The organism is Tenacibaculum sp. AWR4_210, from assembly GCF_056160945.1.
Window position 1 is genome coordinate 57,402 of record NZ_JBSWYF010000007.1, and the last position, 230,686, is coordinate 288,087.

The 230,686-nt window shown below is 38.0% G+C and carries 208 protein-coding genes, 2 tRNA genes and 1 pseudogene (2 of these 211 only partly in view); 116 read left to right on the forward strand and 95 right to left on the reverse strand.

Going from position 1 to position 230,686, the window contains the following annotated elements; all coding sequences use genetic code 11:
• Nucleotides 1–480: the 3' end of an APC family permease gene (locus ACXAG7_RS13740; protein ID WP_408042519.1), read on the forward strand. The gene continues 792 nt to the left of window position 1, outside the view; 480 of the gene's 1,272 nt are visible here — the last part of the coding sequence; the start codon falls outside the window, past its left edge; the stop codon is at nt 478–480.
• A 67-nt stretch (nt 481–547) separates the two neighbouring features.
• Here the strand turns inward: ACXAG7_RS13740 and ACXAG7_RS13745 are convergent, their stop codons facing one another.
• The 3 genes from ACXAG7_RS13745 to ACXAG7_RS13755 form a co-directional block, all read right to left on the reverse strand.
• Nucleotides 548–3,181: a T9SS type A sorting domain-containing protein gene (locus tag ACXAG7_RS13745; protein ID WP_476667162.1), complete on the reverse strand. Its 2,634-nt coding sequence runs from the start codon at nt 3,179–3,181 to the stop codon at nt 548–550.
• A 3-nt stretch (nt 3,182–3,184) separates the two neighbouring features.
• Entirely contained in the window at nt 3,185–5,035 is a 1,851-nt protein-coding gene (locus tag ACXAG7_RS13750; RefSeq protein ID WP_476667163.1) for a T9SS type A sorting domain-containing protein, read from the reverse strand.
• Between the two features lie 640 nt (nt 5,036–5,675).
• Nucleotides 5,676–6,731, reverse strand: coding sequence for a helix-turn-helix domain-containing protein (locus ACXAG7_RS13755; protein WP_476667164.1), 1,056 nt, complete (start codon nt 6,729–6,731; stop codon nt 5,676–5,678).
• Nucleotides 6,732–7,666: 935 nt separating this feature from the next.
• On the opposite strand from ACXAG7_RS13755, the gene ACXAG7_RS13760 reads away from it, so the two are divergent.
• The 5 genes from ACXAG7_RS13760 (at nt 7,667) to ACXAG7_RS13780 (ending at nt 14,914) form a co-directional block, all read left to right on the forward strand.
• Nucleotides 7,667–9,886, forward strand: a complete 2,220-nt coding sequence (locus ACXAG7_RS13760; RefSeq protein WP_476667165.1) for a lantibiotic dehydratase family protein — start codon at nt 7,667–7,669, stop codon at nt 9,884–9,886.
• Nucleotides 9,879–10,727 (forward strand): thiopeptide-type bacteriocin biosynthesis protein, encoded by an 849-nt coding sequence (locus ACXAG7_RS13765; protein WP_408042514.1) that lies wholly within the window; start codon nt 9,879–9,881, stop codon nt 10,725–10,727. The genes ACXAG7_RS13760 and ACXAG7_RS13765 overlap by 8 nt, the downstream gene beginning before the upstream one ends.
• A 106-nt stretch (nt 10,728–10,833) precedes the next feature.
• Nucleotides 10,834–12,396: a helix-turn-helix domain-containing protein gene (locus tag ACXAG7_RS13770; RefSeq protein WP_476667166.1), complete on the forward strand. Its 1,563-nt coding sequence runs from the start codon at nt 10,834–10,836 to the stop codon at nt 12,394–12,396.
• Between the two features lie 99 nt (nt 12,397–12,495).
• Nucleotides 12,496–12,669, forward strand: coding sequence for a hypothetical protein (locus ACXAG7_RS13775; protein ID WP_408042512.1), 174 nt, complete (start codon nt 12,496–12,498; stop codon nt 12,667–12,669).
• Nucleotides 12,670–12,748: 79 nt separating this feature from the next.
• The gene (locus ACXAG7_RS13780) at nt 12,749–14,914 is read left to right on the forward strand and encodes a prolyl oligopeptidase family serine peptidase (protein ID WP_476667167.1); all 2,166 of its coding nucleotides are present in this window, start codon (nt 12,749–12,751) and stop codon (nt 14,912–14,914) included.
• A gap of 74 nt (nt 14,915–14,988) precedes the next feature.
• Here ACXAG7_RS13780 and ACXAG7_RS13785 read toward each other — a convergent pair whose 3' ends face one another.
• The 20 genes from ACXAG7_RS13785 to ACXAG7_RS13880 form a co-directional block, all read right to left on the reverse strand.
• The gene (locus tag ACXAG7_RS13785; protein WP_476667168.1) at nt 14,989–15,318 is read right to left on the reverse strand and encodes a hypothetical protein; all 330 of its coding nucleotides are present in this window, start codon (nt 15,316–15,318) and stop codon (nt 14,989–14,991) included.
• A gap of 7 nt (nt 15,319–15,325) precedes the next feature.
• Nucleotides 15,326–15,784, reverse strand: a complete 459-nt coding sequence (locus tag ACXAG7_RS13790; RefSeq protein ID WP_476667169.1) for a hypothetical protein — start codon at nt 15,782–15,784, stop codon at nt 15,326–15,328.
• A gap of 7 nt (nt 15,785–15,791) precedes the next feature.
• Complete coding sequence (locus ACXAG7_RS13795) at nt 15,792–16,397, reverse strand: N-acetylmuramoyl-L-alanine amidase (protein ID WP_408042508.1); 606 nt, start codon at nt 16,395–16,397, stop codon at nt 15,792–15,794.
• Nucleotides 16,398–16,400: 3 nt separating this feature from the next.
• Complete coding sequence (locus ACXAG7_RS13800) at nt 16,401–18,794, reverse strand: hypothetical protein (protein ID WP_476667170.1); 2,394 nt, start codon at nt 18,792–18,794, stop codon at nt 16,401–16,403.
• 1 nt (nt 18,795) lies between these two features.
• A complete protein-coding gene (locus ACXAG7_RS13805) occupies nt 18,796–20,898 on the reverse strand; it encodes a cohesin domain-containing protein (protein ID WP_476667171.1) in 2,103 nt (700 codons plus the stop codon).
• Nucleotides 20,899–20,987: 89 nt separating this feature from the next.
• Nucleotides 20,988–22,499: a PKD domain-containing protein gene (locus ACXAG7_RS13810; RefSeq protein ID WP_476667172.1), complete on the reverse strand. Its 1,512-nt coding sequence runs from the start codon at nt 22,497–22,499 to the stop codon at nt 20,988–20,990.
• A gap of 7 nt (nt 22,500–22,506) precedes the next feature.
• A complete protein-coding gene (locus tag ACXAG7_RS13815) occupies nt 22,507–25,422 on the reverse strand; it encodes a PKD domain-containing protein (protein ID WP_476667173.1) in 2,916 nt (971 codons plus the stop codon).
• 47 nt (nt 25,423–25,469) lie between these two features.
• Nucleotides 25,470–26,120 carry a hypothetical protein gene (locus ACXAG7_RS13820; protein WP_408042503.1) on the reverse strand — a complete coding sequence of 217 codons (651 nt, stop codon included), beginning with the start codon at nt 26,118–26,120 and terminating at the stop codon, nt 25,470–25,472.
• A gap of 11 nt (nt 26,121–26,131) precedes the next feature.
• Nucleotides 26,132–27,133, reverse strand: coding sequence for a hypothetical protein (locus tag ACXAG7_RS13825; protein ID WP_408042502.1), 1,002 nt, complete (start codon nt 27,131–27,133; stop codon nt 26,132–26,134).
• A gap of 1 nt (nt 27,134) precedes the next feature.
• Nucleotides 27,135–27,410, reverse strand: coding sequence for a hypothetical protein (locus ACXAG7_RS13830; RefSeq protein WP_408042501.1), 276 nt, complete (start codon nt 27,408–27,410; stop codon nt 27,135–27,137).
• A complete protein-coding gene (locus tag ACXAG7_RS13835) occupies nt 27,397–27,684 on the reverse strand; it encodes a hypothetical protein (protein WP_408042500.1) in 288 nt (95 codons plus the stop codon). The genes ACXAG7_RS13830 and ACXAG7_RS13835 overlap by 14 nt, the downstream gene beginning before the upstream one ends.
• 12 nt (nt 27,685–27,696) lie before the next feature.
• Nucleotides 27,697–28,011 carry a PAAR-like protein gene (locus tag ACXAG7_RS13840; RefSeq protein ID WP_476667174.1) on the reverse strand — a complete coding sequence of 105 codons (315 nt, stop codon included), beginning with the start codon at nt 28,009–28,011 and terminating at the stop codon, nt 27,697–27,699.
• Between the two features lie 6 nt (nt 28,012–28,017).
• Nucleotides 28,018–28,854 carry a hypothetical protein gene (locus ACXAG7_RS13845; protein ID WP_476667175.1) on the reverse strand — a complete coding sequence of 279 codons (837 nt, stop codon included), beginning with the start codon at nt 28,852–28,854 and terminating at the stop codon, nt 28,018–28,020.
• Between the two features lie 3 nt (nt 28,855–28,857).
• Nucleotides 28,858–30,321, reverse strand: a complete 1,464-nt coding sequence (locus ACXAG7_RS13850) for a hypothetical protein (RefSeq protein ID WP_476667176.1) — start codon at nt 30,319–30,321, stop codon at nt 28,858–28,860.
• 3 nt (nt 30,322–30,324) lie between these two features.
• A complete protein-coding gene (locus ACXAG7_RS13855) occupies nt 30,325–31,086 on the reverse strand; it encodes a DUF6046 domain-containing protein (protein WP_408042496.1) in 762 nt (253 codons plus the stop codon).
• A 2-nt stretch (nt 31,087–31,088) separates the two neighbouring features.
• A complete protein-coding gene (locus ACXAG7_RS13860; protein WP_476667177.1) occupies nt 31,089–33,362 on the reverse strand; it encodes a hypothetical protein in 2,274 nt (757 codons plus the stop codon).
• Between the two features lie 207 nt (nt 33,363–33,569).
• On the reverse strand, nt 33,570–33,908 hold the full coding sequence (locus ACXAG7_RS13865; RefSeq protein ID WP_408042494.1) for a hypothetical protein: 339 nt from the start codon (nt 33,906–33,908) through the stop codon (nt 33,570–33,572).
• Nucleotides 33,909–33,988: 80 nt separating this feature from the next.
• Entirely contained in the window at nt 33,989–34,414 is a 426-nt protein-coding gene (locus ACXAG7_RS13870) for a hypothetical protein (RefSeq protein WP_408042493.1), read from the reverse strand.
• Between the two features lie 17 nt (nt 34,415–34,431).
• Complete coding sequence (locus ACXAG7_RS13875) at nt 34,432–35,661, reverse strand: DUF2586 family protein (RefSeq protein WP_476667178.1); 1,230 nt, start codon at nt 35,659–35,661, stop codon at nt 34,432–34,434.
• A gap of 19 nt (nt 35,662–35,680) precedes the next feature.
• Nucleotides 35,681–36,331, reverse strand: a complete 651-nt coding sequence (locus ACXAG7_RS13880; RefSeq protein ID WP_476667179.1) for a hypothetical protein — start codon at nt 36,329–36,331, stop codon at nt 35,681–35,683.
• Between the two features lie 310 nt (nt 36,332–36,641).
• On the opposite strand from ACXAG7_RS13880, the gene ACXAG7_RS13885 reads away from it, so the two are divergent.
• The 28 genes from ACXAG7_RS13885 (at nt 36,642) to ACXAG7_RS14020 (ending at nt 64,657) form a co-directional block, all read left to right on the forward strand.
• On the forward strand, nt 36,642–39,074 hold the full coding sequence (locus ACXAG7_RS13885; RefSeq protein ID WP_476667180.1) for a tetratricopeptide repeat-containing sensor histidine kinase: 2,433 nt from the start codon (nt 36,642–36,644) through the stop codon (nt 39,072–39,074).
• Nucleotides 39,075–39,101: 27 nt separating this feature from the next.
• Entirely contained in the window at nt 39,102–39,836 is a 735-nt protein-coding gene (locus tag ACXAG7_RS13890) for a LytR/AlgR family response regulator transcription factor (protein WP_408042489.1), read from the forward strand.
• A 75-nt stretch (nt 39,837–39,911) separates the two neighbouring features.
• Entirely contained in the window at nt 39,912–40,646 is a 735-nt protein-coding gene (locus tag ACXAG7_RS13895; protein WP_476667181.1) for a YqjF family protein, read from the forward strand.
• 4 nt (nt 40,647–40,650) lie between these two features.
• Complete coding sequence (locus ACXAG7_RS13900; protein ID WP_476667182.1) at nt 40,651–41,295, forward strand: hypothetical protein; 645 nt, start codon at nt 40,651–40,653, stop codon at nt 41,293–41,295.
• Between the two features lie 15 nt (nt 41,296–41,310).
• Nucleotides 41,311–42,039 (forward strand): hypothetical protein, encoded by a 729-nt coding sequence (locus ACXAG7_RS13905; RefSeq protein WP_476667183.1) that lies wholly within the window; start codon nt 41,311–41,313, stop codon nt 42,037–42,039.
• Between the two features lie 121 nt (nt 42,040–42,160).
• Nucleotides 42,161–42,577 (forward strand): DoxX family protein, encoded by a 417-nt coding sequence (locus ACXAG7_RS13910; protein ID WP_476667184.1) that lies wholly within the window; start codon nt 42,161–42,163, stop codon nt 42,575–42,577.
• Nucleotides 42,570–43,022: a MarR family winged helix-turn-helix transcriptional regulator gene (locus tag ACXAG7_RS13915; RefSeq protein WP_476667185.1), complete on the forward strand. Its 453-nt coding sequence runs from the start codon at nt 42,570–42,572 to the stop codon at nt 43,020–43,022. The genes ACXAG7_RS13910 and ACXAG7_RS13915 overlap by 8 nt, the downstream gene beginning before the upstream one ends.
• Before the next feature lie 3 nt (nt 43,023–43,025).
• Nucleotides 43,026–43,439, forward strand: coding sequence for an organic hydroperoxide resistance protein (locus ACXAG7_RS13920; RefSeq protein WP_476667186.1), 414 nt, complete (start codon nt 43,026–43,028; stop codon nt 43,437–43,439).
• Nucleotides 43,440–43,644: 205 nt separating this feature from the next.
• Nucleotides 43,645–44,814, forward strand: a complete 1,170-nt coding sequence (locus tag ACXAG7_RS13925; protein WP_476667187.1) for a flavin monoamine oxidase family protein — start codon at nt 43,645–43,647, stop codon at nt 44,812–44,814.
• A gap of 720 nt (nt 44,815–45,534) precedes the next feature.
• Nucleotides 45,535–45,798 (forward strand): hypothetical protein, encoded by a 264-nt coding sequence (locus ACXAG7_RS13930; RefSeq protein ID WP_476667188.1) that lies wholly within the window; start codon nt 45,535–45,537, stop codon nt 45,796–45,798.
• A gap of 55 nt (nt 45,799–45,853) precedes the next feature.
• Nucleotides 45,854–46,591, forward strand: a complete 738-nt coding sequence (locus tag ACXAG7_RS13935) for a GLPGLI family protein (protein WP_476667189.1) — start codon at nt 45,854–45,856, stop codon at nt 46,589–46,591.
• A gap of 3 nt (nt 46,592–46,594) precedes the next feature.
• Nucleotides 46,595–49,264 carry a carboxypeptidase regulatory-like domain-containing protein gene (locus ACXAG7_RS13940; protein ID WP_476667190.1) on the forward strand — a complete coding sequence of 890 codons (2,670 nt, stop codon included), beginning with the start codon at nt 46,595–46,597 and terminating at the stop codon, nt 49,262–49,264.
• A 206-nt stretch (nt 49,265–49,470) separates the two neighbouring features.
• Nucleotides 49,471–49,902 (forward strand): hypothetical protein, encoded by a 432-nt coding sequence (locus tag ACXAG7_RS13945; RefSeq protein ID WP_408042478.1) that lies wholly within the window; start codon nt 49,471–49,473, stop codon nt 49,900–49,902.
• Between the two features lie 138 nt (nt 49,903–50,040).
• On the forward strand, nt 50,041–50,736 hold the full coding sequence (locus tag ACXAG7_RS13950; protein WP_408042477.1) for a YiiX family permuted papain-like enzyme: 696 nt from the start codon (nt 50,041–50,043) through the stop codon (nt 50,734–50,736).
• 447 nt (nt 50,737–51,183) lie between these two features.
• Nucleotides 51,184–51,504 carry a hypothetical protein gene (locus ACXAG7_RS13955; RefSeq protein WP_476667191.1) on the forward strand — a complete coding sequence of 107 codons (321 nt, stop codon included), beginning with the start codon at nt 51,184–51,186 and terminating at the stop codon, nt 51,502–51,504.
• 114 nt (nt 51,505–51,618) lie between these two features.
• A complete protein-coding gene (locus tag ACXAG7_RS13960) occupies nt 51,619–52,179 on the forward strand; it encodes a hypothetical protein (protein WP_476667192.1) in 561 nt (186 codons plus the stop codon).
• 168 nt (nt 52,180–52,347) lie between these two features.
• Nucleotides 52,348–53,148, forward strand: a complete 801-nt coding sequence (locus tag ACXAG7_RS13965; RefSeq protein ID WP_408042474.1) for a hypothetical protein — start codon at nt 52,348–52,350, stop codon at nt 53,146–53,148.
• Nucleotides 53,149–53,293: 145 nt separating this feature from the next.
• Nucleotides 53,294–53,566, forward strand: a complete 273-nt coding sequence (locus tag ACXAG7_RS13970; RefSeq protein ID WP_408042473.1) for a hypothetical protein — start codon at nt 53,294–53,296, stop codon at nt 53,564–53,566.
• Between the two features lie 116 nt (nt 53,567–53,682).
• Nucleotides 53,683–54,519 (forward strand): hypothetical protein, encoded by an 837-nt coding sequence (locus ACXAG7_RS13975; protein ID WP_476667193.1) that lies wholly within the window; start codon nt 53,683–53,685, stop codon nt 54,517–54,519.
• A 9-nt stretch (nt 54,520–54,528) separates the two neighbouring features.
• Nucleotides 54,529–55,080 carry a hypothetical protein gene (locus ACXAG7_RS13980; protein WP_476667194.1) on the forward strand — a complete coding sequence of 184 codons (552 nt, stop codon included), beginning with the start codon at nt 54,529–54,531 and terminating at the stop codon, nt 55,078–55,080.
• A 200-nt stretch (nt 55,081–55,280) separates the two neighbouring features.
• Nucleotides 55,281–56,138, forward strand: coding sequence for a hypothetical protein (locus ACXAG7_RS13985; protein ID WP_476667195.1), 858 nt, complete (start codon nt 55,281–55,283; stop codon nt 56,136–56,138).
• 36 nt (nt 56,139–56,174) lie between these two features.
• Complete coding sequence (locus ACXAG7_RS13990) at nt 56,175–56,624, forward strand: DUF4844 domain-containing protein (protein ID WP_476667196.1); 450 nt, start codon at nt 56,175–56,177, stop codon at nt 56,622–56,624.
• Between the two features lie 905 nt (nt 56,625–57,529).
• On the forward strand, nt 57,530–58,114 hold the full coding sequence (locus tag ACXAG7_RS13995) for a DUF6624 domain-containing protein (RefSeq protein ID WP_408042468.1): 585 nt from the start codon (nt 57,530–57,532) through the stop codon (nt 58,112–58,114).
• A gap of 472 nt (nt 58,115–58,586) precedes the next feature.
• Nucleotides 58,587–58,754: a hypothetical protein gene (locus tag ACXAG7_RS14000; protein WP_408042467.1), complete on the forward strand. Its 168-nt coding sequence runs from the start codon at nt 58,587–58,589 to the stop codon at nt 58,752–58,754.
• A gap of 106 nt (nt 58,755–58,860) precedes the next feature.
• On the forward strand, nt 58,861–59,901 hold the full coding sequence (gene gwsG / locus ACXAG7_RS14005) for a grasp-with-spasm system ATP-grasp peptide maturase (RefSeq protein ID WP_408042466.1): 1,041 nt from the start codon (nt 58,861–58,863) through the stop codon (nt 59,899–59,901).
• Nucleotides 59,902–60,074: 173 nt separating this feature from the next.
• On the forward strand, nt 60,075–61,058 hold the full coding sequence (locus ACXAG7_RS14010) for a hypothetical protein (RefSeq protein ID WP_476667197.1): 984 nt from the start codon (nt 60,075–60,077) through the stop codon (nt 61,056–61,058).
• Nucleotides 61,059–61,164: 106 nt separating this feature from the next.
• Nucleotides 61,165–63,357 carry a peptidase domain-containing ABC transporter gene (locus ACXAG7_RS14015; protein ID WP_408042666.1) on the forward strand — a complete coding sequence of 731 codons (2,193 nt, stop codon included), beginning with the start codon at nt 61,165–61,167 and terminating at the stop codon, nt 63,355–63,357.
• A 1-nt stretch (nt 63,358) separates the two neighbouring features.
• Entirely contained in the window at nt 63,359–64,657 is a 1,299-nt protein-coding gene (locus ACXAG7_RS14020) for an HlyD family secretion protein (RefSeq protein WP_476667198.1), read from the forward strand.
• Nucleotides 64,658–64,795: 138 nt separating this feature from the next.
• Here the strand turns inward: ACXAG7_RS14020 and ACXAG7_RS14025 are convergent.
• Nucleotides 64,796–64,868 (reverse strand) — tRNA-Met (locus tag ACXAG7_RS14025).
• A 139-nt stretch (nt 64,869–65,007) separates the two neighbouring features.
• Here ACXAG7_RS14025 and era point away from each other — a divergent pair.
• The gene (gene era / locus ACXAG7_RS14030) at nt 65,008–65,889 is read left to right on the forward strand and encodes a GTPase Era (RefSeq protein ID WP_408042463.1); all 882 of its coding nucleotides are present in this window, start codon (nt 65,008–65,010) and stop codon (nt 65,887–65,889) included.
• Here the strand turns inward: era and ACXAG7_RS14035 are convergent.
• The gene (locus tag ACXAG7_RS14035; RefSeq protein ID WP_476667199.1) at nt 65,886–66,401 is read right to left on the reverse strand and encodes a GTP-binding protein; all 516 of its coding nucleotides are present in this window, start codon (nt 66,399–66,401) and stop codon (nt 65,886–65,888) included. The genes era and ACXAG7_RS14035 overlap by 4 nt on opposite strands.
• A gap of 122 nt (nt 66,402–66,523) precedes the next feature.
• On the opposite strand from ACXAG7_RS14035, the gene ACXAG7_RS14040 reads away from it, so the two are divergent.
• The 4 genes from ACXAG7_RS14040 (at nt 66,524) to ACXAG7_RS14055 (ending at nt 74,887) form a co-directional block, all read left to right on the forward strand.
• Nucleotides 66,524–68,047 (forward strand): choice-of-anchor I family protein, encoded by a 1,524-nt coding sequence (locus ACXAG7_RS14040; RefSeq protein WP_476667200.1) that lies wholly within the window; start codon nt 66,524–66,526, stop codon nt 68,045–68,047.
• 65 nt (nt 68,048–68,112) lie between these two features.
• Nucleotides 68,113–69,423, forward strand: coding sequence for a ribosome biogenesis GTPase Der (der, locus tag ACXAG7_RS14045; protein WP_408042460.1), 1,311 nt, complete (start codon nt 68,113–68,115; stop codon nt 69,421–69,423).
• A 180-nt stretch (nt 69,424–69,603) separates the two neighbouring features.
• Nucleotides 69,604–72,369: an outer membrane beta-barrel protein gene (locus tag ACXAG7_RS14050; protein ID WP_476667201.1), complete on the forward strand. Its 2,766-nt coding sequence runs from the start codon at nt 69,604–69,606 to the stop codon at nt 72,367–72,369.
• Between the two features lie 130 nt (nt 72,370–72,499).
• On the forward strand, nt 72,500–74,887 hold the full coding sequence (locus ACXAG7_RS14055; RefSeq protein WP_476667202.1) for a GAF domain-containing protein: 2,388 nt from the start codon (nt 72,500–72,502) through the stop codon (nt 74,885–74,887).
• Nucleotides 74,888–74,903: 16 nt separating this feature from the next.
• Here the strand turns inward: ACXAG7_RS14055 and ACXAG7_RS14060 are convergent, their stop codons facing one another.
• Nucleotides 74,904–76,121, reverse strand: coding sequence for a Pycsar system effector family protein (locus tag ACXAG7_RS14060; protein ID WP_476667203.1), 1,218 nt, complete (start codon nt 76,119–76,121; stop codon nt 74,904–74,906).
• A gap of 107 nt (nt 76,122–76,228) precedes the next feature.
• On the opposite strand from ACXAG7_RS14060, the gene msrB reads away from it, so the two are divergent.
• The 12 genes from msrB (at nt 76,229) to ACXAG7_RS14120 (ending at nt 90,204) form a co-directional block, all read left to right on the forward strand.
• Nucleotides 76,229–76,675 carry a peptide-methionine (R)-S-oxide reductase MsrB gene (gene msrB, locus ACXAG7_RS14065; RefSeq protein WP_476667204.1) on the forward strand — a complete coding sequence of 149 codons (447 nt, stop codon included), beginning with the start codon at nt 76,229–76,231 and terminating at the stop codon, nt 76,673–76,675.
• A 116-nt stretch (nt 76,676–76,791) separates the two neighbouring features.
• Nucleotides 76,792–78,615, forward strand: coding sequence for a phosphatidylinositol-specific phospholipase C domain-containing protein (locus ACXAG7_RS14070; RefSeq protein WP_408042455.1), 1,824 nt, complete (start codon nt 76,792–76,794; stop codon nt 78,613–78,615).
• Between the two features lie 80 nt (nt 78,616–78,695).
• Nucleotides 78,696–80,261: a protein adenylyltransferase SelO gene (locus ACXAG7_RS14075; RefSeq protein WP_476667205.1), complete on the forward strand. Its 1,566-nt coding sequence runs from the start codon at nt 78,696–78,698 to the stop codon at nt 80,259–80,261.
• A 33-nt stretch (nt 80,262–80,294) separates the two neighbouring features.
• Nucleotides 80,295–81,314 carry an XdhC family protein gene (locus ACXAG7_RS14080; RefSeq protein ID WP_476667206.1) on the forward strand — a complete coding sequence of 340 codons (1,020 nt, stop codon included), beginning with the start codon at nt 80,295–80,297 and terminating at the stop codon, nt 81,312–81,314.
• On the forward strand, nt 81,311–81,892 hold the full coding sequence (locus ACXAG7_RS14085; protein WP_408042452.1) for a nucleotidyltransferase family protein: 582 nt from the start codon (nt 81,311–81,313) through the stop codon (nt 81,890–81,892). Before ACXAG7_RS14080 ends, ACXAG7_RS14085 begins: the two co-directional genes overlap by 4 nt.
• A 105-nt stretch (nt 81,893–81,997) precedes the next feature.
• Nucleotides 81,998–82,777, forward strand: coding sequence for an SDR family NAD(P)-dependent oxidoreductase (locus tag ACXAG7_RS14090; RefSeq protein ID WP_476667207.1), 780 nt, complete (start codon nt 81,998–82,000; stop codon nt 82,775–82,777).
• Nucleotides 82,778–82,867: 90 nt separating this feature from the next.
• Complete coding sequence (locus tag ACXAG7_RS14095; RefSeq protein ID WP_476667208.1) at nt 82,868–83,776, forward strand: helix-turn-helix domain-containing protein; 909 nt, start codon at nt 82,868–82,870, stop codon at nt 83,774–83,776.
• The gene (locus tag ACXAG7_RS14100; RefSeq protein WP_476667209.1) at nt 83,777–84,451 is read left to right on the forward strand and encodes a Rossmann-fold NAD(P)-binding domain-containing protein; all 675 of its coding nucleotides are present in this window, start codon (nt 83,777–83,779) and stop codon (nt 84,449–84,451) included.
• 79 nt (nt 84,452–84,530) lie between these two features.
• Complete coding sequence (locus ACXAG7_RS14105; RefSeq protein WP_476667210.1) at nt 84,531–85,229, forward strand: DUF4377 domain-containing protein; 699 nt, start codon at nt 84,531–84,533, stop codon at nt 85,227–85,229.
• Entirely contained in the window at nt 85,222–85,914 is a 693-nt protein-coding gene (locus ACXAG7_RS14110; RefSeq protein WP_476667211.1) for an ion channel, read from the forward strand. Before ACXAG7_RS14105 ends, ACXAG7_RS14110 begins: the two co-directional genes overlap by 8 nt.
• Before the next feature lie 4 nt (nt 85,915–85,918).
• Nucleotides 85,919–89,572, forward strand: coding sequence for a metallophosphoesterase (locus ACXAG7_RS14115; protein ID WP_476667212.1), 3,654 nt, complete (start codon nt 85,919–85,921; stop codon nt 89,570–89,572).
• A 266-nt stretch (nt 89,573–89,838) separates the two neighbouring features.
• A complete protein-coding gene (locus ACXAG7_RS14120) occupies nt 89,839–90,204 on the forward strand; it encodes a DUF423 domain-containing protein (RefSeq protein ID WP_408042445.1) in 366 nt (121 codons plus the stop codon).
• Here ACXAG7_RS14120 and ACXAG7_RS14125 read toward each other — a convergent pair.
• The 9 genes from ACXAG7_RS14125 to ACXAG7_RS14165 all read right to left on the reverse strand — a co-directional run bounded on the left by ACXAG7_RS14125 (nt 90,196) and on the right by ACXAG7_RS14165 (nt 96,349).
• Nucleotides 90,196–91,044 carry a hypothetical protein gene (locus ACXAG7_RS14125; protein WP_476667213.1) on the reverse strand — a complete coding sequence of 283 codons (849 nt, stop codon included), beginning with the start codon at nt 91,042–91,044 and terminating at the stop codon, nt 90,196–90,198. The genes ACXAG7_RS14120 and ACXAG7_RS14125 overlap by 9 nt on opposite strands.
• A 777-nt stretch (nt 91,045–91,821) precedes the next feature.
• Nucleotides 91,822–92,541 (reverse strand): subclass B1 metallo-beta-lactamase, encoded by a 720-nt coding sequence (gene bla, locus ACXAG7_RS14130; protein ID WP_476667214.1) that lies wholly within the window; start codon nt 92,539–92,541, stop codon nt 91,822–91,824.
• A gap of 87 nt (nt 92,542–92,628) precedes the next feature.
• A complete protein-coding gene (locus ACXAG7_RS14135) occupies nt 92,629–92,838 on the reverse strand; it encodes a hypothetical protein (protein ID WP_476667215.1) in 210 nt (69 codons plus the stop codon).
• Nucleotides 92,828–92,965 carry a hypothetical protein gene (locus tag ACXAG7_RS14140; RefSeq protein ID WP_476667216.1) on the reverse strand — a complete coding sequence of 46 codons (138 nt, stop codon included), beginning with the start codon at nt 92,963–92,965 and terminating at the stop codon, nt 92,828–92,830. Before ACXAG7_RS14140 ends, ACXAG7_RS14135 begins: the two co-directional genes overlap by 11 nt.
• A gap of 239 nt (nt 92,966–93,204) precedes the next feature.
• Nucleotides 93,205–93,984, reverse strand: a complete 780-nt coding sequence (locus ACXAG7_RS14145; RefSeq protein WP_476667217.1) for a TPM domain-containing protein — start codon at nt 93,982–93,984, stop codon at nt 93,205–93,207.
• A 3-nt stretch (nt 93,985–93,987) separates the two neighbouring features.
• Nucleotides 93,988–94,425, reverse strand: coding sequence for a TPM domain-containing protein (locus ACXAG7_RS14150; protein WP_476667218.1), 438 nt, complete (start codon nt 94,423–94,425; stop codon nt 93,988–93,990).
• A 1-nt stretch (nt 94,426) separates the two neighbouring features.
• Nucleotides 94,427–95,023: a LemA family protein gene (locus ACXAG7_RS14155; protein WP_476667219.1), complete on the reverse strand. Its 597-nt coding sequence runs from the start codon at nt 95,021–95,023 to the stop codon at nt 94,427–94,429.
• A gap of 18 nt (nt 95,024–95,041) precedes the next feature.
• A complete protein-coding gene (locus tag ACXAG7_RS14160; protein WP_408042438.1) occupies nt 95,042–95,371 on the reverse strand; it encodes a MerR family transcriptional regulator in 330 nt (109 codons plus the stop codon).
• A 9-nt stretch (nt 95,372–95,380) separates the two neighbouring features.
• Nucleotides 95,381–96,349: a M23 family metallopeptidase gene (locus tag ACXAG7_RS14165; protein ID WP_408042437.1), complete on the reverse strand. Its 969-nt coding sequence runs from the start codon at nt 96,347–96,349 to the stop codon at nt 95,381–95,383.
• Between the two features lie 153 nt (nt 96,350–96,502).
• Between ACXAG7_RS14165 and alaS the strand changes: the two genes are divergently transcribed.
• The 4 genes from alaS to ACXAG7_RS14185 are packed head-to-tail and all read left to right on the forward strand — an operon-like array spanning nt 96,503 to nt 101,228.
• Nucleotides 96,503–99,118 carry an alanine--tRNA ligase gene (gene alaS / locus ACXAG7_RS14170; RefSeq protein WP_476667220.1) on the forward strand — a complete coding sequence of 872 codons (2,616 nt, stop codon included), beginning with the start codon at nt 96,503–96,505 and terminating at the stop codon, nt 99,116–99,118.
• A gap of 53 nt (nt 99,119–99,171) precedes the next feature.
• Entirely contained in the window at nt 99,172–99,786 is a 615-nt protein-coding gene (locus ACXAG7_RS14175) for a hypothetical protein (protein WP_476667221.1), read from the forward strand.
• Between the two features lie 5 nt (nt 99,787–99,791).
• Complete coding sequence (locus ACXAG7_RS14180) at nt 99,792–100,265, forward strand: hypothetical protein (RefSeq protein ID WP_476667222.1); 474 nt, start codon at nt 99,792–99,794, stop codon at nt 100,263–100,265.
• A gap of 12 nt (nt 100,266–100,277) precedes the next feature.
• Entirely contained in the window at nt 100,278–101,228 is a 951-nt protein-coding gene (locus ACXAG7_RS14185; protein ID WP_476667223.1) for a GSCFA domain-containing protein, read from the forward strand.
• A gap of 181 nt (nt 101,229–101,409) precedes the next feature.
• On the opposite strand, the gene ACXAG7_RS14190 is transcribed toward ACXAG7_RS14185, so the two are convergent.
• Together ACXAG7_RS14190 and ACXAG7_RS14195 are read right to left on the reverse strand one after the other, a co-directional pair.
• Entirely contained in the window at nt 101,410–101,718 is a 309-nt protein-coding gene (locus ACXAG7_RS14190; protein WP_408042432.1) for a rhodanese-like domain-containing protein, read from the reverse strand.
• A 1-nt stretch (nt 101,719) separates the two neighbouring features.
• Entirely contained in the window at nt 101,720–103,477 is a 1,758-nt protein-coding gene (locus ACXAG7_RS14195; RefSeq protein WP_476667224.1) for an aromatic amino acid hydroxylase, read from the reverse strand.
• Between the two features lie 115 nt (nt 103,478–103,592).
• Here ACXAG7_RS14195 and ACXAG7_RS14200 point away from each other — a divergent pair, with 115 nt between their 5' ends.
• From ACXAG7_RS14200 to ACXAG7_RS14235, 8 genes are all read left to right on the forward strand, one after another.
• On the forward strand, nt 103,593–104,372 hold the full coding sequence (locus ACXAG7_RS14200) for a M48 family metalloprotease (protein WP_476667225.1): 780 nt from the start codon (nt 103,593–103,595) through the stop codon (nt 104,370–104,372).
• A 56-nt stretch (nt 104,373–104,428) separates the two neighbouring features.
• Nucleotides 104,429–104,710: a hypothetical protein gene (locus ACXAG7_RS14205; protein WP_476667226.1), complete on the forward strand. Its 282-nt coding sequence runs from the start codon at nt 104,429–104,431 to the stop codon at nt 104,708–104,710.
• 16 nt (nt 104,711–104,726) lie between these two features.
• On the forward strand, nt 104,727–104,987 hold the full coding sequence (locus ACXAG7_RS14210; protein WP_476667227.1) for a hypothetical protein: 261 nt from the start codon (nt 104,727–104,729) through the stop codon (nt 104,985–104,987).
• Nucleotides 104,988–105,130: 143 nt separating this feature from the next.
• Nucleotides 105,131–109,180: a GEVED domain-containing protein gene (locus ACXAG7_RS14215; RefSeq protein WP_476667228.1), complete on the forward strand. Its 4,050-nt coding sequence runs from the start codon at nt 105,131–105,133 to the stop codon at nt 109,178–109,180.
• A gap of 127 nt (nt 109,181–109,307) precedes the next feature.
• The gene (gpmI, locus tag ACXAG7_RS14220; RefSeq protein WP_476667229.1) at nt 109,308–110,825 is read left to right on the forward strand and encodes a 2,3-bisphosphoglycerate-independent phosphoglycerate mutase; all 1,518 of its coding nucleotides are present in this window, start codon (nt 109,308–109,310) and stop codon (nt 110,823–110,825) included.
• Between the two features lie 8 nt (nt 110,826–110,833).
• Nucleotides 110,834–111,364, forward strand: a complete 531-nt coding sequence (locus ACXAG7_RS14225; protein ID WP_408042425.1) for a TlpA family protein disulfide reductase — start codon at nt 110,834–110,836, stop codon at nt 111,362–111,364.
• Between the two features lie 29 nt (nt 111,365–111,393).
• On the forward strand, nt 111,394–112,212 hold the full coding sequence (gene map / locus ACXAG7_RS14230) for a type I methionyl aminopeptidase (RefSeq protein ID WP_408042424.1): 819 nt from the start codon (nt 111,394–111,396) through the stop codon (nt 112,210–112,212).
• Nucleotides 112,213–112,992 carry a class I SAM-dependent methyltransferase gene (locus ACXAG7_RS14235; protein WP_476667290.1) on the forward strand — a complete coding sequence of 260 codons (780 nt, stop codon included), beginning with the start codon at nt 112,213–112,215 and terminating at the stop codon, nt 112,990–112,992.
• On the opposite strand, the gene ACXAG7_RS14240 is transcribed toward ACXAG7_RS14235, so the two are convergent.
• Nucleotides 112,982–113,959 carry an FAD:protein FMN transferase gene (locus ACXAG7_RS14240; protein ID WP_476667230.1) on the reverse strand — a complete coding sequence of 326 codons (978 nt, stop codon included), beginning with the start codon at nt 113,957–113,959 and terminating at the stop codon, nt 112,982–112,984. The two genes, ACXAG7_RS14235 and ACXAG7_RS14240, sit on opposite strands and share 11 nt — an antisense overlap.
• A 125-nt stretch (nt 113,960–114,084) precedes the next feature.
• Here ACXAG7_RS14240 and ACXAG7_RS14245 point away from each other — a divergent pair, with 125 nt between their 5' ends.
• The 11 genes from ACXAG7_RS14245 to ACXAG7_RS14295 all read left to right on the forward strand — a co-directional run bounded on the left by ACXAG7_RS14245 (nt 114,085) and on the right by ACXAG7_RS14295 (nt 125,413).
• Nucleotides 114,085–114,933, forward strand: coding sequence for an OmpA/MotB family protein (locus tag ACXAG7_RS14245; RefSeq protein WP_408042422.1), 849 nt, complete (start codon nt 114,085–114,087; stop codon nt 114,931–114,933).
• Between the two features lie 167 nt (nt 114,934–115,100).
• Complete coding sequence (gene rplM / locus ACXAG7_RS14250) at nt 115,101–115,556, forward strand: 50S ribosomal protein L13 (RefSeq protein WP_408042421.1); 456 nt, start codon at nt 115,101–115,103, stop codon at nt 115,554–115,556.
• Complete coding sequence (gene rpsI / locus ACXAG7_RS14255; RefSeq protein WP_408042420.1) at nt 115,556–115,942, forward strand: 30S ribosomal protein S9; 387 nt, start codon at nt 115,556–115,558, stop codon at nt 115,940–115,942. The genes rplM and rpsI overlap by 1 nt, the downstream gene beginning before the upstream one ends.
• Before the next feature lie 122 nt (nt 115,943–116,064).
• Entirely contained in the window at nt 116,065–116,808 is a 744-nt protein-coding gene (gene rpsB / locus ACXAG7_RS14260) for a 30S ribosomal protein S2 (protein WP_408042419.1), read from the forward strand.
• A 91-nt stretch (nt 116,809–116,899) separates the two neighbouring features.
• Nucleotides 116,900–117,868, forward strand: coding sequence for a translation elongation factor Ts (gene tsf / locus ACXAG7_RS14265; protein ID WP_476667231.1), 969 nt, complete (start codon nt 116,900–116,902; stop codon nt 117,866–117,868).
• A gap of 106 nt (nt 117,869–117,974) precedes the next feature.
• A complete protein-coding gene (gene pyrH, locus ACXAG7_RS14270; RefSeq protein ID WP_408042417.1) occupies nt 117,975–118,685 on the forward strand; it encodes a UMP kinase in 711 nt (236 codons plus the stop codon).
• Between the two features lie 52 nt (nt 118,686–118,737).
• A complete protein-coding gene (gene frr, locus ACXAG7_RS14275; protein ID WP_476667232.1) occupies nt 118,738–119,292 on the forward strand; it encodes a ribosome recycling factor in 555 nt (184 codons plus the stop codon).
• Nucleotides 119,293–119,387: 95 nt separating this feature from the next.
• Nucleotides 119,388–121,751, forward strand: a complete 2,364-nt coding sequence (locus tag ACXAG7_RS14280; protein ID WP_408042415.1) for an efflux RND transporter permease subunit — start codon at nt 119,388–119,390, stop codon at nt 121,749–121,751.
• Nucleotides 121,752–121,827: 76 nt separating this feature from the next.
• Complete coding sequence (gene asnS / locus ACXAG7_RS14285; protein WP_408042414.1) at nt 121,828–123,261, forward strand: asparagine--tRNA ligase; 1,434 nt, start codon at nt 121,828–121,830, stop codon at nt 123,259–123,261.
• A gap of 84 nt (nt 123,262–123,345) precedes the next feature.
• A complete protein-coding gene (gene rpoN / locus ACXAG7_RS14290) occupies nt 123,346–124,809 on the forward strand; it encodes an RNA polymerase factor sigma-54 (protein ID WP_408042413.1) in 1,464 nt (487 codons plus the stop codon).
• A gap of 4 nt (nt 124,810–124,813) precedes the next feature.
• Nucleotides 124,814–125,413: a hypothetical protein gene (locus ACXAG7_RS14295; RefSeq protein ID WP_408042412.1), complete on the forward strand. Its 600-nt coding sequence runs from the start codon at nt 124,814–124,816 to the stop codon at nt 125,411–125,413.
• Here the strand turns inward: ACXAG7_RS14295 and ACXAG7_RS14300 are convergent.
• The 6 genes from ACXAG7_RS14300 to ACXAG7_RS14325 form a co-directional block, all read right to left on the reverse strand.
• Nucleotides 125,408–126,085 carry a porin family protein gene (locus tag ACXAG7_RS14300; RefSeq protein WP_408042411.1) on the reverse strand — a complete coding sequence of 226 codons (678 nt, stop codon included), beginning with the start codon at nt 126,083–126,085 and terminating at the stop codon, nt 125,408–125,410. The two genes, ACXAG7_RS14295 and ACXAG7_RS14300, sit on opposite strands and share 6 nt — an antisense overlap.
• A 103-nt stretch (nt 126,086–126,188) precedes the next feature.
• Nucleotides 126,189–126,659, reverse strand: coding sequence for an ExbD/TolR family protein (locus ACXAG7_RS14305; RefSeq protein WP_408042410.1), 471 nt, complete (start codon nt 126,657–126,659; stop codon nt 126,189–126,191).
• Between the two features lie 19 nt (nt 126,660–126,678).
• Nucleotides 126,679–127,305, reverse strand: a complete 627-nt coding sequence (locus ACXAG7_RS14310; RefSeq protein WP_476667233.1) for an ExbD/TolR family protein — start codon at nt 127,303–127,305, stop codon at nt 126,679–126,681.
• A 6-nt stretch (nt 127,306–127,311) separates the two neighbouring features.
• On the reverse strand, nt 127,312–127,752 hold the full coding sequence (locus ACXAG7_RS14315) for a hypothetical protein (protein WP_408042408.1): 441 nt from the start codon (nt 127,750–127,752) through the stop codon (nt 127,312–127,314).
• 9 nt (nt 127,753–127,761) lie between these two features.
• Entirely contained in the window at nt 127,762–128,478 is a 717-nt protein-coding gene (locus ACXAG7_RS14320; RefSeq protein ID WP_408042407.1) for a MotA/TolQ/ExbB proton channel family protein, read from the reverse strand.
• Between the two features lie 250 nt (nt 128,479–128,728).
• Complete coding sequence (locus ACXAG7_RS14325; RefSeq protein ID WP_408042406.1) at nt 128,729–129,763, reverse strand: asparaginase; 1,035 nt, start codon at nt 129,761–129,763, stop codon at nt 128,729–128,731.
• 97 nt (nt 129,764–129,860) lie between these two features.
• On the opposite strand from ACXAG7_RS14325, the gene ACXAG7_RS14330 reads away from it, so the two are divergent.
• From ACXAG7_RS14330 to ACXAG7_RS14345, 4 genes are all read left to right on the forward strand, one after another.
• The gene (locus ACXAG7_RS14330) at nt 129,861–130,562 is read left to right on the forward strand and encodes a zinc metallopeptidase (protein ID WP_408042405.1); all 702 of its coding nucleotides are present in this window, start codon (nt 129,861–129,863) and stop codon (nt 130,560–130,562) included.
• 166 nt (nt 130,563–130,728) lie between these two features.
• The gene (locus ACXAG7_RS14335; RefSeq protein WP_476667234.1) at nt 130,729–133,077 is read left to right on the forward strand and encodes an outer membrane beta-barrel protein; all 2,349 of its coding nucleotides are present in this window, start codon (nt 130,729–130,731) and stop codon (nt 133,075–133,077) included.
• Nucleotides 133,078–133,079: 2 nt separating this feature from the next.
• The gene (locus tag ACXAG7_RS14340; RefSeq protein WP_476667235.1) at nt 133,080–134,081 is read left to right on the forward strand and encodes a sensor histidine kinase; all 1,002 of its coding nucleotides are present in this window, start codon (nt 133,080–133,082) and stop codon (nt 134,079–134,081) included.
• Nucleotides 134,082–134,090: 9 nt separating this feature from the next.
• Nucleotides 134,091–134,858, forward strand: a complete 768-nt coding sequence (locus tag ACXAG7_RS14345; RefSeq protein WP_476667236.1) for a LytR/AlgR family response regulator transcription factor — start codon at nt 134,091–134,093, stop codon at nt 134,856–134,858.
• 30 nt (nt 134,859–134,888) lie between these two features.
• Here ACXAG7_RS14345 and lepA read toward each other — a convergent pair whose 3' ends face one another.
• Entirely contained in the window at nt 134,889–136,685 is a 1,797-nt protein-coding gene (gene lepA / locus ACXAG7_RS14350; RefSeq protein ID WP_408042401.1) for a translation elongation factor 4, read from the reverse strand.
• A 241-nt stretch (nt 136,686–136,926) separates the two neighbouring features.
• On the opposite strand from lepA, the gene ACXAG7_RS14355 reads away from it, so the two are divergent.
• The 5 genes from ACXAG7_RS14355 to dusB all read left to right on the forward strand — a co-directional run bounded on the left by ACXAG7_RS14355 (nt 136,927) and on the right by dusB (nt 140,101).
• Nucleotides 136,927–137,289, forward strand: coding sequence for a hypothetical protein (locus tag ACXAG7_RS14355; protein ID WP_408042400.1), 363 nt, complete (start codon nt 136,927–136,929; stop codon nt 137,287–137,289).
• Nucleotides 137,270–137,824 (forward strand): YceI family protein, encoded by a 555-nt coding sequence (locus ACXAG7_RS14360; RefSeq protein ID WP_408042399.1) that lies wholly within the window; start codon nt 137,270–137,272, stop codon nt 137,822–137,824. The genes ACXAG7_RS14355 and ACXAG7_RS14360 overlap by 20 nt, the downstream gene beginning before the upstream one ends.
• Entirely contained in the window at nt 137,805–138,185 is a 381-nt protein-coding gene (locus ACXAG7_RS14365; protein WP_476667237.1) for a hypothetical protein, read from the forward strand. The genes ACXAG7_RS14360 and ACXAG7_RS14365 overlap by 20 nt, the downstream gene beginning before the upstream one ends.
• Nucleotides 138,167–139,030 (forward strand): DUF5777 family beta-barrel protein, encoded by an 864-nt coding sequence (locus ACXAG7_RS14370; RefSeq protein WP_476667238.1) that lies wholly within the window; start codon nt 138,167–138,169, stop codon nt 139,028–139,030. The genes ACXAG7_RS14365 and ACXAG7_RS14370 overlap by 19 nt, the downstream gene beginning before the upstream one ends.
• Before the next feature lie 93 nt (nt 139,031–139,123).
• Nucleotides 139,124–140,101 (forward strand): tRNA dihydrouridine synthase DusB, encoded by a 978-nt coding sequence (dusB, locus tag ACXAG7_RS14375; protein WP_408042396.1) that lies wholly within the window; start codon nt 139,124–139,126, stop codon nt 140,099–140,101.
• Between the two features lie 31 nt (nt 140,102–140,132).
• Here the strand turns inward: dusB and ACXAG7_RS14380 are convergent, their stop codons facing one another.
• The 6 genes from ACXAG7_RS14380 to ACXAG7_RS14405 form a co-directional block, all read right to left on the reverse strand.
• A complete protein-coding gene (locus ACXAG7_RS14380; RefSeq protein WP_476667239.1) occupies nt 140,133–141,338 on the reverse strand; it encodes an ABC transporter permease in 1,206 nt (401 codons plus the stop codon).
• A gap of 61 nt (nt 141,339–141,399) precedes the next feature.
• Nucleotides 141,400–141,795, reverse strand: a complete 396-nt coding sequence (gene rbfA / locus ACXAG7_RS14385; RefSeq protein ID WP_408042394.1) for a 30S ribosome-binding factor RbfA — start codon at nt 141,793–141,795, stop codon at nt 141,400–141,402.
• 39 nt (nt 141,796–141,834) lie between these two features.
• Nucleotides 141,835–142,479 (reverse strand): response regulator transcription factor, encoded by a 645-nt coding sequence (locus ACXAG7_RS14390; RefSeq protein ID WP_408042393.1) that lies wholly within the window; start codon nt 142,477–142,479, stop codon nt 141,835–141,837.
• 46 nt (nt 142,480–142,525) lie between these two features.
• Complete coding sequence (locus ACXAG7_RS14395; protein ID WP_476667240.1) at nt 142,526–143,272, reverse strand: sensor histidine kinase; 747 nt, start codon at nt 143,270–143,272, stop codon at nt 142,526–142,528.
• Complete coding sequence (locus ACXAG7_RS14400; protein WP_408042391.1) at nt 143,248–143,847, reverse strand: hypothetical protein; 600 nt, start codon at nt 143,845–143,847, stop codon at nt 143,248–143,250. Before ACXAG7_RS14400 ends, ACXAG7_RS14395 begins: the two co-directional genes overlap by 25 nt.
• A 25-nt stretch (nt 143,848–143,872) precedes the next feature.
• Nucleotides 143,873–144,535: a hypothetical protein gene (locus ACXAG7_RS14405; protein WP_408042390.1), complete on the reverse strand. Its 663-nt coding sequence runs from the start codon at nt 144,533–144,535 to the stop codon at nt 143,873–143,875.
• Nucleotides 144,536–144,995: 460 nt separating this feature from the next.
• Between ACXAG7_RS14405 and ACXAG7_RS14410 the strand changes: the two genes are divergently transcribed.
• The 8 genes from ACXAG7_RS14410 to truB all read left to right on the forward strand — a co-directional run bounded on the left by ACXAG7_RS14410 (nt 144,996) and on the right by truB (nt 150,070).
• A complete protein-coding gene (locus ACXAG7_RS14410) occupies nt 144,996–145,616 on the forward strand; it encodes a DUF2589 domain-containing protein (RefSeq protein WP_408042389.1) in 621 nt (206 codons plus the stop codon).
• Between the two features lie 61 nt (nt 145,617–145,677).
• Nucleotides 145,678–146,349, forward strand: coding sequence for a hypothetical protein (locus ACXAG7_RS14415; protein WP_408042388.1), 672 nt, complete (start codon nt 145,678–145,680; stop codon nt 146,347–146,349).
• A gap of 2 nt (nt 146,350–146,351) precedes the next feature.
• A complete protein-coding gene (locus tag ACXAG7_RS14420) occupies nt 146,352–146,894 on the forward strand; it encodes a hypothetical protein (protein ID WP_408042387.1) in 543 nt (180 codons plus the stop codon).
• Between the two features lie 35 nt (nt 146,895–146,929).
• A complete protein-coding gene (gene mce / locus ACXAG7_RS14425) occupies nt 146,930–147,334 on the forward strand; it encodes a methylmalonyl-CoA epimerase (protein WP_408042386.1) in 405 nt (134 codons plus the stop codon).
• A gap of 79 nt (nt 147,335–147,413) precedes the next feature.
• Complete coding sequence (locus ACXAG7_RS14430) at nt 147,414–148,292, forward strand: cell division protein FtsX (protein WP_408042385.1); 879 nt, start codon at nt 147,414–147,416, stop codon at nt 148,290–148,292.
• Nucleotides 148,293–148,316: 24 nt separating this feature from the next.
• Nucleotides 148,317–148,559 carry a DUF3098 domain-containing protein gene (locus ACXAG7_RS14435; RefSeq protein WP_408042384.1) on the forward strand — a complete coding sequence of 81 codons (243 nt, stop codon included), beginning with the start codon at nt 148,317–148,319 and terminating at the stop codon, nt 148,557–148,559.
• A 2-nt stretch (nt 148,560–148,561) separates the two neighbouring features.
• Nucleotides 148,562–149,356, forward strand: a complete 795-nt coding sequence (locus tag ACXAG7_RS14440) for an undecaprenyl-diphosphate phosphatase (protein WP_408042383.1) — start codon at nt 148,562–148,564, stop codon at nt 149,354–149,356.
• On the forward strand, nt 149,357–150,070 hold the full coding sequence (gene truB / locus ACXAG7_RS14445) for a tRNA pseudouridine(55) synthase TruB (protein WP_476667241.1): 714 nt from the start codon (nt 149,357–149,359) through the stop codon (nt 150,068–150,070).
• A 75-nt stretch (nt 150,071–150,145) separates the two neighbouring features.
• Here truB and ACXAG7_RS14450 read toward each other — a convergent pair whose 3' ends face one another.
• Nucleotides 150,146–150,427: a hypothetical protein gene (locus tag ACXAG7_RS14450; protein ID WP_476667242.1), complete on the reverse strand. Its 282-nt coding sequence runs from the start codon at nt 150,425–150,427 to the stop codon at nt 150,146–150,148.
• Nucleotides 150,428–150,524: 97 nt separating this feature from the next.
• On the opposite strand from ACXAG7_RS14450, the gene ACXAG7_RS14455 reads away from it, so the two are divergent.
• Nucleotides 150,525–151,061 carry a hypothetical protein gene (locus ACXAG7_RS14455; protein WP_476667243.1) on the forward strand — a complete coding sequence of 179 codons (537 nt, stop codon included), beginning with the start codon at nt 150,525–150,527 and terminating at the stop codon, nt 151,059–151,061.
• 9 nt (nt 151,062–151,070) lie between these two features.
• Here the strand turns inward: ACXAG7_RS14455 and ACXAG7_RS14460 are convergent, their stop codons facing one another.
• The 3 genes from ACXAG7_RS14460 to ACXAG7_RS14470 all read right to left on the reverse strand — a co-directional run bounded on the left by ACXAG7_RS14460 (nt 151,071) and on the right by ACXAG7_RS14470 (nt 153,275).
• Nucleotides 151,071–151,550 (reverse strand): ABC transporter ATPase, encoded by a 480-nt coding sequence (locus tag ACXAG7_RS14460; RefSeq protein WP_476667244.1) that lies wholly within the window; start codon nt 151,548–151,550, stop codon nt 151,071–151,073.
• A gap of 85 nt (nt 151,551–151,635) precedes the next feature.
• Nucleotides 151,636–152,226 carry a thioredoxin family protein gene (locus tag ACXAG7_RS14465; RefSeq protein ID WP_408042378.1) on the reverse strand — a complete coding sequence of 197 codons (591 nt, stop codon included), beginning with the start codon at nt 152,224–152,226 and terminating at the stop codon, nt 151,636–151,638.
• Nucleotides 152,227–152,315: 89 nt separating this feature from the next.
• Nucleotides 152,316–153,275 (reverse strand): NAD-dependent epimerase/dehydratase family protein, encoded by a 960-nt coding sequence (locus ACXAG7_RS14470; RefSeq protein ID WP_476667245.1) that lies wholly within the window; start codon nt 153,273–153,275, stop codon nt 152,316–152,318.
• A gap of 144 nt (nt 153,276–153,419) precedes the next feature.
• Here ACXAG7_RS14470 and ACXAG7_RS14475 point away from each other — a divergent pair, with 144 nt between their 5' ends.
• Entirely contained in the window at nt 153,420–153,962 is a 543-nt protein-coding gene (locus ACXAG7_RS14475; protein WP_408042376.1) for a hypothetical protein, read from the forward strand.
• Here the strand turns inward: ACXAG7_RS14475 and ACXAG7_RS14480 are convergent, their stop codons facing one another.
• Genes ACXAG7_RS14480 through ACXAG7_RS14490 form a run of 3 tightly spaced genes read right to left on the reverse strand, consistent with a single transcriptional unit; the run spans nt 153,963 to nt 156,253 of the window.
• Complete coding sequence (locus tag ACXAG7_RS14480) at nt 153,963–154,430, reverse strand: regulatory protein RecX (RefSeq protein WP_476667246.1); 468 nt, start codon at nt 154,428–154,430, stop codon at nt 153,963–153,965.
• 42 nt (nt 154,431–154,472) lie between these two features.
• The gene (locus ACXAG7_RS14485; protein ID WP_408042374.1) at nt 154,473–155,183 is read right to left on the reverse strand and encodes a LytR/AlgR family response regulator transcription factor; all 711 of its coding nucleotides are present in this window, start codon (nt 155,181–155,183) and stop codon (nt 154,473–154,475) included.
• Nucleotides 155,183–156,253, reverse strand: a complete 1,071-nt coding sequence (locus ACXAG7_RS14490) for a sensor histidine kinase (RefSeq protein WP_408042373.1) — start codon at nt 156,251–156,253, stop codon at nt 155,183–155,185. Before ACXAG7_RS14490 ends, ACXAG7_RS14485 begins: the two co-directional genes overlap by 1 nt.
• A gap of 206 nt (nt 156,254–156,459) precedes the next feature.
• Between ACXAG7_RS14490 and ACXAG7_RS14495 the strand changes: the two genes are divergently transcribed.
• Nucleotides 156,460–158,784 (forward strand): TonB-dependent receptor, encoded by a 2,325-nt coding sequence (locus tag ACXAG7_RS14495; RefSeq protein ID WP_476667247.1) that lies wholly within the window; start codon nt 156,460–156,462, stop codon nt 158,782–158,784.
• A 120-nt stretch (nt 158,785–158,904) separates the two neighbouring features.
• Here the strand turns inward: ACXAG7_RS14495 and ACXAG7_RS14500 are convergent, their stop codons facing one another.
• Genes ACXAG7_RS14500 through ACXAG7_RS14515 form a run of 4 tightly spaced genes read right to left on the reverse strand, consistent with a single transcriptional unit; the run spans nt 158,905 to nt 165,600 of the window.
• A complete protein-coding gene (locus ACXAG7_RS14500) occupies nt 158,905–162,366 on the reverse strand; it encodes an efflux RND transporter permease subunit (RefSeq protein ID WP_476667248.1) in 3,462 nt (1,153 codons plus the stop codon).
• Nucleotides 162,367–162,374: 8 nt separating this feature from the next.
• On the reverse strand, nt 162,375–163,583 hold the full coding sequence (locus tag ACXAG7_RS14505; protein WP_408042370.1) for an efflux RND transporter periplasmic adaptor subunit: 1,209 nt from the start codon (nt 163,581–163,583) through the stop codon (nt 162,375–162,377).
• Nucleotides 163,584–163,590: 7 nt separating this feature from the next.
• On the reverse strand, nt 163,591–164,934 hold the full coding sequence (locus ACXAG7_RS14510; RefSeq protein WP_408042369.1) for a TolC family protein: 1,344 nt from the start codon (nt 164,932–164,934) through the stop codon (nt 163,591–163,593).
• A gap of 3 nt (nt 164,935–164,937) precedes the next feature.
• On the reverse strand, nt 164,938–165,600 hold the full coding sequence (locus ACXAG7_RS14515) for a TetR/AcrR family transcriptional regulator (protein ID WP_408042368.1): 663 nt from the start codon (nt 165,598–165,600) through the stop codon (nt 164,938–164,940).
• A gap of 74 nt (nt 165,601–165,674) precedes the next feature.
• On the opposite strand from ACXAG7_RS14515, the gene ACXAG7_RS14520 reads away from it, so the two are divergent.
• Both ACXAG7_RS14520 and ACXAG7_RS14525 read left to right on the forward strand, forming a co-directional pair.
• Nucleotides 165,675–166,646 (forward strand): polyprenyl synthetase family protein, encoded by a 972-nt coding sequence (locus ACXAG7_RS14520; protein ID WP_476667249.1) that lies wholly within the window; start codon nt 165,675–165,677, stop codon nt 166,644–166,646.
• 53 nt (nt 166,647–166,699) lie between these two features.
• A tRNA-Ile gene (locus ACXAG7_RS14525) sits at nt 166,700–166,773 on the forward strand.
• Nucleotides 166,774–167,020: 247 nt separating this feature from the next.
• Here ACXAG7_RS14525 and ACXAG7_RS14530 read toward each other — a convergent pair.
• The 4 genes from ACXAG7_RS14530 to ACXAG7_RS14545 form a co-directional block, all read right to left on the reverse strand.
• Nucleotides 167,021–168,766 carry a hypothetical protein gene (locus tag ACXAG7_RS14530; protein WP_476667250.1) on the reverse strand — a complete coding sequence of 582 codons (1,746 nt, stop codon included), beginning with the start codon at nt 168,764–168,766 and terminating at the stop codon, nt 167,021–167,023.
• 2 nt (nt 168,767–168,768) lie between these two features.
• The gene (locus ACXAG7_RS14535; RefSeq protein WP_476667251.1) at nt 168,769–171,240 is read right to left on the reverse strand and encodes an ATP-binding protein; all 2,472 of its coding nucleotides are present in this window, start codon (nt 171,238–171,240) and stop codon (nt 168,769–168,771) included.
• 5 nt (nt 171,241–171,245) lie between these two features.
• The gene (locus ACXAG7_RS14540; RefSeq protein WP_476667252.1) at nt 171,246–172,550 is read right to left on the reverse strand and encodes a hypothetical protein; all 1,305 of its coding nucleotides are present in this window, start codon (nt 172,548–172,550) and stop codon (nt 171,246–171,248) included.
• Nucleotides 172,551–172,743: 193 nt separating this feature from the next.
• A complete protein-coding gene (locus ACXAG7_RS14545; protein WP_476667253.1) occupies nt 172,744–172,965 on the reverse strand; it encodes a helix-turn-helix domain-containing protein in 222 nt (73 codons plus the stop codon).
• A gap of 95 nt (nt 172,966–173,060) precedes the next feature.
• Here ACXAG7_RS14545 and ACXAG7_RS14550 point away from each other — a divergent pair, with 95 nt between their 5' ends.
• Nucleotides 173,061–173,969 carry a hypothetical protein gene (locus ACXAG7_RS14550; protein ID WP_476667254.1) on the forward strand — a complete coding sequence of 303 codons (909 nt, stop codon included), beginning with the start codon at nt 173,061–173,063 and terminating at the stop codon, nt 173,967–173,969.
• 32 nt (nt 173,970–174,001) lie between these two features.
• Nucleotides 174,002–174,358 (forward strand): hypothetical protein, encoded by a 357-nt coding sequence (locus ACXAG7_RS14555; protein ID WP_476667255.1) that lies wholly within the window; start codon nt 174,002–174,004, stop codon nt 174,356–174,358.
• A gap of 105 nt (nt 174,359–174,463) precedes the next feature.
• Here the strand turns inward: ACXAG7_RS14555 and ACXAG7_RS14560 are convergent, their stop codons facing one another.
• The 4 genes from ACXAG7_RS14560 to ACXAG7_RS14575 all read right to left on the reverse strand — a co-directional run bounded on the left by ACXAG7_RS14560 (nt 174,464) and on the right by ACXAG7_RS14575 (nt 178,088).
• Nucleotides 174,464–175,429 (reverse strand): hypothetical protein, encoded by a 966-nt coding sequence (locus ACXAG7_RS14560; RefSeq protein ID WP_476667256.1) that lies wholly within the window; start codon nt 175,427–175,429, stop codon nt 174,464–174,466.
• Nucleotides 175,430–175,432: 3 nt separating this feature from the next.
• Complete coding sequence (locus ACXAG7_RS14565; RefSeq protein WP_476667257.1) at nt 175,433–175,768, reverse strand: helix-turn-helix domain-containing protein; 336 nt, start codon at nt 175,766–175,768, stop codon at nt 175,433–175,435.
• Nucleotides 175,769–175,830: 62 nt separating this feature from the next.
• The gene (locus tag ACXAG7_RS14570; protein WP_476667258.1) at nt 175,831–176,778 is read right to left on the reverse strand and encodes a hypothetical protein; all 948 of its coding nucleotides are present in this window, start codon (nt 176,776–176,778) and stop codon (nt 175,831–175,833) included.
• A 5-nt stretch (nt 176,779–176,783) separates the two neighbouring features.
• On the reverse strand, nt 176,784–178,088 hold the full coding sequence (locus ACXAG7_RS14575; protein ID WP_476667259.1) for a tyrosine-type recombinase/integrase: 1,305 nt from the start codon (nt 178,086–178,088) through the stop codon (nt 176,784–176,786).
• A 736-nt stretch (nt 178,089–178,824) separates the two neighbouring features.
• Between ACXAG7_RS14575 and ACXAG7_RS14580 the strand changes: the two genes are divergently transcribed.
• The 3 genes from ACXAG7_RS14580 (at nt 178,825) to ACXAG7_RS14590 (ending at nt 184,384) form a co-directional block, all read left to right on the forward strand.
• Nucleotides 178,825–181,164: a hypothetical protein gene (locus ACXAG7_RS14580; RefSeq protein ID WP_476667260.1), complete on the forward strand. Its 2,340-nt coding sequence runs from the start codon at nt 178,825–178,827 to the stop codon at nt 181,162–181,164.
• Nucleotides 181,165–181,182: 18 nt separating this feature from the next.
• Entirely contained in the window at nt 181,183–182,238 is a 1,056-nt protein-coding gene (locus ACXAG7_RS14585) for a DUF3800 domain-containing protein (protein WP_476667261.1), read from the forward strand.
• 100 nt (nt 182,239–182,338) lie between these two features.
• Nucleotides 182,339–184,384, forward strand: a complete 2,046-nt coding sequence (locus ACXAG7_RS14590) for a hypothetical protein (RefSeq protein ID WP_476667262.1) — start codon at nt 182,339–182,341, stop codon at nt 184,382–184,384.
• 68 nt (nt 184,385–184,452) lie between these two features.
• Here ACXAG7_RS14590 and ACXAG7_RS14595 read toward each other — a convergent pair whose 3' ends face one another.
• Both ACXAG7_RS14595 and ACXAG7_RS14600 read right to left on the reverse strand, forming a co-directional pair.
• Nucleotides 184,453–184,575, reverse strand: coding sequence for a hypothetical protein (locus tag ACXAG7_RS14595; protein ID WP_476667263.1), 123 nt, complete (start codon nt 184,573–184,575; stop codon nt 184,453–184,455).
• A gap of 298 nt (nt 184,576–184,873) precedes the next feature.
• Nucleotides 184,874–185,614: a DUF3987 domain-containing protein gene (locus ACXAG7_RS14600; RefSeq protein WP_476667264.1), complete on the reverse strand. Its 741-nt coding sequence runs from the start codon at nt 185,612–185,614 to the stop codon at nt 184,874–184,876.
• On the opposite strand from ACXAG7_RS14600, the pseudogene ACXAG7_RS14605 reads away from it, so the two are divergent.
• Nucleotides 185,552–185,923: pseudogene (locus tag ACXAG7_RS14605) on the forward strand (integrase core domain-containing protein); the annotation flags it as partial. The gene ACXAG7_RS14600 and the pseudogene ACXAG7_RS14605 sit on opposite strands and share 63 nt — an antisense overlap.
• A gap of 132 nt (nt 185,924–186,055) precedes the next feature.
• On the opposite strand, the gene ACXAG7_RS14610 reads toward ACXAG7_RS14605, so the two are convergent.
• The gene (locus ACXAG7_RS14610; protein WP_476667265.1) at nt 186,056–186,973 is read right to left on the reverse strand and encodes a hypothetical protein; all 918 of its coding nucleotides are present in this window, start codon (nt 186,971–186,973) and stop codon (nt 186,056–186,058) included.
• Nucleotides 186,974–188,268: 1,295 nt separating this feature from the next.
• Here ACXAG7_RS14610 and ACXAG7_RS14615 point away from each other — a divergent pair.
• Entirely contained in the window at nt 188,269–189,327 is a 1,059-nt protein-coding gene (locus ACXAG7_RS14615; protein WP_476667266.1) for an alpha/beta hydrolase, read from the forward strand.
• Between the two features lie 230 nt (nt 189,328–189,557).
• Here the strand turns inward: ACXAG7_RS14615 and ACXAG7_RS14620 are convergent, their stop codons facing one another.
• The 6 genes from ACXAG7_RS14620 to ACXAG7_RS14645 form a co-directional block, all read right to left on the reverse strand.
• Complete coding sequence (locus ACXAG7_RS14620) at nt 189,558–190,262, reverse strand: hypothetical protein (RefSeq protein ID WP_476667267.1); 705 nt, start codon at nt 190,260–190,262, stop codon at nt 189,558–189,560.
• A gap of 39 nt (nt 190,263–190,301) precedes the next feature.
• Nucleotides 190,302–192,506: a peptidase domain-containing ABC transporter gene (locus tag ACXAG7_RS14625; protein ID WP_476667268.1), complete on the reverse strand. Its 2,205-nt coding sequence runs from the start codon at nt 192,504–192,506 to the stop codon at nt 190,302–190,304.
• On the reverse strand, nt 192,496–193,758 hold the full coding sequence (locus ACXAG7_RS14630; protein ID WP_476667269.1) for a radical SAM protein: 1,263 nt from the start codon (nt 193,756–193,758) through the stop codon (nt 192,496–192,498). Before ACXAG7_RS14630 ends, ACXAG7_RS14625 begins: the two co-directional genes overlap by 11 nt.
• A gap of 354 nt (nt 193,759–194,112) precedes the next feature.
• Nucleotides 194,113–194,355 carry a hypothetical protein gene (locus tag ACXAG7_RS14635; protein WP_476667270.1) on the reverse strand — a complete coding sequence of 81 codons (243 nt, stop codon included), beginning with the start codon at nt 194,353–194,355 and terminating at the stop codon, nt 194,113–194,115.
• A gap of 304 nt (nt 194,356–194,659) precedes the next feature.
• Nucleotides 194,660–194,902: a hypothetical protein gene (locus tag ACXAG7_RS14640; protein WP_476667271.1), complete on the reverse strand. Its 243-nt coding sequence runs from the start codon at nt 194,900–194,902 to the stop codon at nt 194,660–194,662.
• Nucleotides 194,903–195,168: 266 nt separating this feature from the next.
• On the reverse strand, nt 195,169–195,405 hold the full coding sequence (locus tag ACXAG7_RS14645) for a hypothetical protein (RefSeq protein ID WP_476667272.1): 237 nt from the start codon (nt 195,403–195,405) through the stop codon (nt 195,169–195,171).
• 532 nt (nt 195,406–195,937) lie between these two features.
• Here ACXAG7_RS14645 and ACXAG7_RS14650 point away from each other — a divergent pair.
• Complete coding sequence (locus tag ACXAG7_RS14650; RefSeq protein ID WP_476667273.1) at nt 195,938–198,367, forward strand: TonB-dependent receptor domain-containing protein; 2,430 nt, start codon at nt 195,938–195,940, stop codon at nt 198,365–198,367.
• A 68-nt stretch (nt 198,368–198,435) separates the two neighbouring features.
• On the opposite strand, the gene hmpA is transcribed toward ACXAG7_RS14650, so the two are convergent.
• From hmpA to ACXAG7_RS14665, 3 genes are all read right to left on the reverse strand, one after another.
• Entirely contained in the window at nt 198,436–199,638 is a 1,203-nt protein-coding gene (gene hmpA / locus ACXAG7_RS14655) for an NO-inducible flavohemoprotein (protein WP_476667274.1), read from the reverse strand.
• Entirely contained in the window at nt 199,628–200,101 is a 474-nt protein-coding gene (locus tag ACXAG7_RS14660; protein WP_408042320.1) for an HPP family protein, read from the reverse strand. Before ACXAG7_RS14660 ends, hmpA begins: the two co-directional genes overlap by 11 nt.
• 321 nt (nt 200,102–200,422) lie before the next feature.
• A complete protein-coding gene (locus tag ACXAG7_RS14665; RefSeq protein ID WP_476667275.1) occupies nt 200,423–201,106 on the reverse strand; it encodes a GLPGLI family protein in 684 nt (227 codons plus the stop codon).
• A 682-nt stretch (nt 201,107–201,788) separates the two neighbouring features.
• On the opposite strand from ACXAG7_RS14665, the gene ACXAG7_RS14670 reads away from it, so the two are divergent.
• Nucleotides 201,789–202,352, forward strand: coding sequence for a hypothetical protein (locus ACXAG7_RS14670; RefSeq protein ID WP_476667276.1), 564 nt, complete (start codon nt 201,789–201,791; stop codon nt 202,350–202,352).
• A gap of 34 nt (nt 202,353–202,386) precedes the next feature.
• Here ACXAG7_RS14670 and ACXAG7_RS14675 read toward each other — a convergent pair whose 3' ends face one another.
• Nucleotides 202,387–203,919 carry a patatin-like phospholipase family protein gene (locus ACXAG7_RS14675; RefSeq protein ID WP_476667291.1) on the reverse strand — a complete coding sequence of 511 codons (1,533 nt, stop codon included), beginning with the start codon at nt 203,917–203,919 and terminating at the stop codon, nt 202,387–202,389.
• An 82-nt stretch (nt 203,920–204,001) separates the two neighbouring features.
• Nucleotides 204,002–204,601, reverse strand: a complete 600-nt coding sequence (locus ACXAG7_RS14680; RefSeq protein ID WP_408042315.1) for a riboflavin synthase — start codon at nt 204,599–204,601, stop codon at nt 204,002–204,004.
• A gap of 59 nt (nt 204,602–204,660) precedes the next feature.
• Here ACXAG7_RS14680 and pdxA point away from each other — a divergent pair, with 59 nt between their 5' ends.
• The 9 genes from pdxA (at nt 204,661) to ACXAG7_RS14725 (ending at nt 211,917) form a co-directional block, all read left to right on the forward strand.
• The gene (gene pdxA, locus ACXAG7_RS14685) at nt 204,661–205,710 is read left to right on the forward strand and encodes a 4-hydroxythreonine-4-phosphate dehydrogenase PdxA (protein ID WP_476667277.1); all 1,050 of its coding nucleotides are present in this window, start codon (nt 204,661–204,663) and stop codon (nt 205,708–205,710) included.
• Between the two features lie 59 nt (nt 205,711–205,769).
• Nucleotides 205,770–206,315: a YceD family protein gene (locus ACXAG7_RS14690; protein WP_408042313.1), complete on the forward strand. Its 546-nt coding sequence runs from the start codon at nt 205,770–205,772 to the stop codon at nt 206,313–206,315.
• 8 nt (nt 206,316–206,323) lie between these two features.
• Nucleotides 206,324–206,518 (forward strand): 50S ribosomal protein L32, encoded by a 195-nt coding sequence (gene rpmF / locus ACXAG7_RS14695; protein ID WP_299106911.1) that lies wholly within the window; start codon nt 206,324–206,326, stop codon nt 206,516–206,518.
• A 153-nt stretch (nt 206,519–206,671) separates the two neighbouring features.
• Nucleotides 206,672–207,667, forward strand: a complete 996-nt coding sequence (locus ACXAG7_RS14700; RefSeq protein WP_408042312.1) for a beta-ketoacyl-ACP synthase III — start codon at nt 206,672–206,674, stop codon at nt 207,665–207,667.
• Nucleotides 207,668–207,691: 24 nt separating this feature from the next.
• Nucleotides 207,692–208,183 carry an acetyl-CoA carboxylase biotin carboxyl carrier protein gene (gene accB / locus ACXAG7_RS14705; protein WP_408042311.1) on the forward strand — a complete coding sequence of 164 codons (492 nt, stop codon included), beginning with the start codon at nt 207,692–207,694 and terminating at the stop codon, nt 208,181–208,183.
• A 76-nt stretch (nt 208,184–208,259) separates the two neighbouring features.
• On the forward strand, nt 208,260–209,597 hold the full coding sequence (gene accC, locus ACXAG7_RS14710) for an acetyl-CoA carboxylase biotin carboxylase subunit (protein ID WP_408042310.1): 1,338 nt from the start codon (nt 208,260–208,262) through the stop codon (nt 209,595–209,597).
• Nucleotides 209,598–209,688: 91 nt separating this feature from the next.
• Nucleotides 209,689–210,927 carry a 3-deoxy-D-manno-octulosonic acid transferase gene (locus ACXAG7_RS14715; RefSeq protein WP_408042309.1) on the forward strand — a complete coding sequence of 413 codons (1,239 nt, stop codon included), beginning with the start codon at nt 209,689–209,691 and terminating at the stop codon, nt 210,925–210,927.
• 9 nt (nt 210,928–210,936) lie between these two features.
• Nucleotides 210,937–211,497: a YeeE/YedE family protein gene (locus ACXAG7_RS14720; protein ID WP_476667278.1), complete on the forward strand. Its 561-nt coding sequence runs from the start codon at nt 210,937–210,939 to the stop codon at nt 211,495–211,497.
• A gap of 3 nt (nt 211,498–211,500) precedes the next feature.
• The gene (locus ACXAG7_RS14725) at nt 211,501–211,917 is read left to right on the forward strand and encodes a DUF6691 family protein (RefSeq protein ID WP_476667279.1); all 417 of its coding nucleotides are present in this window, start codon (nt 211,501–211,503) and stop codon (nt 211,915–211,917) included.
• A gap of 3 nt (nt 211,918–211,920) precedes the next feature.
• Here ACXAG7_RS14725 and ACXAG7_RS14730 read toward each other — a convergent pair whose 3' ends face one another.
• From ACXAG7_RS14730 to ACXAG7_RS14745, 4 genes are read right to left on the reverse strand one after another with little or no spacing between them, the layout of a single operon-like run.
• Nucleotides 211,921–212,526: a DUF4230 domain-containing protein gene (locus tag ACXAG7_RS14730; protein ID WP_476667280.1), complete on the reverse strand. Its 606-nt coding sequence runs from the start codon at nt 212,524–212,526 to the stop codon at nt 211,921–211,923.
• A 56-nt stretch (nt 212,527–212,582) separates the two neighbouring features.
• The gene (locus tag ACXAG7_RS14735; protein ID WP_408042305.1) at nt 212,583–213,161 is read right to left on the reverse strand and encodes a lipoprotein signal peptidase; all 579 of its coding nucleotides are present in this window, start codon (nt 213,159–213,161) and stop codon (nt 212,583–212,585) included.
• A 51-nt stretch (nt 213,162–213,212) separates the two neighbouring features.
• Complete coding sequence (locus tag ACXAG7_RS14740; RefSeq protein ID WP_476667281.1) at nt 213,213–213,923, reverse strand: LytR/AlgR family response regulator transcription factor; 711 nt, start codon at nt 213,921–213,923, stop codon at nt 213,213–213,215.
• 2 nt (nt 213,924–213,925) lie between these two features.
• Nucleotides 213,926–214,903 carry a sensor histidine kinase gene (locus ACXAG7_RS14745; RefSeq protein WP_476667282.1) on the reverse strand — a complete coding sequence of 326 codons (978 nt, stop codon included), beginning with the start codon at nt 214,901–214,903 and terminating at the stop codon, nt 213,926–213,928.
• Nucleotides 214,904–215,113: 210 nt separating this feature from the next.
• Here ACXAG7_RS14745 and ACXAG7_RS14750 point away from each other — a divergent pair, with 210 nt between their 5' ends.
• Both ACXAG7_RS14750 and ACXAG7_RS14755 read left to right on the forward strand, forming a co-directional pair.
• Nucleotides 215,114–215,992: an ABC transporter ATP-binding protein gene (locus ACXAG7_RS14750; RefSeq protein WP_476667283.1), complete on the forward strand. Its 879-nt coding sequence runs from the start codon at nt 215,114–215,116 to the stop codon at nt 215,990–215,992.
• Nucleotides 215,993–216,011: 19 nt separating this feature from the next.
• A complete protein-coding gene (locus tag ACXAG7_RS14755) occupies nt 216,012–217,553 on the forward strand; it encodes a hypothetical protein (RefSeq protein ID WP_476667284.1) in 1,542 nt (513 codons plus the stop codon).
• Between the two features lie 49 nt (nt 217,554–217,602).
• Here ACXAG7_RS14755 and ACXAG7_RS14760 read toward each other — a convergent pair whose 3' ends face one another.
• The 7 genes from ACXAG7_RS14760 to ACXAG7_RS14790 all read right to left on the reverse strand — a co-directional run.
• Entirely contained in the window at nt 217,603–219,498 is a 1,896-nt protein-coding gene (locus ACXAG7_RS14760) for a M61 family metallopeptidase (protein ID WP_476667285.1), read from the reverse strand.
• A 95-nt stretch (nt 219,499–219,593) separates the two neighbouring features.
• On the reverse strand, nt 219,594–220,283 hold the full coding sequence (locus tag ACXAG7_RS14765; protein ID WP_476667286.1) for a hypothetical protein: 690 nt from the start codon (nt 220,281–220,283) through the stop codon (nt 219,594–219,596).
• The gene (locus tag ACXAG7_RS14770) at nt 220,284–220,661 is read right to left on the reverse strand and encodes a TraR/DksA family transcriptional regulator (RefSeq protein ID WP_408042298.1); all 378 of its coding nucleotides are present in this window, start codon (nt 220,659–220,661) and stop codon (nt 220,284–220,286) included.
• 4 nt (nt 220,662–220,665) lie between these two features.
• Nucleotides 220,666–224,070, reverse strand: coding sequence for an isoleucine--tRNA ligase (gene ileS / locus ACXAG7_RS14775; protein WP_476667287.1), 3,405 nt, complete (start codon nt 224,068–224,070; stop codon nt 220,666–220,668).
• A gap of 126 nt (nt 224,071–224,196) precedes the next feature.
• Complete coding sequence (locus tag ACXAG7_RS14780) at nt 224,197–226,140, reverse strand: OmpA family protein (RefSeq protein WP_476667288.1); 1,944 nt, start codon at nt 226,138–226,140, stop codon at nt 224,197–224,199.
• A gap of 17 nt (nt 226,141–226,157) precedes the next feature.
• Nucleotides 226,158–227,081, reverse strand: a complete 924-nt coding sequence (locus ACXAG7_RS14785) for a PorP/SprF family type IX secretion system membrane protein (protein WP_408042295.1) — start codon at nt 227,079–227,081, stop codon at nt 226,158–226,160.
• 18 nt (nt 227,082–227,099) lie between these two features.
• Nucleotides 227,100–230,686, reverse strand: part of the annotated coding region (locus ACXAG7_RS14790; RefSeq protein ID WP_476667289.1) for an Ig-like domain-containing protein (this coding region is incomplete at its 5' end). Its footprint extends 3,528 nt past the window's final position; 3,587 of its 7,115 annotated nt are in view.

Here is a 230,686-nt window from a genome sequence, read left to right on the forward strand (position 1 = left end):
AAACCCATGTTAGGGAAATTGGGCTTTACAGTGATTACCATCGCAGCGCTCATTTCTACATTTTCAGCGATCAATGCTTCCCTTTACGGAGGTAGCAAAGTGAGTTATGAAATTGCGGAAGACGATGAGTTACCTCATCAGTTAACGAGCCAGCTTTGGGGACAACCCATAGGCCTCTTAATCACAGCCATCAGTACCCTACTCTTGGCTAATTTATTGCAATTGGAAAGCATTTCAACGGCCGGTAGTGTCGGTTTTCTTTTAATATTTGCCATCGTCAATTTAGTAGGATTTAAATTACACAGAGAAGTTGGTGGGAATCGCCTAATTCCACTGATCGGTTTTATAGCCTGTACCATTGCGTTAATCGTTTTGATTAGTCAATCGTTGGCTACTAACAGCACGGGGGTTATCGTGGCATTTTCGATAATTACAGGATGCTTTCTCATCGAATTTATTTATAAAAAAACAAAGTCCTAAACCACAAAAGCCGAACGAAATCGTTCGGCTTTCTCATCCATTAAAACTCGATGCATATAACACTCCGTTACGGTACGAGTAATTTTTGTGACAACCACTTTCCTTTGAGTTTAATGAGGTAAATACCACTTTTTAAACTACTAATATTCAACTTTAAGGTATTAGCGCCACGTTTGGTTTGTACCTTCTGTGTGACTACGCGTTTCCCTTGAATACTAAATACTTCTAGTGTTACGGTCTCTTCCGAAGCACTTTCAAAACTCAGTTCAACAGCTTCAAAGGCCGGATTTGGATACAATTTCGTAACCGATTTCCTACGATTTTCTAACTTAGGTCGCTTAGTTGTTGCCGTACGTCTCGAGTTGTATACTACTTGAATATCTTGATATTCAGCGTTGGTCCAGTAGTAATTTTTAGCGTTATTGACATCACTTTGCGTCACGAGCGCCATAAAGGCCGAAGCTCCAAACCCAAAGTCAGCAATATCGAAACGCTTGAGTACCTCAGTATCTAATTTCGCTTCAATCTGATTGTTTTTTACATAGAGAGAAATAAAGCGCTCGTGCAAACTCGCTGTTTGCTTATTACTCGGTACAAGCACTCGTTCTTTGGTCAATTCGAGCTTCCCATTTTTCCTCGTAAGCAGTACCAACTGATTTTCTTCGGGAGCCAAAGCAATGTATATGAAGTTTGCATTGGCTGCGTCTGATGCACGTAACATAACTCCTGCTGTAGGCCCAGTACCGTTCTCATACACGGCATTGTACGGATTCGAAAACCAATTATTGCGCAAGTGTAACTTACCAACGCGCGTTACTTTAGTTGCTAAACTCAAGCCTTCTTGAAAAGGGACATTCAGTTTACGGAATGACAGCAAATCAGGACCTCCCGACTTGGAAAAGGCTCCACTTCCAATGATATTTGCATAACGATCTCTGTGAAATCCTGAAATATCCTTGATTCCTTTACCCAAACCGCCATACGAAACTTTACTAAATAGCGGATGGTTTACCCCCTTGGCTTCACTAGGGTCGTAAACGATGCTAGGGTTTAAGTCGGGACCTCCGTAGGAATCGTTGTAGCGATAACGAACGTCATTTGCTTTGGATGCGCTACCCACATCTGCGTAATTGTAATATCCCGTTCCCCAAAAACGTCCACTCCAAGTACTCATACTTTGCCCGGTTTGATACATTTTATCAAGCCCTGTACTCATCTGATTTTTGATCAATAATTCTTCAATAGGCACTAATAAATACCTCGCTTCAGAACTGTAGTGCCAGTTGGATAAAAACGTCCCGATACTCGAGGCAACCTCTGCACGCAGTACTTTTTGCCCACCAGTACCTGCTGGATAATAAGAAATTCCCTTTCCGTGTAAGGCATTCCATTCATTTTGCGGAAAAATAGCATGACCGTAGTCTTTACGGTTCAAATTAAACAGCTTGGCACTATTTCCTAAAATCCACATAATTGGGTGGGTTCCATCCCACAGGTGCAATGTGTACGTTTCGTTAGCATACGTGTCAAAATCGTCCATATCATCATCACTGGCCCAAGGCGTTGCCCATCCGGTAGTTCCGTGAATCGTAGAGAGGGCTCCTTTTACCGTTCCTCCTTTATCTATCAATACTTCCACAACCTCCATATCGTTCAGGTGATCTCCAGCGGCACCTACCAACTCATTATACGTGTGGTACACTGCGTATTTACATAGGTAAAAATCTTTTAACTCCTGAAAAGACGCATAAATTACTGGAGTCACATCGTGTTCCGAACTGCTTTTTGCTGCTGCCAAACTTCGCGCCAAGGTGGTTCTCGGCCAATGACTCCCAGCGGCCCAAACATCGTTATCATCGTCATAAGTTCCCCAATTCAAATCCTGATCCACCGCCACGATTAAATCTTGTCCTTCATACAAATCATCTGATAATTCCATTTGATGATGAAATACTGGAGCATAGCGCTGCAAAATTTCGTATCGGGTCATTTCCGATAAGGGCTTGGGTAATTTCATGGCAAATCCACCTTCTAGCGTACCGGACGATACTACCTTATCCTTCGCCATATCGTAGCGCAGGTATTTGGTTCCTTTAAATAAATAGATGTCTCTTCCGGCCCCGACATAACAAGCGGCGTCCAAATTTTCGTGAAAGTCAGGATGATCGTTTAATGCAAAACTATCCTTAATACTTCCTCCTGAAACCACTTTTTCAGTAGCGAGATCATATCTCAAATATTGATTCCCTTTAAACAGGTAAAAATCGCGTCCTGCCCCTACGTAACAAGCGGCATCGATATCTTTATGGAAATAAGGTTTTGACGACAAACTGAAGTTTTTGGCTATGTTTCCTCCCGAAACCACGCGCTCCTTTGATAAGTCGTAGCGCAAATACGCTGAACCTTTAAATAAGTAAAAATCTCTTCCGCTACCTACATAAGTAGCAGCATCAGCCTTTTTGTGAAAGTCTGGATGTGTAGCTACACTAAAATTTTTAGAAAACACCCCGCCTGAGGTTGTTTTATCCTTAGCTATATCATACCTTAAATAGGTATCATTTTGCCATGCATACATATCTCTTCCTACTCCGATATACGCAGAAGCATCTAGTGATTCTTTAAATGAGATTTGTCCATAACTGAGCGTTGTACACCACATGGTCATCACGCCAAGTGCTGTTGTTAATTTGATATCTTTCATAAACTAATAAATGTAAATTTTGTGATTGCTTAGGTGGTTGTTCGTACGTATGCGTATAAAATACAAGCCTGACTTCAGTGAACGCCATTGAGTCATGGTCAAGGAAACATCTCCTTTATCGACGGTGATTTCCTCCGTAAAAACCGCTTGTCCTCTACTGTTGTAAATTGTCAATTCGCCCTTTCCTTGGGCCGATTTCCCCACGCGAAAACTCACCGGAGTACCTGCGCTCTTCACGAGAGTTCGGGTCGATTGCCCTACTCTTGAAGCGGTGCGCGCTCGTTGAATATTAGCCTGCATGAGCCCTTCTGCGATTTTTCTTGACCATCCTTGATCCCAACCGACAAAATCAATAGAATGAATCCAGTGATATCCGGCATTGACCCACTTTGTCATATAATTTTGATAGAAATTTTTGTTAAAGCGTATGGCACCCGTTTTTAACAAAATTCCGGATCCGCTGTGTCCAACAACAAGTGGAACCTTAGGTGTGGTGGTTTGTGGAAGAAATTTACGTTGGTATTCTTCTGCCACATCATCTGAAGAAGTATCACTCACAAAAGGAAAACCTAAAAATTTCCCTATGTTATTAGCATCTCTAGGGCGGTTGTAAAAACTCAATCCTTTGGTATCCTCGTACTCCGACACAATAATAACATTACCTCGTTGGAGCAATTCCTCATACGTATAGGCATACAGCCCCTTAGGGACTTCTGAAGGTCGGATAATTGTTGCATACCCAAGACCATTGGCAAATAACTGTCCTAAAAATTCGGCCGCTTTATCTGTATTCGAAAAACCTTTTTGACGCATTTGCTTAATGTGCAAAATCACGAGTTCCTTAGAATTGTTAAGTTGCTTTTTTAAGTCTCCAAAAACAGCGTGAAAATCAATAGGCTCCGTCCTACATATAAATTCGTTCCCGTGGAATCCACTCAAGGCATGACCGCCAGACAACTTCTCCAATTTGACCCGGATATCAAAATAACGAGCACCACCCCAACTAAACTGTTGGTTGAGAGGAATAGCCTGAACGTCACAAAAATTATTTACATTATTTACATACATGGCATTGTGACTCCCAGTCATTAAGATTTCATTTAACTTTTTGTCTTTTAAGTACGAGTAACTGTCGGTCATCCAACGCGCCGCATTAAAGCTCCCCGTATAAAACAAATTAAAACTCGTTCGTATGTTTCCCTGCGAAACTACTCGGTCCTTTCCGATATCGTAACGCAAGTATTTTTCACCTTTGAACAAATAGATATCCCTACCGGCACCTACATAACAGGCCGCATCAATATTGGCGTGAAAATCAGGATAGCCAGCAAGTGCAAAGTTCTGCTGAATACTTCCTCCAGAAACCACCCTATCCTTACCGATATCGTAGCGGATATAGTCGGTTCCCTTAAACAAATACATATCACGTCCGGCACCTACATAGCAAGCGGCATCAATATTCGCGTGGAATTTCGGATGAGCATTTAGTGCAAAGCTCTTGGCAATATTACCTCCTGACACTACTTTATCGGCTCCAACATCATACCGCAAATACGCTGTACCCTGAAACAGGTACATATCTCTACCTGCGCCTACATAAGACGCTGCTTGAACGCCTTTATGAAATGCCTCTTTTCCTTGCAAGGCAAAATTCTCTTCAAAGACACCTCCCGATTTCGGCCGGTCTGTTCCAATGTCATAACGCAGGTACATCCCGTCTTTTAACACGTATATGTCTCGCTCATAGCCAACATAAGTGGCCGCATTAACATCCTTTTTTACATCTACTTGACCTTCCATTTTAAGAAAGGCAACAAGAAGTACAAGGAGTAAAAAAACATCTTTCTTACTCATACAGATTGATTTTTGAATTAAATAATATGAAGTTCTTACATTCATAACACGGAGTGCCTACACAAAGACCTCGTGTTAGTTGCGAATTGTAAATTAGTTTTTGGAGGTTTACTTACCAATCAGAGCGCACCTTCATCAGTAACCCCTACTGATTTGTTATTGCTTACAATATTGTTATACAACAGTGCTGATGCGCTCGATTGGAACGTACAAAAATTTAATCCCACTACGGGATCACTATTTTACAAATACAGGTGTTCTCAAAACGACAAAGTTTCGAGTTATAGCCGAAATACCTGCGGTATTTTTTGCATTCTTAAGAATGCCTTCTTTTTCTCTTACAGGAACTTTTCCCTATATGCCATGACCATAAAAAAGTGTCTTAAAATTCACTTTCCTCAATGCCTGTCATGAGCGTGAAAACATGTAGCAAACATAGGAGCTTATGGCAGTGGTGTCAAGTAGCAGACGTCCTATATTCGTATTTTAAGACCCCTACAAAAACCTGTAAATCAAGTACTTTCCAAAAACGAAACTCACAGCCTTGAATACGGAAATTTCAACGAACCAATTCCATGTTGAGCTAGGCCGCTATATACGTTCTTACGAAAAATTGGAATACTTACAAATTGACTAGGTATTAGTTTTGAAGAGTGCCTTCAACATATTCACTTGGACTCATCCCTTCGAATTTTTTAAAGGCTTTATAGAAGGTCGACTTGGAGCTGAAGCCCACTTCTTTTGCAATACCTAAAATGGAATAATTTTGATATGCAGGTTCAAGGACCAGTACTTTAAAATCATCCACGCGAAGTTTATTAATAAAGTCATTAAAATTTCCATCGGTATAGGTATTGATCAATCTAGAAACCTGCTTGGGATGTTTGTCGAGCAAACTTGCGAGCTCCTGGATGGTCAATTTAGGACTTCTGTGCATTGCTTGGACTACTACACTGCGCTTCAAAGTCTCGAAATCTTCTCTTTCTTCCAAGCTCGACGAAGCATATGCTTCTTCTTTCTGTCCTTTAATTTCTCTGTTTTTTTCAGGAACCGCTACCGGTACAAAAGCAAACACAGGACGATGGAATACGAAGTAGCGCAAACACAGAATAAATACCGCGATTTGAAAAAGGGACTCAATAAGGTAAAAAATAGAAAATCGCTTACCATAGCTATACGTAACGATATCACCTAGTATAATGATACCATAGTATATGAAGCTAATGAGTAAATACATTTGTATAAACTGAATAAAGTACTTGTTTTTACTGTAAAAACGCAGGGATTCTCGTTGTATAAAGGCTCGGAACCTCAGCGAAAAATACGTTAAATACCCTAAATTAAATAGGTAATCAATTACAGTAAACTCCCAATCGTACGAGGCTTGATAAAAGTAATTAATGCCAAAGAAATAGGAAATCACGACTGCGACATGCCAAGGCGAACAGTGAAATAGCTTTATCAAATAGAGAAACAAGAAGGTGTCTACTACCGAAAATTGATACTTATAAATACTGTACTTAGGTGCAAAAGGCTCAATGGTTTCAAACAGAAAACTCAAAAAGTACATGAATATCAAATACTTTTCCAAGCGCGATTGAAACTTGTTCCTGCGATCAAAAATGAGAAAACAGAATAGGACGATAAACGATAGTCCTAGGAGGTCTAAAAAATTAGCAATGTCGACTTTAAACATACGATGTGATTAATCAATAAATTACAATGTTTTCAAGAGGAATACTAGGTGTTTTGTCCTAGGAGAAGTTATATAACAACCGAACAGAAAAAAAACCTACCTCCTTTTCCTCTTCTACCAAAATACACATACATTTTTGGTGATCGTTACCACTTCCATTGAATTTAACTATCACAATAGCAACGAGCATACATTTCTTCCTATTCCCTCTTGGAGTTTCAATTACCTTGCAGACGGCAGCACCGCAATTTTGTTACATGTTGTAAGCTTTGGCTGTAGAAGTTTATCCAAAATAGGAACAACAAAAAAGTGATCTAAAAACTAGATCACTTTTTTATTCAATGTCAACACAGTACCCCCTTCTAAAAAATACAGTTGACGTGTTTATAAACCACATAACAATAACTTACGTTTGTTTATCCAAATGCCAGAAGTAGCTGAAAATTAAATTTCAAATAGTAAAAAACAGCGAATAGTGCTACCTCTGGCGAAATCAATGGATATCTAATGTCCTTAAGTGTGCTACGAAAAAGAACATACGTACTCCTTCTTTTCCTGAATTGCTGTATCCCCTTAACAATTATAGCATTTCGAGTTGTCCACAACTCAAGGACACTTTACTTTCCATCGCAATTAATTCTCTGCTAAAGAAGATTACAAACTAGGATGGAATTGCATTCAAAACATTGAATGACTAACCTTAATTTTCGCTGTTTTTCATTTCTGTTTTTTACTGTTTTTCACAGTACAAAGGAATTCTTTTAAAATGCAATTTTCAAACTTTCACAATCGGTTTTTATAAAAAGCTAGTCTGAATTTGTAAATCCAGCACAGCGTCCAAAAAAGTTAAAAACCTTAGTAACAACTGCTTGCAACATACCGTTTTTGAAATAAAATTAAATCTTATATATTTATCGAATCAGACAAAAAACATCATGAAAAAACCCTTTCAGCGCTATGATTTTTTGGAAGACTTTTGTTTTCGAACCCCTCTCTACCCATTCAATTTCTTAAACAAAAATCTCCAAGAGCACACCTTTACCATAGCGGACCTAGAAAAAGTATGGGCAGACCCCATTTTTAAAGAAGCTATGTATTTAGCTTCCGTTCCATTTTACAATGAAATTGTAACGATTTTACAATCGAAAGATGCTTTGAAATTCGAAAAAATCAAAAGCTCCTTTTTAAAATACCTCATCAGAGCAACAACGCGATGTACCCCGTTTGGTCTTTTTGCAGGCATAGGAACAGGAACTATTGGAACGCAGAATTCCGTTGAGCTCCCCCCTCCTCATCAGCATCAAAAATCGACCAACTTAGACAGTCATTTCCTATTCGAATTATGCAAACAGCTCGCTCAACAAAAGACCGTCAGAAATCAACTGACCTTTTACCCGAATACGAGCTTGTACCGTTTAGGAGACTATTACAGATATGTTGAAACCAATAGCAACCACCAAAAAAAACAGTACAGCATTGAAGCCATTGGTCACAATGAAGATATAGAAAGTATCTTGAGTCATGCCGCCGATGGAAAACAGAAATTCGAACTCGTCAATTTCTTGACAGAGCGGGGATTTGAAACTTCAGAATCTGATGCCTTCTTAAACTTATTAATCGATCATCAAATTCTGAGAAGCAATTTAGAAATCAATATCACAGGGGATGCTCCCCTCGCGAACATTATCCAAATACTCGATTCCCTAACTGGAGTCAGCTCTATCACAACTGCCTTAAAGTCGATTCAAAACCGACTTGCCTCTGTAGCTAAAACTATGGGAACAGACATCGCTGCTTACAACGCTATACGGGAATCACTGAGTGCTTTGCAGTTGAATTTTCAACCCAAGTACCTCTTTCAAAACAACCTTACACTTTCAGCGCCATCGGCAAGTATTAGTAGGTCTCAACTTCAAGAAGTAAAGAAAGCGCTAGGCCTATTACTAAAACTTGAAACATGGCAGCCCAATCAAGATCTACAACGCTTTAAAAAAGCTTTTTACGAACGTTACGAAACGCGTCGGGTTCCGCTAGCCCTAGCACTGGATATCGAATCGGGTATCGGATACCTACAAAACGATGCTGTTTCTGGGACAACTCCGTTTTTAAATGATCTGACGGCAGCTTCTAAAGGTCATAAGACCTTTACAAATCAACACCTAAGTCCACAAGATCGAGTATTAGAGAATAAACTAAAAGAGGCATTGGAGCAAAATGCATACGAGATTACCTTAACGGATAAAGATTTTAGCCACTTTGAATGCCGAGAAGAGTACCTCCCCGATACGCTAACGGCATTTGCCTCCTTAACCACTGTAAACGCTACCGAAACCCTATTTTTGCAGGGGTTCAATACAGGAGCGGGAAAATTAATTGCCCGATTTTCAGAATCAAATGATGCTATCAATGCGCAATTGGCAGCTATCTACCAATCAGAACAGGAGCTTGCACAAGATAAAATAATCGCAGAAATTGTACACCTTCCTGAATCGAGAACGGGTAATATACTGAGAAGAAAGAATCTAAGGTCTTATGAAATTCCCTACCTCGCAAAGCCATCCGTTCCTTATGATGGGCAGCTTGCTATAGGTGATTTGTGGTTATCTTTAAAAAATGACGAGCTGGTACTGTGGTCTGAAAAACATCAAAAAGAAGTAATTCCCAAACTCACGAATGCCCATAACTACTCCTACAAAGCCTTACCTATTTATCATTTCTTAAGCGACTTAGAGCTACAAAACAAATTACCTTATATCGGTTTTCAATGGCCATCGTCTTGTGATACTTTCGATTTTCTTCCTCGTGTAAGCTACAGGAATACGATCCTAGCCAAGGCTCAATGGAAAATCAGTAGCAAAGAACTAACAACCCTAGCTTCTTTTAAAAATTCTACGGAATTCAGTACTGAGTTTGCGGCTTGGCGAAAAAAGCTCAAGCTCGTTCAGCACGTAGCACTGAAACATCCCGCACATGCACTATACCTAGATCTGGAACACCCTGATTGTATTGCAATATTGATAGAAAGCGGCAAAAAAAACAATCCTATTGTATTGGAAGAGTTCCTATTCCATGAGGGCTCTCCTGTAAAAAATGAAAAAGAACATTTTACCAACGAATTTTTATTCACCTTGAAAAAAAGCGATATCGATGATTAAGAGAAGTTACCTTCCTGGAGAAGATTGGCTGTACTACAAAATATATTGTGGAAAAAGAACTGCCGATCAATTGCTTGTTGAAGAAATTCAACCTCTGGTGCAAGAATTGACTCAAGAGGAGCGAATTGACCAATGGTTTTACCTGCGCTATTCAGATCCTCAACCTCATTTACGACTGCGATTTCTCAGTCCTAATACGGAACACAGGAACTACCTTCAACAACGCATTCCTGCAGCACTCACCAGTTACTTTCAAAAAGACTTGATCTGGAAAGTACAGATGGACACTTATAACAGAGAGTTGGAACGCTATGGTACTACTACTATTGAATTGTCCGAATATGTATTTTCTGTGAACAGTCAGCTGTGTTTAAACGTACTTGAACACCTCACAAATGATACACATGTATTTTTAATTAGCCTAAAAGTGATTGACGAGCTTCTCAATTCCTTTGGCTATACTTTGGACGACAAGATTAACTTATCAAAGGAAAACTTCGAAGCTTTTAAAGATGAATTCAACGCCGATAAGCAATTAAAAAAACAACTCAACATAAAGTACCAACAGCTAAAAGAGGATATTAACTCGACCCTAAAGGCCTCGATTTCTTCTTTCGAATTTCTAAAAACGCACGAATTATACAATGAACCCTACTCACAAATACTACAGCGATTAAAAATTGGGCTGTCTGAAGAGGCCATCGCCTTAGACGACTACCTAAGTAGTCAAATTCATATGTTTATCAATCGAATTTTCAGAGATAAACAACGATTGCACGAGCTCGTTTGCTACAGTTGCCTTTACCGTTATTATAACCTACAAAAAAACACCAATGCGTAATCTATTCGTTTTACTACTATTTCACTGTACTCTTTTTTCCTTAGGACAGGAAGTACAAAAACACTATCACTCAGATTTAAATACTCTGAAAAATGAATTTTATCTAATGGATAGCATTCAGAAGAATCGTTTTTCAACAGCCTATTTAGCCAAAGCCAAACTGGAAAATACAACCGTTAAAATTGCCAATGGATACTATTTATTATCGGAGCTTAACATTCATAAAAAAGCAGCACTTCAATACAGTGACAGCATTATCCAATTAACCAAAAATACACAAAACAAAAACTATCCAGCCCTGGGATACATTCAAAAAGGGATCCATTATTATTACAACGGCCAAAATGAGTTGGCGCTAGAAAATTTTTTACAGGCCAACCAGCTCGCCGTAAAAAATGAAAACCGCATTCAATTGGTTATTGTCAAGCATTACGTAGGGCTTCTAAAAAGTGTGAATAATAAAATTGAAGAAGCCCTCAGCATCTTTAAAGAAAACTATCAATACCTAAAAGAAAATCAATTAGATACCACCTATAAAAAACAGTACTTTAAATCCCTCTTTGCATTGGCCAATGGTTATGCCAAAAACAAACTTTTTGACCAAGCTATTCAGTACTATAATAAAGGACTTAAAGAATCGAAAAACAATCCTGATTTCTATTACCCTTATTTTTTAACAGGTCATGGAGTTTGTAGTTTTGAAAAAGGTGCTTATCAACAATCGATTGACAGTTTACAAAAAGGCTGCAAGCTCTTAAAGGAAGATCCATCGAATCTCGCCGCCATGTACTTGTATATTTACGATGCTTACAAAGGAATGGGGACTCCTGACCAAGGAATTCATTACTTGAACAGTATCGACTCTGTTTACAAACAAGACAACTCTATTAGGAGGTATTCAAGAATCGCCTATGGACATTTGAATGATTATTACAAGCATTCTAAGGATAAAAAGAAACAGTTGACCTACTTGACCAAACTCGTAGAGGTAGACAGCCTCATCAAGGCCAAGGACGGTAACTTATACGTTGACATCGTCAAGAACTACGATACTCCTGAATTACTCAAGGCGAAGCAAGAACTCATCAACTCACTGGAAGAACAAAACAGTTCAAAACAGTACAATATTTTTATTTTAATTGCGCTCTGTACTATTTTTTCTGGGCTATTTATTTTCTTCTCACGACGCAGTTATGTGTTAAACAAGCGTTTCGACCTATTAATGGAAGAACAAAACAACAAAGAGACTCAGGTAACTCCACCTGTAATTACGGCATCAAAAGTTGAAAGCCTTGGATTGTCAGAAGAGCTCGTTACTCAAATACTGACCAAATTAGAGAAATTTGAAAGCTCACTAAAATTCGTTAAGAAAAAATACACCTTAAATACTTTGGCAAAAGAACTCAACACAAACAGTTCGTATTTGTCAAAAGTGATCAACCTAGAAAAAAATTCTAACTTCTCTAATTACTTAAATAACTTAAAAATTGACTACGCAATTCAGCGGTTAAATCAAGATCCGAAATTTCGAAAATACACCATAAAAGCAATTTCAGAAGAGTGCGGATTTAGCAGTCAACAGACATTTTCGACTGCTTTTTTCAAGAAAACAAAGTTGAAACCCTCTTTCTTTATAAAAAAAATAACAAACTCTGAACCAGAAGATTAAACTTAAAAAATACGCGTGAAATTTATAAATTCATAGATACTTGTCTTTTTTAGGCTGTTTGTATCCCCTAGATTTGCAGCAGTAAAAAACAATTAGAATATGAAAATTCAGAAAAACACAAAACGCGTATTAGACTTTAAAAAATTTCAAATTGCAGAGATCAAAAGCTTACATGCTATTAAAGGAGGAACCGGTTCAAATTCAGGAACCATTGACGACGAAGATGATCCAATTAACACAGGAGATTCTCGAAACGGTAGACGACGTCCTTAAACATAAAAAAACCAATTGTCTCACGACAATTGGTTTTAATTCGTTATTATTACCCTAAAAAAAAGAAAAACTACAACCCATGACCCGTGTATTACTTATCCTCATTTTATTCTTCTTATTTTATTCCTGTACCCCAGTGAACACATCGAGTAAACCTCCTAAAATTACGGTTATCGATGAATATCACGGTCATCAAATGAAAGACCCATACCGGTACATGGAAAACCTCAAGGATACGGTATTATTGGCTTGGCTCAAAGAAAAAACAGAGGAAGCCTCTGTATTAGAAACTATTGAAGGACGCGCAGCACTACTGCAAAAAATAGAAAACTCAACCGCTGGAAATACACGCATTAGCAAATTAAAAATCAGTGATAATGGCAGCTTCTTTTACTTAAAAAAAGAAGCTAAAAATGCTGTTGCCAAACTCTATTTCAGACCTTCCTTAACTGCCGATGAATCGCTGTTATTTGATCCGGCTACCTACAAAACTCATGAGAAAAAAGAGTACGTATTAAACTATATAAAACCGAGTTGGGATAGTAAAAAAGTAGCTGTCGGATTGACGGAATCCGACAAAGAAATTTCAGAAATTGTCATTGTAGATGTTCCAAGTAAAACCGTTGCACCCGAAACACTCACCCACAACTGGCCCGCTGAGTTGGCTGGAATCAACTGGTTACCCGATAACTCAGGCTTCATTTATGTACACATTCCGGTAGTTGACAAAAATGAAAAAAACTACCTACTTAATACCTCTTCAGTATTGTACAAGCTAGGAACGCCTGCTAATCAGGTAACACCTATATTTTCAAAACAAACGAATTCGAACTTCCCGATAAAAGAGGAAGATTTTTGCATTACCAGACTTCCAGATCAAAAATGTCAATACATTTTTGCCTCGACCTCTGGCGCTACCAGTTATCACGATTATTATTACGCAGCAATTCAGGACATCTACGGCAAAACCATCCGTTGGAAACCTCTTTTTTCTAAAGACGATTTGATAAAAAAAATCCTAGTCAAAGAGGATACTTTATATTACCTGAGTTCTAAAAATGCTTCGAATTTTAAACTTTGCAAAACAACACTCAGCAATCCCGATTTCGAGAATCCTACAGTTGTTGTACCCGAAGACCCTAACCAAACGATCACTGATATGGCCCTCACTAAACACGGCCTCTATATCGTAAAAACAAAAAACGGGGTGCAAGCCAACTTGTACAAAGTAGTGGCGCCCGCTCCGCATTTACAAAAAATTGAACTCCCTAGATCTTCCGGCTATATCAATATCTTTTCTAAAGGAGCTCGTTTTGATAAGCTATGGCTACAAACAGAGGGATGGACAAGTAAGAAAGAACTGTACAATTACGATGCGAATACCGACTCTTTCAATAAAATTGAGTTGATTAAACAAACCAGTCCTACAGCTATAGAAGACGTAGTTATCGAGGAAATTGAAATACCTGCACGCGACGGTACACTGATACCACTTTCGATTATTTACAAAAAGGGAATCAAAAAGAACGCAGCAAACAATGTACTTATCAGTTCCTATGGGGCCTACGGACTTTCAGGAACTCCTTTGATGTACCCTATTTTAAAACACTGGGTAGAACTAGGAGGCGTCTATGCGGAAGCGCACGTGCGCGGTGGTGGCGAAAAAGGAGATGCTTGGCGAAGAGCCGGATATAAAACTACTAAAGCCAATTCGTGGAGAGATTTTATTGATTGTACCCGCTACCTCGTCAATCAAAAATATACCAGTCCAAATAAAATAGCGGCTTGGACGGCAAGTGCCGGTGGCGTTTGTGTAGGACGTGCCTTTATTGAAGCTCCCGAACTATACTCAGCGGTAATGATCCGCTCAGGAGTATTGAATCCACTACGTTCAGAATTTTCTCGCAATGGGAAAAACAATATCAAAGAATTTGGAAGTGTTAAAGACTCAACGGAATTCTTAGCCTTACGAGCTATGGATAGTTATCACGCAATACAAAACAATACCCGATACCCAGCTGTGTATTTAACCGCTGGAATTAATGATGCCCGAGTTCCGGTTAGCCATTCATCAAAGTTAATCGCTCGATTACAAGACGCTCACCCCGAGAATACCGCTTTGTTGTCAGTTGACTTTAACGGTGGGCACAGTTTTGATGCCGCTCAACAAAAACGAAATAAAGAACTCGTTGATTTTATCACCTTTGCGTTTTGGCAATTGGGCAAAGAAGACTTTCAACCCTAGCCAGTGCTGGGTTCATAAATATCAAATAAAAAGGTTGCCAATTGGCAACCTTTTTTTCTTAGACCAACAATTTGTTAAACTTTCAATAACTGAGATTGTATCACCTTAATCAGCTTTCCTAATAGTTTATTCTTTAGGTGACCGATACTGGTTTTATGCACTCCTAAAAGCTGTAAGCTATTCAGTTGTAATAAATTTTTCTGACTCTTTACCAGCCAGGCATACTCCTCCAAACTCAATTCTTTCATCGCCAGTAACACGGTCCAACGCTTGAGCTTTTGTTTACTCTCCAATAAAAAAACGTCGAGTTCTTTGAGCGTATCCTCCTGCACATCGCCCCACTTATCAGACAACACACCTGTTAATTCCGCTCTTAACTCCTTTAAAATCATATCAAAATCCATCTACCTATCAATTTAAAATTAACTGTAATACACCTTCTTTACTCCTCGCATCTTTTTGAGCTTCATAAGCGATCAACGTATCAAAAGCTGCCATAATCTGTGCTTTTGCCTCTGCGACAAAGACCGCTGGCAATTTTCCTTTACTTTTCCAGCGTCCTAAATAACCTCCCAATAGGTTTCTATCTTTATCGATGAGTACCTTCCACATCGAAAGGGAAATTTTTTGATGCTTTTTATGTTGCTCATAAACCATCAAACTGTCAATTTTGTTCATCAAGGCTCGCACTTCTGTTTCATAGGATTCATAGGAATATACTCCTTTATCGATCAATTCCTCAGAACTGGTTTTAATCGCGATGGTCTGTTTATGAGCATAGGCATCATAACTCGCTGATTTCATAGTGTCACAAGCGCAGAACAGTGACACCAAACACAGCCCTATTAGTAATTTTAGTACTCTTTCCATAAGTTGTTTATCTTTTTTTAAATAGTTCGTTATTAATTCGTTGAATGGCAGCCACGTGATAGTCTACAATTCGCATTCTTCCTGCCGAAGTACTCAAGTAGTTTTTGTATTCTGTATAATTATCCATAAAAAAACTCTCGGTTAAAACGGCAGGCATCTTAGTTTTTGTAAGGACATAGAACCTCGCTTCTTTATCCAAATCTCCATCTGAATAATCAGTTCGCAAGCGATCATTCGGGAACTCTTGTTGAAAAGCTTCACCAAATCTACTCGCAATAGCATCGCTTTTAGTATCTCCTGGCGAAGTAAAAAACTCTGCTCCTGCACCTCCCCCCGCATTGGCGTGAATACTGAGATAGAAACAAGGAATTCCTGCATAGTTATTAGCTCTCTTTACACGTGTTCGCAAGCTGATATCCTGATGTTCTGGTACCAGATTGATGTAGGGAATTTGGAGTTTTGTCAACTCCTGCATAATTCCATTGACGATGGCCCTATTAAATTCGCCCTCGTAAAACACCTCGTTATCCTTCCATCTTACTTGCTTTCCCTTTGTCTGATAAAGTCCATTGATCAATCCGCCGTGACCATTGTCTAGTAGTACTGTCATCATCGTTTATTTACAGTCATTTAAATCTCCTATAAGAATTCCGATAAAAGATTGATTTGTTTCATTCTTTTGCAATGGATTAAACTCAAGTTGTTCAGGAATCGCTGCCGACCAAGGATTTGAAGCCACAGGAAAACTGTGATTGACAGGTACAAATTGCCATTTTTTAGTAATCAAATCATTGCCATTCAATACTTGTAAAACAATGTTAGCATCTGTCATATCAATGCTTTTTGATCCGTTTACATCAGCAGCTAACAACTTATATGGACTTGTCAAAACACCGCCGTTATTGATGTGGTTTAACAAACTGATGTAATCGAAAAACTCAATACAACCAGCAACTGGCGTGGTGTAATTGGGCTTCACCGTATACTTTTCAGACGGCAAGCCAGCAAACGAATAACCACTGGCATCTGTTGTTGTATTCCTATTTGAACCAGAAGACTGTAATTGGAGTTGAACCCCCGTCAATACGGTACCTTTAGGTGTTCGTATCGTTCCGGAAATAGTATAAGATGCCCCCGCTATAGTGATGCTACTGGGCGTCGATTTACCACATGCATTGATGGCTTGTACACTAAGTATCCCTCCGGTAAAACCCGCTGTTGTCACCAAGGTAATCTCACGTTGATTTGTAGGAGTTGAAGGTACCGCAGTCATTCCGCTAGGTAAGGTCCATTGATAACTCACTGCTTGTTGAATACCGGTAACTGCATATTTTAATCCAGATTGACCTGCACTCACACTGGTGGGGCCCGAAACAATTCCGGTTCCACTAGGAACTCCTTGCACGGTTACAAAAAGGGTTGCTGGTATGGATTGGCAGTACTGATTTACGGTATACGCCTTCACATTACCACTGGTTGCTCCAGATCCAAAAGCAACGGTAATACTATTTGAACCCGCTCCTGAAATTACGCTCGCTCCCGCTGGTAATTCCCATTTGTAACTGCTAACTCCTGCAATAGTCGCTACGGTATACGTGACCGCATTTTGCCCTTTACACACCTTGACAGCTCCACTAATAGCTCCAGGTGTTGGAGGTTTGGTTCCTAATCCTGGTGGCGTACTCCCCGCCAAAGGATGCGTGGCATCGTGATACTGTACACTAAAACCCCAGAGTCCACCTGACCTGTACTCCGGACAATCAAAAGATGCCCGACCTTGTGATCTACCAGCCATGATCACCTTCCCTTTTTTATTCGTCCCTAAGCGGAAAGTATTCTCCGAGCTGATTCCTGCCGAGGCTTTCGCCCATTGAAAACCTCCTTGAGTGTTGTACTTTGCTAAATAAGATTTTGATAAGTTTACCGAAGTTCTAACACCTTTCAATTCCGTGCCTCCTGGAAAGCGTAAACTGGTATGAAAATAGCCGGTTGCATAGACACCTTGCGTATCGGCAGCGATATCTGTTGCAAAAGGAGGTGGATTTCCTTCACCCTCCGCAGTTCGAATCCACAATTCATTTCCACTGGGCCCGTACTTAGCGATAAAAATATTGTCTGAATCACTCCCTATCGGTACTGCAGCTCCTGCAAAAAAAGATTCCTTATGATAACGATGCGCAGTGATGTATCCATTTCCATTGGTATCATTTGCTAAGCGCACTGGTCCAGAACTTCTAATTCGAGTATGCTTTAAATACGCTACGGAATTGGCTCCATTGGTGAACTTAGCATAATAAATATTGGTAAAACCAGAATCTGAAACAATTTTATGTGGTCCTAACTCCAACGTAGCGTAAAAATTACCAGCGATGTACAAATGCTTTCCGTCAGAACTAATGTCTGTAGGTCGAATATCAGAACGGCTCCAAACGACACTTCCATTTAACGGATTAATCTTAGCCAAAAAAGGTTGACTCCCACTGGTTCCAGTTACGTAACAATTTCCATTGGCATCTACTACAAGTTCTGTTAACCCTTCATTATTTCCAGCACCTCCAAACTGTTTTGCCCAGATAAAGTTTCCGAGTTTGTCATACTTAACCAAAAAACCCGCTCGGTAATGCTGGGTAGTACTCAAGCTTACCTTTGAACTTCCAGTTCCAAAAACGATACTGGTCTGAAAATATCCCGAAGCGTATACATTTCCAGTAGCATCTACGGCTACTGACAATCCTCTTGAATTTCCACTACCTGCTACTCGAGACCAGATTACCGTCCCTTTATCATCGTATTTCGCTATAAAAAAACCAGATCCGCTATGTGTTTTCTCCAAAACTATCCCCGAATAATAATGTCCGGTTGTATAACTATTTCCATTACCATCCATGGCCAATCCGTTGATAACAGAAGTACCACTGACAGTATTTACGGCCCATTGAGCCAGCTGTGCACGTCCTTCATAAGAGAAGAATAGCACGATAAAAACTACGATTATTCGATATCTTTTCATCTTAATTCACTATTATTTTTTGTATGGATTTACGTCCTTCTTGTTCACTCTCGAGCAAATACATGCCTTTCGGTAAGAAACGAAGATCTAATTGCTTTACTCCTTTTGTCATTTCCAAAATAAAAGTTTGATTCAGTACCACTTTCCCTGTAGGATCCATCAATTTTAGTCGAACCTGCTCTCCCGTGCTTCCCTTTACTTCAATGGTAAACACCGAGCCTGGGTTTGGATATATTTGGGGTAGTGTTGAGGAATTTGAAGGAGAAATTTCCAACTTTTGAACATCCATTTTAAGGCGATTCAAGCCCTCGTCAAAAGCCATCATAGGAACAATACTCCCCTCCATTACTATGCTAGAGCTTTTCATTAAAGGCCTTTTCCTTTTAAACTTTAAGGCCAACAAGGAAACTCCGCGACCATGACTATGCCCCTCAGCCTCATTATCGGTGTACAACAGGGATACTTTCCCCGGATCTTTCGCTAACAATTCGTAATCCAAATCACTGCGATTTAAAACTCCAGATTCTAAGCCCAAAAAGTGAAATTCGTTAGCATCATAAGAGAACGTAGCCTGAAAAGCAGAGATATCAACATAGTTATCAACAACTTTTAAACACACACTAAACTCTTCACCAACAACACTTTCACACTCAAAAAACCCTAACTCAACAACCTTATCAACACCTCTATTATTAACAACATGGTCGTTATTAACATCCCCCACTTTAATTCCGACAAAATCTTGATTCTTAACACTAGCATCAAGTGGTGTCATAACAATTCGATGTGGAATGGTGGATACAAAAGGATTTTGGGGATTTGGAAATACAAAGTTTTTAGGAACAAACTTCCAACTTTGTGAAAATCCAGCTTGTCTTTGCAGTATTACTTTTCGAAGAGTGATAATATCTGCCACATCAATGGCATTGGAAGCATCCGTATCAGCTGCAATCAATTTATAGGGTGACAGTGCAATAGATTTTCCTAGCAGGTACTTTCTTATCAGTAAAATATCAGCCACATTGATACCATTGGTCATTCCCAAGGCTCTTTGAACCGTAAGTGTCCCACCACTTTCGGGCAAGGTGTTAAACAAAAACGTTCCGGTATTATTGGTGAGCTGCTTCTTTTCTTTAGTATCGGTAGTAAGAACTACGGTTGACTTCGGCAAGGGTTTATTATCTTCATTTACGATAGTTCCTGATATTTTCAAATATGCTAAGATTTTAATCATCGCCTTAGCGTTGGCACTCAACTCTTCTTGTGCCTGATTGTTGAAAACCTTTAAATCAACTACCTCCAAAGGAAACTCCCCCACCGATTGTCGGGCCTGAAATGATAACTCAAACAGTATTTCATCATTGTCAATCGCTGTATTTAGCAGTTGTGGTTGATCCCAAACAACGCGAACTTCCCCTGGTGTCAATTCAAAAAAATTAGCAGTGCTCATCCCCGTTAAATCACGGTGAAAATTCGTCACTGACACAAATTTCAATGCATTTTTTGGATATTTAATAACTGCCTGAAACCCTGCTACTCCCGCAAAGTTTTTTGCTCTCACAGGAATTTTAAAGCTGCTTCCAACTCCGACCACCTGTGAGCTCAGTGCCAACTGACAGGCACCAAAAGTCATCATTCCTCCTGCTGTCTCTGTCGTCATGGGAGCTCCTTGAGCGTTCGCTACTTTACTAGTTAAAAAGGTAAATTGCCAGCGCTCTCTTAATTTGGTTACCACCTTGAGTTTTACATAAAACAATACTGATTGCTCAGAAAGCGTATGGGGTTTAAAGCTCGTATCAGCCCAAACGACACTCAGCACTCCACCTGAATACCTATAATTTAGGTTTGAAAAATTTTTAAGTGCCGCATGTACTTTCGTCAGTGCAACAAACTCAAACTTCTCTTCTGGCAATTGCATTTTTAATTCAAAGCCTACCGCATTGGTAAACTTGTCAACTCGAATCGGGATTTCTATCAATTCAGAGGCATTGGCAACGACTTCAGGAGTGCTAAAAGCCACCTGAGCTGTTACCCACAAGGTTTGTAGGAGACTCATCAAGAGTATAAGCCTCCTCTTTCGGTAAATTTGTAGTTGTTTTTTCATGGTTATAATTAATTTGATTACTTACTTTTAAGCAAGAGTAGCCCTCAAGAGCTCTCCTCTTGTATCGATATGTATTATGATTAATTGCTTTATTTTTGGGCTGCTAGTAACTTGACAAGCTGATCGGTATTCTTGATTTGAATATGAGCCTCGGTACGTCCAGTTGTATTTCCAGCCCCTACAGAAACGGCAAATTCGGCACGTCCTTCGTTGTTTAAATTGACTAAAAATTCTTTTTCACCCAGCAGTAACCCTACCTGAGGAAGGTGAACAAAAACGTTTCCTTTGGAGACATTTGTTTTTATGGAAGCGATCATGGTTACCGCGCTACTTGGAGCTCCCACTAGTTTAACGGTGTACGATTCAACTTTGTTCCACGGTCCAGTCAGTTGACGATTCAGTAGTAAACTCACTGTTTGCTGAACTTCTACGGTTACTAATGAACTGATCTCAGCTCCCTGAGGGTCTCTTGCGGTAATTTTGAATTGATAATTTCCTGCCTGAAGTCCGTTTAACTGCAACGAAGGAGCATTCACCGGTTTCCAGTTGGCTAGCGTACCCGCTATTTTGGTCCAGGTATATTTCAAAACATCCTTATCCGGATCCGTCGCCGCTGCTATGAGTTCTGTTTGAGCCCCTCCGTCTTGCGCGGTGTAGCTTAAAACAGTTTTTCCTGTCACCTTGAGTCCCTCAGGAGGTCGGTTTGTGTAGCGTACATAAATAATATAACGCGTTGTGCCTTTCGCCTGCTTACGGAGATCTGGAATACTCATTCCTTGAATCGGAACTCCTGCATTGCCATCACAGTCTACCCAACCATAAGGTAACTTGATACCATTCCAGGCAACGATGAGCCCTAGTGGCACCGCTCCAATAAACCCTCCTTGACTTTTTCGCAGAGTTCCCTGCTCATCAATGAGCAAGCACTGTTCGTGAATTTCTTTGCTCTTAGCCTTTTGATAAAGGATCACAGCCCCTCCAAAATGTAGCTTTGCTGGCACCGAGCCTTTATTGATTTCCAATATCTTACCGGTATCTAAAAATCGTCCGTCAAGCTCCTTAGTTCTTACCACAGCTCGTTCTTGTTCTGACACATCTAACGCTGAAATTGCGTGATTGCCAAGATTTAAATCTCCTTGCATCACTCCAGTTCCATTTAAGGAGAGCAATTTTGTATGCAACTCAGGGATATGTACAAGCGACTGAAAACTAGACAGCTCGAAATACGAGAAAGACACCCTTTTCTCTTCAGTGGTCACAGGAACAGGAATTTGCTGAGGAATTTCTTGGACAAATGCTGCAATTTTATGAGTGTATACCTTTCTTTTCTGTCGATCTCCGAATTCCAAAAATTCTTCAATCGTTTTCACTCTTAAAAAAGGAGTACGTACCCCCTGAACAACATAAATAAGCTCCCCGGCAATAACCACCCAGCCTCCTTGAGACTGTGTGGTGTTTTGCAATACGTACTTTCCAGTTGCAATTCCCAGTTGTTTTGAAAAGCTAGCAAACAAATTGCCAGCATACATTTGTTGCATATCCGCAAGCGTTTCTTGTTCTAACAAAAAGCCACCTGCTCTGGTAAAATCAATACTATTCATCGGTCTTTTATTTTTTAGGATCACCTGTATGTTCGTTGATTTCTGCATTGTGCGCAACGATCCCTCCAACACTAAAATTATCAACCGATTCTACATCGAGTACGGCCACTTCAATGGGTTCTTCCACCGTCAGGACCTCAGTAATATCAATGGTATTTCCTGAAGGTGCTAATAAGCTCATTCCTTTTCGAAGATCCATAGGTTTTATCCAAGCAAGCTCATCTCCTCCTGTACAAGTTAGTACTGGATGCGCTGCTGTAACTCTAATATGCTGGTCATTTGCTAAAGAAATTTGTAAATATTCATCAACCACAAACGTCGATTTTCGCAATACCGTTACCGGACATAATGTTCCTTCCGATATTCTTCCTTTCCAATTCATATAATCACCCTCTGAGGCATCTATCCTATTCGGGTAATCCAGTCCTATTAATGTATCCCCTACCTCGACATCACCTAACCTTTTTTCACCTCCATCATACAACGGCACGGTACTGGTAACATCGAAACACTTGATTCCTTTACTCACCGCCGAAGCAGATGTTGACATGCCCCTCAACGTAAATTCGGCGCGTATAGACGAGCGGGTAACCACATCGGCAGACAATTCAAAATTCAATGAAATTTCTCCTGTACTGCTCATGTCTGCAAAGGTTTTTGTTCGAGATCCATTCGATGACATCCCTAAACCTGAGCCACTTCGGTCAATTAAGACACCATTTCCTTCCAGAACTTTAAATTGTACTCCGAGCGTAATATTATCATCTCCATAATTTGGAGGTCCTTTCAATACTACCCTAAACACATACTTCGAATCTGTACTGGAAACATGGACTATGCGTATGGTTAAATGAGGGTATTCCTTGTACATCGCAGTTCGCGAGCGCAGACCGTCAGAATCGGTTACAAACACCGAGAAATTGTGATATCCGGGAGCGAGCTGATTAGGAGCTACATCAAACGAAGCACTGCGAATTGGCTTGGGCAACATCGTCGACTCTGTCCAATGATAGGTTAAATTGCCATTGGCTCCATCGGCATCATTCCCTGTGGCAGTAACGCGAATTGCACCGTTTCTACCTGGAATTCGGGCGATTGAAATATCCGAAATCGTAGGAGCTACCAAAGCCTTTTTCACCAACACATTAGTATCTGCCTGTGCCTGCATTCCGTCAACATCGGTCACGGTAACTCGAAAAACATAGGATCCTTCCTGTAAATTTGTCACTGAAGTTGCTGTACTTGTAGGACTTGAAATCGTTGCTCCACCCCCCGAAACTTTTGTCCATCGCACAGACAACGCATCTTGGTTTTCATCACTTACAGTTGCAGATAGATTCACAGAATTTGTTGGCAATTGAATGGTCTGATTAGCATTCACACTTACCTTTGGAGCCTTTTTTATCTTAGCTACTGTGACGATCACTTCTTTTGACGTGCGAGCCCCACGATCATCTGTAACTACGGCTACAAAACGATGCGTTTGAACGCCCAAGCCCGTCAACTGGATAGCAGCCTCAGTACCTATCACTGTGCCCGCAGCATTTTTCCATTGATAACTCAAAGTTCTTTTTTCTGGATCACGAGCCACTATAGTTAAACGGGTACTGCTCGTTCCGCGCACCACGGTTAAACTCTTAGTTCCATCAATTCGATCAATAATAGGTGCTTGATTTTCGGTTACCGTCAATGTCATTTGATCAAACCATGACAGTCCTTCATTATCCGTTGCTGTAAGCTTAAATTGATAAACTCCAGGGCGTAGTCCTCGTATTTTGGTTTTCAATGCATTGGGAGTTTCAAACACGCAGGGCAAGCCGGGAGGAACAGAGGTATAGGTCCATTTCGTCGAAGCTATAGTTCCGTCTTCGTCTGTACTCGTACCTTCTAAAACGGCATAATCTATACCAGGTTTCCAAGGCAACTCCAAACTTTGGTCAGTTCCTGCCTGTACCAAAGGATACTTGTTATATGCCCCAACATACATGATGTAACGCACCGGTCCCATAAATTCACTCCTCAAATCTGGAATATTAAATCCATTTACCGATCTCCCTAGGTATCCATCGCAAAGTATCCAACCTGCAGGAATAGTCGTTTGGTGCCAAAGTGCTATCATACCAAGTACAACACTACCTATAAAGCGCCCACTACTTTTCATTAACTTCCCATCGGCATCCAATAAAACGGGATGTTGATCGGCTCGTGTGCTCTGCGCTAGCCCTGACATGCTTACCTCACCGTGCAAATGCACATTTTCCCAATCGGCTTCGTGATTGATACTCAAACTAGATCCTGTATCTACCAATGCCCTTCCTAAGGGTTTTTTGGGATACGTTTTTCCACGCAGTTCAGAGTGGCCGAACCACAGTTCTTTTGCTCGAATAAAAGCCTTTTCTCCCTCCTTTACATTCAGAGCACTGAGCTTATGTCCACCTAAATTCAGATCCCCCTTCATGGTATTTGAGCCATCGAGTGTTAGGTACAAATTTCCCAAATCAGGAATATTGGTAATTCGCTGTAAATCGTCGAGTTTATAAAAAGTTGTATGCACCGTTTCCTCCGAAGTATTTTTTACAGGTACCGGATTTGCGGGAATAGACGCCACATAACTACCTTCCCAAGTGACAAACACCTTGTGTTTAGCACCTGACCGAAAAATTAATGCTCTTTTCGACTCTTTAACTTGAAGAAATGCTGTTGGATTCGCCGTTGGTGTTATCGGAATGAGTTCTCCTTGAATAATAGCCCAACCCCGATCAACGGCGTTTCCTGGAAACAACAGATAGTTTTTGGTTTCTTCAACTCCCAAATGTTTTTTAAAAGCCATAAATAACTGATCTTTATAGGCAGTTTGCATTTTGGCTAATGTATTTTGTTCCAGAGGAAATCCTCCGGGTTTCGAAAAATCAATTTGATGCATAACAATGCTTTTTAAGTAATTAGAAACTAGAATTTAAGGGAAAAACACTAGTATTTATAGGTTTCATAAGTTTTACCTGTCAATTTGTAAAACCTCAACAACTCATGAAACTTAGAGGTTTTGACCGCTACGGGAGCAAGGGCTGAATTTTGAGGATTTGGACGATCTTCAAAGTAGAGTTCATTCACTAATTTTTGAATTTTCTCGACACCTGAAACCCCCGTTAATTTCTCTTTAATATTCAGTGCCTCCGGAATCAATATTCTAAAATCGGCATACTCCATTTCAGTATAGTCTTTGGTTTCTACCAGATACAACCCTTTACCTGATGATACCGTCACCTCATTTCTTCGATACACCAAGGGGGCTTCGTAGCCCAAACGGTGTTCTTCGTGTAAATAAATATGTTGAATGGTGGGCTGTAAGCTTTCTGCGATGTAGATGTATTTCTGCTGAATTTTATCTTGTAGGCTTATATTTGGATTGTATGAAATTGCTGTATTAAACTGTTCATTCAACACTTTTTCTAAATACATCACCTGCCCGCTGTGTTGCATTTTATACAGGTTCTCTTGGTACAAACTAAACAAGGGGCTCAGCATCGTATGCATCCATACTACATGCCTCTTTTTACGAAGTGTCGGAGGAAATAGCCACAAGAGCAGCTTATTCCAATCTAAGGTCATATAATTCTTCATAATAGTACTGATTAACGGTGATCTCTATAAAATGTATAGGGTAGGTATCGGAACGATAATTTTACCTTTGCCAAATCGAAATATCCGGAACGTGGTATAAAGTACTCCTCCCTATCCGGAACAGTTACTAACGGAGCACCTGCAGGCCCTGTTTGTATTTTTCTAATCATCGGAATTTCAACGCCATCAGCTTTTTGAAGGGCGTCTATCAAATACGTTCGAACCAGTCCGCCGTTGAACTCTAAGCCTTTTAAAAAATTCATAATAGCCACTTTTGCGGTATGGACTTCCGGCTTTGCAATCAACACTCCATTGTTCTCATCAAAAAGGTGATTCTTTGCTGCTGGCGTTTCGGGATTTAGATAGTGTGGAATATCTATCGGATTGATGTATACTTTTAGTGGATCCACGTACATATCGACTTCCAAATGCAATACATCTCCATCAATAGAGCTTATTTGAATCTGGTTTCCGGCATCTTTGATTTGGCGCATGTATTCACGAAATACAACCAGCTCATCCTTACTTAACTTGCGAATTTGACCTGTACTGCTCTCTCCAGCAACTTTCATAAAGATCACACCTACTTGATTGTGAAAGTAATTCGCCACTGCGGCATTGATTTGATCTTGCGATTTCGGGTTGACATCTCCTTTGAGAATGGTATCTAAATCAACCTCTCCCACTGCACAAAATTTCACGACTTTTTTAGCGTTCAGCTCGCTAGCCGCAAGTCCTAAAGTATCAAACTGAAAAAAACCTCGATCCCACTTCAAGGGGTGTCCATATACAAATTGCAATGCTTGCTCGCGATACCAACTCAGGGTATGTGGGCGGGAAACCATGGTATTTTTTTCCACTATTTTCTCATGTGTCCATATTGCGGACGCCGTAATGTAAGACCACAACTTCCAAATGGAAGTCTTAGAACTATTGGTCAGAGCTTTCAATTCGGGTATCGACTCTTTTTGTCGAAACATTTCCTGCTGTATTTCAGCAATTGTTCTTGCCATTTTACTTGATTTTTAAATTCTTAATTCGACGTAAAATTTCGAGTTCTTCCTCGGTATGTAAGGTGGCTGGCGCTAGGTAACCCCTATGGTTTTCTCGGAGGGCATCGCGGTATTTCCCTGAAGAGGGGATGCTAATGTCTTCGTATTCCGAAGGCAACTGAGTGAGGCTATTCCAATTGTTGGCCTCTAAGATTTCGAAAATGCGATCCACACTGCCAAAATGAACAATGGCCAAATCCAGTACATTCTGATTTTCTAAAAGTCTAGTAGTTTCCATCGATCTGAATAGCATTTAAATTCGTCACATCAATTAACCGCACTTTGAAGTTGTCAAACTCTAGCTGCTTTTCAATTTCAGCTTCTAAACGGAGTTTGTTTATCGCTGAATTTCCCCTCAGGTAATTCTCTATTCCTACCCCCAATAATGGATACTCCTTATAACTTCCCTTTTGAGCGAGTAAGAGATGTTCTATGTTCTGCTGACTCGCCTCTGCCAAGTACAAATCTCCTTGGTAAAACAGCAAGTCTTGGTCTATTCTAAAATCAATCATAGTTTGTATTTTTTAAGTTTTTGTAATTTTTCCGATACCTCCTCCAGGAGCACAGAGCAGTTCGGAGGATTCAAGTAAGAGTTCATTGGATCCCTGAAAAACATTTGATTGGAACCCCTTCCACTTTTGTATTTGTGGTGAGCAGGCTGCATTATTTAAAAGGGCACAATTCCCAAAAGGCTGAATAGTGGTATCCGCAACTGTGGCTACTTTCTTATTCCGTATCCAAAACTTCTTATTACTTGCGACTTGCAGCGGTTGTACTCCTGCTGACTTATCGCAACGCAACAGAGCTCCTTCACATAAAAATTTGGTACTAACTGGCATGATTCATCAATTTATTTTCACACTATCACTTCCTTTAATAGCCACCGATTTCCCTGTAATTTGAACTTCTCCATCATTACCAGCAACCAGCTCTAACTGCTTTGCTTCCAAGCGTACCTTCGTATCACTTTTCAACAGAACGCCCTCCTCTTCACTTATGCGAATTTCATGCGCCTCTTGCTTTGCTTTCAACACCAATTTCTTTTTTTCAAAGCACACTGTTGACTGTACTTTTTTATCCTCGAAATAACGGTATTGCATCCGGTCTTTGGTATGGATTACATCGCTCAATACTTCCTCCTCTTCTCCTTGATCTTTCGTGGGAGGTTTCACAAATTGTATCGTAGTTTGCTCCTTGGTCACAGCTGCTTTAAACTCATTATTAAAATTCAGCTGAAAAGCCTGTAAATTCAACTTCAACTCAACAAAGGACACTTTCTTTTCACCTTCTTGTTGCGCAGTTTCCTCTTGTACATTCAACAAGAGTCCTTCCAGCTCCGAATACTGACTTACAAAGTTCTTCCCTACCAAGTTGTCAACCGTAGAAACCATGACCCAACTCCCTAACTTAGGAATACAAATCAGGCCTCCTGCTTCACTTTGCAAAGAAGCTTTTAAACGCACATTGTGCAGCTCGAGCCCCTCGCTATTGCTTTTACCTGATTTCACCTCTTTTACCACTTCCTGAAAAGACTCGTGATCTTGTAATATTCTTACCGAAATCACATAATCAACAGGATCACTTTGGGTATCAAATTCATTGTGACTTACTATTGCCGGAAAAGTGCTTGGCAACTCCTTTTTTCGAACGAGTTCTTTTATTAAATATCCTATTTCATTCATAGCTTATCCTTTGGTAATTGATTGCATTACTACACCTTCGAGTTTGACATTGGCTGTTAACAAACTTCCGCCTTCCTCCGCTAGAATGGCAACTTCTATGGTTTCCAATACCGATTGTTCCATGCGAATCCTTGGATCAGGATCGGCATTAGCTCCCAGAAATATGACCTCTCTATAACCATTGACACCAAACGAATGCTCTACAGCATCGACAAAGTACTTTTGGTTCTCCAAATGAAAATCAGCAATCGTACCTTGTTTCGACTGGTCTCTCAGTTCTATGATATCTCCAGGACGTATAAAGTCACCAACTTTTTCTCCTTCACTAGTGGTATAAATAGTTTCGCCAAACGTTGTAAAACTTCCTCTGAAGCCACTGTATTTTAACTGCTTAAATTTCTTTACCGCGAGTTTCATTACTTTGCGAATCACAGGATCTAACATTTCCATGCGGTCTCCGACATAGATTTTCTTTGCTGTTTTTCCTCCTAGTGTTTGCTTGGTCAGCTTAAAACTAGGGTCATAAAATTTATACGTATACTCTTCAAAATCATCTTCATCATCACCCGGTTTGGGTCTGGGAATTACAATACTCAACTTATCCGACTCTGCTTTACCTTGCAGCACGTATTTCACACGTACTTTTACGTTGTGATAATCGATATACACTAAATCATCCTCAATAATATTGTCGTGAAATCGGAAAAAGCCCAACGGTTCTTCGCTTGTCAGTGCTGCGAAATTGATATTGGAAAAGCTAGGTCTCGATTTCCAATCAGCCTCTGATAACACCGGACTTACCACAGGTAATTTTTCATACTCTGTTCCAATACACAAAACAGGAATATAAGTACGCTCACCCTCTGTAGTGACCGATGTTTGTACATAGCGCATAAAGCTATAAATACCGTACTCCTCTTTTAACAGCTCAAAAAAATCGAGAACTGTATGATTTTTTAACACCAAACTCCCTAAGGACAAATCGACAATAGCCGAGCTCCTCAAGGCTATTTTTCGCTGCTCAAAAAACACTGCTACGTGACGACTCACAAACTCAAATACACTGACGTACTCGAGTGATTTCCCTACTTTTATGGGATAGGACTGACTGAGGAGTTTAGACTTTAAAAAGAACATGTGATCCTCACAAACTAACACCACAGGAACCCTGCCTTGTATTTCCCTGATCACCCCTTTAAATGCCAAATCACGCGGTGTTTCGTAGCCTAAATAGATTTCGATATCCGGATGAGTTTGCAACCAACGCAGCATACGAGAACGGAATTTTTTATCCAACACATCAAACTCTTCCAACTCTCCCTGAATAAATCGCGGTAAACGCACTGTTGCTGTATCCGTAAAAGATCGCCAGGACTCTTCTATTTTGATTTCATTGACGAAATTGATAATCAGAGGCTTCTGTTTATCCACTTCATGGACTACTATTTTACATGCTAATCGTAACATCCGCTAAAAATTTGAAAAGATTTCCTTCGCTGTACTCTTCGCAATTCCGCTCGCTGAGAAATCGCGCGAACGTTTCTTTATTTCCAAAGGAACCTCAGAGAGTGCGTTAAAGCTAAAAGGCTGAATATTCTTCATACCGTTATTACTCGGAAAATCATAATTTGTTACGACCAATTCAAAGACTCCCAGCTTACGCAACACTGGGTGAATGACTTTTAGCGCATAATTAGCATCCAAAATCCTCCTTAACTGGACCACCTGCGCAGTTGGATAACCTTTACCATGGGTTGCGAGTACCCCGTTCACGGTAATCTCGTGATCTCCGTTAGAAATAAACTCTTTAACCGTATAATCTCGGCCTTGAATGGCTGTAGTTACAATATTTTTACTTCTTTGAACATTCAATGCAACTCCGTCTAACCGGAAACCAAAAGTGGCTCCAAAGAGTTCTGTTACAAAGGCATTTTTTTCAAAGACTCCTTTGCCTTGCACCTTAATATCAACGACATCTCCTTCTGGGATTTCTATGACTAAAGGAGCAAAAACAGGCAAATTGAACGTACCGCCAGCCATGATAAACTCATCTACTTCGGTTAGCTCTTTTACCGACTCTAAAAAGTACTCTTCTGTCAAGTTTCTCAAACTATCGAGGTACTCTCCCTCATTGGTCGTAGTCAAAATATTTGTGACGTTTCTCACCATTCCTCTGCTGTTCTTCAATCGCAGCGAACTGAGTAAATTGGGTATGTTATACGTAAAACTCATGGTTATCGTTGGGTGTAAGTTGAAATTTTAGCATCCTGTAATGCTTCTTTTAATATTTTGGTCATCATACGTTTTACTTCGGGCATCGATTCTTTCAGCTGGGTGACATTAATATTCAACTCTCCAACTAAGGTATCGATGTGCAATCCTTCTCCTGCTAGGTTTGCTCGACCAGAAAAACCGGTTCCTGGCTTCGCAGTAATCTGTACTCCAGCACCTTTGACCTCTGTACCATCTCCATCTTTTCCGAAAACACTGTGAATTCCGGTCGTAATAACCTCTGATGACTTGTTCACTACGGTATTAACCACACTTCCTGCGTTGGTTGCCAAACTCTCTAAAAATGACCATACATTTTTGGGGGCTTCACGATGGAGTGTACCCTGATTGTTGACCGTCTGAATTACCGAAAACACACCGGAAGCCAAGGACTCGAAAAATTCTGAAAACAATGACCTCATCAAGGTTAAAGCGGCTGTAAACTCCTCGCTAAAAAGCGCTACCTGAGCTTGGACATTCTCCATCACACCCGCTAAATTTTCAAATACACTTATCAAGGAAATTACCTGCTGATTAACCGTGGTAAACAGCGCATTAAATTGGCCTATAAGCATCGCTATTTGTTCGGAAATTTTCTGAAATAACACCACAGTACTGTTTATAATTAGCTGCACTGCTTTTACTACCGCCACTGAAAGCCTTCGCCAAAGCGATATAATCTTTGTCAAAAACTTAAATTTCTGAATCACCTTAAAGAGCTTAAGGAGAATTCGATGGGTATTTCTAACGAGCTTGAATTTTTGAATACTGATAAATACCTGCTCCAATACATTGATGTACTGCTTTACTTTGTTTATGGCTACGAGCTGTATCTTTTGAACATTTACCGTTAGCTTCACCGGAATCACTACCTGTGTTAAACGCGCTATAAAAAGTTGAAACACCTGTGTTATGCGTTGCACAAATACTGTAGTCACGCGATTCCAATGCACAGTTAATTGGGTGATACTCGACTCCAAAACAAATTTTAAGCGCGTCACCACCTGTGAAAAATGCACAAATACCGCTTGTATTGTTGCAATACTCTGTATCCAAATAGATACAACGTTCTCGAGTTGAAGAACAAAGACGGTCAAATTAACAAACAACTTCTGCACTTTTAAGGAAAACTGCGCCAGCATAAGCTTCCATTGCTGCTGTACACTCACAAAAGCGGTAATAAAATTGACAACAGTTAATTGAAAGCCTTGAAACACGTACTTCAGGTTTTCAATACTCAAACGGAATTCAGTAATCACCTGTTTAAAACTTAAGCGCAGCTTATTGATAATACTGACAAAAACGAATTTCAAATTTTTAATTACCAATTGAAACCCATTGATCACCTGCTTAAAACTAAGGCTCAGCTTATTGGTAATCCTATTAAAAACGAGTTTCAGATTTTTAATCGTCAATTGAAAACCGTTGATTACCTGCCTAAAACTAAGACTCAGTTTATTGGTAATCCTATTAAAAACGAGTTTCAGGTTTTTAATCGTCAATTGGAAACCGTTGATTACCTGCTTAAAATTAAGACTCAGCTTATTGGTAATACTGTTGAAAACCAGCTTTAAATTCTTAATCGTCAATTGAAAACCGTTGATTACCTGTTTAAAGCTGAGGCTCAACTTATTGGTGATACCGTTAAAAACCAACTTTAAATTCTTAATGGTCAATTGAAAACCGTTGATTACCTGTTTAAAACTGAGATTCAACCTATTGGTCATGCCCTTAAAAATGAGCTTAAGATTTTTAATAACCAAACGAAATCCTTTCACTACTTGTTTAAAGCTAAGGGAGAGTTTGTTTGTAATTCCTTTAAAAACGAGTTTTAAATTTTTAATGCTCAAGCTAAAACCCTTAAACGATTGCTTTAAATTCGTAACAAACTTTGTTGTAAACCCTTTAAAAACATTTTTGAATTTTACTGAAATTCCCTTGAACACATTTTTTATTTTGCCCAGCGATAACTTAAAGCTTTTATCAAGGGTTTCATTGGTTTTAGCAATGATGTGTTGCACCGTTTCTAACTTGTTTACGATGTCGATCGAAAAATTATTCTTAACATTTACCTTTTGATTTTTGGTCGTGTTGACACGGATGTTTTGAATTACATTTTCTCCCGCATTTGCCACGGTGGCTATGGACTTGTGAATTGCACTCGAGGCCAATTCTGCCTGTTTATTAAAAATATGCAGGGCGGCCACGGCCTTCCCTATAGAAATATTACTAATCATCTTCGCCAAAAATTTTAGCCAAAGCCTTCGCTGTGACGTATTCTTGTTTTTTATCTAAATACTCTTGGAGCCAAAGCGCTTCACCGATAAGCCTCAAAAACTGTTCATCGTTCTGTTGATAAGGGTCTACCTTAAAATAATAGCGAATCAGTGCAGCTGCTTTCAGTATTTCATCCTCTCCCGCTAGCTCAGAAATAAGGAAAGGATCTAAATCTTTTTTGCCGTTGCCTCTTTGGGTTGTGTCACATCTGCAAACGCGGTAATTACGGACAGCTTCAAGTCGTCATCCATTTCTATTTCCTGATCTCCACCGAGAAAACAGTTTTTAAAGAGTACTTCTAAGGCTTTAAACTCATCGGCTTTTGAAGTTTGTAACACTGCTGCTCTCGTAGCCATCGTAGGTTTCCTGAAATAGGCATAACACTTCTCTGACTCGTCGTTATCTACTGATACTTTAATGAGTTTTCCGTATTTTGATTTCCAAGTTTGTAATTGTGCTGTAGTAATGTTACCGTCTAATACGGTTGTGTTTTTTGTTGTTTCCATGTTTCTTTGTTTCTTTTTTCTTTTTAAATCCGAGCAACAAACTGCAATTATTGCCCGGATAGTTTATAGTAAATTGTCGCTTAGTTCCATTCAATATGAGAGACGATAAGGTCTAGCTGAACTTCTACCTTAGAATCTCCTTGTTTCATATCTCGTTTGTTGGTTTTGAATTCACAATTCCTGATAACATGTGTTATCACATTGCTAGAATTATCTAAAAAGCTAACCTTGATATCAAACAGAGGAACATCTTGAAGTCGTTTTCCTTTTGGCAATGCTTGTTGAATGGATTCTACCTCAAAAGCGTACAGCGTAATCGATGCTTTGGCCTCGTATTTTCCTCTGCCTCTAAAAACAGGCATGTCCCCTGCTCCGTAATGATTTTCTTTTACTTGTGCATCGTCGTAACTAATGGCAGTGATTCCGGTAACGATTCTATCTAATATATTTACTTCAACCGACGACCATCCGTGACGATGGCCATTTACTAATGGTAAATGTGGCATGATTTTAAGTCTTTAAGTTATTTTGATTTTGCAAAAGGATTTTTAAATCCTAAGTCTACAGTGATCTTTCTGGCCGTTCCGGTAGGAATAATAGAAACCACTACTTTGAGTTCGCTCGTTGCTAAAATATTTTGCAAGGGATCAACAAATACTTCCAATGCTGATATTTCTCCATTGGCCAACATGGCCTCTAGTGCCGCCTTACAAAGTGTTTCCATACCTTTGACTACAGAGGGAGCCAGTGTCCCATTTTGCGGATCGACAAGTACGGGAGAGTTTACTTTTGGCAACAGGGCCTGACGTACCAATCTCGATGCCTTATGTAAAGTTCTATTGGCTTCGATAAACGTATAATCCGAGGTCTTTTCAATACAGGTATGACTGTCGTTAAAATACACTCCTCCAATTCCGACATGGGTGCGAGTAAAAACGTATTTCGCCTCGTCTAAAACCGTTTGTGCTCCTTCTGTTGGTAAATTTTTCCCTCCGACAAAACCTACTTTTTGAAAACCATCACCACTGAGGTTAAACTTTTCTATCCAAGCAATGTTTTCGGATACTTTCGCTTTTGATACCGCGCCGAGTAGTACGCCTACCGCTGCTGTATTTTTGTAATTGTCTTCTTTAGCCTTTGCGGAGTCCATAGCAACCACTACTGAAACTCCTGAAGCCCCGATACCTTTGATTGCCACAGGTGCTTTGGTCGCATCAAATCCCTTACCTTCTAAAAAAATTTCCATAGGGCGGTGATTTTTAAACGCCTGTTCTGTTGCCGTTTTTGCTGCCGCCACTGCCTTGAGAGTTTGACTAAAATACTCTGGAGTTGTTTTAGATTTCGACTGATCTTCTCCTTTAAAAACAATCGCTAACTGTCTGATTTCTCCCAATGCTAATTCTTGCATCTTTTCAGCATCTTTCACCAAATTTGCATAGGTAGTTGCCTTGCTGTTTTTGTAAATAAACAGATCACCCGAAGGATTCATTCTAAAATACTGTGCTATTTGATAATACGCAGATTCCCCGCCGTTATCATAAGCTGGGATGATTCCCAAACCTTCTGCATCCTTCAAGGATGCCAAACGATACAATGTTTCATCTTTAAGCTGTAATGCAGTATCTCCAATTTTTGGACCGGTAGCATCAGCTCCGTTAAAGAGTAACCCTGAGACCATGTCTCTATTGGGAATTCTCCTTCCTAATCCGCCCGAGACCTTGTTGATTACAACGTCATTAAATAGTGCGCCCATAGTGCTAATTTTTATTTATTTATTTTCTGTTTTGTTCTTTGTTTAGTTCAATTTTATGGGTGATGATTTTGTCGACGAGCTCCGCCTTACCATCGGTATATACAGTTACATCAATTCCCTGTTTCCCTAACTTTTCTATCAGCGCCTCTTTCTTTGCGGGCTGTTTTAAATCGTCCTTACTAAACGCGTTGTTAAGAAGTAGGTTGTAGTGTTTTACCTGCCCTGTATCAATCAGGGTGGTTGTATACTCCATTTCCCATATTGAAAAATCAATCTTTTCCCATACCATCTGACTCTCTAATCGTTGGCCTTCTCTAATTTTAAGAATGGGATTACTCACGGCAACAGCATTCGTCGGAGCAGAAGACACAGCACGCAAGGCTTTATCTATTTCACTCGCCATGGAGAAAACACCTGAAAACTGCTGATACAACTGGGGTGGAAAAACGATTGATATCTGAAAACTCACCTGACCTTGTCGAAACCCAGAGGCTCCTTGCTCCCACAAAACATCTTTGTACCGGAAAAAAACTCGGGGCGATTTCAAGGGGCCCTGTTGTCTGAAATAGGCATCACTATACAGCGATAGTTTTACCGGTGTTCCATCGGAACTTTTCAAGTGACTTTCAATGTGACTTTTTACAGTCTTAAAAAAGGAATTCAATACCATCTTGTTTCTTTTTCGCTACCTGACCCTCTGATTCACAAAGCATAGCTCGGTAGGTTCAAAGCCAAAAGTAGCCGCTTATTACAGCGCAAAATGGTCATTTTTATAAGTGTTGTAGTTTTATCAAAAAGCGCTTCATCTAATTTGATAAGCGAAAAAACACATTCAAAAAATCGTGAGTTCTCCTAAATTTTACACCTCTTTATTCTTATTTTTTTATAGATTTGCCCTCTCTTTTTGAACCTTTCACTTTCATCGTTAGAATTTTCTGTTCTGGTAATCTAGTATTTTATCAAACTAAAACAGAGAACACATGCTACCCAATCCTTCGCCCATGGCAACCTCTAAGAGGAGGCTCAAACACACCATTACATTATTTTTCTTAATTCTAACTCACGTACTGGTCTTAAACGCCCAGCAAACCCCAAAAATAGACTCGCTCATTCAACGCAGTCATGAAGAAACTTCGGCCGCTGCCAAAATCAAACTCTACAATAAAATAGCGCAGTTATACCCCCCTAAAGACTCATTGCAAAAACTGGCGTATATTCAAAAATCCATGAAGCTCTCTGAAGAAACAGGGCTGATATCAGGTACCATTGGCGCCTTGTTAGAACTCGGTTATTTCAGAATCAAAAAAGGGGAATACCAGCTCGCTTCAAAACAGTACCTCAACATTACCTCTCTGGCCGGAGATAGCCTCTTACAGCAAAAAGCCAAGGCCTATAACAACCTCGGAATTTTAGCCTACTTGCAAGACAAAGACAGCAGTGCCTTGGTATTCCACAAAAAGAGTTTGGCCATCAAACAACAGATTAAGGACACCATTGGTATTGCCAAATCACAAAACAATATAGGCCTCTTATACGAAGAACTCGGACAACACAACAAAGCCTTGTACTTTTACGAACAGTCCATCAAAACAAAAAAACTACGCAACGACAAAAAAGGACTCTGTTTTAGCTATTTAAACATCGGGGTTATCCATCAGAACAAAGGCGATTATCAGCTCGCTCTCGACACCTATTTAAAGGCCTTGAACTACGCAGAAGACATTAAGAATGCTAGTCAAATTGCCATGTGCAATACCAATATCGGAATCGTCTACAGCAAACTCGGTGATAAAAATAAAGCTATAGCATATTACCGTGCATCACTTGCCTACGAAAAAGAGCAGGACAATAAAAAGGGGATTGCAGCAAACTTGAACAACATAGGAGCGGCCTATTACGACCTCGGTCGCTATCCTGAAGGTCTTGAGTACTACCTTCAATCGTCAAAAATTCTTTCGGCAATTCCAGACACTCGCGGATTGACAATTAACTACAACAATATTGGAAGTATTTACAACGAATTAATGCTCTTTACCGATGCCCTCCATTATTTTAAAAAAGGACTGGAACTGGCCAAAAAATCGGAACACAAAGGCCAAACTCCCTTGCTGTATAACAATATTGCCAACACCTATGCCTCTATGAAAAAATTTGACCAGGCATTGGAAAATTATCAGTACTCCTTGCAAGCTGCTGAAAAGCTAGAAAACAAAGAATTCATCGCGGTAAATTTAATCGATTTAGGACAGCATTTCCTCGACACAAATCAACTTAAAAAAGCCATTAGCCACGCAGAAAAAGGCTTAGCCTTAAGCCAACAAATAGATTTTAAATCCAATATTGCTGAAGCCTACATCCTAGCAGGAAGAATTGCTTGGAGACAAAAAAACCTCACCAAAGCACAACAACTGCTCGAACGCGGAATTGCCCTGGCCCATACTATCCAAAATGTCACCAATATAAAACTAGGTGCTCAAATTTTAGTTGCTATTCACAAAGCACAAGGCAACTACAAGGGAGCGCTACAGCGTCTTGAAACCTTCCATACGCTCTATGATTCACTTCTGGGAAAAGAAAAAAACCTCACTATTGCAGGATTAAAAATTAAACACGAAACTGAAATAAAAGAACAAGAAATCGTCAACCTCAATCAAGAAGCTGCCATTAAAGAACTTCAACTCTCTGAGTCAAAATTAAAAACTACCGCACTGATCATTACCGTACTTGTACTACTGCTCTTAGGAATTGTGCTCGTGCTTATTTATCAGCAAAAACAATTCAAACTCACGCAGAAAAATCGAGATATCGAACAGAATTTGTTACGCGTTCAAATGAATCCTCATTTTATTTTTAATGCCATGGCGGCCATTCAGGACTATATTGATAGTGGTGCTAAAGAAAAAGCAGGATTGTACCTCGCTAAGTTCGCCAAACTTATACGGCAAGTTTTAGACAATTCTCGCAATCAGTTTGTGCCCCTCGAACAAGAAATAAAAATGCTCGATAACTACCTCGCTATCCAAAACCTGCGCAGAGCTGTACCATTTAACTATCACATTGACGTTGATGAAGCCATATTCACCGATGAAATTGCCATTCCACCTATGTTTGCACAACCCTTTGTAGAAAATGCCATTGAACACGGTATAGCCTCACTGGGAGCTGAGGCGACTATCACCATCAGCTTTAGCCTAAAAGACGATCTCATCATTTTAGCCATTGAAGACAATGGTATCGGTATCACCGCCCTCGAACAAGAAATCCCGACAAATCACACCTCTCATGCAATGGCCATCACTAAAGAACGAATAGACCTCCTCAAAAAACGAGGATACAAAGAGAGTTACTTCAAAGTACACTCCGTAGCAACGGGTACCCGTGTTCAACTTCAACTCCCCTCTTTTACTATGTAAGCCTACTATCTACAGAACTATACTACTATGCAAACAGTTATCATTGAAGACAATAAAGCCGCCCAAAAAAGCCTGATAAGGCAACTGGAAAAACACTGTCCAAACGTACATTTGTGCGGTGTGGCTGAAACGGTAGAAACTGCTATCGCACTTATCACAACCACGGCTCCAGAACTCGTATTTTTGGATGTCGAACTCCCCGACGGGAACGGTTTTGACATCCTGGAGAGTTTGCCCGACAAAAACTTTCAGCTGATCTTTATCTCATCCTTTCAGCAGTACGCCTTACAAGCTATTAAGTACAGCGCGTTGGACTACTTGTTAAAACCTTTCGATTACGAAGATCTCGTCACCGCGGTTGAGAAGGCCTTGACCGAACGCCATACCCACGCTACGTCACAAAAACTAGACACCCTTCGTGAAAACATGACCTATGAACGCCCGCATAAACTCATCGTAAAAGACAAGCACGGACTCCAAATAATTACTATAAACGATATTTTTCACTTGGAAGCCAATGGGAGTTATACAGAATTCTTTATCAAAGACCAACATTCGCTAATGGCGACAAAGTCGATAAAAGAGTACCAGAACCTATTACCTAATCAAACTTTTTTTCGCTGTCATCAATCCTTTTTGGTCAATTTAAACCACCTCATCCGATACGATAAACGCGAAGGCGACTTCCTAGTACTCAAAAATGGCTATAAAGTCCCCTTGGCAACGAGAAAAAAAGACACTTTTCTTAAAATTTTACAATAAAATAGGCTCCTTGGATCATTTATCCGAGGAGTTTTCTCGGTATTTCGTAATTTTAACACTGCTAAACTCAACGCTATGAATATTACGAAAGAAACGGCGCACAGGCCCTTTTCTATGCCCAGCACTCCTTGGAAATTTTACCAAGAATGGAACCGTGCCATTTTTTTGCATTGGCCCGTTCCTAAGACACTCTTACAACCCTATATCCCTTCCTTAGTACAGCTTGACACCTGTGATGGAACAGCATGGATAAGTTTTGTCGCTTTTAGTATGGAAAAGATGAAGTTTCGCTATGTCCCATCCTTTCCACCAATATCAAATTTCGATGAACTCAACCTGCGCACCTATGTGCGCAGCAATGGTAAAAGTGGTGTCTATTTTTTAAGTATCGAAGCTTCTAAAAAATGTGCTTGCTATATCGCTAAAGCAATTTCTGAACTTCCGTATACTCATGCCGCCATGCAACGCGAAACAGGGAAATTCTCTTCAAAAAATAGCGAAAAAGCTACTCAATTTTCGGTTTCCTTCACAAAAGAAAAGCTTATACGGAACAAAACCACCCTTGACCTATGGCTTACAGAACGCTATGCTTTGTTTCAAGAAAACTCCTCTGGTCAACTGCTGCAATTTGACATTCACCATGTGGAGTGGCCCTTGTATGCTATTAAATTAACATCTTTGGATTTTAAATTTCCGAAATTTGAAGAGCTACTCAATACGCCACCAGTACACGCCCATTACTCACCAGGAGTACAGGTTATTGCTTGGGATAAAAACACTGTACACGCTACTGCTCCTCTCGAACCTTAATACTATGAAACATTCTTACCTCTTATTTTTATTCCTATTACTTTTTGCGGTTCACAGCTTTGCACAGCAAGCAAACGCCAAGCATTATAACGAATACGGAATAGAACTATCAGACTTCTTGTATAACAAACGACTACAAGAACCACAGTATCTAGACTTACATTTCCGAAGAGACCAACAAGAAATCACCATTCTTGTACCTAAAGAAAAAGTAGGCCAATTGGCTCCTAGTGCTCTGAAAGCATTACAAGCATACCTCCAAAAAATAGGCAAAAGCAGCCTAGCTGATAACGGTTACCTCGTTATTAATTATCTTTCCCCCTTGGCCTCTAATCAGAAAAAATTTGCTACTTCCAAATGGAACGTGCTGGACGCTAATTTTAGTAATCGTCTAGCCCAACGCGATGCAATCTCCCTCTTTTGGATATACGACCCGAATTCAAAGAGAGCTTCGGACTACCAACGAAAGTACATTCACTGGATTCCCGATAAAGAACGACTCTTAAACAGACTCTTTTTTCCCTATGCAGTTCCCCATGGAAGCTTTTTACTCATCAAGCCTAACGGTGCATTCTATTATCATCAAGGTCCTTATGACAAGGACTATATTTGGAAACAAATGAAGCGTTTTTTCTTTCCTAAACTTTAAAACTCTATAATAATTATGAAAATCATAACGCAGTTAAATAACTACTTTAAACAAAAGTACCGCCAATACTACATATACTATCGTTATCAAAACTTCGATGAGGTTCTGTTGGCGGATCGACTCCATCTTTTAAACAACATTGCAAGCCCCCAGTTGGCAAATATTGGACTGCCTCATTGGAATGGAAAATATTTATGGTACTCAGACTTCAACGAACAGGGAATTCAACATATAGTGCAATACTCCGTAGGTAAAGGATATAGAGGCTTGCTAACCTTCGGGAATGCTTATCGTTTTATCCCTTCATATTCCGGAAATACACTAAGGTATCACCGAACAGCCAAAACGACTAAACTCATGTATCTAAACCATACACCACATTGGTACGGATATATGGAAGGTAAAAAGATTGTTAATTCGGATGAAATTAGTACCGTCAACAAAGCTTCTTTCCAAAAAACCTTGACGAAAAATCTTAGAAGAAATATCCCTATCATAAAAGAATGGTTTGACAACCATCAATCGATAGATCAAAATATTGCTTCTCTGCATCAAAACCTGCAAAAACCTCCATTTCGCATAGGAACTCCTTTGCTCACGGAAGAGTATCTACTGGCATTTCTTTACCATCAACAACATAACGAACAAGAAACCGCTAAGTGGATTCAAGCTCATTTTTCTAAAAACCTAAACTCCCAACACCAAAAAGAGCTACTACTCCGTTATTTACAAATAGACCTGTAAAAAACAATACACTCATTAACAGATACTTAAAAACAAAACCCGTATAAAACCCATTATCGCTTTCCAATTTTCAAGGAAATCTTCGTACATTTGCATCGTGCACGATTTAATCTTTAACGATATGAAAACATTACAAAGCATCGCCCGAATAGTTTTGGGAGCCTTTATGACCTTTGCAGGTATTGGTCATTTAACCTTTCACAGGCAGGAATTTCTAGCTCAAGTACCGCGCTGGCTAACCCATCACTCAGACTTTATGGATCTCATTGTCCTGACCTCAGGAATTGTGGAAATTGCCTTAGGTATCGCCATGATCTTTTTATGGAAACATCAGAAAAAAGTAGGTATTCTGTTGGCAGTCTTCTTCGTGCTTATCTTTCCAGGAAATATTTCACAATACACCAATGAAATTAGTGCTTTCGGACTCGACACAGATCAAAAGCGGCTGATTCGATTATTTTTCCAACCCCTGCTCATAGTATGGGCACTGTGGTCAACAGGATCATTTACTAAAAAAAACAGTACGCAACATGACTAAAACTTGTGAACAACTAAAATTGGAAAACCAACTGTGTTTTCCGCTGTATGCAGCTTCTCGCTTAACGACTAAATTATACGCTCCCCATTTAAAACAGTTGGATATCACCTATCCACAATACCTCGTGCTCTTGGTACTCTGGGAATACGAAACCATGGCTGTAAAAGATATTGGAAGCCTGCTATTTTTAGAAAGTAATACATTGACCCCACTCCTCAAACGTTTAGAACACAAAGAATTGGTTAGCAGAACGCGAGCTACCGACGACGAACGAACAGTACATATTGCATTGACAGCGAAAGGAAAGCAGCTTCAAGTAGCAGCAGCTTCCATCCCTCAAGAAATTGAACGTCACTTTGCCAATGATTCCTTTAGCGACGAGGAGCTCAAGGATTTCCGAAACAACCTCGTAAAATTATTAAGCTTATTACACAAACAGTTATAACCCATGAAAATATTATTTGAAACAGCAGCAACAACTACAGGAGGACGCAAAGGACACGTAAAAAGTGCCGATGGTGTGCTCGATTTTAACCTTAAAATGCCTATCCAATTAGGAGGTGATGGCGGTAATTATACCAACCCAGAGCAATTATTTGCAGCGGGATATTCCGCTTGCTTCGACAGCGCTCTGCAAATGGTAGCCGGAAAAGAAAAGTTACCTATAACATCGAAAACAACAGCGGTTATCGGACTCGCCATGACAGATGTATCGACTTATTCCTTAACAGCGCGTATCGATGTAGCTATAACCGGTGTTTCCGAAGAGGTTGCCAAGACATTACTCGAAAAAGCACATGCCGTTTGTCCTTATTCTTTAGCCTTAAAGGGTAATGTAGCCGTTGAACTCAACTTAGTATAGTCCTGTTGACATCAATAAACCGCATTTCCACGAAAAAGCAGCTCAGGCCAAGGTTTGAGCTGCTTTTTTCATAGTACTGTATTAGTTCGCTCTTTGTATGCCCTAACAAACACGCCCCTATACTACTGGATCACAAAACCCTGGGCAACTTTTGCTTTTTTAAAAAAAGTAATCTAATATTACCAGACATTAAAAGACACCCGATATGACACGCAAAGAATTCCTTAAAATTTGTAGTATTCTCGGAATCAGCCTCCCCCTTCAATCGGTGTTCGGTGCTGAACAATTCATTGACTCCCCTAAAAAGTCAGTGAATTTTAAGGGTAAAATACTCATTATAGGAGCCGGAGCTGCTGGCCTGACAGCGGCCTACCGATTGGCCCAATTAGGTATTGATTTTCAAATTTTGGAAGCCTCGCCAAATTTGGGAGGCCGAATGAAAACTGTCAACGATTTCGTCGATTTTCCTATTCCCTTAGGAGCAGAGTGGTTACATGTTGAAAAGAGTGTCTTTAACGATATTGTAAACGATGCTGAGACGAGCATAGCTATCGAGACAAAAGGATATGAAAGTTCCGATTATGGACTCTATGATGGTGAAGAAATTTCTATGGATGACATGGGCTTTGACATCGACCAAAAATTTGTCAATTCATCATGGTTAGATTTTTTTAAAACCTATGTAGTTCCAACAATCGAGAGTAACATACAATACAACCAAATAGTCGAATCCGTAACCTACCATTCCGATGGTGTTAGCGTTGCCACCTCTACTAAAGAATTTAAAGCAACTAAGGTTATCGTAACTGTACCGGTAAAAATGCTCCAAAAAAAAGCCATCCGTTTTGTCCCAGCACTACCAGAAAAAAAATTAAAAGCCATAGAAAAAGTAACCGTTTGGGATGGTTTTAAAGCTTTTATTGAGTTCTCTGAAAAGTTTTATCCCACCGTTATCGAAACCTCAATTCGTCCTCGAAAATCTGGACAAAAACTGTATTACGATGCTTCCTACGGACAGCATTCTGAGAGAAACGTACTCGGGTTCCTAGCCCTTGGAACCGCAACTGTACCCTACGCCGAGTTATCAGACCAGGCCCTGCTCCAATACATGCTCAAGGAACTAGATGCGCTTTTTGATGGCCAAGCTTCCGAGCAATACCTTCAACACATTACCCAAAACTGGAGTCGTGAGCCTTTTATAGAAGGTGCCTATGTGTACGACCAAGAGCGTTGGAGAACTGTAAAAGTACTCGGTCAGTCCGTGAACAACAGATTGTACTTTGCTGGAACTTCTTATACAGATGGCAGTGATTGGGGAAGTGTTCATGCTGCCGCAAAATCGGCTTTGCGCTGTGTAGCAGAACTACTGAACTAGATATAGATTTTCTTTTGGACATTAATTCGCACGTTTCTCGAGCATCGTATTTTTAACTAGGTATAAATTGACGAGCTTTATGTATATTTATACAGTTACTTTTTAAAAAAAATACGAATAAAAATGCATTGCCCTATGAAACTGAATACCACTTTCGCTCACTATATACTATACTTTGCTCTCCTGAGTAATGGAGCACTTCTCTTACGATTCGTATTCGATTCCTTCTTTATTCTGTGTGAACCCTGTGCTCCCCATACTCCATGTCCTCCCTGCCAAACACCATTTATGACCGACGTATGGTGCTATAGTGCCATTTTAAATTCAGTACTCTTAATCGCATTTGTTATTTCAAACACTACAGCCACTAAAACCCGTAAAGATTAATGCTTACAGTTAGAAATCTCACTGGTACTTCACTGGTATAAACGTCCCTCCTTTTTAACAGTTATTCCCAGTTATCAACAAAAAGTTACCGCCGATAACACAATTCGTGGCGTTTTGAACATACCTCTCTTCCTTATCTATTTTTCAGTCTATTTTTACTAAGTCCCTCCATCAAAGCAATCAGTAGCGCATACTTTACTACTGTAAGTAGCGATGCCCCTTAACAACGAGGATATCTTAGAAAGAGTAATTACCGAAACAGGTAACCACTATTTAAAGCAGGCAATCAAAAAAACCGAGTAGTTTGAAAACTTGCAAAAAAAATCAGGAATTATGAAAAAACGACTAATAGCCTTCGCTCTTCTTTTTATCACCACCAATGCGCTCAGTGCAAAATCTATATACACTAGAGTTTTGTATATGAATTGTGCAGAATACGCAGATATTTCTCAAGGCATCGCGATAATGGCAGGAGTAAACTACGGCACTTCGCTTATAGTATGGCGTGCTTCTTATGATGGTTGTATTGCCTATCAACTCGAAACCTTTAAGGAACTCTCAGAAGATGACATAGACGATGGTGACGATCCCAAGTAAGTAAACTTAACAGACCGCTACAATTATTCATAGACAGTGAATTAAATAGAAACCTATGAAAACATGGATAACAATTGTTCTTCTTTTCTGTAGTTACACTCAACTCGTTTCGCAATCAGGAAATCATGTGATACTTTATGAGGTAAGTACCAAACCCATAGATATATCCAAGTACTTAAGTAAGGAAAACAACAATAACAAAGTGCTCACGACAAATTTGAATAAACTATTCAATTCGAGTAAGAAACTGACTTTTAAGCTAGTCTGTACTCCAAATGAATCGGGCTTTTTCATGCTAAATAAAATGGATATCCCAACTAGTAAAAAGAACCTAGCAGAACTCGTGCTAGGCAATGAGTACTACTATACCAACCTAAAAACCAGCACTATTTTATGTAAAAAGGAAGCGCTAGGAGAAACCTTCATTGTAAGTCATGACATGTTTAAGTGGAAACTTACTCAAGAAGAAAAACGGATTCAAAACTACCTGTGCAAAAAAGCCATAGGCACCAAAAGAATCGTCAATAGTAAAGGAGTTTTTAAATTTAAAATCGAAGCTTGGTTTACACCTGAAATCCCCATTAGCTTCGCCCCTTTAGACTATATGGGCTTACCTGGTTTGATATTGGAACTGACAGGAACACATTACTATTTCAAAGCCAAAAAGATTGAATTGAACACGACTATTCAGGATAAGATTAAAAAACCAACATCGGGAATCACAGTAAGCTATAACGAATTTGAAACGCTCGTTAAAAATTCAATGCAAGCCTATAAAAAGAAATATCATTAAAATTTGAAACTCTTAAAATGTTTAATCTTGATGCCTTGCATGCTCTTGACAAACGAGGCCTTGACACAATCCGTATCTTTATCAGGCACAGTGAAAAATGACAAGGGCGAGATTTTGCAATTTGCTGCTATAATCGCCAGTTCCAAAGCTAACAACAATCGATTGGCATACACACTCAGCGATGAAGAAGGCCAGTACCATTTACCACTGAAGCAGCTCCATCGCTACACAATTTCCGTGTCCTATCTGGGATATCAAAAGTATAAATTTGACATTACTCCAAACTCCGACCTATCGAAAGATATTATCTTAAAGGAAGCTATACATAAGCTCAATACTGTGATTATTGAACTACCCGTAACAGTAAAAAAAGATACGATTACCTATAATCCCCAAACCTTTGTTGACGGTACAGAGCGAAAACTTAAAAACCTACTAAAAAAGCTTCCAGGTGTTAATTTAGATGGCAAGGGCGGCGTGACAGTACTCGGTAAAAGAGTGACTCGACTTCTGGTTGATGGGAAAAAATTCTTTGATGGTAACACAAAACTAGGTATAGAAAACATCCCCGCCGATGCCATTAAAAAGATTGAAGTCATTGATAACTACAACGAGGTATCCTTTTTAAAAAACATCTCAGATTCAGACAATATGGCTATGAACATCCAATTGAAAGAAGACAAAAAACACTTTGTTTTCGGTAATCTGGAAGCAGGTACTGGGCATACTGGTTTTTATAAAAGTACGGCTTCCTTATACTACTATACTCCAAAAACAACCGTGAACGTTATAGGGAATAGCAACAATACCGGAGAAAAGTCGCTTACTTTTAAAGATTATCTCAACTTTCAAGGAGGAATCAACGCGGTTTTCAACTCAGACTTTAACTGGACAGGGGGCCTTTTATCTCAATTTTTAAAAAACAAAAACAACCTTAGCAATACACAACATTTTGGGGCTGTAAACTTCACTAGGACTGTAACTGATAAACTGGAACTCTCGGGCTACGCTGTACTCTCGTACAACAAGGAGCGAAGTTTTCAGGAAAGCTCACGCGAATACACGGCATTTTCAGAACTAAGGCAGGTACATGGATCGTCAAAAACACGCTTTGGTGTCACAAAGCTAAACCTCTCATTTACCCCGACTCCTCAAGAACAATTTTATATCAGAAGTCAAATTAAGTTCAATACCAACGACTATTTTAAGGATGTTTTGTCTGCCGTAAACCAACAAAGTAATTCCATTATAACTCAAAAAAACATCAAAACCAGCTATGCAAATCAAAGTTTTGAATGGCATAAAAACCAATCAGAAAAACACCGATTCTCCGCTATTTTACAAACCATAGTGGAGAAGAACACGGCCACCAATCACTGGAATGCATCTCAGCCCTTCTTAGCTAGAATAAAGCCAATACTTCCCCCTATCAACCCACATCAGTCACAATTGGCAATACGCCAAATTAAAAAAGAGACTCAACAGCTTTTACAAACTACGTTGAAGGACTTTTGGCTCTTGAGCACTAACCATCACATCTACACTACGCTAGGTGACACGTATCAACGTGAAAAGTTTATCCATAGAGATGCCCAGCTATTAGACGATGCATCCGTGAACAACTTTGACCCTGGTGGTTTTAATAATCGTGTCGTATTCACATTAAACAACTTCTTTTCTGGGCTGCATTACAAATTCAAAGCAGGTATATTCACTTGTAAACAAGGTCTATTCTTACATAGTTACCATTGGCAAATTAATCAATCCAATTCACAAATAGACCATCATAAATGGGTACTACTCCCCGATTTTTTAATCAAAATTGAATTCAATAAATCAAAAAAAATACAACTCAACTACAAGCTAAAAACTCGTTTCCCCAATGTTTCCAAACTAACGAATCGCTATTATCTAGAATCTTACAATACGGTATTTAGAGGAAATGAACATCTCGAAAATGAGTTATACCATTCCCTCACAGCATACTACAGTAGGTTTAGCTTATACCGAAACGTCTTATTACTATTGAGTGCCAGTTACCAAAAAAAAATACGTGGATTTAGCACTACGGTCAATTTTAAATCGATCAATCGAATTACGAGTATTGCACTTTTAAACAATGCTATTGAGCATTGGAACCTTCGAGGAAGCATCAAAAAAAAGATTAAAAAAATTCAATATCAGCTGCGTTTAAACTACACACAAGCTAAATTTTTACAACAACTTAATTCCTCATTGGTCGTTAATACCAACAAGAAATTTTCTTATGAGCTGAGTGCGAAAACCTCATTTCACAACTTCCAAAATATAGCAATTGGATACAAGGGAAATACCGGAAAATACATTACCGATGCTAACAGTACCACATTTGTTGTTCACAACCCTTTTGCGAGTATCGCATATTCACCATGTAAAAACTTCCGCTTAAAAGCAAATTATCATCACTACCACTATCAAAACCAAAACCTCCGTCAGCATACCTATTATACCATCGTAAACACCTCTTTGTCTTATCAAAAAAAAGACAGCCCGTGGAACTTCGAACTCCGCCTTCAAAACCTTAACAATGAAAAATTCAAGCAAAGCAATCGATTTTCAAGCTATGTTATTTCAGATACAAAAAACTATATCCTACCCAGAATATTCCTACTGAGTATTGGGTACAAATTGTAGTGCAAGAAACTCCCTACGAGTTTAAAAATACCGCTGCCATACTTTGAAATTAACCATAATATCATCAAAAACCACCAATTGGCCCAACGCTTTGAGTACTCTCACAGCCGAATACATCAATAACAAAAATCCCGCAGCCCTTTGATGATGCTAGCATTTACTTTACATTTGGAATAACAAGCATACTTAGAAAAACTGCTAAAAAAATGACCGAAAAAGAATTAGAAAACATCATATCCTATTTAGAGGAACATCATAAAAAGGAAACTGCTCTTTTTGGATTTTATCATCAAGATGGAGATGAATATAATACTTGTATCAAGGCCAATGAACAAGGACTTAGCTTATTTTCGTCTGAACTGTTAAAAGCAATTCTAAAGGTTAGAAATCAAAAAATTAAAAAGGACACGGTTGATTATATTGATTTAGAACTTGACTGGACTGATCCGAATGCAAATTACTTTTTTGAAAATATCATTCTTACAAAAGAATTAAAAACAGCTAATCAACAGATCATTCCTGAAGAAAAACAAACATGGAAAGACCAATTTTATGGATTCTTAATTTTTAGTAGCATCCTACTACTCATCGCTATGATACTGATAGGATTTTTTACAACTATTAAATGGATATTCTAAACCAGAGTACTAGAGTAGTATATTGGTCGTTACTATTTCTGAGTGGATGTTACCAGCAGCCACCTAAAACTAACTTTTGGAGTTTCGAACAACTAATTCGAGCGAGTACAGAAAAACAGTCAAAACAGTCAAAACAGCATGAAAAAAATTAGTCTACTACTAGTAACAGGAAGTTTAGCTTTCCTGACGTACTTCGGAACGAAAATGTCTTTGTTTGCAACAGGAGCTAAAGAACTCGTTCAACTCGAACAAAAAAAGGTTATCCAACTTCAGGGATCCGAGCAAAAAGTTAAAATAAATGAGGGCGATATCATTTTTCAAACCTCAACATCTCCCCAAAGTAAGGCCATTCAATTAGCTACAAACTCCCAATACAGTCATATGGGGATTATTTTCAAGAAGGATGGACAGTTTTTCGTTTACGAAGCGGTGCAACCCGTAAAATTTACACCACTAGCAGTTTGGATACATCGCGGTAAAAATGGACATTACGTTATAAAACGACTTAAAAACGCCGATCGACTGTTGTCCAGAGCTACTTTGAGTAAAATGAAGAAAATTGCGGAGCAATATAAAGGGAAGCCCTATGACCTTTACTTTGAATGGTCAGACGATAAGATCTATTGCTCTGAACTCGTTTGGAAAATCTATAAACAGGCAACCGATATAGCAATTGGACAACTGGAAAAGCTATCGGACTTTAACTTAACCAAGGATATTGTGAAGGCTAAAATGAAAGAACGCTACGGAGACCATATTCCCTGGAACGAACTAGTGATCTCTCCAGCAGCAATGTTCAATTCGGACCAACTCATGACCATTGAAGAGAATTGAAAACCGCAAATAAAAAAGCCAGCCGCTAAAAACATATATAAAACACAACTAATAAATAGTTAACCAAGAGGTTTGTTGTATAGGATAAAAAGGAAGCTAAATTCTTAATGTGCTTATAAGAAATGACAAACTAAAAACAAAACATCAATATTCGACTCGGTATTAATCAGAATAGTTACTGTCTTTTCACAGGTCACATTTCATACACAATGACGTTATCCCTGCTATGAAAAGAAGCTCAATGTATTATTTAAGGTCGTCTTTAAGTATTCGTGCTTTTATTTTTCTACGTTTAAACACGTACTTAGCAGGTCATGACGGAGATTTACATGGAGGTTTTATTCCTTCTTACTTCATCTCTAAAAGCCAAAAGCTCATCATTTTTACGTAACTTTACAACAAAAAATCGCAAATAACGCTACTCAAAACGTTAGCAAAAAATTGAAAATGAAAAAAATAACCTATGTTATACTGGTAACTTTAGTTATTGTTTCTTGTAAAGGTACTTATCATCTAAAAAAAACTAATATCGAATTAGATACTTATACTAATTCAATTTATAAAGATGGATTAATCACTTCTGCTTTAGATAAAGAAAGTAACTTTTATTCGATGTTCTATGCAGAGATTAAAGCAACATCTGATTTCAAAAAATTAATAAAGTTTAACTTGAAAAATAGAGAGGATTTTTACAATATCTCTAATGGTATTTATGCCCCTATTTCTAACGAATTTTATTTTACCTCAAACACTAAGCAATCACGGTAGTTAGCACTGTATTTGAATCCATTCGGTATTGCGAGCGTGCGTGTTTGATAAAAAATTAAAGCACCTAAATCAAGGTCATACAAGACCGTTTACAACAAAATAAAAAAATTAAAAATGATAAAAGAGATCAAAAAAAAATTAAAAACAAACGTAAATGTTCTAAAAGGAATAGGGATACTTGAAATAGTTGGAGGAATATCAGGAATCGGAATGATTCTCTGGTTGATATTACAACGAATGGAAATAAACCTGTATGTCTTATTAATTTTATTAATCGCCATGGGCTTCTACGCATACTCTATTTATGCTGGAATAATGTTGTATAAACATAAAGAGAATGGAGTTTTGCACTCAAGAATCTTACAATATTTCCAACTATTTGCTATTTCAACAGGTGGAACGACTTATTTATTAACTTCTGGTGGAAATTTCTTTTTGGGTTACAATATCACAAAATCGATTATTGAATTCAAATTAGGAATAATTTCAAGCGAATTTAAATTAAATATCATGAGCACTGGACAAAATGATTTTGTCTATATGAACATTATGGCAATTGTTATTATACTATTACTTGATAACGCTGTGAGTAAAATTCAAGAACTGAAGAGTTCAAAAGAGAATTACGAAAAGAATAAGGAGGAATTCTTAGCAACTCAAAACAATGAAATATAGGACAGTTTACAACGATGCTTAACCGAAATTCCGAGTGGATCCTATTGCGTGCGAATTTACTCAGAAATACGAGTCGTAAAAATTGATCGAAAATTAAAAACACATAAAACTATAAATAAAAGCTATACGAGACCACCATACTCCATTTAACCCGAGAGAACTACAATAATGAAAAATATCTGTTTTATAATTTTTAGTACATTGCTTTTTTGGGGCTGTCATAATTCAAAAAATATAGAAGGACATTGGCATTTAAAACCGAAGTTTGCTGAATTTGAATATCACACTTTGGACATCAGTAACCAAAGTGACACATTAGTATATTCTGAAAAATATACTTTTGAACCGTATCAAATCAGACATGAACCAAAAGAAAAGTATTTAATTTTTGGAGGTTGTGGAGGTTTTTTCTCTTACACTGCAGGCCCCAAAAGTCTTCTCCTTAAAAATGTTCAAGATTATGGAGATTATATTGGAGAAAAACACGAATTAACAAACGCTCATATTTTAGAAGATTATAAAAAAAATCTAATCATTGATGTTAGATTTCCTGAAATAGCTAATCAGAGTCTCGTCAAAATAGATGAAATACCTATTGGAGCGGGGATAGAAAATATAATCATTGGACGTCCGAAACCTAAAAAAAATGTTTTTTTCATAGACAGAGATAGAATTCAAGTAAGACATGAGTATATAGATATTGAAAATCTTGAAAAGTTCTTAGATAAAGTAAAAGGATGTTATACAAATGAAAATTTACCTTTTGTTAGTTTTAGACTTATTTCAGATAAAAATGTGTCTGGTGAGTTAATTTTTTCAATAAAAGAAAAACTTAACAAAGCTAATTTTAAAAGAGTATATTTAACTTTCTTAAAAAAGGACATTCAGGAATTAGGAAATTTATTTGAATACATAGATTTGAAAAATATCGAATTGAATTCAGACAAAAATATTAACGATATGTTCTGACAAAAGCGTTATACAACCACCTAGTCAGTTCATTGCTACTATCTTGAAGAATCCTAGTAAATTTTCTGCTAGGGGATTCACTTAAAAACTTTAGTAACCCCCCATGTAACTATGCATAAATGAAACTACTAGTAATAATTAACAAATGATTAATAAATTGGTTTCTAATTTCGAAAAAGATAAAAGGAAAAATGAAATTGAACGATTAAGAAATAGCATTAAACTCGACGATATTGTGTTTTCGTACGAGAAATACTTAGACTATCTGACAGAAGGAGATGTACCGATCTATTCTGAACGAAGTGAAATTACTATGAGGTTTTTAGACAGAGACTTTTTAGACTCTCATGAAATTATTGTAGAAATTGACTCAAATAATGATTTTGCTTTCAAAGACGCCTTCTTTGAACCCATATAAAAAACTCTTGCCAGTCTGGTATAAAAGCAATTATGGTAGTTTCAACTATATCAGAATCCACTCGAAATTGCTAAAGTCTTTGCTTAACCGAAAAATTAGTGCGATTTATCAAAAAAATGAGAAAACAAATTACAGTTGAAGAAGCAATAAAAAAAGGACATTTAATCGTAAATGCTCCCGTGTTTATTGTAATTATTGGTTGTCCAGCTTTTGCTATGTACTTATCAGTACAGTATTCAATTCCGAGCTGGGGAATTGGAGCAGGGTTTTTAATAGGATTTCTTTTTGCTTGGTTGATTTGGAGTTTTATGATTACCAAATGGAGAATTTGGGCTTTTGAAAATGTGAGAAACGTTCACGAATTAAAGAAAAGAGCTATCCAAGAAAAATTAATTTGGAATGACGGAAATATTTTCGAAAAAACGGAAATTAGGACTGCCAAGGATAAAATTAAGCTTAAAATACTTGAGAAGAAATTTGAACAAAAAGATAAATTTAGAGAAGACTACTCTCTCCCACCTAAAACAGAAATATACCACTCTAAGGTAGAGTGTTATGTTAATCTCATAGTTTCTATTTTAATAATTGGAGTTGGAATTTACCTTTTTAGTAAAGGGGGAATCAAACTCTATATTTTGAGCATAATTACGATAGGGATTGGAATTTACAGCACCATAAAAGAACTTCGAAAAGTACTCGATACAAAACCAATACTAATAATCGACTCGAAAGGAATCCAAACTAAGAACCTGTCATTTAAAAATTGGTCAACTATAAAAAGTGAGGAAGTTGTTCAAGAAGGTTTCGGCAACTCAGCTAAAGCCTATCTAACTTTCTATTACGACGAAGACAAGTTTGAACAAACAGCAATTGATTCACTGAATATAACACAAAGAGAATTAGAAAATATAATTAGAACATACAGAATACGAAACAATAAAAATAAACGCTAATACAGTGCCATGAAAAAAGAGAAAATTATAGCAAAATTAGAAAAACATTGTTCTGAAAAACTATACGTACGACTGACTAGGAAAAAAGGTGGTTTTCAAGGAATCTCTACTGGATTTATCCTTGATAAGTCGCCTGATTTTATACTACTACAAGAAACTGATGATTTCAGAGTTTTAGGATATCAAATTATTCCCATTCAAACAATTAAACACGTTCGATTTAATAAGAACGACAAAACTATCCATCGAATTTTAAAAGAAGAAGGGGTAATAAATGAGGTTAAAGCCAAATACAAAATTGATTTGACCAACTGGAATTCAATAGCAGAAGACGTTAAAGCAACGGAATTAATAATAATATCGGAATGTGAACATCCGAAGCAAAACTTTTTTTGCATTGGACAATTAAAGCGTATTAATAAAAAGTCTATTTCAATCAGATATTTTAATGCTCAAGGTGTTTTGGATAAAAAAAACACAAAGCACAAATTCAAGGATATAACAAAACTGAGTTTTGACGACCGCTACGCAAACGTATTTTCAAAATATCTAAGGGAATAGTAGAAAGATTAATAGACTTCAAAAACATCCTAAACAACAACTGAATAAATAACTATTACCAACAGCGTATAGCATTCATTACTACCGATAGCCTATTGATGAACAGCTTCGTCTATTTTCTATTCGGTTTTTATTGACTAAATTACGCATTAAACTGTGCAACAACATGTTGTGTTTATTGAAAATAAATTGTTTATAAAATGAAAAGAGCATTATTAATTATTACTATTTCAGTAATTACCTCGTGTAACAAAAAGATTCAGAACACCTGTAAAATTCCAAACTCATTAAAGAATAAAATAACGGATGTCTTAAACAACAAAATTGATTCTGAGGAAGGTTTTTATGATATCAATAATTATCTTTTTGCAAAAGAAGCAGAAAAAAAGTATCACAAAACTGACAGTCTTAAAAACATTAAGAGTTGTGACCTATATACTAAATCCTTAGAAAGTTTTTTTCAATCTGAGGATGTATACAAGCGAGCATTATCTTACAGGTTAATTGGTTTTATGAAAGATTCTCTCTACAATAACAAACTAATAAAAAGATTATCAGAAGGTGAAAAAACTATTTTAAAACAGTGGAATATTATAGCTTTAATGAATAATAAAGTTCCGAATACTTCTGATTTAATTTTTGAACAATTTGTAAATGACACGAGTTTACCTATTCAAATATTGGGTGGGATATTTGTAAAATATGATGATGTAGCCGTAAAGCAAACTTGTTGGAAAAATATAGATTCCAAAAACAAAAAAGCTCAAATTTTGTCGATCCAGTTTTTAGCCTCTTACGGTAGAGATGAAAAACTACTACAGAAAATCAGAGCATTTACAGTTAAATGGGAGGAAGACTACCAAGGATATCTACTTTCGGCTTTGTCAATGCAAAATGAAGGAAACATTAAGGAATTAGTTGTCCCTTATGAAAACACTAAAAACGACCGACTTAGAAATCAAATTATAAGTACCTTAGAAAACAGCCCAACGTCTGAAGATCAATTATACGCTGAAAAATTGAAAAAACTAAATACGGCAAAACCTAAGCTGCATTAAAACGCAGGTTGGTTTATACCTCCGTACATTTTAGAAATGAAGAAATACATTAACATAATTGTCCTGTTGTTAACCTTAACTGGTTACGGACAAAGTGCTATTGAGATGAAAACACCAGAAAATGCGAATGAAAAATTTGCGCAATTTATCGCAAAGAAAAAGTTCGTAGCCGAAAATTACTATAACGGAGTCGCCAATGAAAAAATGCGCTCAATTTTTACAGAGAAAATTAACAACGTCGCATCCGACTTTCAAAGTGTTGCAACATCCGAAAATCCGACTGACAAAAAATATCAAGAGAAAATTAAAATCGGACTGTCAAGATTTGCAGATGTTTATATGAAATTGGATACGGAAGACCGAGAACGAGTTTGTTCGTATTTTGAGGAACTCATGGACATCGTCGGACTGAATAGTTCGAATGGACAACTGAATACATTTATGTACGGTTTTGATCCAATGGAAAAGGCTAAAGAAAAGAATTAGATCTATTCTCACGGGAATCTGTTTACTCAAATTCGAAAGAAACATAGTATATTTTAAATTAGTTTTTGAAATAGGAATTATCCTTTTTAATACTGTTACGATCCATAGAGAACTCTTCAAAAAGAATACAGCGAGATAGAGAGCTTTAAAATTACACGTATCGATCTAGACTAGAAGGTACTATTTTCAATGACACCAACTATTGATTTTTTCCTTTGGGGATTGACAATTAGAAAATCCAACCTGTGGAAAAACTGCCCATTTGATTAAAAAAAAACTTCAACTTCTAAAAGAAGTATTGCTATCAAGACAACAAAATCTCACTCACAGGATTTTTGGCGAAATCCCTAATCAAATTGTAGCTATGTTGACTTTCCACTAAGAATGACTCAATATTTTTTCTCGATAAGCATTCAGATGTGCGGTGGTTGTACACCTGTTGAGATATTTAGAAAGAATAAAAGTTTACGAATACCATTGTTTTTTATCAAATAATTTTTACTTTCGTCAAATATTTAAGAATTGCTATCTGAATATTACTATTTAAAAATTACTATTTGAAAATTACTGCCTGAATATTACTATTTAAAATTACTATCTGAAAATTGCTGCCTGAATATTACTATTTAAAATTACTATCTGAAAATTGCTACCTGAATATTACTATTTAAAATTACTATCTGAAAATTGCTGCCTGAATATTACTATCTGAGTATTACTGTTTAAAGATTGCTGTCTGAAGATTATTCTCTGAAGATTTTTTTCCGAAGATTTCTGTCTGAAAATTCTTTCAGGCTCCATTTTACAAAATGAACTTAAAAGATCAAAAATATTTATCGTAGAACAAATAGGTGGAAGCCGAAAAACCTAAAAAAGAGTAGGCCATCAAAATAAATACCAAACAAATGAAAAAAATACTCTTGAGTATCTTAACTATTTTTATTGTATCCGTATCAATTTTTCTCTATATCAAAAGAGATAATTTTGTCTATGTAGGATCAGTAGACATTATTGACGTTGATTGTAGTAAAAAACTTCAAATTTTGAGCGAGGTTTATGAGAGTGATCAAAAGATTAGAAAGGCCAATGATCTCATCAAACATGCTAAAGAAGATCATAGAAATCAAGAATTAGTAATTAGCATTATTGAAAAGTGTGGTATCCCAACATTAAATGAAGTAACTCAAAAAGAAATGACTGCAATATGGTTGGGGCTACAACATACTACTAAAAAGCATAGAAAAAAATACTTCCCACAGATAGAGAAAGCAGTAAAAAATGGAGATTTATCTAAACAGCAATATGCATTGATGAAAGACAGGATTTTAATGGATGAGGGAAAACCTCAAATATATGGTTCACAGATCAAAGACGGCAAATTGTATCAATTAGAAAATCCTGCAACAGTAAACGAAAGAAGAAAAAAAATGGGAATGGGGACGATAGAAGAATATTTAAAGCGCTTCAACATTCAATTTAATCCGAATTAAAAATTCCACCTGTCCTAAAAACAGGTGACCCAAGTTATTGAAAAAGTATTAATTAAAATAAGAAAAAAATTGCAGTTTATTCAAAAAATACAAGTTATAGAAAGAGTCGATAGCTTAATCAAGCTAAAATCAACGGGAACAGCTCATGAATTATCACGACGTCTATGCGTTTCTAAACGAAGTGTATATAATATTCTTGAGCTAATGAAAAATATGGGGGCACCTATAGAATATTGTCAAATAAGAAGAACATATTATTACTCCTATCAATGTGATTTCGTCCTTGGGTTTATTGAGAGTAAATAATCCTTAAGTAAACGAAGATAAAATTTCTAATAATTTTTTCTGAGTGCAAAATATTTGCACAAACGCAATTTAAATTAGCACCATCGATGGGATAAGCTGCAGATTATCTCAGTAGGAGATATTCTTCATCCTATAAAAGAAGAGTTAATATTTAAATTATTTTATTATGTTAAAATTAGAAGATTTTAAAATTAAAGAAATTGAGACTTTAGACACAATCAAAGGTGGTGAAATGGGGCGTCCACGTCAATGTGCTGAAATGACCCATTCGTATGTAAACTTTTTAGGTTGGATTGTTAAAACTAAATCAGTTGGTGATATTCACGACGATTAAACCATTGCTCAATAAGTATTGAGTAAGAAGTTAACTTACAAAGATTATCTCTATTAGTAAATTATTATTTGAACGTAGAGATAATTTTATTTTAAAATAAAAATCAATGGAAAAGCATTTAATAGTAACTCAAGATAGTGATAAATCTTCAGATGAAGTTTGTAGCTGGTTTTATAGACATGGTGTACATTTCAAAAGATTGAATCTTGATTCATACAAAATGATTGATCGTAATAATGATCTGTATTTTGACTATTTTAATTTCGATAGTGTTGACATCAGCATTCCTGGTAAAACAGAAGTTAACGATGAAAATCTTGCAAAAAAGTATACTTCAATTTGGTATAGAAGACCGAGGGCTAATTTTGACAACATGGTAATAGACCAGACTGAATCAGATCTGTCTAAAATTCTTTTTGATAAAATAAAATCGAATCAAAAATCGGAATTAAGAGAACTTTATGAATACATTTTCAATTCTTCTTTACATGGCTCGGTCGTATTAGGAAATAGATTAAAAACTAGAGTAAACAAACTAGAAATTCTATCTCTGGCAAACAGATTAGGCATTTGCATTCCTAGAACCAAAGTAGTTACTAAAAAGAGTCAAATATTAGAATTCCAAAAAGAGGTTAATAATTCCCTTATAACGAAATCGATCTTTGAACCAATATTTGCCATAGACAATGACTTAGAACAAAGACATATATCTTATACGAATGAATTGACAGATTCTATACTAGAAAAAATACCAAATTACTTCTCTCCGAGTTTATTGCAAGAAAAAGTAGAAAAAGATTTTGAAATCAGAACTTTTGTGATGGGAGAAAACTTTTACAGCATGGCTATATTCTCTCAGAATAACAAAAAAACGGCTGTAGATTTCAGAAAATACGATCGAGAAAAGCCAAACAGAAATATCCCCTTTACTTTACCTGAAGAATTAAAAGCTAAAATAAAAAAACTGTTAAAAGCGATCGATTTTAATACGGGTTCAATTGATATTATCAAAGGTACAGATGGAAAATACTACTTTTTAGAAATCAATTCAGTTGGACAATTTGGAATGGTTAGCAAGCCTTGTAATTATAATATAGAGTATCATATATATAAATATTTAACCAGAAATGAAGAAAAAACTTCTTAATTCGGATATTTCACTTGAACAGTTATCCCTTAACACTATTTTAATTGATTCATTTGAATATTCAGATGATAATAATGGAAGCCAACTTTTTTTAGGTCGAAATTCCTTGATAAATACTAATCAATATCATGTCAGAGAATACTATAAATTAAACACAACAATAATTTTGAATTATGGATAAAAGCAAATTTTTGAGAGTTTTTACAGATTGCTATTTAGTTGAAGGGGATGATGGTTGTGTAATATATGATTTAACAAGACTAAAACTTATTTCTATCACTAAAATAACATACGATGTATTAAAAGAAATAGACGGAAAAAGTATCGATTTCATTATCTCAAAATTCGGAAATAATATAATTGAGATTATTGATTATTTTCTCACTGAAGAAATATGTTTTTTAACTGACCATCCTGAAAATTTCCCTAAGATTAGCGAAGATATATATTTTGAGAATGAATGCTATTCAGCAATCTTAGAAATTGGTTCCTCGTCTCAATATGATTATGTTAAAGTAATAAATGAACTTAATCAACTAGGCTGCCAAATGTTACTGCTTTCCATTAAATCAGATAGTAATATAACGTCAGAAGAAATCTCAAAAATTTTTAATGCTACAACAAATTCTTTTTTGAAATGTATTGATGTAGTTATTCCGAGTTCTTTTGAAAACGTATTTTCTATGGATTTTTTCAACCAAAATATCAGAGTTAATTCTGTAACTTATTTAGGTTCCGAAGAATTTAAGACGGAGACAAATGAGAATTATGTATCAATAAAAAGAATAAAAGATGAAGAATTAAATTGGACTGAAAAAATCGTTCCTACAAATTTCACTTTTACTTTGAAGAGCTTCATGGAATCAAAGAAATACAACACTGCTCTTAATCGTAAAATTTGTATTGATGAATTTGGTTTTATAAAAAATTACATAAATCATCAAGAGCATTTTGGAAATTTATCAGCTACTGATGTTTCAATAAGCCAAGTGTTTCGAAGCTCCGAATTTCAGAAAAAGTGGGACATCCATAATGATCTAATTGAAAAATGCAAATCATGTAAGTTCCGCTATTGTTGTTTTTCAAATTCAGACCTTCATTATTCTGATGAGAAATGGTATAAACTAAATTCCTGCGAAAATTTTGAGCCCGTATAGGTAAGCGCAAATTGATTGCTATCAATCTCAAAATAAAAACGTTACTATAAGCCTAAAGAAAAAGACAATTAAGCACCTTAGAATTTAAGATTTTATAATAAGAATGATTAAATCATTTCCTCATTACAAACAACCCGATCAGAAGGATTGCGGTTCAACCTGTGTCAAGATAATTGCTAAGCATTACGGGAAGACAATCTCTATACAATACCTTCGTGAATTAAGTGAAACTACAAGAGAAGGAAGTAGTTTATTAGGGTTGAGCAATGCTTCAGAAAAAATAGGATTAAGAAGTTTAGGGGTAAAAATTAACATGCACGATTTATTGCAAGCTCCTTTACCTTGCATCCTTCATTGGAACAGTAAACATTATGTAGTTCTTTATAAAATTAAAAAGAATGTTTTTTTTATTTCTGACCCAGCAGCGCACGGCGTACTTAAATACAGTAAAGAAGAACTCTTAAAACATTGGATTGGTAATAATGCAACAGAGCAAACAGAGGAAGGTATAGCCTTATTAATAGAACCAACTCCAAAATTCTACGATTCAGATATTGAAAAAGACAATCAAGGTTTCGGCTTTAATTTTTTATCTAAATACCTATTTAAATACAAGCGGTTCTTGTGGCAGTTAGTTATTGGGTTGGTTACTGCAAGTTTATTGCAGCTAATCTTTCCATTTTTAACCGAAAGTATTGTTGATATTGGTGTTAAAAACCAAGATATACATTTTATATATTTAGTTCTATTTGCCCAATTAGCACTATTCATTGGTAGAACAGCTATTGAGATTATACGAAGTTGGATATTATTGCACCTGAGCACAAGGATTAATATATCTTTAGTTTCAGATTTTTTTATAAAACTGATGAATTTACCTATTGCGTTTTTTGATACTCGCATGACTGGAGATATTCTACAACGGATTAACGATCACAAGCGTATTGAACAGATGCTAACTACGTCATCATTAAACGTGTTATTTTCCATGATGAATTTGTTGGTATTCAGTTTTGTACTGGCGTATTACAACATATTACTTTTTGGTATATTCCTGACAGGAAGTCTTTTATATTTTTTATGGGTTGTTATTTTCCTTAAAAAACGACGAGATTTAGATCATAAACTTTTTTCTGAAATGAGTCAAGAGCAAAGCAAAGTGATTGAACTTGTTAATGGTATGCAAGAAATAAAATTGCACAATGCAGAAAAAAGAAAACGTTGGTCATGGGAGTTTGTACAAGCTCGTTTATTTAAGGTTTCTATTGAAACTTTGGCTTTAGAGCAGTACCAAAGTGTAGGTTCAGGCTTTATTAATGAACTAAAGAATATTTTAATTACTGTACTATCTGCAAAATTAGTGATCGATGGTGATATTACTTTGGGAATGATGTTATCCATCAGTTATATTGTAGGGCAATTAAACTCACCAATAGCGCAACTCATTGAATTTGTCAGAGAAGTCCAAGATGCTAAAATCTCATTAGACCGTTTATCAGAAATTCACAACAAAGAGGATGAAGAACAACAAGATGTTGAGAAAACAACAAATATCCCATTGAATGTAGATATAAAACTTTCTAAAGTATCATTTCGATATATTGGGGCAAGCCAAATGATATTACAGGATTTAGATTTAACCTTTCCTGCAAAAAAAGTAACTGCAATAGTTGGAGTCAGTGGAAGTGGTAAAACTACGTTAATGAAATTACTCTTAAAGTTTTATGACCCCAATAATGGTCAAATAAAAATTGGTAATCACGATTTACAAAATATATCTCAAAAAACATGGAGACACCAATCTGGAGTTGTCATGCAAGAAGGCTACATTTTTAATGATACCATTGCTAATAATATCGCTGTAGGTGAGGATTATGTGGACAAAAAGAAACTTGCACATGCGGTCGATGTCGCCAACATTCAAGAGTTTATTGAATCTTTACCTCTTTCCTATAACACAAAAATAGGTATGGAAGGTGTTGGCCTTAGTACAGGACAAAAACAACGTTTGTTGATAGCAAGGGCGGTGTATAAAAATCCAAACTTTTTATTTTTTGATGAAGCTACAAGTGCATTAGATGCCAATAATGAAAAAGTAATTATGGAAAAACTCAATACTTTTTTTGAAGATAAAACAGTAGTTGTGATTGCCCACAGGTTAAGTACTGTAAAAAATGCACATCAAATTGTTGTCTTGGATAAAGGAAAAATTGTGGAGGTTGGAAATCACAATACTTTAATTCAGAAAAAAGGAAACTACTATCACTTAGTAAAAAATCAATTAGAATTAGGAAAATAAAATGCCAGAAAATAATCATTTAGATAATATAGAGCTACGAAGCGAAGAAGTACAAGAAATACTTACTAAAGTCCCCCATTGGATGATACGTTGGGGAAACTCTTTATTATTAGTATTAATCCTAATGTTGTTACTTTTATCTTGGTTTGTCAAGTATCCAGATATTATCACTTCAGAAACAATCGTAACCACTAAAAATCCTCCTCAAAAAGCATTTGCCAGAGTTACTGGAAAAATAGACACTATCTTCGTTAAAGACAACCAACAAATTACGGAGAATACGCCTATTGCTCTCATTGAAAATACCGCTAACCACGAAGATGTATTTTTCTTAAAATCTGTTTTAGATACAATTACCTTGAAAAAAGATAGCTTTTCTTATCCAATTGAAAAAATACCTCTTTTATTTCTTGGAGATATTGAAAATGTTTATGCCAATTTTGAAAACAATTATATACAATACATTTTAAATAAAAAGTTACAACCTTATTCAAATGAAGCGATTGCTAATAGTATTGCTACATCTGAATTAAAAAGAAGACTACAAAATCTTAGGTCTCAGAAGCGAATTAACAAAACCGAATTGGACTTAAAAAAGAAAGATTTGGATAGAAGTAATTCCTTATTTGAAAAAGGTGTTATTTCAGCACAAGATTATGAGACTAAACAACTAGAGTATTTACAGACCGAACGTAACTATCAAAATATGAGTTCATCAATCTCTCAATTGCGTGAAGCTATAGCTAATAGTAATAAAACGTCTAGGGGAACTGAAATTACTCGTATTCGTGAAGAAATGACTTTATTAAAAAACACGATTCAATCTTTTAATTTACTTAAGAAAGCTATTAAAGATTGGGAATTACAATACGCTTTTATCTCTAAAATAAACGGAACAGTATCTTTTTTGGATTATTGGAACAAAAACCAATCGGTGACACAAGGTGATTTGGTTTTCACAATTATTCCTTCTGAATATTCAGACTATGTCGCTAAACTAAAAACTCCTTTACTAAATTCTGGAAAAATAAAAGTTGGACAACAAGTAAATGTAAAATTGCAAAACTATCCTGATTATGAGTTTGGTGTTTTGAGAGGAACCGTTAATAATATTTCTAATATTCCCAGTAAGGAAGGGTTTTACACTATAGATGTATTACTTCCTAAAAACTTAATTACATCCTATAATAAAAAGATTAATTTTAAACACGAAATGCGCGGGACAGCAGAAATTATCACCGAAGATTTACGCTTAATTGAACGTTTCTTCAATCAATTTAGAAAAGTCTTGAATAGGTAATGATTATAAATTCATTATTTATAAAATAAATTACTTTCTTCAAATAGACCTGGAAAAGGAGGCTCGTCTGAACCTTTTCCATGCGCTATTTACCCCAAATAAAAAAAGAGCCCCAATCTCTTGAAACTCTTTACTCAGTAGCGGGAGCAGGACTCGAACCTGCGACCTTCGGGTTATGAGCCCGACGAGCTGCCTACTGCTCTATCCCGCGATTTGCGGTTGCAAAGATAGGACTTTTTATTACTATTTTCCAAATAAACTTAACAATTTCTAAACATTTATTTTTAAAACCATCATTAACAAGCCATTAAAAAAAGTCGCTTCTGTAAAAAAGAGCGTATCTTTGCAGCATGACACATAAAGCTGGATTTGTTAACATCATTGGAAACCCCAATGTTGGTAAATCAACCCTAATGAACGCCCTTGTTGGCGAAAAACTTTCTATCATTACCTCTAAGGCGCAAACTACCCGTCATAGAATATTAGGTATCGTAAATGACGACGATTATCAAATTGTCTTTTCAGATACCCCAGGAATTATCAAACCTGCCTATGAGTTACAAGAATCCATGATGGATTTTGTAAAATCAGCTTTTGAAGATGCTGATGTCCTCATCTATATGGTAGAAGTCGGAGAGAAAGAACTAAAAAACGAAGCTTTTTTTAATAAAATTATTCACAGCAAAATCCCTGTGATTCTCTTGTTGAATAAAATAGATAAGTCCACACAAGAACAGGTAGATGAAAAAATTGCCTATTGGAGAGCCAAAGTTCCCAATTCTTTTGTATTCGTCATTTCTGCTCTTGAACGATTTAATGTGGAGACCGTATTCTATAAAATCATCGAATTGCTCCCAGAAGGGCCTCCCTTCTACCCCAAAGATCAACTGACGGATAAACCAGAACGTTTTTTTGTAAACGAAACCATCCGTGAAAAAATCTTACAACAGTATAAAAAAGAAATTCCGTATTCTGTAGAAGTTGAAACGGAAAGCTTTGTCGAGGAAGAAAACATCATCAAAATACGTTCGGTGATCATGGTTGAACGCGATACGCAAAAAGGAATCATTATCGGACACAAAGGTAGCGCTATTAAACGCGTAGGAACCGATGCCCGCAAAGACCTACAGCACTTCTTTGATAAAAAAGTATTTTTAGACTTACACGTTAAAGTCAATAAAAACTGGCGTTCTAACGACCGTCAGCTGCGTCGCTTTGGTTATAAAGACTAAGCCGACGACTTGAGCTGTAATAGCAAGCCTTTTGTATAGGCTTTTAAATCGTCCATCTGTTTTTGACCTGTAGCTTTGCCAATACTCCCAATAAAGTATAAACTAATCCATATTAGGGGGAGTACTACCAGCATGGTTACAGGTAAAAACAAGGACTTTTCTAATCGATAGTTAGCATATGCCAAAACGGCGAATACGACAAATGCCGTCCCTACTGCAAAGTGAATAAACATAAATAGCGTCCACACCTGAGGTTTCGGACCAAACAATCCCCGAATTTTACTGAGTCCATCTTCACCTCCTTCGATTTCCAACTGTAATTGCGGTGACCAATAATGTGCTTCCTTTTCAGGAACATCAATTACAATGTGCTCATCTACTACTTTAATTCTATAGGTATTTTCTACCCCTTTATGCGCTTCAAAACGCGCTAAAAGCTCAGCGGCATTCATAGCAAAGTCGAATTGAAATCGCGGTTTAAGAAAAATCTGATTATACACTTGATCATCCATTGGTAGTATTGTTTGATGATAACAATTTACAAACATTCTGTTCACAATCATAACTTTTCATTTCTTTTTGTCTAACCTTCAGCTAATAGTGAAAGTGAAGTTTTGTAAAAACTAACAAAACAATGAACTACCTACGCAAAGGGCTATGTACCCTTATCCTCGCAGCCTTCCTAGGATGCAACGACGAACAGCCTCAAGACAGCCCTGTAAATTTAGCGGTCAATTTTCAACATCGAACAACCTTAAAAGTCGGTGGTGAAGGAGCTGCTGAAATAACCGCCTACGATACACGTAGCAAAAAACTATTTATCGTAAACGTGGAAAAAAAAGAAATTTCAGTCTACGACATCAGCGATTTAAACGCCCCTAAACAAAAAAACAGCATTCCTATAGGCAATGGTGCTCCCAATAGCGTCAGTTGCGCCAACGGAAAATTAGCCGTGGCCATTGAAAATACCGTCAAACAAAACAACGGGAAAGTACATATTTACGATGCTGCTACTCAAAACTTAGAACAGAGTTACACCGTAGGTGCGCTTCCCGACATGCTCAGTTTTAGTAAAGACGGTAAACTCTTGTTATGTGCAAATGAAGGGGAACCTAATAAAGACTATACACAAGATCCCGAAGGTAGCGTGAGCATTATCAATACAGCTAGTAAAACTGTCAAAACCCTCGACTTTAAATCTTTTAACTCGCAACTTTCAAGTTTACAGTCAAAAGGGCTTCGTGTTTTTGGCCCCAATGCAACCTTAGCACAAGATGTTGAACCGGAATACATTGCCATAGCTGATAACGGAAAAACTGCGTGGGTTTCCTTACAAGAGAACAATGCCATCGCCAGGGTAAATTTGACGAGTCAAACCATAGAGGCCTTGTATCCTTTAGGGTTTAAAGATTATAGCTTGGAAAAGAATTATATCGATCCTAGCGATAAAGATGGTAAAAAAGAACTCCGTAAAGTCCCCGTTTTTGGTATGTACCAACCCGATGCTATTTGTTCGGTAACCATCAAAGGGACCCAATACCTCATATCAGCCAATGAAGGAGATTCCCGTGAATACGAAGGAACTCCTGGTTATGTAGGGGAAACACGCGTCAAAAAACTACGCTTAGACCCTACGGCATTTCCCAGTAGTGAAGACTGGCAAAACGAAGCGAAACTCGGTCGGCTAAAAATCGCTAAAGACCTTGGAGACACCGATAATGACGGAGATTACGATGCATTGTATTCGTATGGTGCCCGCTCCTTCAGTGTTTGGTCAGAAAACGGCAACCTACTTTACGACAGTGGAAATTCCATAGCAAAAGAACTCATGGCCCGCAGTGCCGATAGGTTTAATGACAATGACAAGCGCAGCGATGACAAGGGAGCAGAACCTGAAAGTGTAGCCGTTTTAAATATTAAAGATCAACGCTACCTACTGTTCGTCGGTCTCGAACGCACCGACCAAGTACTTGTTTATGACCTTACAACACCTACGAATCCAAAGTTCTTAGACATCTTATCGCATTCAGGCGATGAAGCACCTGAGGGGATACTAACGCTAACCGCCGACGAAAGTCCTTCTGGTAAAGAACTCGTCATTATTGCTAATGAAGATAGCGGTACGGTTAGTATTTTCGAAAACATCGCATCAAATTAACAACTTAACAACTATTGGAGGCTTTCAATAGTTGTTTTGTTTTACAGAAACACTACCTTTGCAGCATGAGTAGTATTATTGCAATTGTAGGGAGACCTAACGTAGGTAAATCGACCTTATTTAATCGTTTAGTTAAGCGTCGTGAAGCTATTGTAGACTCAGTAAGCGGAGTTACGAGAGATAGACATTATGGAAAATCTGAGTGGAACGGGAAAGAATTCTCTGTAATCGATACAGGAGGATACGTGATCGGTTCAGATGATATTTTTGAAGGAGAAATTAGAAAACAAGTACAGCTCGCCATCGATGAGGCGGATATTATTGTATTTGTAGTGGATGTAGAACAGGGAATCACTCCTATGGACGATGCCGTTGCAAAAATTTTACGTCAAGTTAAAAAGCCATTATTTATGGCTGTAAATAAGGTAGACAACGCCATGCGTGATGCTGATGCCGTTGAATTCTACAATTTAGGACTTGGTGATTACTACACCATTTCATCTATAAACGGAAGTGGAACAGGAGAATTATTAGACGCTATTGCCGATGAAATTCCCGCTCCTTTTGACGATGAAGAACCTGTAGACGAATTACCGCGTTTTGCTATCGTAGGACGTCCGAATGCAGGAAAATCGTCGTTTATCAATGCCTTAATTGGTGAAGACAGAAACATCGTTACAAATATAGCCGGAACCACCCGTGACTCTATCGATACGAAATACAATCGATTTGGATTTGAATTCAACCTAGTAGATACAGCAGGGATTCGAAAAAAATCAAAAGTAAAAGAAGACTTAGAGTTTTACTCAGTAATGCGAGCGGTAAGAGCCATTGAACACTCTGATGTTGCCGTGGTTGTCATTGACGCTACCCGTGGATTTGAAGGACAAGACGAAAAGATTTTTTGGCTTGCTGAAAAAAACCGCAAAGGAGTTGTTATTTTGGTAAACAAGTGGGATTTAATCGACAAAGAGACCAATACCATGCGTGATTTCGAAGCAGAAGTACGAAGAAAAATAGCACCGTTTACAGATGTGCCTATCATCTTTATCTCTGCCTTGACCAAACAGCGTATTTTCAAAGCTATTGAAACGGCTGTAGAGGTATTTGAAAATCGCAAGCGCCGTATTCAAACGAGCAAGCTCAACGAAACTATGTTGGAGATCATGCAACACAACCCACCTCCAGCAACAAAAGGAAAATTTATTAAAATAAAATATTGTATGCAACTGCCAACGCACACGCCACAGTTTGCATTCTTCGCCAATTTGCCGCAGTACATCAAAGATCCGTACAAGCGTTACGTTGAAAATCAGCTTCGTGAACACTACGATTTCACTGGAGTTCCGATAAGTATATACTTTAGGCAAAAATAACTTTAACACATCTTTAACTCATATATATGTAATCTTATTACGAGTTTTGGGTCTTCAAAAACAATTATAAAAAAGACTCAAATTCGCAATAAGATTACTTTGTTTTTATCAGTAATGCAACGTTCGTATTCTTTTTTCGTTATTTGATCGGCACTAAAACTAACATTATACATTAAAACTATGAAAAAAATACTCATCGTTTTGGTCTTGCTGTGGGCCTCAAAAAACTATGCCCAGTCTCATCCCTTTAAAATTACAGGAACCCTTCAAGACGAAAAACTGAAAACGCCGATTGAGGCAGCCACCATACATTTAGAAAAACTAAAAGACAGTTCCATCGTTTCGTATACCATTTCCGATGACAAAGGGTATTTTAAACTAGAAGGAAAATCTTTTTACAAAAAACTTAAAATGGTCGTTTCGTTTGTAGGTAAGGATCCTTATACGAAAAGTATCGACCTCTCTAAAAAATCGGACTACGCTTTAGGAAAAATCCCACTCAAAGAAGAAGGCAATGTGCTGAGTGAGGTAGTCATCAAATCAAGAGCCCCAATTACGGTTAAAAAAGACACCTTGGAATTCAATGTAAAATCGTTTAAAACGAAAAAAGATGCCAATGTGGAGGACTTACTTAAAAAACTTCCAGGTGTTGAAGTTGACGAACAAGGGAAAATCACCATCAACGGGAAACCTGTGAATAAAATTTTGGTGAATGGAAAACCATTCTTCGGAAACGATCCTTCTATCACCACGAAGAACTTATCGAAAGAGATCATCGAAAAAGTTCAAATAACTGATACCAAAACCAAATCAGAAGCTTTTTCTGGAGAAAAAGGAGATAACAACAACAAAACCATCAATTTAACCATCAAAAAAGAAAATAATAAAGGATGGTTTGGTAGAGTCTCGGCAGGAGCAGGAACGGATAAACGTTACGAAGCCGCTACCATGGTAAACAGGTTTAACAACGACCGACGCATTAGCGTATTGGCCAGTAAAAACAATATCAACTCTCCCGGATTTAGCTTTGGGGAACTCGAAAAAATGTTCGGAGGTGGCCTGTGGATAAGTGGTAATGGAAGTATCAATGTTGGAGGACAGCGTTTTGGTGGTGGTCAGGGTATTGTTCGCTCTACAACTGCTGGTTTTACCTATGGTGATTCTTTTGGTAAAACTCTTGAAACCAATGTAAACTACATCTACTCGGGTAGTGATTCTAATAACGATGCCAAAAGAAATAGGGAAACGACGCTACCTACCGGTAAATTTTTCTCAGAATCTGTAACCAACTCAAATAACAATAATGAAAATCACTCTGTAGACGCAGAAATTGATATTGAAATTGATTCGACTTTTCTCATCAATATTACGCCGCGTTTTATCAGTAATACTCGTGAGGATTTCTTTAACAGAAATGAGAGTTCTTTTGACGCTGACCGTAAACTCATCAACCGTTCTCGTGTGAATACGCGTTCAGATTCCAAAGCAAATAACTTTGAAAATGAAATTGAACTTACCAAGCGATTTTCAAAAGGATCCTTTATTAGAGCGCGCTTGACAAATCAAATAGACAAAACAACCTCGAATAGTTTTAATATCTCCACCGCTGAATTTTTTGATGCTACCACAGCCGACATCAACAGAAATCAGCACAGTGCCGTACAAAATAACCTCAACGCCATCCGCTCGAGTGTAAAATATCGTCATGCTTTAATTGCCAAGAAACTCTTTATCGACTTTGACTATCGCTACAATCAAAACGAACGTGAAAACGTAAACAACACCTACGATTTTGATGCCGTTAGCAACAGCTATAGCAACTTTAACACGAACTTAAGTTCTAATTTTACCTCCAACGACATCACCAAAACACCGCGTATTGGAATGAACTACAAAGGAAAAAAATGGAGTTTCAATTTCGATGCAGGATATATGATGAGAACGTTGGAAAACAAAGATAAATTACGTCCTAACCTGACCTTTAGTAAGGACTTTAACGCATTTGAATTCGATTCGAGATTCCGCTATCGCTTTGACTCTAAAGCGAGTATCAGCATCAATTACGAAATCCGTAACGATGCTCCTACCATTCAACAATTACAGCCTTTTACCAACGAGAGCAACCCATTAAATCTCATCACGGGTAATCCGTTCTTAAAACCGATTCAACGTCATTGGTTTTACGTGAACTTCAACAAGTTCAACTGGCAAAAAGGAACTGGAATTTACCTCTATGGTGGAGGTGGATTTACCAACAATCAGGTAGTTTCAAAAAGTACCATCGACGCGAACTTAATAAGGAGAACTACTTATGAAAATGTAGATGGTTCTTACAATATTTGGGGAGGATCGTTTTACAACAAAAAATTCAAACTCGATTCGTTAAGCGCCGTTAAGTTACGTGTGGGAGTATACTTTAACAGAAATAGAAGTATCAACTTCTTTAACGATGTAAAATACCGTTCTGTTAACAATAATGTTTCACCAAATCTAGGATTTACCTATACCTACGACAAAATCATCTCTATAGAACCGAGGTATACCATCAATATCGGGAAATCGACTTTCGATCTGGCAAACTTCAACGATCAAAATTTCGTTCGTCACAACCTGGATATTAATACCCGTACTAACTTCCCTAAAAAGTTAGAATGGAGAAACAACATACGCTACAGCTACAATCCACAAGTGGTTGGCTTTAATCAGTCAGCATGGTTTTGGAACAGTACCTTGTCGTACTCTGTCTTAAAAGACCAAGGAACAATTACCTTAAAGGCCTATGACTTGCTCAATCAAAATAACAATGTTCGCCGAACGGCGACCAGCAACTATATCGAAGATGCAGAAAGCACCGTATTACAACAATACTTTATGCTCGGATTTAGCTGGAAATTTAACAGCCTCGGTAAGAAAGGAAAAATTAGAGAATTCAATTATAATTTCTAACATCCTTAACCATATCAAAGGTCGCAGTACTACTGCGACCTTTTTTTGTACAACCAAGTTGCAAGTAATCAAGTACATTTTCGACTATATTATAGATTTCGTAAATTTGCATTAGGGAAAACACGTACATATGAAAATTAAGAGGACACCAGATATAGAAAATATAGAACTGCCTTTACAACTCAATATCAGCTTTGAAGGAGTTTTTAAGGTAATACAAAAATACGCGAGTAAAGAACAAGCAGATCACCCCTTCCACCCGGCTGCCAAAATTATGGTCGAAGAAGTGGAACAGTACCCTGAGCTCATTACAGGGTTCTCTGACTTCTCTTTACTCAACAAACACAAAAGAGTCATCGACTTTTTACTGGATGGATTGTTTCCTGAAATGCTTACCACCAACGAAATTAAAGCCGCAACCGTACCTTTTTCGTTCACTTCATTTAAGTTTACGGAGCGCTTTCAAAGTATTTTAGACAATGCAGGTGACAATTTCGAACTCACCGTTCGAAACTTCGAGGAAGACCTTATGTACATTCACTCGTGTACACTTATCTTGGCACTGGTTTACAACTACCCAGTAGACCTAAAAAGACCTTTTTTCTTTGATATTCCAGATGTTAACTTAGGGGTAACCAAACACTATCGCGTTGCTTTTAACGGTGACTTTATGGAAATCACACCGACGCTATTAGCTCCAAAAATAACCGAAGAAGATATTAAACTGTTACTCGATAATTTTGATAACATCGATATTTGGCGAGAGAAATTTCCACCAAACTCTTATATTTTTAAAGGATTTGGTATCATGAATTTGTTTGACGTAACCGCGGACGAAACGCTGAGTGCCATTCAAACAAACTTATTAAAAATAGACGACGGAAGTATCAATAATAAACTGCGTCACAACCTACGAGAATTCTATGCTATCAAAGACCTCACCGTTGGGTATTCGGTTTTTGACATCAGCAATAAAAACATAGCTCCGAGAGTAAAACACTCCGACAGCATTTTAATAGACCAAGGATCTTGTGTCAGCTGTAAAGATTTTTTCTGTAGCCATGTAGTTCGACACATCTTTGACGAACATCAAGACGTAGTTGTTTCTGACGTAAAAGCCTACGAAGCCGACTCAGAAGACAATCCGTTTTACCAAAAATTATTGGAAAATGAGATAGGAAGTATCCTCTTAATTCCCATAGTTACCTCGAATAAAAAAGATCTTGTACTCCTGGAAATAGCCTCTCCTAGAGCCTATGAATTAAACTCGGTAAACAAGCAAAAACTAAAAGATATCATTCCTGTATTTGAGGCAGCTGCCGAACGAAATGCGGAAGAATTCACCAATATACTAGAGGCTACCATTCAAGAACACTACACTTCCATACACCCCACTGTTAAATGGAAGTTCTACGAGGCTGCCGAAAGCTATCAGAGCGCATTGTTGCGTCAAGAAGAAGACGCCAAAATAGAACAAATCGTTTTTGAAGACGTCTACCCCTTGTACGGTCAAATTGATGTAAAAGGATCTTCTATTGCCAGAAATCAAGCGATTAAAGAAGATTTAATTACCCAACTAAACCTGGCTATCAAAGTGCTAGATGAGGCGTGTAAAGCCGAACAGCTACCGATCTACCAAGAGCTTATGTTCCGTGTAAAAGAATACTTACAAGAAGTAGAGAAAGGCTTAAAAGCAGGAGATGAAGTCGGAATCTTAGACTTTTTAAAGAAAGACATTTACCCTGTATTTAATCACATTAAAGAAGTGAGTTCAGCTTTAGAGAGCTTGGTTAACGACTATACAAAAAGTTTAGACCCAGTGCTCCACGTTGTTTATGACAAACGAAAATCTTACGAAAACAGCGTTACAAAACTCAACGATCGCTTGGCTAAGTTTTTAGATAAAAAACAAGAAGAAGCCCAAGCCATGTTTCCACACTATTTTGAACGTTACAAAACGGATGGAGTTGAGTACAATATGTACATCGGAGAGACACTGACCAAACAGAAAAAGTTTGACAACCTCTATTTGTACAACCTCCGTTTATGGCAGTTACAAACCATGTGTGAATTGGAAAATTTAGCCATGAATACCCGTGGCTCTCTAAGTCATGATTTAGAAATGGCTTCCCTAATTCTCGTTCACAGCAATCCTTTGGCCATTAAGTTCAGAATGGATGAAAAACAGTTTGACGTTGACGGAGCCTATAACATACGTTACGAGATTATAAAAAAGCGCATAGACAAAGCACACATCAAAAACACCGATGAACGCCTGACGGTTCCTGGAAAAATCTCCATTGTTTACTCTCAAGATAAAGACGCTTTTGAGTACAAAAAGTACATCAAGTTTTTACAAGCTAAAAACCTATTAGGAACACTTGAAGAACTCGAGCTGGAAGATTTACAAGGAGTTTCTGGCTTAAAAGCACTCCGTGTAGAAGTTATTTACGAAGGGGCTTTTGACGAAGAAAAAACCATTACTATCGACCAATTAATACACGAGTTTAAACAATAAATAACAACAGAGCTAATTACACTGCTACCGCAGCGGCAGCAGTGATGCTTTGTATGTAGAACGCTACTGCAAACGAAATCACACTCACGATAATTCCTATCATAAATACCGTATAAGTCGTTCGTAACAAGCTGTACTTCCTATTCAGTACCAATCCTAAAAAGTACAAATCCTTTGTTAAAGAACCGTACAAGTAATCGCGGTCTTTTAGCATTTCGTCCATGGCCCATTCGAATTCTGGCAAACTCATTTTATGGAAGTTTCCAAAAAAGATCAAATTTACTTTTTTCTGTGCCACATCCTCTTTGGTAAATTTTCCTTGTGTTATATTCGGTTTGGTAGCAATAATGGACAAAATAATCGATGTCACCGTGAATACTAAAAATATAATGGAAGGAACTACCAAGTAACTATTCGATGGATTGTCTAATTTCGGAATCAAGGTTGACAAGGTCATGGAAATAATAATGGCATTGACCGATAATAAGATATTGGCCTTGGTATCGGCAATATCACTTAACGTAATATGATTGCGCAAGGCCACCCTAAACATCGTTTCGATACCGCGTTCAGGTAAATCAATCTTGTTTTTCTTAAGTGCGAGTTCTTCTTTTTTATGCTTGAACTTCAACTGTTCTTGACGCATCTTTTTGGCAGCCTTTAACAATTGTGCCAGATTTTTACCCTTTTGCTTTCCCCAATTTTTAATGGCGCTTGCCGAATAAAACTGATGACCGTCCGTTAAGAAACTGATGTTGTTATTCATCCATTCTTCATCCGTGAATTCAATATTTTTGGTCAGCTCCAATTCCTTTCGAAGCAGTTCTGTAAACTCACTGTAGTTTTTACTTCCCAAATGAGAGCAATCTGCATCTTTTAAAACCTTCTCCAAAATCGTTTCAGGAGTTCGATTCATTTGCGTTACCAATATCAAGCTGGCTACCTCATCAAAAAGATCCTCTTTTTTGCAAGTTGCTAAAAACGTTTTTAAAACCTCGGTACTCGCCTCTTCATGTCGCGAAGCGTCAACAGCATACCCAGTATCGTGAAACCAAGCAGCTACCACTAACTTTTCCAACTCCTCCGGGGCTATCTTTTCCATTTCGGCGAGTTCTTTTGATTTTTCTACTACCCGTTGCGTATGGGCAATATTGTGATAAACAAATTGCTTATCCAAACCGTTGGTTAAAAAATCAATAGCGTACTGCTCTGCTTGCTCTATAAGTTGACTCATTTGTAAGTACTTTTAAAAAGGTAAAAATAACCAAAGTTTCGCATTTCTAATAATCGTAACTTTACAATGCTGTATACGACTACTAACTCCTAAACCCATTTATTAGTATGCTTACTTGGAAAAACATCATTCATTTTACGGTTAACGAAAACCCAACGCCTGATATGCGTATTGAAAAAACCGCCCAAGAGTGGAAAACCATACTCGCTCCTGCCGTATATACCATAACGCGACTCAAAGGTACCGAACGTCCCTTTAGCGGTGAACACTGCACTTCATACGCCGCAGGGCAATACAATTGTAGCTGTTGCAATACTCCGTTGTTTGACGCAACTATCAAATACGAATCTCATTCTGGCTGGCCTAGCTTTACCCAACCAATCAAAGAAAACGCCATTAAATACATCAAAGACGAAACGCATGGAATGATTCGAGTAGAAATACTCTGCAACACCTGTGATGCCCATTTAGGACATGTATTTCCCGACGGACCTGAACCCAGCGGACTTCGCTACTGCGTAAATTCACTGTCGTTAAAACTGAACGAAGAATAGTTACTACAAATTATTTTTCACTAAAAAACAGGGTTTTTCCCCTAAAACATTAACTTCTGATAAGATTTTTTACCGATTCCAATTTGTAACTTTAGTTAAACTTAAATTAACTAACCATGCAAACTATACAATTCGGATTAGCCGTTCAGTACGATAGTGGCCGCTCTAATGACGTCGACACTAACGGAAAAGTAGCGGTAGAAGTCCACAATTCACAAGCTTCTGCAAGCATGTGGTACCATATCGGACAAGTAAATGAAGCGACAATTAATTGGGGGGCCAGCCATAAATACAGCGACGGTTACCACCCTTCAATTGCAATTAACAACCACCAAACCATCGTCGAAGTACACGAAACGAGTAACGCCCTGCCTTGGAACCACAAACTGTACTACAAAGTAGGACAGGTAAATGGTACTACTATTGACTGGGGCGGAGACGACGATTACGACAGTGGAGTGCAACCTTCTGTCGCGATTAATGATTTCGGTGATGTAGTAGAAGTACACAAGTCACAGACCTACAATACCCTCTGGTACCGCGTAGGAAAAATAAACGGAAAATCTATCGAGTGGTCTGCTAGCCATGAATATGACAAGGGAGTAACTCCTTCGGTAACTATCAACAACCACGGCCAAATAATAGCAGTACACAAATCACAATCACACGACAAGCTTTGGTATCGAGTGGGTACTCTCGCAGGATCAAAAATTGAATGGGGTCCTTCCCGACAATATCAAGACGGAGCAAACCCGAGTATAGCCATTACCAATGAAGGTACGCTTGTCGAGGTTCACCAATCACAAGGACTTACAGGACTGTGGCAATTGAGTGGTGAAGTTCACGGAACAGAAATCCAGTGGAGTACTTCTTTTAATTACGACTCTGGTTCAAAACCTCGTTGCGGCATCTCTTCAGACGGGCAACTTGCTATTCAAGTTCACGAAGGAAGCATGTTTGGGATGTGGTTCTCTACCTCTCGTTTAATGAACCCTTCTAAGTTTATGGAAAATCTACTTCCCATCACTAAGGAACTACCCCTGAGAAAAATGACCTTTCCCGCTACCCATGACACCGGAATGTACACGCAAGGACTGAGCACGCTTGCCAAAACTCAAGATCAAAACCTATACGGGCAACTGAGTGGTGGCGCTCGCTATTTCGATTTACGGCCCAATGAAAATCTCGACATTTACCACGGTCCGATTACTGGTCCTTCTTTACAAAGCGTTTTAGATGACATCAAGCGTTTTTACCAGGAAGGACACAGAGAACTCGCTATTTTAAAATTCTCTCATTTCGATAATTTTGACGCCGCGATTTATGAAAAAATGAAAACTTTGATCAAATCAACCCTCGGCCCTTGGTTGTATACACAAAAACCTGCCAACAAACAACGACTTGCGGATATTACTATGGGAGAATTTCTAGCCAATTCCGGAAAAATTCTAGTCGTCGTTGACGGCAATTGGGCGCTGAATCAAAAAGAAGCTGGATTCTGGGTATACCGCGATTGGCAGTCATCAACTGCTGAAAAAGGAGACCTAACCGTATTTGATATCTATTCCAATACTGTCAGTTTTGATACCATGAAGCAAGACCAACTGAAAAAGCTCGCACTCTTTAACGGTCTGTGTTGTGCCAAACAAAAAGACAATTCGTGGCAATGTCAAACATTTTCTAAAGTGCCCTGCGATTTATTTTTACTTTCTTGGACACTGACACCTCCCACGGGAGTTTGGTTTGCAGCCAAAGAAGCAAACAGACACCTCGGTGAAGTCATGGCCGGGCAAGAACCCAACGCTCAAGGATACTTTGCCAACTTACTGTACCTCGATTATTTCGAGTTTGCACGACCCGCTTTTATAAGTGAGCTACTCATAAAGCGGTACAATCACCTCATTTCAGAAGCAAAAAAGCAAATCACAACCGCTGTTTAATAAAACAACCGCCTCTCAGGGCGGTTTCTTTTTGCTAGGAAACTTCAGTACCTTTGTAGTCATAACAGCAAATGCAGCCTATGGAACTTCACTTAAACGATCGCTTTCGAACGGAAGTAACAGCCGATAAAAACATGGAAAACTCGCGTAGACAAGTACTCGATGCCTGTTTTTCATACGTTAGTCCCAAAAAAACCAGTAAGCCCAAATTACTTCACGCTGCTCCAGAAATGTTAGCCGCAATCGGATTAACGGAAGAAATGGGACGTACAACGGAATTCCGAGACATCGTTACCGGAAATGCACTTATTCCAGACAGTCATCCCTATGCCATGTGTTACGGCGGACATCAGTTCGGAAATTGGGCCGGCCAATTAGGCGATGGACGTGCCATTAACCTCGGTGAAGTAGTGCACGAGCAACAGCGATGGGCCCTGCAATTGAAAGGAGCTGGTGAAACTCCCTACTCACGTACTGCTGATGGTTTGGCGGTACTGCGATCGTCCATAAGAGAATATTTATGCAGTGAAGCCATGCATCACCTCGGAATCCCAACAACACGAGCATTGAGTTTAAGTCTCACAGGTGACAAGGTACTCAGAGATGTCCTTTACAACGGAAATCCAGCTTATGAACCAGGAGCCATCGTATGTAGAGCCGCGGCTAGTTTTATTCGTTTTGGAAATTTTGAAATCCAAACCGCTCGTGAAAACAAGGCTTTGCTTCAACAACTAGCAGATCACAGCATTCGTCATTTCTATCCTGAAATTAAGAGCAGTGGTAAAGAAAAATACCTCGAGTTCTTCCAAGCCGTAAGAGATAAAACCATCGACATGATTGTACATTGGCAACGCGTAGGCTTTGTTCATGGCGTAATGAATACCGATAACATGTCTATACTCGGATTGACCATTGATTACGGTCCTTACGGATGGTTAGAAAACTACGATCCGTCGTGGACTCCAAATACGACCGATGCCCAACACAGACGCTATCGCTTTGGCAACCAACCCTATATTGGACTTTGGAATCTTTTTAAGCTCGCCAATGCGCTGTTTCCTCTAGTCGAAGAAGTAGCTCCACTGCAAAGCATCCTCGAAGCTTATAATCCTTTATTCGACGAAGCCTACCTAGCAATGATGAAAAATAAACTAGGAATTACCCAAGTGGCACACGAAGATGCCGAACTCATCCAACGCCTTGAGGAAACGCTCACACTAGTAGAAGTTGATATGACACTCTTTTTTAGGTTACTCGCTCGCGTAGAAAAAAAGGACACTCCTACCCGTGCGCTGAACAAACTGCAAACGGCATTTTACCAATGGAACGACCTCAATGAAGAGGCCGCCAAACATTGGAATAACTGGCTAACGCGTTATCTAAAACGCCTACAAACAGAAACTCAGAATGACGCCGAACGTTCCGCTGCAATGGACCGAGTAAACCCGAAGTACGTACTGAGAAACTACATGGCTCAAATGGCTATTGAACAAGCAAGTTCAGGGTCTTATGAATTGATTGACGAACTGTTTAGACTGTTAAAAAAGCCTTATGACGAACAACCAAGCCAAGAAAAGTGGTTTGCCAAACGTCCAGAATGGGCACGCCATAAAGTAGGCTGTTCGATGCTTTCCTGTAGTTCTTAAAATTTGTATATTGAGGTCTACTAAACCGATGAAATGACGCACGAACTCAAAGCACTTTTTGAACAAGGACTAAAAAATCAACTACGTGGAATTCAAAGTGTACTCGCAACTGTAGTGGCACTAGAAGGATCTTCCTACAGAAAACCAGGTGTTCGAATGCTTATCAATAGTGACGGAAGTATCACCGGAGCCGTAAGTGGTGGCTGTGTTGAAAAAGAAATCCAACGCAGAGCCCAGTCCGTTTTTAAAGAGCAAAAAGCAAAACTCATAACCTACGACGGAAGGTATCGCCTAGGCTGTGAAGGAATCTTGTACATCCTACTAGAGCCCTTTACGCCCTCACAAGAGGCATTACAACACTTCTTAGCTAGCGTCCAACGTCGAGAAACGTTTGAAATTCACAGTTATTTCCACCGAAAAGACAATTGTACGGGAACCTTTGGATCTGAGATACACCTCGGTGATAAGCGCTATTCTTTTTACCCGTCTTTTACAAAAACATCAGATTCCTATGAACAGTTTCAGCAAGAGTTTGCTCCACTTTTTCACTTAGTAATAATCGGAGGAGAACACGACGCTGTAAAACTGTGTAAACAAGCCCTATTGCTCGGATGGGAAGTTTCTGTTTTATGTTCCATAAAAGACCCAAAATCACTGAAAGACTTTCCGGGAGCAACTACAGTTACCCCGATAACACCCGAACTTGCTGATTTCTCAATAGTATCCAAAAACACCGCTATTGTTCTCATGAATCACAATTTCACCTACGATTTGAGGTATTTGACCCAGTTGTATGGAACCACCCCAGCATATCTTGGAATTCTTGGAGCAGCCAAGAGAAGAGAACGCTTATTCGATGAATTATTTAACCTAATCCCCGATGTTTCTGACGAGTTTTTAGATCGGATTTTCACCCCTGCAGGGCTCCACCTAGGTGCTATTACTCCAGAAGAAATAGCTTTATCCATTGTTGCTGAGATACTATCTGTTATCAGAAACACTGAAGTGTATTCTCTTAAAAAAACTACGGGTAACATCCATACATCCTCATGAAGCTCGCCATACTCATTTTAGCAGGCGGAACTTCTTCGCGAATGGGAACTCCCAAACAATTACTTCCTTATAAAAACACACATTTATTAGGACAGGTAATCGAACAAGCTTCGGCTACCCACAATAGTGAAGTATACTGTGTTCTTGGAGCTTTTAAAGAGGAAATTAAGAAGTCTATCGACCTCAGTAAGGTGAACATCATTGAAAATACCCATTTTAACCACGGATTAAGTACGAGCATCGTCGCAGGAATACAAGTCCTACAACAATTGACCTACGATGCTGTACTCATACTCCTCGCTGATCAACCACTGATCACCACCGACGATATCAACTGCCTGCGAAGTGCCGCTATAAAAAACCCGCATGTTATAATAGCCTCTGAATACGGTAAAAAGACTGGTGTTCCCGCCTTATTCCCTAAAAACTACTTTTCAGAACTCCTGCAGTTAAAAGGAGATGCTGGAGCACGTGCACTTTTAAATAACCCCAACACCCCGCTCATCAAAATTCCTTCAAACCACTTAAAAGACATCGATACTCCCGAAGAATATCAGTCATTATTAAACAATCAGTAAAATATATACAGTAAACTGTATTCTGTATACGTCCCTGTCTTTATTTCGGTATAATTTTACCCCGTAATTAACTGATATAAAGAACAAAACAACAATACTCATCATATGAAAAATGTAGCATTAATCACTGGAGCTAGCAGTGGTATTGGCAAAGAATTTGCTCAAATCCACGCCGAAAAAGGAGGTGATCTTGTACTGGTAGCTAGAAGGATAGCTAAACTTCAAGAGTTAAAAGAAACCTTAGAAATCAAATACAATACGCAAGTATACATCATTGCTATTGATTTAACAGCGCAAGAAGCTCCCACAGAAATTTACCGAAAAGTAACCGAAGCGGGTATTCAAATAGACTACCTCATCAACAATGCTGGTTTTGGTGGTCACGGTAAGTTTTACGAACGCCCCTGGGAATTAGATTTAGCAATGATCCAACTAAATATCATTGCGCTCAGCGCTCTTACACGCTTGTTTTTACCAGATTTTGTTGCCAAAAACAGTGGTAAAATACTCAATGTATCCTCTACAGCTAGCCTTATGCCTGGCCCTTTACAGGCCGTGTATTTTGCTACTAAAGCCTATGTCACTTTCTTTAGTAATGCCATTGCTGAAGAACTGCACGACACTGATGTAACGGTTACAAACTTAATGCCCGGTGCTACTGAATCAGAATTCGCTCAGACCTCAGGAATGGATAAAACAGACCTCTTTCAAAAAACAGTCAGTGCTCGATCTGTAGCCGAAGCAGGATACAAAGGCATGCTTCAAGGAAAATTAGATGTCGTATCCGGGTTGACCTTCTCACAAAACATCATGATGAAGATGATTCCGCTAACACCTAAAAAGGTTCTTCTCAAGCAAATCAGAACCATGCAGGAAGTCAAATAACAACACTTTCACTAATATTGAGTATCTTTAAATAACACGCCTCCTCTCTTTCTGCAATATAAAAAATGGAGAGGAGCACAGCTAAAAAGCATGCAACATATCATACATATCAACTCACTTAGTCAAGCCAATAAAATGTTTGGAGTACCGCCTCCCAAGCATCCCTTAGTAGCTGTGATATGGGCCAAAGATTTTCCGCATATCGACGAAATCAAGGACCTAAAATTTACCACAGACCTCTACCTAATTTCATTTAAAGACGGCATTACCGGCTCTATTGCCTACGGCCGTAACACCTATGATTTTAATGAAGGCACCATGGTTTTTACTAAGCCCCAACAAGCCATGTCATTCGAAAACAAAAACATTGAAGACGACACCAATGGTTGGGTCCTTGCCTTTCATCCTGATCTACTTCGGAAAGCCCCTCTCGGAACTGCAATCCACAACTATAACTTTTTCGATTACGAAGTGCACGAAGCTCTTCATTTATCGGACGAAGAAAAACGCACCCTAATTGACCTAGCAGAGAAAATTGAAGCTGAGATAAATCAAAATATCGACAAGCACAGCCAAAAGTTAATTATTTCAACTATTGAATTGATGCTCGATTACTGCCACCGATACTACGACCGTCAATTTTATGTACGTACGAACTTGCATCTGGACCACGTCAGTGATTTTGAGAACCTGCTCAAAAATTACTTTCAAAGTGAAGCGCCGAGTACCAATGGTCTCCCATCGGTAAAATACTGTGGTGAGCAGCTCAACATGTCCCCTAATTACCTCAGTGATGTACTCAAAAAAGAGACAGGAATGAGCGCCAAAGATCACATTTACAACTTTGTCGTTGACCTAGCGAAAAACAAATTACTAGGTTCAAGGCTAAGTGTCAGCGAAATTGCGTACGACTTGGGATTCGAATATCCTCAACACTTCAGTAAACTATTTAAAAAGCAAACGGGACACAGTCCTTTAAAATACCGTCAATTAAACTAAATGCATACATGTCTACTTTTCGGTGCCACCGGAATGATCGGAAAAGAAGTATTAAATCGGGCGCTGGCATCTCCCAAAATCACTAAAGTTATCTGTATTACAAGGACGAAATTGCAGCAATCTCACCCTAAACTCACAGAGGTACTGCTCGAGAACTTTAACGACCTAGCCTCCTGTGCTGTACACTTCAAACAGGCCACTAGTATTTACTACTGTATAGGAGTATACACCGGTCAAGTACCTAAACCCGTTTTTGAAACCATCACCATCCACTACACAAAATTAGTTGCCGATCTCACACGGCAATACGCTGCAGATGCTACATTTTGCTTTCTGAGCGGTATGGGAGCCGACAGTAGTGAAACCAGCAAAACTCTCTTTGCCCGCTGTAAGGGAATTGCCGAAAACTACTTGCTTAAAACCTTACCCAATATTCTCATTTTCCGCCCGGGGTATATTTATCCAGTACACCCCAGAAAAGCACCTAATCTCTTTTACTCATTGAGCAAAAAGTGCTATCCATTGATCAAGCTATTGGGACCAAAATACAGCATCACCTCCCTACAATTAGCCACTGTGTTTTTTGAATTGGGACTGCAAAAAAAGGGACAGTTACTCCTAGAAAATACAGCGATATACAAAAGTGCTCAACAAATAGAAGCTTCTCTAGTATAGACGCCTATTTATGATGAATTTTTATTAAATTTGTACAACCCTCCGCTTTGTATTAAGACCTCTCATTTAATAAGCATTCATGAAAAAAACGATCTATCTACTAACACTACTTATGTTAAACCTCACCTGTTCGAGCTCCAAGAACATTAAAGAAGAAATTATTTGGGTAAGTAGTTCAAAGCAACCATGTGAAGGGGTAATCAAAACAAATTGCTTGCGTATCAAAAGAGGGAGTGCCTTAAATAAAAAAGCCAACTGGGAATTATTTTATGACAGTATTTACGGCTTTACCTATCAACCCGGGGTACTTTACCAGTTAAAAGTCCGCGTTAAAGAGCACAAAAAACATCAAGTTCCTGCCGACGGATCGTCCAAATCTTATTATTTACAAGAAGTTTTATCGAAAACACTCGAAGATACAAGCCTGTTGGAAAACTCCTGGGAGCTGACCTATATCCAAGACAAAAAAATAAGGACCGATGGAGAACAGCACAATCCACGAATTTACTTCAACCTAAAAACCAATCGTTTTCACGGCCGTGGTGCTTGCAACCGTTTCTCTGGTAAAATTGAAAAAGTTACCAACCATCGTTTTGAATTAAATCAAAATATTGTCAGAACAGAAATGTACTGTCCAGACATTCAACTCGAAGATGCTTTTTTTAAGATACTCCCTGACACCCGTTACTACGAAATTGCAGGGACTACCTTGGTGTTCAAAAACAAAGACGGCGAACAACTCGTTCAATTCACGATGATTAATCAAAACTATGAATAACTGGTATACCAAACTTTACGACCACCGCTTTGAATTGTTTCTGGGTATACAACTGTGTACCTTGTTTGGATCTTTGGTAATTCCCATCACTTTTTTCGATAGCATTGTACTGCCCATACTCTATTCCATCAGCACAGGATTAGGGGTCTTAATCGTTTCTAAGAACAAAAAGATCATGTGGTTTTGTATTGGTCTTTTTTCCCTTTCTCTATTGCTATTTGGTGGGGATCAGGTAAGTCCTGACAGTTGGTCCAACGAATATCTTTTAGCGCGAATAAGCGTTTACTTTATCATTAATATTTTCGTAACGCTCAGCATAATAAAACAAGTTTGGCATGAACAAAAAGTTGATCGCAAGGTCATTTTAGGCTTGATATCAGGCTATATTGCCCTTGGGTTTCTCGGATTCTTTTTATTTATATCCATTGACCTAACTCATGAGAACGCCTTTACAGGTCTCTTAATTGACAACGGTGAAAACTTTAAATTTCACGCCGATAGTTTACTGTATTATTCCTTTATAACACTACTCACCATCGGCTATGGCGAAATAATTCCGGCGATACCTGTTGCCCAAAAAGCCGCGATATTAGTGGGCTTAATCGGACAAATCTATTTAACGATTGTCACGGCAATTATCGTTTCTAAATACATCAATCACTCAGTATTCAAATCTGACAACTAACAACATGAAAAAAAAATACCTTCTCATTACTTTCGCTGCTTTTATATCAGCCTGTGCTACTTACAAAGCACAGTACGCCGATAAGAAAGCTCCTACAACAGTTTCGATAACCAAAGAAATTGACCATACCTTTTTCCTTATTGGAGACGCGGGAAATGCGCAGTTAGGAGCTTCACTCACCAGCTTGGATTACTTTAAGGAAGACCTCGCAACTGCCTCTAAAAACAGTACCGCCTTATTTCTCGGTGACAATATCTACCCCGTAGGTATGCCTCCGAAAAAAAGCCCTGAAAGAGCCCTGGCCGAACACCGATTACAAATACAAATCGATGCACTCACAAATTTTAAAGGAGCTCCCATCTTTATTCCCGGTAATCACGACTGGTACGAGGGCATAAAAGGACTTAAGCGTCAAGAGAAAATGGTTGAGAAAGCACTTGGTAAAAACACTTTTTTACCTGAAAACGGTTGTGGTTTGGACAAAATTGACATCAACGAAAACCTCACCTTAATCCTCATAGACAGCAAGTGGTTTATCACAGACTGGAACAACCACCCCACCATCAATGAAAACTGTGATATCAAAACAAGAGAGCGTTTTATCGACGAACTTTGGGGACTCTTCAAAAAGAATCGCTACAAAAACGTGGTGGTCGCCATGCACCACCCTTTGTACAGCAATGGTCCTCACGGAGGAAGCTTCTCTGTGAAAGACCATATGAAACCCGCTCCAGTACTGGGTACATTTAAAAACATGCTCCGATCTCATGTGGGTATACAAACCGACAATTTTAATATAAACTATCAAAATTTCATACAGCAAATAGAGCTGATTGCAGATGATTTCAAAAACAATATCGTTTTTGTCAGTGGGCATGAACACAATTTACAATACTTAGAAAATGACGGATTTAAACAAGTAGTCAGCGGGTCTGGTTCCAAACAATCTCCAGCCTTGGCAGGATATGGAGCTCCCTTTACCTACGGTAATCACGGATATGCCAAATTACTATTTTACAAAGACGGTTCCGCTGCTATTGAATACTATGCAGCCAATACTACCGATCAAAACAAACTCTTGTATAGTCGCGAAATAATAGCTCCTAAAAAACGTCCACAAACTCCCGACTTTTCCGAATACGAAGCTCATAAAGCCTTTGTAACTACTTCAATTTACAACCCAGAAGATACGGAAGTCAGTGGTGCTCATAAATTTATGTGGGGCGATTTACACCGAGAAAAATACGGTAAGCCCGTACAGGTACCTGTATTAGAACTCGATAAAGTTCACGGAGGGCTAAAACCAATCCGCCGTGGAGGAGGAAATCAAACGAACTCATTAAGACTGGAAAATCCAGAAGGGAAACAATACGTACTGCGTTCCATGTTCAAAGACGGAAGTCGAATTATGGGAGGTATTTTAAAAGGTACTTTTTTAATAGATGTCGTTCAAGACATTTTTACCATGTCACATCCTTACGCAGCCTTTGTGATTCCAGATATGGCTGAAGCAGTAAATATTTACCATACCAACCCTACCTTGTATTACATGCCTAAACAACCGGCTCTAGGTCAATACAACGACATTTTTGGAGGAGAATTATACCTGCTCGAAGAACGCCCTGCTGGTAACCGTGAAGATGTAAACAGCTTCGGAAACTCTAAAAAGATAATCAGTACTTTTGATGTACTAGAAAAAATCAGAAAAAATGGAAAGCACTCTGTCGATCAACAATGGGCCATCCGATCGCGTTTGTTTGACATGGTTATTGGAGATTGGGATCGACATGAAGATCAATGGCGCTGGGCTTCCTTTAAAACCGAGGCGGGAAAAACCTATTACCGCCCAATTCCTCGTGACAGAGATCAACCCTTTTCAAAATTTGACGGAGTTATCATCCCGGTATTTAAGCAGTTTACTCCGCTGGTAAAAAACATGCAGAGCTTTGATTACGATATCAGAGATATGAAGTGGTACAATAACTATCCGCGATTTTTCGATGCTGAATTTTTAAACGAGCTAACACTCAATGATTGGCTCAACGAAGCCGAGTACATTCAAACTCACCTCAGTGATGCCGTAATCGAAACGGCAATAAAAAAGCTACCTGAGGCCATTTTTGCCATTGATGGAGAAGAAACCATACAAAAAATCAAAGCCCGTAGAGATAAACTCAAAGCTATTGCAAAACGCTATTACGAAAAACAAGCCAAAATAGTTTACATCGTCGGTACTGATAAAAAGGATAACTTCGTAATAAACAGAAAAAACGACCGTCAAACCGAAGTATGGGTAGTGCGTAAAAACGATACGATATACCACCGAACTTTTGACAGAAAGGAAACTCGTGAATTACAACTCTACGGATTAAATGGTGACGATCAATTTACGATTACCGGTAAGGTAAACAACGGTATCCTCCTCCGATTAATCGGTGGGCAAGATCACGATGTGTATACCGATCGTTCTGCTGTATCTGGTTGGTCTCGTAAGACCAAAATCTACGATTATAAATCGAAAAAAAACACGGTAACGCCCTCGAGTGAAACTGCCGATTTACGTTCGGACAACTACCACCGCAATACCTACAACCATCGGGATATAGAAAACAATACAACAGTAGTACTTCCGAACCTCGGGAGCAACCCCGACGACGGATTCTTTTTTGGCGCAACGGTACTGCATACCAGACAAGGATTTAAAAAACGTCCTTTTGCCAGTGAACATGAATTATCTGCAAACTACTACTCAGGGATCAACGGTTTCGATGTGAATTACCGTGGAGAGTTTACTGAATTCATAGGGAATTGGAGCTTATTACTCGCCGCCAAGGCTACCAGTGACAACTATGCTATTAATTTCTTTGGCTGGGGAAATACCAGCACTTTTCAGCAAGACCTCGACCTCGACTATTATCGTGTAAAACACAGTGAACTCAACTTTAACTTAGGACTCCTCAGAAGATTTAGAGGTGGAAATACCCTCGAAGTACGTTCGTCTATCGAAGGAATTCGCGTACAAAACACCCGAGGCAGAAACATTTACAACTACGCACAAAGCCCCATCAATATTTTTGAAACTAACTATTTTGTAGGTGGTGAAGTCAATGCAGGACACCAACGCGTTGACGATCCGAGCTTCCCTACCAAAGGGATGAATTTTGAACTCTCTGTGGGTGCAAAAACAAAGATTGATGATATCAGCAGGCGATTCGGATATCTCAAAACCTCTCTGGCCATCTATCAAAATCTAGTTCAGAACAGATCGTTAGTATTTGCTTCGGAAGTAGGAACTCATATTAATTTTGGAAATCGATTTGAGTTTTATCAGGCGGCTACTCTTGGGGGCGACCGCAATCTTAGAGGTTTTAACAGACAGCGATTTACAGGAACTGAAAGCTTTTACCACAGCAGTGATTTACGTTTGCGATTTGGAGAAATTAAAACCTCTTTCCTTCCTCTAGAAGCCGGGGTGACTGCCGGATTCGATTACGGAAAAGTATGGAGCCCTAGAGCGATCAACAATGGACTATGGCATACCAGTTACGGAGGCTCACTTTGGATAAGTGGTATCGATATGTTTACCTTAAATCTCTCTTACTTTAAAGGAAACAGTGAAGAAGATCGACTCTCGTTTAGTGTCGGATTCTCATTTTAAACCAAAACAAAAGGCTGGAGTTTTACTTCAGCCTTTTGTTTTATCTTACCAAACCTCTAGTATTCATTTACTTTCTGTACGTACTTCTCAGGTCAAATACAGCGTCAAGCCATACCTCCCACGAATGATAACATCACAAACTGGTAAATCGAGCCATGCATTCAAAAACGAGGTTGGTTGCCTACTCACAATTAACTATGGTAGCCGGAAAAATCTGTAAAAAAGAATGTATTTTTGACTACAGATAAATTAAATCATCACAAATAATGCAACTTGCCCTACTTTCCGGTGCTATTTTTGGCTTATTAGCAGTTATTCTAGGAGCCTTCGGTGCTCATGCCTTAAAAAAAACTCTCAACGACGAACAACTCAAATCCTTTGAAACTGGCGTTAAGTATCAAATGTACCACGCTATAGTACTTTTAGTCATAGGTAGTTCATCACTTACTATTCAAAAAAGTATCGCTTGGCTGTTTATTATTGGTACCTGTTTGTTCTCTTTTAGTATTTACGGACTTGTTCTCTCGGACAGCAAGGGTAAAAAAATGAAATTTTTAGGTCCTATAACTCCCTTGGGAGGCCTCCTCTTGGTGGCTGGATGGGCACTTTTAGCCTATCGTTTTTTATCGTAGTGGCAAGCTAAACTCATACAAATTTCCTCCTTGCCCATGTGCGTATTCATCGGTGATATACAAGGTTGTATTGTCTTTAAACGCGATTCCTTCCTTTTGTGAATTGTGCTCAAAGGCATAACTATGTACTGTTCCTTCAAAAAAGTGATCTCCGCTAAAGTCACTAAATACGAGGACTTCCGTATGAGTTAATAAGGCCACCTTGTTACCGTCAGGAGAAATCGCTGCACCAGTTATCCAACAAGATAGTTTTTTATTGCAATGCTCGTAGGTTCCTAATAGCTCGGCCTCGTGGGAGCCTGCTGTTGCTGGAATTCGATATAGCTTGGTAATTCCGTAGTTTCCTTTGACTCTACTTTTTGTAAAGAGGTACAAATACCCGTCTTTATAGATGAGGGCCTCAGCATCGAAAAAACGCTTTTTCTTTTTAGGCGGAAACTTCTTCTGATCGGGATAGTGAAAACGTATGGTTTCGTAGGTACTTCCTATCAGCTCTTGGGCGGCATTTACTTTGTAAATTACCAAATTAGTTCGATCATTCCTATTGTTCCCCATATCTCCTATATATAAGGTATCACCGTCAGAACACAGATCTTCCCAATCTCTGTTGGCAAAGGGAAGTGCTACCTCACGCAATAATGCTCCGTTTGAATCTATCAAATATAAGACAGCATCATTACCACTGTCATTATGCATCCATAACTCTCCTTCATTTGGCCCCAAGGCAACGCCAGAAACTTCTTCCAAACGCTTTGGCAAATTCCCTTTCAACTTTAACTGCCCGTAATGTGAACAACTCAAACTCAATCCGAGTACGGTTAGGAACATCAGTTTTTTCATGATTCAAAATTTTACTAAAAATAAGGAAACTTCAAGTAGTAGCAAATCGCAGCGTACCTAGTAGGTTTTTCCGTGAAGAAAAAACGCACAAATCAATTGCCTAGTATTTAAAGAAGTGTTAAAGTCAATAAAGGCAGCTTTCGGATTACTGTCCTCCTGTTATAAAAACTGTGTAGTATAACAGGAGTAGTTATTAATATTAGTAATCCGCAACAGCAGCTTCCCCTACTGCTATTGCTATACCTAAGATAATCAAATATTTAAACACACCGAATAAATCCATCAAAAAAATTCACCAGATATTTTTTCATTTTTAAGCGGTACTTTTCCATATTTTTTTCTATTTTGCACCTGCTATGAAAGTACAATTGCTATACTTTCACTTTACTTATTGAATTTAGATGTGCTGAAAAGCTTCGGCTTTTACAATACGCGTTAAACTTGCGCTTACAAGTTTTTTTACTACTAGAAATAAATTAGTTTTTTTATTTTATGTAGGTTTGGTTAGCTGCCCTGAATACAACCTATTCAGGGCTTTTTTTCACAAAAAGAAACCACGGAAAATCCGTGGTTATAGTAGTTAGTTTCCAATAAGCTTGCATTAGTCATCAAATGAGTGATGTACTTTCGTACCAAGTTCGGTTAGTTAAGGTATTTGATTCCTCTTTTGCTCATTAGAACAGCACTAAGTTACAGATAAAATCCGCTACTTTTATTTTTTTTCCCTAACCTCCTCAAAATACAGTATGAGCGCAGTATATCACGCATGAATTACGACTATTTGAACAAGGTAATGGTATAGTCCAATAGCTCTTTTCCTCCCGTAGCTCCATGTCCTGGAATTACTGTTTTCACAGTTGGGTAAGCCTCAGCTACTTTTTGTACAGTACCTGACCAAGCCGCTTCATTGGCATCTTCCAAATTACCTTTTTTCGCCCCAGCGGCCTTCACCAGGCACCCTCCAAACAACACCTCGTCACCTGGCACTGACACAACGATATTGTCCATTGTGTGTCCGGCTCCAAAATAACGACACTCCACTTCTCGTCCTCCAATCATCATCTCAAAAGTACCCGGAACGGCACGGACAGCTATATTTTTGTCCTTCAAAAGCTCTTGAGTTTTTTCATAGGCTAGCACCGGTATCCTTTTGTTTATAAAGGCTTGCGCGCCACCAATGCAATCTACGTGAAAATGAGTTGGTACCATCGCCTGAATCTTTGCTTCTTGCTCATTTTCGATCCAGTTAATCAACTCTTCAGCCACTGCTTGTTCGGAAGGGCTATCACATACCAAAGCCTTTCCTTCAGAGAGTACTAATAAACCGTTACAAGGGACTTTACCCCATTGCTCCGTATTTAAAAAGCTCGTATGGACATAACTGTGAGGCCCCACCTTTTTAATACTCAAATTATCCGATTTGTACACTGTTTCTTCATTCGTATTGCAAGCAAGAACGGCGAGCACCATCAGCAATACACACATCATTTTTCTCATAAAATTCATTTTTTATTCTAATAACTTCTCAATAGAGATTAGCAGCTATAACAGTTACCAATACCAATCCCCTACGCAGTAATTCCTTTATTTTTCAATTTTCTCATTTCCGAGATAGTGTACTTTTTTTAGTACGGTTTCTGAAAACTTCCCGGACTCAGAAATACGCAAACGCGTCCAAATACTATCTATTTCACTGTTATTCGTAGTTTCATCTAAATCATCATCGTAGTCCGACACCTCCAACAAATCTAATTCTCGATCGTTTATCCACCTTCCTTTCTTACTACTCCCCATCTCCTCCAGTATAAGCCAATACTATAATGTCAATAACTGAAAAAGGTTCCTTATGTTGGGGAGGTGCCACTTTTGATTGACAACCAACAAACACTCCTAACATCAAAAAAAATCCTGTAAATTTCATAGTAGTTTTTCTTCAAAAATAAGAAAAGCCACCGATATTGGTAGCTTCTCCTTGGCAACAATAAAAGATAACGCCTACAGCGTTATAACTCTCTTTATTTATAGATTTTATATACGGTAATGCTAAAATAAAAACTGAGCTATTTTTGCTAATAACCAGTTTCTATTACGAGTTTCACATTGCATATTTACGGTGCCAACATTGCCTGAGTGTTACTAGAGCTTTAACAAAAAGTGAGCTTACCAACTTCCAGAAGCTCCACCTCCGCCGAAGCCTCCTCCACCGAAGCCTCCACTAAATCCACCCCCGCCAAAATCACTACCACCGAAGCCTCCTGAGCTTCCACGTCCCATGTTACTGAGAATAATCATATCAAAAATACTACCACCGGTATCGCGATAACGCCCTCCTCTTCCGCCACCACCTCGTGACGCCAGGAAGAAAAACACGATCACTATCAAAACAAAAACCAGCCATCCGTAGCCACCGCCTTTTTTATTGTTTGCTGGACTTGCTTTGTATTCTCCTTTGAGTACTTTTTCAATAGCATCTACACCGCGAACAACTCCGGCATAATAACTTCCTTTTTTAAATTCTGGGACTATTTCGCGTTCAATAATACGTTTCGACATAAAATCGGTCAACAAATGCTCCACTCCATACCCTGTAGCAATGGTCATTTTTCGATCATTAACAGCGAGTAAGATAAAAACTCCGTTATCCTTATCTTTTTGTCCAATACCCCATTTATGCGCCCAATTTGTTGCTAAGTAATTAATATTTTCACCTTGAGTAGAGGCGATACTCGCAACGGAAATTTGCGTAGAAGTAACTTGTTCATAGGAGCCTAATTTCTCGATTAGCAACTGTCTTTCTACAGAAGAAAAAACCTTTGCTCCATCGTAAACATATTTATTTTTACCCGTTGGTTTCTCTGGGATTTCAAAGGATTGTCCCATGAGCGATGTCGCTCCTAGCATCCAAAAACAACCTATTAAAATACCTATCCATTTTTTCATAGACTACCCTTTTGAGATTTCGTTCGACAATTCATCTACATCACCTTCCTGCCAAGGAAAATGGGCTTTCAATTCCTCTCCTGCTTTCAAAATACCATCGATTATTCCTTGGGTAAACTTGCCTTGCTTAAACTTAGCGAGCATGGCATTTCGCGTACTTTCCCAAAAATCTACCGGAACCACTTCGTCAATACCTCGATCTCCGTATATAACAAAAGTTTTATCAACTACTGCCACGTAAATCAAAACGCCATTGCGCTGTTCCGTAGCATACATTTTAAGGCCTTGAAATACTTCCAAGGCCCTATCGTAATGTACTTTATCAGTATGTGCTTCGAGGTGCACGCGTATTTCTCCTGAAGTATGCTTTTCAGCGGCGCGGATGGCAGCGACAATTTCCTGTTCCTCCGCTGCGCTTAAAAAATCTTCAACTTGTGACATCTTAGAACTTAAAATTTACATCTGGAGCTTTCTCCGAACCTTTATCGGCCTTATAGCGATCCATTTCTTTGAAATCTGTAAAACCAACCCAAAAACTTCCTGGAAATTTTTTAAGGTGTTTGTTAAACAAATTTACATCGTCATTGTAGCGGTCTCTCGCCACACTAATTCTATTTTCAGTACCTTCTAATTGACTTTGTAACTCTAAAAAATTACGATTGGCTTTTAGGTCAGGGTAGCGTTCTACAGACACCATCAACTTTGACAAGGCTCCTGATAGCCCTTGTTGTGCTTGTTGAAACTTAGCTAAGTTTGCTGCTGATAAATCGCCTGTATTCAAGGTAACTGCTGTTGCTTTTGCACGTGCATTAATCACGTCGGTCAGGGTAGACTTCTCAAAATCTGCTGCTCCTTGTACCGTCTTTACTAAATTCCCAATCAAGTCATTGCGTCGTTGATAGGCACTTTCAACTTTTGACCATTTTGTTTTGGCATTTTCTTCGTACTCTACAGCTGTGTTTTTAAAGCTGATAAACAGACTAAAAAAGAACAGGACGATTCCAATTAACACCGCCACAACTAACAATACTTTCTTCATTATTTTTTAATTTATTTGTTATAATTGATTTTTGATTTTCAACAGCTCTGCCTTTACTGACTCTAATCTCGTAATTATTTCTTGATTACTTACGAGCTCATGGGCATTTTTTTTAAGTTTTTGCTTTGCGCCATCCAAGGTAAAGCCACGTTCTTTTACCAGGTTGTATATCAATTTAAAATTTTCGATATCTTCTTTGGTAAACAAACGATTTCCTTTTGCATTTTTTTTGGGCTTTATCACCTTAAACTCTTTCTCCCAAAAACGAATAAGAGAAGCATTGACACCAAAGGCATCAGCTACTTCTCCTATTTTATAATATCTCTTTTCTGGTAAATTTACATGCATAGATTTTCCTTAATCATACGATTGTCCTTTTTGCTGTGAAGCTTTTTGCATAGCGAGGAACTCCTCTGGGGTCAAATCGCCGTAATAATAATAAATAGGATTTACTGGGCGTCCGTTTTTATGCACCTCATAATGCAAGTGAGGAGCTGCAGACCTTCCTGTATTTCCGACGTAGCCAATTAAATCTCCACGTTTTACTTTCTGTCCTTTCTTTGCTACGATTTTACTCATATGAGCGTAAATCGTTTTATAACCATACCCGTGTTCTATGTACACTACTTTTCCAAAGGTAGAACTGCGGTGTGCTTTGACTACCTTTCCATTCCCAGATGCGAAAATAGGCGTCCCTGTAGGCGCGGTAAAGTCCATCCCATTGTGCATACGCCAACTCTTTAGGATAGGGTGCAAACGCATTCCAAATCCAGAAGCCATGCGTTTCAAGTCTTCATTTTTCACAGGTTGAATGGCTGGTATGGATGCCAACATCTTTTCTTTGGCTTTTGCCAAGTTTACAATTTCATCAAGCGATTCTGACTGCACTGCTATTTGTTTCGCTAAAACATCCAACTGCTTAGTTGCATCGGTAATGATGGTACTGTTTTGAAAACCTTCTAAGTGCTTGTAGCGATTTACACCGCCAAAACCGGCTTTACGTTGCTCTTCCGCTATCGGGGCCGCCTCGAAATAGGTACGGTAAATATTGTTGTCGCGATCTTGTAACTCCGACAAGCGTTCTGAACTTTCATCCAAGCGTTTCGAAAGGAGTTCATAGTTTAATTTCAAATTTTCCAGCTCTCGTTTCTGAGCGCGTTCTCCTGGAGTTAATAGAAATTGACTAAAACCTATAAAGCCCAGAAATGCAACAAGTAAACTACCCGTAATCCAGAGAAAAGCACGTTTGTATTTTTCACTGGTTTTACTCTCAATTTTCCTATAGGAAAGCGTCTCAGGATCGTAATAATATTTTACTTTCGCCATAATGCTAAATATACTATTTTTGTGCTCTTTAAATGAGCAACTTCATTTAAGGGTTACAAATAATAACTCACAAATTTACAAAATGTTTGAAAACTTCCTTGTACTAAGGAACTTTTAGGCAAAAATTAACAAACTATAAGATACTGGAGTGGTATGAAATCTCAAGAAATTAGAGCTAAATTTTTAGATTTTTTTAAATCAAAGCAACACGAAATAGTGCCGTCAGCACCGATGGTACTTAAAAATGACCCTACCTTAATGTTCACCAATTCAGGTATGGCCCCGTTCAAAGAGTTCTTCTTAGGAAATGCCGCCCCAAAGAGTACACGTATTTCGGATTCTCAAAAGTGTTTGCGCGTTTCTGGTAAGCACAACGATTTGGAAGAAGTAGGATACGACACCTATCACCACACCATGTTTGAAATGTTAGGAAACTGGAGTTTTGGTGATTACTTTAAAAAAGAAGCGATTGCTTGGGCTTGGGAATTATTGACCGAAGTTTACAAGATAGACAAAGACATATTATACGTAACCGTTTTTGAAGGCGATGAAAAAGACGGTACCAAAATGGATCAGGAGGCTTATGATTTTTGGAAAGAAATCATCCCTGAAGATCGCATTTTAATGGGGAACAAAAAAGATAACTTCTGGGAAATGGGAGAACAAGGTCCTTGTGGTCCTTGCTCTGAAATCCACGTAGATATCCGTTCTGCAGAAGAAAAAGCTAAAGTAAATGGTAAATCGTTGGTAAACGAAGACCACCCACAAGTCGTGGAAATCTGGAACTTGGTATTCATGCAGTACAACCGTAAGGCTAATGGATCACTGGTGGAATTACCTTCAAAACACATCGATACTGGAATGGGGTTTGAGCGCCTTTGTATGGTATTACAAGGAGTGCAGTCTAACTACGATACAGATTGTTTTACACCGCTAATCCGCGAGATTGAAACCATTACCGGAGTACGCTACGGAAAAGACGAACAAGTAGACATCGCTATTCGCGTTATTGCTGACCACGTTAGAGCCGTTGGTTTTGCCATTGCAGACGGACAATTACCGAGTAACAATGGTGCTGGATATGTAATCAGACGAATTTTGCGTAGAGCTATTCGTTACGGATTTACTTTCTTAAACCAAAAAGAAGCCTTTATTTACAAACTCGCAGATACCTTGGCACACCAAATGGGAGATGCCTTTCCTGAAATCCGCAAGCAAGAATCATTGGTACACAATGTAATCAAGGAAGAAGAGCAGTCTTTTTTACGTACCCTTGACCAAGGTCTATTGCTATTAGATCGCGTTATTGAAAGTACCGAAGGAAAAGTAGTATCTGGTAAAAAAGCCTTTGAGCTTTACGATACTTTTGGTTTTCCTTTAGATTTGACCCAGCTCATCGCTCGTGAAAAGGGATACGAAATTAACGAAGAAGAGTTTGCAGCAGGTATGCAAGCGCAAAAAGATAGATCGAGAGCAGCTTCATCAAGTGAAACTGGTGATTGGATACTGGTAAAACAAGACGAAGTTGAAGAATTTGTAGGATACGATACCTTGACTGCGAACGTAAAACTTACGCGCTATCGAAAGGTGAGCTCTAAAAAGGAAGGAGATCAATATCAACTAGTATTCAATTTAACACCATTTTACCCTGAAGGTGGTGGTCAGGTAGGTGATAAAGGAGCTATAGAAGCACCAAACGGTGATGTTATTTATATTACCAACACCAAAAAGGAAAACAATGTGATTATTCACTTCACTAAAACCTTACCTACTGATTTAACTGCGACATTTAAAGCTGTCGTAAATGATGAGTTCAGGCGTTTATCGGCGAGCAACCACTCGGCAACACACTTGTTACACCAAGCTTTGAGAGCCATTTTAGGAGATCACGTTGAGCAAAAAGGATCATTGGTAAACCCTAACTATTTGCGTTTTGATTTCTCACATTTCTCAAAAGTAACCAGTGATCAAATCGAAGAAATTGAAGAGTTTGTCAACGCGAGAATCCGCGAAAACTTACCTTTAGAGGAAAAGCGCAATATCCCAATGGACCAAGCAGTTCAAGAGGGGGCTATTGCCTTGTTTGGTGAAAAATACGGCGATAGTGTTCGCACCATTCGTTTCGGTCAATCTATGGAATTATGTGGAGGTACCCACGTTCAAAATACTGGTGATATTTGGTATTTTAAAATTAAATCAGAAGCCGCTGTAGCCGCAGGAATTCGCCGTATCGAAGCGATTACCAATATGGCGGTAGGTGATTATTTCGAAGACATCGAGCGCAATTATAATGCCGTAAAACAACTTTTAAAAAATCCAAAAGACCTCAGCAAATCGGTAACGAGCTTACAAGAAGAGAATGCTCAATTGAAGAAGCAAATTGAGCAATTACTAAAAGATAAAGCCAAGAATTTAAAAGGAGATTTAAAAAATCAAATTAAAGAAGTTAATGGCGTTCAGTTTTTAGCTACTAAAGTAGATCTAGACCCAGGAAGCATCAAGAACCTCATGTTTGAACTCGGTGGTGAATTTGACAAGCTATTTATCTTATTCGCTACTGCGCCAAGCGCTGAAAAAGCAATGCTCACTTGTTATATTTCCAAAGACCTTGCTAACGAAAGAGGTTACGACGCTGGTAAAGTTGTTCGAGAACTAGGAAAATACATCCACGGAGGTGGTGGTGGACAAAACTTCTTTGCTACTGCAGGAGGTAAAAATCCAGGAGGAATTCCAAAAGTATTGGAAAAAGCCGTTGACTACCTCGTCTAAAAAATTAAAAAGCCTCTGAAAAATTCAGAGGTTTTTTTTATTTTGGTCACGTTATGAAAAACTCCTACAAAAAAATTCTATTCAACACGATATTTGGTATTTTCATCCTATACCATATTGCCAAGTTCTTTTTTGATAGCGATGGCAAAGCATTCCTGTTTTCTCTTCCTAGGTACTTTTACGAGGTAGTATATGGCCTACTCCTCCTATACAACCTGTATTCGCTGTACTTAAAACCCAAACCCTCTGAAAAAAAAGAAGTAGTATTTAAATTGGAAACCGTCCGTGATCGTGATATGGCCCAAAGCAGCAAAGCTTTTAACATACTCCTACTTCCTATAATTGGTTTCATCATCTATATTGATCCATCGTACAGAATTATCGGCTTGATATTTGTTTGTTTTTGCTTAAAAGAAATCCATCAAAGTCTACAGGTAAAAAAATCAGGAATACTCAGGGTATCCGATACCACCTTACAGTACTCAGATGGTCATAGCACGCAACATATTCCAATCGATACAGAGAGTAGTGTAAAAATTTACCCGAATATGATAGTAGTCAGTACCCCTACAAAGAAATACCAGCTTCTTTTTTTACATATCTCAGAAGAGGACAGGAGCTTATTAAAAAACTGGCTTGTTACACACCTCCCTTTTGAACAAATCTGACCGCGATGAAGTTGCTTTACAACACCAATTACAAAACTGCCACAATAACGAGAGGCACTCAGCTCCTATGGTCATCAGAGTTAATCAGACCTTGGTTCAAACCTGCTAACTTTCGCATTAGCGATGCTGCAGAGGAAACTGTGTTTAACTTTCGCAGAAAACACAGCTTTTTTTCCTATGTTTTCGACATTTCTTTTACCGACACTAGTAATCGCATACAAGCAATTCAATACCACGACAGTAACTCAAAAATGCTTATCAACGACAAGCTAACACTCTCAGTGAAAAACAAATCGTGGTTTAGCCGAACACGCATCTTCTACGCCAATCAACGGGCCGTAGGCACCTTCCTTATAAAAGGAAATATCTTCTCTTCAAAAAAAACGATTGAAGTTAGCCTTAGCAACCCTGACCTATTAGATTATTGCTTAATTTTACTGCTCATTCAACGCAATATTAGATTACTCAAATCAGACTAAGTCACTAGCCTTATGAACCTCATCACTGAAGTACCAGTACCACCACAAAAATTTCACCGTATCAACTACCACTCTAAAATACTTCTTTTGGGCTCTTGTTTTTCGGAAAATATCGGTAACAAACTGCAGTATTTTCAATTTTATACCCATCAAAATCCACTGGGCATCGCCTTTCATCCCAAAGCGATAGAAACACTGGTTCAGAAAGCTATCAATCGAGAACTTTACCATGAAGACGACTTGTTTTATCACCTTGAGCGCTGGCATAATTTCGATGCGCACTCCTCGTTAAGTTCAGCAGATAGTGAAAGCTTATTAGCTAATTTAAATACAGGAATCCACAACGGACACGAACAATTACGCAACGCCAGCCACCTTATCATAACACTAGGGACAGCATGGGTTTACCGTCATATTGCTTCGGACAAACACGTTGCGAACTGCCATAAAGTACCTCAAAAAAAATTTTTAAAGGAGCTCTTAACCAGTGACGATACTTATGAATCGCTAGCAGCCATTCAGGCTTTGGTAAAAGCCTACAATCCGAATATTCAAATCATCCTAACAGTATCTCCGGTACGTCATATCAAAGATGGTATAGTCGAAAACCAACGCAGTAAAGCTCATTTACTGCATGCTGTACATCAACTTTGCGACGAATTCGCCCACTGTCATTACTTTCCTTCTTATGAGATTCAAATGGACGAACTGCGAGACTATCGCTTTTATCAACGTGATATGGTACACCCTAACGAGTTGGCCATTGATTATATCTGGGAAAAATTTGCGAACGCATGGATCGATGCTACTACTGCCAGCGTCCGCGAACGCGTTGCTACCGTCAGAAAAGGAATGGCACATAGACCTTTTAATCCTAATGGGCAAGAACATCAGAAATTTCTAGCGAGTTTGGCACGTAAAAGAGAACAACTGCAAAAAGAATACCCTCACATGCAGTTCTAAAATACTAGTATCTCACGAAAATTAAACTTATAAGGCACCTTTAGTTAGATGATGTAACAGGCCCAAGATAGGTATGAACAAGAAATGACTTTGCTACGAACTTAGCTCAATTTCTAATCACAGCGCAAAAAAAAAGAACTATCCGCGGATAGTTCCTTTTAATATTTTGTCAGTTCACAGACTATAAATACTGATCTACATTTTGCCAAGGACCACCGTTGATGATATCTACACCGTGTCCTGCTAAAAACTGAGTTGCTTGACCACTGCGTCCTCCACTTCTACATACTGCAATTACCGGCTTTTCCCAAGCCTTGATTTCCTCTACATTTTGAGGAATGGTATCTAACACGATGTGCTTTGCACCGTCAGAATGACCGTCATTCCACTCCGCTAAAGTTCTTACATCAAGTACTACAGCACCTTTTTCTAAATAGTCTTTGATTTCGTTGCTCATATTGTTCTTTCTAAATAAATTAAATAATCCCATATTATACTTGTTGGACATTACTCAACAAATGTAACCCGTTTTCCAATAAGGTTTTGTAGCTTTTGTTACTTTTCAAGTCCTCCAAGTAATTGCGAATTGGGGTTGCTATGCTAAACCCTTCGCTTTGTGCCACTTCGTAAAGTTCTAATGGAAGTAACCAATCTTCTTGATACTTATTAACGACTTCCTCAAAAATTTGATTTAAACGCTCTTCGTCAATGGTTCCCGAACTGCGCATTACTCGCAGCTCATCGTACAAAGCATAGAGTGCCCTATCGCTTTCCGAGTAGCTTATTTTATGTGTTTTTGTTTCTGACACCTTTCCTACATCACCGAACGAATTAACATCTGCCGGACCTGCATAAGCAGAAACGATATCTACCCCAACGGCCATGTCGTAAATTCCCCAGTCTGGATGAAACAACAAGGTATCTCCATGGGTCACTGTACAATTCTTAAACGAAACTAACAGTATATGACCTCTTAAATCACGAGTTCCAGTGATGACTTCTCCAGAAACTTTTACTCCTCCTTCGAACTCCAAATCGACCTTTTTACCTTCGTAGATACCGTAGGCTTCTAGATCTCTCGGACTCATATTCTCTATCGGGATATTTATTCCCTTCAATTTCCCTACAGGGCTACCATATCCTTCCGCATGATAAGTAACACCGTGGCTAATCAATTCTTTATCGCGGTTTGCCAATGCCGTAGGACCGGTAGTTTGAATGTATATCGGCTTGTTATTTTCGTCGGAAATTACATTGGTAAATACCCCTGAAATTTGTATTCCTGTACTCAATTCAACGGTTCCTAAGTTGTTCGAATCTATCAATTTCTCAACTCCCTTAAGTCCTCCTGTTCGGAGTGCCATTTTATTGGCAAACTGTTCTAAAACCAGGCTTAAGTGGGCAAAATCAGGTGTTACAAATAACTGCGGTTGTGGTTTGGTTATGTCAAAGCTCACCTCTGAAGCCTCCAAAGTATAGGGTAACTTTGTTACTTCGGGTTGCATACACCACTTGCTCTCTCCTATCGACGACAGCAAACCAGCTCCGTATATTTTAGGGTCGTCTAAACTCCCGATTAAACCGTACTCTACTGTCCACCAATGCAAGTTTCTAATTTTGGCCATTTCCGACATTTCCCCTAAATTATCTTGCAACCACTCTACTTTTTCTTGCGCTTCTGCTATCGCTTTCTCGGAAGAGTTTGGATCTTCTTTCAGAATCGAAAGTAAACGGATGGCTTCGTACATTTCGTAGTCTTTGGATGAGGAGATCGCTTTTGCGCCTATCTCTCCAAATCGTCTTAAATATTCTGCGTATTCCGGGTTAGCAATGATGGGGGCATGCCCGGCTGCTTCGTGAATGATATCTGGTGCTGGCGTATATGCAATATGATCAATCGTACGCATATCTGATGCAATTACGAGTACGTTATAGGCCTGGAATTCCATAAAAGCATTCGGAGGAATAAATCCATCAACAGACACTGCTGCCCATCCGATATCTTTTAAAATTCTATTCATTCCGTCCATATGCGGTATTGACTCTACAGAAATTCCTGTTTTTTCAAGCCCCTTAACATAGGTATGATGCGCCACTCTACTCAGATAATCAACATTCATTCGCATCACATAACGCCACACTGCCTGGTTTTGAGCCGTGTATTCATCATATGGCTGTTTTACAATAAACTTGTGTAAATGCTTTGGCAACTTCTTGGTTACCTCATTAAATTCAAAGTTAACTCCCATACCCTAGTGTATTTATTGGGTAAAGTTACACCTTTTATAGGTCACAAAAAATTCATTCTCGTTAAATTATATATCGTACCTTTAGCAGTACACAAAAAATCAAAACCCAACAACCATGAGAAAAGGTGGATTTAAAGTTCGCTTAATCCTAGGCGTCGTCATCGTTGCCTTTGCCTACCTCCGTAAATGTAGTCAACAAACGGAAAATCCCTATACAGGAAAAACGCAATCCATTAGCTTAACTCCCGCACAGGAAATAGCTATCGGTCTGCAACAAAAACCCAGTATGGCACAACAACACGGCGGTTTCCATTCCAATGCCCAATACCAACAATACGTTACCCGTATAGGGCAACAGCTCGTCAACAATACCGTGGCTAAAAACTCGGGGTATCAGTTCGAGTTTCACCTCTTACGCGATGATAGAACCATCAATGCCTTTGCTTTACCAGGAGGACAAATTTTTATTACCTATGCGCTTTTTTCTAAGCTCACCGACAGCAATGGACAAATCAACCCCGACATGGTCGCTGGAGTATTAGGACACGAAATCGGCCATGTATTAGGAAAGCACTCCAATGAACGTATTACAGAAGCAAACTTTTGGCAACTTTTAAGCATGGGAGCCTCTGTCGGTGCAGACCTCGGAGAACTCGCTAATAGCATAGGCCAACAAACCCTTTTAAAAAATGGACGCGGTGACGAATTGGAAAGCGATGAATTAGGAGTCCGACTCATGCTCGATGCAGGATACAATCCGAAATACCTAATCAACGTCATGAAAATTCTAAAACAAGCTGCAGGCCCCAATAGAATACCTGAATTTCAGAGTACGCATCCGGATCCTGAAAATCGAATTGCAAAAATCAAAGCAGCTATCAAAAAATACCAGTAAATAGTATTCCCCATTGTATTCAGTGGGGATTTTTGTTATTTTTGAAGAAAAAAGTTATGAGTTTCGGATTTGGACCAGCTACAGATATGCACAAAAAAGTGCAGAGCTTGCGGCGATCGCGTACGAGCACCCTAGAGAAGATAAAAACAATTCCTCACACAAACCCGTCCCGTTCCGAGGGTTGCAACGATACTCCTACGGCACCGAGAACTGCCACACCTGAGGCATTGGATTGCATTCGAGAGCGTCTTCAAAGGGAACAGCAACGTGACCTTCTCTTAAAAGTAGCTGCTTTTGTAGGACTGCTGTTACTTGTATTTTATTTCTTATTCACCTAACCTAAAACAATTGCTTATGAGCTTTGGAGGATCGGTATCTGCTATGATTACCTCTATCAAAAACAACCAAAGAAAACCTAAACCAACCTTTAAAAAATCGGTTTCAACACTGCGTTCTTCGGCGCCCTTAAAGTTTAAAAAGAAAGCTAGCCCACAACAATTACATACCATACGAAAACAACTACAAAAGGAAAACAAAAGAGAACTAGTGTTAGGCTTTGTTGCCTGTGGCTGCTTTGTACTACTTATTTGTTATCTCATTAACACCATTCACTAAACAATACCATACAACTATGTTAATAAGTTGACAAATACTCAATTTTTAAGTTAAAATTATACCATTAGTGGGTTGTATTCGCAAAAAAGTGACTTAAGTCGCCCAATAACTTTGCCAGAAACTAATGTTTTAACTTAAAAATTATGCTAAACACAAAACCCTTCTCACGTGTTAAAAAGCTACTGTTAATTAGCTCTTTAACACTGTCGTGTTTTTACACACAAGCTCAAGACACTGGCTGTGGTACGGACCATGCCATGGACAATTTATTCAAAATGAATAAACGAGCTAAGCAAGAACTCCAGCAACTGCGAAAAAAGGTGCACAAACACCTCCATCAACGCAATACTGCTGCAAAATCGTTTACTATTCCAGTGGTATTTCACGTATTTGGTAAAACTTACAATGGCGGAAGCACAGTAACACAGGCCATCATTGAAGAAGCCCTTCGCAAAACGAATGAAGACTTTCAAGGACTCAATCCGGACTACACCACCATTGATGCTCCCTTTGACAAAATCAAACAGCCTCTGAACATTTCGTTCAAATTGGCAAAAATCGATCCGAATGGGAATCCAACTACGGGAATTGTATACCACAACGAAGCTTCTGGTATGGGAAATTACAGCTCGGCCGAGGTAAAACGAGTAGCTTGGGACAATTACAAATACTGTAATGTTTACATCACACGTGACCTCTATGGCGATGGTGACTTTTACAATTCAGGTGTTGCTTGGTACCCCAACAAAGCCATGTCCGACCAAAATCTAGCTCGTGTGGTTTACAACGGTAGTTATCTCGGCAGTAACACCAACGAAAACTTCCGTTCGGTACTCACCCATGAGTTTGGTCATTATTTAGACCTACCCCACACCTTTAACGGTGGCGTATGTACCAACGACCCCAATGCTGGTGATGGTGTTGCTGATACTCCCTCACATAAAAAACATTCCGGAGGGACGCAATGTCGCGTTATCAAGAACTGCTTAAATCAGGAAATCAATAACGAAAACTTTATGGATTATACCGATTGCTACAAAATGTTCACTCAAGGCCAGGTAGCACGGATGATTAATGCTTTAGAAAATTCTCCTACTAGAAATACGCTCTGGACTGCTAGCAATTTAGCAGCGACAGGATTGACTGGCGATTTAGGACCGAGAATTACAGCTTCTTCGAGTAGCCTTACTGAACGTTACCTAAATGACGGAGTCATTGAACAAACGCTTACCCTCAACTGCCACGACTGTACCTTTACAAAAGGGTCTGGAACCTTGAATAATGGCACTGATTTTACAGTGAGTAATGTACCTCAAGGATTGAACGCGAGCATCACTTTAAACAGTACTACAAGTGCGACCTTTCAACTTACAGGTACTGCCGCTGCTCACAAGGCAAGTGATTCAAAAGCCATCGCTATAGCTTTTAAAAACTCAAGTATCACGGGAGGTACTAGTCAACTGTACAAAGATCGTATCGATAATATTTCATTGGAATTTAAAGACCCCTATACCGAATACTGTAATGTGAATATACGCTATAAAACCTATACCCATATTACAGATGTAACCTTTAACAACAATAGCAACCCTACAGGATACAACGGAATTTCTGACTACACAAATGCTGTAAAGCACAAGGTTAAAAGACAGCAATCTTATCCTATTAGTATCACGACAAACAAAGGAGCAGGTGGTGCCAACGACAATCTGAGAATTCAGGTTTGGCTAGATGCCAATGCCAACTTTATTTTTGAAGACAATGAACTCGTGATTAGCCACAGCTACAAAAACTCACAAACGGATGCCCAAGGAAACTACACTTATAACGGAACTATAAGTATCCCTGCAAACACGCCACTAAAAGCTACGGCCTTCCGAGTTTTGGCCCACTATGTGCAAGGAAACGAAGGAGACACTGCCTGTTCAACTGTTGACAGCGGCGAATCAGAAGATTACGGACTGCAAGTGATCGATAAAAACACGCCTTTCGAAGTAGACTTTTTTGGTCATCCTACTACCGTAAACTTCTCCGAACCCGTAAACTTTAGTGATTTCTCGAATGCCGCTAACAACGACGAACTTCAATCGTGGTCATGGTCTTTTGAAGGAGCCACCCCAGCCGTCTCGACAGCAAAAAACCCCAAAGGAATTCTTTTCCCAGAAGCGGGTAGCTACGACGTTTCATTAATTGTAACCACCAAAAACGGACAACGCAAAACCGTAACTAAAAAAGACTATATAACCTCGAGGCTACAGTATTGTGCCACCAATCCGAAATACGGAACCTATTTCAGCGTTAACAAAGTTCAACTCAACACCATCGACCACCAACCTGGTCTGAGTAATTATTACAACTACTACCATACTGTCAGTACAGAACTCACCACTGGATCTTCGTACAACCTTACGCTAAAAGCGGAAAAAGGAAATGGTGGTGATAGTGATATCAACAGAGTTCGCGTATGGGCCGATTGGAATTTTGACGGTCAATTTAGCAGTGATGAACTCATCGTTAGTAAGGAAGTAAAATCGTCTGATTACAACAGCGCCAAAGAATATCAATTTACCCAAGCCATAACCGTACCCGAAAATGCTGCGATAGGTAAACGCATCGGATTGAGAGTTACGGGGCACTTCGTGGATGGCAATGGAGGAGAAACGGCCTGCGGAAGTTACGACAGTGGAAACACAGCAGACTACGGCTTGCTCATCAAAAAAGGAATCACCACTCCTGCCCCAACAGTAGTGAGCATTGCCAATGCAACTGAAACGGAAGGAAACACGTTAACACACCTCGTGCGTTTAAGTGCTAAAACAACGACTACTACAACGGTTCCGTTTACGATTAATAACCAAACAGCCCTTCAAGGGCAAGACTTCGAAACACCAACTTTTAACAAAGGGGTTTCACTTTCACAAAACACTCTTAGTATTCCAGCAGGTGTCAGTGAATTCAGCATTTTTGTAGCCGCAATTGACGACCGTGATGTTGAAAATACTGAAACCTATACTATCCAATCAGGAAGTAGCAGCGCCACAGGAACTATCAAGGATAACGACACCAGTGTCCCTAGCACCTACTGTACGGCGCAAAATACCCGTAACGATTCTTACATCACAAAAGTGACTATCGGAACAGCGGTACAAGCCAGTGAAGGAAGTGCCTATACGAGCTATGCCAACAAGAGCATCGCACTAAACGCCGACGAAAGCTTCGCTTTTGCCATTAAAACAACATATGATCACTGGAGCTACAATGCAATGGGAGCCTGGGTAGATTGGAACAACGACGGAACCTTTTCTGACGATGAAAAAATATACCACGCCTATAAAGCAGGTCCTTACCAAGCTCAAATTGACATTCCGTCAACGGCAGTAAAGAATCAGAACTTACGCCTGCGCGTGCGTTACAGCTATGGTAGTGAATCAAAAATCACTCCTTGTGGTACTGACAGCTACTTTGGTGAAGTGGAAGACTACAGCATCAAACTCAATGAAACTAGTACTGTAAACTACTGTGAAGCCAGCACCACTCGAAACGACTCATACATCTCCAATGTTCGTTTTGGAGCTGTTAACAATACGAGTACCCACACCCCTTACAATGACTACAGTCACTTGAGTGCTACCTTCTCAAAAAATAGTGCCTTTACCGTTCAAGTACAACTTTCTAATGGTCATTGGAGCTACAATAATGTGGCTATCTGGATTGACTGGAACAATAACGGCAACTTTGAACTTGAAGAAGAAGTATACCGCGCTTACCAAGCAGGTCCTTATTCAGCGAGTATCACCCCTCCAACAACAGCGGTTAGTGACAAAAAACTACGCATGCGCATTCGCTATGCCTACGGAAGTAACGAAGCAGCAAGTGCCTGTGGCGAAGACAGCTATTTTGGAGAGGTCGAAGATTACAGCATTCAACTGCGAGAAGATACCGATGCTACAGGTATCGATCTGCAAGTGTACCCAAACCCAACAACTGAGTTCTTAACGCTAAAAAGTACGGTAAACTCAGCAATTGTATTGCGCATTAGCACTCTACAAAATCGCGTTGTAAAAACTAAGACAGTGCAACCTACAGCAGGAAAAACTAGTATTTCTGTCGCAGAGCTCCCTAACGGAATCTACCTGCTTACAGGTACTCAAAACGGGCAAACGTTCACAAAAAAAATTGTGATCTCAAAATAAAAACTAGGTTCTCATTAGTCTCAGAAAACTGAGTATTTCTAAAAACTGGAAAGTTATTGCTTTCCAGTTTTTTTATTCTCTTAATCCAAGAAAATCTTTTGTACTTTTACCCTATAATTTGAAAGCGATGAACAAAAAAGTAATACTCATGATACTCGATGGTTGGGGAATTACCCAAGACCCAAAGGTATCTGCTATCTACAATGCAAAAACTCCTTTTATCAACAGTTTATACGATAAATTCCCGCATGCTGAACTCCGAACGGATGGAGAGCACGTAGGCCTACCGGAAGGCCAAATGGGGAACTCCGAAGTAGGACATATGAACTTAGGGGCAGGACGAATTGTTTATCAAAATCTCGCAAAAATCAACAAAGCTGTCGAAGACGGAAGCTTAGCCCAGGAGCAAGCATTGCTCGCTGCTTTCGAATACGCCAAAACCAACGGAAAAAACATTCACTTTGCAGGACTGGTTTCCAACGGAGGAATACACTCGCACATCAATCACCTAAAAGCTTTATTAAGTGCTGCTGCGGACCAAGGATTGGACAATGTATACCTACACGCTTTTACCGACGGACGCGACTGTGATCCTAAATCGGGTAAATTCTTTATTGAAGACATCCAAAAGCACATGCAAGCAACTACCGGAACCTTGGCTAGTATTACCGGACGTTACTACGCCATGGACCGAGATAAGCGTTGGGAACGCATTCAATTGGCGTACGAGGCGATGTGTGCAGGAAAAGGAACGAAGAGTACCCATGCACTCGACAGTATCGCCCAAAGCTACGAAGCCGGGATAACAGATGAGTTTATCAAACCGATTGTCATGGTTGACCAGCAAGAACAGCCTGTAGCAACTATTAAAGAAGACGATGTCGTGATTTTCTTTAACTTCAGAACCGACAGAGGTAGACAACTCACTGAGGCTTTGAGCCAGAAGGATTTCAGTGACTTCCAAATGAAAAAATTACCGTTGTACTACGTTACTCTTACCAATTACGACGACAGTTTTGAGCAAATCCACGTGGTCTATGACAATAAAAACATTGTTAACACCTTAGGAGAAGTTTTAGAAGCTGCTGACAAAAAACAAATACGCATCGCTGAAACCGAGAAATACCCGCATGTCACCTTCTTTTTCTCAGGAGGTAGAGAATCGGAATTCAACGGAGAAAAACGACTATTATGTCCGTCACCAAAAGTGGCTACGTACGATTTAAAACCGGAAATGAGCGCCTACGAAATAAGAGATGCCATCGTTCCTGAGTTACACAATAAAGAAGTAGACTTTGTGTGCTTAAACTTCGCGAATGGAGACATGGTTGGACATACAGGAGTTTTTGAAGCTGCGGTGAAAGCTTGTGAAGCTGTGGATCACTGCGTGAACGACGTGGTTACCGCTGCCCTTGACAACGACTACACTACTATTTTAATCGCCGATCACGGAAATTGTGAAACGATGATTAACCCAGATGGTAGTCCACACACGGCACATACTACGAATCCGGTACCGATGATTTTAATCGACAAAGAATTAAAAAGCATCGACAATGGAATTCTCGGTGATATCGCTCCTACCGTACTCAAATTAATGGGAGTAGCACAACCCAAAGAAATGACGCAACATTCACTAATATAAGCAAACTCATGAAAAACACCTTTTATCTCCTCGGAGTTCTTTTACTCTTAAGCTGTGGAAGTGTACAAAAGTTCCCAGCCGCTAAAAACGAAAAAGGAAACCTCGTCGGAATCGCTACCAAAAAAGACTTCCAACAAGAACCTTACGGCAGTGAATGGTTTAACGACTTTTACTCGTACTACGACATTGATGCAGCAACTGCCAAAGCTTTAGAATCAAAACTAAAGGGCATCCGTATCAAAGGTTTTATGGGAACCTGGTGCGATGATAGCAAACGAGAAATCCCTAACTTTTACAAATTGTTAGACGCGGCGAACTTTGACTATAAAAACCTTGAACTCGTTACTGTAAACAAATCGAAGAAAGCCAATGGCTTAGAAAAAGGATATGACCTAGAACGCGTACCGACCTTTATTTTCTACAAAGACGGAAAAGAACTCGGGCGTTTTGTAGAACACCCTGTTGATGGTTCGACGATAGAAGCCGATATTTTAAAAATAATTTCTGGAGCTCCCTATAAGCATCCATATCAAAAATAAACGTAAATTTGCGCCTCAATATTTTTAGCATGATCAAACCAAAAACGAGAGAAGAAATTGAAATTATGCGCGAAAGCGCCTTAGTAGTATCGAGAACTTTAGGAATGCTTGCCAAAGAAGTAAAGCCAGGAGTTACTACGTTACAACTTGATAAACTTGCTGAAGAATTTATTCGCGAACAAGGAGCTATCCCTGGGTTCTTGGGTCTTTACGACTTTCCGAACTCACTTTGTATGAGTCCTAATTCGCAGGTAGTACACGGTATTCCTAACAAAACACCACTTGTTGAGGGAGACATTATTTCTATTGACTGTGGAGCCCTAAAAAATGACTTCTACGGAGATCATGCCTATACGTTTCCCGTAGGTGAAATTGCACCGGAAACCCAAAAACTTCTCGATGTGACCAAAGAGAGTTTGTACGTGGGAATCCGTGAATTCAAAGCTGGAAATCGCGTTGGAGATGTAGGTTTTGCCATTCAAAACTTTACCGAAAAACACGGCTACGGCGTCGTTCGTGAATTGGTAGGACACGGATTGGGAAGAAAAATGCACGAAGATCCTGAAATGCCTAATTACGGTCGTAGAGGACGAGGTAAAAAATTCGTGGAAGGAATGGTAGTTGCTATAGAACCCATGACCAACCTCGGAACGCACCGCATCAAACAACACCGTGATGGTTGGACCATTACTACTCTCGACAATAAGCCAAGTGCTCATTTTGAACACAATATTGCCATCGTTGACGGAAAGCCAGAATTACTGTCTACCTTCCAATACATTTACGAAGCTTTAGGTATTGAGAGCAACGAAGAAGACGAGTTCAGACAACAACCTTTAGTACTGTAAATCGTGTCTGTTTTTAAAGCCGTATTAAATACGATTCCCAGACCGATACTCATCAAAGCGAGCTATTGGGTACGCCCAGTGATTGCTTGGTGGCTAAAGGGAACAACTTATACCGATCCTATTGACGGAAGATCCTTTAAAAAGTTTCTTCCGTACGGATACGGAACCCAGCGCCCTAATGCGCTTTCTCCTTCTACCCTGTCGTTAGAGCGTCATCGCCTGCTTTGGCTCTACCTCAAAAACGACACGCATATTTTTGAAAACACCAAACATTTAAAGGTATTACACGTAGCACCTGAGCAGTGTTTTTTAGATATTTTCAGAAAACAAGCACACTGGAAATACACAACCACAGATTTAGAATCTCCAATCGCAGACGTCAAAGCAGACATTTGTGACTTGCCCTTCAAAGACGGCGAATTTGACCTCGTCTTTTGCAACCACGTTCTCGAACACATCCCTGATGACACCAAGGCCATGCACGAACTCTATCGCGTGCTCAAACCAGGAGGAATGGGAATTTTCCAAGTTCCGCAAGAAATGGATAGAGCGCATACCTTTGAAGATGACAGCATTACAGACCCTGTAGAGCGCGCAAAAATTTTTGGTCAGTACGACCACGTTCGCGTATACGGAAGGGATTATTTTGACAAATTGCGCAGTATAGGCTTTGAAGTAACTGAAATAGACTACACAAAAAAAATCGCCCCAGAATTAGTGGAGCGATATGCTTTAATGCGCGGAGAAATTTTACCGGTGTGTACCAAACCTAGTTTGTAAACTCCTGTAAATTATTATCGGCATCGTTGTACAACAACACCACTTTTAAATCGGGACGCTTCTTTAAAAACTCCTTAGTTCGCTCCATACCCATGGCCAAAAAGGCTGTTGCATAGGCATCCACATCGGCACAGTCACCTGGAGCGCGAACAGAGACACTCAACAAATTACTCTCCTGAGCCAATCCAGTTTTTGGATTGATGGTATGAACGATTTTCTCTCCCTTTTCATTGACCTTAAACTTTCGATAATTACCAGAAGTTGCCATAGACTCGTTCACCAGAGGGATAATTTTTTGAACGGATCGCGTACCGTCTTCATTGGGTTGCTCAATAGCCACTTTCCAGGGGGTTCCCAACTTTGTCCCACGAGCGCGAATTTCTCCTCCAATTTCCACCAAATAATCGTGAATACCCTTGCCTTCAAAAAATCGTCCGATGATATCCAAACCATAGCCTTTGGCAAACGCATTGACATTAAACTCGATATTATCATTATCGCGATACACTCTTTTATTAGCTAATCGAACCTTGTCAAATCCAACCCCAGTCATTAAACTCTTAATTTCCTCAGGGCTTAAACTCTTGCGTTCTTTACCAGAACCAAAACCATAGGCATCTATTAGGCGTCCAATAGTCGGATCAAAATATCCATCGGTTTCCTCGTAAATACTCTTGGCCTTCGCAAATACCTCCTCGAAATAGGCATCGACTACCACGGTACTGTCCCCGCGGTTCACACGTGATATATCAGAAGTTGGTAAATAGGTTGACAACGAATTATTAATGGCCTCGAACAGGCTATCAATAGCTACTTGATGCGACTCACTATCGGCGTATTTGATGTGGTAAGTAGTACCGAACACCTGTCCTTCCAAAGCGGTTAATACGGGCTTCTTTTCAGGCGTACACCCTAAAATCAACCCTGCAAACAACAACAAGGTTGCATATAAAAAACGATTCATCATAACGAAAAAATTTTGCTTCAAAGTTACAGTATTCAAACATCATAAAAGATTGTTAATTCTGTTTTTTATTGCTGCATTTTTATACATTTGCCTTAGTTTTCTATCAGAATAAATTTTTTTTAACCATGAAAAAAGCATTTTTATTATTTGCAGTGACCTTATTAATGGCGTCATGTGCTTCTACCAAGGAGCTCGATGCGTTAAAGGCTGAACATCAAAAAACAAAGGAAGAATTAGTAGCTACTAAAACGAACTTAACCAAGTGTTTAGTTGAAAAAGAGCGCTATGAAGAAAAATCTGCTTTGTTACAAACTACCGTAGACGATTTGCGCAAAGACAAAAAGCAGACGTTAAAGCAAGTAGGTGACTTAACAGTTTTGACTCAAGGTGCTAACGACAACATTAAAGAAACCTTATCACAGTTAAGCAAAAAAGACAAGTACATCAACAAAATTAGAGCAGCCGCTTCTAAAAAAGACTCCTTGAACTTAGTAGTTGCCTTCCACTTAAAGAAAGAACTACAACAAGGTATTGACGACGAAGACATTGAAGTAAACGTTGAAAAGACTGTAGTATTCATCTCAATTTCTGACAAATTATTATTCAAGAGCGGTAGCTATACTATCAACAGCAAAGCCTCTAAGGTATTAGAGAAAGTAGCGACTGTTGTAAACGGGCAACCAGAGATGGACGTTATGATTGAAGGACACACGGATGACACTCCTACTAGCAAGAACTCTAGTTTAAAAGACAACTGGGACTTAAGTGTGAAGCGTTCAACAGCCATTGTACGCGAATTACAAAACAAGTACAAAGTTGCGCCTAGCCGTTTAATTGCAGCGGGTAGAAGTAGTTTCGTTCCTTTAGTAAAAAATGATACTCCAGCGAACAGAGCGAAAAACAGACGTACAAAAATTATCATCCTTCCACGTTTAAATCAATTCTTTGATTTATTAGATCAAAAAGTGGAATAAGGATAACAATACAGACAAATAAAAAGGGAATTACGGTGGTAATTCCCTTTTTTCGTAAATAAACTAACGTTCTATTTGTCAATAAAATAAATAATTGTAATTTTGCAGTCCTTTTTAAAGGAAAAAACATATTTAATAATCATTTGACAAAAACTAATCGTGTAATTATGAACACATTAAGTTACAAAACAGTATCAGCTAACAAAGCTACAGTAAACAAGGAGTGGGTTTTAGTGGATGCGGACGGACAAACTTTGGGTCGTTTAGCTTCTAAAGTTGCAAAACTTATTAGAGGTAAGTACAAGCCAAATTTCACTCCTCACGTAGATTGTGGAGACAACGTTGTAATCATCAACGCTGAAAAAATCAATTTAACTGGTAAAAAGTGGACTGATAAGTCATACATCCGTCACACGGGTTACCCAGGAGGACAAAGATCGCTTACTGCTACAGAAATGTTCGAAAAAGATCCTACGAGATTAATCGAGAAAGCAGTAAAAGGAATGTTACCTAAAAACAAATTAGGTAGCGCGTTATTCAGAAATTTATATGTTTACGCAGGTACTGAGCACAACCAATCAGCTCAAAACCCAAAAGCTATTAACCTTAACGATCTTAAATAATGGAAACTGTACACAAAATAGGTAGAAGAAAGACAGCTGTTGCTCGTGTTTATGTTTCACAAGGAAGTGGAAACATCACTATCAACAAGAGAGAGTTTAAAAACTATTTCACTACACCAACTTTACAATACAAAGTTCAACAACCTTTAATGTTAACTGAAAACTTAGAGGCGTATGACATCAAAGTAAACGTTTACGGAGGTGGTGTAACTGGACAAGCTGAGGCAATTCGTTTAGCTATTACCAGAGCATTAGTTGCAATCAACGAAGAAAACAAAGCAGTCTTAAAGCCAGAAGGATTATTGACTCGTGACCCAAGAATGGTTGAGCGTAAGAAATTTGGTCAGAAGAAAGCACGTAAGAAATTCCAGTTCTCTAAGCGTTAATCGTTTATCGGAACTGTTATTTTTAAAATTTACAATTTTATTAAACAGTTTAGTATCTAAATATTTCAGACGTATTTACCTACTGAAATATTGCGAAAACAGAACGTAAACACATTATTACAATGGCAAACATTCAAGAATTATTAGAAAATGGTGTTCACTTTGGACACTTGACTAGAAAGTGGAACCCAAACATGGCTCCATACATCTATACAGAGCGCAATGGTGTTCACATCATCGATTTGTATAAAACTTCAGCTAAGATTGACGAGGCTTCTCAAGCTTTACAAAAAATAGCGAACTCTGGACGTAAGATTTTATTCGTTGCGACTAAGAAGCAAGCTAAAGACATCGTAGCTGAACAAGCGAAAGCTGTAAACATGCCTTATATTACTGAGCGTTGGCCAGGTGGTATGTTAACAAACTTCGTTACTATCAGAAAAGCCGTTAAGAAAATGACTTCTATTGATAGAATGAAGCAAGATGGATCATTTGACGCTTTATCGAAAAGAGAAAAGTTACAGATTAACCGTCAACGTGAGAAATTAGAAAAGAACTTAGGTTCAATTGCTGATATGACTCGTTTACCAGGAGCTTTATTCGTAATTGACGTTAAGAAAGAACACATTGCTGTTGCAGAGGCTCAAAAATTAAACATCCCAATTTTTGCGATGGTTGATACGAACTCTGACCCAAGACCTATCGATTTCGTAATCCCAGCGAACGACGATGCTTCTAAGTCTATCGACAAAGTATTATCGTATGTTACTGCGTCTATTTCGGAAGGTTTAGCTGAAAGAAAAGCTGACAAAGAAAAAGCGAAAGCTGAAAAGGAAGCTACTGAAGCACCAGCAAAAGAAGCATAATAATTTTAATTTAAAGGTTTCATCACATTGGAGCCTTTAAATTTTTATACCTTGTACAACAAAATATTTACCACTAAAAATAACGATAGAAATGTCAGTAAAAATTAGCGCTGCAGACGTAAAAAAATTAAGAGAAACTACCGGAGCCGGTATGATGGATTGTAAAAAAGCATTAGTAGAGGCTGAAGGTGATTTCGATAAAGCAATTGAGATTTTACGTAAAAAAGGACAAAAAATCGCTGCTAAAAGAGCAGATCGTGAGTCAAGTGAAGGTGTAGCTATTACTAAAATCAGCGAGGATAACACTTTCGGTGTTGCCATCGTATTAGCTTGTGAAACAGATTTCGTTGCTAAAAACGATTCTTACAAGCAATTAGCTGCTGAGTTTGTTGACGTGGCTTTCAACTGCAAAACAAAAGAAGAGTTTTTAGCTGCTGATTTTGGAGGTATGACTGTTGCTGAGAAATTAATCGAGCAAACTGGAGTTATCGGTGAAAAAATCGATATCACTTCTTTCGAAAGAATTGAAGCTCCTTACGTAGGTGCTTACACACACGTAGGTAAGATTGCTGCTATGGTTGGATTAACTTCTTCTGTTGACAACGCTGATGTTTTAACTAAAGACTTAGCGATGCAAGCAGCTTCTATGGGTGCAACTACGTTATCTTACAAAGATTTCGACCCTGCTTATGTAGCTTCTGAAACTGAAGCTAGAATTGCTGCTATCATCAAAGATAACGAAGAATTAGGTCGTTTAGGGAAAACCTTAAAGAACGTTCCTCAATTCGTTTCAAGATTACAGTTAACTGACGAAGCTTTAGCGCAAGCTGAAGAGGCTGCTAAAGAGCAGTTAAAGTCAGAAGGTAAACCAGAGCAAATCTGGGACAAAATCTTACCAGGAAAAATGGAAAGATTCGTTTCTGATAACACTACTTTAGATCAAGAGCAAGCTTTATTGGATCAAAAATTCATTAAAGACGAAAAGAAAACTGTTGCTGAGTACGTTAAATCATTCGGTGAAGTAGAAGTACAAAACTTCGTAAGAGTTACTTTAGGGTAATTCTACTCTATAAAGTATAAAAACCATCCTTTTCAGGATGGTTTTTTTATGCCCCTAAAAAAGAATGAAAAAATTTCATTAATTTTGCGCAACTTTCAATAAAATTATGCAATACAAGAGAATTCTTTTAAAATTGAGCGGTGAAGCCTTAATGGGAGAACGTCAGTACGGAATTGACCCTAAAAGACTTAAAGAATACGCTGAAGAAATAAAACAAGTCGTAGACAAAGGTATTGAGGTAGCAATTGTTATCGGTGGAGGAAATATTTTCCGCGGTGTCGCAGGTGCTAGTAATGGAATGGATCGCGTTCAAGGTGACCACATGGGTATGTTGGCAACCTGTATTAACGGACTTGCCTTGCAAAGTGCCCTCGAAGATGCCGGAATTCAAACGCGTTTGCAAACCGCTATCGAAATCAAAGAAATTGCTGAGCCTTATATTAAACGACGTGCCAACAGACATTTAGAAAAAGGACGCGTGGTTATTTTTGGTGCTGGAACTGGAAATCCGTATTTTACTACAGATACCGCTGCAGTACTTCGCGCCATCGAAATCAATGCAGATGCCATTTTAAAAGGGACACGCGTGGACGGAATTTATACTGCCGATCCAGAAAAAGACAAAGACGCTGTAAAATTCAATAACATCACCTTTAAAGACGTTATCGAAAAAGGCCTCAAAGTTATGGATATGACCGCCTTTACCTTGAGTGAAGAAAACAAGTTACCAATTATCGTATTTGATATGAATACCCAAGGAAACTTATTAAAATTAGTTTCTGGAGAACCTATTGGTACCGTTGTTGATAATAATTAAAATGATAATACGATGCCTCTTATCCCAATAGAGGCCTCTAAATAGATTAAAAATGAACGAAGAGATTGATTTTATTTTAGATTCAGCCAAAGAGGCCATGAATAAAGCCATTGAGCATTTAGAAAAAGAGTTACGCAGTATTCGTGCAGGAAAAGCATCACCAGCCATGTTAGCCAATGTACAAGTTGACTACTACGGATCTGCTACTCCTTTAGGGCAAGTTGCAAACGTCAATACTCCTGACGCTCGTACCATCACTATCCAACCTTGGGAAAAAAACATGCTCCAAGAAATTGAAAAGGCTATCATGATTGCCAATTTAGGATTTAACCCCATGAACAATGGTGAAAATATCATCATCAACGTTCCGCCTTTAACTGAAGAGCGCCGTAAAGATTTAGCAAAACAGGCTAAGGCTGAAGCGGAACACGCTAAAGTTGGTGTTCGAAACGCTCGTAAAGAGGCGAATAACGACATTAAAAAAACAGATGCTTCTGACGATATGAAGAAAAACGCAGAAGGAGATATTCAGACTTTAACGGATCAATACGTAAAGACTATTGACGAGAAATTCGCCGTTAAAGAAAAGGAAATTATGACTGTATAATTACGGAAAACATAACTTATTAAGAGTGTTTTTAAACACTCTTTTTTTTTGCTTTAATTGGTTGCATTTACCTAACTTTGCTAAAATTTTTTTGAATGACGTTTTGGACTAAGATCGCAGGATTCATTTTGCGAAATCGATACTTTGTTTTACTTCTAATTGCTGTGATCACTGGACTTTTAGTCACCCAAACTAAATATATGAGGTTTTCGTATACGGAAGCCAACCTCCTACCAACAGACCACGAAGCCAACGTGGAGTACAACAAGTTTTTGGAAATCTTTGGTGAAGAGGGGAACCTCATTATCCTCGGGGTGAAAGACAGTACCATTTTTACACCTGAGAAATTTAATGCGTGGAACCAATTAACCAAGTCATTTGAAAAAGTAGATCAAGTAGATTTTACCGTTTCAATCGCCGATGTTAAACAACTGAAAGCCGATCGTAAAAACCGTAAATTCATCGTAGAACCGCTCTTTAGTAAACCACCTAAAACACCCGAAGAAGTCGCTGCCATCAAAGAACAACTCTTTGAAAAACTCCCGTTCTACGAAAATCTTTTGTACAATGAAAAAGGCGTATTGCAAACCGCAATCTACCTCAAAAAAGATATTATCAACACTCCTGCTCGTGCCGATTTTATTACGGAAATTCTAAAACCGAGCATCGAAGCCTTTAATAAAAGAGAAGGTATTCAGGTACGCGTTTCAGGAATGCCCTATATCAGAACCCTAAATTCGTTGAATATCACGAAAGAAATGGGAATCTTCGTTTTTGGGGCTCTCTTGATTACAGCACTTATCTTTTTCTTCTTTTTCCGTTCGTTTAGAGCTACCTTTATTACGCTTCTCGTAGTTGCCATTGGCGTTACTTGGGCCTTCGGATTTATCGGGTGGTTCCGCTACGAAATCACAGTATTATCAGCACTTATTCCGCCGTTAATCATCGTAATCGGAGTTCCTAATGCCGTATTCTTAATCAACAAATACCAGCAAGAAGTAAAGAAACACGGAAATCAAGCAAAATCGTTGCAACGCGTTATTTCTAAAATCGGTAATGCGACCTTGATGACCAACATTACTACGGCCTCTGGTTTTGCCACGTTTGTATTTGTCAAAAGTCAGTTGCTGCGCGAATTCGGAATTTTAGCCTCCGTAAACATCATCAGCATCTTTATTTTAGCGCTTCTGATTATCCCTATCATCTACAGTTTTATGCCGCTTCCTGAAAAGAAGCACCTAAACCACCTAGAAAAAAGGTGGATGGAAGACGTAGTAAATTGGATGGAGCGCACCGTAAAAGGACACCGAATTAGCATTTATATCACAACCGTTATCGTAATTATTTTAAGTATGATTGGGTTGTATCAAATCCGCGTTTCTGGAAGTTTGATTGAAGACATGCCTCGCGGTAAACAATTTTATAAAGACATCAAGTTTTTCGAACACGAGTTTGGAGGGATCATGCCCTTAGAGATTTTAATCGACACCAAACGCGAAAAAGGAGTGATGAAACTGTCTACTCTCAAAAAGATTGAAAAACTCAACGAAACCATAGAAACCTTCCCTGAATTGTCAAAACCAATAGCGGTGACCAATTTAGTAAAGTATTCTAAACAGGCTTTTTACAACGGAAACCCCAAGTACTATCAATTGCCTACGAGTCAGGAAAAGACCTATATACTGGCCTATACCAAGAACTCAAAAAGCAATGCGGACATGCTAAAAAACTTTGTCGATGCTACCGGACGTTACGCTCGTATTACGACCTTTATGAAGGACATAGGAACGGACAAGATGGACATTATACAAGAGCGTCTGCAGGCAGTTATTAAGCGACAGTTTCCGGATAGCAAATTCAAAGTTTCACTTACCGGTAAGGCGTTGGTATTCTTAAAGGGAACCAACTACCTGATCAAGAACCTCGTGATTTCACTATCCTTAGCAATCGTACTGATTTCTATATTCATGGCGTGGATGTTCCGTTCACCTCAAATGATTTTGATTTCACTGATCCCAAACATGCTTCCACTGCTCATTACAGCGGGACTCATGGGCTTCTTTGACATCCCTATCAAACCATCGACCATCCTCGTGTTCAGTATAGCCTTCGGAATATCTGTGGACGACACCATACACTTCTTGGCAAAATACCGACAAGAACTGCTGGCAAACAACTGGAAAATTAAACCCGCAGTGTATGCAGCTTTACGCGAAACTGGGGTGAGTATGTTTTATACCTCTATCGTACTCTTCTTTGGCTTTTTAGTATTTACAGTATCTAGTTTTGGTGGTACCATCGCTCTAGGAGGATTGGTTTCAGTGACCTTGTTACTCGCTATGGTTTCTAACCTATTGTTGTTGCCATCGCTATTGCTATCGTTCGAAAAGAAGATTGCCAATAAAAAAGTACTCAAGGAAACGAACTTCAAAATTTTACCACCTAAAGAAGACAAATAAACTTATACCCTGTTCGTTGCTCAATTTGTAGCAAAAAAGTATCTTTGCTTGTTTTTATACAAGAATTTAAGAAATAATGAACAGAAGTAACGTAAAAGAACTATTACAATCGGATAAGTTTTTACAGGAAGTACATGTAAAAGGATGGGTGAGAACCTTTAGAAGCAATCGTTTTATTGCTCTAAATGACGGTTCGACTATTAATAATATCCAATGTGTTGTAGATTTTGAGAATACTGACGAAGCATTGCTTAAAAGAATTACTACCGGTGCTGCCGTAAGCATCACGGGTACGTTAGAAGAAAGTCAGGGTAAGGGTCAGAAAGTAGAGATTAATGTTAGCAATCTTGAAATTCTCGGTGACTCAAATCCAGAGGAGTATCCTATTCAACCTAAAAAGCACAGTTTTGAGTTTTTACGTGAAAATGCTCACCTTCGCGTTCGTACCAACACTTTTAGTGCAGTAATGCGCGTGCGTTCGGCACTGTCGTTTGCGGTACACCAATATTTCCAACAAAACGGATTCTTCTACGTTAACACCCCAATTATTACGGGTTCTGATGCTGAAGGAGCTGGTGAAATGTTCAAGGTTAGCCAATTTGAAACAAATAAGGCGCCTTTAAACGAAGAAGGTAAAGTAGATTACAGTCAAGATTTCTTCGGAAAAGAAACCAACTTGACGGTATCAGGACAATTAGAAGCAGAAACCTATGCTATGGCATTGGGGAAAGTTTATACCTTTGGACCTACCTTTAGAGCAGAAAATTCAAACACAACCCGTCATTTAGCGGAGTTTTGGATGATTGAGCCAGAGGTAGCTTTCAACGACTTAGACGCCAACATGGACTTGTCAGAAGACTTTATCAAATACGTGTTGCAATACGTACTCGATAACTGTAAGGAAGACTTGGCCTTCTTGGATACGCGTTTAACTCAAGAAGAAAAATCGAAACCACAGGCACAACGCAGTGAAATGTCATTATTAGAAAAACTACATTTTGTTGTTGACAATAACTTTAAGCGCGTGTCGTATACAGAGGCGATTGATATCTTAAAGAATTCAAAGCCGAACAAAAAGAAGAAATTCCAATTCCCAATTGAAGAATGGGGAGCGGATTTACAATCAGAGCACGAGCGTTATTTAGTAGAAAAGCACTTTAAGTGTCCTGTAATCTTGTTTGATTATCCAGCGAGTATTAAGGCTTTCTACATGCGTTTAAACGAAGATGGTAAAACAGTACGTGCCATGGATGTATTGTTCCCTGGTATTGGAGAAATGGTAGGAGGATCGCAACGAGAAGAGCGTTTAGACGTGCTCAAAGAGAAAATGGCGGCCTTAGAGATTGAAGAAGAAGAATTGTGGTGGTACCTCGATACTCGTAAATTCGGAACTGCAGTACATTCAGGATTCGGTTTAGGGTTTGAGCGTTTGGTATTGTTCACTACCGGAATGGGGAACATTAGAGATGTGATTCCTTTTCCGAGAACCCCTCAAAATGCAGAGTTCTAAAAAAATCATAAAACTTACTAGTTACAATCGTCATTCCTTTCGGAATGGCGATTTTATTTTTTGCGAATTCATATATTTGTAACTATGTTAAAACAGAGTTTACAGCACAAATTACTTCAAAAACTATCGCCTCAACAAATTCAGTTGATGAAATTGATACAATTACCTACCCAGGCCTTTGAAGAGCGCCTAAAGCAGGAAATTGAAGAAAATCCTGCCTTGGATACGGGAAAAGAGGAAAGCGATAGTTTTGACGACCAGTTCGACAATGAGGTTGACTACGATGATACTGGCAATGAAAAAATTGACACTCAAGACATCAACATAGACGAGTACTTAAGTGATGATGAGTACCCGAGTTATAAAACCCAAGCCAATAACTACTCTTCTGACGACGAAGAAAAACAAGTTCCTTATGCGGCAGGGATGAGCTTTCATCAGTCGTTGAAAGCCCAATTAAACACGTACCGTTTAAACGAACAAGAACGTGCCATTGCTGAATTTTTAGTAGGGAGTATCGACGATAGCGGATATATCCGCCGCGAACTTATTGACATCGTTGACGACCTCGCATTTACGCAAAATATTTTCACAGAAGAACAAGAAGTCGCGCGAATTTTAACCGAAGTAGTTCAAAAACTCGACCCTATTGGCGTAGGTGCTTTAAATTTAAAAGACTGTTTAGTTATCCAGCTCAAGGCAAAAAGTCAAGAAGCTAGCAGGGAGCTCGCAATAAAAATCTTGGAGGACGCCTTTGACCATTTTGTAAAAAAGCACTACAAGAAATTACAAGAAAAATTCAACATCACAGAAGAAGAGCTTCGCGATGTGATCAGTGAGATCGCCAAACTCAATCCAAAGCCAGGGAGCTCTTATGCTGGAAACAACAAGATAGCCGAACAAATAGTACCTGACTTTACCATTCGCATCATTGAAGGAAACTTAGAACTGACCTTAAATGCCAGAAATGCTCCTGAGCTGCACGTTTCCAGAGCGTACAACGACATGCTGAAAGGCTATCAAGACACCAAGGAAAAGAGCAAGGCACAGAAGGATGCCGTGATGTTTATCAAACAAAAACTCGACGCAGCGAAGTGGTTTATCGACGCTATTAAACAGCGACAACAAACGTTGCTAATCACCATGAACGCCATAATGCAATACCAAGAGGAATACTTTTTATCTGGTGATGAGCGCAAGCTCAAACCGATGATTTTAAAAGATATTGCCGATACCATCAGTATGGACGTTTCTACCGTGTCGAGGGTGGCCAACAGTAAATACGTGACCACTCCTTATGGAACCAAACTGATCAAGGAATTTTTCTCTGAATCGATGAAGAATGATCAAGGTGAAGACGTGTCGACAAGAGAAATCAAGAAAATACTAGAAACGGTGATTGCCGAAGAGGATAAGCGCAAACCTCTAACGGACGAGAAACTTTCAAAAATACTCAAGGAAAAGGGCTATCCTATTGCCCGCAGAACGGTTGCCAAATACCGAGAGCAATTAGACATCCCCGTTGCGCGTTTACGAAAAGAAATATAACGCTATGCGCTGGCCCAAACTCCTCTCCGCCCTATTACACCCAATTGTAATGCCTACAATTGGAATTTTACTGTACTTTATACTCTCACCAATGAGTATGAACAAAGACCAGCAATTCACTGTATTGGGCATCGTGTTTATCGCAACCTACATCATTCCGTTACTCCTGTTATTCTTTTTGAAATCCGTAGGATTGATTAAGAGTTTTGAGGTATTTAGTATCAAAGAGAGGAAGATTCCACTATTTTTTATGATTACCTTGCTGTATTTTCTGGGCCGACTGTTTAGTCAATTAGCCATAGTACGCGATTTAAGCTATCTTTTTTACGGAATCGTACTTGCACTCATCATTACCTACTTTTTGTTCTATACCGGCTTAAAATCAAGTTTACACTTGATGTCTATGGGAGGTGCTACTGCATACTTCTTAGTATTTCAGCTCATACACCAAGTAAGCACCTTGGCAGTAGTAGCGGTATTTGTAATCCTTTCCGGATTTTTAGCTGCTGCCCGACTGCATTTAAAAGCACATACTACTCGCGAGGTATACATCGGGTTCTTTTTAGGCTTCAGCTGTCAGTTTCTTGTCTACTTTGGTTTATAATAAATAAAAACTCAAGCCCAATTTAAGGATCCTAGTTTCTAAGGGCTCACCTGTGGTGAGACTCGTATTTTTAAAGAGTGGTGTCAGGCCGTAGTACGCGTAGAAATTAAACGTACCATACCCTGCTGACAACTGTAAACCATAACGCAATTTATTAAAATTAGGAACGGCGTTAAACTTTACGGGGCTCCCATCCAAATCATAGGTAAAATTATGACCAAAAGTGTAACTGATGGTCAACCCTGCATACACTCTCCAAAACGTATACTTATTGGCCTCCGAAGTTCTAAATCGCAGCTGTATCGGGATGTCAACACTGTGTAATCGGAGTTTATTATTGGTTACTTTATCGGTTTTCTTCTGAAAAACGAAACCTGAATTGGTCTGGACTGGCATCAAATCGTGATTAAACGAATCGTAGGCGTAGCCGGCTCCTATCCCCACTCCTAGTTGTCCGTTGTTCAACAGGGGAATATCGCGTATATACCCACCGGATAGTCCGTACGAAAAACTACTCATAGCCAAGGGATCTGGCTGATTTTGCAGCACATTATAACTCACATTCAAGTACAATTGATCTTCCCAATAACGATCTCCGACACGGAGTGAATCTTTTTGAGCAAGCAAGGTACTCGCCACTAAAAAGAAACAAAAAGACATCCATTTTTTCATAAAAACAAAGTTACACTAGTACAACGTTTTCCGCTTAAAAAATTGCACAAAAAAAAGTGCCTTCGAAAACGAAGGCACTTTTTTGTATACTGTCAAAGCAGTTTTATTTAGGAATGTTGCTTCCTTTATGCGTAGACAAGCTCAATTTAAGAGCGTTTACATCTCTCAACTTCTCTCTAATATCTGCCAAAGTACCTACACTAGATTCTTTGTCAGCTTTGATCGAAGTGGTCATAAAAGGAACATCTTCCTCTGCTTGGTTACCTCTTTCATTTAAGATAAAAGCAGGAACGTCTTCTGGAGTTCCGATTTTATCATTTAACTGAATTCTGTTGTATCCGTCACCGTATTTGCTATCCTTAGCCTTTCCAACATAGATTGTACTTACTAAACTTTTACGCTCTAATTTCTTCACTTCTGAAGCTTGAGGTAAACGAGGGTTTTCGATCGCTAAATCGGTTTCTCTCATTGTAGTAGTTACCATGAAGAAGAATAATAACATGAAAACGATATCCGGTAAAGATGCCGTCGATAACGCTGGCAATCCTTTTTTCTTCTTTTTAAACTTAGACATACTCCTTGTTTTAACGTTATTATTTTACACTTGTTGGCTCAGAATCGGTAACAACTTGTGGATACCTATCTTTGATATACTTTACTTTCGCTTTTAAATCAAGATTCTTATTGGCACTATCTTTAAATGCTTTTTCAAGTTCTGTGTAGCTTCTTCCGTATTTCTCTTGTGCTAATCTATTACGCAATTCCGTATAAGCACTTAACAAAACGTCCTGAACAGCTACATACGTTCCGTACTCAGTACCTCTATCACTCTCCACAGCAATAATTGCTTTGTTAGGGTGATCTGATGATTCTGGGTTTCTTTCCCCTTTACAGTAATCACATGGTAATGATTCTCCTACTCCACCGATTGGGTTACCTTTACCTCCACCGTTGTCAATAAACTTGATAGCGGCAGCTTTAAGGTCTTTCAATTCCATTACATCTCCCTCAACAAACAACTGGTTGTTTCGGTTGATACTTACTTGGAATATGTTTTTCTCTTTTACAACTGGTGGGTCCACAACTGTCTTTTCAGCTAACTTTTTAGGGATACCTGAATCCACGTCCATTGTAGTAGTTACAAGGAAAAAGATAAGGAGCAAGAAGGCAATATCTGCCATCGAACCTGCATTAATTTCTGGGTTTTCTCTTCTTGCCATATCTGCTTACGATTTAACTAGTCCTTTCAATAAATCCCATACAAAGAAAAACCCTGCAACAGCACCTAAAACGATACTATAGGTAATTCCTGTACCTACCCACTTAGAAACGTCTCCTTGTGGAGTTAAAACATTTCCATCAGCTCCTAAAACTTGAGTATCTGATGATAAAATATAAGAAATCACAAAGATTACTCCTAGGGCTACTAAACCTAATAAAGTCTTCTTTAAAGCAGCTGGATTTTTAAGCATTCCCCAAAGAGAAGCCAACACTGCTACTAATACTACTATTATAAAAAGATAAAAAGAATACGATACTAACATCGATACGGCGCTATCTAATGCAGCTACCTCCTCTTTATCAATTGAAGATACGTTGATATACATCGCAACTCCAGTAATAGAAAGTATGGCTACCAGTACGGTTAAAATTTTATTAATATTCATATTCTATTCTTATTTTTTGTACTTAGCTAATAAATCGATTAAAGAGATTGAAGCATCTTCCATGTTGTTTACGATGCTATCTACTTTAGAGATGATATAGTTGTAGAAAATCTGTAAGATAATCGCAGCGATAAGACCGAATACAGTTGTTAAAAGTGCAATCTTAATACCACCTGCTACTACTGCTGGAGAGATATCATTCGATACTGCAATTCTATCGAAGGCCTCGATCATACCAATTACAGTTCCCATAAATCCTAACATCGGTGCTAATGCGATAAATAAAGATAACCAAGAAACGTTTTTCTCTAATAATCCCATTTGAACTCCTCCGTATCCAACTACAGCTTTTTCAGCAGCTTCTAATCCTTCATCAGCTCTTTCTAATCCTTGGTAAAAGATAGAAGCAACAGGACCTTTTGTGTTTCTACAAACTTCCTTAGCAGCCTCTACACCACCTGAACTCAATGCCTCGTCTACGTTAGCAACTAATTTCTTAGTGTTTGTAGTAGCCATGTTTAAGTATATAATTCTTTCGATAGCGATAGCTAATCCTAAGATTAATGCTACTAATACTACCCCCATAAACTTAGGATCCCCCTCGATGAAACGTTGCTTTAACTCCTGGTGAAAAGTCTTTTCCGCTGCATCTTGAGCGTAAGTTGATTGAATAGCTCCTAAGAACATAAATCCTGCTACAGTTAGGATATTTACTACTTTTTTCATTTTGTTATAATTAATTTTAAATAGTTAACGGGTTAAAAATACAAATTTTACTATGATTTTAATAAAAAAACAATAAGAAGTGCAGGTTTTACCCGCAGTTATTGCAGATTTTTATTTTCAGAGTGGCAAGTAACAAAAAAATGTTGGTTCTTAAAAAAAAATTAACGGTTTTATATATCAACATTAACAGTTCCCCTTTATTTTTTGATATTCAAACAGTTATTTTAAATTAATTAACAATTTCATTCCCTTAATTACTCATCTCACCACGCAATGCTTGCTCGAAATATCGCTTAAATTCCGATTTTGTCAGGTTTTCACCTAGTAAATACATCATTTTTGCTACTGCAGTCTCGGTTGTGATGTCCTTACCGTTGATAACTCCGAGGTTTCTCAAGGCTGCACTCGTTTCGTAATGCCCTAGTATAACACTTCCTCCTTCACACTGGGTAATATCTACTACGTAAATCCCCTGCTCTTGAAACTCTTTAAGAATCTCCAAAAACCAAGGTTCTGACGGAGCATTCCCGGCACCATAGGCTTCCAAAATAATACCTTTAAGTCCTTCAATTTGCAGGTAGCTGCGCACCACGCGTTCCGTAATTCCTGGAAAGAGCTTGAGTATGGCTATATTATTGTCTAACTTTTTTCTAAATATCAAGTCCTCAGCCTTTCCTTCAGGACGCAGTAATAAAGGATAGTTAAAGTTTAAGTGCACACCGCTCTCTACGAGTGGTGGATAGTTCATAGAAGAAAACGCTTCAAATTGTTCGGCACTTATTTTGGTCGTTCTATTCGCTCGGTACAGTTTGTATTCAAAATACAATCCTACTTCTTGAATCACTGGACTCCCATTTTCCTGGGCCGCAGCTATTTGTACCGAAGTAATCAAATTCTCCTTAGCATCCGTGCGCAAGTCGCCAATTGGCAACTGCGACCCCGTAAAAATCACGGGTTTCTGCAAATTTTCGAACATAAAACTAATGGCCGAAGAGGTATACGACATCGTATCGGAACCTGTCAATACAACAAAGCCATCGTAGTCGTGGTAATTTTTTGCAATCATCTCTGCAATCTGAATGTAATAGTCGATGTTCATGTTTGAAGAATCAATTGGGTCTTCAAACGAAATGGTATCAATACTACAATGTAAATGTTGCAATTCCGGAATCTTACTCGAAATCTGACTAAAATCAAAAGCGCGAAGGGCTCCTGTTTCGTAATCCTTAACCATTCCAATGGTTCCTCCTGTATATACGATTAATATAGATGGTTTCTTTGCCATTTTGACAGCTTATTTAAAGTTCTTATATTATGGAATAATTTGTGCTGTAAAGGTATTAAGTAAATAGAATTTATTTAGACATTAATTATAAAGATTTATGGGGTTAGAATATTATATCATTATTGGGGTATTTGCCTTGCTGAGCTGGGCCGTAAGCAACACCCTCAAAAAGAAATTTGACAAGTACTCACGTTTGCGCCTGCGCAACAATATGAGTGGTGCTGAAATCGCGGAGAAAATGCTACAAGACCACGGTATTTACGACGTTCAAGTAATTTCCACTCCTGGAAGATTGACAGACCACTACAATCCAAAAAATAAAACAGTAAACCTCAGCGAAGCTGTATACCACGAACGAAATGCCGCTGCTGCTGCCGTCGCCGCTCACGAAGTAGGCCATGCCGTGCAACACGCACGCGCTTACAAATGGTTAGAAATGCGTTCTAACCTCGTTCCTATGGTCAATATTTCCTCGCAATTTTCAAATTATTTAATCATGTTTGGAATTGTTTTAGGTGCCACTTCCAACTTAGGATTTTGGGTACTTGCCGGAGGAGTTGCCCTGTTAGCAATGGGAACCTTGTTTAGCCTGGTAACCCTACCTGTAGAATACGATGCCAGCAACAGAGCCCTGGCTTGGTTAGAGCAAAAACACATGGTAACCCGAGAAGAACTCGCTGGTTCGAAAGACGCTTTAAAATGGGCGGCTCGCACCTATCTCGTCGCTGCCTTGGGATCATTAGCTACTTTGGCCTACTGGGTGTTACGCCTCGTTGCGGCCTCGAATAGAAGAGATTAATAGCCACTAGAAAATACCTATTAAACGATTCGCTTCTGCGAGTCGTTTTTTTTTTAGCGTTCATTCCTCACAATTCAACGGTTTTTTATCCCAGTTGAGCCGAATGTACTTTTGGAAATCACTGATAGCCTGCACTTTTGTAGCAAACCTACTAAACAGGCAACCTATGAAAACACTAAGTACCATTGTTCTTATACTAATTCTCCACCTTTCCAGCTGGGCACAATTTAACATTTCAGGAACTATAACTGACAGTTCCCAACAACCCGTACCTTTTGCCAATATCATCGTATACCCTACCAGCCCGAAAGGAGCTCCCAAAGGAGTTGTCACCAATGACGAAGGACAATATCAATTTGAAAGCCTCGCGCAAGGAAATTACCTCTTAGAAGTTTCAGTACTCGGCTTCACCTCAGAAAAAACAGCAGTCTTTACGCTAAACGAACACAAAACCTTCTCGTTTCAACTCAAAGAATCATCAGAAACACTCGGTGAAGTAGAAATTAAGGCCAAGCGTCCCGTAATTCAACAGCGAGCAGAAAAACTTGTCATTGACCTGGAAAAATCTGAAATGCAAAACACCAACCTGCAAGACGTGATGCGGAAAGTACCGGGAGTACTTGTCACCAACAACGGCATCAACTTTGCCGGACGTAACGATGTACGCATCCTCATCAATAACAAGACTACGGAATACATGGATCTGAACTCCCTGCTCCGCGATCTTCCAGCCGATAATATTGCCAAGGTTGAACTCATTGAACAACCCGGAGCTGAATTCGATGCAGAAGGTTCTGGCCCCATCATCAATATTATTTTAAAGAAAAATATTCAACTGGGCACTCACGGAAGTATCAATAGCTGGATAGGTAGAGACCAAGGACTTGAATACGGTAGTTCGGCTTCCTTGGCCAGTTATAAAAACAAACTGAACTGGCAACTGTCATTGGGGTACTCGAGTCCTACCTGGAGAGAAGACCTCTTTATAAAACGCCAAGTCCAGTCCGCAGTATACGACCAAGCTACTCGCGAACCTTACAATCCAAAAAGTCTTCGATTCGGTACCCACCTGGATTACTACCTCAATGACGAACATACGCTCGGATTGGATTTTGGACGAACGGGCACCGATTCGGAACGCATTTCCTCAAGCATCACTCACATTTCCGAAAATGGAACCACACAAACCTTGCGCTCGGAAAACAGTTTTGATCGAGACTTAAAGGTATTTAATATCAACCCCTATTACGAATTCAATAACGAGCATCACAAACTGGTATTCGATTACAATCACGTGAATTACCGCACTGACAACCTCAATGCCATCTATCAAAAAGGAGGAACGGTTCCGGTAACTGCCAGGCAGTATCAGCAAGCTGGTGCCTATACCATCAATACCTTCAGAATGGATTACAAGCGTACTTTTAACGATACATTTCAACTAAGTGTAGGATCTAAAGTAGCCTTGGTTGCTACGGATAACGATTTAAAAGCCTATACTGGTGCTGCTGGAGGGTTTCAGTTCCAAGCCGACCAAAGCAATCAATTCCTCATTGACGAAAACATCAGTGCCTTGTATTCCAAATTGCGCATCGCCACTGAACAATGGACTTTTTCTGGAGGTCTTCGGTACGAACACAGCAACACCAAAGGAACTGCCACCAACCCAAACAGCGTGCAGTCACGCGTCATCTCAAAGCTTTTCCCGAGTGCTTCTTTGACCAAAAAAATGGGAACTTCATTAGCCAGCACCCTATCGTATAGTTATCGCATTCGACGACCGAGCTACAATACCTTAAATGCCTTTGTTACCTATTACGACCCACTGTCGTCAGAGGTAGGTAATGCCAACCTCCGCCCTACCTTTACGCACAACTACCAATTCAACCTAAGTTTTAAAGGGCAACCGTTTTTTACCGTTGGATACAGCCAGTCAAAAGACGCCATGTTCCGACTCATTTCCCAAAACGACAGCACCGCTGAAATCAGCCGACGCACCATCAATTTGGACCAACGCAATCATTGGAATTTTCGCCTTTTTGCACCGTTGAGTTTCATTAAAAAGCTAGAAGGCTATACAGGAGTTATCGTCAACTACAACAAATTCACTTCCGATAAATACACCCTAAACCTCTCTAAATGGAATCTCATTTGGTTTACTCATGCTAGCTATAACTTACCTTGGAATATCCAAGCAGAGCTCAACGGAAACTACGGTACCGGTGCTTTGGACGGAGGTGCTGATATCAATTGGTTTGCAGATCTCAACTTTTCTTTCGGAAAAAAATTCATGAATGATAAATTAAAAGTAAATTTAGGCTTTTATAAAATGCTCAATCGCGGTTACGTTGGAGGAATTAACTATAACAACATCAATGCTGCCCTTGAGAGCAATCAATCGAGACAAAATATCCAACTGAGCATTCGCTACAGTTTTGGAAGTAAATTTGGAAAGAAAAAAGCAGCCCGAACGGGATCAGAAGAAGAAGAAAACCGAATAGATAACAATAATTAATTATGAATAGTAAGCTTAACAGATCGGACATTTACTTGCTTTTGGCATACTTTCTAATATCGTTTTCTATACAGTCATACAAATACGCTCAACGCAATGCGTATTTAAGAGAGTACCTTATTGACTTCCCCGTTGAAGCCCTAACGCTCACAACCAGCATTGCCATTTTTGTATTTTGGCTCATTCCCAGAATGGTAGAAGAAAAAAAATACCTGCGCTACACCATCGTTGGACTAGTAGTGATGATTAGCATCACGAGTATCGATTATACCATCGGGTTTTGGACCGGTGGCAACGATTGGAGTAAGTTCCCTTTGGGGCTTGAATTCGTTCGTTTAATGATCGATAAAAGTGCAGAAGAAATGGCCTTTCCGTTTGCCTTATTACTCACAAAAAAATTCTACGAAGGTCAAAACAACCTGTTAAAAATAGAAAAACAACAAAAAGAAAATGAGCTCAAGCTACTGCGTTCGCAAATAGACCCACATTTTCTGTTTAACAACTTAAACACGCTCGACTCCTTGATAGACAGTGACCCTGAAAAAGCCAAGGAATACATTAACAAGCTGTCGTTGATATATCGCTATTTAATTCAAACCAAAGACAGCGAAGTCATGGAACTCCAAGAAGAGGTAAACCTCGCCAGAAATTACATATTTCTCATCCAAACGAGATTTGCAAACGACTACCAATTTGACCTGGCACTTCCGGAACTCGCCGACGACTTATTTTTACCCACAGGAGCCTTGCAAACCTTGCTCGAAAATGTTGTTAAACACAATAAACCACAACATCAACCAATAAAAACGCAACTTAGCTATTCAGCAAACAGCATTACCATCACCAATACTAGATCGACCATTAAAACTCCGGAAATCTCATTTGGTACCGGATTAGAAAACCTAAAAACTAGGTACCGACATTTTACCGATTTACCGGTTCGCATACGATCGAGTCAAGACGAATTTTCAGTTAGCATCCCAATTATCAAACTGACCTCTTAACGGCATATTATGAAAGTACTTATTTTAGAAGATGAAATACCGGCATACCAGAAGTTAGCCTCCTATTTAGCGGATTTGTACCCTACAAGTGACCACGAACATCATTGGGGGCGCTCGATTAGCGAAGGACAAGCCTTACTTAACCAGCACGACTACGATTTTATCATTTCAGACATTCAGTTACTCGATGGAATATCTTTTGATTTATTCGATGCCCACCCAAGTAATTGCCCTATTATTTTTTGTTCAGCTCATGACAATTACTTGTTCAAAGCTTTTGACACCAATGGTATTGCCTATATTTTAAAACCTTATACCAAGGCGGACTTTAGAAAAGCCATCGAAAAATATCAGGTACTCTTTAAAAGCGGAAGCTACAAAACACTCAATAAAAACACCTTGCATCACCTAAAGTCGGCACTCCACCAAGAATACAACACCTACAAGAAAAGGTTTGTAATTAAAAAACCCACAGGTATTCAACTCCTGAACGTAACGGATATCAGCTTGGTAAATGCTTCCGGTGATTTTTGCATCGCCACAGATAAAAGCGGACAACGCCATACCATCTCTCAAACATTAGGTGCTGTAGCCAAGCAGTTAAACCCTCAAAAATTCTTTAAAATCAATCGCAGTGAACTGGTTCATATTGATGCCATCACGGCCATCGAAAGTCATTTTAAAAACCGCCTACTCATCAGTTTAGAAGGCCATCACGACAAGGTAATGACCAGCTCGTCAAATACGGCAGAATTCAGAAAATGGTTAGAACACTAAAAAAGCTCCTTTTTCAAGGAGCTTTTTGTATTAATCGTTAAGTTTTAGTACCGCCATAAACGCCTGTTGTGGAATTTCTACATTTCCTACTTGGCGCATACGCTTTTTACCTTTTTTCTGTTTTTCTAATAATTTACGCTTACGTGAAATATCCCCTCCATAACACTTGGCTGTTACGTCTTTTCTCAGGGCTTTTACCGTTTCACGCGCAATAATTTTAGCTCCAATTGCTGCCTGAATAGGGATATCAAATTGTTGTCGAGGAATCAATTCTTTTAATTTCTCACAAATTCGCTTACCGATATTATAGGCATTGTCGGCGTGTAATAACGATGATAAGGCATCAACCGACTGTCCATTTAAGAGCATATCTACACGTACCAACTTGGATTTCTTCATTCCTATTGGGTGATAATCGAACGAAGCATAACCTTTCGAAACTGTTTTAAGTCTATCGTAGAAATCGAAAACGATCTCTGCCAACGGCATTTCAAAAATCAACTCAACACGTTCCGGTGTCAAATACGTTTGATTCACAATCTGCCCTCTCTTTTCGATACACAAGCTCATTACCTGCCCCACAAAATCCGATTTAGTAATGATCGAAGCTTTGATAAACGGCTCCTCTACTCGGTTTAGTTTTGATGGGTCTGGTAAATCAGACGGATTGTTTACAATGATAATCTCATCCGGTTCTTTGTTGGTATACGCGTGGTACGACACGTTGGGAACCGTGGTAATCACGGTCATATTAAATTCTCTTTCTAAACGCTCTTGAATAATTTCCATGTGTAACATTCCTAAGAATCCACAACGGAATCCAAATCCAAGTGCAGCAGAACTCTCTGGCTGGAACACCAACGAAGCATCGTTCAACTGCAGTTTTTCCATAGAAGCACGAAGTTCTTCATAATCTTCAGTATCTACCGGATAAATCCCTGCAAATACCATTGGCTTTACATCCTCGAAACCAGCAATTCCTTCTTCGGTAGGGTTCACAAAATCGGTAATTGTATCACCAACTTTAACCTCTTTCGCTGTTTTAATACCAGTAATTAGGTAACCTACATCTCCGGTTTTAATTTCTTTTTTAGGTACTTGATTCAATTTTAAAGTTCCAACCTCATCGGCAAAATACTCCTTGCCCGTAGCCATAAACTTAATCTTCTGATTCTTTTTAATAGAACCGTCAAGTATACGGAAATAGGTTTCAATTCCTCGGTATGAGTTATAAACACTATCAAAGATCAAGGCTTTTAACGGTGCATCAGGATTTCCTTTTGGTGCAGGAATTCGATCGATGATCGCCTCTAGAATTTTATCAACTCCAAACCCAGTTTTTCCACTGGCAGGAATAACATCTTCTGGGTCACAACCTAATAAATCAACAATATCATCAGTAACTTCCTCAGGATTCGCACTTGGTAAATCTACTTTGTTCAACACCGGAATAATCTCTAAATCATTTTCTAGGGCCAAATACAAATTAGATATTGTTTGTGCCTGAATACTTTGCGCAGCATCTACAATTAACAATGCTCCTTCACAAGCCGCAATAGAACGTGACACTTCGTACGAAAAGTCTACGTGACCAGGAGTGTCAATTAAATTAAAGATATACTCTTCACCTTCATGAGTATACTCCATTTGAATTGCATGCGATTTAATGGTAATACCACGCTCGCGCTCCAAATCCATACTATCCAATAATTGATCTTGCTTTTCTCGTTCCGTTACCGTTTGCGTATAATCCAACAAACGATCGGCTAAGGTACTTTTACCGTGATCAATGTGCGCAATAATGCAAAAATTTCTAATGTTTTTCATGTATCTAATCCTAATATACTGATGACCGACAAAGATACGCTATTTCAGGCCGTAAGCAAATTAATTTCCGCACATAAAAATCATAACCCTAGTCAAAAAGTAGGGAAAAACACCTTTAAATTGTTATATTCTAAACACATAAACACAACTACCTTGTAAATAGTTAAAAAAAATAGTAATTTACTATGTAATCAATAGTGTTTTTACACGACTACTAACAAATCACAAAAACAACAATTCAATGAAAAATGTAACCAAATCCCTGTTTGTACTGAGTGTTTCACTCTTTTTCTTTAACTGTTCCTCTTCAGAAGTGACACCGCCAGACAACAACCCGACACCGACGGCCACCAAAACGACCTATGACAAAGATGTAAAAACCTTAATCAACAACAGTTGTGCTACATCGGCTTGTCACGATGCCGTTTCACCACAGGCTGGACTTCCCCTTACCAATTACACTCAGGTAAAAAATGCAGCGCAAAACGGAAATCTCATCGCCCGAATCAACAGCAGCTCAAATCCCATGCCGCCATCGGGACAAAATTCTACCGTTGTTGCTATAATTGCCAAATGGAAAACGGATGGATATCTCGAAAATTAATATCCGCATCCTTTGCCTGCTTTTATTCTTTACGAGTCAAAGCATGTGCGCACAAAAATACTTTACCCGAACGGGTACTACGGAGTTCAAAGCATCAGTAGATGCTTTTGAACCCGTTGAAGCAACGAGCAATAGCAGTTCGGCCATCCTAACAAATAGCGGTGATTTCGCGGCTCAAGTGTTCATCAACTCCTTTCAATTCAGAGTGGCTTTAATGCAAGAACACTTTAATGAAAACTACATGGATTCTGATAGCTTTCCTAAGGCGACTTTTCGCGGGAAAATTCAGGGTTTTGAAGGCTTTGATGGCAGTACTATGCGCGAATATACCCTTAGTGGAACGCTTACCATACGTGGAAAAACAAAGAAAGTTACCCTACCCATTCGCTTCACCCCTAACAAAGGACAGTGGGTATTAGCGGGGACATTCGAGGTAACGGCGGCTGAATTCGGCATTGAAATTCCGAGTATTGTTCGAAAAAAAATAGCGAAAAACATACGTATTAGTATACACTATGAACTTTCAAAAAAATAAAAAGTGGTTTCTCATCGGTTTATTAGCGATCACACTGAGCAGTTTTGGAATCTATCAATACCTTTTTCAAGCGCCTAAAACTACGGAACAACGCTCCGTAGCTTACCGCGGAACTACCAACGATTTTCTGACAAAACTCCAAAAAGAACCGACCTCGTGGAACGGTAAAACTGTTGTTTTGACTGGAGTTGTAACGGAGTTACTCGCCGACGGCGTACTGGTAGATGCCGTTGCCTTTTGTCAGATGACAGAAAAGAACTCCTTGAGTAAAGCACAAAAAATAAACATTAAAGGTCAAGTTATTGGCTATGACGAACTGTTAAATGAATTAAAATTACACCAATGTATTCTAGAAAAATAAGAAAAACACTCGCAATTATGGGGCTGCTTTGCGCCATTCCTTCAGGATTGTGGGCACAGGATGACCTGCTTGATGAACTCGATACGGATGGTCAAGAACAGCACTTTGTACTTCCGGCTTTTAAGACCTTAAAAATTGGCAATCTCCAATCGACAAAAATTGCCGATAAGGGTGACTTACACCTCATCGTTTCGCACCGCTTTGGTCCGCTTAGCGATGGCTTCGACACCTTTTTAGGCTTGGACAATGCCAACACTAAAATTGAATTACTTTACAGCTTTTGGGAAGGCGTACAGTTTAGTATTAGCCGAGAATCGTTTAACCGTACCTATGCGGCAAATACCAAGTTTCGAATTGCCAAACAATCCTCCTCATTTCCTGTAAACCTCGTAGGCTATGCCGGAATATACCGCAACACCTTAATCAACACAGCCACCTTTCCTGCTCTGAAAGATGCCGACCGTTACAGTTACAGCCTTCAAGTGCTCGCTTCTCGACGCTTTTCTAAAGCGTTTTCCTTAGAATTAGCTCCGACCTTCATTCGCGAAAACTTACAAGACCTCAACAATACAATTACCGCCAACCACAATCAATTTGCCTTGGGCTTAGGAGGTCGTTATAAAATTAGCAAGCGCGTGAGTTTAAACGCTGAATACGTGCATAACTTTAACCGTGATAGCAACTCAAAATTTACCAATCCCTATACTTTTGGGGTGGATATAGAAACAGGAGGACATGTTTTTCAACTGTTGTTTACCAATGCGCAATCGACCAACGAACCAGGCTTTATTAGCAAAGCTGAAGGAGATATTGCCTTTGGTTTTAATATTGTCCGTGTATTTTAACTCCTTGAAAACACCCTTACTACAGGTTTCTGCTACCAGAAACCTTTTTTTATACCTAAAAAATAAAAGTTAACTTTGCCAAAATTTTTTAGTGTGGTTAAGATTGATAATATAGAGTTACCAGATTTTCCGTTGTTACTAGCTCCTATGGAGGACGTAAGTGACCCTCCCTTTAGAGCCCTATGTAAGGAAAACGGTGCAGATGTAGTATACACAGAATTTATTTCTTCGGAAGGATTGATTAGAGACGCTGCAAAGAGCGTGATGAAGTTAGACATCTACGAAAAAGAGCGCCCTGTAGGAATACAGATCTTTGGAGCCAACTTAGATTCGATGTTGCGCTCAGTAGAGATTGTTGAAAAAACAAAACCCGACATTATTGATATCAACTTCGGATGCCCGGTGAAAAAGGTAGTTTCTAAAGGAGCTGGAGCCGGAATCTTAAAGGATATTGATTTGATGGTAAAGCTTACAGAAGCCATGGTAAAACACACCAGCTTACCAATTACCGTTAAAACGCGTTTGGGTTGGGATCACGACTCTATCCGCATTGTGGAAGTAGCAGAACGCCTGCAAGATGTAGGGTGTAAAGCAATTTCTATCCACGGTAGAACACGTGCTCAAATGTACAAAGGAAATGCCGATTGGCGCCCTATTGCCGAGGTAAAGAACAACCCTAGAATGCACATTCCAGTGTTCGGAAACGGTGATGTGGACTCTCCTGAAAGAGCCAAAGAAATGCGTGATGTATACGGACTTGACGGCTGTATGATTGGTAGAGCCTCTATAGGATACCCTTGGTTTTTCAACGAAGTAAAGCACTATTTTAAAACAGGTGAACACCTAGCGCCACCAACCATTGCAGAACGTGCAGAAATGGCACGACGCCACCTAGAAATGTCGATCGACTGGAAAGGAGAGCACCTCGGAGTTGTGGAAACACGCAGACATTATACCAACTATTTTAAAGGAATCCCGCATTTTAAAGAGTACCGTTTAAAAATGGTTACTAGCGATGATCCGCAAGTAGTATTTGACACCTTTGAACTCGTCAAAGAAAAATTTAGTTAATGAAGAAAAACAGCGATTCGCTGTTTTTTTTTTATTTGTTAATAAAGGAAGCGGAGATTCGGGCACTCGCAATTTTTGACGCTATAAATCCTAAACAGATAATGGTCAAAACCACCACGATAAAATTACTCCAACGCAGTTCTACCGGATAGGGCATACTCGCTGTGATTTTAAACCAACCAAACTGCAATTGCAACGCTACTAAGGCTCCACCGATGCAGAGTCCGATACACATTCCTACCAGAACTAGTAAAAAACCTTGATACACAAATATCTTTTTGATATCCGCCAAACTAGCGCCTATAAACAGCAAGGTTTTTAAATTTTTACGCTTGTCGATAATCATCATAATAATAGACCCTATAACGCTAAATAGCGCAATGATAATGATTAAGGTAAATATCAAATAGGAAATAAAGTTCTCTGTATTTACCACCTTGTAATACAAGGCATTGAGTTCTTTTTTGGTTTTTACCTCATAGCCCGCTCCCAACTGACGTTGTAATTCAGCTTTGACCTGTTTGGGTTTTACTCCTGGAACCAGCTTTACTTCGATTGCAGAAATCTCATTTTTATCGTACCCCAACAATTCTTGTGCTAAAGCCAGACTGGTAAACACGAATTTCCCTTGAAATTCTTCCGAACCAGTATAAATCCCTATCACTTGCGTTTTTACGGAGTTAAATGCTTTGTTCGGGTTCATGATAAACTTCTTCCCGGGTTTAGGCACGTACATTTTTAACGGTTCCCCAAGGTCTCCCACATTTAATGAAAGGGCATAAGAAATTCCGGATCCAACCACTGCTGTATTCACGTATTCATAGTCCAACCAGGTTCCCAATACCACAGCCGAATCGATGGCCACCACCTGATTAAAGCTGGTATCCACTCCTTTGATATAGGCAATGTGATTTTTATCGCGATACATGAGTGAAGCGCGTTGCTCCAAGACTTTGGCGTAGGTAACAACCGACTTCGAGCTGTTGAGCATGCCGTGGAGTTCGGGAGAAAACTGAATTCTCTTTCCTGTAGCTGGCAGTATTTTAAGATCGGGATCGGATACCTCCAACAGCGAGTCACTGAAAGTTCGCAAACCAGAAAATCCCGACAGTACTATAAACAAAGCAGCAGTACCAACCACCACTCCAAACATCGCAATAAATGTGATGATGTTAATGGCATTGGTACTGCTCTTAGAATATAAATACCTTTTGGCTATATAAAGTGAAAAATTCAATGGACTCGTTAAAAATTCAACAAACCAAAAGTAGGTGAATTTTTTATAAAGTCATAGCCTTTTATCTTTTTTGGCGTCTCGGGAGTATGTCTGGATTTTTAATAGGATCTAGATCTTCACCTTTCAACGACTTATCGATTTCTTCGATATAATCTAAACTGTCATCACCGAAGAACAACAACTCTGGCATTCTTCTCAATTGATTTCTCGTACGCTGTGCGAGCTCGTGTCTAATTGCTGGCGTATTAGAAACAATTCCTTTGATGATTTCTTCTCTTTTTTCAGAAGGAAAAACACTCAAATACACCTTTGCTACTCCTAAATCTGCTGTTACTGATACTTTAGATACAGAAATAATCACTCCTCTCATTCCGTCCTGAGCAGCGCGTTGTAATACATCCACTATGTCTTGCTGGAGTACGCCTGCTATTTTTCGCTGTCTATTTGTTTCTTCCATGCTGCAAATTTAGGGAATATTTTCTTTGGGCTCTAGTGTTTAAGGCGTATAGATTTTATTTTTTATCGCGTACATCACAAGTCCTACCCTATTTCGGACATCGAGTTTTGTAAACAGGCTATCGCGATACCCGTCAATCGTTTTAGGACTTAGAAACATTTTCTCGGCAATTTCTTTGTACGTCAACTCGGAACAAGCCAAACGCATAAAGGTCAATTCGTTTTCCTTAAACTTGATAGTACTCTTTCCATTTTTTCCAGATACGGACTCCAACAGTAAATTGGTCACTTCTTTGGTATGATAAAAACCGTTCTCCATCAATTCCATCAAAGCGCGTTCTAGGACTTCCTTTTTCGTGTCTTTTAGCAAATAGCCTACAGCACCTGCTTTCAACATTTTTAAAATGGTGGTATCGGCATCTTCTACCGATAAAGCCATCACGTGTACCTTCGGATGGTGCTCCACTATCCACTGCGTGGTTTCTATCCCGTTCATTACAGGCATGTTTACATCGACCAAAACAATGTCAGGGACATTTTTAGGTGATCCTGTAAATTTTTCTGCGAGTTCTTTTCCGTTTTTACAAGTATACAATACTTTAAATTTATCGAAAGTGTTTACCATACCTTCGATTGCTTGCGACAACAACGTGTGGTCGTCGACGACAACTACAGAATATTTCATAATAAAGTTCAGTTTAGGTTTCCTCTTCTGCTACAATGGGGAATGCTTAAAAATAATAATTAATTATCAAAGTTGTACCATTTTGAGGCTCCGATTTTAGTTCCGCTTGGGCTTTTATCAATTCTATACGCGCTTTTATATTTTGTAATCCAAGTCCTTTGTAGGCAACCTTGTCCATATCAAAGCCAACTCCATTATCGCGCACGCGGATGTGAAGTGCTTCGGTGGTATACTTCAGATGCAAACACAATTCCGAAGCTTTAGAATGCTTAATGGTATTGGAAAAAAACTCTTGCAATACGCGAAACATGATAATTCCGTGCTTTTGATTCACCGTTTGAACGGCCCCCTCAATTTCCAAGCTCGCCTCGATGTAATTTAATCGGTTAAAACGATCTATTTCCAGTTGCAAGGCGTCTGTAAATGCGATGTTATTGATGAATTCAGGGTTGATCAACTTGGAGAGCGATCGAATTTCTGACAAGCTCTTGCTAATCGTTTCCGTAATATCTTTCAGTTCCTCTGAGTCTACCTGCTGCAATTGAATTTTTGCCAGTGTCAACAGCTGTCCAATATTGTCGTGCAACTCCCAGCTGATGCTTCGCAAGGTTTCTTCTCGAATTTCTATCTGCGTTTCGGCAATTTCTCTTTCAAAGCGTTTTTTTATGGCCTCTTGATCTTCCAGTAATTTATTTTTTCTCCGTTGAAACACCGAAAATAGCAGCACTAAAAAAGCCACTACGATAACGATGACCAGGGTCGTCACAATTAATATTTCTCCTTCTTGCTGCATACGAATCCAAAAATTATCAATAAGTTCATCAAGATAATAAGAACATTTAATACAAAAAACAATCCTCGGGTTTGCATGTAGTGAACCATGCTAAAGAATGGAACCGACGAAAGGTGAAAAATTAAAAAAGCGACAGCTACCCAAAACGAGATCATTTTTTTGTACACCAAAATCTTATCCGACAACAGCAATTCTCTCAAATACCACAAGGCGTACACCGCGATACAGAGAGAACCAAAAATTACCGGTTTGGTGATTTGAGCTCTTGCCTCAAAGTACCACAACCACACGAATAAAAATGCCCACCACAACAGCCATAGAATTTTCCGTTGTCCTACCAATACTCGAAACAACAGCAAGGCCAACAAATTTTGGAACGCTATAAAACCGTAGGACAGATAATAGCTATCGATCTTAAAAGAATACACAAACGTTCCGATGCTTTCGACCAGCGCAATAAGCAGTAGCAGTGCTACCAAAAACTTGTAGAACGGTTGGTTTGCATACCGCTTCAGATACACTACACTAAGTACGGCTGTGCTAATTTGAAAGAAGAGGGAAAGATTTTGGAACATTCTGGCTGAGTTAAGAGATTAAGAATTACGCATAAGGAGGTGTTAGATGACTTAGGTTGGCAGCTCCACTTTCTTCAAAATCATTACCATCTCTCAATGAATTTGTCGCTTTCATCATGACTGGAAGCTGGTATTTATTGTCTTTTCGCTTGCCTTTCTTATAGGTCTCTTTGGTATCGTAAATCCACTGATAGCCGTGTTTTGCCAGCATCTCTCCAAAAGTCACGAGTGCTTTTGAGCGGTAACTCTGAACTGGATCGTACAACACTTGTGCACCGTCCACCGTGGTCGAAGGCATATAAATTAAACTACTGTACTCTCTCCCGTCATCGGCGTGCAGTTTTCCTACAGAAATAAAACTAATACCCGTCATGGCAATACCTGCCTTCTTACTCAAATTTTCTACGTGCCCTAAGTATTTTTTAAATTGTACAAAATCAAAAGTATTGATACGTGCATCTTCATATCCCATGGCTTTTTCAAAGGGCACAATGCAGTGTTCATCGTACACCTGCAACATTTCTATCACTTGCGGGTAACTCAACATTTCTTTGGTTCTCCCTTCGTCTTTGTAACAAAAAACACCTTTATCCTGGTTGTAGTCCTCACAAAGCTCACAAGCAAACTCCTTTCCTACCATTTTGATAAGTCGGACGATGATTCTCTTTAAAAAACTCATTTTTTTCATGATTTGGTTTGATTTTTAGTTAGCCAAATATAGCACGGGGCTGTACAATATAGCAAGGTATTTTTTCACAGTCCCAATTAAATCAAGACTTTAAAAAAAATAAAGGGGAAAATCCCCCTAATGCTTGCAGTTTTTTCACTTGACCAATTAGCAGACTTCCCCTCTTGCCCAAAAAATATTGATTTAGTTCCTAGTAATTGCGCCAACTACAAAGCGTACTTCTCACCTGCACCCTCCGTTTCCTTTTCGGGTGTTTTTCCCCTTTTACCAAGGAATACTCCTTAACTATTCACGGTTAAATACAGGTGTAAAACACCGTAATTCTCTTCTGATATTCTAGGAATTCTCCTCGAAAAAAAAACTATCATCTCTCAGAACTTTGCCTCAGTTATTTCGAAATACTCGGCGCAAACCGAAAAGCCGTATACCAAACAGAGTAGGTACATTAAAACTTTAAACCATGCCAAATTTAGTTCCAGAATTGAACAGTCTAGACTTTAACGTGTACGTAGGTGGACCCTTACAGGCTGCCATTCAAGCACAAACGGCTGCCTCTATGGCCACCGTTAACTTTATCCAAGAAGTTGGATTTGAAAACGACGGAGATCCGGCAACTGTCGATTCGCTTCGCTATGTAGATTTTCAATACAAAAAATCGGTTCCCAATCCACATTTTGGTAAATCTGCTGCCGATTTAGCCGCTGAAGGACTTCCTCCTTCAACAGACACTGCCAACACGTATTTAGAAAATGAGGTAGAAATCAAGGTTCCCTTCCTCACCATGTTAACCATTCCATCACTGCGCATCGACGAAGTAAACATCGATTTCAATGCCCGCTTAAGTTCTACAGAAACGAGAAACGTTTCCTCAGAATTCGCCGCAAGTGCAGAGTTGGGAATCAATTACAAAATTGTGAACTTCAAAGCTTCTGCTTCGTACAAGCGCAACACTTCACAAGGAGTTAAAGTAGATAAAACCTACAACCTAGGAGTAAAAGTACGCGCCGTAAATGACGAGTTGCCAGAAGGGTTGAGTAGAATTTTAGACATGCTCGAAGACAGTATCGCTGCAGTAGCATAATCACTAATGTTAAGAGGTAGGCGTACCCGAGGTACGCAGCCTCTTCTTAAACGCAAACACTATGGTAAATTTAAATGAATATTTAGGAGGTATTGCCACTAGCCTCGCCGAAGCACGCTTGATGTCGGACTTAAAATCCTTGGAGATTGCAGAAAAATTTGCAAAACACGATTTGCTCAAACATTTTTCTATTCCTCGATTTAAGGCGCAACAAATAGAACTGTCCATTCCTGTAGCAATCGGATCACTCGAAGCCCAATTAGATACACAGTACGAACCTATCGACAATGTCGCGTTCAACTCACAGACCTATACGCTGTTAAAAAACCAATCCAAAGTCACGGCCTTTGATCGAAAAATTTCGACGGCGATACGATCGCTCATCGCAGAAGAGAGCGAATTACTAGAAAAAAACATCAAGGCGCAAAACGACGTACCATCGGCTCTCAAGCAATACGCCTATCGCGTGGCTGAACGCTTTAGTGCTGTATACCGCAAAAACGTAAACGTAAAACTACTCACTGCTCAACTCTACGAAGCACTTACGCCCGCCATTCAAACAAAAGCGACGACCAAACAACAGCCAAAGGTCATCGTAGAAGCCCACAAACTTCAGGAAATCAATCCAGAAAATATCGTGCGTATCAAAATGACACTCAACGAAGAAGGAATGGAATGGTTTACCTCTGAAAATGACAAAGGAGAGCAAGAATCGAAACTATTACCTGAATAATCATGCGTAAATCTGTCACAAAAATCACACAACAGCTCGAGCAGCAGCTGGCGGCCATTCCCGGTTTGGTCAATCAGCTCGAGCGCAAAAGTAGTTTGAGTATGCGAAGTATAGGCACTTGGTTACTCGAAACAGAAAGCGTACTCAAAGAACTAAACATGCCTGAGGTCTCTAAGTTTTCCGTAAAACGGGGGGAACTCGCTACGTTTATCCCTACGGGCTCGTCGAAAAAAAAAGAAGGGCTCTTTTTAGCCTCATCGCTGCTAACACAAGCTCAAGACGACCTGTGGGCATGTTACCAAAAACATCAAGAAAAACTCGAACTCGGGGTCAACCTACTTCAACAGCTCTTAACACTCATTTACCAAAGTGGCCAATTCCGATACGATCCGAAGGACGATTTTACGCAATTTATACAACAAATATGGCAGTTTTGCTCGCAACACGAACAGCTAAAACCCATCAGTATTCAAATACTTACCCACCTCAACAAAACCGATGTCCTCCTTTTACTGGGCAAACACATAGAATTAGAAAATTTATAACAAAACTATCCGACTAGAATTGTTATTTTTACCCTATGAATAAAATAGAACACATCGGAATTGCCGTAAAGGATTTAGAGCAGTCAAATGCATTATTTGCTTCGTTGTTTGGAGCTCCTCATTACAAAATTGAAGAAGTCGCTAGCGAAGGAGTTAAGACCTCATTTTTTAAAACGGGGCCTAACAAAATAGAATTACTCGAAGCCACAAAACCCGACAGTCCGATTGCTAAATTCATAGAAAAAAAAGGTGAGGGAATCCACCATATCGCTTTTGCTGTCGACGATATTCACGCAGAAATTCAACGCCTTAAAAACGAAGGGTTCACCGTTTTAAACGAAACTCCCAAGAAAGGAGCAGACAACAAGCTCGTTGCCTTTTTACACCCCAAAACCACGAATGGCGTGCTCATTGAGCTCTGTCAGGATGCCGACTTGTAAAAACGAAGTAAACTCAATTGACAACACTAATAACTGACGAGTATTTAGTATCTTGCGCAGTTAAAATAGCCTATTAATCATGACTACATCTTTTGATTCTTTTCAAAAACGACGACTGCAATCCTCTTACGTTTCAGTGGTCATCAGTATTGCCTTGGTACTTTTTATGATTGGCATGCTCGGATTAATTGTTTTAAAATCGACAAAAGTTGCCAACCACTTTAAAGAAAAGGTTGTCATGACGCTTTTTTTAAAAGACGATTTAGATAAAAAACAAATCGCGAGTTTTAAAGAAGCTTTGGCAAAGGAACCCTTTACAAAAAACGTACGCTACGTGAGTAAGGAGGAAGCTGCGAAAGCCTACAAAAGAGATTTAGGAGAAGATTTTATTAAATTTTTAGGTGACAATCCGTTAAAAAATGGATTCGACATTAAACTAAAAGCAGCTTTTGTTACCCCTGAAGAAATGCTGCGCATTGAAAAGAAATATCAAAAGAACAAGTTTGTCGCAGATGTCAACTACGATAAATTACTCGTAACTCAGCTGACTAAAAACATCAAGCGCATCAGTTTTTGGCTACTTATTTTAAGTGGTTTCTTTGGGCTTGTCGCTATTATTCTGATCAACAGTTCCATTCGATTAGCCATTTACTCAAAGCGTTTCAACATCAAAACCATGCAAATGGTTGGAGCTACCAAGCGCTTTATCCGCAAACCATTTATTTGGCAGAGCATCAAATTGGGGCTTATCGGAGCTTTGGTAGCCTTGGTATCGCTATTTATTGTCATTTATTACGTGGATGACTACGTTCCTACATTGGCCTTAACGAAAGATTACACAGCCCTTGCTTATGTTACAGGGGGCGTATTACTGACCGCTTTTTTTATCACTTGGATCAGTACCTTCTTTGCCACACAACGATTCTTAAACTTACAAACGAACGACTTATACTACTAAGCCGATTCGCTTAAAACTCATACCATGAAAAACGAAAACAACAATTCTAAAGAATTTTTATTCGGAAAACGCAACTATACCTTTATGCTTATCGGTTTGGCCGTTATAGCGCTGGGATTCATACTGATGGCAGGTGGCGGTAGTGATGACCCCAATGTTTTCAATGAAGAACTCTACAGTTGGCGACGTATTCGCTTGGCTCCAACCCTAGTAATTATTGGATTGGGCATTGAAATTTATGCTATTTTAGCCAATCCTAAAAAATAAGCATGGATATATTAGAAGCGATCATCCTTGGATTGATTCAAGGATTGACAGAATTTTTACCCGTCTCTTCCAGCGGGCATCTCGAATTAGCAAAAGCCTTGTTTGGCGATCAATCAGTACCGCAGGAGAGTTTGACGTTTACCGTGGTACTCCACGCAGCCACAGCACTCAGTACCATCGTTATTTTCCGAAGGGAAATAGCTCAGATATTTAAAGGACTGTTCCAGTTTACCTGGAATGATGAAATGAAATTTTCATTGAAAATTATCATTTCAATGATTCCGGCGGTTATCATCGGATTGGCATTTGAGGAAGAACTCGAAAGTTTTTTCAGCGGAAAAATATTGTTAGTAGGTTGTATGTTACTCGTAACTGCTGCCCTTCTTTTGTTAGCTGACAAAGCGAAAAACACTTCGAAAAATGTCACTTTTAACAACGCGGTGGTTATTGGTATTTCTCAAGCCATTGCCATGTTACCGGGAATATCGCGTTCTGGAGCAACAATTTCTACCTCCGTATTACTCGGAATCGACCGTACCAAAGCTGCTCGATTCTCATTTTTAATGGTGGTACCCTTAATATTAGGAAAAGTAGCCAAGGACCTCTTAGGGGGTGATATCAATTTTAGTGACACCTCAGTAACTCCATTGGCCGCAGGCTTTGTTGCTGCTTTTGTATCGGGAATACTAGCCTGTAACTGGATGATTGCCTTAGTAAAGAAAAGTAAATTATCATATTTCTCAATTTATTGTGCTATAGTTGGTAGTATCGCTATAGGATATGCTTTATTTATGTAGATGACTTTAGAAGAATTTAAAAACGGAAAAGTTTTACTTATTGACAAACCCTTGGAGTGGACCTCATTTCAGGCGGTAAACAAATTGCGCTGGCACATAAAGAAGCGCTTCAATATTAAAAAAATAAAAGTGGGGCACGCGGGGACTTTAGATCCTTTAGCTACTGGCTTACTGATTATTTGTACGGGAAAACAAACAAAAAACATCGAAACTTACCAAGGACAAATTAAAGAGTACACCGGTACGATTACCTTGGGGGCTACCACACCGAGTTACGATTTGGAAACCGAAATTGATCAGGAATATCCCACAGCACACCTTACAGAAGCAATGTTGCACGAAGCAACCCAACAATTTTTGGGTGTTATTGCTCAGAAACCACCAATTTTTTCGGCGATAAAAAAGGATGGTAAACGCTTGTACGAACTGGCAAGAGCTGGTAAAACTACCGAGATCAAAGCTCGTTCTATTGAAATCCAAACCTTTGAACTCACTAGCATCAATTTACCTGAGGTAAACTTTAGAGTCGTTTGTAGCAAAGGAACTTATATTCGTTCGTTAGCCCACGATTTTGGGCAAGCCCTCCAATCTGGGGCGCACTTATCAGCATTGCGAAGAACCAAAATAGGTGATTTCTCTGTTGATGATGCTACGAGTATCGACGGCTTTGTAAGCGCATTGGACGCTACAGCCCCCACAGAAGAAAACGATTGATTGCCTTCATGTCCATAAAAAACAAACACCTAGCACAAACGTACTAGGTGTTTTTTTATATACTATGCTGGGCTATTATACCCAATACATTAAACTGGTCACTAAGGCTACTACTACGGCGCTAAAAATACCGAACTGCAATTGTTGTTGTTGGCGTTGACGTGCCAATTGTCGCTTAAACTTTTCTCTGAATACCAATAGCTTTTCGCGAGGTACTGGTCGAAACTTCAAGGCTATCTTTTTGGTGGTTTTCCCTAAGAGTTTCCTAGACGTTAAGCCTAACAAATCGCGTTTACGGGATCTAAATTTACTACTACTAATGGTCGTTAATATTCCTAAGGTTCTTCTTCTTTCCATGATTACATTGTTTTCCTATATGACGACCAAAAAACAAAAATGTTACAATCGCCTTTTTGGAATAGTTTTTGTAAAACTAGGGAAAACAACAAATTACATGAAAAAACTACTACTCGCTATCACCTTACTTTTCAGCTATTATCAGGTCAACGCACAAGATTTAAAGGGCAGTCCATTCTTCAGTGCTTCACTGGGAACCACCTTAGGCATCAACCAAGAATACGATGCTGATGACGACAGTAGCGGGACACTTATCGAACCGAAATCGATACTTTTACGTACTTCGGTAGGTTATTATTTTGACGATCGTTGGGCCGCCAGTTTCAACCTGGGATACGATCATCACTTCAGTTACTCGATCAATGCAATTCCGATGTTTGGAAGTTTGCGATACCACCTCAGCCACCAAGAAAGTAGCGCGGTATTTGTCGAGGCGAGTTACGGTCAGATGTTTCGTCTTTCGCATCGCTTCTCGAACGGGAATTACTATCGATTTGGATTGGGCTTTATGTCCTTAAGTTCACACAGTGTAGATGGGTTCGTCCGCATCGACTATCACCGAAAAATGATTGCAGGCTTCAAAAACGGCTATTTAGACAGTCTTTCTTTAAGTATTGGATTTACACTATTTTAAGCGCAACCACTACAAAAATCGACTATACCAACTTTCAGTAATAGGCACTTCCCAATACGTATCAAACTCGTATTTATTTTGCACTAAGTTATCGAAAACCACAGTTTTTGAAGATACCGACTTGTCTTTCAATAATTTTTTAAAGGCTTTGACATCTTTGTATTGCACAAAATCACCTTGCTTAAAACAAACGTTCATCTTGTCCATCAACACGAGTTCGTACGTTTGTTCTAGCTCCAAAATAAAGCTAACCTGTGCATCGATATCGGCATTGGTTAACACGGCTTGCTCATCGGCAAAAAACACGATAAAACGCTGGTACTCCAAGCTAAAAGACGCTTTGAACTCTGGATCTTCTGCTTTCCAGCCGTCTACGAAGTTGCGCAACTTTTCGTTCAACGCCTCCAATTCCTGCGGGTAAAACTTTCTACTCGCTGGGTATATCCACACTTTTGCGTCTTCGGTTAACGTATCTTTAGTAACAAACATCTGATAAATTTTTGGCAAAGATACCAAAAGAAAAATCCGTTTAAACAAAATGTTCAAACGGATTATCAACTTTTAATTCTAATTATTAGCTCAATAATGATAGTAAATCTCCCTCGGTATTCCTACCCTTATTTTTGTTGTACCAAATTTGCAAATCTTTTTTGAATTCTGCATCCAATTTGCCATTTTTTTCTTTGTAATCTAAAACCATAGCCGTCGCTTCAGAAGGACGTGGCCCCCAAGTACCAATTACATTTTTATCAGCATCCAAGGCTATGAGTTTTGGGATGGCTCGGGCACCGTTGGTCAAAAAAGCATCCATCAACGCCGGGTGCTCATCGCGAAGCACGAGTTTTAAATCAATTTGCTCGTTTTCTTCAGCCAATTTATTAATCACAGGTAAATTTTGAGCTGCATCACCACACCAACCTTCTGTAAGGACCAACCACGTGCGTTGTTCCTCTAAAGCCTTCACTTGCGTTTTCGCCTCTTCAGAAATCTTAATTGTTTTGTCCAAACGCTTCATGCGCTTGTCGTTCAAAGTGCTGTAATTCAACAAATCGTCCGACTGGTTAACTCCTGTCGATTTTCCTTCCTGAATTAAATCGTGAACTAAGGTTCTATACGTCTCGTAAGACATGGCGTTTTGTAAGCTATTTTCTATAATTTCTTTCATGACTCTTGTTTTTGCAAAAGTAACGAGGAAGTACAAACTACAACGTTACTTAGGTTACACTATAGCTTAGACGTACTTTTTTAAAATACTTACGACCACAAGTCTTTATTCGCTTTTAAGTTCTCGATGATGTCTTTTGTCATGGCACTCAAATCGTACTCATGGCGCCAACCCCAATCTTTACGAGCCTGGGTATCGTCGATGATATCGGGCCAAGAGTCCGCAATATCTTGACGGAAATCCGGAGCGTAGCTCATTTCGAATTCAGGAACGTACTTTTTAATCTCTTCAGAAATCTCTTTCGGAGTAAAGCTAATAGCTGCCAGGTTATACGAGGTACGCACTTTGATCTCTTCAGGGGCAGCTTGCATAATTTTTACCGTAGCATCAATAGCATCTTCCATATACATCATTGGCAATCGTGCGTCTTCTTTCAAGAAACACTCAAACGATCCTTTTTTAAGCGCCTCGAAATAGATGTCTACAGCATAGTCTGTAGTTCCTCCCCCGGGCAAGGTTTTCCAACTGATGATTCCTGGATAGCGAATACTTCGAACGTCAACACCGTATTTATCGTGGTAATAGTTACACCAGTGTTCTCCGGCTACCTTACTAATTCCGTATACCGTTGATGGCTCCATCACAGTTTGCTGCGGTGTGTTCATTTTTGGAGACGTACTCCCAAAAACGGCCATAGAACTTGGCCAATACACCTTTTTAATCAATTTTTCTTTCGCCAACTCCAAAACCGCCAACAGGGAAGTCATATTTAAATCCCATCCTTTCAACGGATATTTCTCTGCAGTTGCCGATAGCATGGCTGCCATTAAATACACGTCAGTGACCCCGTATTTTTCGACAACTTCTTGAATATTTTCTTTGTTAGTAGCATCTACAATTTCAAATGGGCCGGATTCCATCAACGCTGCACTGCCTTCTCTAATATCAGATGCGATTACTTGTTGATTTCCGTAAACAGCTCGCAACCTTTCCGTTAGAGCTACTCCAATTTGGCCACAGGCCCCAATGATAAGTATAGTCTCACTCATTATTAATAATTCAAAAATATAGGCATACAAAAGTATTAAATTTAAGAATTCACAAAAGAAAAAACGCAATTTTTAACTTTTAATAAAGAAGAAGAGTCCGATACTTCTTTGGCTTATCTCCTAAAATAAAGTACCTTTACCACCATGAAAACATTAGTGAAACTTCCCTATATCCTCGGTCTTTCGACCCTTTTTGTAACGAGTATTTCTTGTGAAGAAAAAAAGACTGCTCCGCAAACGAAAACCGTTGTCAAAACCGGATTTAAGCAATTTCACAATTACAAGGTAAAACCTCTTAACGACGCCAATTTACAGCGTATCAAACACTGGAAAGAGTTTAAAGATTTGCAGGAGTTCTTGGCTGTGTACAACAAAATTTCAGCTCGTGAGGCACTCGACAATGCCCTGGAACTCAAAAGTCTTACAAAAATGGCCAAGGACAGTAACCGAATCGACGCTTTGCAAACCCGTGCATTTAAAGCGAGAATTAACGTTTTTGAAAACGAAGTATTGCGCTTGGTTGACATGACGTACATCCCAGCCATCTCTTCGGGAGAAGTTAACAAGCAAATCAGCGCTGTTGTGAATACCTACAACAGTATGGCCTCTAAAATTGAACATACCTATAAAAAGCAAGACTTGGATAAAACGGTGAAGCTCGACAGCGTTTTCAATAGAATGCAGTAATTAATCGAGTTCCAGTAGGGCTCGGTTAATCAAGCTTGTTTCGTAGCCTCTGTACTTCAGAAAATCAAATAGTTTTTTTCTGCGTTTAAACGGATCTTCCTCACGAAGACTCTGTTGTTTTTTGGCCACCAGCTCAAACAAGGTTTCCTCGTACTCCTCCGCATCGATTTCTCGGAGCGCTACTTTTATTAAATACGAAGAGATATCCCTGAACTTAAGCTCTCGTGTAATGCGGTCTCTTCCCCATTTTTTTATGCGAAACTTTCCGCGGGCAAAACTCTTAGCAAAGCGTTCTTCATTTAAAAACTCATGGTTTAGCAAATGCAATAATATGTGTTCACGTGCCTCTGGAATCAGTTGGTATTGTATCAATTTCTGCTCTACCTCTTTATGGCAGCGATCTTGATACACACAGTACTGTTCCATTTTGCGTTTGATTTCCTCAACCGTATACACTTTTCTATGCATGCTCTAAAATTTTGCTGGGCAAATATAGTAGGATTCCGACAATTATTTGAGTCGGTCTAAAAAGGCCATGGCCCGTTCTTTATAACTCGCTCCGATCGGAATTTCCACAGCGCCCACTTCTATATCGTGCAAGGTAAAAGCAGTAATTTTTTGTGTATTGATCAGGTATGAACGGTGCACACGTAAAAAGGTTGTTGCTGGCAATTCGGCTTCTAAGCTACCTATTTTATACTTAGACAATACCTTTTTACCGTCTTCCAGATACACTTTTACATAGTCTTTTAGACTTTCTACATATACGATGTGATCCAGTAAAATCTTGTGAAATTTTGTCCCTGACTTTAAGAGTATATACTCTTTTTCCGCTGCTGTCGTTGCCGAAGGTAACACCGTCGCTTCTTTTCTAATAAACCGATCAACAGCCTTTACAAAACGTTCAAAAGTAATGGGTTTGAGAAGGTAATCAACAGCTTCCAATTCATAACTTTCAAAAGCGTATTCTCGGTAGGCCGTGGTAAAAATTGTTTTCGGTGGATGACGGAGTGTTTTTAACAACTGCAACCCTGTCATAGACGGCATTTTAATATCTAAAAACAACAGATCAACCTTTTGGGTACTGATGATTTCAAAGGCTTTCATCGCTGTCGAACAGGTAGCAATGACCTCCAAGCGATCTATTTTACTGATGTGATTTTTCAACAGCTCTTGAGCCAAAGGCTCATCGTCGACAAGCAAGCATTTTATCTTCGTCATTAATGGTCAATTTTTACGGTGAGTACTACTTCAAAATACGAACGATCAACGGTGATATCCAACTCATAAGCTTCAGCGTAAACTAAATCGAGTTGTTTGGTAATATTAGTTAATCCAATTCCCTCTTCCTTGGCTTGGTATCCGAGGGGAATAGAATTTTTAATCCGAAATACAAACTCGTCATCGCCAACCTCGGTGTGCATGTGTATACTCGGGGCTCCGCTATCTTCCCCAGCGCCGTGTTTGAAGGCATTTTCTACCAAAGATAGTAAGATTAACGGAGGAATTTCAACATCTCCGCTGAGCTGCTCGGAAGTTTCTATTTTTAGACGTTCGTCATAGCGCAAACGCTCCAGACTTATATAGTTGGCAATCAACTGCAACTCATCAGAAAGCAATACCCAATTTCCAGAACACTTGTACAATACGTGATCCAAAATTTCAGAGAGTTTCCCTATAGACTCAGCAGTATTCGGTGCATTACTCAGGGCCAGCGTATAGATGTTATTGAGGGTATTGAACAAAAAATGAGGATTGAGTTGCGCTTTGAGCATTTTTAACTCGTTGCGCGCCTTTTCTTTACTGAGTTCCAAATCGCGCTCCTTTACCTTTTTGTATTCTCCGAAGTATTTAACCAACAAAAAAAACACCACTCCTGAGTAGAGTGCCGGGATGTAGCCGTGTAATAATTTTTTCCAATCTGTTAAAATCTCCCAAACGGGTTCTTGTACAAAGGGAGGTGTTCGTACCAGCGTTTCGCCGACGTGCACTACCATGATACGTTCAACGACACTAAACGCGTACGTACCGAGGATAAAAAACAAAACGGTGAGGAGATAGCGGCGTTTCCACAGGTAATTCGGAATTACCCAATAGGCAAAGAAATACGAAGCTCCCACTTGGCCCACAATAATGCAGCAGTACATCACGGCAATTTCAAAAGGGCTTTCTCTGCTGTATACCAACTCTTTCGGAATCATTAACAACAAGATTCCCAACCAAAACAAACTGTGTTTTACCCAACGGGGTTGCTCAAAAAAAAACCGCAATATTTTATCTATAGTACTCATGGTGGCTAAAGATACGCAAGGAGTATCAAACGGTACCAAAAATCGACCAACGAGAAAAAATCGCTCCCAAATGTAACCTCTCCGTCGCCCAATACGTCCATTGAGTACACTTTTAGTAAACGTCGACTTTTCTAGGGTATTTATCGATTACACAATTTACAGCGTGCATTTTATTGCACATTTGAGCATTCACTAATAACAGAAGCATGAAAAAAATAATAGCAGCCTTTTTAGTATTGACACCAATACTCCTTTGGAGTCAAGTAACTCTGCGAGGAAAAGTTGTAGAAAAGAACAGCCAGCAGCCCTTAGAATTTGCTACGGTGATTTTGAGCAATCCGACACAACCTCAACAGCTCACCGGAGCTACCACCGATCAGCAAGGACAATTTTCACTGAAAGCCCGTCCGGGTACTTATACCCTTCGGGTAGAATTCATCGGATTTAAAACCTATGAACAAACTAATTTTGTATTGAAAAACTCACAGCAACTGCCTACCATTTCACTACGTGAAGACGCTACTGCCTTGGATGAAGTTGAAGTCATTGCCGAAAAGTCAACTACGGAATACAAGCTCGACAAGCGCGTGTTCAACGTCGGTAAAGATCTCTTGTCAAAAGGAGGCTCTGTCAACGACATTTTAAACAATGTTCCATCGGTAAACGTCGATGTAGAAGGAGGCATTAGTTTGCGAGGAAATCCCAATGTTCGCATTCTCATCAACGGAAAACCCTCGGTACTTACTAATAACAACGGACTGGAACAAATACCTTCAGAGAGTATCGAAAAAGTAGAGGTCATCACCAATCCATCTGCAAAATACGATGCAGAAGGTACCGCCGGGATCATCAATATCATTTTGAAGAAAAATAAAAAAGGAGGATTTGGAAGTTCTTTGCAACTCAACACTGGAATTCCTGACAATCACGGTATCAATTACAATATCAACTACAAGCAAGATAAATTCAATTTGTTTTCGAACCTGCGCTATCGCCATATGGGTTTTAACGGATACAGCTCTTTGAACCGAACCGATTTTGTAAACGGTACGCCGAACTCCTACCTAGACCGCCTTACCTCAAACAGGACAGACTACCGCGTGTTTAACTTGTACTTGGGTAGTGATTACTACATCAACGACAAAAACACCCTGACCTTAAGCTATTACCACCGTTCCAATGTTATCAAAAACAAAGTAGATTACGACATTCAACTCCGCGATGCCAACAGGCAGGTAACACAATCGTTTGCCAATACAGAAAACTACCGCGAACCGCAAAAAGCCAACCAACTCGAAATCAACTACGTGAAAGATTTTGACAAAAAAGGACAAAAGCTGACGGTAAACTTTCAGTTTGACTGGTGGAACGACGACGAAAACGAAACCGTATTTGAGCGTCAATTGCTCCCCACTACCGTACAAAGTAGTTTGAGCACACGCGATATTGAAAGTAGTCAGGACTTTTTGTTCCAATCGGATTTTAGACTCCCCGTGCACAAAAAATCGCATATTGAAATGGGTATCAAAGGAGAGGTCCGATTTATCGATAGCGACTATACGGTCAAAGACAACAATATCGTTCTCGACCGATTCACCAATTTACTGGAATACCACGAAGGTATTTACGGGGCTTATATCCAATACGGGAATCGCGAAGGGAAACTTCAATATTTATTAGGACTTCGCGCGGAGCATTCCAATACAGGGAGCACGGATAGAAAGGGCGCTTTTGAAACAGACAAAAAATATACCAACCTATTCCCTACTGTGCACTTAACCTATAATTTCAGCTCGAGTAACAACCTGCAATTGAGCTATAGTAGACGTATTCGCAGACCTCGATTTTGGCAACTCAATCCTTTTGGTGGATATACCGATCGCCGTAACTACCGCATTGGTAATCCGGACTTAAACCCGATGTTTACCAATTCGTTTGAACTCGGTAGCTTAAAGCGTTGGAAAAAGGTGACCATCAACCCTTCGGTATACTTTCAGCACACGACCAATTTATTCGAAACCCAGGTATTTATAGCCGCAGATGGTGCCCTAGTATCCAAACCTGTAAACTCAGGAACTGAAGATCGACTAGGAGCTGAGCTTGCCCTGCGTTACTCTCCGTTAAAATGGTTGCGATTGTCAAGTGAAATTAACTACTTCGGCTTTCAACAGCGCGGGCTTTTTAACACAAAAGACCAAGTTTGGACCGCTCGACTCAATGCAAGAATGCGTTTTAAAACTTTTTCTATGCAATCGAGTGCCAACTATCAAGGAGCGCGAAAAAGCGGACAAATCCTCACCAAATCAAACTATGCCGTCAACATCGGTGCCAGCCAAGATTTGTGGGGTGACAAGGCCTCTGTAAGTCTGAATGTCAACAATATTTTTGATTCCAGAGCTGCCCAGCGTTTGATTACCGGCGAAAATTACACCAGTCAAACCTTTACCCGACGTATGGGAAGAACGACGTCACTGAGCTTTATATATCGCTTTAACAGAACTAAAAAAGACCGTGATCGACTTCCTGATTAAGCCTCTATCCGGATGGATAAGGCTAATTTAAACAACGTACACTTGCGTAATTGTCCCCCAATAAACACAAAAAAGGTCCGAGGAATACTCGGACCTTTTTATTAACAAATTAATCAACTATTATAAGCTACGTAACCACATTTTAAACTTAGTAGTTAAGTAGAATAATATCGGTACTACAATTAGCGTTAGGAAGGTCGCTACGAATAATCCGTAAATTACCGTCCACGCTAAAGGCCCCCAGAAAATTACGTTGTCTCCTCCCATATAAATATGTGGATTCAATTCTGTTACTAGGGTAAAGAAGTTTATATTCAGTCCGATTGCCAAAGGAATCAATCCTAAAATCGTGGTAATTGCCGTCAATAATACAGGACGTAAACGCGCTTTTCCTCCACGGATAATAGCCGCTTTTAAATCCTCCACAGGAACATAAGCATCTTCTGGCATGTTTTGCTCCACCTTGCGACGATCAATTAACAGCTGGGTATAGTCTAATAATACCACCCCGTTGTTTACTACAATCCCGGCAAGCGAGATAATTCCCATCATGGTCATCATAATAACGAATGATGATCCTGAAGCTACAATTCCTCCAAATACTCCAATCAAACTCAAGAAAATAGCAATCATAATAATCGCTGGTTTTGACACCGAGTTAAACTGGAAAATTAAGATTAAGAAAATCAATCCAAGTCCTGAGAAAAAAGCTCCCATTAAGAAGGTCATCTGCTTGTTTTGCTCTTCAATTTGTCCGGTATAATCTACCTTAATATCCTTTGGCAGTCCTTCAAAACTCTTCATTTCTTCTTGAATTTTGCTCACAATAGCACTGGCATCAGTGTACCCTGGTGCTAAGGCTGAGTAGACCGTTACCACTCTTTTTAGCGCTTTGTGCTTAATGGCACTGTACCCAGAAGTATTTCTTCCTTTTGCCACCGTAGACACAGGAATCGACTTCACCTGGCCACTAGCCATATCTCTAAAGGTAATGGTTTGGTTAAATACTACGCTCGGATTGTAGCGGTTGTCTTTATCAAAACGCACATAGATATCGTAATCTTCTCCGTCTTCTTTATACACTCCTGCTTTTGATCCGAAAATTGAATTTCGCAACTGCTGCCCTACTTGGAAGGCTTTTACCCCTAACTCTCCTGCTTTTTTCCTATCTACTTCCACCAACATGGTTGGTTTCGCCTTGTTAACATCTATCTTTAACTCTGCAATTCCAGGAATAGACTTCGTATTGATAAAATCACGCATTTTTTCTGCGGTTTCAATAAGCTCGTTGTAATCCTTTCCTTCCAATTCTATGTTAATAGGATACCCGGCTGGCGGCCCTACAGGATCTTTCTCTACTGAGATTAACAATCCAGGATATATTCCTTTTAAAGCATCGGTGATTTTTCGCTTCAACTCCTTACTATCGGCACCTTTTCGGTATTTATATTCACGCATCGATGCAACTATCTTACCACGGTGTGGCATTTCAGCTGTTGATCCACCGTCAGTTTGAGGATTCCCAGAACCAGCACCTACTTGGGCAATAGAACTCTCTACCAAGAAATTTCTATCTCCTTCCATATACTCCGGTCCATTCAAGATTTTGGTCACACGAGCTTCCAAATCTTTCATGATGGTATTGGTTTTTTCAATGTCAGTACCTTGTGGATACTCCACATATACAATTACCTGGTTGGGCGTATTGTCAGGGAAGAACTCTACTTTGGTTCTTTTCTTCGCTACAGATCCTCCAAATCCAATAAAAGAAACTATTAATAAGATAAACGTTACCACTGAGATAATAATAGGACGTGCACCTCGCAATGATATGGTAATCATACGCTCGTAGAAACGCTCCCATCTCGGTAGCACTCTACTTTGGAATCCATTGGCTAAAGGACGCATTACATAACGATACATCCAGAAATTTAGCGCTGCAAATATCATCAAGGTTCCTAGAGGTCGCATGCTACCTCCGAAAATAACGATCAAGATTCCGAATACTCCTAAAATAACAGTTAAACGAATGATCTTTTTTAACGGCATTTCTTTATCCTCAATGGCCATGAATTGTGATACCATTACCGAGTTAAAGAAGATAGCCACAAACAACGACGATCCTAGTACCGCTGATAAGGTAATTGGGAAGTACTTCATAAACTGCCCCATTACTCCTGGCCACATTCCTAAAGGAATAAAGGCTGCTACCGTAGTTGCTGTAGAAATGATGATAGGAAAGGCGATTTCACCGATTCCCTTTTTGGCTGCCTCAATACGCGACATCCCTTCTTCTTCCATCAAACGATATACGTTTTCAACGACTACAATACCGTTGTCTACCAGCATTCCGAGTCCCATAATCAATCCAAAAAGAATCATGGTATTCATCGTGTATCCCGCCATGTTTAGTACCATTAACGACATAAACATCGACATCGGAATTGCAAACCCTACAAAGAGTGCGTTGCGCAATCCTAAGAAAAACATCAATACGGTTACTACTAAGATCACCCCAAAGATGATATTGTTTACCAAATCATCAACCTGACCGATGGTTTTTGACGATTGATCATTGGCAATAGTCACCTTTAAGTTACTTGGGAATACGTCTTTTTGTGCTTTTTTCACGATCGCCTGCACCTTTTCGGCAGCTTCAACCATGTTTTTACCCGTACGTTTTTTGACATCTAACATTACTACTGGCTCTCCAAATTCACGAGCATAGGTAGTTCTGTCTTTGTCTTTAAAGGTTACCTGGGCAATATCTTTTAAATAGATATGATTACCACGCTCTACTTTTACCACAAAATTTTGCAATTCTTGTGGATCTTCGATTTCTCCCAATACACGGATCGTTCTACGTTGGCCACTGGCAATGATATTTCCTGCCGACATGGTTACGTTTCCTCCTTTGATAGCATTAATCACATCGTCAAAGCTCACTTTCGCCGCCATCATCTTATAGATGTCCACTGCTACCTCAACTTCTTTGTCCTCTGCTCCACGGATATCCGCTTTTTTAATTTCCTCTAGATCTTCAATTTCATCTTGTAAATACTCTGCAAAGTCTTTCAACTTACGCACGGTATAATCACCTGAGATATTGATGTTCAAAATGGGGGTTTCTTCCGAGATGTTTAACTCAAAAACATTGGGCTCTACTTTGGCCCCGTTAAAGGTAGGCCAATCTTCTCCCGATACTTCTTCGTCAATTTCGTCTTTCACCTTTTGCTTTGCCTGTTCGATAGTGATACCGTCATCAAACTCAATAATAATCATCGATACATCTTCCTGAGATGTCGAGGTTATTTTTTTCATGTTACTTACCGTTTTCAGCTTGTCTTCTAACGGATCAGTAATCAGTTTTTCAATATCTTCCGCGGTATTCCCAGGGTAAATAGAGCTTACATAAATTTTGGTATCCTTGATTTCAGGGAAATTCTCACGAGGCATTCCGATAAATGCCGAGATTCCTGCGAACAAGATAATCGCCATCATTACGTAGATGGTTGTCTTGTTATTAATAGCCCAAGAAGATAATCCAAACTCCTTGTCTACTTTTTTATTTTGTTCGTTCATTCCTACTCTTATTTATTTTTTTGCGCTACATTTTTGGCAGCTAGGTTTAAGATTTGCACTTGCTGACCATTTTTAACACTTCTCGCCCCTTCTAATACGATTTCATCGTTGCTTTTAATTCCCGAAAGAATTTCAATCACATCTCCCTGTGTTTTTCCAGTGGTGATGATTACTTGTTTAGCAACACCTGTAGTTTTACCAGCCTTATTTTCGATGCTATCGACTACAAATACGTACTGCTCTCCTTTTCCATTTTCAGAGATGATGCTCTGTGGAATCAAAATTGCACTTGGATTGGTATAATCATTAATACGCAACTTCGCTGTTAAATTAGGCTTGATCGTACGGTCTTTGTTAGGCACAGCAACTTCTACTTTAAAAGTTCTGTTAGCAGGATTGATAAAGTTTCCGGCTTGACGTACAGTAGAGCTTACTGTCGTTCCTAAGATTGGGAACTCTACTTCTACCTTTTTTCCTTTCTTTACTGAAGAGATATAGCTCTCTGGCACATCCGTTTCGATGTACATATCTCCTAAGTTCACAACGCGGAATACCTCAGCACCAGGACCTGGAGCCACTACGGTTCCCTGCTCTTTAATAACGTCATCAACAATTCCTGTAAACGGTGCACGAATCACACTCTTCGCCAATTGTTCTTTCAATTGGTTTACAGATCTCATCGTTGTTTCGTAGGTTGTTTTCGCCTGTAAATACTGGATTTCAGAACCGATTTTTTGGTCCCACAATCTCTTTTGACGATCGAAGGTAGTTTTGGCTAAGGCCGCTTGTGCCTCTACCTGTGCTACTTGCTGACTCAAGCCACCGTCGTCGATTTTTGCCAATGCCTGTCCTTTTGCTACGCGCTGTCCTTCTTTCACATAGATTTTTACTAACTGACCTGGCATTTCAGGATATACGAGTACATTTTTCTTTGTTTGTACATTTCCTTGTAAATCTAAATAATGCACGAACTCGGTATTTACGGCCTTTTCGGTAGTAATCAAAGGCACTTTTTTATTGGTGTCTAACTTTGCAATCTCTGCACTTAACAATTTGATTTGCGAAGCTAGTTCTTGTTGTTTTTTATCTAACTCGTCCTTTTTAGTACGGATAGTTTTTAGGTCTTGTGAGTTTATTGCTGACTCCACTGATTGCTCTTTACTTCCACATGAAGCTAAAAGTGACGCTGTTACGATGATGGTTGCAATCTTTCTCATTAGTTGATTATTTAATAGGTATGTTTAATGCGTTTTCTAATTTTGCTTTTTTAGCAATCACTTCTAACATGGATTGCATATAGCCGTTTTGTTGTGAGTACAACTGATTTTGCGCTTGTAATAAATCAAAACTCGACGACAATCCTTCAAAGAATTTCACCTGCTGCTTTTTTTCAATGCGCTCTGCTAAGCCTAAATTTTTCTTAGCGGTTTCATAATTTTCGATACTCAATTGGTATTCGCTCTTTGCCGATTCGGCTTGAAGGTTTAACTTCTGACGAATCTCTTCGCGTCTGATATCGGCATTTTCCAACTCAATACGAGCACGGGCTGTTTTTGAACGTCTCCCGAAACTGCTAAAGATCGGTACGTTTAAGCTCACCCCAAACATCGAATAGTCAAACCACTTCGATTTTGAACTAAAAAATTCAAATTCGTTTGAGTTTGCATTGGCTCCGTAGTTTACAAAGGCTGATAAGCTCGGTAAGGCCTTACTTTGCTCCAAACGCATTAACAAACGCTTGCTTTCACGATCGTTATCCGCCATGCGATAATCGATGTGCTTTTCTACGTCAAACACTTTGGTCAACAGGCTCAAATCGGTATTTGCCAGTACCAAACTATCGAGGTCATCGGTCAATACGAGTTGCTTTTCGATTTTATTTCCAAGAGCGATGTTTAGCATTTTGTACGAAATTGCCTTCATACGCTTGGCATTGTTTAAGTTGTTTTCAACATTCGCCAAGGTGATTTGCAATTGCTCTACATTTTCTAGTTCTGTTAATCCGTTGTCGTAGATTTTTTGGGTTTCGTCAAGGTTCTTTTGCAAGTTTTGACGGTTGTTTTCTAAGATCCCGATAGACTTTTCGATTAACAGTACGTTTCCGTAGGCATTGATTACTGCTTCACGCGTAGCCAAGGCTGTTTTTTCTTTGGATTGCTCCGAAATTTTCAAGTAGGTTCTTGCCGACTGCAGTCCTACCAAGTACGATCCGTCAAAAATTAACTGACGTAAGGTTACGGAGGCGTTCATGGTTTGCTTGGTTCCGAAGCGCACAGGCACAAAGGTTCCTGGTGCTCCTCCTGCTAATTCAGCTGGCAACAACTGTACTTGTTGCTTTAACCAGTTTTGGTAGTCTACCTTTCCATCAATTTGAGGCAATCCGATGGTAGTAGTTTCCCACTTTCGCTCTTTGGCTGCTTCAATATTTTTGGCTGCAATCTTGTTATCGTAGTTGTTTTTCAGTGCATAATCGATCGCATCTTGCATCGATAAATGCAACTCTTTTTGCTGTGCAAACACCCCGCACGATAAAAAGAGTATAAATACATGGAAAATGTATTTCCTCATCGCTTATTTGTTTTGATTTATGATTTTTAATTGTTTTTCTAGCTCCGCTAATCCCTTTTCTGTGGCTATTGCCCTGATATGATATTCTAAAATTTCGTATTCAATACGCAAAACTTCCTGCATGTGTTGACTGTACAACTCGCTTTCAAACACGCCGAAAATCAAGGTAAAGTAAAAGTTCCCTACCAATTCTATATTGATAGAAGGACGGTATAGGCCCTGTTCAATTCCTTTTTCAAGGTTGTCTGCATTGCAATCTTTAAACATGCACACCTCTCGGTCCATTAAATCTTGGTACGTCTCCGGGTAGTACTTTTTTAACTGGTACATGGGAGAGGTTTTGGCATTTTTAAACATTTCCTTAAAGATAGCTTTAATTTCGAATTCCTCCTCTATCGCATTGAAATCCTGATCTTTAATATTTAAAATTGTTTTATCTATCGCCTGCTGAACAGCACCGGTTGCCGCGGCCACTAAATTTGCCTTGTTCGAAAAATACTTGTACAAGGTCTTTTTAGAAATCCCCAGCTCACGTGCTATATCATCCATCGTCACACTTTTGAACCCTAAGGTCAAAAACATTTCTCCTGACTTTTCTAAAATTTTATCTCTCATAATCTGGGCAAAGGTAGTGCAGGAAACTTTAGAAACAAAAAAAGTTTCCATAGTTTTAATTATTTTTTAACATTCTGGTATGGTGTAGCTATTTGTTTACCTTATTTTTACAAAAAATTTGAAATTTGGACTTACTACAATATCAATCAGACTTTTTAAAATATTTAGCCGCTCAGAATTTCACCAGAGAACCTAGAAACCTCTATGAACCTGTCGATTACATCTTGCAATTAGGCGGAAAACGCCTGCGTCCCGTACTGACCTTGATCGCTGCCGATTTGTTTTCGGGAAGCTATGAAAACGCCCTTCCAGCAGCCTTGGCCGTAGAAGTTTTTCATAATTTCACCTTGGTACACGACGACATTATGGACGATGCTCCCCTGCGACGTGGTAAGGAAACTGTACACGAAAAATGGGACATCAATACCGGAATTTTATCGGGAGATGCCATGCTCATTTTAGCGTACCAGTATTTTGAGAATTACGAGCCTTTAGTGTTTCAGAAGTTAGCGAAGTTGTTTAGTAAAACAGCCTTGGAAGTGTGTGATGGTCAGCAGCTAGATGTGGATTTCGAAACGCGTAACGACGTAGAGATATCGGAATACATCGAGATGATCCGTTTAAAGACTTCTGTATTGGTAGGTGCCGCCCTAAAAATGGGAGCCATTGTTGCCAATGCCGATGAGGAAGCCGCTTCCCATATTTATAATTTTGGTGTAGACCTCGGTATTGCCTTCCAGCTACAGGACGATTATTTGGATACTTTTGGTGATCCGGAGAGTTTTGGAAAACAGGTAGGTGGTGATATTATTGAGAATAAGAAGACGTATTTGTATTTAAAAGCCTTGGAGGTAGCTTCACCAGCAGACAGCGAGGCCTTGCTAGCCTTGTACAATACCGACGAGGTTGCTAAAGAAACTAAGGTTACAGAGGTCAAAGCTATTTTTGAACGCAATAACATCCCAGCACTCACGCAACAACTCATTGAAGATTACACGAATAAGTCGTTTGAACATTTGACCCAGCTGGATTTACCGGCCAAAGCAACCGACGGACTGCGCGCTTTTGGCGTACAGCTGATGAGCAGAAAAGTATAAAAATTACTTGGGTATTTTAAAAAAGTTTTTATCTTTGCACACCCAAAATCACAGGTCCTATAGCTCAGTTGGTTAGAGCACCTGACTCATAATCAGGGGGTCCATGGTTCGAGCCCATGTGGGACCACGCAAAAAATCCATAACACACTTTTAATTAAGTAGTTATGGATTTCGTGTTTTATAACGTAACAACATTTGTTACAACAATAAAAGATTCTCTTATTTGAACTAATAAAAAAACTTACTCCTAAAAGTTATTATTATTTTATCTCCAACTTAAACTAGAACAGGGGGGGTACCCCAAAAAAAAGGAAACCTACATGGTTTTGCAAGTAGGTCTCTTCTTGTTTAATACATTTATAATAAATATGATTTTAATATTGTGTAAAATCTACATCAAAACCATTTCTAGACAAGTACTGCATAAAGCTTTGTAATAAATCTGTAGAATAAGGGTCTCTATAATTTTTTATTCTACTAATACCAAAATCAAAACTCTTTCTTTGAATATTAAATAAATTATGATTTCCCAACCTTAATTCCTTTATGCAATCTGGTTTTTTAAAGAATGGTTTTAATATATCTACTTTACCTCTTAAGTCTCCTTGAACTTGACTTTTAATATCATTAAAGGCTACATAAGCATTTCCTTGTTTACTTAACTCTGAATGAATTTTCTCATATCTCTTAAGAGAAGTAAAGTGAATTAAATTATTTTCAATCTTTTCCTCATTCAAATCTATCCTTGATTCTCCTTCTGTATTATACACACACAAATCCAACATATCTAATGAGATTGTCTTAAAATTAGGGAAATCAGCATATGTTTTTAAATCTGGAGAAGTGGTTCTTAATTTTTTATAACGAGGGTAAGGTAAATCTCCTTCACTACTTTTTATCTCTTTTAAGGGAATTAAAAAACCTTTACCGTAGTTAAATCCTCTTTTTCCATTTTGTCTTATAGCTAAATTACAAGGCTGAGATAATAAGATATACTTACTATTACCTATTTTAAAAATATCTCCATTAGAAATAGGGAAATGAAGCTTATTTACTATTTCTTTTTCATAATAAACTTCCTTTTCATGTATTTCAATTGCTCTTTGGTCTTTATGAGGGAATTTGTAGCCAGTTTTCTCAAAATCTAAATCTCTAATCTTTGACATTGAATTTTCAAACGAACCTCTAACATCATCATTTGTAAACAATTTATAATTAGAATAGTTTTGAATTATATGCTGTAATCTAAATAAAGTGTTTGCTTCCCACACCCCTTCATCCACAGAAGCTTTTTGAATAATTTGATTGAAAGTTTTCGGTGAAAGTGCATTTAACTCTTTAATAGATGACTGAAAACTCTTTTCTAATAATTCAATTGATTTGTCTTTTAAATCCTCAATATATTTTAATGAGATAATATTTTTCACTCCCTCTGCAAAAGCACTCATTTGGGGGTCAAAGGCAAACCTCTTTTTAGAAACAGTATAAAATAATTTAGCATCTAAACTATAAGTTGATGAGTATTCATACCTCTTTTCATCTTCATTTTCAATATCATATTTATGTGAAAAAATACCACAGCATACTTTTTCTTTATGTTCTCCTTCAACCAACTGTTTTGCTAAACCTACTCCATCGTAAGCCCCATTGAACCCATCCCAATTTTCAAACTCAAAATCAAATAGACATAAAAATCTTTCACCATCTTTAAGAGACTCTAATTCATTTTTGTTTTTCTCAACCCATTCATCTGGAGTATATAACTCTACTACATCTCCTAAAACATCTTTAATTTCTAAAGCAGGCTTAATATTAGAGCTTGTATCATTATCTATACAATCACATATTCTTTTTAAGGAAAGAGTTTTATCATTTTCTTTCCAATAATCTTTTATTTGCTGTTCAAAAACTGCATCAGGTACTGTCCAATTAATATTACTAAACTCTTCAATCTCTTTGGGTATATCACCAGAGGATTTGACAAATTTCATTTGACCAATAAAGAATTGTTCTTGTTTACTTATATCAAACTTATCGTCTATATATAGTATCTTCTTTATGTTCTCTTTTTCTAATAATGTTTTGATTGAATTTACAGCAAGATTTTTTGCTTCTGTCATAGTTAATCTAGAATGGTATTAAAGTTGATAGAAAAAATGTATTTTTTATTATTGTCATTTCTTTTAGGTTCTAATACAATAGTTGAACCTGAAGAATCTAATAATTGTTGAGTAATAAAGAGCCCTAATCCTCGACCTTTAGACTTTGGCTTCATTGTTGAAAAAGGTTCAAATATCTGATTCTCTATTGATTTAGCCACACCTTCTCCGTTGTCATAAACTGACACCCAAGGCTTGTTTATAGAAATGTTTATTCTTGCATTAAAAGCCTTATCCTTTGACTGTTTCTCTTTTAACCAATATTCTGAGTTATTCAATAGATTATCAATAACCTGAGTCAGTTTTCCCTTATTCATTTTAATTGTGAAATCCTCTTTTACATCAACCCTAAGCTCTATATCATTTTTTGAAAATCTTGTTTTATAATATTCTTCCTCTCCTTTGAAGTATTCGCTCAACTTTATTAAATGTCTTTTCTCTTTATTATATTTTAATGAAGGGTCTAAATGCTTCAATTGGACTTTCAATCCATTGACTGTAGAATTTATATATTCTATTAAAACAAAAATATCAGATTCCGTAAGTTTATTACTCTTTAGTTTTCGACTATAAAACATAGACCTTTCATCTAATCTTTCTGCTATAGTCGCAAACTCATGGCTTACAGCTTCAGCTGTTAAACCAAGACCTGCTAATTCAGAAAAATTATCTAATTGTTCTTCTAAAATTTCAATTTTTGGCTCAAGAATATCAAGTACATCTTTTATTTTTTCCGTCTTACTAATAATTGAACTAGCTTCTCTTAAAGCCATTTCTGATTTTTCAATATCAATTAAAATTCTTTCTATTGATTTAGCTATTTTAATAGTCTCAGGTGTAGACAAAAGACTTTCGGGAGAATGTTCTTTTTTAATTTTAGATAGCTCCTCCTTACTATTTTTTAAAGCCACTATAGCTTCCTTACTTTTATTAGTATTTTCTATTGCTTCTTTTGCTATTGACTTACCAGTTTTAAGAGCCTGATATTGTGTTTTAATAGAACTTTTTTCAGTTTTAAACTCTCTTAAAAAGGCATTATAATCTCTCCTTACATCATTCAAATAAGAATTAATAGTATCCCTTATAAAAAATGATAAAAACATAAAATTATCTGAATAAGGGTTACTTATAAAACCTTGCCTATCTGTCTTATCTTTTAAATTTTTATTTACACCTTCGTCTATCAAAAAATAACCTATAACATTACTAGGTCTTAAAGAATAGAAAGATTTACCTAAGGTTTTATCATCTCCTAACTTCATCCAATCTAAACTTTGCTCAAAACCATAAGGTAACACAGCAAAACCATTCCTATATATTTTAACCCCTAATTGATTTAATGCAAATGCTTTATAGTTTTTTATATTATCAAAAACATTCTTTATCCTTTCATCTCCATCTAACCAATTATCTAATAGAAAATCATTTATACAGCCTTCAAAAAAACCAGGATTAGCTACCTCTCCATCTATATAATGAAGTTCAGATATTTCAGATAAATCAAAAACCTTTTTAAATGAGAAAATATAATTATTAGCTGATGCCTTTTTTATATAGCTCCTATTTTTTTTAGAAAGAACATACTCTGTAAACTTCTTTCCATTATCTGGCAATAAATACTCATAATAATTGTCTCTTTTCTCATTTTGCCCAAGAAATTTTTCTAGTTTAGTTTTCCCTTCAACAACTAGCTTTTCATCTTCAAGTTTAAAAGAATAGCTAGAAATAGCTAAATCATCTAAAGCTAGTTGTGTTTCTTTTAAGTTAACAACTTCATTATTAATTTTTAAATAAACATTAAAAGGATATTTCTTATTTTCATTATATGGAGAAATCAATTGAACAATTTGAGCCTTAAACCTTTCTAAATTCACACCTTTCCAAACTGAATGATCTCTCAATCCTGAAAGAACAATTTTAGTTCCTTTATTTTTGGTTAAAAATGGTTCGTTATAAACAGTAACCTTACTCAACTTTGTAAATTTCTCAAAATCCTTCCAATTGAATCCCAAGTGCACCCCTTCAGCATTTTCTTTTTTTGTGTAAAACTCACAAGCATCTGCCAATCTCTGGGTACTTAATCTCCCCAAACCTTTATCTCCTAATGGTGTCCTATTTTTCTTTGTTTTTTTTTCTGCTTGTTTAAATTCTCTTTTCTTAGAAGCCGAAATAACTAACCACGAATCAATTATAGTCTTTTCATCCATACCTACCCCATCGTCTTCAACAACTATATATCCCTTTTTCTCTTTATAAAATAAATCTTCAGAATAAAGCTCATTCATTGAGTTTATTTCAATAGACACATATGAGGCATCTGCATCATATGAATTCTTTATCAATTCCATCAAAGCTGTAACTTCATCTGGAACTAATTCTTCTCCAAGCTGTTTTACGATATGTGGAGTAATATCAAACTTAAACTCTTTATTCATACCTTTTATATCTTGAATATCAATATCTTTTCTTTGTTCATTGTATTTGAAAAATTGTTTCTTACAGGCATTCTTTTACTTAAGATATCTCTTTCTAAATCAATAAAAAGTTCAATACCCTTACTTTCAAACAATTCAATTAATATCCTGTCATTTTCAACCTCTTTTTTATTTACACTTCTGTTACCTACAGTCCACACAAGATAGGAGTCCTCATTCATTTTTGATAAAGAATTATCAATTGTCACATCCAAATCATTGATAAAAGAAGTTACTTTTCTAGCTCTCTTTCTTTCTTCAGTATTAAATCCCTTAAAAAAAGCTTTCAATGTTCGTGACTTATCAAACATCTTTTTCTCTACATTAAATAACTCTTCAGGTAATCTACCTCCTAAACTATTCGAATCAATCTCCTGAATAACATTCAAATAGTCTATAGATATATTTTCATCTATATCTTCTGTTGGTATCCATTGAAGAGGCAGATATGAAAACTGACCATAGGTTACTGTTGTGTGATTATCCCCATAAGGAGGTGAACTTACCAATAAATTAAACCTTTTATCTGTTTTCAATTCAATCTTAGAATCTCCCCAGTTTACATCAACCTCTTGTTTATATAAACCATTCTCCAATAATCCTTTTAGCTCTAAATTGCTTTTCAGATTAAATATATCTTGGATACTTCTATCACAAATCTTATTGAAATACTTTATCGGTGAAAGTTTTCTGTTCTCTATTTCTTTAGCCTCTCTAACATGCATTTTAAAAGTAGAAGTTCTATCATTGCTTGTCAACCTAATTGTTTCAGCTAATGCTACCCAAAAAAACTTTCTATGAAATTTATTTTCAATACTCAAAATGGCTCTTCTTATTTTTGATAATTCAATTTGAACTTCATCTTTAAACCACTTATTAATATTTTTAAAGTTAACATCTACTTCAAAAGAAGTATCATTATCAATTTTCCTTATTATAATTTCATAGTCTTCATTTAACTCACTTGAATAAACAAAAGTCTTCACTTGACTTATCAATACGGATAAAGGATTTATATCTTGACCAAATACTGAAGCCCCATAACTCATTCCTGTGACCAAAGCATTAGAAGCCCCCATAAAAGGGTCTATCATTTCCACATGATTAGGAAGGTCTTTTATAATAGTCTCAATGATAGATTCCTGCACAGAAGGAACCATCATTGCTGGATAGTTTATTATTTTTCTTGCGTAATCTCTATTATTATAATTAACACCGTTTAATACAGAACTATCAATTTTTATTAGAGATTCAAATATATTATTACTCATCAATGAGAGAATTAGTCTTTAAAAGTAAATAGCTTAAATCTTTATTGCAAATTTAAGCTTATATCTTTTGATAAAGTTAATCCATGTTTTTAATTTTTCTTATAATACTCTACTAGTTAAATTAGTTTGTTAAAAAAACAGCTCAAAACTGGTAGAAATTCCAATGCTTTATAGAGGGGCTTTATTTGATATATCAAAAACCTCTTTTAAAAAATTCATGTAAGCTGACTTCAAAATAAGAACAAATTTTATTCAATGTTATAAAGGATGCGTCTCTTCTTCCTTGCTCTATTCTCCCAAAATGAATTCCTGTATCGTTATAGGCTTGTTCCTGAGTTACTCCTTTTTGATTTCTTAATTCTTTTACTCTCTTGGCTAACGAAGTTAGGATAGCCTTTTCTTCTTTATTGTCCATGACAGCAAGGTCATTTTTTAGAGTAAAAATATTAATGACTATTTGGTCATTATTTTTATATTTGCCTTATGTACAATATCTAAGATAAATTTGACATGAAAAAAGGTAATGCTTTAAAATTATTAATTTTTGTTTTTCTATTAATAACAGGATTAAATATCCAATCTCAAAACGATAAAAAAGTTTTTGAATACTACAAAAATACGGGCACACCAATACATCAAGACATAAAGGTTACTCCTTCATATATCAAAGAAAATACAGCTACTATATCAACTGATTTTGGAGATATCAGTCTAAAAAACAACAAATCAATTTCTGATAAATTTAACATAGATTCTAGCTATAATAAACCAATTGCTCCAAACTCAAACCTCTCATTTTATGACAAACAACAAATAGAAAAGCAAAGTGTAGGAGATTTAATAGAAAATTTAAAAGATAATCGACTAAATACAACCACATTCGTAAATAAAAAGAATACTAATTCACTTAATAAACATAAAAACCATAATAAAAACTATCCAACTGACGATAAAAATAACCCTCTATTGAATTTCATCAAATGGGGATTAATAATTACTTTGATTAGTGTATTTCTTTACTGGAGTTTAACCTTACCTAAATCTTCTAAAATAACAGGAAAAACCTTACATCAAGAGAGAAATAAAAATCACTATGAAATATTCCCACCAACTATTAGAGAGTTTTCTAAAAGACAGAATATAGACAATGGAGAACCTATAGACTCAATTAAGGAAATTCAATCAAAAATTACTTTCGGAAATGGTTTTATAACTATAGAAAGTGAAGACAATATTATAGAACTTCTTATAAAAAAAGTACTTCCTCCGAAATATTATGGTTTTCTGTTTGTTTGTGACAAATTTAACATCAGAGTAGATAAAGACGAAGATTATATAACAGTCACAAAAGCTATTGATGAAATTAATGACTTTGGTGAATTACATAAAAACATTAAAGGAGTAAAGTATTTTAATTAAACTAACTGAATTATTAACCATAAACTTTAAAAATGAAAAAATTGTTTTTACTAGTCTTTCTTGGCATTACTAGTTTATCCTATAGTCAAAAGACAAAATCCGATTGTGTTATTCAATCAAACTTTAAAGAGCCTGAACGCACTAAAAAAATGAAAAAATGGGCTAAAAGAATGAATAAATTCAACCAAGGAGCGTTCCCTTCACTTAAAGAAATAAAATCTCATGTTTCTATTGATAATGATTGTGATATCAAAAAAGTAATTTTATTAAAAATGGAAGAACAAGCTGGCAATGGTATTTATATTCTATGTGTCGAAGGAAAAAAAATGAAATACAAAAGAATGGGCACTGTGATTATGAAAAATGATAAAAACCCATTTGATAAATAAAATAAAAAAGAGCTAGAATCTCATTTTTCTAGCTCTTATATTGAAAATCCCATAATTTAAAAATTTGTGATTATTTCACTCATTACAATACCATAAATATCCCAATTAAGCAACATTAAAAAGGCTAACACTGCTTCTATTACAATCAGAATTCATTAGAAGATTAAACTTTTCAATAATATCTTCTCTTAATTCACTCTTCCATGTATCTAAATTGTATTTTTCAACAATCTTATCATACTGTTTCTTGTGATAACAAGATGTATTTTTAGATTTACTCCCTTTTAGCGAGACCCAATAACTAGGATGAGTATAATTGGTTATCTGTCTTACTTCTTTTTTATTCATCCAGACTTCTCCACAATAAGAATCTATAATTTGAAACTTGTCAAACTTATTCAAAAAATCTTTCATCAAAGCCAAATACACATTTGGGTCTCGAAGGTCTTCTAAATTAAAAATCCCCATTTTCTGAAGTTGTTTCTTTGAAGTATACTTCACTTCAACCCTTAAAATATTCTTATCTTTTAACTCCATTTCAAACTCTTTTTGTCTGGCAAAATTTAAAGATTTATCATATATTTTTATTTCATATTCTTTATACTGAAACTTCTTTATCTTTTTACCTTCATCATTTTTAGGAGCATAACATGGTTCTTTAAAATTATGCATTAAAACAAATCTTTCTAAAAACTCCGCAGGTGTAATATTTAATTCAATATTGAATCCAAACTCTAAGTTTGTAATTAACGTTTCACTTAAAGGGTATGATATTTCACGCTCAATTTCATCTAACGTAAATTGAATATCACAGAAATTAAAATCATTAAAATTATGATTCCCATTCCCCATTTTACTATTATAATACTTGTGAATAGAATTCTCTACACTTCCGTAACATCTAGTTACTTTTATATATAGATTCTCTTTTCTTGAATTTAAAGGATACGCCTCTCTAATTCCCAGAGTATAATTATACTTACTTTGAACTTTGAAATCTTTCTCTTTATTTTCAAAGTTCTTTTCCATTAATTGTTTATTCAACAATCTTACTTTAAAATAATCTACCATAGCTTACTTCTTTAAATTAACATACTTTTCTATAGAAGACCTATAATACCTTGGAGATCTACCTATGCGTGTATCAGGCTCTAAAACACCCTTAGCTCTCCAACTATATAAAGTTGGTCTTTTAACTTTTAAAATTTCACAAACCTCTTGAATTGACAGCAATTCCTGTGGGTTTTCTTCTCCAACCGTTTTTGCTTCAACCTCTATAGTTTTAGCAAAAATCGTTTCACTTCCTTTTAATTTCTCCACTACTCTGTGGGCTACCTTATCAGCTAACATTTCAATTAACTGAAACACCATGTTATTAATGGTATGTTTTAATGTAATCTGTTTATTCATAGTATATGTTATTAATAATTTCTACAAATATCAGAAGTGGGAAATTGGGGAAGTTGGGGAGGTTACTTTTTTGTAAGCTTATGTAAAATTTCTTCAACAAAAGAAATATTAACCTCTTTTAAAGCATAATGCCTTGCGTTATGGTTTGGATTCAACCTCGCTTCGTAGTATCTTTTGAAGTTGTTTTTTGAAGTATCAGGAAATGACGATATTTTACATAACGTTTTTCCTATTAGTGAAGAATTGTTGTAGAACTTATTTTCTAAATGTTCTATAAACCCTATTAAATGACAAAAAGTATAATATTGAGTCTGAATACTTATATTATATCCTCCATAGTCCATACTCCTTCCTAAAGTAGCTATAATTTTATCTGAGTTTCTATACTTATTTCTCAATACTTCAACAAAACCCAGATTCAATAACTCTTTATAAAAACCTGTGCTTTTTATATCTGGCAAAACACTTTGATTCTCTTTGGTTACATCATCTTCAATTTGCAGTTTTAGAAAACTATATTTTTGATGATTTAATCTTTCTAACAAAAAATTATACCCCTCAATAAAAACGTTTAAAATATTTCTCTGGCTTTTATTTAAGCTCTCCTGCTCTATTTTATTTAATTCATCTAAGCATTCTACCAACTTATTTATAAAAGTCCTTAAAACAAACTTTTTAAGACTAATATCTTCTCCTTCTTTTGCTATATAGCTATCTACTAAACTAATCGCTTCAGGTATTTTTTCTTCTAATAACCATTTTTGATAATCAAAAATTAAACTACTAAAACTTTCAGCATCAAACTCATCATAATTAATACTAGAAATCAGATTATCAGTTTCAATTATTTTCGATTTATCTCTGTTCCTATAAACTTCAACAATATCATCTTGAATAAGCTCATAATATACTCTTTCGAAAAAAGTTTTTGGCTCTACTTGAAATCCTAAAAACTCATTTTCTAGAAGTTCTAATTTTGAATATAATGGGATGTTAATTTCTAGACTCATAAATATTAGACCAATATACTAGAATTCTTGAAAGCATCAGTACTTGTTATTTGAGCAATTCTTTCCTCTTGAGGGTTACGTATATATTTCATAAACTCTTTAACTGTAGTATGACCACTTAACTGCATAATATCGTGTATCGGCATCCCCTCCTTATACTTTAGAGTACAAAAAGTTCTTCTAGCTGTATGACCCATTATGAGCTTAAATTTTGGTACATACTTTACTTCTTTTCCATCTGCTTTTTTTCGTTCAATCTTAATCTTTTCATTTATCCCTACTAACCTACCAACTTCTTTTATATCTTCATTTAATTTCTGATGGGTTATTTTATTAGGCATTTTGTTGCCATATCTACTCTTTACTATTTCTTTAATAGCAGGTGTAATTTTACAATGCACTTCTTTTTCAGTTTTTTTCTGCTTTATTTTAAAATACTCCTCTTCATTTATCCTAACAACAGAATGCTCTTGAAGATTATGATAATCACTTATTCTTTGACCCATTTCACAACCAACTAAAAAAATATCTCTTGCTAATTGTAACTTAGGTTTATCACTCAAATCAAAATCATACATTTTTTTCAACTCTTCTTTACTCAGGTAAATCGCTACTACATCCTCTTCCATAACTTTAAATTTCCTATACTTTAAATTAGTATGTAATTCTTCGTCAGCAGACTCACTCATGAAAGTCTTTATCCTTTTTATAAACCCTCCTATTGTATTAACTGCATATCCTATCCCTCTCATATGTGGTTTATAAAACAAATACTCTACAAATTCTGAATAAAACTCTAAATCAACATTATCAAAACTAAGTTTATAACTCATTTCTTTTTCAAAATCTTCGAGCTGACTAAGAACCTGTTTATATTTATTAATAACCCCTCCCTTACCTAACTCTTTTTCCTTTCTATCAATAAACCTTTTTATATATGAAGTAAAACTTTTATCAATTACTTTTGGTTTGTCAAGAACTTTCTTTCTAGTAAAAACATCTAAGTGTGACCTTAACAAGTCATTAGTAATTTCAATTTGCTTAGAGTCACAATCAGCTACAAAACCATTAACTTCCGACTCCAAGTCTCTCATCAAATCTCTTATTGCCATAGAATTAACTACAGCTACAACATTCTTTACTTTTTTTGTCTGATTGTTCCAATATTTAGGATTAACCGAATGACCTATTGCATAAACAAATCTTTTGCCTCTACCATAAGAATAACTTAAACTAATTGGTTTTTCTTCTTTTGATGAACTTCTTAAATAAAAACTTACAGTACCTCTCGTTCTTTTTGTATGCTTCATAGAAACTTTGTTTTGTTACATAAATATACAAACGTAACAACATTTGTACAAACATTTAATAAATAAATATAATTCCAAAAAAACATCAAAAAACACAAACTACCTGTTTAAACCAATTAAATAAAGAGATTTAATGTTTATTTTTGTTTATCCTTATTCATTAGCAAACATAAAATTACAGTCCATGTGGGACCACCTTTAAACCTTGTAATCTATTGATTATGAGGTTTTTTGCTTTTATTAATTATTTTATGTGTCAGTATTTGAGTCAATATTTTTATTTTTTCTCTTACTTAAATTAACTGATTTAGTTGAAAAACTATTTTTTTAAACTTTATTCCGTTCCTAATATCATCAACAACTACTACACATCTTCCAGCCACCATTTTACAAAGATTAATCCCTCTTAACTCAATGTTGGTCTGTTGCAACAACTGTTGCGTTTTTGTTGCGCTTTTGTTGCAAAACTGTTGCACATCTTTCAAACACCCCATTATTATAAGGATTCAAACCTCTTAAACCTTTGTTGTTCTGTTGCAACAACTATTACGTTTTAACTTAATAACAATCACCTCATAAATTTCTTTTCAATCAAAAGCTTAACTACAATGGTAAAACCATACTTCTTTTACGGTTTTCCTCAACAATCAAATTTCCTTTTTCATTAAGTTTACCTTTGCCTTAAAAAATATGACATAGATCCACCTAACAATACTAACACAACAAAATTTAAAAAATGCCTAAGAGTCGTAAAAGAAAGAAAAAAGTAAAAAAAAAGAAAACACAAAGAAGAAATTACACCCCATATAAAGTTGTAAAACAAAAACTTTTCAAACTAGAAAGCCCAATACTGAATGATATTCCATTTGAACAAAGACTAAAAGCTATTGTCGAACTTGGAAAAAACTCTAAAATCAAATATGAAGAAGCTTATAAAAACTTAACTAACTATATTAATGAATACGATCCTTTATACCTCTGCTCTTTTTGCGCATATTATTTTGTTAGCGAGGAAGAAGGAATAGACAAAGAAGCCATCGATGGTCAACTAGATTTCCCTCCATTTTTCCTTGAAATATTACAGTGTTTATCGCTTTTCAAAACACAAACAATATCAAAAAAACCTTTAAATGAAAGTATTGATGATTTTGTAACCACAATCAAACAATTAAACAAATCGCAAATGCACTCATACTTTGCATTAGCCGAAAATGCTAAAAACAAAGACGATTTTGGTTCTATTACATTAAGAGCAGAAATGATGGCACATACTCTTGCTGTTCGAAACTGGGCTTATATTCATCAAATGGAAAACATTACCTATGAACTAATTGATCTTGCTACCCCCATTATTTCCAAATCAATAGAATTTAAACTATCCAACCTATTAAAAATAATATCTGGAATAGTATCATTAACAGAAAACAAGTTAAACACACATTTAAGAAAAACACGTTCATTCATAACATCTAAGAACTTCAATGATGCTTTCGATAAATACGAAAAATCATTTCCAAAAGTTTTCAAAAGCAACAAAGAGCAAAGAGAAAAAATCTGGAATCATGTTGATAAGAATTTACAAAATTTAAAAGTTGCATTTTTAGCACATTCTGACTATTACCTTCAAGATATTTATACCCATAACGTTGATGACATATACAATTATTTCGATAAAAAAATAACTAAATTCGAGATAAACAATATACTAAATCAATTAAGTCATCAGTTTGGAGAATTATCAGAAACAAACAAAGATCATATATTCTTAAACAACCCAATTCACTCAAAACCTTTTATAAATTTAAACGATGGTAATTATTTTTCAGCTGTACCACATATGTTGAGCCACACATCTCTCGACATAATAGAATCATTTATTCCACAAACCGCCAAGTCTCTTAGCAAATACAATAAAAACAAAGGTAAATATCTTGAGGAAAAAGTTGAAAAGCTATTTACAAAAGCTTTTCCAAAAGCTCAAATATTCTCTGGTAGTCAATGGAGTAAAAATGATGAAGATAAAATTTACGAAAATGACCTTATCTTATTATTAGAAGAATTTGCTATAATAATCGAATGCAAATCTGGAAGCATCTCTTCCAAAGCAAAAAGAGGCACTCCCGCCCGTTTAATTGATACAATTAAAAAACTTGTTGTAGAACCATCCGAACAAGCTATTCGTTTTCAAAATTTTTTAAAACAAAACCCTAAGAAACATATATTTAAAACTAAATCTGGTAAAAAAAACAGTATCGATAGTTCTAAAATAAAATACTACATTCCTTTAGGTATCACTCTTTCTAACCTAGGAGCGATAGGCTGTAATTTAAAAAAGTTAATTTCTGCAAATATAATTTCACACAAACTTGAAGAACTAGCCCCATCAATTAGTTATACTGATCTAGAAAACATATTTGAAATACTATCCACACAAGCAGAAAAAATACACTATTTATCAAGAAGAAGAGAGTTTGAAGCACATATAAATTTTCAAGGAGATGAAATGGATTTATTTGGCTTTTATCTAGATAACGGGTTTAATATAGGTGAAGCTGAATTTGAAAAAGACTTATACATCAACCTAACCTTAAAATCAAAAGAAATCGACCCTTACTTTATAGGAACTCACAGAAATAAAACGGTCAAAAAACCTCAATTAAAAAAAACCAAGTACTGGACAGATATATTAAAAAGACTGGAGCTAACTTCAAATAATTGGCTTGCATCTTCATATATACTATTAAACCTTCCCATTGAAGATCAGAGAAAGTTCGAAACAAATTTAAAAAAATTAAAAACTATGATTCGTAAAGGGAAATGTAAACAAAAGCACAATTACGTAACTATGAATTTTGGTCCCAAAAGAAGAGAATACATTCTAGTTGGGTACCCTTATATAAACATTAACACAGAAACAAGAAATTCAATTATCAATAACATTGTATACGATATAGAAAAACAAAAAAATATTAGAGGTTTTTTAATAATGGGTTATAACATGAATTCAGAAAATTACCCATACTCAGTAATGGCAGGAAACTTAAACACTAATCTTTTTGATAGTTTAGATCAATAACGAATTAAAATCATAAAAATGAACAATACAATCTTCTTTGATGAAGCAGGAAACACAGGTCAAGATTTATTAAACAAAGATCAAAAAGTTTTCGTCCTTTCATCCGTTAATTTCACAAAAAGCCAATCTGATGAGCTTTCTAAAATATTTGACCTAGATAATGAAATCCATTTTAAAAATTTAAAAAACAGCTCAAAAGGAAGAGAAAAAATCATTCAATTTTTAAACCATGAGTTAATCAACGAACAAAACATAATAATTTCATTTAATCATAAAAAATTCATAGCTGTCTCCCAGATTGTTGACCAACTGATCGAACCTATTTTATACAACAAAGGAATTGACTTATACAAGGATGGTAGAAACATTATTTATAGCAACTTTATGTATTATTTTGGAGAATGTATCTGGAACAATGATGACTTCAATAAACTTCTTATAGCATTTATTAAAATGATTAGAGAGAAAAACGACTCATCAATTAAGGATTTCTATAATATAACCACTGAATTTTCAAAAAAAATAAACAAAAAACAATCCGAACTATTATTTACTCCAATATTAGAAAGCAAAAAAGAAATAGAAAGCATTCTTGAAAACGCAACTAAATATACTATTGACGTAACACTATCAACTTTTTTATGCCTATGCACTCTCTGGTACAAACAAACCCAAAACAAGTTTGACGTAATATTTGACAACTCTAAACAAATAGAACATTATAAAGAATACATCGACTATGTGGCAAACCTGAATGTTGACACTCAAGAAGTTGGTTATGGAACAAAAACAATGATTTTCCCAACACAGATTAACAATCTAACTTTAGAAGATTCTAAATCTCAAATAAACTTACAATTCGCTGATTTAATTGCCAGTTCAATAGCCTTTAAATTCAACAACACTAATAGAAAACAACAAAAATTTGTCGATGAAATAAACAAATCAAAACTTATAAACTTAACTAATTGTCATTCTGTCTGGCCTGAACCCAATTTTACTCCAGAATCAATCAACATGCAAAACTCCAAAGGAAACAACATCTTAGACTTTCTTGTTAACCAAGCAACATAAGAAAGCAAAACAACTTCATAACAACTATGATACACCACAATTTGATTCCTCAATATATAAGTAAAATTGACTATATAAACTGAACACCCAAACAAAGAACATGGACACCTTATACTCTTTACGAAAAAACTTTACTATAATCGGTCTAACTGGAAAGACAGGAGCAGGTTGCTCACAAATTGCTCAAAAACTATCAAGCAAAGACTTTATAGATGAAATAAAAGAATTGAAAATATCAGAAACATCCAACACTGATCAATTAAAATTAAACGTCTGCATTAATTATTTATCAAACCCCAACAACTGGTCTAATTTTAAAGTTATCAACTATAACGATGTTCTTTTGCTTCATTTAATCTATGAAAGCACCTTGAGCATTAAAAATCTAAATGAAGCTATTGAAAATATTTTAAAAATCATATTTCAAAATGGCAACTCGAAAAAAGCTCACTTTACAAATAGATTTGATATATCTGAAGACCAAAAACTCGAAAAAAAAATAAGAGAATACCTAAATAAAAATCACGACAAATGGTTAGACTACCCTAAAAATAATTTAACCTGTAAAACCTTAAAAGAGTGTCTTAAAAACAAAAAAGAATGCATTGATTTTTATAATTATTATTTCAATTCTTTTGAAGAATTTGCCAAAGATTTTTTCAAGATTATTAACAAATATGACTTTACAAAAAGCACGAGATTTATCCACGATTTAGCACATAGCCTTAGAGCTTTTGGAACTGTCGAAACAAAAGAATCAATAAACTCAAATGTTAACAACATCTACACTGTTGCTGAAACAGTTAACAGAATTATAAAAAACTGGAAAGCTCAAAATAACAAAACAAAAATCATAATTGACTCTTTAAAAAACTCTTTAGAATTAATGTATTTCAAGGAAAAGTATGCCGCATTTTACTCCGTAGCTACAAACAAACCAGAAACAGAAAGAGAGGAATACATTAAATCTTATATTAAATTAAATTTTAATAACTATGATAATACACAACAAGAGTTTCACACTAAACAAACTCTAATTCTAAGCTCTGAAGAATACAAAGGAAAAGACGTAAATAATGGAGAGTTTTTAAATGCTGACATTGAGAATTGCATACAAAAAAGCGATTACCATATCTTCTTTTCAAATTACGCTTCCTCCAAAGAAATTTCATTTCACAATTATGAAATAGAAATCGATGATAAATGTCCAATTAATATAAAAGAAAAACTAAAAGCAGAACTACACGGTTATTCTAATTTAAACTTAACAATACAACTAGCAAAATTGGTTGCTTTAGTTAATAGACCAGGGATAATTACTCCAACAGCATTTGAAAGATCAATGCAAGTAGCTTATAATGCTAAATCTAACTCAGGCTGCATTTCTCGCCAAGTAGGAGCAGTCGTTACAGACCCTAGTTACTCTATCAAAGCAATTGGGTGGAATGATATTCCAAGAATGCAAATACCATGTAATTTAAGAAGTGCTCAAGATTTGATTAATGGATTAAATAGCAATCATTTTAGTGATTTTGAAAAAGGGTTAGAAAAAAGTGATTATGATGACAAAAAAACTTTTAAAACAAAAATTACAGAAGAGTTTGAAAATATAGATTTAGAAAAAATTGAAGGGAGACAGTGCTCTTTTTGTTTCAAAACATTTCACAATGCTTTTGAAGGAAAAAAAAACCAAGTTCATACCAGATCTTTGCATGCAGAAGAAAATGCTATGATGCAGATAACAAAATATGGTGGTCAAGGTCTTAAAAACGGGAATCTATTTACGACTGCAAGTCCATGCGAACTTTGCTCTAAGAAAGCCTTTCAACTTGGAGTTAAAAATATTTACTACATCGACCCTTATCCTGGTATAGCCATAAAACACATCCTTAAAAATAGCAAAGCCATCGAAGAACGTCCTAACCTAATAATGTTTCAAGGGGTAATTGGAAGAGCTTTTCATAAATTATTTGATCCATTTATGTCACATAAAGACGAGTTAAATATATTAGCTAATATAAAACCTAAAGAAAACAAAAAACTAAAAGTCAAAGCGCTGACCAAAGATGAGAACATACAAAATCTAATTAATAAAGTTTTAACTAATAAAAACTTTAGAGATAAGATTAAAGAATTAGAAGACTAAACTTTGTCAAATTCTAAAACAAAAAAGCGCAATTATTTTTGCGCTTTTAAACACAACCTCTTTTCCTATTAAAAGTCAGTTTTTATTTCAAAATCATTCTTTAAAAGAAAAATTTCCAATTTTAATTCTTGAATTTGCTCATCAAGAAACTTATTAGCTTCCTCTATTCTATTATTTATTGACTTTTCCATATTTCCAAAGTTTAAAGACTGTGACATAATTATTATAAATTTAAAACACACAGGAGCTGTCCAGTACCAGAATACCGAAGTAAATATACTGTCAGAACGTTACCGTTTCTGAACTCCGGCTATATTGATAAAAATGTTTTTAGAATACTAGTATTCTGGATTTTGACGTTTACAATATAATATTTTATAATTACACTTCTTGCACTTTTGTTTTTCACTGTGCAAGAAATGCAAGAAATGCATGAACTCCTAGTGTATTTTCCTATATCTACCTTGCTCTATCTTATCAAACAATATATTAATGTTCTTCTTTAGATTTTGAGCTCTCAACAAGATCCTTGGTTTTAAATTGATCTCTTAAACTTTGATACAATTGTTTTTGTTTCAGTGTTGGTTTTCCTAAAGGATCTATCCTATGAATAATAGAATGAACTTTAATTGCATTACTAAAAAAATACTCTGCAACTTTTATCGCACATTCTATTATAAACAGATCAATTTTCAATTTCTGTCTATTATTAAAATAAGCATAAATTAACTGTAAAATAATTGCAAACCTTAAAACATAAACCTCATATTTCGCCTGTATTGATGTGTTTACCTGTAAATTTGAATAAAAGTACTCATTGCGTTTTGCGTTTTGCCATCCTATCAAATGCGCCTTTGCCTCATCAGTTAAGGTCATTTCAAAAAAGGATTCACCATTACTCAACCTCTCTTCATAAAGAGAATAAATAAAATTATCATAACTATTAATAAGCGAGCTATCGATTTCATTTTCATTCCACAAATTAGGTTTTGCGTCTTTATTTAGAGCAAACAACATTCTTTCTATAAAGCCATTATTTTCTCTATTATCGCTTTTAAGTTTAGGGAGTAGTTTTGTTTGCAAAGTACCTATCAATCCAACAAACGTATCATCTATTCTAATTGGCTCATCCCCTTTTCTATCAACTGTAATTGGCTGGCCACTCCAGTTTATAAAACTTGGCTGAAAGCACGCAGTCAAAGAGAAATAACAAAAGATCATATTTTTCATTCAGATCGAGGTGTACAATATGCTTCTAGTCAAATGACTAATTTATTTTATGCAAATAATAAAATAACACAAAGTATGAGTAGAAAAGGAAATTGTTGGGATAATGCAGTAGCAGAATCCTTCTTTAAAACCTTAAAATATGAGTGTATTAATCGATATTGTTTTAAAAGTTTTTTGCACGCTGAAACAGTAATCAATGAATATATAAATTGGTATAATTATAAAAGAATACACTCTGCTTTAGAATATAAAACACCTGCTGAAAAAGAGTTAGAAATTAAAATCAATAACTATATAAAAGTCGCTTAAGAATTTATACCAAATTTACTAGGTAGTCCACTAAGACAAAAACTTAAATTATAAAAAAACTCTTAATTTTTCGAATAATTGAACTGACTATAGCTTTCGTATTCTTGAAAGGTTTGATTTGAACAGAAGATTTTATTTCAACAACTTATTTAGTTTTGATACCTCCATCTCTATGGATGGTAAGCCTATTGTTTTTCTTCTTTTATTAAATATCCTATAATCTTTCTTGGCTATCCTCAGTATATTATAAGTCCCATAAAATTGTTCTTTACCATTGTATAAATTAAACTGATCTACCATAGCAGCATAGATAATTGGCTCACATTTACCACTTTCTACAAATTTTTTTATTCTCGGCAAAAAGAAATTTGTTCGAATAGAGTCATTGGTGTGCAGCAACAAAACGATTACATCTGTATTTTCTTTATCAATGCTATAATCTCCAATCACCTTATTGTTTGGAAAAATGTTCTTATTAAACAATTCTTTTAATTTTCTTTGATTCTCTGTATCGCTCTTTTTTCTTTTAGAAAATGACGCTGTGGAATTATCATAACCTCTATATTTTTGATCCAAACCCTTCATTGTTTTAATCTCTTCCCTCAGTGATAAATCAATAGAATTCAGATATTTCTCTCTGTAAATATTGTATTTTCTTGTTGACAATTTCGCCTTTTTGTATGCTTTAAATAAAAGGCTATCATGCCCAAAGTAAAAAGGATTGAGACCATAGTCCGTTACAGATTTTATTATGGTTTCTTTATGATTACTCTTATTTAATAAATAAGTAAGCTTCGAATAAATAAAATATTCATTAACAGAAGAAGTATTTAACGGTTCATAAACACTAAATAGTGAATCTAGTTTCCTAAATGCCTTTACAAACTTTTTTTCTTTAAATAGACTATCTGATTTGTGTACCTCATAATAGTAATTAGTATAGTCATGTGATAGAGTACTACAACTGTAAAAATTACAGAGTATTCCTAATACACAAAGCAGTGCTACATAAAACTTGTATTGTAAACTTCTTGCAATTATATTTTTCATAACAAATATTTGTATCAATATTATAAAAAAAATTGATAACCTACTACTGCTTCAATCAACACTAAATTAAACGCTAGTTCCCCAAAACCCTAGCAGGAATGAATAGATGGAATTAAAGTTACAAAATGAAACAACTTGGAATACAGCAGTAACAACTAGTAGCCGATAAAACTGCCGATAGACAAGAACTAGCGCTTAACCTAACTACCAACTCAGAAAACGCCAAATATAGAAGATACTTATTAACTCGATATTCCATACACAGCAACCTTGAAGTTGTCATTTTTACCCAATCCTAGCTGTAATGATCCTTCCTTATCAATCGTTTTCATTTATCAGTAGTTTCACCGCGAAGTATTCCTAAAAATATGGAGTACTCCTTTTTGTCAGCCAATAACTTTTAGCTTAACTAAGGGTTTCTTTTTCTGGCAGATGATTCATTTATTTCTCCCCTGACTTTAAGCATCATCTTACATAGGTAATAAACTATAAAAATGGAAAATACAATGGCAGTTAAATTAATAAACAGATGGTCATAAAAAGTATTTAAACTTTTGTAAAAGTAAAATGCATCAATAATTAACAAGTACTCTAACAAAAGAAAAGGTACTGAAAAGTATACTAGTTTTTGCTCTTTCCTTATTGTGTGCTTTTGCAGTAACAACTCAAAAAACACTACAGATAAACATAGGTTAGAGAAGATTAATAAAACCTTAGTATCAGTATTACTAAAATCTTCAGCGTTTAAATAAGTAAACGTAACTAAACTTAGTAAAAAGGAAGTTACTGATAAAAATATATAAATAACGTTTTTCATTTTTAACAAGTACCTAAGTTAGATCTAGGTGCTTCCAAAACATGGTTTTCACAGTCTGTAAACGCGAGAATTGTAATGAGAAACAATACAAACGCTCCTAATCGATTTAAAGTTTTCATATTTATAAGTTTAGATGAATAGTACTTTGTATACATTTTTTGGATTTAAAACGTGATTTTTTTGCTTTGAGTAAAGAATGGCATCCATAAACTAAACATACAACCAAAACCCTAAGAATCCTAACAGGAATGAACAGATGGAATAAAACAGGTAGAATTAAAGCTACAAAATGAAAAAATTAGGAATATAATAGTAACAAGTTGTAGCCTATTCCCCAGCCTCTCGCCTTTCTTTTTTCAACTTCTTATCACTCTCCAATACCTAACTACCAAAAAGTATAACGATTCTACCAAAATGCGTAAGCCCCCAACAGCCTGACCCGCATACCTTTGCAGTATCGTATTAACAATCGATTATAATGAGAACATCTATTCTAATTTTGGGGAGCCTAGCACTTTTTATGAGTTGTCATACTCCTAAAAACAATTCGCAGTCACTTCCCATCGTTCCTTCTAATCCTATAAAACAACCTATGATGAATACTTTAAAATCAGGAAAAAACAGTATTACCTTTACTTCTTTTGGAGTGAACTTGGCAGGAGACTTATACCTACCAGAAGGTTTTGATAGCAGCAAAAAATACAAGGCAATTGTTGGCGCAAGCCCGTTCCCGCAGGTAAAAGAGCAGGTGCTCGCCACCTATGGACCAGAAATGGCCGAGCGAGGCTTTGTTTTTTTAGGCTTTGATTACCTTGGTATGGGCGATTCTCCAGCTTTGCCAGGAGAACACAAACAATCGAGGTATATGTTCCGATTGATAGAGAATACTTGGGATGCCGTTTCGTATTTAGGCAGTCTTCCTTTTGTTGAAGAGGTTTATGGCTTAGGCGTATGTCAAGGAGGATCTATCATTGCCTCCGCAGCCGTTACCGATCACCGAATTAAAAAGATAGCCACCGTTTCGGGAATGATGGCCGCCGACGCTTTTCAGTGGACCGATAAAAATGCCGCCAATCAGTTGATTGCCGCTGCCAATGCTTCCATGCAAAAACAATACATTACTGGTAAACCAGACTACGTTGCTCCCTTTGGACTCAACGACGAACAGTCGAGAGAAGAATACACAGGAGAAGCTGCCTTCCCTGAAATGGCAGGTGAATCGTATGATTACTACGGAAGAGATGGGTATCGCGGCCCCAAAGCCGTTGAAAATTTCACCAATATGCACATCGGTGATCAGGCCATGCAGTCACTTATTTCTATAGGAGAAGCCTATGCTGACAAAATTGTTCAGCCTACCTTAGTCATTTATGGCGCCGATGCTCCAACTGCCGTCTGTTCAACCGCTTTTATCGACAAACTTACCAATACCCATGAGGTACTCGCAGTGCCTAATTTTAGTCATGTCGATTTCTACTTTAAACCAGCAGCTGTAAAAGTATCTACTGACGCTGTTGCCGAGTTTTTCGCCAAATAAGTTATCCCCAAGTAGCAAACTTAGACCTCAGCGAATACTTTTCACTACTTATCTTAAGCGGCCTCTCTTTTCTTTTGGAAGGAGAGGTTACTTTGCTACTCCATAAAATCGCTTCGTCACTGTTCTATTACGCATTAGCATAGTGCAATTATCCCCCGCTGTCAGTTGCAACAACGAGGGATTTGAGTACTTGACTTCATAATAATTCTGAAAGACAACTCTTAAAGTATTTATTTTCTATATACAAATACTGCGGCCTTAGGTGAATTTGAAGTTGTCATATTTTTTATCTCTTCACGTTTTATTAATGCATTAACTTTGAATGCAGGCACACCTTCCGTATCATTTATCGAAATAAGGTCATTTTTGGATGTCAACTGTATCCAACCAGTATCACTCACGATATAGCATACTCCATCGATTTCAAGAAAAACATTTTGACTTTTTTCTATTTCAGCCTGCATTTTTTTATCGAAATGAATCTGCTTCTTAATTTCCTTAAACTCCTTAGCGATATCCTCATATGCTCTTCCATTCACATTTTGGTTAAGTTCCGTAAATGACATATTCGCACGTTTCTCTATCCCCATGGCGAAAAAATAAACAGCTTCTTGGTTACCAGGTATATCTCCCCATCGTTCATTTTGAATGAGAGATTTATAATTATTTCCTTTTATCAGTAAGGAAAAAGTTATCGCTCCAGTACTTGGCACTGATAACTTAACGTTGAAATACCCATTTGCGTCAGTAGTCCCTAACAGTTCATTTGTTTGATTATTATAAACGCTCACCTTTTTTAAGGGATGTAGTTGCTCATAATCGAATGCCAATCCGGCGATATAAATAGTTCTCATTTTCAAGTTCTTTTTTTGGGCATTCCCTACTTCTACGGCAAAAACGAGAAGTACTACTGTAATAATTCTAATAAATCTCATAAATTTTAGTTTTAATGAATAACGTATTTTCAATTATTTCTACCCCCCTAATTCCAATTGATTTTTCACCAACGAATAATAATTACTTTTTGAATGTATCAATTCTTCATGTCCTCCTTGTTCAATAATCTTTCCATTTTCCATAACCACAATTTGATCTGCATTTTTCACAGTGCTTAACCTATGTGCAATCACCACTACTGTTTTGCCTTTAAAAAACATAGCCAAATTATTCAGAATACTTTTTTCGGTATTGGCATCCAGAGCAGAAGTGGCCTCGTCAAAAAATATGACTTCTGGATTTTTATATACGGCTCGAGCTATCAAAACACGTTGACTTTGCCCACCACTTAATTGCATACCTACATTTCCAATTTTAGTTTCCAACCCTAAAGGTAATTTAGAAACAAAATCGTCTAAACAAGCAATTTTAAGGGCGTTTTCTAAATTTTCATAATTTATTTCCCCTTCATTCTCCAAAGTAATATTATAGGTAATCGTTCCAGAAAAAATATGTCCATCTTGTAAAACTACACCACATTTTTGTCTCCAATCATCTGCGTGTATATCACTAAAATTAACGGATCCCATTTTGATGCTCCCAGATGTCTGCCTATAGTATTTCATCAATAACTTCATCAGAGTTGTTTTCCCACTGCCACTGGTTCCTACTATCGCTGTAATTTTATTCTTAGGAATTCGAATGGACAAATCACTAATAACAAAAGGATTAAAACTTCCGGGATACTTAAAAGAAATTTTATCTAGCTCTATGTCATCAATTACTATAAGTTGAGCGGATTCTTTTCTTTCAGCCTCTTCATTTTTTACATCGTACACATCGTCGACTCTTCTCTTTGCTATTTGTGCATCTTGGAAATCCCTTAAGTTATTGATCAAATTAATTATGGGCCCGCTCAGTTGTCCAATAATATAAGATATACTCAACAAAACTCCTACGGTCATTGTATTTTCGATAATTGCATAGGCACAAAATGCAATTACGGTTAATTCTTTCAGCTTCAGAATAAAATTAGCCCCTGAGAGCTGGTACATGTTTAAAAATAATGATTTTAATTCTAAATCATTCAACTTTTCTTGAATTTCAATAATTTTTGTAATGCTCGAATCCTGAGCGTGATTCACCTTAATTTCGGGCATATTCATTATAAATTCATACAAACTATTACTATTATCAGATTGTCGGATAAACATAGAATACTCAATTGCAGCACGCTTCTTTAAGAAAAAAGAAACCCAAACAACAGAAAGTACACTCAGCACCAGATATATAGTAAAAACGGTAAAATTTAGATACCATAAAATACCACTAAAAACAATTAAGTTTAAAATGTTAATTCCAAAACTAATCCCTTTCCAAGTAAGAAAAGACTGCATAGTTGACAGGTCATTCAATCTCTGTAATGTATCTGTATTCAAACGAGTATCAAAATAACTCACTGGTAACTTCATTAACTTAAATAAGAAACTCTCTTTAAGTAAAATAGATAATTTAAAATTGAACTTAGTCAATAAATAATCACTCAAAAATCGGGAGCAAAAATTTCCTAAAAAAAGGAATAATTGTGCCAGTAGTAAAACCAAAACGAGATTGATTGATTTTGCTAGAATTCCATCGTCAATAACTCGCTGAAAAACTATGGGTATTAACCAATTCGAACCTAAACCTATAAAAAGCAGTATAATGGACAAAAAATACTGCGTTCTATTTCCTCGAATAAAGTTCAGAAGTATCTGAAATATTGGAGTGATTTTCTTAGGTTTTTCCCGGTTGTCCTTTTCTTTTGAAGACTCGATAATTTTCTCTCCTTCTTGAAACACAAGTGTCACTCCTTTGGCTTGATTTCCTAACCATTCTTTTTGAAGTAATTCTTCTTCTATGACAGTTTTTCCATAACCAGGATCTGCTATGTAAAAGTACTTTTTATTCCTTTTCTCTTTAATTTTATAGAGCACTACAAAATGATCTTGTTTCCAATGCAAAATAGCAGGCAGTGGAATTTTCATCAAGTCATCTTGGGTTAGTTTTAGCCCATGACTTTGGAAACCCAGCTTTTCTCCACCATTCAATATATCTCTTACAGAAACTCCCATTCTCGTTACAGAACAAGATTCTTTAGCCTCTTTAAGAGAAACAGATCTTCCATGAGTTTTTGCAATCATCGCCAAACAGGCGGGACCACAATCATTACTTTCTAATTGATTAACAAATTTAAGCTTCATTAAGTTCTAAATGACCAATAATTTCTTCAATTTTTGATTTAACTACATCGTCTTTTAATTTATCATCTCCTTGATAAATACAATAATCTCCTCTTCCTCCTTCTGCCAAAGCCTCCATGGCATGCTGTGAACATCCCCCGTTACAAATAGGCATCAACCTGCAAGTTAAACAAGGCGTATTCTTAAATTTAATATCCATTCGTTTTTCCAAGTAATTATCCTCCCAAATCAGGGTTCCTTCCTCACTTAAGTAACCAGCTCTGTTTTCTGAGGTAAAATCTCTCGCGGTACATTTGTAAAGGTCTCCATTATAATTGATAACCGCACTATTCCTTTTGTCAGCATAACACGAATCTGCAACGTTATTTGGAGAGTTATGTTTTACAGGAAGGCCTTTTGATTTAAAATATTCCACATTTTTACCCACAATTTCTGGAATATTTTCGTCTCCAGAGTCTTGCCATACTCTGTGTAAATCTACTAACAAAAACTCCTTGAGCACACTCTTATCGATATCGTGAAACTCATCTGCAATTTTATAAGCGTCATCGATGTTTTCTTTGGTATAATTAATTCTCAATCTGACAAAATAACCATTCACGAGTAATTTTTTAATATTGCTAACGATTTCTTCATAGGATCCTTTTGTTTTCGTAACATATCTTACCGCATCGTGCTTCTTTCCATATCCATCTAATGTAATTTGCAGGGCAGGAACAATTCCATGAGATTTAAAAAAATCGATAAAATAATCATCCACCAAGTATCCGTTTGTAGTGAATCCAACAGAATAATCAACTAAATTTTTTTGACACTCCTGCTGTAGTTTTTGAATCACAGGTACTACATCTCTTTTGAAATACAACAAGGGTTCCCCTCCAAAAAATGCAAGATTGAAATATTGAATATTAGGTAAACTCGTCATATTCTCAATAAACTTACCTACTTTCTCTATCATTGAATTCGAGAAACTCGATTTCTTTATATGTGTTTCATAACAATACCAACATTTGAAATTACAATTCATGGTTGGATTAATCGTTAACAAAAATTCATCAGTATTATTATCGACGTGTTTCACGATTTCCTTAATTTCATTTACTTCATCTAAATCGTTTTCAACGAGAAATCCTTCTGCTTTCAAATAAGCATAGAAGTCTGGATGTATTTCTTCAAGCCCATCAACACCTTCTACTATCGCAGATGCTAACAAATCTTTTAATAGTGGGTCGATTACTATAAATTTCTGCACATAAGAATTATATAAATAAAAATTATCTTCTATCGAGACAATCGAATTAAATTGACTGTATTTCATAGTATATTTGAATAATATATTTACCTCTGTAAAGACTAGAGAAAATAACTGGTTAAATTTTGTTTTGTTCATAGGAGCTCACCTCCCGAAAAAAGGATAAAACCAATAGCTAAAAACTTAAAAAGTTCCAGATAAATATGAAATATAGTGCGATCATGATAAAACTATACTACTAGAAACACTGTAGTACTAATCTATTTTCACGGCAATAAAAATTCAAAATCTCTTTCGCTCCTTTATTATTTTAGCTATTGGTAATGAATACATGCTATTTACCAAAGCCGTATATTAGTATTCCGCTTTGATGACACCACAATTTGTAACCGTATTACATTTTGTATTTTGTGGATCACCTCCGGTACAACCATCAGCACAGTTTTGACCTGCACAGTTGTTTCCATTGACACGTTCTTTAAATCCTTTTAAAGAGGCATGTGCAACTGAAAAACCTCCCATCAATTTCTTTTCATGAGTTTCCCCGATAGGTTCAAATCCTGAAAAATTAAATGATGTACGTAAGGTATTTTTCATAATATAAATTTTTGTTACTGTTTATTATTAAACTTTATCAGCTACAAAGACAGCGATAAATTACCGCGCCACACCGCAGCCTACTACATCATTACAGCAAACATTTTTAGGGAAATCACCACAATTCGAAGTGCAATTACCTCCCCAACAATTATTCGCCATGGTATGTTCAGATCTTACATTGAACTTATATGCCTTAGAAAAACCTACTATTAAAGTATCATTCAGAGGGATCTATAAATGTATAGAACTCAGAAATACTCGTAGCAATGTTAATTTGTTCAGGCATTGAAAAAAGTATCAATTAAAAAAGTTGCTCTACTTTTATTGCCCCACACCCTGGTGAAACATTACAACCCTTATTTTGGCCAATAGGTCCATCTCCACAACCGGAGGCACAGTTTCCTCCTTCACAGTTGTTTGTAGTGTTAAAATCACTAATCCCAACTGCGGTGTGGCTTAATGAAAAACCACCTACGAGCTTTTTCTCAGAGTTTTCAGCAATCGGTTCAAAATCCGAAATGCTAAATCCAATCTTTAAATTCATAATAAGTTTATTTTTTTTTAGAATAATATAGGTTATTGCAAACGCCTGAGCACGTAATCTATTACTTGAGCATTTACACTCGGAATCACCAGAAATCAACTTTCTTCGTGTACTCCAACTAACGTTTGGAATAACCTAGAATCATCGTGTTTTACACGTCTACAAGAATTACTAAACGCACTAAAACACCTAATTTCTAGTCGATTAAAGATTCAAAAAAAATCAAATCTAGAAATTTATAGACTTTTACCTTATGAAACTAAAATCTAGCGACCTTCCTTAATTACACCACATCCAGAAACGGTGTTACACTGAATATTCTGTCCACCACCACAACTGCCGTGGCAATTTCCACCGTGACAATTATTATCACTTATTGATTTTAGAGATTCTTTAGACCCCGCTAAGCTAGCAGAAAAACCTCCCATTAGCTTGTTTTCAGCGCCCTCTGATAATGGTTCGAAATTTGTAACATTAAATGTTACCTTAACTTTACTTTTCATAATGATTAAAATTGATTAATAAATATACTTACTCTTAAAAAAGAGTGATAATTCAGTAATAAGAAGATGGTAAATAATCTTTTGCTTGTCGCAAGTCTTAGTTCAATAATCTTGAATCAGGCTGACAACACACATTAATGAAGTGTATTGACTAGTTTACGGAATGAGATTTTCTTTACTCCATGAACGAATTGTTCTAGCTTTTGGTAAAAAGACATGATAAAAAGACACCACACAGCCTTCTAAAACGTATGGAAGTATATAAGGACATTTAATCAGAAGATCATGCAATTTTCAACTTTCACCCTCAAATAGCAATTTAAAACAAATCAACATAAGAGATCATTTACTAACAGAAATAAAAAAAATACATAATTTCAATATAGCCTTTGCATTTTTTTTACTAATTTATAGATATATATTAAATACTTAAAATTTGATGTAAAATTATTATTAAGACTAAATAAAAACAAAGTAACATATTTGATTTCTTCTTCAAAAAAGGTAGGTTTGTTAGGTATAAAACTGCCAAATGAAATTTTTAAAAAACACAAAACTTATAACCTACATATTACTAGCATTCCACTCCATTGTCTTCTCTCAACAAGAACATACTAAAGGTCAAGTTATTAACGCTTCTAAAGAGTACCTCCCATTTGCGACCATTCACCTCTTGAATGAAAAAAAAGACAGTATAGTTGCCTCTACCTACACCGATGAATTAGGAAAGTTCGAATTACTTAAAAATTCGAAAGCAAACTATATTTACGCACGTTACTTAGAACAAATTTCAGACACACTTAAAATCACTTCAGATAAACCTCTAATTTTACTCATTAAAAACGGGGGGCTAGTAGCCTTAGAAGAAGTGTCGATTACCAGTCGTAAAACGACCATAGTAGCTAAGTCCGATCGTTTTGTTTACGCTCCTTCTAAATTAATGAAAGAAACCGCTGGAAACGCACTAGATTTGGTAAAAACAGCTCCACTTCTCGCAGTTGACCATCAAAATAACACATTCTCAATTATAAACAAAAAGAACACGCGAATTACCATTAATGGACGCAGGACCAATTTACCCAAAGAGATGATTATCTCTATTTTAAATTCAACCCCCGCGAAGAATATCAAGAGTATAGAAATTATTACAAACCCTGGAAGTGAATTTACTGCGGATACTACAGGAGGAGTCATTAATATCAACTTAACTAAAAACTTAGATGATGGACTACTAGGTTTTTTAAGCCTTACCAATGAACAAGCCCATCTCAACACAGCCATTTTAAATGGAAGTATCAATTATAGAAGAAACAAACTTGGAATTCGAATTTCACCCTTTATCAATAACAGTTTCAATTTCAACACCTCAGCAAGTACTATTGAAAAAATTGACCAAAAAATAGAACAGATAGATCAATTTTACAGAAGGCGCTATTTGGTACTTGGAGGAGGGTTCGGTATTGACTATGACTTCAATAAAAACAATATACTAAGTATCAATGGTTTTTTCTCAAAAGTGAACGGAAATAGTCGACAAGAAATAAGCACAGCTTATTCAAAAAAAGGGAATGCTGTTATTGACTCTGTATATAAAGCCCCGGTAAACTCAAAGGATACCTACACCTACAATTTTGGTAACATCTATTATAAAATGGCTTTAGATAGTATGCAAAAGAATAAATTAACCTTCAACATCGATTACAACCAATTTAAAAAAGACATCACCAATAATGGAAAGTTTCAAAAATCCTTTCCTAGTAACAATACTCCTATCCAAGAATATCGAAATTCCTTTCCACAGGAATTCTTCAATATTTCAGCCAGTATTGATTACTACAACAAAATAAGCTCCAACTCCACTTTACGTCTTGGTTCTCAAATCAGTACTACTAACTTTGACAATAAACTTAGCTATCAAAATTTATCAAATAATCAGGCTACTATTAATTCAAGCTTATCTGGAAATTATAAGTACAAGGAAAATTATTTCGCTTTATACGCAAATAACACCCAAAACATTCAAAAAAAGCTAAACTTGTCATATGGTTTGCGAATGGAAGTAACTGATTATTCCAGTGAAAACGTTACTTCAGGACAAAAGATAGATTCTAGTTACGTGAATTTTTTTCCGAATTTATCTATTTCTTATGACCTGAAAAAAAACAAAACCTTATCGCTATCACTTGCTAGAAAAATAAGCAGACCCTCTATCGAATCATTACTACCAGGAAGAACTTATATAAACCCTACTTATTTTGAGGAAAATAATCCTTTTTTATTACCTGTAATTTACTATAATATCGATGCAATGTATGCTCTAAATTACAAATACTACTTTTCAGGTGGATTTAGCTATCGCGAAAATCAATTTGAAAAGTTTGTAATTCCTTTCCTTGAAGACAAAGTCCTCAACCAAAAAAGCACCTATATTAATTACGGAAATTCAACAAAAACCTATTTCCAATTTTACACACGTCAACAATGGTTTAATCAATACTGGATTGTAAACTTTTCCAGCTCTTTTAATCTTCTAGTTTTCGAAGACGAAACAGGGAATATTTTTAATAAAAAAGTCACTAATTTTAATTATGACTTCTTTCTCAATAATACAGTCTATTTATCAAAAAAAGGTAAATTCTCCACCTTTATGATTACTAGGTATGCGAGCCCTATAGAAGATGTTTCGTACAAGAGAACTAATCCTCTATTTAAAATGGATATTGGACTTAGAAAATCATTTAAAAATTGGAATATCTCCTTGTTTTTAAATGACGTATTAAACACATATAACCTGAGAAACACGGAATACAGAAGCAATTTAATTCAAAATTTGAATCAAATCGAATCCAATCAATATACCCAATCAATATCCCTTAGCTTGAATTATAGCTTTGGAAATAATAAAGTTAAAAAAATCAGAAATAAAACAATCGCCAATGATGCGATTAAAAAGAGAATATAATCTTACCAAACATTAAAACAATTTCGTTATCCCCCGCTGTCAGTTGCAACAACGAGGGATTTACTACATTACACCAATTCCAACTCCTCTTGAGGGCCGAAAAACTCGTAGTTAATTTGACTTTCTGCTACCCCATAGGCCTCCAATACTGCCAAGGTATTCGCCATAAACGGTGTAGGACCACAGAAATAAAAATCGCTCGTGGCAGCAACACAAAGGCTCTCCAAAACATCCTCCGTTAAATAGCCCTTAAAATCGTAGTGTTCTCCTAAAACATCTTCTGACAAGGGTAAGGAATACACCTTAGCAGTTTGCACTCGATGGTTAGCTAGCGCTTCAATTTCATCTGCAAAAGCGCATACATCACTGTTTAAAGCACATTGAATAAATACTATTGGCTTCGTACTCTTAGCAACTGCTTCCTTATACATGCTTAACAGCGGAGTTACCCCTATTCCTCCGCTGATAAACACAGAAGGGTTTTCAGTAGTTTGCCATACAAATTCTCCAGAAGGCATCCCGAGTTCTAATACATCCCCCTCATGTATTTCGTCGTGCAAGTAATTCGATACGACGCCCTCTGGATATCCTGTTTCTCTTTTGACACTGATGCGTAAATAATCGCGATCGTTGCTGTCAGACATGCTGTAATTTCTGGTATGTTGATGTGTGGTTCCCGGAACCGATACCGTTAGGGCTACGTACTGCCCCGGTAAAAATTGCGGCACTGGAGTACCGTCGGCTCGCTTCAAATAAAACGAAGTAATCACACTGCTCTCCACTACTTTTTGTGCTACCACAAAAGCTTTCGTCCCGCGAAATCCACCGCGATACTGTTCGCGTTCCGTGTAAATTTCTTCTTCTCTGCTAACAAAAATAGCCGCCAAATCGCCATAGGCCTCTGCCCAAGCATCGATAATCTCATCGGTAGCGGCAGCTCCTAATACCTCCTTAATCGCCAGTAATAAGTTTTCACCAACTATAGGATATGCTTCTTTTGAAATTGACAAACTCGTATGCTTTTGCGCAATGGATTCCACTGCCGGCCCCATCATTTCTAACTTATCAATATGCACTGCATACTGAAAAATAGCATTTGCCAACACTTTTTGTTGGGATCCTTTTTGTTGGTGCGTCATATTAAAAACATCGCGTAGCTCTGGGTGTTTCTCAAATAACAAGGTGTAGAATACTTTTGTAATAGCCTCTCCGTGCTCTTGTAATACAGGCGCTGTAGCCTTGACAATTTCAATGGTTCTTTTACTGGCCATAAAAAATGGAATTTAGGTAATGTTTAAGTTTTGAAAATGAATAAATGATGAATAGCCCTGTCAATGTCGGATATACCAAAAACCAGTATCCGAGCTCTTGAATTGCCGAACCCGACAATATGGGGATCAGTGCAATGGCTCCTGCTGGCGGATATTGAATTGACCACCTACTCATCAGCGCGATACACAAACCGATGGCCAACACAATTTTTACTACTAGTAGGGTATCAAGTCGACTGCAAAAGACTCCTAAAAAAGCGCCTAGCATAGAACTTGCAAACATTTTAACGGGAGAGTTTACGGTGCGTCCTTCTGAAAAAGCCAGTACACTAGAAGCGCCAAATGCCGCTATAACCAATGTGAGCTCCTGCTGGTGAAACAACAATTTATGCACGTAAAAGACGCATAAAAAACACAGGGAAACTACCAAAAACTCAAAACTATTTCTAAATACTCGTGCCATCGTGTACCGTGATAATAATGAGGCAGCAAAAGTATTTCTAGAAAGCCAATGCGTTTATGATTGAAATCATAAAAACGACCTAGAGGTCTTTTACTAGAACGTAAAAAACCAAAAAAGTACAGAACATTATTGCAGCAAAACAATTCATTTTCTTACTATTACCCCAAAAACAGGGCACATAGGTACAGACCAAACTTCTCTTTATAATTTTTCCAAAAAAACACCTCAATTATGACCAGCACTAAATTTTATACCTGAGGGTCAGCATCACGATTAATTAGCAAGCTGTTCCTTCGCTTCCTAATGTCTCTAATACATTTCCTACTCAGTGACTACCTCTCCTTGAGACGGTTTTTCTACAGTAACCTGCTCCTTAGAAAATTCAATTTTATCAACCACAAACCCTCTATTATCTTCAGAAAGTTCTAAAATTAATCCTGGTAACCCACTGTATCTAATAGGACCATAGGGTAAGGAAATATCCGGAGTATACCAAGCAACCACTTCCCAAGGGAATTCTTTTCCTCTCCATTTTTGCAGGTAGGTATAGGTTGCTTTAAAACACTTGTAACCACTAATTACTTTGGTTTCATTGGTCAATGTCCATTGAATCATACTCGTTTTCCTAAGTTTTAAAATTGTTCCAGAACCGTAGTATAATTGCTCGATGAGCTCGTCTTTTTTTCTATTGGTATAAATTTTATCATAGCCGTAAAACAATCCTGTCACATATTTTTTTGTTTCTTGATTTTCATGCTCTGAAATAAGACTCTTTGATAAATAGAACAATGATTCATTTTGGTTAAAGTCCAAGTTGTACGTAAGTAATTTGGCCATCATTTCTTCATCTAAGCGCTCTTGATAACGCATTCTATTCTGAGCTTTCAACTCCTCTGTAGCTTCGGATTTCGCAAAAAAAGCCTTGTACGTTATTCTTCCATTCGTTTGGGCTGCTGCTATTCCTAACTGAAACAACAATAGCAATACCACTATTTTTTTTCTCATTTTTTTAGGGAATCTAATATCATTAGACTGCGTTTCCAAAGTCTAATGATTGTTATTTATAGTCAAATTTTACGAGAACTGCTTATTCTTGACACTCGCTAGAACTCGCTCGACAATCGTCTAAATCTTTTTGCCATTTCTTTAATGCGCTATCACTACCATCATCTAAGATGATCCTTTAAAAATGTATTCTGCTATGATGAATGTACCTCCTCAAAAAATCCGTAATACCGATGGAAGTACCTATCATTTGAAAAAAGTGTATCCATTGAAAATCAAGACATTTTTTTTCATTTTTCTAGCTAAAGTTTTACTAAAAGTATAGCTACTTCTTTTACTAAAACAGTTCAAATAAATAAAAAAATAGCATACGCTCTACTTAAAGGTTACATTTTACGCAAAACATAATAACATGTTAATAAAAATCTATCTCCCAGCAGATAACTAGAAACATTACAACACGTTAACAAACCACTCTTTAAAGCAAAGAAGTAATTACTACGACAAGTTTTCATTCATCTAACACAAAATCACCGTATATCATTCTCGTGCTTACTCCCTACTACAATAAATACTTCTTTTTAGCTACTAAAATGAATCGGATCTGCTTGCTGATTTCCTTCTTTTAAGAGCGAAATACTTATATTCGTATTGTTAAATTGCTTAATTCACCCCATTGCTTATGAAATTGTTTAAACAAATCATCATTGTTAGTAGCTGCTTCTTTATCGCCCTAGTCACCTACGGGCAGCAAAATGATTACTATAGAGAAGGTGACAATTTTAACAGTGTATTTCAACATCTAGAAACTGGTACGTTTCAAGGGAGTAGTAACGGATTGTTACTCGTTCGGAAAAACGACAGTCCTAATAAAAGTCTTATCGATTTCCAAGGAAGTCCTGCTGCACTCATAATTGAATCCGATGAGCATCAGATATACGACCTGAGCACCAAAATATATAAGGGCCAATCAACTAGTGGTAAAACCACCGTTACCTACAGCACGTACGGCGAAGCAAATGCCTTACAAATAACGCTCAATAAAAAGAGCTATAAACTCTCATTGATTGACGGTGCTTGTATCTATGTCATTGGTGGACTCAACTATCATTACGAAGCTGAGGAAAACACAGAATACCTCCTGTTGACCTTTACAAAAACAGTAACACTCCAAGCGACTACTGGAACTGATAGTATTCACATACTCCCCCACTCGAGCCTCATATTTGCCATAGCTCGTAAATAAATTTCCCTAAGTGTTTTAGCTGCAATTTTAAAAACTAATGCTGCTCCTCTTTACGGGCCCGAACCAGAAACTTCGGATCTTCTTGAAACTGCTTCCACAAGGTCATTAATTGATGGTACAACGGAATGGCCGTGACTTCTTCACGGTATTGTAGTATTAAATGTGCCAAAAGATTATAGCAAGCCGTGTATTCTCCGCAGGCTATTACGGTATCCAGCATCTGCTGTTCTTTGTCTTTTTCGGTAAACCACAAGGTAGTTCCGAAAGCTGTACTCTTTTGCGAATTTGCAATGATAGCACCACTTATTGCTCCGGTATGTTTTTTAATTTCCTGCCAACGTTTGCTGTTTTCCGGCTTGTTAGCCAATTCTCCCATGGCATCTTCACAACGCAATTCGTAAACAGTTGAAAATACTACTTTGCTAGGAAACGCCGAATACAAAGCAGTCGCATGCTGTCGGCGATCGTTTTTTAAAAAGACCACACTGGCCATTCGGATCAGTGATTTGGCTCTGTTGGCAATATAAAACCCAACTCTTTTAGGAGGCAAATACAGCTTTTGATCGATTCCCGTTTCTGCTTGCATTAAGTTAGACAGTACAAAGAATAACAATTGGACTCCCGACAAAAGCGCTAAAACTACCACAGAAATGGTGTACAAAAACAACCACTTTTTGATAAAAAAGAAGATCGTGGCAATCAAAACCAGCAACAAGGTAAATGCACTAGACACCCAAGAAACATAGCGACTAAATTTATTTTTTGAAGCAAACTCAAAGCCTTCCCCTGGATAGGGAGATGACACATCACACAAAAAATACAAATCAGCACCCTGTGTAGTCTTACGCTGTGCTTCCTGAACAAAAACCGAAGCTCCCTGATTATCCACAATCCCACCATCCATCAAGCCTATCTCTTTCAACTCTGGAAACGCGGGTGTAAAGTCTGTAGGAAACCCTATAGGTTCAAAGCCCCCCGGAAAAGCAGTGGAAGCCGCGATAACATCACCTAGTTTTACGTAATCGATAACCTCTTTATACGTACTGTGCACCTTGGCATTCCCAAAGCGCTTTTGGGTCTTTTTGATGTTTTGAAAACGAAATTGATACGTACTATCAAAATCTGTTGCGTTAAAAATTACGCGCTGTAAATGCGTTTTGCCCTCAGCAATACAATCTTGTAATTCTCCGAGCGTACGGTGGTTCGTAAATTTATTGTACTCAATGGCAAAGGCATTAATAGGGTTTTTTCGTTTGTGGCGAAAGGCTTCCTCATTCCAAATTAACGGCCATCGTAAGTGGTTCAGCGCATTGGATGCCAGATCATCCTTTTCCAACCACTGATAATACTCGGTAAAAAAAGACTCAAAATCTTGATTCTTTACTTGTGATTCGGCGTATTTAACTCCTGTTATTGTCCCCCCAGACACCGTTGAGATTGCTTTAACTTGTGGTAAAAGCCCTACTTTTTCCAATAGGGACAAGGTGCCTAATGAAAAGCAAGCAGCTCTGTAACCACCTCCAGAAAAGCACAGGGCTATCGATGAAAACACTTCCATTTCTCTCATTTTATTCAACCATAACTTTTAGGAAGAACAAAACTATTCTACCTTCTCTTTCTTTTTTCGTATTACTGCAGTAAGCTAAACGCTACTGTTGTGGCTTGTCAAATTGATATAAACGCGCCACGTATTTTCCTATCACATCAAACTCTAAATTGACTTTAGTTCCTACCACAAAGTTTTTAAAGGTAGTATGCTCTAAGGTATAAGGAATAATCGCTACGCTGAATTCATTTTGTTTTGAATTCACCACAGTTAAACTCACTCCGTTAACTGTAATCGACCCTTTTTCAATGGTTACATTGTTACCTATTGCTTCGTATTCAAAGGTAAAAACCGTACTTCCATCCGCATCTTCTATGGCCTTACACCTTCCTACACCATCGACGTGCCCCTGAACAATGTGTCCGTCCAAGCGAGCTCCTAGTTTCATACCGCGCTCTAAATTCACTACGGCACCCTCCTCGAGGTCCCCGATGTTCGTTTTGTCTAAAGTTTCTTTGATGGCCGTTACAGTATATTCGTCATTGTCAAGTGATACTACCGTTAAACAAACACCATTATGAGCAACACTCTGATCGATTTTCAATTCCGAACTCAGTTCACTTTTTACCGTGATGTGTAAATTTTCTTGCTCTCGTACTAATTTGGTTACGCTCCCTAGGGTTTCTATAATTCCCGTAAACATTCTCTAAATTTTAATTACTTTTGTTAACATCAAAAATACGACATTAGAAAATGTAAACTATGGATAAATCGAACAAAATTATTGTTGGTATTTCAATTGGAGACCTCAATGGTATCGGTATAGAAATTATATTAAAAACATTTGAAGACAAGCGCATGTTAGATTTCTGTACACCGGTATTATTTGGTGCTAACAAGGCGATTTCATACCATAAAAAGGTACTCAAAATAAACAGCAGCATCCACGGAATTCAATCGATGGACGCAGTAGTACACGGAAAAATAAATTTGATGAATGTTTGGAAGGAAGAGGTTAAGTTCGAACTTGGCAAGAGTACTCCTGAGGGAGGAAATTACGCTTTCCAATCACTACAAGCTGCGGTAAAGAGTTTACAAGAAGGTACTGTTGACCTACTGCTAACCGCTCCTATCAACAAGGAAAACATACAGTCGGAAGATTTTACTTTTGCAGGACATACGGAATACCTCGAAAGCGAACTCGAAGGAAAATCACTGATGATTTTAATGTCGGATACCATGAAAATTGGATTGATTACCGGACATATTCCTGTTTCAGAGGTAGCCAAGGCTATTACTCCTGAATTGATTCGAGAAAAGGTGTCGATTATGTATCACTCCCTTCAACAGGATTTCAATATCAGTAAGCCTAAAATTGCCGTTCTTGGGTTAAACCCACATTGCGGAGACAAAGGGGTTATAGGAAAAGAGGACGATGAAATTATACGTCCTACCCTAAAAGAAATTCAAGAATCAGGACAACTCGTGTACGGACCTTATGCCGCAGATGGATTTTTCGGATCCAAAACCTACGAGCAATTTGACGGTGTACTTGCCATGTACCACGATCAAGGGCTCGCGCCATTTAAAGCATTATCGTTTGGAAACGGGGTGAATTTCACCGCTGGATTAAACAAGGTACGAACCTCTCCAGATCACGGAACAGGATTTGATATTGCAGGAAAAAACAAAGCCAACCCGGAATCATTTAAAGAAGCTTTATTTAGCAGCTTACAGATTTACAAAAACAGAATTGAGTATCAAAAGCTTAGAAAAAACGCTTTAAAAGCAGAATCAGTCAAAAAAAATTAACCTAGATATAAAATTAAAAACATTTTTTATATCTTTGCACGCTCAAATTGATGTTTAGGATGAAAGACTTAAAAGAATATAACATAGCTTTTGTAGGCCTAAAAGAAGGAAGTCATTTATTTGAATATCAAATTGGTAAAAAGTTCTTTGAGGCATACAATTACGAAGAATTTACAGATTGTGACATACAATCAACTGTAAATTTTGTAAAGAAGAGCACGCTAATAGAATTAGATATTGCTATTAACGGAACTGTTGAAGTTCCTTGCGATATCACGAGTGAGGTGTTTGACCAAAAGATTACAGGTGATTTACACTTGGTCATAAAGTTTGGTCCGGAATTTAACGATGAGAATGAAGAATTACTCATTTTACCGCACGAAGCCTATGAGGTAAACATCGCACAATACATCTATGAGCTCATTGTACTATCGGTACCGAGCAAGCGCGTTCATCCGAAAGTTCTTGACGGAACTATGGAATCGGAAGCTTTAAAGAAGTTGAACGAGTTACAAATAAATGAAGATACTGTTGTCAAAGAAGAAAAGACAACAAACACAGACCCAAGATGGGATAAATTAAAGGATTTACTAACAGATAAATAAGACATAAAATGGCACATCCAAAGAGAAAAATATCAAAAACTAGAAGAGACAAGAGAAGAACTCACTATAAAGCTTCTATTCCTCAGATAGCTGTTGATCCAACTACTGGAGAGGCTCACTTATATCACAGAGCTCACTGGCACGAAGGAAAATTATACTACAGAGGTCAAGTAGTATTAGAAACAGCTGCTGCTGAAGCATAATTGATAGTTTTTCATAAAAACTAAAAAAACCCTCTTTACGAGGGTTTTTTCGTATAAATCAGTCAAAAAAGTAAGTTTTTGCTTTTTTTTCTTTAATAAAATGAAATAATTTTCATTTCTTTGAAATCTCGTTTTATCATAAAACAAACAACTATGACTAAAATAACTGCAGCTATTACAGCAGTAGGGAAATATGTTCCAGAATATGCTCTAACCAACCAAGAGCTAGAAACAATGGTAGATACCAACGATGAGTGGATTACTACCAGAACAGGGATCAAAGAACGAAGAATCTTAAAAGAGCCAGGAGCTGGTACTTCTTTTATGGCGATTAAAGCCGCCGAAAATCTACTTGAAAAATCGGGAGTTGCTGCCGCGGATATTGACATGGTTATCGTTGCTACGGCAACGCCAGACATGCCAGTGGCCTCTACGGCTGCCTACACTGCTTCAAAAATTGGAGCGGTAAATGCGTTTTCATACGACTTACAAGCTGCTTGTTCGAGCTTTTTGTACGGTATGTCAACTGCTGCTCGCTATATTGAAAGTGGGAGATACAAAAAAGTTCTTCTAATAGGAGCCGATAAAATGTCTTCTATTATTGACTATACCGACCGTGCCACGTGTATTATTTTTGGTGACGGAGCGGGTGCTGTTTTATTTGAACCTAATACCGAAGACTTAGGACTTCAAGACGAGTACTTAAGAAGTGATGGTATTGGAAGAGAATTCTTAAAAATTGATGCTGGAGGATCGATCTTACCTGCTTCGGAAGAGACCCTTAAAAACGGACAACACTTCGTACACCAAGAAGGACGTACTGTATTTAAGTTTGCTGTGTCAAACATGGCTGACGTTGCTGAAAAGATGCTTACTCGAAACGATTTAACGAAAGAAGATATCGAGTGGTTAGTACCGCATCAGGCGAATAAGAGAATTATTGAAGCTACTGCCAATAGAATTGGACTGGAAGAAGAAAAGGTGATGATGAACATACACCGTTATGGAAATACCACTTCTGCAACTCTTCCGCTATTGCTAGCTGATTATGAAAAAGAGTTGAACAAAGGAGATAACTTAATTTTTGCCGCATTCGGTGGAGGCTTCACTTGGGGAGCTATCTATTTAAAATGGGCATATAACTCATAAACCAAACAACTTAAATTTAGGAAAATGGATATTAAAGAAATTCAAAGTCTTATAAAGTTTGTAGCTAAATCTGGTGCAAGCGAAGTAAAGTTAGAAATGGAAGATGTAAAAATCACCATTAAAACAGGAAGCTCAACACCTGAAACTACCATTATTCAAGCAGCTCCAGTTGCAGCGGCACCTATGATGCCTCAAGCAGCTCCTGTAGCACAACCTGCAGCTCCTGCTGCTGCTCCAGCAGCTCCTGAAGCTCCTGCAGCAAACGACGATTCTAAATACCTTACCATTAAGTCACCTATCATCGGTACATTCTACAGAAAACCATCTCCAGACAAGCCTTCTTTCGTAGAAGTAGGATCTGACATCAAAGTAGGAGATACTGTATGTGTTATCGAGGCGATGAAATTATTCAACGAGATCGAATCAGAAGTTTCTGGTAAAATCGTTAAAGTATTAGTTGATGATTCCTCTCCAGTAGAGTTCGATCAGCCATTATTCTTAGTTGACCCATCATAATTTGCATTTTTACCCCACAGAACGAGGCTTTTGCCTTTTCTGAGAGTATAAAGTGCTAAACTCATAACCTAATACTATGTTTAAAAAAATATTAATTGCCAATAGAGGTGAGATTGCCCTTCGTGTAATCAGAACCTGTAAGGAGATGGGAATCAAAACGGTGGCAGTATATTCAAAAGCAGATGCGGAGAGTTTACACGTGCGTTTTGCTGATGAAGCTGTTTGTATTGGACCTGCTCCGAGTAGCGAGTCGTATTTAAAAATGGCCAATATTATCGCTGCTGCTGAAATTACCAATGCTGATGCTATTCACCCAGGATATGGATTCTTGTCTGAAAATGCTAAGTTTTCTAAACTTTGTGAAGAGCACGAAATCAAGTTCATTGGAGCAACTGCTGAGATGATTGATAAAATGGGAGATAAGGCCTCTGCTAAGGCGACGATGATCGCTGCAGGTGTACCTTGTATTCCAGGTTCAGACGGTATCCTTGACACTTACGAAGAAACAGAAGCTTTAGCTGTAGAAATGGGATTCCCAGTGATGCTAAAAGCAACTGCCGGAGGTGGTGGTAAAGGTATGCGTGCCGTTTGGAAAAAAGAGGATTTAAAAGACGCGTGGGATTCTGCTCGTATGGAGGCTAAAGCTGCTTTCGGAAATGACGGAATGTACATGGAAAAACTGATCGAAGAGCCACGTCATATCGAAATCCAAGTAGTTGGAGATTCATATGGTAAAGCTTGTCACTTGTCTGAAAGAGACTGTTCAGTACAACGTCGTCACCAAAAATTAACGGAAGAAACACCTTCTCCATTCATGACTGATGAGTTGCGTACTTCTATGGGAGAAGCTGCTGTAAAAGCTGCCGAATTCATTAAGTACGAAGGAGCAGGAACCGTGGAGTTCTTAGTAGATAAGCACCGTAATTTCTATTTTATGGAAATGAACACGCGTATCCAAGTAGAGCACCCTATTACTGAGGAAGTAGTAGATTACGATTTGATTAGAGAGCAAATTTTAGTGGCTGCAGGTGTGCCAATTTCTGGTAAAAACTACACGCCACAATTACACTCGATCGAATGTCGTATCAACGCGGAAGATCCACACAATGGATTCAGACCAGCGCCAGGAAAGATTACGTCTTACCACGCGCCAGGAGGACACGGAGTTCGTGTAGATACTCACGTTTATGCGGGGTACATGATTCCACCAAACTACGATTCTATGATTTCAAAGTTGATTGTAACAGCACAAACACGTGAAGAAGCTATCAACAAAATGAAACGCGCTTTAGATGAGTACGTAATTGAAGGAGTTAAAACTACCATTCCTTTCCACCGTCAACTTATGGATCACCCTGACTACGTAGCCGGGAATTATACCACTAAGTTTATGGAAGATTTCGAAATGAAATAATTCATCACACATACGATGGATTTCATCACATAAAAACGTTAAAAAATCAGTGAATAGTTCACTGATTTTTTTTTATTCATACCTTCGTAGCATGAGAGTTTTGTACACAATAAGTGTTCGTGTTGTTGCTTTCTTTTTGCGGATTATCGCCTTGTTCAACCCCAAGATACGATTGTTCGTTACAGGAAGAAAACACACGTTCGAAAAATTATCACTTCTTAAGGCAGAAGATAAGGTCGTTTGGCTTCACGCCGCCTCTTTGGGTGAATTTGAACAAGGACGCCCTATCTTGGAAGCCATTAAAAAAGACCATCCTAGCTATAAAATCGTGCTTAGCTTTTTTTCTCCATCAGGCTATGAAGTGCGTAAAAATTACGAATTGGCCGATGTGGTATGCTATTTACCAATGGATACCCCCAAAGCGATGCATCGCTTTGTACAACAGGTACACCCAAGCATGGCCATTATTGTCAAATATGAGTTTTGGCCCGCCATGCTCACCGCGCTAAAAAATCACGAGGTCGACACGCTATTGGTATCCGGTATATTCCGTCCGAATCAGTCATTTTTTAAATGGTACGGCGCGTATATGCGTTCAAAACTGACCACCTTCTCACATTTTTTTCTACAAAACGAACGTTCATTACAATTGATCAATAGTATTGGTTTTAACAATGCCTCACTCAGCGGAGACACCCGTTTTGATCGTGTTACCGCCTTGCAGCACACGGATAATACCTTACCCTTTTTAGAAGAATTTAAGGGAGATCACTATCTAGTGATGGCAGGTAGCTCATGGCCAGAAGACGAACAATTGTTTATCAACTACATCAATGAACAGGCCACAGCAGATGAAAAGTTTGTGTTTGCTCCGCATACTATTAAACCCGAAAAAATAAAAGAGTTCACCAAAGCACTGCGCGTTAAAACAGTCTGTTTTAGCGACTATAAAGGTCGTGACCTATCAGAATACCAAGTATTTGTTTTGGATACCATAGGACTCTTAACAAAAGCTTATTCCTATGCAGATGTAGCCTATGTAGGAGGAGGACTCGCCACGGGACTACACAATATCTTGGAACCCGCCACCTTTGGAATTCCCGTTATTTTCGGAGGTGTCAAATACGATAAATTTCAGGAAGCACATGATTTACTAGCCTTGAAAGGAGCTAGTGCCATTACGGACCAACAACAGCTGAACGCTACTTTAATAAAGCTCCGTGACCATGCAGACTTCCGAAATACTCAAGGAAGTATCAATAAAAAATACATCACTGACAATAAGGGAGCTACGGTTGCCGTTATGAACTATATTAACCAAAAATTATAATACACTGCTATGGATTTCCTACTACAACCTTGGCCGTGGTATATCGCTGGCCCATCAATAGCGTTGATTTTATTTTTAAATATCTTTTTCGGTAAAAAATTTGGTGTTTCTTCCAATTTAGAGACCATGTGCTCGGCATTAGGGGCCTCTAAATGGAGTTCGTATTTTAACATTAAGCTCAGCGAAAAACAATGGGGGCTGGTATTTGTGTTAGGGATTGCCTTAGGAGGATTTGTAAGTAGTACGTACTTAACCCAACAGGAAGGAATTGCCCTGAGTACTGAAACTGTGAAAGAACTGTCTGATCTAGGCTTCCATAATGCCGATCAAAACGGGATGGTACCTCCCGAGCTTTTCGGATCCAATTCATGGAATTCACCCAAAACCATACTCCTATTAATCGTAGCAGGTTTTTGTATCGGTTTCGGATCTCGCTATGCTGGAGGTTGTACCTCTGGACATGCCATCACAGGCCTAAGTAGCTTTCAACTGCCATCATTAGTTGCGGTAATCGGTTTTTTCATCGGAGGCTTAACCATGATATGGCTCTTGTTCCCATTAATATTTTAAATTATGAAAAAGAACGTTAAATTTTTACTCTCTGGTTTTTTATTCGGGATTATTCTGAGCAAGTCAGAAGTTATTTCCTGGTATCGCATTTATGAAATGTTCCGCTTCCAGTCTTTTCATATGTACGGTGTTATCGGTTCGGCAGTGGCCGTTTCAGCAATACTCATCTACTTTTTCAAAAAGGGAGTGTTGAAAAACTACATCGGTCAACAGGTTCAAATTGCCGACAAGAAAAAAAACTACAAGGCCGCTCTGTTAGGAGGTATCGTATTTGGTCTGGGTTGGGCGCTCGCCGGTGCTTGTCCCGCTCCTATTTTTGTGCTATTAGGGCAAGGTATTTTACCGGTGCTTTTGGTCATTTTCGGAGCCTTAATGGGCACCTTTGTCTACGGTTTAGTACACAAAAAGCTACCGCATTAAACTTTAGCCTTTGATCAATTGATCGGGAATGGTTTCTGACGTTTCATTGACAACTTTCCAACCGTATACACGAGACAGTTGGTAAAGTTTGGACAGCTCTTCAAATAAGCGCCTTTTTGCGTCTTTTTCTAAGGGAGTGAGGTCTATGCTTTCTCGAATTTTCAAAATCGCCTTAGCATTGATACTATTGAGTTCCTCTTTGGTAAAAGAATTGAAGGTACTTTGTTGCAGATCGAAATAGCGAATTTCAGGGCTAATATTCAGTTCCTGTGTCGGTATTTTTACAATGCGAATCTCTCGCTTTTCAGCATCCACATCGATTTCCATCTTCGACAAATCGTAGCCTACTTCTACCTTGGCATTTACCGTTAACAGTGCCTTTTTTTGAAATTGCACCGTCTCAAACAGGTAGTTTTTTGTATCACTGTGCGCATAGATTTCAGAAAACGACGCCTCAGCAACCACCAGTTTACTCAGGTCTTTTACTTCTTCCAAAACCACTGTTGCTGACTCTCGATCGGTTTTTTCCGTTGCTTTATTGCGGTGATAAAAGGTTGCGACGATTAGGCCGAATACAAAAAAGGTAAGGTATTTAAGCTTTTGTACCATAGCGTGCTTTAATTAAACAACTAAAGTACAAATAATAAACATGTAAAATGACTGATTTAATTTTCTTCAGTTTTTGGAAAAGCCTGTTTGTTGAAAATAAACAATAAGGCTACCCCAATCGTAATCCAAGAATCTGCACCATTAAAAATTGCGTTGAAGAAGGTAAAACTCTCTCCTTCATACATTGGGAAATACAGCATATCAACTACTTTTCCGTGAAAGAGTTTCCCATAAGGATTGTCGGCAAATAAGGTTGCCAACCTTCCGTGAGAAGAATCAAAGATTACCCCGTAAAAAACAGAATCAATAATATTCCCGACCGCTCCAGCCAAAATTAGGGCTATTGCAATGATGACACCCGTATGCGCCTTGCGTTGAATAGTTTGCCACAACCAATACACAATACCACTTACCGCTACCAAACGAAATAAAGTTAAAAATAACTTCCCGGCCTCGCCTCCAAACTCGAAGCCCCATGCCATACCGTTATTTTCGGTAAAATGGATTTTGAACCAGTCCTTAAACACGACTACTTCTTCACCGAGCATAAAGTGAGTTTTTACGTAAATTTTACTTACCTGGTCTATGAGTATAGCCAAAAGTACAGTTAGGATAGCGATGGTTTTCTTTGACATTTTTTGTATTTAAGAATGACAAAAATAAGAAAAGTATTGTTAATCCAAGGCTTAGCCCAACTCTTTATCTATTCTGGCTAACAACGCCTTTCTATACGACTTCCCTACAACCAATTTTTCACCGTTTTCCAAACTCACTTGATTGCCGTCTAACAGCATTAGCTTGTCAAAATTCAACAAGGTAGACTTGTGAATGCGTATAAAGTTATCGGGAAGCTTCGTCAGAAATTCTGTCAAGGTCATCGGAACTAAAATGCGCGTTGTAGTATGGATTTTCACATAATTACCATAGGCTTCCACATATTGAATTTCATCAAAATAGACTTTGACTAATTTTTTATCGCTTTTAACAAATATGGCATTCGCCTTTTTCTCTCCCTCAACTCTAATCTGCTGCTTCGTTGGAATCGAACGTTTGTTGACCTTTTGAACAGCCTGAAAAAACCGTTCAAACGCAAAGGGCTTTACCAAATAATCCACGACATCTAATTCAAATCCTTCCAATGCGTGTTCAGGGTATGCAGTAGTTATAATTACCTCTGGACGAATTTTCATGGTTTTCAGTAAACTCAACCCCGAAAGCTTGGGCATATTGATATCTAAAAACAGCAGGTCTACCGCTTCCTTGTCCAGCACCTCCAGTACTTCAAAGGCATCTTTACAACTGGCTATCAACGTTAAACCCGGTACTCCCTGAAGGTACCTTTCTAAAATTTGTCGAGCTATCGGTTCATCATCCGCAACAATACAGCGTAAGTTCATCTTTACAAGTTTATTATCAATTTGACATTATAGATTTCAGCCTCTTCCTTCAAATACAGCTGGTGGGCATCAGGATACAACAATGCCAATCGTTTTTTAGCATTTTCCAAACCGATACCTCCACTATTTTGAGACATCTGTGCTGCTACGGCACTGGGGCTATAAGAGTTTGTGCATGAAAAATGAAGCTGGTTCCCTGTGGTCTCCATAGCTATGGTAACAAAACTACGGTTTTCAGAGGTTTCTCCTAGGTACTTAAAAGCATTTTCAACAAAGACAATCAACAACATCGGTGCAATTTTAAACTGTCGGTAGTCTCCTCGCAGCTCCAAAGTAACTTCACTACTCGATTCTAAACGAATTTTTTCGAGCGCTACGTAATTGGTGAGGTAGGCAATTTCTTTATCCAAATTTACAAATTGCTCCTTGGTTTCGTACAAACTATAGCGTAACATCTGTGACAATTGCAGCATTAGCTCTGGAAGTTTATCTGATTTTATTACCGACAAACCGTATAGGTTGTTTAACGTATTGAATAAAAAATGCGGATTTAGTTGAGCCTTCAGCAATTGCAACTCCGCTTCTCGCTCACGACTTTTCCTGACCACGCTATCACGTGCAATTTTTAATGCCAACCCGAAGAGTACAGCCAATATTTGCAGTCCTAAAAAATTATACAGCAACCGACTCTCAATGGCCACTTCCAGTACCCAGGTTGCTAAAAACCAAGAATTCAAAAAGGTAAAAAAAAGGATATTTAGCAGTGTCGCCATGACAAATCGACCACTCCCCTTTGAGGCCAGCGGTAAAATCAATAAGTTTTCGATATAAATGGGTGGTGCCATTAACAATACCCCTATCAAGCCGGCCAACAATGGAGTTTCGCTCTGTATCGTCAAGGTAAATACAAAAAACAAACACAGCCATATAAATACATTTTGTACTAAACTGTTTTCCCAAAGTAGTTCTCGTTTATGCATGCTTGCGATTTTTAACAACCAAAGATAACGAGGCAAAGTTTGGAAACCTATTTTTAATGACCAACGTCCCTTTACACCCTTCAAAGGGAGTACTCTTCGTGATATTAGTAGACTAAAACGCTCATCACGAAACGAGCTTCGTTAGTCATTCTTTTTTTTAAAACACCGCTAAGTCTCTCAAATTTGTCCTGTAATTAAACATCAAAACTCATGCTACTAGAACTCAATGGACTGTCAAAAAAATATGCAAAAAACACGTATGGACTTAAAGATTTCTCCTTGCGCATGGAGAACGGCGTACTGGGATTATTAGGTCCGAATGGCGCAGGGAAATCTACCTTATTAAAAATGATTGCAACCATCAGTTGCCCTACAGACGGCACTATCGTACTCAACAAAAACAACGTCTTAAGTGACCCTAATTACATGCGAAAGCAACTCGGTTTTTTACCTCAGTACTTCGGGGTATACCCCAACCTTAATGCTTATGAATTTCTCAGTTATATCGCTGCAATGAAAGGTATTGGTGGAAAGGATTTAAAAGCCAGGATTACCCACCTACTCACCCAAGTTAACTTATTAAGTGAAGCTCATAAACCCATAGGAAATTACTCGGGAGGGATGAAACAGCGCATCGGCATTGCCCAAGCTTTGTTAAACAATCCCAAAGTTTTGATTTTTGATGAACCCACCGTTGGGCTCGATCCTGTAGAACGCATTCACTTTCGCAATCTGATTAGTGAACTCTCTCAGCATTGCATCATCATTTTATCGTCGCATATAGTGAGTGATATCGATACGATTGCCGATCAGGTTGCCATTATGAAAAAGGGGAGCTTACTCGCCAAAGACAGTCAAGAAAATCTCATTAAACAAGTAGAGTCCAAAGTTTTCCAAACAACCATTCAAACAGAGGAACTGGAAGCCTTTAAAAGAGAACACATCATCGTAGACTTAAAAAGAAACCATACCGATGTAACAATTCGCTTTATCAGTGATACCCAGCGCCCTTACTTCAAAGCACAAAAAGCCACGCTTGAAGACGCTTACTTATACTTCACAAATACCAATACCAACACCAATCAATAACACCTCAATACTCTTAGTCATGAACACCTTAATACGCGCTGTCAAATACGATTTCCTCCAACGCATCCGAAGTTACTCCTTTCTACTCGTCTTGTGTGCTACTTTACTTATTACCTACCATTTTGTTCCAGCTCCCGGAGCATCGTACTCCACAGTTCGATTCGGAACAATCACCGGTACCTACAACCTGGTATGGATCAGTTATGTGAGTGCTATAATGACTGCTGTATTTTTATCACTTGCTGGTAGCTATCTGGTCAATGCTGGTATCAAAAAAGACATGGACACCCAAATAGGCCCTATAATTGCAAGTACCTCCTCGAGTAATTTCAAGTACCTACTGCTCAAAAGTTCCAGTAACTTTTTGGTACTCCTCAGCATCTTAGTACCTGTGGTAGTGATGACCTTCTGTAGATTTTACCTACAGCCTGGCCAGGAATCATTTTCACTGACAACCTTTATACTTCCTTTTGGTATCATATGTATCCCAGCTCTGTTTATAACCGCCGTACTTGCGGTCGTATTCGAAGTTGTGTTTCGCAAGCAGTACACCCTAAAAAACATCGTTTATTTTTTCTTTTTTTCGTTCTTACTCATGGGAAGTAATTTCCAAAAAGACTCAAATTTCGACCTTATTGGGACTCGCTACCTAACAAATCACCTCGCTTCACAAATAGAAGCCGCCTACCCAAATTCCGCTACTCAATTGAGTATAGGTTTTGTCATTAACGACACCGCCGCACAGCAGGCATTTACATTTACAGAAACCTCTTGGCATGGCTATTTTATAGGAAGTCGTATTTTATGGATGTTGGGCAGCTTGCTTTTGTTAGTAATTTGCGCACTATTTTTCCATCGATTCTCTGTGAAGCCGACGAGCGTACGCACTGAACCCCGCCCTGAAACCAACAAACACTTACTCGGAAAAATGGATCTGTCTGCGCTTGCAATCGGCAGTGTAGATTACACTATCCTTCCGCTTATCAAAACAGAATACCTGCTCTTGTTACGCTCTGCACACAAATGGCATTACGTCATTATGTTTAGTGGATTTTTTACGAGTATGCTAGCTCCGCTTAACATCAGTACCCAGTATATTTTACCCTTGCTATGGTTTTTACAAGTTCGCAAATTGGGAAGCTTGGGTTCCAAGGAATTTCAATACAACACCCATCTTTTAAGTTTCAGTACCTATAAACCCCTACATCGCCTAGCGGTTGCACAAGGAATTGCCTGTGTTTTATTTTTACTCAGTTTAGCAATACCTGTCCTTATCAGACTTAGCATCATTGGACAGTTTGCAAGTGTTGTGGGTATTGGTATAGGAAGCATCTTGATCAGCACATTAGCCTTTAGCTTGGGAACACTGACTAAAAACAACAAGCTATTCGAACTGCTATTTTTCGGGCTTACCTATGCGTTTCTTAACCGCGTTCCCTTTGCCGATTTCCTCAACCTCTATACCGCTCCGTATACACTCACATATACCTGGATTGCGATGAGTATTCTCTTTCTAATTATCAGCATCGTCGTACGCAGAAAACAAGTCTATAAAAACTAAAAAAACCAGAACGTACGTTCTGGTTTTTTATCATGTATTTTACCGGTAATTATCCTTTTAACCAAGCCTTGCGCAATGCAATTTCTTTCGCAGTAGCTTTAGGGTTTTCCTGTAAGCTTTCTCCAGTTGTAAACGATTGTGTCAACTTCGTTTTGATGCGAACTTCTTTCCCATCTCTTTCCAAAACAACATCCATATCTGTTCCTGGTTGCCACATGTACATCTTTGTAAACAACTTATTGGCATTTTCACGAGTAAGCTGCTCACCGTCTACGCTTTTAATAGCATCTCCTGGTTGCGCTCCATTCTCTGCCCAGAAGCTATTGTTCTTTACCGCATTGGTAAAACGAACTGTCATGCTCTTTTCATCAGGACGTACAATAAGTGTTCCGTCATTCTGGATATAATTGGTTTTCACCTTAGTTCTAAACACCTCTAAACCAACCTTATTAAAATAAGTATTGTAATCAATTGGCGTTCCTTCAACTACGTGCGTCTTTAAGAACTTTCCAACAGCAGGGTACGTCATTGATGTAATTTCTTCGATTAACTTATCATCTTCAAAAGGCTTGTTTTTCCCGTATTTTAACGACAATTCTTTCATCAACGATAAAACACCTCTCGTTCCATTACTTTCTTCTCTTAAAATGATATCCAAACACATTCCAATCAACGCACCTTTTTGGTATACATTATAATATTGTGAAGCGTAAGGTTCCTCTAAAACATTCTCACTCATCGTTGTAAAGCTCATACTGTCATTCATTGACGAGGCTGTTTTAATTTTCCCCATCACTTTGGTATAGAACTCTTCTGGAGTTACCAAATCTTGATTTATTTGAAACAGCGTTGCGAAGTACTCTGTAATTCCCTCGTACATCCATAAATGTTTCGAAAAAGTAGGTTGGTTGTAGTCAAAATAATGCACGTCTTCAGAGTGTACACTTAACGGGGTTACGATGTGGAAAAACTCGTGCGAAACGACATCGATCATACTTTTTGCCAAAGCATCATCAGGCATCGACTCTGGCAATACCACTACTGTTGAAGTGTGGTGTTCCAAAGCTCCAAATCCTTTCGGAGAATCCTCTTTTCCTTCTGACAAATACAAATAGATATCGTAGCGAGCCGTGCTATTAACGCTTCCCAAATACGTTTTTTGCGCTTGCATCATTTTCTCCATCACCTTCTTAATTTTAGCAGCATTGTGCTTTTTGTTTGGTGAATATACGCTCAATACAATTTTGATGTCTCCAACTTTAAATTCTTCTACATCCAATTCCCCGTAAAACATCGGGTTGTCTGTAATATCAAAATAACGAGGAGCAAAATAACTCGACGTCATCGCTTTGCCATCTTCAGACATTTTAGAAGCTACTTGTTGCAATGCAGAAGTTCTTTTGAACTCTTTAGGAGCCACCACATCAAGCGCATACTGATTGTTTTTTAACGAATCAAAATACCCGATGAACCCGTGTAAGTTTAAAACGTAATTAGTATTTTCTATATTGGTTCCGGCAGGTGAAAAAGGAGTTTCTCCACCTATTCCTCCTGACTTTTCAATATCAAAAGTATCGTTTACTAAGTAGGTAATTTTATCGAGCTTACTGGCCTCTGAAATCTCCCAAGTATTGGTATCGATTTTCTTTACAGGAAGTTCATTTCCGTCGTAATCTAACGCTTTTAAACCGTCAACATACTTTCCAAAATCACTAACCGAGTAGGTTCCTTGTACAACGCGTGGTAAACGATACACGACTTTATCAGTACGAAAGCGACCTGGATTGATGGTTACAGGAACTTTATCCTCGTTCACTTGAGTTAAATTCACCGTTGAAACAATTGGATTTTGTTCAGCGAAATCGTTCTTTGTCAGTTTTTTGGCACTGTTACAGCCTACTAAAAACACCCCTGCTACTGCAGCTGATAGTATACTTTTATTCATTGTTTGAGTTCTTTTGTACGTATTTGACTGCGAAAATGGGATTCTGTTACCAAATAATCCCTAAAAAATCGTTAATTTCTTAAAAGAAATACCGCTTATTCAAGAGTACGTACAAAAATATGAGCATGGATGGATTGGACTTTTAGCAACGGACCGGCTACCATTTTCTGACTACAAGGTGAAACACAAGGCTGATCATTTACCGTTATGGTACCTCTATTGGACTGCAATTCAAAACTCCCATCAATAGTGGCTGTTATCGTTCCTTGAAATAGTTGTATGCTCGTGGCCTGCTTTACGGTATGTAACTGAATGTTGCCACGTTGGGAAAAAACAGTCAGGTTTCCGTCGTAGTTAGCCACCTCAATACTGGTTTCTCTGACAGTTACTACTAACGTTTTATCTTTGGGAATTCGTACAATAACGCTGGCTCTTTGAAGCTCTTCAGTAATAAATTTCCTGAAAACGGTGGGTGCCAGCTCGGTAGTTTCTTTACTTATCTTCAACTCACTAAAAGACTGGTGTTTTTGAAATACAACAGTTCTGGCAAATGGTTGTTCATCTTTTAAAACGAGCTCTAATTTTCCTGAAGTACTATTTTCTATTCGGAGGTGATCAATGTCCTCTGCTGTAAACTCTAGCGATGAGGATTGCAATTCCCATTGCCGTGCCAGCTGTTCTTGGGCAAGAACGGTACTTACCCACAACAAACAGGCTATAGAAATAAAAAGACTCCTAGTGAAGGAGTCTTTTCTATTGGTTTTATTTGGGAATGCCCGTTTCATTTATTGCTTGCGCTTAGCCTCAATACTCAAAGTAGCGTGAGGTACTAACTTCAAACGCTCTTTTTGAATCAATTTACCTGTAACTCTACAAACGCCATACGTTTTGTTTTCAATCCTTATCAAGGCATTCTTTAAGTCTCTGATAAACTTTTCCTGACGGATCGCTAATTGCATATTTGCTTCTTTAGCCATCGTGTCTGAACCTTCTTCAAAAGATTTAAAGGTAGGTGAGGTATCCTCAGTCCCATTATCAGCTCCATTTTTATAGGAATCCTGAAGCAATTTCAAATCTTTTTCTGCTTGTTCAATCTTGTTGGTGATAATTTCTTTAAACTCGTTTAAATCACCGTCTGAGTATCTTACTTTAACGTCATCCATAATGCTATATTTTTTCAATTAACATTTTACTTTTAATCGTATCGAATTCAAACTCGACACCATTTTCCAACGCATCAACAAAAACCAACTCGTTTGTCAAGGTTTCTGTTTTGATGTAAGTTTCATTAGCCAATACCGATTCTTTCAAATCTGCAAAGCTCAAGAAGGTCAATTTAATTTTATCTGTTACTTCTAGTCCTGTTTCTTTACGGGCATTTTGGATTCGATTTATCAATTCTCTAGCGACTCCTTCTCTCCTTAGATCTTCGGTGATTGTCACGTCAAGTGCCACGGTTAATCCTTCTGCATTGGCCACTAACCAACCTTCGATATCTTTTGATGAAATCTCAACATCTGCGGTCTCTAATTTAATGATTTTCTCATTAATTTCAATATTTATAAAGCCATCTTTTTCTATTTGAGCTATTTGCGTTTGCTCAAAATCACGTATCTCATTAGCAATCAACTTCATATCTTTTCCGAATTTTGGCCCTAGCGCTTTAAAATTCGGTTTGATCTGCTTTACTAAGATTCCAGAAGCATCATCGAGCAATTGAATTTCCTTAACGTTCACCTCTGATTTGATCAAATCAGCCACTGCACTAATCTCCTCTTTTTGAGTTTCATCCAATACAGGAATCATAATTTTTTGCAGAGGTTGACGTACTTTAATTTTTTCTTTCGCTCTTAATGACAACACCAATGAAGAGATGGTTTGTGCATTTTCCATTTTGCGTTCTAACGAATGATTTACGTAGCTTTCGTCGAACTGAGGGAATTCTGCAACGTGAATACTTTCAAAATTCTCTTTCCCTGTCGCCACCGTTAAATCGCGATACAAACGATCCATGAAGAAAGGCGCCACCGGCGATCCTAATTTAGCAACCGTTAGCATACAAGTATACAAGGTTTGGTAAGCTGAGATCTTATCTTGTGCGTACTCTCCCTTCCAGAATCTCCTTCTACACAAACGCACATACCAGTTACTCAAATGGTCTTGAACAAAATCAGAAATGGCACGAGTTGCTCTCGTAGGCTCATAATCCGCGTAGAATGCATCAACCTTTTGAATTAAACTGTGTAATTCTGACAAAATCCAACGATCGATTTCAGGACGCTCCTCTAACGGAATATCCGCTTCAGCATAGGTAAAGTTATCGATGTTAGCATACAAGGCAAAAAATGAATAAGTATTGTATAGTGTTCCGAAGAACTTTCTCTTCACCTCCTCGATTCCTGCAACATCAAATTTCAAATTATCCCATGGATTTGCATTCGAAATCATATACCAACGGGTAGCATCTGGTCCAAACTGCTCTAAGGTCTTAAACGGATCTACACCATTTCCGAGACGCTTTGACATCTTTTGTCCATTCTTGTCCAATACCAGTCCGTTAGACACGACGTTTTTATAGGCTACAGAATCGAAAACCATTGTTCCGATTGCGTGTAACGTATAGAACCATCCTCTCGTTTGGTCAACTCCTTCAGCGATAAAGTTCGCAGGGTAGTTTTCTTGTTGATCGATGAGTTCTTTATTTTCAAATGGGTAGTGCCATTGTGCATATGGCATAGAACCAGAATCGAACCAAACGTCGATCAAATCACTCTCGCGATGCATCGGTTGTCCACTCTCAGAAACCAATACGATTTTATCGACGATATTCTTGTGCAAGTCTATGGTATCGTAGTTTTCTTCGCTCATATTCCCTACTTCGAAATCAGCAAAAATATCTGCTTCCATATGACCCGCAGCAACTGATTTTGCCATCGCCTCCTTTAATTCAGCCACAGAACCAATACAAACTTGCTCTGTACCGTCTTCTGTTCTCCAAATTGGTAAAGGAATCCCCCAGAAACGCGAACGCGATAGGTTCCAGTCATTGGCATTTTTCAACCAATTTCCGAAACGACCTTCTCCCGTTGATTTCGGCTTCCAGTTAATGGTTTCATTGAGGTCAAACATACGATCTTTTACCTCCGTAACTTTGATAAACCAAGAATCTAATGGATAGTATAAAATTGGCTTATCGGTACGCCAACAATTTGGATAACTGTGGACGTATTTTTCAACCTTAAAGGCTTTGTTTTCTATTTTTAACTTGATGGCGATTTCAACATCCACTGATTTCTCAGGAGCTTCACCATCCGTATAGTATTCATTTTTCACATACTTCCCTGCCAATTCTCCCAACTCAGGGCGGAATTTACCTTGTAAATCAACCAGGGGAACAGGATTTCCATTTTCGTCCAGTACTAACATCGGCGGCACTTCAGGAGTAGCTTGTTTTGCTACCAAAGCATCATCCGCACCAAACGTTGGTGCCGTATGTACTATCCCTGTACCATCTTCAGTAGTCACAAAATCACCTGAAATTACTCTAAACGCATTTTCTGGATTTTGGTAAGGTAAGGTGTACTCCAACAATTGCTCATAGCGAATTCCAACTAAATCTTTTCCGATAAAGTCTTTTACTACTACAAATGGAATTTTCTTAGCCCCTGCTTCATAGCTTGCTAACTCCTCTTCTGAGGTTACTGCTTCGTACTTTCCTGAAAATTGTTTCGATACCAAGTTCTTTGCCAATACTACCTGAATAGGTTCAAAGGTATATTGGTTAAATGACTTCACTAAAACGTACTCGATTTTAGGACCTACCGTTAAGGCTGTATTACTTGGTAAGGTCCAAGGTGTCGTCGTCCAAGCCAAGAAATGTACATCTCCTTCAACTTGTAAAAACGCGGGTAAACTTTCCTTTACCGTTTTAAACTGCGCAACCACTGTGGTGTCAGTCACGTCTTGGTAGGTTCCTGGCTGGTTCAACTCATGCGAACTCAAACCAGTTCCAGCCTTTGGTGAATACGGCTGAATGGTATAGCCTTTGTACAACAAGTCCTTGTCGTAGATTTGCTTTAACAACCACCAAACCGACTCCATGTATTTAGGTTTATAAGTAATATATGGATCTTCCATATCTACCCAATATCCCATTTTATGTGTCAAATTATTCCAAATATCCGTGTAGCGCATTACTGCTTTTTTACATGCAGCATTGTACTCTTCCACTGTAATTTTAGAACCGATATCTTCTTTAGTTATTCCCAATTCTTTTTCAACGCCTAATTCAATAGGTAACCCATGCGTATCCCAACCAGCTTTACGCTTTACTTGGTATCCTTTTTGAGTTTTATAACGACAAAAAATATCCTTAATTGACCTTGCCATTACGTGGTGAATTCCTGGAAGTCCGTTTGCTGAAGGTGGTCCTTCAAAAAACACGAAAGGCTCGTTACCCTCACGGCTAGTAATACTTTTTTCAAAGATGTTGTTTTCCTCCCAATAGTTTAAAATTTCTTCAGCTACTTTTGGTAAATCCAATCCTTTGTACTCAGTAAACTTTTTACTCATTTTGTCATTATATTTATTGAATGTGCGAAATTACGTATTTTCTTGTAATTCTAGCGATTGAGCAAAAAAAAAACACCTCAAAAATGAGGTGTTTTTTTTACGAATATGGCATTAAATACCGTTTTGTTATTCCGCACTTGATTTTATTTGACTCCCGTGATTTACAATATAGAAATAAGATCTTCTATTCTTTTGATGCTCCTCTTCGGTACATTTGTTCGCATTGGCATCGTCACAGTTATTCAACAGTTGTGATTCACCGTATCCTTTAGCACTTTCTATGCGCTCAGGTGCGATTCCTCGTGAAATGATGTAATCACGCGTAGCTTTTGCTCTCTTGTCTGACAGGTACAAATTATAGGCTTTCTTTCCTCTACTATCCGTATGTGATTCAATTTTAATCACCATCTCCGGATGATTCTTCATCACGCTTACGATGTGCTCTAATTCGTATTCCGCATCCTCTCGAATATCGTACAAGTCAAAGTCAAAATAAATTGGGTTAATGACAATTTGATCTTCTACTATTAACGACTCCAGTGTCAAGTCAGCCTTGACCACTTTCTTGTTGATATCTTGGGTAGCCTGTTCCTTTTTATTGGATTTGTAATCAGCTTTACTCGCTACAACAATAAAACGCTTTTCACATTCTAGCTGTTTAAAGCTATAACCACCGTCACTAGCCGTACGAGTTTCTCCTAGGGGTTCTCCTTTCTCGTTCATCAGCTTCACGAGAGCATCTGGGATTGGAGCTCCTGTGCGCGTATCTGTGATAAATCCGTCAATATCTTCTTTACACTTGTACACTAAAAAACTATAGATGTCATCGTCTCCACGTCCTTCACTTCGATTTGAAGAAAAATATCCAGCGCTTTTTTCATCGTTGATTACAAAAGAAAAATCGTCCATCGGTCCGTTAATCGGTGCTCCTAAATTCACAGGTTTTGAATAAGCGGTTCCATCGTAGCTACTTTCAAAAACATCCAAAGCTCCTAAGCCCAAATGTCCGTCTGATGAAAAATACAAGCGGTTATCGCTCCCTACAAATGGGAACATCTCTCGACCTTCTGTATTGATGCTACTTCCTAAGTTTTCTGGATTTCCAAAAGTTCCATCATCATTAACGGTCACCTTGTACAAATCGGTTCCACCGTAGCCTTCTGGCATATCTGACACAAAGTACAGTGTTTTCTCATCTACACTCAACGCCGGATGCCCTATAGAATAGGCATCGTCATTAAACGGTAGTTCCTCTGCCTCTCCCCAACTGTCGTAATTGCGCTCCGCACGATACAACTTTAGGTGGGTGGTACGCTCTTTATCACCTTTTAATTGTGATCCATCAAAATTGTCACGTGTAAAATACACCGTCTGACCATCTTTGGTAATGATAACATTAGACTCGTGATACTTCGTGGTCAATGAGGCTACCTTTTCAGCCAGTTCCACGTCGAGTATTTTCTTTGCTGTCAGTGGTTTTTGCTTAGCCTTGTAAATATCCAAATACGGCTGATTATTCCACTTGTACAACTTTTTATTCTCCTGATCTGGACGTGTAGAAGCAAAGTAAAAATAACCGTCATGCAAAAAGCCTCCAAAATCTGAAAACTTGGTATTGGTTGACAAATTATGAATATTGATATAAGTTTTAGGCTTGTTAGTATATTCCGCAAAATAGTTCTTATTCTTTTCTAACTCCGAAACGCGACTGTCGTCACCGGTTAACTTCTTCAACTTTAACAACCAAGTATCTGAATCCGATACCTTACCATTACTTTTCAGTACTTGAGCATAGCGAAAAACATGTTTGGCATCAGCGATGTTCTCATAGGCTGCCATCAATTTTTCATAGGCCTTTTCTGCCTCTGTAAAGTTGGTTGTAAAATAATGTGAATCACCCAACCTACTCAATACTAAATACGATTGATCTCCTTTATCATTCAGCCTTTGATACAATTCTGCTGACTTTTGATATGCGTATTCTTTAAAATACCTATCAGCTGCATATCTGCGTTGTCCCACGGCCACCGTGGTTATACTTACTAATAGGATAAAAATAATTTTCTTCATGTGTCTCCCGTTTAATATTAGAAAAATCTCGGTGACTTCATCGTCTGAGTCTTAAATATTTCATATCGCAACATCACCTCATGCGTTCCCGAATTGTAGTTTGAATAATTTGAGGTGGTAAGGTCATAAGCATAGCCCATTTGCAGTGATCTGCTAATTTGGAATCCCAATAAGGCACTTACCGAATCGCCCCATCTCCAAGCAGCTCCAACTCGAAACTTCTCATTGAACAAGAAGTTTGCTGATACATCTAATGACAAGGGAGCTCCACTAACTATTTTACTCAATACGGCTGGTTTAAATTTGATGTTTTCACTCAAATCAAAAACGTATCCTGCAATCAAGAAATAGTGCATTCTTTCCGTGGCTACCGTTCCTCCTCCACTCGCATCGTCGTAATGGTCTGTTCTAAGGATGTTAGGAACTGCAATTCCCGCATACCAGTTAGACTCGTAATAATAAATCCCTGCTCCGATAGTAGGTAAAAATCTATTGATATTCGCATTGAACTGATTATCGGCTTTATCTCGATAAATTCCTTTGCTCCAATCCACACTAAAAAAGCGTCCTCCTAATTTCATACCAAAGGCCAAATTTCCTTCATCACTCGTACGCACCGTATACGAAACGTTCACGTCTAAGTAGGTTTCGGTAGCCGGACCAATGGCGTCATTTACTAAATTAAACCCTAATCCAACACCTGTATATCCTACAGGTGTATCATAACTTAAGGTCTGGGTTCTCGGTGCACCGTCGATACCCACCCACTGGGTACGAGCCAGTAGGTTGATAACGCTGTGTCCTTTTGATCCCACATAGGCTGGATTCACACTCATGGTGTTAAACATGTACTGTGTGTACTGTGGATCTTGCTGTGAATAGGCGATACTAGACATCACTAATACTAGCAGCACTATTACTCGTTCTAATCTCTTATTCATCTCTTACTAATTTTTTGCTTAATCTCTGTTTATATATATCCATCCAACCTTAGGTTTACTTCCATCTCCTAAATCTAAAACATAGTAATAGGTACCTGATGGTAATTTATCGTCTACCTGTACATTGAGGCGTCCGTTTGAAGTTCCATCCCACGAATTGTCATAACGGTTTTTACTGTATACCAAATTCCCCCATCTGTTAAAGATCTCTAGGCGATTATTTTTGTATTTCTCTTCACCTATACACGAGATCACAAAGGTATCATTATTTCCATCTTGATTTGGAGAGAATTCGTTATAAATTGTCAAACACGAAAGTGTATCTGGGTCTAAATAATCAGGGGTACCGTCTTCGTCGGTATCAAGTGCATCTAATGGAATTCCATCACCATCATCATCCGGGTGCTCATCTTCTGTGGCAATACCATCACCGTCATCATCCGTATCCAAATAATCGGGAGTACCATCGCCATCGGTATCATCATTCGAAGGGTTTCCGTCGGCATCAACATCTTCTTCCTCAGTCAATACACCATCACCGTCATCATCCACGTCTTGATAATCCGCTGCACCGTCACCGTCAGTATCTGGTGTATCCGCAGGACTTCCTCCGTTGTCTGGATCTACAGCATCTGCCATTCCATCGCCATCGGCATCGGTGGTATCATCAATCATTCCGTCACCATCACTATCTAAAGCACTATCACTTCCACCTTCTTCAAGATCATTGATACCGTCGTCATCACTGTCTACATCTTGGTAATCTGGTTGTCCGTCACCGTCAGTATCTGGCACGTCAGCAGGTGTTCCTCCGTTATCGGCATCTACACTATCCGCTATTCCATCACCATCAGTATCACTCGGATTATCTAATATACCATCATTATTTGAGTCTAGCAAACTATTTGACCCTCCTTCTGATAAATCAGAAATACCGTCATTATCACTATCTAAGTCCTGGTAATCATCATTTCCATCTCCGTCAGTATCTACTGGCGTTACACTTCCTCCGGCATTGGTATCATTGTCATTAGCATCTGCAGTATCGACAATTCCGTCATTATCAGCATCTACGTTTGAATCTAATTTCCCATCGCCATCAGCATCCACATTGGCTGCATCTTGACCACTTTCTACTAAATCCGGAATACCATCTCCATCACTGTCTAAATCTAAGCTATCAATGATTCCGTCTCCATCAGTATCCTTGTTAGGATCTCCTGCCATCTCCACTGAATCTAAGATTCCGTCATTGTCATCATCTAAATCGTGAATATCTGGAATTCCATCACCATCAGTATCTGGTAGTACCGCATCACCGAAGTTTCCGTTATCTCCATCTAAAGCATCAGCAATACCATCACCGTCACTATCTGTATTGTCATCGATAACTCCATCACCATCGGTATCTAAATCACCTGGTAAATCTGGATTATTTGGATCTAATACATCAGCAGTACCATCACCATCTCCGTCTGGTAAGTTATCTCCGTCTACCAATACTCCTGAATCGCTTTGTCCATCTCCATCGGCATCAGTTCCTCCCGATTCTTCAACATCATTTAATCCGTCATTATCACTATCTAAATCTTGGTAATCTGGTTGACCGTCTCCGTCAGTATCTGGGGTGTCTGAAGCAGTTCCTCCGTTATCTGGATCTACGCTATCCGCAATTCCATCGCCATCGGTATCTGTTTGATCGTCGATCACTCCATCATTGTCTGCATCTAAGCTTCCATCAGAGCCTCCTTCTACTAAATCAGATACTCCGTCGTTATCGCTATCTACATCTTGATAATCGTCGTTTCCGTCTCCGTCAGTATCTACTGGAGTTACACTTCCTCCGGCACTCGTATCATTGTCATCAGCATCTGCAGTATCGACGATTCCATCGTTATCGGCATCTACGTTTGAATCTAATTTCCCATCGCCATCAGCATCCACATTGGCTGCATCTTGACCACTTTCTACTAAATCTGAAATACCATCTCCATCACTGTCTAAATCTAAACTATCGATGATTCCATCTCCGTCAGTATCCTTGTTAGGATCTCCTGCCATCTCCACTGAATCTAAGATTCCGTCATTATCATCATCTAAATCCAACACATCAGGAATTCCATCTCCATCGGTATCTACCATGTCTGCATCACCGAAGTTTCCGTTATCTCCATCTAAAGCATCGGCAATACCATCACCGTCACTATCTGTATTGTCATCGATAACTCCATCACCATCGGTATCTAAATCACCTGGTAAATCTGGGTTGTTTGGATCTAATACATCAGCAGTACCATCACCGTCTCCGTCTGGTAAGTTATCACCGTCTACCAATACTCCTGAATCACTTTGTCCATCTCCATCGGCATCAGTTCCTCCTGATTCATCAACATCATTCAATCCGTCATTATCACTATCTAAATCTTGGTAATCTGGTTGACCATCTCCGTCAGTATCTGGAGTGTCTGAAGCAGTTCCTCCGTTATCTGGATCTACGCTATCCGCAATTCCATCACCATCGGTATCTGTTTGATCGTCGATCACTCCATCATTGTCTGCATCTAAGCTTCCATCAGAGCCTCCTTCTACTAAATCAGATACTCCGTCATTATCGCTATCTACATCTTGATAATCGTCGTTTCCGTCTCCGTCAGTATCTACTGGCGTTACACTTCCTCCGGCACTCGTATCATTGTCATTAGCATCTGCAGTATCGACGATTCCATCGTTATCGGCATCTACGTTTGAATCTAATTTTCCATCGCCATCAGCATCCACATTGGCTGCATCTTGACCACTTTCTACTAAATCTGAAATACCATCTCCATCACTGTCTAAATCTAAACTATCAATGATTCCATCTCCATCAGTATCCTTGTTAGGATCTCCTGCCATTTCTACTGAATCTAAGATTCCGTCATTGTCATCATCTAAATCGTGAATATCTGGAATTCCATCTCCATCGGTATCTACCATGTCTGCATCACCGAAGTTTCCGTTATCTCCATCTAGAGCATCGGCAATACCATCACCATCACTATCTGTATTATCATCGATAACTCCATCACCATCGGTATCTAAATCACCTGGTAAATCTGGGTTGTTTGGATCTAATACATCGGCTGTACCATCACCATCTCCGTCTGGTAAATTATCACCGTCTACCAATACTCCTGAATCACTTTGTCCATCTCCATCGGCATCAGTTCCTCCTGATTCATCAACATCATTCAATCCGTCATTATCGCTATCTAAATCTTGGTAATCTGGTTGACCATCTCCGTCAGTATCTGGGGTATCTGAGGCAGTTCCTCCATTATCTGGATCTACGCTATCAGCAATTCCATCTCCATCGGTATCTGTTTGATCGTCGATCACTCCATCATTGTCCGCATCTAAGCTTCCGTCAGAACCTCCTTCTACTAAATCAGATACTCCGTCGTTATCGCTATCTACATCTTGATAATCGTCGTTTCCGTCTCCGTCAGTATCCACTGGCGTTACACTTCCTCCGGCACTCGTATCATTGTCATTAGCATCTGCAGTATCGACGATTCCGTCATTATCAGCATCTACGTTTGAATCTAATTTCCCATCGCCATCAG

Excerpts from the sequence above, each read along its gene's own strand:
- ACXAG7_RS13810 (WP_476667172.1), bottom strand. The coding sequence starts at position 22,499 with ATGAATAGTATTGATTTTACCAGAGCAGGTGGCTTTTTGTTAGAACAA.
- ACXAG7_RS14650 (WP_476667273.1), top strand. The coding sequence starts at position 195,938 with ATGAAATTTTTAAAAAACACAAAACTTATAACCTACATATTACTAGCA.
- ACXAG7_RS14680 (WP_408042315.1), bottom strand. The coding sequence starts at position 204,601 with ATGTTTACGGGAATTATAGAAACCCTAGGGAGCGTAACCAAATTAGTA.
- ACXAG7_RS14530 (WP_476667250.1), bottom strand. The coding sequence starts at position 168,766 with ATGACAGAAGCAAAAAATCTTGCTGTAAATTCAATCAAAACATTATTA.
- frr (WP_476667232.1), top strand. The coding sequence starts at position 118,738 with ATGAACGAAGAGATTGATTTTATTTTAGATTCAGCCAAAGAGGCCATG.
- lepA (WP_408042401.1), bottom strand. The coding sequence starts at position 136,685 with ATGAAAAACATTAGAAATTTTTGCATTATTGCGCACATTGATCACGGT.
- ACXAG7_RS14510 (WP_408042369.1), bottom strand. The coding sequence starts at position 164,934 with ATGAGGAAATACATTTTCCATGTATTTATACTCTTTTTATCGTGCGGG.
- ACXAG7_RS14730 (WP_476667280.1), bottom strand. The coding sequence starts at position 212,526 with ATGGTACAAAAGCTTAAATACCTTACCTTTTTTGTATTCGGCCTAATC.
- ACXAG7_RS14615 (WP_476667266.1), top strand. The coding sequence starts at position 188,269 with ATGAGAACATCTATTCTAATTTTGGGGAGCCTAGCACTTTTTATGAGT.
- ACXAG7_RS14540 (WP_476667252.1), bottom strand. The coding sequence starts at position 172,550 with ATGAGTAATAATATATTTGAATCTCTAATAAAAATTGATAGTTCTGTA.
- ACXAG7_RS14550 (WP_476667254.1), top strand. The coding sequence starts at position 173,061 with ATGAAAAAAGGTAATGCTTTAAAATTATTAATTTTTGTTTTTCTATTA.
- ACXAG7_RS13965 (WP_408042474.1), top strand. The coding sequence starts at position 52,348 with ATGAAAAATATCTGTTTTATAATTTTTAGTACATTGCTTTTTTGGGGC.
- ACXAG7_RS14560 (WP_476667256.1), bottom strand. The coding sequence starts at position 175,429 with ATGGTAGATTATTTTAAAGTAAGATTGTTGAATAAACAATTAATGGAA.
- ACXAG7_RS14495 (WP_476667247.1), top strand. The coding sequence starts at position 156,460 with ATGAAAAAAATAATAGCAGCCTTTTTAGTATTGACACCAATACTCCTT.
- ACXAG7_RS14785 (WP_408042295.1), bottom strand. The coding sequence starts at position 227,081 with ATGAATAAGAGATTAGAACGAGTAATAGTGCTGCTAGTATTAGTGATG.
- rpsB (WP_408042419.1), top strand. The coding sequence starts at position 116,065 with ATGGCAAACATTCAAGAATTATTAGAAAATGGTGTTCACTTTGGACAC.
- alaS (WP_476667220.1), top strand. The coding sequence starts at position 96,503 with ATGAAATCTCAAGAAATTAGAGCTAAATTTTTAGATTTTTTTAAATCA.
- ACXAG7_RS14050 (WP_476667201.1), top strand. The coding sequence starts at position 69,604 with ATGAAAAAAATACTCATCGTTTTGGTCTTGCTGTGGGCCTCAAAAAAC.
- ACXAG7_RS14670 (WP_476667276.1), top strand. The coding sequence starts at position 201,789 with ATGAAATTGTTTAAACAAATCATCATTGTTAGTAGCTGCTTCTTTATC.
- asnS (WP_408042414.1), top strand. The coding sequence starts at position 121,828 with ATGAACAGAAGTAACGTAAAAGAACTATTACAATCGGATAAGTTTTTA.
- ACXAG7_RS14715 (WP_408042309.1), top strand. The coding sequence starts at position 209,689 with ATGAGAGTTTTGTACACAATAAGTGTTCGTGTTGTTGCTTTCTTTTTG.
- ACXAG7_RS14315 (WP_408042408.1), bottom strand. The coding sequence starts at position 127,752 with ATGAATATTAATAAAATTTTAACCGTACTGGTAGCCATACTTTCTATT.
- ACXAG7_RS13745 (WP_476667162.1), bottom strand. The coding sequence starts at position 3,181 with ATGAAAGATATCAAATTAACAACAGCACTTGGCGTGATGACCATGTGG.
- ACXAG7_RS14515 (WP_408042368.1), bottom strand. The coding sequence starts at position 165,600 with ATGGAAACTTTTTTTGTTTCTAAAGTTTCCTGCACTACCTTTGCCCAG.
- ACXAG7_RS14480 (WP_476667246.1), bottom strand. The coding sequence starts at position 154,430 with ATGCATAGAAAAGTGTATACGGTTGAGGAAATCAAACGCAAAATGGAA.
- ACXAG7_RS14410 (WP_408042389.1), top strand. The coding sequence starts at position 144,996 with ATGCCAAATTTAGTTCCAGAATTGAACAGTCTAGACTTTAACGTGTAC.
- ACXAG7_RS14010 (WP_476667197.1), top strand. The coding sequence starts at position 60,075 with ATGGATAAAAGCAAATTTTTGAGAGTTTTTACAGATTGCTATTTAGTT.
- ACXAG7_RS14095 (WP_476667208.1), top strand. The coding sequence starts at position 82,868 with ATGCAACATATCATACATATCAACTCACTTAGTCAAGCCAATAAAATG.
- tsf (WP_476667231.1), top strand. The coding sequence starts at position 116,900 with ATGTCAGTAAAAATTAGCGCTGCAGACGTAAAAAAATTAAGAGAAACT.
- ACXAG7_RS13825 (WP_408042502.1), bottom strand. The coding sequence starts at position 27,133 with ATGGCAAGAACAATTGCTGAAATACAGCAGGAAATGTTTCGACAAAAA.
- ACXAG7_RS14210 (WP_476667227.1), top strand. The coding sequence starts at position 104,727 with ATGAGCTTTGGAGGATCGGTATCTGCTATGATTACCTCTATCAAAAAC.
- ACXAG7_RS13960 (WP_476667192.1), top strand. The coding sequence starts at position 51,619 with ATGATAAAAGAGATCAAAAAAAAATTAAAAACAAACGTAAATGTTCTA.
- ACXAG7_RS13780 (WP_476667167.1), top strand. The coding sequence starts at position 12,749 with ATGACCCGTGTATTACTTATCCTCATTTTATTCTTCTTATTTTATTCC.
- ACXAG7_RS13880 (WP_476667179.1), bottom strand. The coding sequence starts at position 36,331 with ATGGTATTGAATTCCTTTTTTAAGACTGTAAAAAGTCACATTGAAAGT.
- gwsG (WP_408042466.1), top strand. The coding sequence starts at position 58,861 with ATGGAAAAGCATTTAATAGTAACTCAAGATAGTGATAAATCTTCAGAT.
- msrB (WP_476667204.1), top strand. The coding sequence starts at position 76,229 with ATGCTTACTTGGAAAAACATCATTCATTTTACGGTTAACGAAAACCCA.
- ACXAG7_RS14720 (WP_476667278.1), top strand. The coding sequence starts at position 210,937 with ATGGATTTCCTACTACAACCTTGGCCGTGGTATATCGCTGGCCCATCA.
- ACXAG7_RS14345 (WP_476667236.1), top strand. The coding sequence starts at position 134,091 with ATGAAAGTACTTATTTTAGAAGATGAAATACCGGCATACCAGAAGTTA.
- ACXAG7_RS13855 (WP_408042496.1), bottom strand. The coding sequence starts at position 31,086 with ATGAGTTTTACGTATAACATACCCAATTTACTCAGTTCGCTGCGATTG.
- ACXAG7_RS14175 (WP_476667221.1), top strand. The coding sequence starts at position 99,172 with ATGAAAAACTCCTACAAAAAAATTCTATTCAACACGATATTTGGTATT.
- ACXAG7_RS13935 (WP_476667189.1), top strand. The coding sequence starts at position 45,854 with ATGAAAACATGGATAACAATTGTTCTTCTTTTCTGTAGTTACACTCAA.
- ACXAG7_RS14395 (WP_476667240.1), bottom strand. The coding sequence starts at position 143,272 with ATGCAGCAAGAAGGAGAAATATTAATTGTGACGACCCTGGTCATCGTT.
- ACXAG7_RS14115 (WP_476667212.1), top strand. The coding sequence starts at position 85,919 with ATGAAAAAAAAATACCTTCTCATTACTTTCGCTGCTTTTATATCAGCC.
- ACXAG7_RS14150 (WP_476667218.1), bottom strand. The coding sequence starts at position 94,425 with ATGTCACAAGTTGAAGATTTTTTAAGCGCAGCGGAGGAACAGGAAATT.
- ACXAG7_RS13850 (WP_476667176.1), bottom strand. The coding sequence starts at position 30,321 with ATGTTACGATTAGCATGTAAAATAGTAGTCCATGAAGTGGATAAACAG.
- ACXAG7_RS13805 (WP_476667171.1), bottom strand. The coding sequence starts at position 20,898 with ATGAAAAAACAACTACAAATTTACCGAAAGAGGAGGCTTATACTCTTG.
- ACXAG7_RS14105 (WP_476667210.1), top strand. The coding sequence starts at position 84,531 with ATGAAAAAAACGATCTATCTACTAACACTACTTATGTTAAACCTCACC.
- ACXAG7_RS14435 (WP_408042384.1), top strand. The coding sequence starts at position 148,317 with ATGAAAAACGAAAACAACAATTCTAAAGAATTTTTATTCGGAAAACGC.
- ACXAG7_RS13925 (WP_476667187.1), top strand. The coding sequence starts at position 43,645 with ATGACACGCAAAGAATTCCTTAAAATTTGTAGTATTCTCGGAATCAGC.
- ACXAG7_RS13765 (WP_408042514.1), top strand. The coding sequence starts at position 9,879 with ATGATTAAGAGAAGTTACCTTCCTGGAGAAGATTGGCTGTACTACAAA.
- ACXAG7_RS14280 (WP_408042415.1), top strand. The coding sequence starts at position 119,388 with ATGACGTTTTGGACTAAGATCGCAGGATTCATTTTGCGAAATCGATAC.
- ACXAG7_RS14450 (WP_476667242.1), bottom strand. The coding sequence starts at position 150,427 with ATGGAAAGAAGAAGAACCTTAGGAATATTAACGACCATTAGTAGTAGT.
- ACXAG7_RS14760 (WP_476667285.1), bottom strand. The coding sequence starts at position 219,498 with ATGAATAAAAGTATACTATCAGCTGCAGTAGCAGGGGTGTTTTTAGTA.
- ACXAG7_RS13930 (WP_476667188.1), top strand. The coding sequence starts at position 45,535 with ATGAAAAAACGACTAATAGCCTTCGCTCTTCTTTTTATCACCACCAAT.
- ACXAG7_RS13755 (WP_476667164.1), bottom strand. The coding sequence starts at position 6,731 with ATGTTTAAAGTCGACATTGCTAATTTTTTAGACCTCCTAGGACTATCG.
- ACXAG7_RS13835 (WP_408042500.1), bottom strand. The coding sequence starts at position 27,684 with ATGATTGATTTTAGAATAGACCAAGACTTGCTGTTTTACCAAGGAGAT.
- gpmI (WP_476667229.1), top strand. The coding sequence starts at position 109,308 with ATGAACAAAAAAGTAATACTCATGATACTCGATGGTTGGGGAATTACC.
- ACXAG7_RS13920 (WP_476667186.1), top strand. The coding sequence starts at position 43,026 with ATGAAAATATTATTTGAAACAGCAGCAACAACTACAGGAGGACGCAAA.
- ACXAG7_RS13875 (WP_476667178.1), bottom strand. The coding sequence starts at position 35,661 with ATGGGCGCACTATTTAATGACGTTGTAATCAACAAGGTCTCGGGCGGA.
- ACXAG7_RS14365 (WP_476667237.1), top strand. The coding sequence starts at position 137,805 with ATGAACTTTCAAAAAAATAAAAAGTGGTTTCTCATCGGTTTATTAGCG.
- ACXAG7_RS13890 (WP_408042489.1), top strand. The coding sequence starts at position 39,102 with ATGCAAACAGTTATCATTGAAGACAATAAAGCCGCCCAAAAAAGCCTG.
- ACXAG7_RS14565 (WP_476667257.1), bottom strand. The coding sequence starts at position 175,768 with ATGAATAAACAGATTACATTAAAACATACCATTAATAACATGGTGTTT.
- ACXAG7_RS14320 (WP_408042407.1), bottom strand. The coding sequence starts at position 128,478 with ATGAAAAAAGTAGTAAATATCCTAACTGTAGCAGGATTTATGTTCTTA.
- ACXAG7_RS14055 (WP_476667202.1), top strand. The coding sequence starts at position 72,500 with ATGAAAATTAAGAGGACACCAGATATAGAAAATATAGAACTGCCTTTA.
- ACXAG7_RS14470 (WP_476667245.1), bottom strand. The coding sequence starts at position 153,275 with ATGAGTGAGACTATACTTATCATTGGGGCCTGTGGCCAAATTGGAGTA.
- ACXAG7_RS14100 (WP_476667209.1), top strand. The coding sequence starts at position 83,777 with ATGCATACATGTCTACTTTTCGGTGCCACCGGAATGATCGGAAAAGAA.
- ACXAG7_RS14075 (WP_476667205.1), top strand. The coding sequence starts at position 78,696 with ATGGAACTTCACTTAAACGATCGCTTTCGAACGGAAGTAACAGCCGAT.
- ACXAG7_RS13845 (WP_476667175.1), bottom strand. The coding sequence starts at position 28,854 with ATGAATGAAATAGGATATTTAATAAAAGAACTCGTTCGAAAAAAGGAG.
- ACXAG7_RS14645 (WP_476667272.1), bottom strand. The coding sequence starts at position 195,405 with ATGAAAAGTAAAGTTAAGGTAACATTTAATGTTACAAATTTCGAACCA.
- ACXAG7_RS14440 (WP_408042383.1), top strand. The coding sequence starts at position 148,562 with ATGGATATATTAGAAGCGATCATCCTTGGATTGATTCAAGGATTGACA.
- ACXAG7_RS14145 (WP_476667217.1), bottom strand. The coding sequence starts at position 93,984 with ATGAAAAAATGGATAGGTATTTTAATAGGTTGTTTTTGGATGCTAGGA.
- ACXAG7_RS13980 (WP_476667194.1), top strand. The coding sequence starts at position 54,529 with ATGAAAAAAGAGAAAATTATAGCAAAATTAGAAAAACATTGTTCTGAA.
- ACXAG7_RS14070 (WP_408042455.1), top strand. The coding sequence starts at position 76,792 with ATGCAAACTATACAATTCGGATTAGCCGTTCAGTACGATAGTGGCCGC.
- ACXAG7_RS14360 (WP_408042399.1), top strand. The coding sequence starts at position 137,270 with ATGGATATCTCGAAAATTAATATCCGCATCCTTTGCCTGCTTTTATTC.
- ACXAG7_RS13775 (WP_408042512.1), top strand. The coding sequence starts at position 12,496 with ATGAAAATTCAGAAAAACACAAAACGCGTATTAGACTTTAAAAAATTT.
- ACXAG7_RS14455 (WP_476667243.1), top strand. The coding sequence starts at position 150,525 with ATGAAAAAACTACTACTCGCTATCACCTTACTTTTCAGCTATTATCAG.
- ACXAG7_RS14665 (WP_476667275.1), bottom strand. The coding sequence starts at position 201,106 with ATGAGAAAAAAAATAGTGGTATTGCTATTGTTGTTTCAGTTAGGAATA.
- ACXAG7_RS13995 (WP_408042468.1), top strand. The coding sequence starts at position 57,530 with ATGAAAAAAATACTCTTGAGTATCTTAACTATTTTTATTGTATCCGTA.
- ACXAG7_RS14755 (WP_476667284.1), top strand. The coding sequence starts at position 216,012 with ATGAACACCTTAATACGCGCTGTCAAATACGATTTCCTCCAACGCATC.
- ACXAG7_RS14300 (WP_408042411.1), bottom strand. The coding sequence starts at position 126,085 with ATGAAAAAATGGATGTCTTTTTGTTTCTTTTTAGTGGCGAGTACCTTG.
- ACXAG7_RS13900 (WP_476667182.1), top strand. The coding sequence starts at position 40,651 with ATGAAACATTCTTACCTCTTATTTTTATTCCTATTACTTTTTGCGGTT.
- ACXAG7_RS14590 (WP_476667262.1), top strand. The coding sequence starts at position 182,339 with ATGGACACCTTATACTCTTTACGAAAAAACTTTACTATAATCGGTCTA.
- ACXAG7_RS14370 (WP_476667238.1), top strand. The coding sequence starts at position 138,167 with ATGTATTCTAGAAAAATAAGAAAAACACTCGCAATTATGGGGCTGCTT.
- ACXAG7_RS14400 (WP_408042391.1), bottom strand. The coding sequence starts at position 143,847 with ATGTTCCAAAATCTTTCCCTCTTCTTTCAAATTAGCACAGCCGTACTT.
- ACXAG7_RS14725 (WP_476667279.1), top strand. The coding sequence starts at position 211,501 with ATGAAAAAGAACGTTAAATTTTTACTCTCTGGTTTTTTATTCGGGATT.
- ACXAG7_RS13760 (WP_476667165.1), top strand. The coding sequence starts at position 7,667 with ATGAAAAAACCCTTTCAGCGCTATGATTTTTTGGAAGACTTTTGTTTT.
- ACXAG7_RS13970 (WP_408042473.1), top strand. The coding sequence starts at position 53,294 with ATGATTAATAAATTGGTTTCTAATTTCGAAAAAGATAAAAGGAAAAAT.
- ACXAG7_RS14465 (WP_408042378.1), bottom strand. The coding sequence starts at position 152,226 with ATGAAAGAAATTATAGAAAATAGCTTACAAAACGCCATGTCTTACGAG.
- ACXAG7_RS14545 (WP_476667253.1), bottom strand. The coding sequence starts at position 172,965 with ATGGACAATAAAGAAGAAAAGGCTATCCTAACTTCGTTAGCCAAGAGA.
- ACXAG7_RS13910 (WP_476667184.1), top strand. The coding sequence starts at position 42,161 with ATGAAAACATTACAAAGCATCGCCCGAATAGTTTTGGGAGCCTTTATG.
- ACXAG7_RS14735 (WP_408042305.1), bottom strand. The coding sequence starts at position 213,161 with ATGTCAAAGAAAACCATCGCTATCCTAACTGTACTTTTGGCTATACTC.
- ACXAG7_RS14745 (WP_476667282.1), bottom strand. The coding sequence starts at position 214,903 with ATGCATAAACGAGAACTACTTTGGGAAAACAGTTTAGTACAAAATGTA.
- bla (WP_476667214.1), bottom strand. The coding sequence starts at position 92,541 with ATGAGAAAAATGATGTGTGTATTGCTGATGGTGCTCGCCGTTCTTGCT.
- ACXAG7_RS14750 (WP_476667283.1), top strand. The coding sequence starts at position 215,114 with ATGCTACTAGAACTCAATGGACTGTCAAAAAAATATGCAAAAAACACG.
- ACXAG7_RS14165 (WP_408042437.1), bottom strand. The coding sequence starts at position 96,349 with ATGGCGAAAGTAAAATATTATTACGATCCTGAGACGCTTTCCTATAGG.
- accC (WP_408042310.1), top strand. The coding sequence starts at position 208,260 with ATGTTTAAAAAAATATTAATTGCCAATAGAGGTGAGATTGCCCTTCGT.
- ACXAG7_RS14000 (WP_408042467.1), top strand. The coding sequence starts at position 58,587 with ATGTTAAAATTAGAAGATTTTAAAATTAAAGAAATTGAGACTTTAGAC.
- ACXAG7_RS14310 (WP_476667233.1), bottom strand. The coding sequence starts at position 127,305 with ATGGCAAGAAGAGAAAACCCAGAAATTAATGCAGGTTCGATGGCAGAT.
- ACXAG7_RS13985 (WP_476667195.1), top strand. The coding sequence starts at position 55,281 with ATGAAAAGAGCATTATTAATTATTACTATTTCAGTAATTACCTCGTGT.
- ACXAG7_RS14135 (WP_476667215.1), bottom strand. The coding sequence starts at position 92,838 with ATGGGGAGTAGTAAGAAAGGAAGGTGGATAAACGATCGAGAATTAGAT.
- ACXAG7_RS14610 (WP_476667265.1), bottom strand. The coding sequence starts at position 186,973 with ATGAAAAATATAATTGCAAGAAGTTTACAATACAAGTTTTATGTAGCA.
- ACXAG7_RS14640 (WP_476667271.1), bottom strand. The coding sequence starts at position 194,902 with ATGAATTTAAAGATTGGATTTAGCATTTCGGATTTTGAACCGATTGCT.
- ACXAG7_RS14405 (WP_408042390.1), bottom strand. The coding sequence starts at position 144,535 with ATGAAAAAAATGAGTTTTTTAAAGAGAATCATCGTCCGACTTATCAAA.
- der (WP_408042460.1), top strand. The coding sequence starts at position 68,113 with ATGAGTAGTATTATTGCAATTGTAGGGAGACCTAACGTAGGTAAATCG.
- ACXAG7_RS13915 (WP_476667185.1), top strand. The coding sequence starts at position 42,570 with ATGACTAAAACTTGTGAACAACTAAAATTGGAAAACCAACTGTGTTTT.
- ACXAG7_RS14225 (WP_408042425.1), top strand. The coding sequence starts at position 110,834 with ATGAAAAACACCTTTTATCTCCTCGGAGTTCTTTTACTCTTAAGCTGT.
- ACXAG7_RS13790 (WP_476667169.1), bottom strand. The coding sequence starts at position 15,784 with ATGGAAAGAGTACTAAAATTACTAATAGGGCTGTGTTTGGTGTCACTG.
- ACXAG7_RS14355 (WP_408042400.1), top strand. The coding sequence starts at position 136,927 with ATGAAAAATGTAACCAAATCCCTGTTTGTACTGAGTGTTTCACTCTTT.
- ACXAG7_RS14215 (WP_476667228.1), top strand. The coding sequence starts at position 105,131 with ATGCTAAACACAAAACCCTTCTCACGTGTTAAAAAGCTACTGTTAATT.
- ACXAG7_RS14505 (WP_408042370.1), bottom strand. The coding sequence starts at position 163,583 with ATGAGAAAGATTGCAACCATCATCGTAACAGCGTCACTTTTAGCTTCA.
- rpsI (WP_408042420.1), top strand. The coding sequence starts at position 115,556 with ATGGAAACTGTACACAAAATAGGTAGAAGAAAGACAGCTGTTGCTCGT.
- ACXAG7_RS13950 (WP_408042477.1), top strand. The coding sequence starts at position 50,041 with ATGAAAAAAATTAGTCTACTACTAGTAACAGGAAGTTTAGCTTTCCTG.
- ACXAG7_RS13785 (WP_476667168.1), bottom strand. The coding sequence starts at position 15,318 with ATGGATTTTGATATGATTTTAAAGGAGTTAAGAGCGGAATTAACAGGT.
- ACXAG7_RS14325 (WP_408042406.1), bottom strand. The coding sequence starts at position 129,763 with ATGGCAAAGAAACCATCTATATTAATCGTATATACAGGAGGAACCATT.
- ACXAG7_RS14635 (WP_476667270.1), bottom strand. The coding sequence starts at position 194,355 with ATGAAAAATACCTTACGTACATCATTTAATTTTTCAGGATTTGAACCT.
- ACXAG7_RS14120 (WP_408042445.1), top strand. The coding sequence starts at position 89,839 with ATGCAACTTGCCCTACTTTCCGGTGCTATTTTTGGCTTATTAGCAGTT.
- ACXAG7_RS14020 (WP_476667198.1), top strand. The coding sequence starts at position 63,359 with ATGCCAGAAAATAATCATTTAGATAATATAGAGCTACGAAGCGAAGAA.
- ACXAG7_RS14155 (WP_476667219.1), bottom strand. The coding sequence starts at position 95,023 with ATGAAGAAAGTATTGTTAGTTGTGGCGGTGTTAATTGGAATCGTCCTG.
- ACXAG7_RS14415 (WP_408042388.1), top strand. The coding sequence starts at position 145,678 with ATGGTAAATTTAAATGAATATTTAGGAGGTATTGCCACTAGCCTCGCC.
- ACXAG7_RS14625 (WP_476667268.1), bottom strand. The coding sequence starts at position 192,506 with ATGAAGCTTAAATTTGTTAATCAATTAGAAAGTAATGATTGTGGTCCC.
- ACXAG7_RS14500 (WP_476667248.1), bottom strand. The coding sequence starts at position 162,366 with ATGAACGAACAAAATAAAAAAGTAGACAAGGAGTTTGGATTATCTTCT.
- ACXAG7_RS13750 (WP_476667163.1), bottom strand. The coding sequence starts at position 5,035 with ATGAGTAAGAAAGATGTTTTTTTACTCCTTGTACTTCTTGTTGCCTTT.
- ACXAG7_RS14200 (WP_476667225.1), top strand. The coding sequence starts at position 103,593 with ATGAGAAAAGGTGGATTTAAAGTTCGCTTAATCCTAGGCGTCGTCATC.
- ACXAG7_RS14305 (WP_408042410.1), bottom strand. The coding sequence starts at position 126,659 with ATGTCTAAGTTTAAAAAGAAGAAAAAAGGATTGCCAGCGTTATCGACG.
- ACXAG7_RS13885 (WP_476667180.1), top strand. The coding sequence starts at position 36,642 with ATGCTACCCAATCCTTCGCCCATGGCAACCTCTAAGAGGAGGCTCAAA.
- ACXAG7_RS14595 (WP_476667263.1), bottom strand. The coding sequence starts at position 184,575 with ATGGAAAAGTCAATAAATAATAGAATAGAGGAAGCTAATAAGTTTCTT.
- rpmF (WP_299106911.1), top strand. The coding sequence starts at position 206,324 with ATGGCACATCCAAAGAGAAAAATATCAAAAACTAGAAGAGACAAGAGA.
- ACXAG7_RS14240 (WP_476667230.1), bottom strand. The coding sequence starts at position 113,959 with ATGATGAATCGTTTTTTATATGCAACCTTGTTGTTGTTTGCAGGGTTG.
- ACXAG7_RS14460 (WP_476667244.1), bottom strand. The coding sequence starts at position 151,550 with ATGTTTGTTACTAAAGATACGTTAACCGAAGACGCAAAAGTGTGGATA.
- ACXAG7_RS13800 (WP_476667170.1), bottom strand. The coding sequence starts at position 18,794 with ATGAAAAGATATCGAATAATCGTAGTTTTTATCGTGCTATTCTTCTCT.
- ileS (WP_476667287.1), bottom strand. The coding sequence starts at position 224,070 with ATGAGTAAAAAGTTTACTGAGTACAAAGGATTGGATTTACCAAAAGTA.
- ACXAG7_RS14490 (WP_408042373.1), bottom strand. The coding sequence starts at position 156,253 with ATGAGTACTATAGATAAAATATTGCGGTTTTTTTTTGAGCAACCCCGT.
- ACXAG7_RS14190 (WP_408042432.1), bottom strand. The coding sequence starts at position 101,718 with ATGGGATTATTTAATTTATTTAGAAAGAACAATATGAGCAACGAAATC.
- ACXAG7_RS14475 (WP_408042376.1), top strand. The coding sequence starts at position 153,420 with ATGAAAACATTAGTGAAACTTCCCTATATCCTCGGTCTTTCGACCCTT.
- ACXAG7_RS13815 (WP_476667173.1), bottom strand. The coding sequence starts at position 25,422 with ATGCATCAAATTGATTTTTCGAAACCCGGAGGATTTCCTCTGGAACAA.
- ACXAG7_RS14430 (WP_408042385.1), top strand. The coding sequence starts at position 147,414 with ATGACTACATCTTTTGATTCTTTTCAAAAACGACGACTGCAATCCTCT.
- ACXAG7_RS13820 (WP_408042503.1), bottom strand. The coding sequence starts at position 26,120 with ATGAAGAATTATATGACCTTAGATTGGAATAAGCTGCTCTTGTGGCTA.
- ACXAG7_RS13795 (WP_408042508.1), bottom strand. The coding sequence starts at position 16,397 with ATGATGACAGTACTACTAGACAATGGTCACGGCGGATTGATCAATGGA.
- ACXAG7_RS14620 (WP_476667267.1), bottom strand. The coding sequence starts at position 190,262 with ATGAGATTTATTAGAATTATTACAGTAGTACTTCTCGTTTTTGCCGTA.
- ACXAG7_RS14245 (WP_408042422.1), top strand. The coding sequence starts at position 114,085 with ATGAAAAAAGCATTTTTATTATTTGCAGTGACCTTATTAATGGCGTCA.
- ACXAG7_RS14035 (WP_476667199.1), bottom strand. The coding sequence starts at position 66,401 with ATGGATGATCAAGTGTATAATCAGATTTTTCTTAAACCGCGATTTCAA.
- truB (WP_476667241.1), top strand. The coding sequence starts at position 149,357 with ATGACTTTAGAAGAATTTAAAAACGGAAAAGTTTTACTTATTGACAAA.
- ACXAG7_RS14770 (WP_408042298.1), bottom strand. The coding sequence starts at position 220,661 with ATGGATGACGTTAAAGTAAGATACTCAGACGGTGATTTAAACGAGTTT.
- ACXAG7_RS14180 (WP_476667222.1), top strand. The coding sequence starts at position 99,792 with ATGAAGTTGCTTTACAACACCAATTACAAAACTGCCACAATAACGAGA.
- rbfA (WP_408042394.1), bottom strand. The coding sequence starts at position 141,795 with ATGGAAGAAACAAATAGACAGCGAAAAATAGCAGGCGTACTCCAGCAA.
- ACXAG7_RS14675 (WP_476667291.1), bottom strand. The coding sequence starts at position 203,919 with ATGAGAGAAATGGAAGTGTTTTCATCGATAGCCCTGTGCTTTTCTGGA.
- ACXAG7_RS13870 (WP_408042493.1), bottom strand. The coding sequence starts at position 34,414 with ATGCCACATTTACCATTAGTAAATGGCCATCGTCACGGATGGTCGTCG.
- hmpA (WP_476667274.1), bottom strand. The coding sequence starts at position 199,638 with ATGGCCAGTAAAAGAACCATTGAAATTGTCAAGGCTACAGCGCCTGTA.
- ACXAG7_RS14585 (WP_476667261.1), top strand. The coding sequence starts at position 181,183 with ATGAACAATACAATCTTCTTTGATGAAGCAGGAAACACAGGTCAAGAT.
- ACXAG7_RS14575 (WP_476667259.1), bottom strand. The coding sequence starts at position 178,088 with ATGAAGCATACAAAAAGAACGAGAGGTACTGTAAGTTTTTATTTAAGA.
- ACXAG7_RS14040 (WP_476667200.1), top strand. The coding sequence starts at position 66,524 with ATGAACTACCTACGCAAAGGGCTATGTACCCTTATCCTCGCAGCCTTC.
- ACXAG7_RS14085 (WP_408042452.1), top strand. The coding sequence starts at position 81,311 with ATGAAGCTCGCCATACTCATTTTAGCAGGCGGAACTTCTTCGCGAATG.
- ACXAG7_RS14690 (WP_408042313.1), top strand. The coding sequence starts at position 205,770 with ATGAAAGACTTAAAAGAATATAACATAGCTTTTGTAGGCCTAAAAGAA.
- ACXAG7_RS14535 (WP_476667251.1), bottom strand. The coding sequence starts at position 171,240 with ATGAATAAAGAGTTTAAGTTTGATATTACTCCACATATCGTAAAACAG.
- ACXAG7_RS14765 (WP_476667286.1), bottom strand. The coding sequence starts at position 220,283 with ATGAAACGGGCATTCCCAAATAAAACCAATAGAAAAGACTCCTTCACT.
- ACXAG7_RS14580 (WP_476667260.1), top strand. The coding sequence starts at position 178,825 with ATGCCTAAGAGTCGTAAAAGAAAGAAAAAAGTAAAAAAAAAGAAAACA.
- ACXAG7_RS14600 (WP_476667264.1), bottom strand. The coding sequence starts at position 185,614 with ATGAAAAATATGATCTTTTGTTATTTCTCTTTGACTGCGTGCTTTCAG.
- ACXAG7_RS13895 (WP_476667181.1), top strand. The coding sequence starts at position 39,912 with ATGAATATTACGAAAGAAACGGCGCACAGGCCCTTTTCTATGCCCAGC.
- ACXAG7_RS14340 (WP_476667235.1), top strand. The coding sequence starts at position 133,080 with ATGAATAGTAAGCTTAACAGATCGGACATTTACTTGCTTTTGGCATAC.
- pdxA (WP_476667277.1), top strand. The coding sequence starts at position 204,661 with ATGGATAAATCGAACAAAATTATTGTTGGTATTTCAATTGGAGACCTC.
- ACXAG7_RS14330 (WP_408042405.1), top strand. The coding sequence starts at position 129,861 with ATGGGGTTAGAATATTATATCATTATTGGGGTATTTGCCTTGCTGAGC.
- ACXAG7_RS14205 (WP_476667226.1), top strand. The coding sequence starts at position 104,429 with ATGAGTTTCGGATTTGGACCAGCTACAGATATGCACAAAAAAGTGCAG.
- ACXAG7_RS13830 (WP_408042501.1), bottom strand. The coding sequence starts at position 27,410 with ATGGAAACTACTAGACTTTTAGAAAATCAGAATGTACTGGATTTGGCC.
- map (WP_408042424.1), top strand. The coding sequence starts at position 111,394 with ATGATCAAACCAAAAACGAGAGAAGAAATTGAAATTATGCGCGAAAGC.
- ACXAG7_RS14195 (WP_476667224.1), bottom strand. The coding sequence starts at position 103,477 with ATGGGAGTTAACTTTGAATTTAATGAGGTAACCAAGAAGTTGCCAAAG.
- rplM (WP_408042421.1), top strand. The coding sequence starts at position 115,101 with ATGAACACATTAAGTTACAAAACAGTATCAGCTAACAAAGCTACAGTA.
- ACXAG7_RS13975 (WP_476667193.1), top strand. The coding sequence starts at position 53,683 with ATGAGAAAACAAATTACAGTTGAAGAAGCAATAAAAAAAGGACATTTA.
- ACXAG7_RS14110 (WP_476667211.1), top strand. The coding sequence starts at position 85,222 with ATGAATAACTGGTATACCAAACTTTACGACCACCGCTTTGAATTGTTT.
- ACXAG7_RS14125 (WP_476667213.1), bottom strand. The coding sequence starts at position 91,044 with ATGAAAAAACTGATGTTCCTAACCGTACTCGGATTGAGTTTGAGTTGT.
- ACXAG7_RS14140 (WP_476667216.1), bottom strand. The coding sequence starts at position 92,965 with ATGAAATTTACAGGATTTTTTTTGATGTTAGGAGTGTTTGTTGGTTGT.
- ACXAG7_RS14485 (WP_408042374.1), bottom strand. The coding sequence starts at position 155,183 with ATGACGAAGATAAAATGCTTGCTTGTCGACGATGAGCCTTTGGCTCAA.
- ACXAG7_RS14740 (WP_476667281.1), bottom strand. The coding sequence starts at position 213,923 with ATGAACTTACGCTGTATTGTTGCGGATGATGAACCGATAGCTCGACAA.
- ACXAG7_RS13770 (WP_476667166.1), top strand. The coding sequence starts at position 10,834 with ATGGATAGCATTCAGAAGAATCGTTTTTCAACAGCCTATTTAGCCAAA.
- ACXAG7_RS14060 (WP_476667203.1), bottom strand. The coding sequence starts at position 76,121 with ATGAGTCAACTTATAGAGCAAGCAGAGCAGTACGCTATTGATTTTTTA.
- ACXAG7_RS13860 (WP_476667177.1), bottom strand. The coding sequence starts at position 33,362 with ATGATTAGTAATATTTCTATAGGGAAGGCCGTGGCCGCCCTGCATATT.
- ACXAG7_RS14390 (WP_408042393.1), bottom strand. The coding sequence starts at position 142,479 with ATGAAATATTCTGTAGTTGTCGTCGACGACCACACGTTGTTGTCGCAA.
- ACXAG7_RS14335 (WP_476667234.1), top strand. The coding sequence starts at position 130,729 with ATGAAAACACTAAGTACCATTGTTCTTATACTAATTCTCCACCTTTCC.
- pyrH (WP_408042417.1), top strand. The coding sequence starts at position 117,975 with ATGCAATACAAGAGAATTCTTTTAAAATTGAGCGGTGAAGCCTTAATG.
- ACXAG7_RS14185 (WP_476667223.1), top strand. The coding sequence starts at position 100,278 with ATGAACCTCATCACTGAAGTACCAGTACCACCACAAAAATTTCACCGT.
- era (WP_408042463.1), top strand. The coding sequence starts at position 65,008 with ATGACACATAAAGCTGGATTTGTTAACATCATTGGAAACCCCAATGTT.
- ACXAG7_RS13905 (WP_476667183.1), top strand. The coding sequence starts at position 41,311 with ATGAAAATCATAACGCAGTTAAATAACTACTTTAAACAAAAGTACCGC.
- ACXAG7_RS14660 (WP_408042320.1), bottom strand. The coding sequence starts at position 200,101 with ATGGCACGAGTATTTAGAAATAGTTTTGAGTTTTTGGTAGTTTCCCTG.
- ACXAG7_RS13990 (WP_476667196.1), top strand. The coding sequence starts at position 56,175 with ATGAAGAAATACATTAACATAATTGTCCTGTTGTTAACCTTAACTGGT.
- ACXAG7_RS14700 (WP_408042312.1), top strand. The coding sequence starts at position 206,672 with ATGACTAAAATAACTGCAGCTATTACAGCAGTAGGGAAATATGTTCCA.
- ACXAG7_RS14080 (WP_476667206.1), top strand. The coding sequence starts at position 80,295 with ATGACGCACGAACTCAAAGCACTTTTTGAACAAGGACTAAAAAATCAA.
- ACXAG7_RS14090 (WP_476667207.1), top strand. The coding sequence starts at position 81,998 with ATGAAAAATGTAGCATTAATCACTGGAGCTAGCAGTGGTATTGGCAAA.
- ACXAG7_RS14160 (WP_408042438.1), bottom strand. The coding sequence starts at position 95,371 with ATGCATGTAAATTTACCAGAAAAGAGATATTATAAAATAGGAGAAGTA.
- ACXAG7_RS14570 (WP_476667258.1), bottom strand. The coding sequence starts at position 176,778 with ATGAGTCTAGAAATTAACATCCCATTATATTCAAAATTAGAACTTCTA.
- accB (WP_408042311.1), top strand. The coding sequence starts at position 207,692 with ATGGATATTAAAGAAATTCAAAGTCTTATAAAGTTTGTAGCTAAATCT.
- ACXAG7_RS14780 (WP_476667288.1), bottom strand. The coding sequence starts at position 226,140 with ATGAAGAAAATTATTTTTATCCTATTAGTAAGTATAACCACGGTGGCC.
- rpoN (WP_408042413.1), top strand. The coding sequence starts at position 123,346 with ATGTTAAAACAGAGTTTACAGCACAAATTACTTCAAAAACTATCGCCT.
- ACXAG7_RS13955 (WP_476667191.1), top strand. The coding sequence starts at position 51,184 with ATGAAAAAAATAACCTATGTTATACTGGTAACTTTAGTTATTGTTTCT.
- ACXAG7_RS13945 (WP_408042478.1), top strand. The coding sequence starts at position 49,471 with ATGACCGAAAAAGAATTAGAAAACATCATATCCTATTTAGAGGAACAT.
- ACXAG7_RS14555 (WP_476667255.1), top strand. The coding sequence starts at position 174,002 with ATGAAAAAATTGTTTTTACTAGTCTTTCTTGGCATTACTAGTTTATCC.
- ACXAG7_RS14420 (WP_408042387.1), top strand. The coding sequence starts at position 146,352 with ATGCGTAAATCTGTCACAAAAATCACACAACAGCTCGAGCAGCAGCTG.
- mce (WP_408042386.1), top strand. The coding sequence starts at position 146,930 with ATGAATAAAATAGAACACATCGGAATTGCCGTAAAGGATTTAGAGCAG.
- ACXAG7_RS14295 (WP_408042412.1), top strand. The coding sequence starts at position 124,814 with ATGCGCTGGCCCAAACTCCTCTCCGCCCTATTACACCCAATTGTAATG.
- ACXAG7_RS13865 (WP_408042494.1), bottom strand. The coding sequence starts at position 33,908 with ATGGAAACAACAAAAAACACAACCGTATTAGACGGTAACATTACTACA.
- ACXAG7_RS13840 (WP_476667174.1), bottom strand. The coding sequence starts at position 28,011 with ATGCCAGTTAGTACCAAATTTTTATGTGAAGGAGCTCTGTTGCGTTGC.